The organism is Microvirga sp. 17 mud 1-3 (assembly GCF_003151255.1).
Lineage (GTDB): Bacteria > Pseudomonadota > Alphaproteobacteria > Rhizobiales > Beijerinckiaceae > Microvirga.
Genome location: NZ_CP029481.1, coordinates 1,757,245 through 1,980,914 on the forward strand (window position 1 = coordinate 1,757,245; position 223,670 = coordinate 1,980,914).

Annotated in this window: 211 protein-coding genes, 5 tRNA genes and 3 pseudogenes (2 of these 219 only partly in view); 125 read left to right on the top strand and 94 right to left on the bottom strand. The window is 62.6% G+C overall.

The features are described from left to right. From C4E04_RS08280 to C4E04_RS08290, 3 genes are all read right to left on the bottom strand, one after another. On the bottom strand, window positions 1-386 hold the start of the coding sequence (locus C4E04_RS08280; RefSeq protein ID WP_109596606.1) for a GH25 family lysozyme. 511 nt of this gene lie to the left of the window's left edge; the window shows 386 of its 897 coding nt (coding positions 1-386); its start codon is at window positions 384-386; its stop codon lies off the left edge, out of view. A 90-nt stretch (window positions 387-476) separates the two neighbouring features. Continuing rightward, window positions 477-1,901: a magnesium transporter gene (mgtE, locus tag C4E04_RS08285; protein ID WP_109596608.1), complete on the bottom strand. Its 1,425-nt coding sequence runs from the start codon at window positions 1,899-1,901 to the stop codon at window positions 477-479. A 272-nt stretch (window positions 1,902-2,173) separates the two neighbouring features. Then, window positions 2,174-2,258 (bottom strand) — tRNA-Leu (locus tag C4E04_RS08290). Window positions 2,259-2,515: 257 nt separating this feature from the next. Here C4E04_RS08290 and lipB point away from each other — a divergent pair. From lipB to C4E04_RS08315, 5 genes are all read left to right on the top strand, one after another. Then, window positions 2,516-3,244: a lipoyl(octanoyl) transferase LipB gene (lipB, locus tag C4E04_RS08295; protein ID WP_109596610.1), complete on the top strand. Its 729-nt coding sequence runs from the start codon at window positions 2,516-2,518 to the stop codon at window positions 3,242-3,244. 95 nt (window positions 3,245-3,339) lie between these two features. Continuing rightward, a complete protein-coding gene (locus C4E04_RS08300; protein ID WP_109596612.1) occupies window positions 3,340-3,666 on the top strand; it encodes a hypothetical protein in 327 nt (108 codons plus the stop codon). 90 nt (window positions 3,667-3,756) lie between these two features. Next, the gene (locus tag C4E04_RS08305) at window positions 3,757-5,364 is read left to right on the top strand and encodes a carboxyl transferase domain-containing protein (protein WP_109596614.1); all 1,608 of its coding nucleotides are present in this window, start codon (window positions 3,757-3,759) and stop codon (window positions 5,362-5,364) included. A 400-nt stretch (window positions 5,365-5,764) separates the two neighbouring features. Then, window positions 5,765-7,495: a dihydroxy-acid dehydratase gene (gene ilvD, locus C4E04_RS08310; RefSeq protein WP_109596616.1), complete on the top strand. Its 1,731-nt coding sequence runs from the start codon at window positions 5,765-5,767 to the stop codon at window positions 7,493-7,495. Continuing rightward, window positions 7,482-8,297 carry a tetratricopeptide repeat protein gene (locus C4E04_RS08315; RefSeq protein ID WP_109596618.1) on the top strand — a complete coding sequence of 272 codons (816 nt, stop codon included), beginning with the start codon at window positions 7,482-7,484 and terminating at the stop codon, window positions 8,295-8,297. The genes ilvD and C4E04_RS08315 overlap by 14 nt, the downstream gene beginning before the upstream one ends. 57 nt (window positions 8,298-8,354) lie before the next feature. On the opposite strand, the gene xth is transcribed toward C4E04_RS08315, so the two are convergent. Then, on the bottom strand, window positions 8,355-9,140 hold the full coding sequence (gene xth / locus C4E04_RS08320; protein ID WP_109600935.1) for an exodeoxyribonuclease III: 786 nt from the start codon (window positions 9,138-9,140) through the stop codon (window positions 8,355-8,357). Window positions 9,141-9,234: 94 nt separating this feature from the next. On the opposite strand from xth, the gene C4E04_RS08325 reads away from it, so the two are divergent. From C4E04_RS08325 to C4E04_RS20860, 3 genes are all read left to right on the top strand, one after another. Further along, window positions 9,235-9,912 carry a ceramidase domain-containing protein gene (locus C4E04_RS08325; RefSeq protein WP_109596620.1) on the top strand — a complete coding sequence of 226 codons (678 nt, stop codon included), beginning with the start codon at window positions 9,235-9,237 and terminating at the stop codon, window positions 9,910-9,912. Then, window positions 9,909-10,454 (top strand): hypothetical protein, encoded by a 546-nt coding sequence (locus C4E04_RS08330; protein ID WP_109596622.1) that lies wholly within the window; start codon window positions 9,909-9,911, stop codon window positions 10,452-10,454. The genes C4E04_RS08325 and C4E04_RS08330 overlap by 4 nt, the downstream gene beginning before the upstream one ends. 82 nt (window positions 10,455-10,536) lie before the next feature. Beyond that, window positions 10,537-10,947, top strand: a complete 411-nt coding sequence (locus C4E04_RS20860; protein WP_162559321.1) for a hypothetical protein — start codon at window positions 10,537-10,539, stop codon at window positions 10,945-10,947. Between the two features lie 55 nt (window positions 10,948-11,002). Here the strand turns inward: C4E04_RS20860 and C4E04_RS08335 are convergent, their stop codons facing one another. Then, on the bottom strand, window positions 11,003-11,182 hold the full coding sequence (locus C4E04_RS08335; protein ID WP_109596624.1) for a hypothetical protein: 180 nt from the start codon (window positions 11,180-11,182) through the stop codon (window positions 11,003-11,005). Between the two features lie 73 nt (window positions 11,183-11,255). Here C4E04_RS08335 and C4E04_RS08340 point away from each other — a divergent pair, with 73 nt between their 5' ends. Then, a complete protein-coding gene (locus tag C4E04_RS08340; protein ID WP_162559322.1) occupies window positions 11,256-11,810 on the top strand; it encodes a peptidase S14 in 555 nt (184 codons plus the stop codon). A 9-nt stretch (window positions 11,811-11,819) separates the two neighbouring features. Here the strand turns inward: C4E04_RS08340 and C4E04_RS08345 are convergent, their stop codons facing one another. The 7 genes from C4E04_RS08345 to C4E04_RS08375 form a co-directional block, all read right to left on the bottom strand. Continuing rightward, a complete protein-coding gene (locus tag C4E04_RS08345; RefSeq protein ID WP_109596628.1) occupies window positions 11,820-12,911 on the bottom strand; it encodes an alkene reductase in 1,092 nt (363 codons plus the stop codon). Between the two features lie 231 nt (window positions 12,912-13,142). Next, complete coding sequence (locus tag C4E04_RS08350) at window positions 13,143-14,099, bottom strand: aldo/keto reductase (RefSeq protein WP_109596630.1); 957 nt, start codon at window positions 14,097-14,099, stop codon at window positions 13,143-13,145. A 155-nt stretch (window positions 14,100-14,254) separates the two neighbouring features. Next, entirely contained in the window at window positions 14,255-15,373 is a 1,119-nt protein-coding gene (locus C4E04_RS08355; RefSeq protein ID WP_162559323.1) for a DUF1513 domain-containing protein, read from the bottom strand. Continuing rightward, complete coding sequence (locus C4E04_RS08360; RefSeq protein ID WP_109596634.1) at window positions 15,360-16,412, bottom strand: imelysin family protein; 1,053 nt, start codon at window positions 16,410-16,412, stop codon at window positions 15,360-15,362. The genes C4E04_RS08355 and C4E04_RS08360 overlap by 14 nt, the downstream gene beginning before the upstream one ends. 8 nt (window positions 16,413-16,420) lie before the next feature. Then, a complete protein-coding gene (locus C4E04_RS08365) occupies window positions 16,421-17,611 on the bottom strand; it encodes a di-heme oxidoredictase family protein (protein ID WP_109596636.1) in 1,191 nt (396 codons plus the stop codon). Next, complete coding sequence (locus C4E04_RS08370) at window positions 17,608-19,071, bottom strand: multicopper oxidase family protein (protein ID WP_245416269.1); 1,464 nt, start codon at window positions 19,069-19,071, stop codon at window positions 17,608-17,610. Before C4E04_RS08370 ends, C4E04_RS08365 begins: the two co-directional genes overlap by 4 nt. Before the next feature lie 19 nt (window positions 19,072-19,090). After that, on the bottom strand, window positions 19,091-20,362 hold the full coding sequence (locus C4E04_RS08375) for an imelysin family protein (protein ID WP_109596638.1): 1,272 nt from the start codon (window positions 20,360-20,362) through the stop codon (window positions 19,091-19,093). 303 nt (window positions 20,363-20,665) lie between these two features. Between C4E04_RS08375 and C4E04_RS08380 the strand changes: the two genes are divergently transcribed. Next, on the top strand, window positions 20,666-21,043 hold the full coding sequence (locus C4E04_RS08380; protein ID WP_109596640.1) for a hypothetical protein: 378 nt from the start codon (window positions 20,666-20,668) through the stop codon (window positions 21,041-21,043). Between the two features lie 24 nt (window positions 21,044-21,067). Here the strand turns inward: C4E04_RS08380 and C4E04_RS08385 are convergent, their stop codons facing one another. After that, entirely contained in the window at window positions 21,068-21,487 is a 420-nt protein-coding gene (locus C4E04_RS08385; protein WP_109596642.1) for a DUF1236 domain-containing protein, read from the bottom strand. A 190-nt stretch (window positions 21,488-21,677) separates the two neighbouring features. Here C4E04_RS08385 and C4E04_RS08390 point away from each other — a divergent pair, with 190 nt between their 5' ends. Beyond that, window positions 21,678-21,893 (top strand): DUF1059 domain-containing protein, encoded by a 216-nt coding sequence (locus C4E04_RS08390; protein WP_109600939.1) that lies wholly within the window; start codon window positions 21,678-21,680, stop codon window positions 21,891-21,893. 34 nt (window positions 21,894-21,927) lie between these two features. Here C4E04_RS08390 and C4E04_RS08395 read toward each other — a convergent pair whose 3' ends face one another. The 3 genes from C4E04_RS08395 to C4E04_RS08405 form a co-directional block, all read right to left on the bottom strand. Further along, window positions 21,928-23,559 carry an alpha-D-glucose phosphate-specific phosphoglucomutase gene (locus tag C4E04_RS08395; protein WP_109596644.1) on the bottom strand — a complete coding sequence of 544 codons (1,632 nt, stop codon included), beginning with the start codon at window positions 23,557-23,559 and terminating at the stop codon, window positions 21,928-21,930. A 152-nt stretch (window positions 23,560-23,711) separates the two neighbouring features. After that, complete coding sequence (locus C4E04_RS08400) at window positions 23,712-24,674, bottom strand: PfkB family carbohydrate kinase (RefSeq protein WP_109596646.1); 963 nt, start codon at window positions 24,672-24,674, stop codon at window positions 23,712-23,714. A 134-nt stretch (window positions 24,675-24,808) separates the two neighbouring features. Next, window positions 24,809-25,486, bottom strand: a complete 678-nt coding sequence (locus C4E04_RS08405; protein WP_109600941.1) for a phosphoribosyltransferase — start codon at window positions 25,484-25,486, stop codon at window positions 24,809-24,811. A 313-nt stretch (window positions 25,487-25,799) separates the two neighbouring features. On the opposite strand from C4E04_RS08405, the gene C4E04_RS21555 reads away from it, so the two are divergent. Beyond that, the gene (locus C4E04_RS21555; RefSeq protein WP_256385777.1) at window positions 25,800-25,928 is read left to right on the top strand and encodes a hypothetical protein; all 129 of its coding nucleotides are present in this window, start codon (window positions 25,800-25,802) and stop codon (window positions 25,926-25,928) included. 180 nt (window positions 25,929-26,108) lie between these two features. Here C4E04_RS21555 and C4E04_RS08410 read toward each other — a convergent pair whose 3' ends face one another. Continuing rightward, complete coding sequence (locus C4E04_RS08410) at window positions 26,109-26,510, bottom strand: DUF930 domain-containing protein (RefSeq protein WP_162559324.1); 402 nt, start codon at window positions 26,508-26,510, stop codon at window positions 26,109-26,111. A gap of 1,000 nt (window positions 26,511-27,510) precedes the next feature. Here C4E04_RS08410 and C4E04_RS20865 point away from each other — a divergent pair. Further along, window positions 27,511-27,882, top strand: a complete 372-nt coding sequence (locus tag C4E04_RS20865) for a hypothetical protein (protein ID WP_162559325.1) — start codon at window positions 27,511-27,513, stop codon at window positions 27,880-27,882. 4 nt (window positions 27,883-27,886) lie between these two features. Here the strand turns inward: C4E04_RS20865 and C4E04_RS08420 are convergent, their stop codons facing one another. Continuing rightward, window positions 27,887-29,077 (bottom strand): DUF882 domain-containing protein, encoded by a 1,191-nt coding sequence (locus tag C4E04_RS08420; protein ID WP_109596651.1) that lies wholly within the window; start codon window positions 29,075-29,077, stop codon window positions 27,887-27,889. Window positions 29,078-29,595: 518 nt separating this feature from the next. Between C4E04_RS08420 and C4E04_RS08425 the strand changes: the two genes are divergently transcribed. Together C4E04_RS08425 and C4E04_RS08430 are read left to right on the top strand one after the other, a co-directional pair. Further along, complete coding sequence (locus C4E04_RS08425; RefSeq protein WP_109596653.1) at window positions 29,596-29,955, top strand: DUF4440 domain-containing protein; 360 nt, start codon at window positions 29,596-29,598, stop codon at window positions 29,953-29,955. Between the two features lie 222 nt (window positions 29,956-30,177). Continuing rightward, on the top strand, window positions 30,178-30,522 hold the full coding sequence (locus tag C4E04_RS08430; RefSeq protein ID WP_109596655.1) for a BA14K family protein: 345 nt from the start codon (window positions 30,178-30,180) through the stop codon (window positions 30,520-30,522). A 114-nt stretch (window positions 30,523-30,636) separates the two neighbouring features. Here the strand turns inward: C4E04_RS08430 and C4E04_RS08435 are convergent, their stop codons facing one another. Then, window positions 30,637-31,329, bottom strand: coding sequence for a L,D-transpeptidase (locus tag C4E04_RS08435; RefSeq protein WP_109596657.1), 693 nt, complete (start codon window positions 31,327-31,329; stop codon window positions 30,637-30,639). Between the two features lie 156 nt (window positions 31,330-31,485). On the opposite strand from C4E04_RS08435, the gene C4E04_RS08440 reads away from it, so the two are divergent. Both C4E04_RS08440 and C4E04_RS08445 read left to right on the top strand, forming a co-directional pair. Beyond that, window positions 31,486-31,770, top strand: coding sequence for a hypothetical protein (locus C4E04_RS08440; protein ID WP_162559326.1), 285 nt, complete (start codon window positions 31,486-31,488; stop codon window positions 31,768-31,770). Between the two features lie 88 nt (window positions 31,771-31,858). Then, entirely contained in the window at window positions 31,859-32,677 is an 819-nt protein-coding gene (locus C4E04_RS08445; RefSeq protein ID WP_109596661.1) for a M55 family metallopeptidase, read from the top strand. Window positions 32,678-32,724: 47 nt separating this feature from the next. Here C4E04_RS08445 and C4E04_RS08450 read toward each other — a convergent pair whose 3' ends face one another. Next, the gene (locus C4E04_RS08450; protein WP_109596663.1) at window positions 32,725-33,099 is read right to left on the bottom strand and encodes a DUF305 domain-containing protein; all 375 of its coding nucleotides are present in this window, start codon (window positions 33,097-33,099) and stop codon (window positions 32,725-32,727) included. A 56-nt stretch (window positions 33,100-33,155) separates the two neighbouring features. Beyond that, a complete protein-coding gene (locus tag C4E04_RS08455) occupies window positions 33,156-33,368 on the bottom strand; it encodes a heavy-metal-associated domain-containing protein (RefSeq protein ID WP_109596665.1) in 213 nt (70 codons plus the stop codon). A 428-nt stretch (window positions 33,369-33,796) separates the two neighbouring features. On the opposite strand from C4E04_RS08455, the gene C4E04_RS08460 reads away from it, so the two are divergent. Next, window positions 33,797-33,988, top strand: coding sequence for a hypothetical protein (locus C4E04_RS08460; protein WP_162559327.1), 192 nt, complete (start codon window positions 33,797-33,799; stop codon window positions 33,986-33,988). An 18-nt stretch (window positions 33,989-34,006) separates the two neighbouring features. On the opposite strand, the gene C4E04_RS08465 is transcribed toward C4E04_RS08460, so the two are convergent. Together C4E04_RS08465 and C4E04_RS08470 are read right to left on the bottom strand one after the other, a co-directional pair. After that, entirely contained in the window at window positions 34,007-35,419 is a 1,413-nt protein-coding gene (locus C4E04_RS08465; RefSeq protein WP_109596669.1) for an adenylate/guanylate cyclase domain-containing protein, read from the bottom strand. A gap of 168 nt (window positions 35,420-35,587) precedes the next feature. Further along, a complete protein-coding gene (locus C4E04_RS08470) occupies window positions 35,588-35,992 on the bottom strand; it encodes a DUF4345 domain-containing protein (protein ID WP_109596671.1) in 405 nt (134 codons plus the stop codon). A gap of 197 nt (window positions 35,993-36,189) precedes the next feature. On the opposite strand from C4E04_RS08470, the gene C4E04_RS08475 reads away from it, so the two are divergent. Together C4E04_RS08475 and C4E04_RS08480 are read left to right on the top strand one after the other, a co-directional pair. Continuing rightward, window positions 36,190-36,831, top strand: a complete 642-nt coding sequence (locus C4E04_RS08475; RefSeq protein WP_109596673.1) for a glutathione S-transferase family protein — start codon at window positions 36,190-36,192, stop codon at window positions 36,829-36,831. Further along, window positions 36,828-37,286 carry a GNAT family N-acetyltransferase gene (locus C4E04_RS08480; RefSeq protein WP_109596675.1) on the top strand — a complete coding sequence of 153 codons (459 nt, stop codon included), beginning with the start codon at window positions 36,828-36,830 and terminating at the stop codon, window positions 37,284-37,286. Before C4E04_RS08475 ends, C4E04_RS08480 begins: the two co-directional genes overlap by 4 nt. Window positions 37,287-37,347: 61 nt before the next feature. On the opposite strand, the gene C4E04_RS08485 is transcribed toward C4E04_RS08480, so the two are convergent. The 5 genes from C4E04_RS08485 to C4E04_RS08505 all read right to left on the bottom strand — a co-directional run bounded on the left by C4E04_RS08485 (window position 37,348) and on the right by C4E04_RS08505 (window position 42,320). Continuing rightward, window positions 37,348-39,060 carry an iron ABC transporter permease gene (locus C4E04_RS08485; protein WP_109596677.1) on the bottom strand — a complete coding sequence of 571 codons (1,713 nt, stop codon included), beginning with the start codon at window positions 39,058-39,060 and terminating at the stop codon, window positions 37,348-37,350. A 44-nt stretch (window positions 39,061-39,104) separates the two neighbouring features. Beyond that, a complete protein-coding gene (locus tag C4E04_RS08490) occupies window positions 39,105-40,142 on the bottom strand; it encodes a Fe(3+) ABC transporter substrate-binding protein (protein ID WP_371682059.1) in 1,038 nt (345 codons plus the stop codon). 146 nt (window positions 40,143-40,288) lie between these two features. Beyond that, on the bottom strand, window positions 40,289-40,951 hold the full coding sequence (locus C4E04_RS08495; protein WP_109596679.1) for a Crp/Fnr family transcriptional regulator: 663 nt from the start codon (window positions 40,949-40,951) through the stop codon (window positions 40,289-40,291). 180 nt (window positions 40,952-41,131) lie between these two features. Further along, window positions 41,132-41,416 (bottom strand): hypothetical protein, encoded by a 285-nt coding sequence (locus C4E04_RS08500; protein ID WP_109596681.1) that lies wholly within the window; start codon window positions 41,414-41,416, stop codon window positions 41,132-41,134. Between the two features lie 172 nt (window positions 41,417-41,588). Then, window positions 41,589-42,320 (bottom strand): outer membrane protein, encoded by a 732-nt coding sequence (locus tag C4E04_RS08505; RefSeq protein WP_109596683.1) that lies wholly within the window; start codon window positions 42,318-42,320, stop codon window positions 41,589-41,591. 372 nt (window positions 42,321-42,692) lie between these two features. On the opposite strand from C4E04_RS08505, the gene C4E04_RS08510 reads away from it, so the two are divergent. Next, window positions 42,693-43,496, top strand: a complete 804-nt coding sequence (locus C4E04_RS08510; protein WP_162559328.1) for a pentapeptide repeat-containing protein — start codon at window positions 42,693-42,695, stop codon at window positions 43,494-43,496. Window positions 43,497-43,571: 75 nt separating this feature from the next. Here the strand turns inward: C4E04_RS08510 and C4E04_RS08515 are convergent, their stop codons facing one another. The 6 genes from C4E04_RS08515 to C4E04_RS08540 all read right to left on the bottom strand — a co-directional run bounded on the left by C4E04_RS08515 (window position 43,572) and on the right by C4E04_RS08540 (window position 45,999). Further along, window positions 43,572-44,000, bottom strand: a complete 429-nt coding sequence (locus tag C4E04_RS08515) for a DUF1801 domain-containing protein (RefSeq protein WP_109596687.1) — start codon at window positions 43,998-44,000, stop codon at window positions 43,572-43,574. Between the two features lie 77 nt (window positions 44,001-44,077). Next, window positions 44,078-44,512: a DUF1801 domain-containing protein gene (locus tag C4E04_RS08520; protein ID WP_109596689.1), complete on the bottom strand. Its 435-nt coding sequence runs from the start codon at window positions 44,510-44,512 to the stop codon at window positions 44,078-44,080. Between the two features lies 1 nt (window position 44,513). Then, entirely contained in the window at window positions 44,514-44,741 is a 228-nt protein-coding gene (locus C4E04_RS08525) for a hypothetical protein (protein ID WP_109596691.1), read from the bottom strand. 24 nt (window positions 44,742-44,765) lie between these two features. Continuing rightward, window positions 44,766-45,197 carry an SRPBCC domain-containing protein gene (locus tag C4E04_RS08530; RefSeq protein ID WP_162559329.1) on the bottom strand — a complete coding sequence of 144 codons (432 nt, stop codon included), beginning with the start codon at window positions 45,195-45,197 and terminating at the stop codon, window positions 44,766-44,768. Next, the gene (locus C4E04_RS08535; RefSeq protein WP_109596693.1) at window positions 45,194-45,517 is read right to left on the bottom strand and encodes a helix-turn-helix transcriptional regulator; all 324 of its coding nucleotides are present in this window, start codon (window positions 45,515-45,517) and stop codon (window positions 45,194-45,196) included. The genes C4E04_RS08530 and C4E04_RS08535 overlap by 4 nt, the downstream gene beginning before the upstream one ends. Before the next feature lie 185 nt (window positions 45,518-45,702). Further along, window positions 45,703-45,999, bottom strand: coding sequence for a cupin domain-containing protein (locus C4E04_RS08540; protein ID WP_245416271.1), 297 nt, complete (start codon window positions 45,997-45,999; stop codon window positions 45,703-45,705). A gap of 120 nt (window positions 46,000-46,119) precedes the next feature. Between C4E04_RS08540 and C4E04_RS08545 the strand changes: the two genes are divergently transcribed. The 6 genes from C4E04_RS08545 (at window position 46,120) to C4E04_RS08570 (ending at window position 49,396) form a co-directional block, all read left to right on the top strand. Then, complete coding sequence (locus C4E04_RS08545; protein WP_245416272.1) at window positions 46,120-46,431, top strand: DUF6522 family protein; 312 nt, start codon at window positions 46,120-46,122, stop codon at window positions 46,429-46,431. Then, complete coding sequence (locus C4E04_RS08550; protein WP_109596697.1) at window positions 46,428-47,267, top strand: succinate dehydrogenase iron-sulfur subunit; 840 nt, start codon at window positions 46,428-46,430, stop codon at window positions 47,265-47,267. Before C4E04_RS08545 ends, C4E04_RS08550 begins: the two co-directional genes overlap by 4 nt. Window positions 47,268-47,458: 191 nt before the next feature. Further along, window positions 47,459-47,836, top strand: coding sequence for a succinate dehydrogenase, cytochrome b556 subunit (gene sdhC, locus C4E04_RS08555; protein ID WP_109600949.1), 378 nt, complete (start codon window positions 47,459-47,461; stop codon window positions 47,834-47,836). A gap of 5 nt (window positions 47,837-47,841) precedes the next feature. Further along, window positions 47,842-48,228, top strand: coding sequence for a succinate dehydrogenase, hydrophobic membrane anchor protein (gene sdhD, locus C4E04_RS08560; RefSeq protein ID WP_109596700.1), 387 nt, complete (start codon window positions 47,842-47,844; stop codon window positions 48,226-48,228). A 35-nt stretch (window positions 48,229-48,263) separates the two neighbouring features. Next, a complete protein-coding gene (locus C4E04_RS08565) occupies window positions 48,264-48,704 on the top strand; it encodes a cyclic nucleotide-binding/CBS domain-containing protein (protein WP_109596702.1) in 441 nt (146 codons plus the stop codon). A gap of 311 nt (window positions 48,705-49,015) precedes the next feature. Beyond that, window positions 49,016-49,396 (top strand): SgcJ/EcaC family oxidoreductase, encoded by a 381-nt coding sequence (locus C4E04_RS08570; protein WP_109596704.1) that lies wholly within the window; start codon window positions 49,016-49,018, stop codon window positions 49,394-49,396. Between the two features lie 51 nt (window positions 49,397-49,447). Here C4E04_RS08570 and C4E04_RS08575 read toward each other — a convergent pair whose 3' ends face one another. Continuing rightward, on the bottom strand, window positions 49,448-49,660 hold the full coding sequence (locus C4E04_RS08575) for a hypothetical protein (protein WP_109596706.1): 213 nt from the start codon (window positions 49,658-49,660) through the stop codon (window positions 49,448-49,450). 211 nt (window positions 49,661-49,871) lie between these two features. On the opposite strand from C4E04_RS08575, the gene C4E04_RS08580 reads away from it, so the two are divergent. Together C4E04_RS08580 and C4E04_RS08585 are read left to right on the top strand one after the other, a co-directional pair. Then, window positions 49,872-50,456, top strand: coding sequence for a GNAT family N-acetyltransferase (locus C4E04_RS08580; protein WP_245416273.1), 585 nt, complete (start codon window positions 49,872-49,874; stop codon window positions 50,454-50,456). A gap of 73 nt (window positions 50,457-50,529) precedes the next feature. After that, window positions 50,530-50,820: a GNAT family N-acetyltransferase gene (locus tag C4E04_RS08585; protein ID WP_109596708.1), complete on the top strand. Its 291-nt coding sequence runs from the start codon at window positions 50,530-50,532 to the stop codon at window positions 50,818-50,820. A gap of 10 nt (window positions 50,821-50,830) precedes the next feature. Here C4E04_RS08585 and C4E04_RS08590 read toward each other — a convergent pair whose 3' ends face one another. Then, window positions 50,831-51,472, bottom strand: a complete 642-nt coding sequence (locus tag C4E04_RS08590; protein ID WP_210204612.1) for a dienelactone hydrolase family protein — start codon at window positions 51,470-51,472, stop codon at window positions 50,831-50,833. A 229-nt stretch (window positions 51,473-51,701) separates the two neighbouring features. On the opposite strand from C4E04_RS08590, the gene C4E04_RS08595 reads away from it, so the two are divergent. Next, window positions 51,702-52,397, top strand: a complete 696-nt coding sequence (locus tag C4E04_RS08595; protein ID WP_109596712.1) for a hypothetical protein — start codon at window positions 51,702-51,704, stop codon at window positions 52,395-52,397. Between the two features lie 252 nt (window positions 52,398-52,649). After that, window positions 52,650-53,699, top strand: a complete 1,050-nt coding sequence (locus C4E04_RS08600) for a patatin-like phospholipase family protein (RefSeq protein WP_109596714.1) — start codon at window positions 52,650-52,652, stop codon at window positions 53,697-53,699. Here the strand turns inward: C4E04_RS08600 and C4E04_RS08605 are convergent. From C4E04_RS08605 to C4E04_RS08620, 3 genes are all read right to left on the bottom strand, one after another. Further along, window positions 53,696-54,652, bottom strand: a complete 957-nt coding sequence (locus C4E04_RS08605; protein ID WP_245416274.1) for a DUF4105 domain-containing protein — start codon at window positions 54,650-54,652, stop codon at window positions 53,696-53,698. The genes C4E04_RS08600 and C4E04_RS08605 overlap by 4 nt on opposite strands. A gap of 496 nt (window positions 54,653-55,148) precedes the next feature. Beyond that, window positions 55,149-55,553 carry a VOC family protein gene (locus tag C4E04_RS08615; RefSeq protein WP_109596720.1) on the bottom strand — a complete coding sequence of 135 codons (405 nt, stop codon included), beginning with the start codon at window positions 55,551-55,553 and terminating at the stop codon, window positions 55,149-55,151. A gap of 137 nt (window positions 55,554-55,690) precedes the next feature. After that, the gene (locus tag C4E04_RS08620) at window positions 55,691-56,515 is read right to left on the bottom strand and encodes a hypothetical protein (protein ID WP_109596722.1); all 825 of its coding nucleotides are present in this window, start codon (window positions 56,513-56,515) and stop codon (window positions 55,691-55,693) included. Between the two features lie 710 nt (window positions 56,516-57,225). Here C4E04_RS08620 and C4E04_RS08625 point away from each other — a divergent pair. Then, window positions 57,226-57,522, top strand: a complete 297-nt coding sequence (locus C4E04_RS08625) for a hypothetical protein (RefSeq protein ID WP_109596724.1) — start codon at window positions 57,226-57,228, stop codon at window positions 57,520-57,522. A 374-nt stretch (window positions 57,523-57,896) separates the two neighbouring features. Continuing rightward, the gene (locus tag C4E04_RS08630) at window positions 57,897-58,220 is read left to right on the top strand and encodes a hypothetical protein (protein WP_109596726.1); all 324 of its coding nucleotides are present in this window, start codon (window positions 57,897-57,899) and stop codon (window positions 58,218-58,220) included. 393 nt (window positions 58,221-58,613) lie between these two features. Here C4E04_RS08630 and C4E04_RS21170 read toward each other — a convergent pair whose 3' ends face one another. Next, window positions 58,614-58,760, bottom strand: coding sequence for a general stress protein (locus C4E04_RS21170; protein ID WP_109600953.1), 147 nt, complete (start codon window positions 58,758-58,760; stop codon window positions 58,614-58,616). A gap of 445 nt (window positions 58,761-59,205) precedes the next feature. Here C4E04_RS21170 and C4E04_RS08640 point away from each other — a divergent pair. The 4 genes and pseudogenes from C4E04_RS08640 to C4E04_RS21565 form a co-directional block, all read left to right on the top strand. After that, window positions 59,206-59,652 (top strand): annotated as a pseudogene (locus C4E04_RS08640) (DDE-type integrase/transposase/recombinase). A 470-nt stretch (window positions 59,653-60,122) separates the two neighbouring features. Continuing rightward, window positions 60,123-61,286: a glycosyltransferase family 4 protein gene (locus C4E04_RS08645; protein WP_162559330.1), complete on the top strand. Its 1,164-nt coding sequence runs from the start codon at window positions 60,123-60,125 to the stop codon at window positions 61,284-61,286. Continuing rightward, window positions 61,270-61,911 (top strand): aminotransferase class V-fold PLP-dependent enzyme, encoded by a 642-nt coding sequence (locus tag C4E04_RS21560; RefSeq protein WP_210204614.1) that lies wholly within the window; start codon window positions 61,270-61,272, stop codon window positions 61,909-61,911. Before C4E04_RS08645 ends, C4E04_RS21560 begins: the two co-directional genes overlap by 17 nt. Beyond that, window positions 61,889-62,419 (top strand): annotated as a pseudogene (locus tag C4E04_RS21565) (DegT/DnrJ/EryC1/StrS family aminotransferase); the annotation flags it as partial. The gene C4E04_RS21560 and the pseudogene C4E04_RS21565, both read left to right, overlap by 23 nt. Before the next feature lie 425 nt (window positions 62,420-62,844). Here the strand turns inward: C4E04_RS21565 and C4E04_RS08655 are convergent. The 3 genes from C4E04_RS08655 to C4E04_RS08670 all read right to left on the bottom strand — a co-directional run bounded on the left by C4E04_RS08655 (window position 62,845) and on the right by C4E04_RS08670 (window position 66,180). Next, complete coding sequence (locus tag C4E04_RS08655; protein ID WP_109596730.1) at window positions 62,845-63,915, bottom strand: tyrosine-type recombinase/integrase; 1,071 nt, start codon at window positions 63,913-63,915, stop codon at window positions 62,845-62,847. A 592-nt stretch (window positions 63,916-64,507) separates the two neighbouring features. Continuing rightward, complete coding sequence (locus C4E04_RS08665; protein WP_109596732.1) at window positions 64,508-64,816, bottom strand: hypothetical protein; 309 nt, start codon at window positions 64,814-64,816, stop codon at window positions 64,508-64,510. 542 nt (window positions 64,817-65,358) lie between these two features. After that, the gene (locus tag C4E04_RS08670) at window positions 65,359-66,180 is read right to left on the bottom strand and encodes a class I SAM-dependent methyltransferase (protein ID WP_210204615.1); all 822 of its coding nucleotides are present in this window, start codon (window positions 66,178-66,180) and stop codon (window positions 65,359-65,361) included. 890 nt (window positions 66,181-67,070) lie between these two features. Between C4E04_RS08670 and C4E04_RS08675 the strand changes: the two genes are divergently transcribed. Next, window positions 67,071-67,745, top strand: a complete 675-nt coding sequence (locus C4E04_RS08675) for a hypothetical protein (RefSeq protein WP_109596736.1) — start codon at window positions 67,071-67,073, stop codon at window positions 67,743-67,745. 319 nt (window positions 67,746-68,064) lie between these two features. Continuing rightward, the gene (locus C4E04_RS21570; RefSeq protein WP_256385778.1) at window positions 68,065-68,187 is read left to right on the top strand and encodes a hypothetical protein; all 123 of its coding nucleotides are present in this window, start codon (window positions 68,065-68,067) and stop codon (window positions 68,185-68,187) included. 140 nt (window positions 68,188-68,327) lie between these two features. Here C4E04_RS21570 and C4E04_RS21725 read toward each other — a convergent pair whose 3' ends face one another. Together C4E04_RS21725 and C4E04_RS08685 are read right to left on the bottom strand one after the other, a co-directional pair. Continuing rightward, the gene (locus tag C4E04_RS21725; RefSeq protein WP_371682045.1) at window positions 68,328-68,528 is read right to left on the bottom strand and encodes a recombinase family protein; all 201 of its coding nucleotides are present in this window, start codon (window positions 68,526-68,528) and stop codon (window positions 68,328-68,330) included. A gap of 526 nt (window positions 68,529-69,054) precedes the next feature. Beyond that, window positions 69,055-72,321, bottom strand: a complete 3,267-nt coding sequence (locus C4E04_RS08685) for an EAL domain-containing protein (RefSeq protein ID WP_109596740.1) — start codon at window positions 72,319-72,321, stop codon at window positions 69,055-69,057. Window positions 72,322-72,954: 633 nt separating this feature from the next. Here C4E04_RS08685 and C4E04_RS08690 point away from each other — a divergent pair. Then, on the top strand, window positions 72,955-73,557 hold the full coding sequence (locus C4E04_RS08690; RefSeq protein ID WP_109596742.1) for a hypothetical protein: 603 nt from the start codon (window positions 72,955-72,957) through the stop codon (window positions 73,555-73,557). Between the two features lie 515 nt (window positions 73,558-74,072). Here C4E04_RS08690 and C4E04_RS08695 read toward each other — a convergent pair. The 7 genes from C4E04_RS08695 to C4E04_RS08725 form a co-directional block, all read right to left on the bottom strand. Then, window positions 74,073-75,320 (bottom strand): DNA methyltransferase, encoded by a 1,248-nt coding sequence (locus C4E04_RS08695; protein WP_162559331.1) that lies wholly within the window; start codon window positions 75,318-75,320, stop codon window positions 74,073-74,075. A gap of 265 nt (window positions 75,321-75,585) precedes the next feature. Continuing rightward, on the bottom strand, window positions 75,586-77,784 hold the full coding sequence (locus C4E04_RS08700; RefSeq protein WP_109596746.1) for an ATP-dependent RecD-like DNA helicase: 2,199 nt from the start codon (window positions 77,782-77,784) through the stop codon (window positions 75,586-75,588). 272 nt (window positions 77,785-78,056) lie between these two features. Beyond that, window positions 78,057-78,800: a M48 family metallopeptidase gene (locus C4E04_RS08705; RefSeq protein WP_109596748.1), complete on the bottom strand. Its 744-nt coding sequence runs from the start codon at window positions 78,798-78,800 to the stop codon at window positions 78,057-78,059. A 2-nt stretch (window positions 78,801-78,802) separates the two neighbouring features. Then, window positions 78,803-81,817: a type I restriction endonuclease subunit R gene (locus C4E04_RS08710; protein WP_109596750.1), complete on the bottom strand. Its 3,015-nt coding sequence runs from the start codon at window positions 81,815-81,817 to the stop codon at window positions 78,803-78,805. A gap of 17 nt (window positions 81,818-81,834) precedes the next feature. Continuing rightward, window positions 81,835-83,097, bottom strand: coding sequence for a restriction endonuclease subunit S (locus C4E04_RS08715; RefSeq protein ID WP_109596752.1), 1,263 nt, complete (start codon window positions 83,095-83,097; stop codon window positions 81,835-81,837). Continuing rightward, window positions 83,087-84,577: a class I SAM-dependent DNA methyltransferase gene (locus tag C4E04_RS08720; RefSeq protein ID WP_109596754.1), complete on the bottom strand. Its 1,491-nt coding sequence runs from the start codon at window positions 84,575-84,577 to the stop codon at window positions 83,087-83,089. Before C4E04_RS08720 ends, C4E04_RS08715 begins: the two co-directional genes overlap by 11 nt. A 204-nt stretch (window positions 84,578-84,781) precedes the next feature. Next, window positions 84,782-85,858, bottom strand: coding sequence for a heparin lyase I family protein (locus C4E04_RS08725; protein WP_109596756.1), 1,077 nt, complete (start codon window positions 85,856-85,858; stop codon window positions 84,782-84,784). A gap of 175 nt (window positions 85,859-86,033) precedes the next feature. On the opposite strand from C4E04_RS08725, the gene C4E04_RS08730 reads away from it, so the two are divergent. From C4E04_RS08730 to C4E04_RS08740, 3 genes are read left to right on the top strand one after another with little or no spacing between them, the layout of a single operon-like run. Beyond that, on the top strand, window positions 86,034-87,185 hold the full coding sequence (locus tag C4E04_RS08730) for a hypothetical protein (protein ID WP_162559332.1): 1,152 nt from the start codon (window positions 86,034-86,036) through the stop codon (window positions 87,183-87,185). Further along, a complete protein-coding gene (locus tag C4E04_RS08735) occupies window positions 87,175-87,378 on the top strand; it encodes a hypothetical protein (protein WP_109596760.1) in 204 nt (67 codons plus the stop codon). The genes C4E04_RS08730 and C4E04_RS08735 overlap by 11 nt, the downstream gene beginning before the upstream one ends. Window positions 87,379-87,387: 9 nt before the next feature. Next, the gene (locus C4E04_RS08740; RefSeq protein WP_109596762.1) at window positions 87,388-88,020 is read left to right on the top strand and encodes a hypothetical protein; all 633 of its coding nucleotides are present in this window, start codon (window positions 87,388-87,390) and stop codon (window positions 88,018-88,020) included. On the opposite strand, the gene C4E04_RS08745 is transcribed toward C4E04_RS08740, so the two are convergent. Then, window positions 87,998-88,345, bottom strand: a complete 348-nt coding sequence (locus tag C4E04_RS08745) for an integration host factor subunit beta (protein WP_109596764.1) — start codon at window positions 88,343-88,345, stop codon at window positions 87,998-88,000. The two genes, C4E04_RS08740 and C4E04_RS08745, sit on opposite strands and share 23 nt — an antisense overlap. 112 nt (window positions 88,346-88,457) lie before the next feature. Next, a complete protein-coding gene (locus C4E04_RS08750; RefSeq protein ID WP_109596766.1) occupies window positions 88,458-88,739 on the bottom strand; it encodes a hypothetical protein in 282 nt (93 codons plus the stop codon). Window positions 88,740-89,070: 331 nt separating this feature from the next. Here C4E04_RS08750 and C4E04_RS08755 point away from each other — a divergent pair, with 331 nt between their 5' ends. From C4E04_RS08755 to C4E04_RS08780, 6 genes are all read left to right on the top strand, one after another. Further along, window positions 89,071-89,922 carry a hypothetical protein gene (locus C4E04_RS08755; protein WP_162559333.1) on the top strand — a complete coding sequence of 284 codons (852 nt, stop codon included), beginning with the start codon at window positions 89,071-89,073 and terminating at the stop codon, window positions 89,920-89,922. A 761-nt stretch (window positions 89,923-90,683) separates the two neighbouring features. Then, window positions 90,684-92,219: a DNA methyltransferase gene (locus tag C4E04_RS08760; RefSeq protein WP_109596770.1), complete on the top strand. Its 1,536-nt coding sequence runs from the start codon at window positions 90,684-90,686 to the stop codon at window positions 92,217-92,219. A gap of 70 nt (window positions 92,220-92,289) precedes the next feature. After that, window positions 92,290-92,571: a hypothetical protein gene (locus C4E04_RS08765; RefSeq protein WP_109596772.1), complete on the top strand. Its 282-nt coding sequence runs from the start codon at window positions 92,290-92,292 to the stop codon at window positions 92,569-92,571. Between the two features lie 475 nt (window positions 92,572-93,046). Then, window positions 93,047-94,057 carry a cache domain-containing protein gene (locus C4E04_RS08770; RefSeq protein ID WP_109596774.1) on the top strand — a complete coding sequence of 337 codons (1,011 nt, stop codon included), beginning with the start codon at window positions 93,047-93,049 and terminating at the stop codon, window positions 94,055-94,057. Beyond that, on the top strand, window positions 94,026-94,526 hold the full coding sequence (locus tag C4E04_RS08775; RefSeq protein WP_162559334.1) for a GGDEF domain-containing protein: 501 nt from the start codon (window positions 94,026-94,028) through the stop codon (window positions 94,524-94,526). The genes C4E04_RS08770 and C4E04_RS08775 overlap by 32 nt, the downstream gene beginning before the upstream one ends. Window positions 94,527-94,667: 141 nt before the next feature. Further along, entirely contained in the window at window positions 94,668-95,234 is a 567-nt protein-coding gene (locus C4E04_RS08780) for a recombinase family protein (protein WP_109596778.1), read from the top strand. A 691-nt stretch (window positions 95,235-95,925) separates the two neighbouring features. On the opposite strand, the gene C4E04_RS08790 is transcribed toward C4E04_RS08780, so the two are convergent. Continuing rightward, window positions 95,926-96,627, bottom strand: coding sequence for an NAD-dependent deacylase (locus C4E04_RS08790; protein WP_109596783.1), 702 nt, complete (start codon window positions 96,625-96,627; stop codon window positions 95,926-95,928). A 24-nt stretch (window positions 96,628-96,651) separates the two neighbouring features. After that, window positions 96,652-97,749, bottom strand: coding sequence for a nitronate monooxygenase family protein (locus C4E04_RS08795; protein ID WP_109596785.1), 1,098 nt, complete (start codon window positions 97,747-97,749; stop codon window positions 96,652-96,654). Between the two features lie 243 nt (window positions 97,750-97,992). Between C4E04_RS08795 and C4E04_RS08800 the strand changes: the two genes are divergently transcribed. From C4E04_RS08800 to C4E04_RS08820, 5 genes and pseudogenes are all read left to right on the top strand, one after another. Further along, complete coding sequence (locus tag C4E04_RS08800) at window positions 97,993-98,181, top strand: hypothetical protein (RefSeq protein ID WP_162559335.1); 189 nt, start codon at window positions 97,993-97,995, stop codon at window positions 98,179-98,181. Between the two features lie 41 nt (window positions 98,182-98,222). Further along, complete coding sequence (mtnN, locus tag C4E04_RS08805) at window positions 98,223-98,951, top strand: 5'-methylthioadenosine/S-adenosylhomocysteine nucleosidase (protein ID WP_109596789.1); 729 nt, start codon at window positions 98,223-98,225, stop codon at window positions 98,949-98,951. 97 nt (window positions 98,952-99,048) lie between these two features. Beyond that, window positions 99,049-99,267, top strand: coding sequence for a hypothetical protein (locus C4E04_RS08810; RefSeq protein ID WP_109596791.1), 219 nt, complete (start codon window positions 99,049-99,051; stop codon window positions 99,265-99,267). Between the two features lie 47 nt (window positions 99,268-99,314). Then, a pseudogene (locus C4E04_RS21380) lies at window positions 99,315-99,413 on the top strand (aquaporin); the annotation flags it as partial. A gap of 243 nt (window positions 99,414-99,656) precedes the next feature. Next, window positions 99,657-100,034, top strand: coding sequence for a response regulator (locus tag C4E04_RS08820; protein WP_109596793.1), 378 nt, complete (start codon window positions 99,657-99,659; stop codon window positions 100,032-100,034). A gap of 140 nt (window positions 100,035-100,174) precedes the next feature. Here the strand turns inward: C4E04_RS08820 and C4E04_RS08825 are convergent, their stop codons facing one another. The 3 genes from C4E04_RS08825 to C4E04_RS08840 form a co-directional block, all read right to left on the bottom strand. Continuing rightward, window positions 100,175-101,488: an adenylate/guanylate cyclase domain-containing protein gene (locus C4E04_RS08825; RefSeq protein WP_109600955.1), complete on the bottom strand. Its 1,314-nt coding sequence runs from the start codon at window positions 101,486-101,488 to the stop codon at window positions 100,175-100,177. Between the two features lie 768 nt (window positions 101,489-102,256). Further along, window positions 102,257-102,330, bottom strand: a tRNA-Gln gene (locus tag C4E04_RS08835). Between the two features lie 187 nt (window positions 102,331-102,517). Further along, window positions 102,518-103,015, bottom strand: a complete 498-nt coding sequence (locus C4E04_RS08840; protein WP_109596797.1) for a hypothetical protein — start codon at window positions 103,013-103,015, stop codon at window positions 102,518-102,520. 214 nt (window positions 103,016-103,229) lie between these two features. On the opposite strand from C4E04_RS08840, the gene C4E04_RS08845 reads away from it, so the two are divergent. Beyond that, a complete protein-coding gene (locus tag C4E04_RS08845; protein WP_109596799.1) occupies window positions 103,230-103,589 on the top strand; it encodes a hypothetical protein in 360 nt (119 codons plus the stop codon). 53 nt (window positions 103,590-103,642) lie between these two features. Here C4E04_RS08845 and ruvX read toward each other — a convergent pair whose 3' ends face one another. Next, window positions 103,643-104,170 carry a Holliday junction resolvase RuvX gene (gene ruvX, locus C4E04_RS08850; RefSeq protein WP_109600957.1) on the bottom strand — a complete coding sequence of 176 codons (528 nt, stop codon included), beginning with the start codon at window positions 104,168-104,170 and terminating at the stop codon, window positions 103,643-103,645. Window positions 104,171-104,406: 236 nt separating this feature from the next. Between ruvX and C4E04_RS08855 the strand changes: the two genes are divergently transcribed. The 4 genes from C4E04_RS08855 to C4E04_RS08870 all read left to right on the top strand — a co-directional run bounded on the left by C4E04_RS08855 (window position 104,407) and on the right by C4E04_RS08870 (window position 107,444). After that, window positions 104,407-105,105, top strand: a complete 699-nt coding sequence (locus C4E04_RS08855) for a metal-dependent hydrolase (RefSeq protein WP_109596801.1) — start codon at window positions 104,407-104,409, stop codon at window positions 105,103-105,105. A gap of 128 nt (window positions 105,106-105,233) precedes the next feature. After that, a complete protein-coding gene (gatC, locus tag C4E04_RS08860) occupies window positions 105,234-105,521 on the top strand; it encodes an Asp-tRNA(Asn)/Glu-tRNA(Gln) amidotransferase subunit GatC (RefSeq protein WP_109596803.1) in 288 nt (95 codons plus the stop codon). Between the two features lie 112 nt (window positions 105,522-105,633). Beyond that, window positions 105,634-107,154, top strand: coding sequence for an Asp-tRNA(Asn)/Glu-tRNA(Gln) amidotransferase subunit GatA (gene gatA / locus C4E04_RS08865; protein WP_109596806.1), 1,521 nt, complete (start codon window positions 105,634-105,636; stop codon window positions 107,152-107,154). Further along, a complete protein-coding gene (locus C4E04_RS08870) occupies window positions 107,151-107,444 on the top strand; it encodes a hypothetical protein (protein WP_109600959.1) in 294 nt (97 codons plus the stop codon). Before gatA ends, C4E04_RS08870 begins: the two co-directional genes overlap by 4 nt. 179 nt (window positions 107,445-107,623) lie before the next feature. Here the strand turns inward: C4E04_RS08870 and C4E04_RS08875 are convergent, their stop codons facing one another. Continuing rightward, window positions 107,624-108,148 (bottom strand): hypothetical protein, encoded by a 525-nt coding sequence (locus C4E04_RS08875; RefSeq protein WP_109596808.1) that lies wholly within the window; start codon window positions 108,146-108,148, stop codon window positions 107,624-107,626. Window positions 108,149-108,196: 48 nt separating this feature from the next. Continuing rightward, window positions 108,197-108,901: a helix-turn-helix transcriptional regulator gene (locus C4E04_RS08880; RefSeq protein WP_210204633.1), complete on the bottom strand. Its 705-nt coding sequence runs from the start codon at window positions 108,899-108,901 to the stop codon at window positions 108,197-108,199. Between the two features lie 149 nt (window positions 108,902-109,050). On the opposite strand from C4E04_RS08880, the gene C4E04_RS08885 reads away from it, so the two are divergent. Continuing rightward, entirely contained in the window at window positions 109,051-109,968 is a 918-nt protein-coding gene (locus C4E04_RS08885) for a DMT family transporter (protein WP_109596812.1), read from the top strand. A gap of 68 nt (window positions 109,969-110,036) precedes the next feature. Here C4E04_RS08885 and C4E04_RS08890 read toward each other — a convergent pair whose 3' ends face one another. Next, complete coding sequence (locus C4E04_RS08890; protein WP_109596814.1) at window positions 110,037-110,348, bottom strand: hypothetical protein; 312 nt, start codon at window positions 110,346-110,348, stop codon at window positions 110,037-110,039. Between the two features lie 222 nt (window positions 110,349-110,570). On the opposite strand from C4E04_RS08890, the gene gatB reads away from it, so the two are divergent. Beyond that, window positions 110,571-112,046 carry an Asp-tRNA(Asn)/Glu-tRNA(Gln) amidotransferase subunit GatB gene (gatB, locus tag C4E04_RS08895; protein ID WP_109596816.1) on the top strand — a complete coding sequence of 492 codons (1,476 nt, stop codon included), beginning with the start codon at window positions 110,571-110,573 and terminating at the stop codon, window positions 112,044-112,046. Window positions 112,047-112,093: 47 nt separating this feature from the next. Here the strand turns inward: gatB and C4E04_RS08900 are convergent, their stop codons facing one another. The 3 genes from C4E04_RS08900 to C4E04_RS08910 all read right to left on the bottom strand — a co-directional run bounded on the left by C4E04_RS08900 (window position 112,094) and on the right by C4E04_RS08910 (window position 114,413). Then, window positions 112,094-112,900 (bottom strand): class I SAM-dependent methyltransferase, encoded by an 807-nt coding sequence (locus C4E04_RS08900; RefSeq protein ID WP_109596818.1) that lies wholly within the window; start codon window positions 112,898-112,900, stop codon window positions 112,094-112,096. Between the two features lie 194 nt (window positions 112,901-113,094). Next, entirely contained in the window at window positions 113,095-113,790 is a 696-nt protein-coding gene (locus C4E04_RS08905) for a VIT family protein (protein WP_109596820.1), read from the bottom strand. A 116-nt stretch (window positions 113,791-113,906) separates the two neighbouring features. Then, the gene (locus C4E04_RS08910) at window positions 113,907-114,413 is read right to left on the bottom strand and encodes a cytochrome b (RefSeq protein WP_109594326.1); all 507 of its coding nucleotides are present in this window, start codon (window positions 114,411-114,413) and stop codon (window positions 113,907-113,909) included. A gap of 249 nt (window positions 114,414-114,662) precedes the next feature. Here C4E04_RS08910 and C4E04_RS08915 point away from each other — a divergent pair, with 249 nt between their 5' ends. Further along, window positions 114,663-114,935 (top strand): PepSY domain-containing protein, encoded by a 273-nt coding sequence (locus C4E04_RS08915; RefSeq protein ID WP_109596823.1) that lies wholly within the window; start codon window positions 114,663-114,665, stop codon window positions 114,933-114,935. A gap of 4 nt (window positions 114,936-114,939) precedes the next feature. Beyond that, window positions 114,940-115,527 (top strand): cytochrome b/b6 domain-containing protein, encoded by a 588-nt coding sequence (locus tag C4E04_RS08920; protein ID WP_109596825.1) that lies wholly within the window; start codon window positions 114,940-114,942, stop codon window positions 115,525-115,527. Between the two features lie 11 nt (window positions 115,528-115,538). Here C4E04_RS08920 and C4E04_RS08925 read toward each other — a convergent pair whose 3' ends face one another. The 3 genes from C4E04_RS08925 to C4E04_RS08935 are packed head-to-tail and all read right to left on the bottom strand — an operon-like array spanning window position 115,539 to window position 117,873. Next, window positions 115,539-116,897 (bottom strand): HAMP domain-containing sensor histidine kinase, encoded by a 1,359-nt coding sequence (locus C4E04_RS08925; RefSeq protein WP_109596827.1) that lies wholly within the window; start codon window positions 116,895-116,897, stop codon window positions 115,539-115,541. Continuing rightward, the gene (locus C4E04_RS08930) at window positions 116,894-117,562 is read right to left on the bottom strand and encodes a response regulator transcription factor (RefSeq protein ID WP_109596829.1); all 669 of its coding nucleotides are present in this window, start codon (window positions 117,560-117,562) and stop codon (window positions 116,894-116,896) included. Before C4E04_RS08930 ends, C4E04_RS08925 begins: the two co-directional genes overlap by 4 nt. Beyond that, the gene (locus tag C4E04_RS08935) at window positions 117,562-117,873 is read right to left on the bottom strand and encodes a PepSY domain-containing protein (RefSeq protein ID WP_109596831.1); all 312 of its coding nucleotides are present in this window, start codon (window positions 117,871-117,873) and stop codon (window positions 117,562-117,564) included. The genes C4E04_RS08930 and C4E04_RS08935 overlap by 1 nt, the downstream gene beginning before the upstream one ends. A 131-nt stretch (window positions 117,874-118,004) precedes the next feature. Between C4E04_RS08935 and C4E04_RS08940 the strand changes: the two genes are divergently transcribed. The 4 genes from C4E04_RS08940 (at window position 118,005) to C4E04_RS08955 (ending at window position 121,065) form a co-directional block, all read left to right on the top strand. Beyond that, entirely contained in the window at window positions 118,005-118,283 is a 279-nt protein-coding gene (locus C4E04_RS08940) for a PepSY domain-containing protein (RefSeq protein ID WP_162559336.1), read from the top strand. 48 nt (window positions 118,284-118,331) lie between these two features. Beyond that, window positions 118,332-118,811, top strand: a complete 480-nt coding sequence (locus tag C4E04_RS08945) for a hypothetical protein (RefSeq protein ID WP_109596835.1) — start codon at window positions 118,332-118,334, stop codon at window positions 118,809-118,811. Window positions 118,812-118,952: 141 nt separating this feature from the next. Next, entirely contained in the window at window positions 118,953-120,308 is a 1,356-nt protein-coding gene (locus C4E04_RS08950) for a ferric reductase-like transmembrane domain-containing protein (protein ID WP_109596837.1), read from the top strand. A 118-nt stretch (window positions 120,309-120,426) separates the two neighbouring features. Beyond that, window positions 120,427-121,065: a LysE family transporter gene (locus tag C4E04_RS08955; RefSeq protein ID WP_109596839.1), complete on the top strand. Its 639-nt coding sequence runs from the start codon at window positions 120,427-120,429 to the stop codon at window positions 121,063-121,065. 125 nt (window positions 121,066-121,190) lie between these two features. Here the strand turns inward: C4E04_RS08955 and C4E04_RS08960 are convergent, their stop codons facing one another. After that, window positions 121,191-121,664 carry a DUF411 domain-containing protein gene (locus C4E04_RS08960; protein ID WP_109600962.1) on the bottom strand — a complete coding sequence of 158 codons (474 nt, stop codon included), beginning with the start codon at window positions 121,662-121,664 and terminating at the stop codon, window positions 121,191-121,193. A 44-nt stretch (window positions 121,665-121,708) separates the two neighbouring features. Then, window positions 121,709-124,099, bottom strand: coding sequence for a heavy metal translocating P-type ATPase (locus C4E04_RS08965; protein WP_109596841.1), 2,391 nt, complete (start codon window positions 124,097-124,099; stop codon window positions 121,709-121,711). Window positions 124,100-124,459: 360 nt separating this feature from the next. On the opposite strand from C4E04_RS08965, the gene C4E04_RS08970 reads away from it, so the two are divergent. From C4E04_RS08970 to C4E04_RS08980, 3 genes are all read left to right on the top strand, one after another. Beyond that, window positions 124,460-124,666, top strand: coding sequence for a hypothetical protein (locus C4E04_RS08970; protein ID WP_109596843.1), 207 nt, complete (start codon window positions 124,460-124,462; stop codon window positions 124,664-124,666). Between the two features lie 297 nt (window positions 124,667-124,963). Beyond that, window positions 124,964-130,258, top strand: coding sequence for a HAMP domain-containing protein (locus tag C4E04_RS08975; protein ID WP_109596845.1), 5,295 nt, complete (start codon window positions 124,964-124,966; stop codon window positions 130,256-130,258). Next, window positions 130,255-132,354 carry a response regulator gene (locus C4E04_RS08980; protein ID WP_109596847.1) on the top strand — a complete coding sequence of 700 codons (2,100 nt, stop codon included), beginning with the start codon at window positions 130,255-130,257 and terminating at the stop codon, window positions 132,352-132,354. Before C4E04_RS08975 ends, C4E04_RS08980 begins: the two co-directional genes overlap by 4 nt. A 19-nt stretch (window positions 132,355-132,373) precedes the next feature. On the opposite strand, the gene C4E04_RS08985 is transcribed toward C4E04_RS08980, so the two are convergent. The 5 genes from C4E04_RS08985 to C4E04_RS09005 all read right to left on the bottom strand — a co-directional run bounded on the left by C4E04_RS08985 (window position 132,374) and on the right by C4E04_RS09005 (window position 140,049). Then, window positions 132,374-133,387: a sensor domain-containing diguanylate cyclase gene (locus tag C4E04_RS08985; protein ID WP_109596849.1), complete on the bottom strand. Its 1,014-nt coding sequence runs from the start codon at window positions 133,385-133,387 to the stop codon at window positions 132,374-132,376. Between the two features lie 153 nt (window positions 133,388-133,540). Beyond that, window positions 133,541-133,669, bottom strand: coding sequence for a YHYH domain-containing protein (locus tag C4E04_RS08990; protein ID WP_109596851.1), 129 nt, complete (start codon window positions 133,667-133,669; stop codon window positions 133,541-133,543). Window positions 133,670-133,811: 142 nt separating this feature from the next. Next, window positions 133,812-134,330, bottom strand: a complete 519-nt coding sequence (locus C4E04_RS08995) for an NADPH-dependent FMN reductase (protein ID WP_109596853.1) — start codon at window positions 134,328-134,330, stop codon at window positions 133,812-133,814. A 339-nt stretch (window positions 134,331-134,669) separates the two neighbouring features. Further along, window positions 134,670-136,136 (bottom strand): ATP-dependent endonuclease, encoded by a 1,467-nt coding sequence (locus tag C4E04_RS09000; RefSeq protein ID WP_109596855.1) that lies wholly within the window; start codon window positions 136,134-136,136, stop codon window positions 134,670-134,672. 205 nt (window positions 136,137-136,341) lie between these two features. After that, window positions 136,342-140,049, bottom strand: coding sequence for a vitamin B12-dependent ribonucleotide reductase (locus tag C4E04_RS09005; protein WP_109600964.1), 3,708 nt, complete (start codon window positions 140,047-140,049; stop codon window positions 136,342-136,344). Window positions 140,050-140,701: 652 nt separating this feature from the next. On the opposite strand from C4E04_RS09005, the gene C4E04_RS09010 reads away from it, so the two are divergent. Together C4E04_RS09010 and C4E04_RS09015 are read left to right on the top strand one after the other, a co-directional pair. Then, window positions 140,702-141,112 (top strand): NADH:ubiquinone oxidoreductase subunit NDUFA12, encoded by a 411-nt coding sequence (locus C4E04_RS09010; protein WP_109596857.1) that lies wholly within the window; start codon window positions 140,702-140,704, stop codon window positions 141,110-141,112. A 20-nt stretch (window positions 141,113-141,132) separates the two neighbouring features. Continuing rightward, complete coding sequence (locus tag C4E04_RS09015) at window positions 141,133-141,366, top strand: hypothetical protein (RefSeq protein WP_109596859.1); 234 nt, start codon at window positions 141,133-141,135, stop codon at window positions 141,364-141,366. 9 nt (window positions 141,367-141,375) lie between these two features. Here the strand turns inward: C4E04_RS09015 and C4E04_RS09020 are convergent, their stop codons facing one another. Beyond that, on the bottom strand, window positions 141,376-141,999 hold the full coding sequence (locus C4E04_RS09020) for a hypothetical protein (protein WP_109596861.1): 624 nt from the start codon (window positions 141,997-141,999) through the stop codon (window positions 141,376-141,378). Between the two features lie 165 nt (window positions 142,000-142,164). Here C4E04_RS09020 and C4E04_RS09025 point away from each other — a divergent pair, with 165 nt between their 5' ends. Continuing rightward, complete coding sequence (locus C4E04_RS09025) at window positions 142,165-142,779, top strand: DUF2155 domain-containing protein (protein WP_109596863.1); 615 nt, start codon at window positions 142,165-142,167, stop codon at window positions 142,777-142,779. A gap of 28 nt (window positions 142,780-142,807) precedes the next feature. On the opposite strand, the gene aat is transcribed toward C4E04_RS09025, so the two are convergent. From aat to C4E04_RS09050, 5 genes are all read right to left on the bottom strand, one after another. Further along, window positions 142,808-143,491, bottom strand: coding sequence for a leucyl/phenylalanyl-tRNA--protein transferase (gene aat, locus C4E04_RS09030; RefSeq protein WP_109596866.1), 684 nt, complete (start codon window positions 143,489-143,491; stop codon window positions 142,808-142,810). 307 nt (window positions 143,492-143,798) lie between these two features. Next, window positions 143,799-145,160, bottom strand: coding sequence for an acetyl-CoA carboxylase biotin carboxylase subunit (accC, locus tag C4E04_RS09035; protein ID WP_109596868.1), 1,362 nt, complete (start codon window positions 145,158-145,160; stop codon window positions 143,799-143,801). 5 nt (window positions 145,161-145,165) lie between these two features. Further along, on the bottom strand, window positions 145,166-145,645 hold the full coding sequence (gene accB, locus C4E04_RS09040; protein ID WP_109596870.1) for an acetyl-CoA carboxylase biotin carboxyl carrier protein: 480 nt from the start codon (window positions 145,643-145,645) through the stop codon (window positions 145,166-145,168). A gap of 27 nt (window positions 145,646-145,672) precedes the next feature. Beyond that, window positions 145,673-146,140, bottom strand: coding sequence for a type II 3-dehydroquinate dehydratase (gene aroQ / locus C4E04_RS09045; RefSeq protein WP_109596872.1), 468 nt, complete (start codon window positions 146,138-146,140; stop codon window positions 145,673-145,675). A 162-nt stretch (window positions 146,141-146,302) separates the two neighbouring features. Further along, window positions 146,303-147,079: a DsbA family protein gene (locus C4E04_RS09050; protein WP_109596874.1), complete on the bottom strand. Its 777-nt coding sequence runs from the start codon at window positions 147,077-147,079 to the stop codon at window positions 146,303-146,305. 220 nt (window positions 147,080-147,299) lie between these two features. On the opposite strand from C4E04_RS09050, the gene C4E04_RS09055 reads away from it, so the two are divergent. Together C4E04_RS09055 and C4E04_RS09060 are read left to right on the top strand one after the other, a co-directional pair. After that, the gene (locus C4E04_RS09055; protein ID WP_109596876.1) at window positions 147,300-148,490 is read left to right on the top strand and encodes a pyridoxal phosphate-dependent aminotransferase; all 1,191 of its coding nucleotides are present in this window, start codon (window positions 147,300-147,302) and stop codon (window positions 148,488-148,490) included. Between the two features lie 33 nt (window positions 148,491-148,523). Beyond that, complete coding sequence (locus C4E04_RS09060; protein ID WP_245416276.1) at window positions 148,524-149,375, top strand: alpha/beta fold hydrolase; 852 nt, start codon at window positions 148,524-148,526, stop codon at window positions 149,373-149,375. A 69-nt stretch (window positions 149,376-149,444) separates the two neighbouring features. Here C4E04_RS09060 and C4E04_RS09065 read toward each other — a convergent pair whose 3' ends face one another. Beyond that, window positions 149,445-152,159 carry a ribonuclease E/G gene (locus tag C4E04_RS09065; protein WP_109596878.1) on the bottom strand — a complete coding sequence of 905 codons (2,715 nt, stop codon included), beginning with the start codon at window positions 152,157-152,159 and terminating at the stop codon, window positions 149,445-149,447. A 611-nt stretch (window positions 152,160-152,770) separates the two neighbouring features. Here C4E04_RS09065 and C4E04_RS09070 point away from each other — a divergent pair. The 3 genes from C4E04_RS09070 (at window position 152,771) to prfB (ending at window position 157,847) form a co-directional block, all read left to right on the top strand. Beyond that, the gene (locus tag C4E04_RS09070; RefSeq protein ID WP_245416277.1) at window positions 152,771-154,012 is read left to right on the top strand and encodes an N-acetylmuramoyl-L-alanine amidase; all 1,242 of its coding nucleotides are present in this window, start codon (window positions 152,771-152,773) and stop codon (window positions 154,010-154,012) included. A 144-nt stretch (window positions 154,013-154,156) separates the two neighbouring features. Continuing rightward, window positions 154,157-156,580 (top strand): penicillin-binding protein 1A, encoded by a 2,424-nt coding sequence (locus C4E04_RS09075; RefSeq protein ID WP_109596882.1) that lies wholly within the window; start codon window positions 154,157-154,159, stop codon window positions 156,578-156,580. A 138-nt stretch (window positions 156,581-156,718) separates the two neighbouring features. Next, window positions 156,719-157,847, top strand: a protein-coding gene (gene prfB / locus C4E04_RS09080) for a peptide chain release factor 2 (RefSeq protein WP_109596884.1) whose coding sequence is annotated in 2 segments (ribosomal slippage) — window positions 156,719-156,787 and window positions 156,789-157,847 — 1,128 coding nt in all. Because the reading frame shifts where the segments join, the coding sequence is not laid out codon by codon here. Between the two features lie 60 nt (window positions 157,848-157,907). Here prfB and C4E04_RS09085 read toward each other — a convergent pair. Then, a complete protein-coding gene (locus C4E04_RS09085) occupies window positions 157,908-158,372 on the bottom strand; it encodes a peroxiredoxin (protein WP_109596886.1) in 465 nt (154 codons plus the stop codon). A gap of 153 nt (window positions 158,373-158,525) precedes the next feature. On the opposite strand from C4E04_RS09085, the gene C4E04_RS09090 reads away from it, so the two are divergent. Further along, on the top strand, window positions 158,526-161,984 hold the full coding sequence (locus C4E04_RS09090) for a DUF3971 domain-containing protein (protein WP_162559337.1): 3,459 nt from the start codon (window positions 158,526-158,528) through the stop codon (window positions 161,982-161,984). Between the two features lie 72 nt (window positions 161,985-162,056). Here the strand turns inward: C4E04_RS09090 and tyrS are convergent, their stop codons facing one another. Continuing rightward, on the bottom strand, window positions 162,057-163,319 hold the full coding sequence (tyrS, locus tag C4E04_RS09095) for a tyrosine--tRNA ligase (protein WP_109596890.1): 1,263 nt from the start codon (window positions 163,317-163,319) through the stop codon (window positions 162,057-162,059). Between the two features lie 189 nt (window positions 163,320-163,508). Here tyrS and C4E04_RS09100 point away from each other — a divergent pair, with 189 nt between their 5' ends. Beyond that, a complete protein-coding gene (locus C4E04_RS09100) occupies window positions 163,509-165,788 on the top strand; it encodes a M10 family metallopeptidase (protein ID WP_109596892.1) in 2,280 nt (759 codons plus the stop codon). A 112-nt stretch (window positions 165,789-165,900) separates the two neighbouring features. On the opposite strand, the gene C4E04_RS09105 is transcribed toward C4E04_RS09100, so the two are convergent. Continuing rightward, a complete protein-coding gene (locus C4E04_RS09105; RefSeq protein WP_109596894.1) occupies window positions 165,901-166,557 on the bottom strand; it encodes an alpha/beta hydrolase in 657 nt (218 codons plus the stop codon). Between the two features lie 227 nt (window positions 166,558-166,784). On the opposite strand from C4E04_RS09105, the gene C4E04_RS09110 reads away from it, so the two are divergent. The 6 genes from C4E04_RS09110 to C4E04_RS09135 all read left to right on the top strand — a co-directional run bounded on the left by C4E04_RS09110 (window position 166,785) and on the right by C4E04_RS09135 (window position 173,450). Further along, on the top strand, window positions 166,785-167,948 hold the full coding sequence (locus tag C4E04_RS09110) for a cysteine desulfurase family protein (RefSeq protein WP_109596896.1): 1,164 nt from the start codon (window positions 166,785-166,787) through the stop codon (window positions 167,946-167,948). A 68-nt stretch (window positions 167,949-168,016) separates the two neighbouring features. Continuing rightward, window positions 168,017-169,489, top strand: coding sequence for a Fe-S cluster assembly protein SufB (sufB, locus tag C4E04_RS09115; RefSeq protein WP_109596897.1), 1,473 nt, complete (start codon window positions 168,017-168,019; stop codon window positions 169,487-169,489). A 128-nt stretch (window positions 169,490-169,617) separates the two neighbouring features. Further along, window positions 169,618-170,370: a Fe-S cluster assembly ATPase SufC gene (gene sufC, locus C4E04_RS09120; protein WP_109596900.1), complete on the top strand. Its 753-nt coding sequence runs from the start codon at window positions 169,618-169,620 to the stop codon at window positions 170,368-170,370. 1 nt (window position 170,371) lies between these two features. Continuing rightward, window positions 170,372-171,685 (top strand): Fe-S cluster assembly protein SufD, encoded by a 1,314-nt coding sequence (gene sufD, locus C4E04_RS09125; RefSeq protein ID WP_109596902.1) that lies wholly within the window; start codon window positions 170,372-170,374, stop codon window positions 171,683-171,685. 136 nt (window positions 171,686-171,821) lie between these two features. Then, window positions 171,822-173,057 (top strand): cysteine desulfurase, encoded by a 1,236-nt coding sequence (locus tag C4E04_RS09130; protein ID WP_109596904.1) that lies wholly within the window; start codon window positions 171,822-171,824, stop codon window positions 173,055-173,057. A gap of 9 nt (window positions 173,058-173,066) precedes the next feature. Further along, the gene (locus C4E04_RS09135) at window positions 173,067-173,450 is read left to right on the top strand and encodes an SUF system Fe-S cluster assembly protein (protein ID WP_371682046.1); all 384 of its coding nucleotides are present in this window, start codon (window positions 173,067-173,069) and stop codon (window positions 173,448-173,450) included. 12 nt (window positions 173,451-173,462) lie between these two features. Here the strand turns inward: C4E04_RS09135 and aac(6') are convergent, their stop codons facing one another. Beyond that, window positions 173,463-173,942, bottom strand: coding sequence for an aminoglycoside 6'-N-acetyltransferase (aac(6'), locus tag C4E04_RS09140; RefSeq protein WP_162559338.1), 480 nt, complete (start codon window positions 173,940-173,942; stop codon window positions 173,463-173,465). Beyond that, window positions 173,939-175,624: a YbaL family putative K(+) efflux transporter gene (ybaL, locus tag C4E04_RS09145; protein ID WP_109596906.1), complete on the bottom strand. Its 1,686-nt coding sequence runs from the start codon at window positions 175,622-175,624 to the stop codon at window positions 173,939-173,941. Before ybaL ends, aac(6') begins: the two co-directional genes overlap by 4 nt. A gap of 173 nt (window positions 175,625-175,797) precedes the next feature. Between ybaL and C4E04_RS09150 the strand changes: the two genes are divergently transcribed. Beyond that, window positions 175,798-176,178, top strand: coding sequence for an iron-sulfur cluster assembly accessory protein (locus tag C4E04_RS09150; RefSeq protein ID WP_109596908.1), 381 nt, complete (start codon window positions 175,798-175,800; stop codon window positions 176,176-176,178). Window positions 176,179-176,244: 66 nt separating this feature from the next. Next, the gene (locus tag C4E04_RS09155; protein WP_162559339.1) at window positions 176,245-176,559 is read left to right on the top strand and encodes a TfoX/Sxy family protein; all 315 of its coding nucleotides are present in this window, start codon (window positions 176,245-176,247) and stop codon (window positions 176,557-176,559) included. A 4-nt stretch (window positions 176,560-176,563) separates the two neighbouring features. On the opposite strand, the gene C4E04_RS09160 is transcribed toward C4E04_RS09155, so the two are convergent. Both C4E04_RS09160 and C4E04_RS09165 read right to left on the bottom strand, forming a co-directional pair. Next, the gene (locus C4E04_RS09160; RefSeq protein WP_109596912.1) at window positions 176,564-177,124 is read right to left on the bottom strand and encodes an NADPH-dependent FMN reductase; all 561 of its coding nucleotides are present in this window, start codon (window positions 177,122-177,124) and stop codon (window positions 176,564-176,566) included. Between the two features lie 87 nt (window positions 177,125-177,211). Then, window positions 177,212-178,633 carry a DEAD/DEAH box helicase gene (locus C4E04_RS09165; RefSeq protein ID WP_109596914.1) on the bottom strand — a complete coding sequence of 474 codons (1,422 nt, stop codon included), beginning with the start codon at window positions 178,631-178,633 and terminating at the stop codon, window positions 177,212-177,214. Between the two features lie 163 nt (window positions 178,634-178,796). Between C4E04_RS09165 and C4E04_RS09170 the strand changes: the two genes are divergently transcribed. Next, window positions 178,797-179,507 (top strand): alpha/beta fold hydrolase, encoded by a 711-nt coding sequence (locus tag C4E04_RS09170; protein ID WP_109596916.1) that lies wholly within the window; start codon window positions 178,797-178,799, stop codon window positions 179,505-179,507. Window positions 179,508-179,660: 153 nt separating this feature from the next. Continuing rightward, entirely contained in the window at window positions 179,661-180,320 is a 660-nt protein-coding gene (locus C4E04_RS09175; RefSeq protein WP_109596918.1) for an outer membrane beta-barrel protein, read from the top strand. Window positions 180,321-180,420: 100 nt separating this feature from the next. Here the strand turns inward: C4E04_RS09175 and C4E04_RS09180 are convergent, their stop codons facing one another. Next, window positions 180,421-181,053, bottom strand: coding sequence for a LysE family translocator (locus tag C4E04_RS09180; RefSeq protein ID WP_109596920.1), 633 nt, complete (start codon window positions 181,051-181,053; stop codon window positions 180,421-180,423). Between the two features lie 119 nt (window positions 181,054-181,172). On the opposite strand from C4E04_RS09180, the gene C4E04_RS09185 reads away from it, so the two are divergent. Continuing rightward, on the top strand, window positions 181,173-181,856 hold the full coding sequence (locus C4E04_RS09185; RefSeq protein ID WP_109596923.1) for a YafY family protein: 684 nt from the start codon (window positions 181,173-181,175) through the stop codon (window positions 181,854-181,856). A gap of 72 nt (window positions 181,857-181,928) precedes the next feature. Here C4E04_RS09185 and glnA read toward each other — a convergent pair whose 3' ends face one another. Both glnA and C4E04_RS09195 read right to left on the bottom strand, forming a co-directional pair. Beyond that, window positions 181,929-183,338, bottom strand: coding sequence for a type I glutamate--ammonia ligase (gene glnA / locus C4E04_RS09190; RefSeq protein ID WP_109596925.1), 1,410 nt, complete (start codon window positions 183,336-183,338; stop codon window positions 181,929-181,931). Window positions 183,339-183,406: 68 nt separating this feature from the next. Continuing rightward, window positions 183,407-183,745, bottom strand: a complete 339-nt coding sequence (locus tag C4E04_RS09195; RefSeq protein ID WP_109596927.1) for a P-II family nitrogen regulator — start codon at window positions 183,743-183,745, stop codon at window positions 183,407-183,409. A gap of 176 nt (window positions 183,746-183,921) precedes the next feature. On the opposite strand from C4E04_RS09195, the gene C4E04_RS09200 reads away from it, so the two are divergent. After that, window positions 183,922-185,403, top strand: coding sequence for an NAD(P)H-hydrate dehydratase (locus C4E04_RS09200; RefSeq protein WP_109600972.1), 1,482 nt, complete (start codon window positions 183,922-183,924; stop codon window positions 185,401-185,403). Here the strand turns inward: C4E04_RS09200 and C4E04_RS09205 are convergent. Further along, the gene (locus C4E04_RS09205; protein ID WP_109596929.1) at window positions 185,396-186,751 is read right to left on the bottom strand and encodes a multicopper oxidase family protein; all 1,356 of its coding nucleotides are present in this window, start codon (window positions 186,749-186,751) and stop codon (window positions 185,396-185,398) included. The genes C4E04_RS09200 and C4E04_RS09205 overlap by 8 nt on opposite strands. Window positions 186,752-186,938: 187 nt before the next feature. Between C4E04_RS09205 and C4E04_RS09210 the strand changes: the two genes are divergently transcribed. From C4E04_RS09210 to tsf, 33 genes are all read left to right on the top strand, one after another. Beyond that, window positions 186,939-187,023: transfer RNA gene (locus C4E04_RS09210), tRNA-Leu, on the top strand. A 104-nt stretch (window positions 187,024-187,127) separates the two neighbouring features. Continuing rightward, the gene (gene tig, locus C4E04_RS09215) at window positions 187,128-188,537 is read left to right on the top strand and encodes a trigger factor (RefSeq protein ID WP_109596931.1); all 1,410 of its coding nucleotides are present in this window, start codon (window positions 187,128-187,130) and stop codon (window positions 188,535-188,537) included. Between the two features lie 79 nt (window positions 188,538-188,616). After that, window positions 188,617-189,249, top strand: coding sequence for an ATP-dependent Clp protease proteolytic subunit (locus tag C4E04_RS09220; protein WP_109596934.1), 633 nt, complete (start codon window positions 188,617-188,619; stop codon window positions 189,247-189,249). A gap of 226 nt (window positions 189,250-189,475) precedes the next feature. Continuing rightward, window positions 189,476-190,744 (top strand): ATP-dependent Clp protease ATP-binding subunit ClpX, encoded by a 1,269-nt coding sequence (gene clpX / locus C4E04_RS09225; RefSeq protein ID WP_109596936.1) that lies wholly within the window; start codon window positions 189,476-189,478, stop codon window positions 190,742-190,744. Window positions 190,745-190,955: 211 nt separating this feature from the next. Continuing rightward, window positions 190,956-193,385 carry an endopeptidase La gene (gene lon / locus C4E04_RS09230; RefSeq protein WP_109596938.1) on the top strand — a complete coding sequence of 810 codons (2,430 nt, stop codon included), beginning with the start codon at window positions 190,956-190,958 and terminating at the stop codon, window positions 193,383-193,385. A 194-nt stretch (window positions 193,386-193,579) separates the two neighbouring features. Next, on the top strand, window positions 193,580-193,858 hold the full coding sequence (locus tag C4E04_RS09235) for an HU family DNA-binding protein (protein WP_109596940.1): 279 nt from the start codon (window positions 193,580-193,582) through the stop codon (window positions 193,856-193,858). 81 nt (window positions 193,859-193,939) lie between these two features. Beyond that, window positions 193,940-194,015 (top strand) — tRNA-Val (locus C4E04_RS09240). Between the two features lie 476 nt (window positions 194,016-194,491). Next, window positions 194,492-194,568 (top strand) — tRNA-Asp (locus C4E04_RS09250). 210 nt (window positions 194,569-194,778) lie between these two features. Beyond that, entirely contained in the window at window positions 194,779-195,207 is a 429-nt protein-coding gene (locus C4E04_RS09255) for a low affinity iron permease family protein (RefSeq protein ID WP_109596944.1), read from the top strand. Window positions 195,208-195,377: 170 nt separating this feature from the next. Continuing rightward, the gene (locus C4E04_RS09260) at window positions 195,378-195,743 is read left to right on the top strand and encodes an NADH-quinone oxidoreductase subunit A (protein ID WP_109596946.1); all 366 of its coding nucleotides are present in this window, start codon (window positions 195,378-195,380) and stop codon (window positions 195,741-195,743) included. Further along, a complete protein-coding gene (locus tag C4E04_RS09265) occupies window positions 195,734-196,318 on the top strand; it encodes an NADH-quinone oxidoreductase subunit B family protein (protein ID WP_109596948.1) in 585 nt (194 codons plus the stop codon). Before C4E04_RS09260 ends, C4E04_RS09265 begins: the two co-directional genes overlap by 10 nt. 14 nt (window positions 196,319-196,332) lie before the next feature. Next, the gene (locus tag C4E04_RS09270) at window positions 196,333-196,935 is read left to right on the top strand and encodes an NADH-quinone oxidoreductase subunit C (RefSeq protein ID WP_109596950.1); all 603 of its coding nucleotides are present in this window, start codon (window positions 196,333-196,335) and stop codon (window positions 196,933-196,935) included. Between the two features lie 18 nt (window positions 196,936-196,953). Further along, window positions 196,954-198,144, top strand: coding sequence for an NADH-quinone oxidoreductase subunit D (locus tag C4E04_RS09275; RefSeq protein WP_109596952.1), 1,191 nt, complete (start codon window positions 196,954-196,956; stop codon window positions 198,142-198,144). A 115-nt stretch (window positions 198,145-198,259) separates the two neighbouring features. Beyond that, a complete protein-coding gene (gene nuoE, locus C4E04_RS09280; protein ID WP_109596954.1) occupies window positions 198,260-199,246 on the top strand; it encodes an NADH-quinone oxidoreductase subunit NuoE in 987 nt (328 codons plus the stop codon). 14 nt (window positions 199,247-199,260) lie between these two features. Next, a complete protein-coding gene (nuoF, locus tag C4E04_RS09285) occupies window positions 199,261-200,562 on the top strand; it encodes an NADH-quinone oxidoreductase subunit NuoF (RefSeq protein ID WP_109596956.1) in 1,302 nt (433 codons plus the stop codon). 8 nt (window positions 200,563-200,570) lie between these two features. Continuing rightward, the gene (gene nuoG, locus C4E04_RS09290) at window positions 200,571-202,649 is read left to right on the top strand and encodes an NADH-quinone oxidoreductase subunit NuoG (protein WP_109596958.1); all 2,079 of its coding nucleotides are present in this window, start codon (window positions 200,571-200,573) and stop codon (window positions 202,647-202,649) included. Between the two features lie 11 nt (window positions 202,650-202,660). After that, entirely contained in the window at window positions 202,661-203,686 is a 1,026-nt protein-coding gene (gene nuoH / locus C4E04_RS09295; protein ID WP_109596960.1) for an NADH-quinone oxidoreductase subunit NuoH, read from the top strand. Window positions 203,687-203,704: 18 nt separating this feature from the next. Then, window positions 203,705-204,193 (top strand): NADH-quinone oxidoreductase subunit NuoI, encoded by a 489-nt coding sequence (gene nuoI, locus C4E04_RS09300; protein ID WP_109596962.1) that lies wholly within the window; start codon window positions 203,705-203,707, stop codon window positions 204,191-204,193. A gap of 140 nt (window positions 204,194-204,333) precedes the next feature. Further along, window positions 204,334-204,948, top strand: a complete 615-nt coding sequence (locus C4E04_RS09305) for an NADH-quinone oxidoreductase subunit J (RefSeq protein WP_109596964.1) — start codon at window positions 204,334-204,336, stop codon at window positions 204,946-204,948. Window positions 204,949-204,960: 12 nt separating this feature from the next. Further along, window positions 204,961-205,269 carry an NADH-quinone oxidoreductase subunit NuoK gene (nuoK, locus tag C4E04_RS09310; RefSeq protein WP_109596966.1) on the top strand — a complete coding sequence of 103 codons (309 nt, stop codon included), beginning with the start codon at window positions 204,961-204,963 and terminating at the stop codon, window positions 205,267-205,269. Between the two features lie 17 nt (window positions 205,270-205,286). Then, window positions 205,287-207,317: an NADH-quinone oxidoreductase subunit L gene (gene nuoL, locus C4E04_RS09315; protein ID WP_109596968.1), complete on the top strand. Its 2,031-nt coding sequence runs from the start codon at window positions 205,287-205,289 to the stop codon at window positions 207,315-207,317. Beyond that, on the top strand, window positions 207,317-208,828 hold the full coding sequence (locus tag C4E04_RS09320; RefSeq protein ID WP_109596970.1) for an NADH-quinone oxidoreductase subunit M: 1,512 nt from the start codon (window positions 207,317-207,319) through the stop codon (window positions 208,826-208,828). The genes nuoL and C4E04_RS09320 overlap by 1 nt, the downstream gene beginning before the upstream one ends. Window positions 208,829-208,835: 7 nt before the next feature. Next, window positions 208,836-210,275, top strand: a complete 1,440-nt coding sequence (gene nuoN, locus C4E04_RS09325; protein ID WP_109596972.1) for an NADH-quinone oxidoreductase subunit NuoN — start codon at window positions 208,836-208,838, stop codon at window positions 210,273-210,275. A gap of 1 nt (window position 210,276) precedes the next feature. Next, window positions 210,277-211,095 carry a biotin--[acetyl-CoA-carboxylase] ligase gene (locus C4E04_RS09330; RefSeq protein ID WP_109596974.1) on the top strand — a complete coding sequence of 273 codons (819 nt, stop codon included), beginning with the start codon at window positions 210,277-210,279 and terminating at the stop codon, window positions 211,093-211,095. 3 nt (window positions 211,096-211,098) lie between these two features. Beyond that, on the top strand, window positions 211,099-212,772 hold the full coding sequence (locus tag C4E04_RS09335; protein WP_109596976.1) for a ribonuclease J: 1,674 nt from the start codon (window positions 211,099-211,101) through the stop codon (window positions 212,770-212,772). A gap of 25 nt (window positions 212,773-212,797) precedes the next feature. Then, window positions 212,798-213,202, top strand: coding sequence for a methylmalonyl-CoA epimerase (gene mce, locus C4E04_RS09340; RefSeq protein ID WP_109596978.1), 405 nt, complete (start codon window positions 212,798-212,800; stop codon window positions 213,200-213,202). Between the two features lie 10 nt (window positions 213,203-213,212). Beyond that, a complete protein-coding gene (locus tag C4E04_RS09345; protein WP_245416278.1) occupies window positions 213,213-213,548 on the top strand; it encodes a DUF1467 family protein in 336 nt (111 codons plus the stop codon). Between the two features lie 397 nt (window positions 213,549-213,945). Beyond that, on the top strand, window positions 213,946-215,274 hold the full coding sequence (gene proS, locus C4E04_RS09350; protein WP_109596982.1) for a proline--tRNA ligase: 1,329 nt from the start codon (window positions 213,946-213,948) through the stop codon (window positions 215,272-215,274). 6 nt (window positions 215,275-215,280) lie between these two features. Next, the gene (locus tag C4E04_RS09355; RefSeq protein WP_109596984.1) at window positions 215,281-216,555 is read left to right on the top strand and encodes a lipoprotein-releasing ABC transporter permease subunit; all 1,275 of its coding nucleotides are present in this window, start codon (window positions 215,281-215,283) and stop codon (window positions 216,553-216,555) included. Window positions 216,556-216,558: 3 nt separating this feature from the next. Next, window positions 216,559-217,254, top strand: coding sequence for an ABC transporter ATP-binding protein (locus tag C4E04_RS09360; RefSeq protein WP_109596986.1), 696 nt, complete (start codon window positions 216,559-216,561; stop codon window positions 217,252-217,254). A 1,355-nt stretch (window positions 217,255-218,609) separates the two neighbouring features. After that, a complete protein-coding gene (dnaE, locus tag C4E04_RS09370) occupies window positions 218,610-222,080 on the top strand; it encodes a DNA polymerase III subunit alpha (RefSeq protein ID WP_109596990.1) in 3,471 nt (1,156 codons plus the stop codon). 443 nt (window positions 222,081-222,523) lie between these two features. Then, a complete protein-coding gene (locus C4E04_RS09375) occupies window positions 222,524-223,540 on the top strand; it encodes a 30S ribosomal protein S2 (RefSeq protein WP_109596992.1) in 1,017 nt (338 codons plus the stop codon). Window positions 223,541-223,647: 107 nt separating this feature from the next. After that, window positions 223,648-223,670: the beginning of a translation elongation factor Ts gene (gene tsf, locus C4E04_RS09380; protein ID WP_109596994.1), read on the top strand. The gene runs 907 nt beyond the window's last position; the window shows 23 of its 930 coding nt (coding positions 1-23); it begins with the start codon at window positions 223,648-223,650; its stop codon lies off the right edge, out of view.

Consider the following 223,670-nt stretch of genomic DNA (forward strand, 5'->3'; position numbering starts at 1 on the left):
CACCAATAGACGAAGTGATAGGCCCCGCGCGGAACGCCGGCGTTCTTGGCGCCCCACCAGTTTTCCAGGAAGCGGTTGTCCACATGGTCGCCGCCCTCGGTCGCCTTGATGAAGGCGAACTTGGTCCCGGCCTGGCGCAGGGCCGCCCAATCGACCTTGCCCTGCCATTTCGAGATGTCCACCCCATGGACCGGCAGCCGGTGGGCGGAGGCCACGCCCGCATGGGGCTTGGCATCGCTCTTGGCCGGATAGCGGCTCGACGGGGCGATCGCGCAGGAGGCTACGCCAAAGGCGAGCGCTGTCGCGGCCGCAAACCGGAGCACCCGGGCGACACGGGAAAGGGGGATGGCTTTCTTCGAACGGCGGGTGGTGCGACGGCGGGGCATCGGCTTCACAGTCAGTACGCTTTACCTATCACATCACCGATGACCCAATGACCTTAACAGATCATTGCGAAAACGGATCCGAAACGAGTTTTACAGGCGAAACCACAGCGTGGCTATTCCCAAGAAGGAGAAGAAACCCACGATATCCGTGATGCTCGTCACGAAGGGGCCGGACGAGACCGCCGGGTCGACCCCAAACCGGTTAAGGGTCAAGGGCACGAAGATCCCGCCGAGGGCCGCGAAAAGCAGGACGCACATCATGGCGAGCCCGATCACCAGCCCGATCTGGGCCGTCTGAAACCAGATGGCCGCAATGATGCCCATGATGATCGCGAAGGCGACCCCGTTGAGGACGCCCACCATCGCCTCGCGGCGGATGATGCGCCAGGCATTCGCGCGTCCCAGTTCGCGGGTCGCGAGGGCGCGCACCGCAACCGTCATGGTCTGGGTCCCGGCATTCCCGCCCATGGAGGCGACGATGGGCATGAGGATCGCCAGGGCCACCATCCGCTCCAGGGATTCCTCGAACAGGTTGATCACGTTGGCGGCCACCAGGGCCGTGCACATATTGGCGAAGAGCCAGGGAAAGCGGCTGCGCTGGGTGTAGAAGATGTTGTCCGAGAGCTCTTCGTCGGACTTCACGCCGCCGAGCGCCTTGATGTCCGCGTCGGCTTCCTCCTCCAGGACGTCGACGATGTCGTCCACCATCATGACGCCGACGAGCCGGTTGCTCTCGTCCACCACGGCGGCGGAGACGAGGTTGTAGCGCTCGAACAGGCGCGCCACCTCCTCCTGGTGCGCGGTGGCCTCCACCCGGTCGGGCTCGTCCGTCATGATCCCCTGGATCGTGGTCGGCCGCTTGCTGCGCAAAAGCCGGTCGAGGGGCACGGCTCCAAGGAGATGGCCGGCCGGATCGATGACGAAGATCTCGTAGAAGGTGTCCGGCAAATCGGCCGTCTCACGCATGAAGTCGATGGTCTGCCCTACGGTCCAGAAGGGCGGGACGGCGATGAACTCCGTCTGCATGCGCCGGCCGGCGCTGTCTTCCGGATAATCGAGCGAGCGCTGGATGGCCACGCGCTCGATGGCGGGGAGCTGGCCGAGCACCTCCGCCTTCTCGTCATCGTCGAGGCTTTCGAGAATCGTGACCGCGTCGTCCGAATCGAGGTCGCGGACGCCTTCGGCCACCGTGGCGGTCTCGAGTTCCTCGAGAATCTCCTCGCGGACGGCGTCGTCCACTTCCGTTAGGGCCGTGAAGTCGAAGGCCGAGCCCAGGAGTTCGATGAGGCGAGGGCGGTCCTCCGGCTCCAGGGCCTCGATGAGATCGCCCAGGTCGGATTCGTGGAAATCGTCGACCAGATGCTGCAGGCGCTCCTTGTCGGAGGTCCGGATGGCCAGGCTCACGGCCTCCAGGAAGGCGGAATCGACCTCGCCGTTCTCGTCCCGGAAGCTCAAGGGATCCATTGCCACGCCAGGAGGCGAGGGAGGCGGCGTCCGGTGGTCGACGTCCTGCATGAGCCTTTCCCCTGAAGAGGTCCGACGGCCTTTTAGGCGCGCGTCCGCATGGACACAATCGCCGGAAGACCGGAGGAACGAGTTGGTTGGCAGCGTTTCCCCAAAGCCGGTTCAGCCATTTCTCGAAGCTGAGCCGGCGCATGAAGGATTCGGACAAAGCGGTTGCAAAGACGAGTGAAGCGGCTTCACGGCCCGATGACAACCGCGCCCAGGCAACAAAAAAGGCCCCGTTAGGGGCCTTTTTTGTTGCGCCTCGAGAGCGCTCGAAGGTTTGGTGCGGTCGAGAGGACTCGAACCTCCACGGGTCTCCCCGCTACCACCTCAAGGTAGTGCGTCTACCAATTCCGCCACGACCGCGAAACCTTCGAAGCCAGGGGTGTTTCCCCTGACGCGGCGGTGGCTATACAAGATCGATTGCGCCACCGCAAGCCCATCCGGTGAAGACTTCTCGACGGTGCCGAAGTTCGGCTTTCCGCAGGGTGAGTTTCACCGGTCGGGCCGGGCTCCTATAGCGGCCCCGTTCGGGTTCGTCCACTCGGAAAGTCATGGTTGACCCCATATCTGTTCCGGGACCACAACGGCGCCGGTCTTCCACCCGGCCGAGGAATTAAACCGTGTCGAGCCTTCGCGATCATCTCGTCGATTCCTTCCTGCCCGCAGCCGGCTCCGCGCCTGTCGAATGGGCGATTGCCGAGGGGCTCACAGGCTATGACGAGGCCGTGGCCTTCATGGAGGCGAGAGCGGCCGCCATTGCGGACGGGAGGGCGCCCGAGCTGGTCTGGCTCGTGGAGCATCCGCCGCTCTACACAGCCGGCACCTCCGCCCGGACGGAGGATCTGGTGGAGCCCGACCGGTTTCCTGTCTTCCAGAGCGGGCGGGGCGGGCAGTACACCTATCACGGTCCCGGCCAGCGGGTCGCCTATGTGATGCTCGATCTCAAGCGGCGCCAACCAGATCTGAGGCGCTACGTGGCCGCCCTCGAAGCCTGGCTGATCGCGACCCTCGCCGAATTCAACATCCGGGGAGAGCGGCGGGAGGACCGGGTCGGCGTCTGGGTGCGCAGGCCCGAGAAGGGCGCTTCCGTCGAGGACAAGGTCGCGGCCATCGGCATCCGGGTCCGGCGCTGGGTGAGCTTTCACGGCATCAGCCTCAACGTGGAGCCCGACCTGTCCCATTTCTCCGGGATCGTGCCCTGCGGCGTCCGCCAGCATGGGGTCACGAGCCTCGTGGATCTGGGCATTCCGGTCACCATGCCGGAGGTCGATGCGGTCCTGCGCGGGACTTTCGAGGAGATCTTCGGCCCCACCGAGCGCGCCGAAGCGCCGTTGCTTTCCGGCAACTAGGGTCGGGTTTTCCACCGCTCAGGCGCCGGGAGTCCTCCCCAAGCGGGCTTCATGCTCTAAGCTTGTCCGAACGGTTGATCATCGGCGGATAATCCATGCATCGCGCGCTTCTCGCTTCCCTCGTCGCCCTGGCCGCTTCGGCATGCGCCTATACCCCGACCCCGACGGAGGCCATCCACATCGTCGATTCGCCCGCCGACGTCCGGTTCTGCACCCGGCTGGCCGAGGTCAGCCCCACGGTTCCGACGACGCCCGGCTTCGGCTCCGCCACCCAATCCATGCTGGAGGCGACCGTGGCCCTGGGCGGGACCCATCTTTATCTCCAGCAGCGCTTGGCCGACTGGCTCCTTGTCCGCGGCATTGCCTATCGCTGCGGCCCCGGGCCCGCACGCGAGACGGTTGTCATCCGCGCGAAGGGCTAATATCGGGCAGGAGAACGGCCGTCCGAGCCGCTCGGCTTCCGCAGGGCCGGAGGCCGCGCGTCATCGGCATTTTCGCAAGGATCCGACGACGTGCCTGTCATCCCCACATCTGCCGATCTGACCTCCGATGCCGCCCGTGCGAACCGGGAGGCCTGGGCGGGGCTGTCGCGTGAGCTCGCGGGCAGGCGGGCCGCGGTCGCCGAGGGCGGCCCGGCCAAGGCGCGGGAGAGGCATCTGGCTCGGGGCAAGCTCCTGCCGCGGGAGCGGGTGACGCGCCTCCTCGATCCCGGCGCGCCGTTCCTGGAGCTCGGCGGGCTTGCGGCCCACGGCATGTATGACGACGCGATCCATGGGGCCGGGATCATCACGGGCATCGGGCGCGTGGCCGGGCGCGAGGTGATGATCGTCTGCAACGACTCGACCATCAAGGGCGGCACCTATTACCCGATGACCGTGAAGAAGCACCTCCGCGCCCAGGAGGTCGCCCGCGAGAACCGGCTGCCCTGCATCTATCTCGTCGACTCGGGCGGCGCGAACCTGCCTCACCAGACCGAGGTCTTCCCGGACAGGGAGCATTTCGGGCGCATCTTCTATAATCAGGCGACGCTCTCGTCCCTCGGCATCCCGCAGATCGCCTGCGTCATGGGCTCGTGCACAGCGGGCGGTGCCTATGTGCCGGCCATGTCGGACGAGACCGTGATCGTGCGGCGCCAGGGCACCATCTTCCTCGGCGGTCCGCCACTTGTGAAAGCCGCCACCGGCGAGGTGGTCTCGGCCGAGGACCTGGGTGGCGCGGATGTCCATGCCCGCCAGTCCGGCGTGGCGGACCATTACGCCACCGACGATGTCCATGCTCTCGCGATCGTCCGCCGGATCGTGGGTACGCTGAATGTGCGAAAGAGCGTCGATATCGATCTCACCGAGCCGGTCGAGCCGCGCTATTCCATCGAGGATCTGGACGCCATCGTGCCGACGGACCTCAAGAAGCAATACGACATCCGCGAGGTCATCGCCCGGCTGGTGGACGGCTCGGAGTTCGACGAGTTCAAGCGTCTCTACGGCACGACCCTGGTGACCGGCTTCGCCCGCCTCTGGGGCATGCCCATCGGCATCATTGCCAATAACGGCATCCTGTTCTCGGAGAGCGCCCTCAAGGGCGCCCACTTCATCGAGCTGTGCTGCCAGCGGCGCATTCCGCTCCTCTTCCTCCAGAATATCTCGGGCTTCATGGTCGGCCGCCAGTACGAGGCGGGCGGCATCGCCAAGGACGGGGCCAAGCTCGTGACCGCGGTCGCCTGCGCGCAGGTGCCGAAGATCACCCTCCTGGTCGGCGGCTCCTTCGGCGCGGGCAATTACGGCATGTGCGGGCGGGCCTATTCACCGCGCTTCCTGTTCACCTGGCCGAATTCCCGTATCTCCGTGATGGGCGGCGAGCAGGCCGCAAGTGTCCTGGCGACCGTGCGGCGCGACAATATCGAGGCCGAGGGCAAGGCCTGGAGCGCCGGCGAGGAGGAAGCCTTCAAGGACCCGATCCGCCGCCGATACGAGGAGGAGGGGAGTCCCTACTACGCCACCGCGCGCCTGTGGGACGATGGCATCATCCTACCCTCCGAGACGCGTCGCGCCCTGGCGCTTGCATTCTCGGCCGCCCTGAACGCTCCGATCCCCGAGACGCGGTTCGGCGTCTTCCGGATGTAGCGATTCGCTCGCCGCCGGCGGGCCTGCCCATGGTTTGATCTTGTCCTGCGCAAGTCTCCACAAGTCTTGCGCAGCCAGCTCCGAAGAGCCGAAAAGAAGACGGAAGTGGCCTGAAAAATGTTGCCGGGCCGCAACACCCATAAAGCTTCCTGTTCCTGCCCATCTTGGCCCAAGCTCCGCCAAGATGCCGCCATAAACGAAGCTCACCTCAGGACCCAGGCTAAACTGCTTCTAACCCAAGGCTTTACGACAAAGCGACCGCGAGCAGCAGAGCATTAAGCCTTCTTGGCTTTTGCTTTCGGGAGTCGTTGCGTCCAAGGCGCGGCACGTGGCAGATCATCCTAAGTTCCGTAACCGAACGTAACTAGGGTGAAGGGCCGGACTGGAAAGAGCACACGCAATGGATGCGCGCCGGATCGACAAGTCGCGATTGCCCAGCCGTCATGTGACGGAAGGGCCGGCTCGCGCTCCGCATCGCTCCTACCTCTACGCCATGGGCCTGACGAAGGAGCAGATCGACCAGCCGCTCGTCGGCGTCGCGACCTGCTGGAACGAGGCCGCCCCCTGCAACATCTCCCTCATGCGCCAGGCCCAGGCCGTGAAGAAGGGCGTCGCCTCCGCGTCCGGCACGCCGCGGGAGTTCTGCACCATCACGGTGACCGATGGCATCGCCATGGGCCACCAGGGCATGAAGGCGTCGCTGCCGTCCCGTGAGGTCATCGCCGACTCGGTCGAGCTGACCATGCGCGGCCACTCCTACGATGCGCTTGTGGGCATGGCCGGGTGCGACAAGTCCCTTCCGGGCATGATGATGGCCATGGTGCGCCTCAACGTGCCGTCGATCTTCATTTATGGCGGCTCGATCCTGCCGGGCTCATTCCGTGGCCGCCAGGTTACGGTGCAGGATCTCTTCGAGGCGGTGGGCAAGTATTCGGTCGGCGAGATGTCCGACGAGGACCTGACGGAGCTGGAGCAGGTCGCCTGTCCGTCCGCCGGGGCCTGCGGCGCGCAGTTCACGGCCAACACCATGGCGACCGTGTCCGAGGCCATCGGCCTGGCGCTGCCTTATTCGGCCGGTGCCCCGGCGCCTTATGAAATTCGCGACCGGTTCTGCGCCATGGCGGGCGAGATGGTGATGGAGCTCATCGCCCGGAACATCCGCCCGCGCGACATCGTCACCCGCAAGGCGCTGGAGAACGCCGCGACCGTCGTGGCCGCCTCCGGCGGATCGACGAACGCGGCCCTGCATCTTCCGGCCATCGCTCACGAGGCCGGCATCAAGTTCGATCTCTTCGACGTGGCCGAGATCTTCCGGCGCACCCCCTATATCGCGGATCTCAAGCCCGGCGGCCGCTACGTCGCAAAGGACATGTTCGAGGCCGGCGGTGTGCCGCTCCTCATGAAGACCCTGCTGGATAACGGCTTCCTGCACGGCGACACCCTGACGGTTACGGGCCGCACCATGGCCGAGAACCTCGCCTCCGTGAAATGGAACCCCGACCAGGACGTGGTCCGGCCCGCCGACCAGCCGATCACCCCGACGGGCGGTGTCGTCGGCCTCAAGGGCAACCTCGCACCCGAAGGCGCCATCGTGAAGGTGGCCGGGATCCCCGGACACAAGCAGACCTTCCGCGGGCCCGCACGGGTCTTCGACGGCGAGGAAGCCTGTTTCCAGGCGGTGTCCGACCGGCGCTATCGGGAGGGCGAGGTCCTCGTGATCCGCTACGAGGGGCCGCGCGGCGGTCCCGGTATGCGCGAGATGCTCTCGACCACGGCAGCCTTGTACGGGCAGGGGATGGGAGACCGGGTGGCCCTGATCACCGACGGCCGCTTCTCGGGAGCGACCCGCGGCTTCTGCATCGGCCATGTGGGGCCGGAAGCTGCCGTGGGCGGACCCATCGGCCTCCTCGAGGATGGGGACATCATCGCGATCGATGCGGTCCGGGGCACCATCGATGTCGAACTTTCCGAGGAGGAACTGGCCCGTCGCCGCGCCGCCTGGCGCCCGCGCGAGACGAGTTCCGCCTCCGGCTACCTTTGGAAATATGCGCAAACCGTGGGGCCTGCGCGGGATGGGGCTGTGACCCATCCGGGCGGCGCCGCAGAAAAAGAAACCTATGCGGACGTCTAGACTCATTGCCGTCGTTTTGGGGGCGGCCGTCTTCTGCCCTGGCGCAGCCCTAGCGCTCGATGCAGCGCCGCGTCCGCAGCCATTGATGCCGGCGACGAAATACGGCTCGGTGCGCGAAGCCTTGCGCACCGGGATGCGCGACTACAATGCCGGGGACAAGCTCGGCGCCGTGCAGGCGCTGGAATATGCAGCCGGCCAGGGGCACACGCTCGCCCTCTGGAAGCTCGGTCGCATGTATGCCGATGGGGACGGCGTGCAGCACGACGACCTGAAGGCCTTCGAATATTTCTCCAAGCTCGCGGACCAGAATGCCGACGAGAGCCCGGATTCCCCGAACGCTCCGGTGATCTCAAGCGCCTTCGTGGCTTTGGGCACCTATTTCCTCGACGGAATCAAGGGGTCCTACGTGGCCGCAAATCCGACGCGGGCCGTGGAGATGTTCAACTACGCCGCATCCTATTTCAGCGACTCGAATGCCCAGTACAACCTGGCCCGGCTCTACATGGAGGGCACGGGAGTCGAGAAGGACGTGCGGCTGGCCGCGCGCTGGCTGAACCTCGCGGCTGAAAAGGGCCACCACCCATCCCAGGCGGTCCTCGGCCATCTGCTCATCACCGGGCAGGGCGTGCCGCGGCAGCGGGCCAGGGGTCTCATGTGGCTGACGCTCGCCCGTGAGGCGATCGATCCCGCCAAGGACCAGTGGATCGCGAAGCTCTACGACGATGCCTTCTCGAATGCGGGCGAGAGCGACCGCAAGCTCGCCCTCGCGTTGCTCGAGCAATACATCCAGTCACGCCACTAACGTTCTGGATCTAAACGGAATTCGGCGTTCACGCCCGCTCGCGGGCATTCCTGCACCTCAGTCGATATCCAGATCTACCATGACCGGGACGTGGTCCGACGGCTTGTCCCAGCCGCGGACCTCCCGGCGGATGGAGGCCGTTCGGAGCCGGTCCTGCGCCTGCGGCGAGAGGAGCAGGTGGTCGATCCGGATACCGTTGTTCCGCTGGAAGGCGCCGGCCTGGTAATCCCAGAAAGAATAGAGGCCAGGCTGGTCGTTGCAGGTCCGCACCGCATCGCCGAACCCGAGATTCAGGAGGGTGCGGAACTTGGCCCGGCTCTCCGGGCGGTAGAGGGCGTCATTGAGCCAGGCGGCCGGGTCGGCCGCATCTTCCGGCTCAGGGATCACGTTGTAGTCCCCGCAGAGCACCAACGGCTCCTCCAGGGCGAGGAGGCGCTGCGCATGGGCCGTGAGCCGGTCCATCCAGGCGAGCTTATAATCGAATTTCGGCGTGTCGACGGGATTGCCGTTAGGCAGATAGATCGAAGCCACCCGGACCACGCCGCTTTCGGTCGAGACGACCCCTTCGAGATAGCGGGCCTGCTCGTCCGTCTCGTCGCCCGGCAGGCCGCGGCGGACGTCCTCGAGCGGGCGCTTGGATAGGATCGCGACGCCGTTATAGGCCTTCTGCCCGTGGGTGACGACGTTGTAGCCCAGGGCCTCCACGTCGCTCCTCGGGAACGCCTCGTCCATGCATTTCAGTTCCTGCAGGCAGAGGACGTCCGGCTCGGCGCTTTTTACGAAAGTGACGAGGTGGTCCAGTCTCTGCTTGATCGAATTGACGTTCCAGGTGGCGATCCTCATCGTCTCTCTCGCATCGTCTTTCCAAGCCGTTTCATCGGATGTTCGCCCAAGGCTGGCAAGGTAAAACCGGAATCCATCAACACGGATGCTCTCCATGCCGGCCTCCTGGTTCGCCCCGGTCGACAATTACTGCGAACGGACTGACCCGTCCTTCTGGTCCGAGCCCCTGAACGCCGTCACGAACGCCGCCTTTCTGCTGGCGGCGGTCTACGCCTTCGTCCAATGGCGCAGGGCAGGCGGGCGGGACGTGGCCGTTCTCTGGCTCATCGCCGTGACGGCGGTGGTCGGCATCGGGAGCTTTCTCTTCCACACCGTCGCCGAGCGTTGGGCGCTCCTGGCCGACGTGGTGCCGATTGCGGTCTTCATCTACGGCTATTTCCTCCTGGCGATGGGTCGTTACCTGCGGCTCAGGCCCACCGCGGCCATTCTGGCGACCGCCGCGTTCATGGCCTTCAACATCGGGTTCGAGCCCCTCTGGCGCAGCGTCTTCCCACAGGTGACGCTCAACGGCTCTCTCGGCTATGTGCCGGCCGCGGCCGCTCTTCTGGGCGTAGGGCTCGCCTGTCTCGCCGGGAAGGAGCGGGAAGCCGGAAGGACGCTGCTCACGGCTGCTGCCGTGTTCGCCATCTCCCTGACGTTCCGCTCCCTCGACCGGTTCCTCTGCACGACATTGCCGACGGGAACGCATTTCCTGTGGCATGTGCTCAACGCGGTCGTGCTCGCGATTCTCATGGAGGCGGCCGTTGTGCACGGGAGGAAGGAGACCCGATGATCGAGATCCACGGCTATGCCATCGTGTCCGATGACGACCGCATCGCGGATGCGGAGGGGCGGATGCCTGAGGCCCTGCGCAGCGAGGCGGACTGGGCCTATTTCCAGGCGGAGCTCGACCGTTCGGCCGCGACCGTGCTCGGGCGCCTGGGCCATGAGGCTCACCCCAATCCACGTGGGCGGTTGCGCATCGTCGTGTCGTCCTCGGTACCGGGGCTGGAGCGGCGCGCGGATGGCTGGTGGTGGAACCCAGAGGCGAAGCCCTGGGAGGATGCCGTTCGGACCATTCTTCCCGCAGGCGGGCGCATCGCCGTCCCGGGCGGCCGGAGGGTCTTCGACCTGTTCCTTGCCATCGGCTACACGGCCTTTCACCTGACCCGGGCGGAAGGCGTCCGGATCCCCGGCGGCGTCGCCCTGTTCTCAGCCTGCGACCGCGGCGCGAGCGCCGAAGCTGTTCTGGGTGGAGCAGGGCTCGTCCCGGGGGAACGCCAGATCCTCGACCCGCGGGGACCCGTCACCCTGAATATCTGGAGCCGCGCCTGACGCCGGGCGCCTTTGGCTGCCCTAGGATCGAAACCTTGGCAGGGTTGGTACGTTGATCCCTGAACGGTAAGGGAGAGAGGCCATGCGATACCTTCCCCTGACGGCTGCCCTTGCGGGCCTTGTTCTGGCCGGCACGGCCATGGCGCAAAGCGGCAGCTCCGGAGGAGCGTCCGGCGCGGCTGGAGGGTCTTCCACATCCTCGGGTTCCTCCCCGGGAGCGGGGAGTTCCGCCTCGCCTGGGTCCTCGCCCGTCACGCCGACGGCTCCCATCCCGCCTCCCGGGACGCAAGGAAGCAGCGGTGCACCTGCGGCCGGCGGAACTGATGCAGGACCAGGCACGACCGGCTCGACCGGTCCGGGTGTTGGCGGCCCCAGCGTACGACGCCCGACGGACCCGTCCGCGCTTGCGCCCACAGAGCGGGAAGATGCCCTGGCTCGACGCAGTCGGGAGATCGACCAGCGGGTGCGGCGCGGGATCTGCAACGGCTGCTGACGGGCTTTGGCTCTTCGCCTGCGAGACGGGAATTTACGGCTTCGCTCGAACAATCCTAGCGCAACGGTGTTTCCTTCATGGAGCCAGGCTCCATGCAACCGAGGAAACACTCATGCCAGATCGCAAGGACGAGCAACGCCAGGACCGCCAACGCCAGGAAGAGCAGCGTCAGCAGCAGAACGCGGATCGTCAGCGTCAGGGCGGCGGCCGTCAGAAACAGGAGGAGCGTCGGCAACGCTGATCGCACTCTTTGGAACGAATTTCGAAGCGGGGCTTTGAAGCCCCGCTTCTTCGTTTCGGGGGCCGAAATGCCCGATGGGCCGCATCTCGCAAAGCCGGATATCTGCCTCTACGGCTCCGTGGACGATGCCATGTTCCACGACTTCCAGGACAAGCTGAACAAGGTCCCGGAGGGGCGGCCCGTGGTCGTGGAGCTGATGACCTTCGGGGGTGACGCGGATGTGGGACGCCGCATCGCCTTGGAGGTTCGCCTTGCGCGCAAGCGCACGGGGCAGGACTTTTTCTTTCTCGGTAAGACCGTAGTCTATTCCTCGGGCGTCACGATCATGGCGGCATTCCCGCGCGCCAACCGCTACCTGACCCGGGATACGGTCCTGCTGATCCATGGTCGCCGCATGGACAAGCACATCCATTTCACCGGCTCCCTCTCCACGAGCATCCAGATCGCAAAGGACATGCTCGCACAGCTCGAGATCGGCGTACGCCTTGAACGGGAGGGCTTCGTCGAGCTCATCGCCGGCAGCGATGTCGGCGAAGAGGAGATTTTCCGCCTCGCCGAGACCAGCTGGTATCTCTCGGCCGAAGAAGCCCTGAGCCGTGGCCTTATCGCGGGTATCCTGTGAGGCCGGGCCTCAGGCGGCCTGTCCAAGCGACGGATAATCCGTATAGCCCTCCGCTCCGCCGCCGTAGAACGTCGCCCGGTCCGGCGCATTGAGCGGCGCGTTCAGGCGGAAGCGCTCGGCGAGGTCCGGATTGGCGATGTAGAGACGGCCGAATGCCACAAGATCGGCACGGCCGCTGGCAACGGCCTCGCTCGCCATGGCGTGATCGTAGCCGTTATTGGCGATGTAGGCGCCTCGGAATGACTTGCGCAGGCCGGCATAATCCACCTGCACCGCGTTGCGGTCGCCCTGGGTGGCGCCCTCGATCATGTGGATGAAGCCGATCCCTAAACCGTCGAGGCGCTCGACCACATGGGAGAACAGGGCCTGCGGGTCGGAATCGGCCGCATCGTTCACGGGTGCCGGCGACAGCCGGATACCGACGCGGCTCTTGTCCCACACCTTCAGGACCGCTTCGACCGCCTCGACCGTCAAGCGTGCCCGGTTCTCGATCGATCCGCCATAGGCATCGTGACGCTTGTTCGATCCGTCCTTCATGAACTGGTCGAGCAGGTAACCGTTGGCGCCGTGGAGTTCCACGCCATCGAAGCCCGCTTCCTTAGCGTTGCGTGCTGCCGCCTCGTAGTCGCGCAGGATGCGCGGGATTTCCGAGAGTTCGAGTGCCCGCGGCTCCGAGACATCCGCAAAGCCGCTCGACAGGAATGTCTTGGTGTTGGCCCGAAGCGCCGACGGGCCGACCGGGGCCGCGCCGTTCTCCTGGAGCGATACGTGAGAGACCCGGCCCACATGCCAGAGCTGGATGAAGATGCGCCCGCCGGCCTTGTGGACCGCATCTGTCACCTTCCGCCAGCCGGCGACCTGCTCGGGCGAATAGATACCGGGCGTGCTCAGATAACCCTGGCCTTCGCGCGAGATCTGCGAGCCCTCTGAGATCAGGAGACCGGCGCCGGCGCGCTGGGCGTAATAGGTCGCCGCGAGCGGACCGGGCACCTCTCTTTCGGCAGCGCGGTTGCGCGTGAGGGGCGCCATGACGAGGCGGTTCGGCAGGGTGAGGTCGCCGAGGCTGAACGGCTGGAAAAGCGGGTCTTGGTTCTCGGACATGGATTTTGCCTCTCAGGGCTGTGGAATTTGCGAAAACACGTGCCAGCTTGACATAAGGAGACTTCCGGGCAGCGCAAGGCATTCCTCCCATGCGCGCCGTCCGGGATGTGTATCGCCGAGCGCATGGATGCCGCGGTCTTGCCGGGCCCCACCGCTGCGATTTTCAGTCACGAGCCAGTCCATCGTGCGGCACCAGCCATGAGAGAGCTGATTCCGCACAGCAACGGGGCGTCAGGCTACCTCGGCGCTTGCCTTGCCCAAGTGCTCCAGCGCAGCTTTGTCGAGACGCAGGCGTGTCGCGGCGATCAGGTCGTCGAGCTGCTCGGGACGGGAGGCGCTCGCAATCGGCGCCGTGATGCTGGGCTGAGCCATGAGCCAAGCCACCGCAACCTGGGCCGGACTCGCGCCATGGTGGAGGGCCACTTCGTCGAGGGCCGTCAGGATGCGCCGCCCGCGGTCGGTGAGATACTTCGCCATGTTCGCGCCACGGACGCTTTTGCCGAAATCCTTCTCAGAGCGGTACTTGCCTGTCAGGAAGCCGGCCGCGAGCGCGTAATAGGGAATGACGCCGACTTCGTTCTCGCGGCACACGGGCTCCAGGTCGCGCTCGAACGCAGCGCGGTCGGACAGGTTGTAGAGGGGCTGCAGGCTCTCGTAGCGGGGAAGGCCCATCCGGGCGCTGATCGCAAGCGCCTCCTTGAGGCGCTCGGCCGTGAAGTTCGATGCGCCGATGACGCGCACCTTGCCGCTTGCGATCAAGTCACCGTAGGCGCTCAGGGTTTCCTCCTGCGGCGTCTCAAGGTCGTCCCGGTGTGACTGATAGAGATCGATATAGGTTGTCTGGAGCCGCCGCAGGGATTCGTCCACGGCCTCCATGATCCGGGCGCGCGACAGGCCCTTCTTGTCGGGACCCATCTCGGAGCCGACCTTCGTTGCAATGATCACCTGGTCGCGATTGCCGCGGGCCTTCATCCATTTACCGATGATGGCCTCCGACTCGCCACCTTCATGGCCTGGAACCCAGCGGGAATAGACGTCCGCCGTGTCGATGAAGTTGCACCCGGCTTCCATGAAGGCATCGAGGACCTTGAACGATGTCGGTTCATCCGCCGTCCATCCGAAGACGTTGCCGCCGAGGCAGAGGGGCGAAACCATGAGGTTGGAGCGACCCAAGCGACGCTTTTCCATTGCAATCTCCTGCTCCGGCCGATGTGGATCACGGCCCGGACATCTCAAGGGGGATTTCGAGTGACTGGGCGTATGCTTGTCCAACGTTCTCGCCGGCGCAACGGCTCATGACGAATGCGGGCTTAATCCTGTGGGTTACCGGAAGGACACCCCGATCAGACCCGGCGGACGTGGTTGTCCCAGACCCAACGCCCGAGTTCGGTTCCGCCGAGGGGCTTGAGATCGTTCTGCCCGACGGGAGCGAGGCGCACGCCGGCATTACCGGAGGTCGCCAGGAAAATCCCCTCGCTCGGCGTGGGTGCGACCCCGCACACGTCCGACATGCGCCGGCGGCCGAGGAAGCGGCCCGATTCCAGGTCCCAGAAGGCCATCATGTTGCCGATGGGACTGGTCGCGACAGCGATCCGGCCGGAGGCGTCGAGCGCCACCGAGCCCACGTAGTTGCGCATGGAATCGAGGGCGTCCTCCGGCATCTCCAGGAAGCGTGTCCGCCCGTCCGGGGTCAGGGTTCCGACGAGGGCGGGCATTCCCGTTTCGTCGCCTTCGAACTGGCAGCCGAACACGGTTTCGCCCCGCGGCGAAACGGCGAGGTGGCGGATGCTCAGGCCGCGCAGGTCCGGGCCGAGATCGACCTTCAGAAGTACGCTCCCACCCGCCGGATCGACGATCGCGAGGCTCGGCTCCATGCGGTCCTTGTTGAGGATCTCCCGCCCGGTCTCCGGGTTGGTCCGGATGCCGCCATTGGCGACCACGATGTGCCGGTGGCCCGGCAGATAGGCGAGGTCGTGCGGGCCGATGCCGAAGCTCGGCATCTCGCCCACCCGCCGGTAATCGCCCGCCGCGTCGTAGATGCCGAGCAGGCCTTCGCCGGTCGCGACGCTGTTCTCGGTGGCATAGAGCAGCCCGCCATCGGCCGAGAAGACCCCATGCCCGTAGAAGTGACGCCCCTCGGGCGAGGTGACGACCCGGCGCACGGTGCCGGTCACGCGGTCGATGATGGCCGCCCAGTTCCCTGGTCGCCGCGCGAAGACGACGAGATCCGCGGCGCCGGGCCGGATGGCGATGTCGTGCCCGCGCTCGGGAAGCCGCGTGTTGAACAGCATCTCGCCGTCGAGGGAGAACACCGCCACGGCGGCGTTCTTGCCGTCCTCTGCAAAGCAGGCAGATACGAAGAGTGGCCGACCTTCCGCCGTAAAGCCCTGGCCCGGATAGAAGGTGCCCGCCACGGCGGCGCCGAGCGCCCCGAGGAAGCTGCGTCTGTCAATCGCCGTCACGGCTGTTGAATCCCAAAGTGATGCCGAGAGCTTCGGGCACGGTGGATTGCGCGGTCTCGCGTAAGGAATGGACGGCATCGCGCAGGAGGACGAGGTTGGGCCGCGTCTTCGGGTCGGCGGCGGCCTCGCCGATATTCGCCGGAGTGCTCTCGGCCATGCTCCGTGCGGTGCGCAGCGCATAGGTCAGGGAAACGCCCGGATCCGTCGCGGGATCGACCAGGATGCGCCCCAGCGCGTCGGCAGCCTCGAGATTGACCGCAATGGCATGGGCCGAGCGCCCGCTGCGCCACCCTTCCGCGAGGGTTGGCTTCACGGCGTCGGTCCCGTCGCCCATCACGGCGCCGAGCTTCTGCTCCTCGATGATCTCGAAGAGCGCGATGTAATCCGTGGCGATCCGGGTCGCCGCATCCTCGATCCTGGCGTCGTCTCCCGTCTGGAGCGCCGAGAGGGTTCCGTCCGGCCGACGCCATTCGTCGAGCACCTTCGCGCTTGTGCCGGCAAGGTTCTCGGCAATGGCCGTGGCGACGCCGCAGCGGCGCGCCGCCACCTCCGTTCCATCCATGAAAGCGGTGGCGGCATCCTGTTCGAAGAGGAGCCGCTCCAGGGCCGACAGCCCCTGGACGGCGGCGCTCGTCTGCGCGAACCGCTCCGGGGAAAGGTCGTCGGCGCCTTTGTGTGCGAGCAGGTTCGAAAGCCCGCGGCCGATGGCATTCTTGCGCTCGGGCCAATGGGCCATGCGCTCGTAGCGGAAATCCGTGCTGATCGGCCCGTAGAGGACGAACTCGATCCCCGACCAGGCATCGGCGGCCTTCCGGTAGTGCTCCCGGAGCGGCGCCAGATCCTCCTTGCGCGGCGCGGCGCAGAACCGGGACCAGGCCTCCTGCTCGTCCTTCGTCGCCTTGGCCAGGGCCTCGTAGCGGGGGATGATGAACTCGCGCGCTGCGCGCAGGACCGTTTCGCGCTGCCCTGCGCCATTCTGCGCGAGGGCCGGAGCCGTGAGGAAGAGGCAGAGCAGGGAGGCGAGGAGGGGCGCGCGCATGAGGCGTCTCACAGGGAGTTCAGGAAAGCGACGAGACGACGTTTCTCCGCCTCCGGTAAAGACGCGAAACGTGTCCGGGAGAGGGCGGCCTCCCCACCGTGCAGGGCGATGGCCTCCTCGAGCGTCCGGGCACGACCGTCATGCAGGAGGCCTGCCTCGTTCGCAAGGGTTTGAGACAGGCCCCGCAGCGGCGCCGTGCGCCATTCGGTCGGGGCGACGCCGGGTTCCGTCGCGCCACCGTCGAGGTCGGGTCCCAGGTCGTGGACGAGAAGGTCCGTGAAGGCCTGGACCGGCCCGGCACTGCCGGGCAGGCTCGGGCGATGGCAGGCGGAACAGCCCGCGCGCTCGAAGGCCGCGAGGCCGTGTCGGTCAGGTTCGGGCAGCGGGGGAGCCTTGATCGACGCGAGATAGGCGGTGATGCGGGATACGATCTCAGGCGGGATCTCGAACGGCGCGTTCCGGTTCCCCATGGGGGCCGCCAGGCAGGCTTCCTGTGCGGCGGTGCAATCCCCCTCGGGGCGCGGCCGGCCTTCCGTCGAGAGGCCGAGGTCCAGCGCGAAGGCGCTCTCCACCTGTGCCTCGAGGCTCGGTAGGGAGGCCTTCCAGCCGAACCGCCCGGCCCGGCGTTGTCCGTCGCGGTCCATGACCCAGTTGACGCGGCCCCTCACGCCATCGTCACGGCGGGCATTCTCGGCCGCAATCGCCGCAAGAGCTTCGTCCGGAACGGTTTGCAGGGCGCCGAGGCCGCGCAGGGACGGCGCCAGGAGTGCGCCGGTGCGGATACCCGGCCCGAGTTTGCCGTAGGCGAGACCGGCGGCGCTATAGCCATGCTCCGACTGCACGACCCGCCCCTCGGGCGCGACGCCCGCCACTGCGGAGGTCTGCATCTGGCGGCCATAGGTTGGATCCGGCCGGCCCTCGGAATCGCTGAAGCGCAGGACGAGATGCTCGTCCGTCACGGCGTTCCCATCATCCGTCTGCACCGGCATCCGGTCCAGGTTGCCGTGGCAGGCCGTGCAGGAGCGGGCGTTGAAGAGGGGACCCAGGCCGTCATTCGCCTGGGTCGAGGAGGGCGCCGGCACCCAGGCCCGGCGGAACAGGGCACGCCCGATCGCCTCGTCCAGGGCATCGGCGGAGAGCGGCGTCACCAGGAAGAGGGCACAGGCCGCCCATGTCGCGCCGCGCCGTTTCATCGTCATGCGACCCGCAGATAGCCCATCATGCCGTATTCCATGTGCTCCAGCACGTGGCAGTGGAACATCCAGTTCCCCGGCGCGGCCACGAAGGCGATCTCGATGCGCTCCTTGGGCTGGAGCAGCACCGTGTCGGCGAAATGGCGTGGGCGCTTCAGGCGCGATGCGCTCAGCACCTCGAAGGTGTGGCCGTGCAGATGGATCGGGTGATGGTGCGGGGTCGCGTTCATCAATTCCAGCACATAGGACCGGCCGGTCTCGAACAGGCCGAGCGGCGGCGGCATCTGCGGCTGCGACCCGGACGCCCAGGAGGCCTTGTTGATGGCCCAGAAGGATGTGTCGCGCACGCACAGGCCATCGAGCAGGATCTTGGCGAGGGGATCGTCGGGCGTGAGCATCGCGGCTGCCTCGGTGACCGCTCCGGAGGCGGCGCTGAAGGTATAGTTCAGGCGCTGCGCATTCCTGAGGTCCGCCCGTGGCAGATCGGGCGCGTAGAGAATCGCCGGATCGAAGGCGCGCTTCGGCCGGGCCTCGCCCTTCGCCGTCTCATAGGTGGCGAGCGTCCACGGCTCGGCCGAGAAATAGTCGATGAGGCGGAAGCTTTCGCCGGGCGCCGGGGCACGGACCAGCACGTCGATCCGCATGGCCGGGCCCATGCGCCAGGTGTCGAGCGGGAAGGGCGTCACGGCGTTGCCGTCGATGGCGATCACGGCCGCCTCCGCCCCCTCGATGCCGGGCTCGATCACCCGGGTCGCGTCGAGGTTGAGGATGCGCAGGCGGATGTCGCCACCAGCCGGAACCCTATGGGTCGTGGGCGCAACGCCGTTGACGGCCCGCACGGTGCCGTAGGTGCCCGCACGGCTTGCGCCTTCCGGCGTCTCGAAGGGAAGCCACGTGCCGTCTTCGGCGAGCCGCCAATCCTTGTAGGCGGCCACCAGGTCGGCGTCCGGGCGGCGGCGCTCGTCGCCCTCCACGATGAGGACGGCGCTCAGGCCACGGCCGGTCTGGCCGGATTCGTTGCAATGGGGGTGGATGAAGAAGGTGCCCGGATCGGGCGGCGCCACTTCGTAGAGGAAGCTCTCGCCCTTGGTGACCGGGGCTTGAGTCAGGTAGGGCACGCCGTCCATGGCGTTGGGGACGCGGACCCCGTGCCAGTGCAGGGCCGTATGCTCGCCGAGTCGGTTCTCCAGCCGCGTCCGGATGGTGTCGCCGACGCGGACGCGCTTGATCGGAAGGAACTCGTCCGAGTAGCTCCACACCGTCGTGACCGGCCCGTCGGGACCCAGCAGGCGCACGGGCCGCTCAGCTGCCGCGAAAATCCAGTCATGGACGCGTCCCGCTCCGGCCGGAGGGCGGGGCGGCAGGTCGGGCGCCGCCGTGCGGGCGAGCAGGCCGGACCCGCCGGCCGTGGACGCGAGGGCCGCCGCCGCAAGGCCTTTGAGAACCTGCCTGCGATCCGTCAGCATGATGACAATACCTGCATGTTTACTTGGCCACCGCCGAAGGCTCGTCGAGGCTCTGGGAACCTTCGACCGAAATCTTGAGGCCGAGCTTTTTGACGAGGCCTTCGATGGCCCGGGCCTGGGCTACCAGCGCGTCGACACCTTCCTGGACCAGCTTGTTGCCCTCCGCATTGCCCTCGGCGATCATCTGGTCATAGGCCTCCTTGCCGGAATCCGCGCGGTCCTTGATGGCCCGGAGCTTCTCAGTGGCATTCTTCATGGCGGCTTCGAGCTTCGCCGCCTCCTCGGGAGCCTTGGTCCGGGCATAGGCGGCCATGCTCGGCCCCTCGACGGTTTTGCCGTCCGTCCGGGCGTAGCGGCCCTCGTAGATCGCCACCATGCCGATCTGGTCGCCGTAATGAGAGTTGTGGGTGTTGTCCGAGAAGCAATCGTGCTCCTCCTCCGGATCGTGCAGGATCAGGCCGAGCTTCATGCGCTCGCCCGCAAGCTCACCGTAGGAGAGGCTGCCGAGGCCGGTGAGGATCGTCGCGAGGCCCTCGTTCGGCCCCTTCTTGAGGATGTCCTGCCGGGCTTTGCCATTCTGGTCCCAGGCCTTCGCCATGGCCGTGAGGTCATCGACCAGGAGCGCCGTCGCGGCCTTCAGGTAGTCCCGCCGCCGGTCGCAATTGCCGTTCGTGCAGTCCTTGAGCGAATAATCCGTCGCCGGCCGGACGCCGGCGCCCGGGCCCGTCCCGTTGAGGTCCTGTCCCCAGAGCAGGAACTCGATCGCATGGTAGCCGGTAGCGACGTTGGCCTCCACGCCACCCGCCTCCTGAAGCACGTCGGAAAGCAGTTCTTTCGTGATCTTGGAGGCGTCCACCTGCTTCTTGCCGATGCGGATCGTCTTGTTGGCAATGACGTTCGCCCGGTAGAGCGGGTTCTCGTCCGAGGTCTCGCCGTAGGATTTGGCATCGACATAGTCGATCAGGCCTTCGTCGAGCGGCCAAGCATTCACCTTGCCTTCCAACTCGTCCATGACCTTGTTGCCGAAGCGGAATCCTTCGGTCTGCTGATACGGCATGCGGGCCTTGCGCCAGGCCTCGCGGGCGGCCGTCAGGGTCTGCTCGGTCGGGTCGGTCAGAAAGGCATCCACGGCTTTGGACAGATCGCGGGCGGCACCGGCCGCATCCCCGTACATGGCCTGCGCGAGGGAGATGTAGGTTTCGATCACGGCTTTCGGCTGCGGGGCCTCCGCCCGTGCAGGGCCGATCAGGGCCGTTCCAACAAGGAGGGCCGCCAACGCCCGTGCGCGCATTCTCATCTCGATCTCCGCATGAAAGCCGTTTCGGGGATGGCTATTCCGAACGAGAACTGCTGGCAATAGTAAAATTCAAATATGGAACTGTTCTAAACTAGATGGGGGTTTTATTTTGCAAGTAAATTGGATTTTTTCTAAAGTAGTAAATTGGTTTTCTGCTTTATTCTTGGGGCGGTTGTGGAATTCTACGGCAGAGGTGCAGGGCTCTTCCGAAAGGCCCGAACTTCTTCTTGCCAGTGACTGATGTTCCATTGCCGGATGGCAGGCGGGCGATAATGCCCCCCGCCACAGGATCGAACCATGGCCCTTCCCGGAACGTTAGTCATTCACCGGGAGGTGATCATGCCTGAACTGGTTCGCGAATGGCCCCACCTGTTGAATCGCGTTCTCGCAGAAGTCCGCCCTGCAGACGGCCGGGGCGATTGCTATGTGGCGGAGGTCGATTTGTCCGAGGATGAGTTGCGTGCGCTGAACCTCTTTGAGGCCAGTGCCCGTCATGAGCACGTCGCCTTTACGGATCCGGCCACGGCACAGGGAATGTTCGCCTACTTGAACACGCCGGTCGGACTCGGCAAACCTCTCGACGGGAGCGGGATCGCGCGGGTGCGGATTTCCTTCACGGGCGTGCAGACCATGCTGCCCCTGAAGGCCCGCTCCGAGACCCGTGCGGATGGGTAATCCGGAGTCTCGGAGCGGTATCCCTTATGGGATGATTTCGACGACTTCGCGCGTCGCGGGATCGACGAGGACCCGCTGGCCGTTCACGACCGTATAGCTGTAGGTGGAAGACAGGCCTACGCTGCGCGGCACTGGGAACAGGCGGACCCGGGCGGGAAGCGGCTGTCCGACCATCACTTCTTCCTGCATACGAATTGACGGACGACGCTGGGCCACGATGTAGGTGCGCACGCGTGTGGATTCATCGGCGCTGAGCACTCCACCAGCCGCCGCTCCAGCCACACCGCCCACGGCGGCACCCACGGGTCCGCCGATCACCGCACCTGCGACGGCACCGCCAGCCGCGCCGGTGGCCGGCCCTGCAGCCGTATCGGTCTGGCAGGCAGCGAGCGGAAGGGCGAGGATGGCGAGAGCCGCCGCCGGGCCTAAGACATGTTTGCGCATGACGGATTCCTTTCCAAATGGCCTAGGCGAACGCGCCGAACCTTGACCGGTTCCGTCGCAAACCTGCCGGTTCGGCCGCACGCAGCGCTTTGGTTTCAATCCATCCGGAGTATCATTGGCCCTCCCGGCCGCCAGCGCGGCGGACCGGCCGTCGTCCGATCATGGGTTCGTGCCGAACAGGGAGGCGAACATGGGACGGAAATTCGTCGATTGCCGCGAGATGCCGAGCGAGGTGAAATGCAGCTTGGCGCTCGTGGCCGATACGGAGAACGAGCTCCTGGAGGCAGCCGTGATGCACGCCGTGAACGTCCATCACCACCAGGACACTCCGGAGCTGCGAAGCCAGATCAGGAGCGCGATGCACGACGGTTCGCCGCCGGCGGAGGCCCCGCGCCCCATGGCGTAACCCATCGGCGCGAGGCTCTCGCCAGGGAGCGGTCTCAGGTCACGACGTCGGGCGCGGTCCGGCCGGTTCGCTGGCGGATGCCCGCGATCTCGTCCGCGGCCGCAATCACATCGGCCAGGACCTCCTGCGAGTCTTGGCCATGCCGTGACGGGTCGGGCTCGAAGGCTTCGAGATAGGCGCGCAGGGTCGCGCCCTCCGTGCCCGTGCCCGAGAGGCGGAAGACCGCCCGTGCGCCGTTCTCGAACATGACCCGCACGCCCTGGCGGCGGGTCACCGATCCGTCCGTGGGATCCTCATAAGCGAAGTCGTCTGCGGCGCTTACCTTGAGGCCCGCGAAGGTGCGGCCGGGCAGGGTATCGAGCGAGGCGCGCAGGTCCGCCATCAGCTCGTCGCCGATGGCCGTGTCGATGCCCTCGTAATCGTGGCGTGTGTAGAAGTCGCGACCGTAATCACGCCAGTGATCGGTGAGGATTTCGGCGACGGATTGGCCGCGGGCCGCGACGATGTCGAGCCAGAGCAGGATCGCCCAGAGCCCGTCCTTCTCGCGCACATGGTCCGAGCCGGTCCCGGCGCTTTCCTCGCCGCAGATGGTCACGCGGCCGGCATCGAGCAGATTGCCGAAGAATTTCCAGCCGGTCGGTGTCTCGAACGACGCCACGCCCAGCTTCTCGGCCACCCGGTCGGCTGCGCGGCTCGTGGGCATGGAGCGTGCGATGCCCTTGAGCCCGTCGCGATAACCCTTGGCGTGGTGGATATTGGCCGCGAGCACAGCAAGGCTGTCCGAGGGCGAGACCGATATGCCCCGGCCGAGGACGATGTTGCGGTCGCCGTCGCCGTCCGAGGCTGCGCCCATGTCGGGAGCCTCGGGCGAGAACATGAGGTCGAACAGCTCGGCCGCGTGGACCGGGTTGGGATCCGGATGATGGCCGCCGAAATCGGGCAGGGGGACGGCATTCACCACCGTGCCGGCGGGTGCGCCGAGCTCTCCTTCAAGGATGGCCTTGGCATAGGGGCCTGTGACCGCATGCATGGCGTCGAAGCGCAGGGAGAAACCCGAGGCGAAGAGCTTGCGGATGCGCTCGAAATCCACCAGCGTTTCCATGAGCGCGACGTAATCGGCAACCGGATCGACGATCTCGACCGCCATGTCGCCGAGGCGGGTCTCGCCAATTGTTGCGAGGGACGGAGCGTCCTCCCGGAGGATGCGATACTCGGTCAGATCCTTGGTGCGGGCGAGGATCGCATCGGTGATCGGCTCCGGCGCCGGGCCCCCATTGGCCACGTTGAACTTGAGGCCGAAATCCCCGTCCGGTCCGCCCGGATTGTGGCTTGCCGAGAGCACGATGCCGCCGAAAGCCTTGCGCTTGCGGATGAGGTTCGAGGCGGCCGGGGTGGACAGCATCCCGTTCTGGCCGACGATGGCGCGGGCGGCCCCGTTCGCCGCGAGCATGCGCAAGATGATGCCGATCGCCTTGTCGTTGAAGAAGCGCCCGTCGCCGCCCACCACGAGCGTCCGTCCGGTGACGCCGCCGACCCCCTCGATGACAGCCTGGACGTAGTTCTCGAGATAGCCGGGCTTCATGAACACGGCCGTCTTCTTCCGCAGTCCAGAGGTGCCGGGCTTCTGACCCTCGATCGGAGCCGTGGAAACGATCTCGACGTTCATTCGTCTTTATCCTCTTCTCGACCGGCCAAAGGCCGGATGTGGGGTTTTCCGGAGACGGCAACGTGCCCCCCGGGAGCAGCACGGATGGATGAGATAGGCGCAAACGGCGCCATGGCGACCCTGGCCTGTCAGCATCGGGACGGGGCTTGCCGTCACGGCCGGTGCTCCTTCAGGAAGGCTTCCACGGCGGTGCGGGTCGGCAGGGACGGGATCGCGCCGCGACCCGTTGCCGTAAGGGCGCCGGCCGCATTGGCGAATCGGCAGATGGCGTCGAGCCGAACCGGGTCGCGCGGGATTTCTTGTTCGGCAAGCAACTGGGCGATGATGCCGGCCATGAAGGCGTCTCCCGCGCCCGTGGCGTCCACGGCCTCTACGCGGAAGCCCGGCACCTTGCCCTGTGCCTCCGGCGTCAGCCAATAGCAGCCGGCATTCCCACAGGTGACCGCCATGAAAGCGAGCCGCTCCGTCCAGAGACTGCGCGCGCCCGCAACCGGATCGTCTTGCCCGGTCAGGAAGACGACTTCCTCCTCCGAGAGTTTGGCGATCTGTGCCTGCTCAAGGCCAAGGCGCATCCCTGCGCGGGCCGCATCTACATCCGGCCACAGGGCAAGGCGGAGGTTGGGGTCATATGTGACGAGCTTGCCGGCGCGGCGGGCGACATCCACCGCATGGAGAGTTCCAGCTCGCGCGGGTTCCGCGATGAGGCTGATGGAGCCGAAATGGAAGGCGCGGGCCGCCGTGATGCTGGCCTCGTCCACGTATTCCGGACCCATCAGCATGTCCGCGCTGGGATTGCGATAGAACAGGAATTCCCGCTCCCCGTCCGCCCGCAGGGAGACGAATGCGAGGGCCGTCGGCGCCTGGGACGTAAAGAGCAGGGGAGACACGTCGACGCCCGCGTCCCGCAAAGTATCGGCCAGGAAATGCCCGAAACCATCCTCGCCGACCATGCCCATGAAGGCGCTCGAAACGCCGAGCCGCGCGAGGCCTACGGCCACGTTGGCCGGAGCGCCGCCCGCGGCCTTCTTGAAGGCTTCCGTTTCCCCGAGACTTTGCCCGGTCACGGTCGGCACGAAATCGACCAGCAATTCGCCAAGCGCGACGACGTCGGCCATGCGGCGGTTCCTCATTCGGGTTGAAGGCCCGCGGCGGAAAGCTGCGGACTGGGCGGCCGGAACGGCCTCTGCCGTGCCCGAGTTATAGGGCCTCGCCGCTCATCTGTTAAGCTGTCCGTCCGAGGCTCGGGATATCACCGCGCCCCGGGCGCGCTGCTGCCGCTTTCGGGCATTCGCTCCAGCAGATCGGTCACCTCTTCGTCCGTCAGCTGGTGGAATCGCTGGTAGAAGGGGCTGATGGCATAGAATTCGTGGGGAGCCGCGAGGCAGACCAGGTCGTCCACCAGGGGGCGCAGGACCTCCACGGTCTCGGCGGGCGCAACCGGCACCGCCAGCACGAGGCGGGCGGGATGGCGCCGGCGCAGGGCCGAAAGAGCCGCCCGGACCGTCGTTCCGGTGGCGATTCCGTCATCGACCACGATGGCGGTCCGCCCCTCGATGGACACCGGCTCCTTCCCCTTCAAGTAGGCCGTGCGGCGGCGCTCCAGCTCCCACAGCTCGGGCTGGGCCAGATCGTCGATATGCTCCTCGCTCAGCCCGACGAGGGACATGACCTCCCGGTTGAAGACAATCTCGGGTTTTTCGCCATCCACGATTGCGGCGGCTGCAAGCTCCGGTTGGGCCGGAACGCCGATCTTGCGCACGAGCAGCAGGTCGAGGGGAGCGTGAAGAGCAGCCGCAATGGGCCGTGCGACCGGGATGCCGCCGCGTGGGAGCGCCAGGATCACCGGATCCGCAAGGTTCATGCGGGAGAGCCTGTCGGCAAGCTGGGCGCCCGCATCCTCGCGGTCGCGGAACCGGGGGGTGTTCATGATGCCGTCTCCGTTCTCGAAAGCGGCCGCCGGATCGGGCACGGTACCATCAATGAATGGAGCGGGCTCGAACTTGATTATTCTATCACCAAAGGTGGCTCGCGGGCGATCGCTCCTGCGGATGAGAGGTCGCGGTTGAGACGCAAGGCTCGCGAAAGCTAGCTCGATGAACCTGTCCTCGTGCCTCGGCTATCTCGGCCTTTTCCGGTGGGGGCTCCGGACAAGCGGGATTGACGAGGCACGACAGGCGCGACGACGCATTAACGTTTCATTGACCTTGCGGGCGCAACCTGTCTCCTCACGGGAGGTTTCCATGATCACGTTGCTCGTCGGTCTCGTTGTCGGTTCCTTCGCCTGTCTTGTCGTGCCGCCCACCATTCGCATGGTCGTGCAGCGGCGCGAGATCAGGGCGACACAGGGACGGCCGATCGCATTCGGCTAATCCTGCCGGCGGTTCCGGACGGGCCATGCACGAGTCGCATGCCAGTACTTCCGGGAAGGGCCTGCCTGGGAGGCTCGTGGACTCCCACATTGGGATCATGACGCCGCGACGATGGCGACGTTGTTCCCTCTGAAGTTTCTTCCCTTACTCGGGCTGCCCTCACGGGTGGCCCTTTTCTTTTCAGCGCCACAGGCCGTATCGCTCCCATTGGTCCTCGGGAATGATGTCGCCGATCTGGTACGTGAAGGAGGTCGCGGACAGGCGATCTTGCGCAAGGATGCACTTGAACTGGAATTGGTGCCACTGACCCTTGCTTCTGAAGGCTCCCCCGTCTCCCGAAATGACGTTGCTCTCGATGGCCGGGTTCGACATGGCGTCGACGACGACGCGATCGAGGCGGGAAAATTCCTTTTCCTTCGCGATTTCGCGCGAGCCCTTGTTGTTGCAGATCTGAAGGCTGCGCGTCCGAGGTTCCATCTTCATGAAGCCCGGCGAAAGGCGGGAGGTTGCCGCCTCGACGGCGGTCGTCGAAAGCAGGGACGCAACAAGCGCAAGCGTAAAAAGGAACGGCGGCCTCGTCATTGCCGGGCATGTCTCCGAAATTCGATGATGGGGAACGCGACCGAGAGGAACTCGATGCAGTGGGGCGTCGCACGAAGCAGGCTTCGCGGCTCCCGTCGGGTTTAGCTCGGCAAGGCGCCCAGGCAAGGGGGCGTTGTGCAGGGCAGCGCATCGATCCATGCGCGGGCGCGACGAGAAAAGCGCCGTGCTTCCCATAAAATCGCCGTAATGGGGCGAAGGGGCTCAGGGGCCGCGTGCTATACTCGATTCCCACACGCGGCTTCTCTGTAAACGGCCGAGAGGATGGTCTCCTGCGGAGCTACACGCTATGGAGAGACATCTCCCGCCACGACGATGAGTCGGCCCGGAACTGCCAGCGCAATTCGGGGCTCGTCATATTAAGCCGCCGCTCCCCGGGCCGCCTCGGGGGTTGCCACCGTGTTTCGTGTTTGGACTGCTCGCATGAAGACATTCCTGAAAACTCTCCTGGGTGCGGCCGTAACGGCGACGCTTGCGCCTGCGAGCGCGCTGGCGGACGGCATGACGCTGGCAGGCTCCATGTGGAGCTGCATCCGTGAGCGGGACAATTCGCAATTCCTCATCGTGTTTTATCCCGATGGCGGCGTTGGGGGCGGTGAGATGGAGCGCGGAGAGGTCAGCCCCTATGTGTTCGATGCCTCTCGGACGCAGGACGGACAATGGCCGGGGCGATGGAGCCAGACGGGCGAGGGCTTCACCTGGGAGTTTCCCGATCAGCATATGCGCATCGCGGGCCAGGTCGGGACGGGCTCCAGGAAGACGAAGGAACGCCTGACCGGCACCGAGACGGCGCTGGAGCTGACGTCCCCCATCACCTGCACGCCGCAGACACGGCCGCCACGGATCGGCGATGGACTTGTGATCCCTCAGGACGGGCACTTCATGGACCCGGAGGACCGGGAGGGCGAGCTGAAGGTGCCGACCGGAATCTCCCTCCAGCCCCCGGAAAACGATAGACACAGGCCGCACGAAAGGGGCGATCATGGTGAAGCGAATTGGCTCGATGGCTTGGCGCGTCGAAGTCGGCGCCGACGGGCAACTCTTCTCCCTTGGAGTCCGTACCGATACGGGCCGCGAATACGAGGTACTGTTCGGCACCGTCGATTCCACCCCGATCCTCACGGACCTCCTGAACGAGATGGCCCGCGTCCACCGGATACTGCCACCGCGAGTCTTTTCGGAAGGCGCGGGGCCGCATCATCCGCGCAGCGTGCCGCTTCAGCCTCTGGCGACACGGGTCGAGGAGCAGGACGGCAAGCCCGTGCTTGCGCTCGATTTCGGCGGCACAGTCCTCAAGGTCGAGATTGATCCCACCGCGCTCCAGCAGGACCTTGCCAAGGTCCGGTCAGTCTGAAGCCTTACAGGCCCGTGCCGTGCATCGCGCTTGCCTGGCGCACCGGCTGCGGCGCTCTCATCGGCAGCGGCTTGACGGCAGGACCCGTAAACTGCGTCGTCGTCAGGTCGCTCTTTACGCCTTGCGAGAAGCCGAGGTCGAGAAAGGCGGTGCGAGGATCGAACAACGCCTTTACTGAGGCTTTGCGGTCCAGGCCGATGATCGGCTCGATGGATGCGCTGGGCGTGGGCGCCGGCAGGGCCGCCAACACGACCGGGCGCTCAGGGCGCGGCGGCCGAGGCGGCTCGACGGAGGCGATCTGGATAAGGTCCTTCGGTCGCCGCGGCGGCACTGGCGCAAGTGCCAGGGCCGTTTCGGGAATCTCAGGCGTGGTCGCGGCCGCAAGCTGGACGTTCGGTGCCGCAGGAGTGGGGCGCGGTGGCTCCTTACGCCCGAACAGGGCCGTGACGATGCTGCTCGACGAGCCGCCGGAGGTGGCCTGTGCGGCGAGGGCCGCATTGCGCGGCAGAATTTCGGCCTTCGCCTCCTCGTAGCCCGGCAGCGGCCGTCCATTCGTCGGCAGGTGCAGGGTTTTCCCGTTGGGGAACAGGCGCGCCAGCTGGTCCTGGGTCATGCGCGGCCAGGCTCGGACATTGCCGGTGTCCACATGGACGAATTCGGAGGACGGATAATAGCCGACCCCGCCATATTGCAGCTTCATGGCGATCGCGCGCAGGCGCGCCGTGTCCACGTCGGGCAGGCGGATGTCCATCGCCTTGCCGAGCATATGTTGGCTGTGCTCCGAGACGCCGCTCGACCGTCGCCGGAGCATGGCATTGGTCTTCGGCGAACGATAGGACGAGATGATGTGGATCGGTTCCCGCGAGCCGCTCTCCCGATAGACCTCCCAGAGCACGTCGAAGAGGCGCGGGTCCATTTTGGCCGGCTCGTCGTTTCGCCAGTCGCGCAGATACCAGTTGAGCTGCGTCAGGGCCTGCTCGTCGTAGCGGCCGTTGCGCCGGAACGTGATCGTCGTGCTGTCGCGCCGATGGGTGTGGAAGAATGACAGGCTTCGGGTTTCACCATCGGCAGACGCATCCTGTGTCGCGACCGCGACGAGGAAGAAGGCGACGGCAGCTGCGGATGAAACCAGCGCAAGACGAATGAGCCGCGGCGCAGGCGCGCGACGGCCGAGCGGCGACGCAGGGACCATCATTGACCCTCCCAGGCGCCGGCGACCTTGAGAAATCCCCTTGATGTCCTTGTATTCCGGCGCCTCGTGTCGCTTCGTGGCCGCAAACCATGGCAAAATTGGCGCAAACCGTGAAAAGCGGCGCGGCAAATCCTTAGAGGCGGGCAGGGGCGGGGAGCGGTGCATGCGCTCAGTCTCGTGCCCAGCGTTTAAGCGAGCGTTAAAGCTACCGAATCGTAGGGCCTTTGTTTTGCAAGGCGAGACCACCATAGAAGGCCCTCAGGAATTGGTTCCTCGATCTCCTGGTTTGCGATGAATGCAGTCCTATCGAAGTAGATCAAGCCTGCTCATTGGGAGCTGCATTGCGTGACAAAGAGCGGCAGCGAAAGGACGGCATTTGGCAGCAAAAACCACGAAGGAGGGGATAATTGCCCGGAGGAGATGCATCGGTCAGCGTGGGAGCAATGCGCCGAGCGTCCTGGCTCCAGCAATCCACTTGCGCCCCTGACGAGATCAACCCATCTACTCGAACGGTGGCAGCCATGTCCTGGATGATCATGATCGCAGACGACATATGGGGCCTCGAGGAGCGGTTTTGGCTTGACGGACTATCGTTCTATGAAAGCCATCTGGACCCTGAGTGCCTGATGGCATTCCCAGGGATGGGGGTCATGGGGGCCGGGGAGATCCTCAAGAGCCTGAGGGATGCCCCGCGCTGGGCATCCGTTGATATGGCCGACCGTACTGTCGGCAGGCCCGTCGATACGCTCATGGTGGTTGGATACAGGGCGACGGGCTATCGCGAGGGAGCCAGCCCGTACCAGGTCTTCTGCACCTCGACGTACCGATCCGACGGAGTGGACTGGAAGCTCGTCCAGCACCAGCAGACTCCATCCGGTTGACCGTCTGCGTTGAACTTGAGGGTGGCAGAGTAAGTCCCGGACGGGACGACGTGGCGATCGGTGGTCTTTGCTTCCGTGAGACGCGAAAGAAGCCGCTGACATGGTGGATGAGAGACCAAAATCAGTCCCCATTTTGTGATGAGACGGATCAACGTCTCCCGCGTTGTGGCCGATGATATGCAGGACTGAGGGGCTCAGGATCAGCTAGGCAGGAGAGATCCTATGAGAAAGATGCCGCTGCTTCTCGTCGCTTTCGGAATGTCCGTCGGTGTTCTGACACCAGCATTTGCGCAAGGCGAGAACCTGGACTGCAATCTCCCGTCGGACGCCATGACGGCTTACTGCAACCATCGGAACCTCTATGGCAAGGGCGGGCCCGGCATGGGAACGGTCAATCCCTACGGAGCCGATACGATGACCACCGGCAGCGTGGGGACCGCGCCGCAACAAGCCACTCCCATGATGAGCCAATCTCAAATCGCAGCATGCTCCGCACGGTACCGGACTTATGATCCGGCCACCAACACGTTCAGGGGTAACGATGGTCGCCGGCATGTCTGTCGATAGAAGGCTCTAAGGGGCCGAGTCTTCTGGGAAACTTGCCCGCACGAGCAGCGCCTGTCCGTGCGGGCATTCACGAGGATCGGCTCGTCCATCCGTATGGCGCGCCCGCGGGCGTCCTCAGCTCCTGGCCGCGGTGCCCTTTGCGCCCTGGCCGCTCTTCCCAAGGACGACAACCTTCGTGCCGACCGGGGTACGTCCGTAGAGATCGATAGCGTCCTGGTTGATCATGCGGATGCAGCCAGAAGATACGTTGGTGCCAATGGTCCACGGTTCGAACGTGCCGTGGATCCGGTAGAGCGTGTCCTTGTTGCCTTGCCAGAGATAGAGTGCGCGGGCGCCAAGCGGATTGCCGGGACCGCCAGGCATGCCGGGCCCGCCAGGCAATTCACCCATCTGCTCCATGAGTTCCGGCTGTCGCCCGAACATCTCCTTGGGAGGATACCAGTCCGGCCATTCCTGCTTGTCGTGGACGGTCGCTTCGCCGGACCATGAGAAGCCGGCCCGGCCGACTCCAACGCCGTAGCGCATGGCCATGCCGCTCTCTTGGACATGATAGAGATACCGGGCCCTTGGATCGATTACGATGGTGCCGGGGGGCTCGGGCCCATCATAGGGAACCTCCCGACGCAGGAAGGCAGAATTGACTTTCGAGAGAGGAACGCCCGGGACCGGATAAAGGTCGTCCTCGATCGGCGCATACATCGCCGCGTAATCGAACCGGCCCACCTGCGCGGCGCCTGTGCGCGGCAGAAGAGCAAGGCTCGTCAGGGCAGGCGCTCCCAGCAGAAAGGTCCGACGGTTGAGATCCATGATTTCCCTCCTTGCTGAAAGATGACTCTCCACGACATCTAGGCCGGAACAAGGGCAGGACCAGAACAGATGGGCTTAAAGTCTTGGCGGGGCGCAATGGAACTTTAATAGTCACGCTTCGTTAACTATGCTCATCCTCGGAGGGGGGCTGGCATCATGACTGGGACAGGCAAGGGTATCCGTGAGACACGAAGCAACCGTCCGCCATTGCCGCGGCAGGTTCAGGAGCATCTCGCCCAGAAGCTGCGGGCACAGCTCTATGAAGCCTCGCCCAAGCCGCAATATCTCGGCGACCCGGCTATCCCGCGGGAATTCGATTCCCTGATCGAGCGAATCGAGAGCCAGGATCGGGCAAAGCGCAGCGAGCGCATTGCGCAGGTCGCCCGTCAGGCCGTCGAGGACGCACTGGCCGGGCTCGTGCCGGGCTCTCGCCGCCGTTGAGAGCGGCATTTTAAGGAAAAAGCGGGAATCTTCTCCCCCTTGAGACGGAACGCGGGCATCCTGCGCCGTCGCAAGTTCGGAGATTTCCATGAAGATCTACATCTCGGCGGATATCGAGGGCGTCGCCGGCGTCGTGAATCCGCAGCACGGCGTCATGGGCAACGGTGAATACGAGCGTGCCCGCCGCCTCATGACCCAGGAGGTCAACGCCGCCGTCGAGGGCGCCTTTGCGGGCGGTGCCACGGAGGTTCTCGTCAACGATTCCCATGGGGACATGCGCAATCTCCTGCCCGAGGATCTCGATCCGCGCGCCGAGGTGATCCTCGGCAAGCCCAAGCCGATCAACATGTTCGAAGGCTTGACGCCGGAGCATGTGGGCGTCTTCTGCCTCGGCTACCATGCCCGCGCCCGGGCACACGGGATCCTGGCCCACACGGTGAATGGATTCGCGTTCGGACGGATTCACCTCAACGGCCTCGAGCTCGGCGAAGCGGGGCTATACGGCGCCTATGCGGGCAGCCTCGGGGTCCCGGTGATCCTGCTGACGGGAGACGATTGTCTTCAGGCGGAAACGCAGGAGCTCTTTCCCGGCGCGACCTATGCGGTCGTCAAGCATTCCCTTGGTCAGCGCTCTGCCCGGAGCCTCGCGCCCGAACGGGCCCGTGCGTTGATCCGCCAAAAGGCCGAGGAGGCCGTGCGGAACGCCGCTGCCGTGGAGCCCTTTACACTTGAGGGCCCATGCCGGCTCGAGGTGGAGTTCAATTCGCCGGCCATGTGCGACCTTGCGGCTGTCATTCCGGCCGCCACACGGCTCGACGCCGTAAGGGTGGCGTTTTCGCCGGAGAGTCCCGAGCACGCCGTGCGCTGGGTCAATACCCTGTCGGCCCTGTCGTCCTTTCTTCGCTGATGGAAGTGGAGCCCCGCCCGAGTGCATAGGGCGGGGCTCAGGAAACGTTACTCGACGCCTTTCTTCTTCAGCCAGGCGCGCATTTCGGCGATTTCGCGTTCCTGTTCGCGGATCACGTCCGTGGCCCATTGGCGAACCTGCGGGTCCTTGCCGTTCTGAAGCGCGACCTTCGCCATGTCGATGGCGCCCTGGTGATGGGGGATCATGCCCCGCACGAAGTCTACATCCGCATCGCCCGTGTAGGCGATGTCCATGTCCTTGTGCATCTTGGCATTGGCTTCGCGATAGGCCTTCGTGGCCGGCGTGTCGGCGGCCGAGGCAGGGGCGGAATGGCCCGCATGCCCGCCATGGGGTGCACCTTGCGCAAACGCGGTCACCGGGGCGGCGAGCAGGAGCAGGAGCGACAGGGTCCGTGGGATCATAGGTGGCCTCCGAGGCTTGGAAGATAAACTAGGGGAGAGGAGCGGGCCGTAACCGGTCAATTCACGGCCGGGTGGAGGGGAGCGGCGGGATAGCCACATTCTTTGAGGGCTGCCAGCAGGGTCGCTTCAGAAGCACTAGTCTCGACACGCACAATGCGTCGCTCGAGATCACCCTCGACGCGGGCCTGCGGGTCGACCGCCGCAATGGCGCGAGTAACCGTGCCGAGGCAGCCGCCGCAGCTCATCTTGGGGATGTGGAGGGAATACATGATGAACTCCTTGTCCGTCAGGTTCCCCAGGTTCTGGACCTTGCCACCGTAGGAAGGTCAAGGGCTTTAGGTCAGCTCTCGGACAAAACAGCACATCCGTCGGTTGCTCAGGTCAGTGCCGGTGTCTGTGGGATCGCATCCTGAAATCGAACAGGAAAGCGTGCCTCGTCGGACGCGCCTTTCTAGACGCGCCAAGGCGCAGGCGCGTCGTATTGCATCCGCGCTCCAAATGAGCCTAGCGATACGCCGTCACGACATGAGTGCTCATCTATTCTAGCTTGCTTTCCGGCGCTGCTATAGTCTTTGCGTCCGGTCCGATTCGTAGGCCGTTTTCATCAACCTCAGCCGAAGGAGGCGTCACATGGTCCTGAACTTTGCTCCATGCGCTCACGACGCAGTCCTTCACCTCCTTCATGCTGCAGGTTTCGATGAAGCAGATAACGTTGTCCCTGGTCTGGCTGACCATCCGCATTGACATCATCCCGACCGCGCTCGCGCGCAGGCCGGTTTTTCCGACAAACCGTTCCGATCCTACGCCCGAAATGCTCGAGAGCCTTCGGGCGCGGCTCAGTTCGCATCTCCTCAGGGATATCGGGTTGAAGCGCGACAGGCAGGAATGAGCGGCATTGAAGACCGCCTCAGGGAATCTCGTACACGGAGAACTCGTCGCTCATGCCGCGCAGAGCGGTTCGCTGCAGAGTAGGGTGGAGGCCTCGTCCCTCGATGATCCGCGAGGTCTGAGGGTCCTCCACCACCGCACCCGTAGCGAAGATGGAGCGTGAGGCGGCAAGGTTCTGTACCCGCGAGGCGATGTTCACGGTCTGGCCGAAATAATCCTGCCGATCGTTCAGCATCACGGCGAGACAGGGACCCTCATGGATCCCGATCTTGAGGAGCAGATCCTCCCGCCCACGCCGTTCGTTGAGGGCGCGCATGGCCTCGCGCATCCGCAAGGCGGCCGAGAGGGCGTGGTCCGGCGTCGGGAACGTGGCCATGACCGCATCGCCGATGGTCTTCACGACCGCTCCGGCCTCGGCCGCGACGATCTCGTTGAGGACACCGAAATGCTCCCGCACGAGATCGTAGGCGGCGAGGTCGCCCACGCGTTCGTAAAGCTGCGTCGAGCCCTTCAGGTCGGTGAACAGGAATGTCAGGCTCGTGATCTTCAGGCGCTGGTCGATGTCGAGCGTGTCCGTGCGGTAAAGATCCCGGAAGGTCTGGTTCGACAGAAGGCGCTTGGCCGTGAGAAACGGGCGTCGTCGGCCCAGCATCTCGTGCAGACGGTCATTGGCAATCCAGACGGCCGGGAGGACGCGCTTCGAAGTTCGGTTCTCCAGAGACAGACGCAAGGGGCCGGGACGCAGCGAGATCGGCTCGTGCCGCGCGTGACCGCCATTGTAGACGATGCTCAGGCTCTGCCGTTCGCGGGTAGGCTCGCCCTTCACCTCGATGAACTGCGCCTCATGAGTGATCGGCTCGAACACGATGACGAACTCGGCCGGGAGCTGGAGGGACAGGGACGCGCGCTCGCCCGGAGGAAGCTCCATGGAATCGAGAACGATTTCCTCGAGGATCTCCTGGAACCGTTCCGTGTCGGGCAGGTCGACTCCTGAGCTCCAGAAGAATTGCCGGTCGTAATCCCACATGGGCAGCTTATCCGGATCGTGCGCCCCGATCCGGCGCACGCGGGAATTCACCGTGAAGGTAACCTCCACCATTTCGTCGAGGGTGGGCTCGTAGCCTGCGCCGCAAAGGGCGCAGTTGTAGGATTCACGAGTGACGGTCTTCAGGCTGGTGCCCGCATCCAGCACGCCGCCGCAGCCGGGGCAAAGGACGTTCCAGGACAGCTCGAAAAGGCCGAGGCGGGCCGCATGCAGAAAGGCCGCGATGAGGCGCTCCTCGTCGACACCGTGCTTGGCCGCGAGAGCCGGGACGTTGATACGGTTCAGTTCATAGTCTTCGCCCTCGCGGACGAGGCGCTCGATAAGGTCGACGGCTTTCGCGTCCGCGGATTGGCGCAGGAGGGCGAAGAGTGTCTGGGTCTCGCTCATGGCAGCCTCCTTGGAGGAGCAGGCCGGTTTCCGGCCTGGGGGAGCGGTTCAGTCCAGATCGTTGGCGGCCAAGAGCGTGACGGCCACACCAAAAGTATTATAGCAGCTCTATGTTGCCCCTGCTGCCTCCGCGATCAATCCCCGGATGACATCCATGGCGGGTTTCTTTCAGGCGACGCCGAATTCCTCCGCATAGCGGTTGGCGACGCGGGTCTGCCAGAGGCACAGGGCGGGCGTCACGATGAGTTCGAGAAACAGCCCGCCGAGCATGAAAAGCGAGGGCAGTCCTGTGAGCATCAGGCCCACGAGCCGCCCGAGCCCGCCGATGACGATGAGAAGGGTAAGCAGCCGAAAGCGGCCGGTCTTCGCCTCAATGCCCGGAACCGTGCTCCAGAAGCAGACACCGATTCCGAATAGAAGAGCGGACAGGAAGCGGAAATGGCTCTCCGCCGAGACGCTGACGGAATCGCCCGTCAGAGCGTGGCCGAACAGGATGCCGTAGAGCCCAATGGCGACGGGAAGGATCGCGAGGATCGCCACCGTCTGCTGCAGAAGCCGCCGTTCCTTCTCCATGGTCCATCCCTTCAGCCTGACCCGGAATTGTGGGTCTTTCGTCCTGTGAATCAATCCGGGGCACGCCCTTGTCCACCGGACGGAGCCGCTATGCCTTCCACAACCCTCAAATTTTGGCGCCGCCCGGATGTCCTTCATGGAAAAAGGCTCTAGTGTCCGCGCCGGCGAAGCCACAACCCCTTTGACGCAGGTTTTCCATGTCCGCACGTTTCGAGCTTCACGGCATCTTCGTTTCCGGTCCGACCTACAAGGTCGGCCTCATGCTCTCCCTGGCCGGCGAGCCCTTCGACTATACGCACCTGAACCTCATGGAAGGCGAGCACAAGCAGCCTCCCTATCTGGCGAAGCAGCGCTACGGGCAGGTGCCGCTTCTCGTGGACCGTGCGAACGGCCGCCACCTGTGCCAGTCGGCCGCGATCCTGGAATATCTTGCCGACACCCTGGGCAAGTTCGGCGGCGCGAGCCTCGATGAGCGCCTTCAGGCCCGCGAATGGCTCTATTGGGATTTCGACCGCCTGGCCGCACCGCTTTACCGGGCCCGCGTCATCAAGATCGGCATCCGCCCCGCGCCGCCCGAGGTGCTGGAGGATTGTCAGAACGCTGCCAAGACTGCCCTGAAGGTGCTCGATTCCCATCTGGCCGGGCGTGACTGGCTGGTCGGGGAGGGGGCCACCATCGCGGATATCGACATCTACGGCGTCGTCGCATTCTCGAGCGCTGCCGGGATCGACCTGGCGGACTTTCCACAGATCGTCGCCTGGACGAAGCGCGTCGAGGCGCTGCCTGGCTTCCAGCCGGCGGAGGCCCTCCTGCCTAAGACCTCCCGCGAGGCGGCATGACGACCCTGACCATCCGCGAGGCCGAGGCCCGTGACCTCGAGGCGATCATCCGCCTGCACGAGGAGGACGAGCTCGGGAGCCACGGCGACGCCTGGACGCCGGAGAACCGCCCCGCCTACGAGGCGGCTTTCGCGGCGATCGCCCAAAGTCCCGAGAACAGCCTCTTCGTGGCTCTGGACGGGAAGGAAGTGGTCGGCACCTTCCAGCTCACTTTCATTCCCAACCTGACGGGCCGCGGAGCTCTTCGCGTGAAGGTGGAGAGCGTCAAGGTGAAGGGCGCACGTCGCTCTGGCGGCATCGGCGGACTCATGATGGCCTTCGTCGAGGAGGAGGCGCTCCGCCGGGGCGCACGGCTATTGGAGCTGTCCTCCAACAAGACGCGCACGAAAGCGCACCGCTTCTACGAGCGCCTTGGTTTCTCGCGCAGCCACGAGGGTTTCAAGAAGAAGCTCTGACGGAACGGGGCCGGTGTTTGCGCCGGCCCCTTGCGTCCGTTGGGCGTGGATCGAGCCCGTCTTACGAAGCCGATGAGCCGCCGGCTTTCTTCGGGCCGGCCTCGGCGCTGCGGACCAGTTGGATCACCGGCAGGAGGCCGACGAGCACGATCACCAGGGCCGCGAGGGACCCGTCCTCGAAGGCGCCTCGGGAGGCGTGGCCGTAGACGAGGGTCGCCAGGGTCTCGGTGTTGAGGGGGCGCAGGAGCAGGGTCGCGGACAATTCCTTGATGCAGTCCACGAAAACCAGGAGCGCGGCGCTTGCCAGGGCCGGGCGCAGGAGCGGGATCTGGATCCGCGTGACAAGCTCCCGCGGCCGTGCGCCCAGGATACGCCCAGCATCCTCCAGCCCCGGAGAGACGCGCTCAAGGCCGGCCGTGAGGGAGCCGGTGGCGATCGGCAGGAAGCGGATCAGGTAGGCGATCACGATGCCTGCGGCGGAACCCATGAGGATCAGGCCGACCCGCTCGCCCGTCAGGGCGCGCCACAGGGAGCCGATGCCCGTGTCGATGGCGACGAGGGGCGTAAGGAGGCCAAGCGCCAGGACCGTGCCCGGCACCGCATAGCCGATCCCCGCGACTGCGAGCGCCGTCTTGGTCAGGCGCAGGCGCGCGAGTCGCGAGGCGGTGACCAGGACGATGCCGAACGCGAGGGTCGCGACGGTCGCAGCGGCCGAAAGGCCGATCGTCGTCAGGAGATGGTTCAGGAAGGCATTGTCCACTTGAGCCGAGAGGCCACGCCGAAGGACCTCCCGGACGAGGAACGCGACCGGGAGGGCGAAGCCCATCAGCACCGGAACGGCGCAGAACAGGGTCGCCAGCCAGCGCTGGTGGCCAGTGAGGTTCACGGGCTGGGTGACGCGCGGGCGCCGCGTGGACAGGGAGTAGCGGCGGTCCCGCCGCCCACGGCGTTCGAGGGCGATCAGCACGATAACGAAGGCCAGCATCACGCAGGCGATCTGCGCCGCGCCCGCGAGGCTGCCGCGATTCAGCCAGGTGGTGAAGATCGACACGGTCAGGGTCCGTACGCCCAGATATTCGCTGGCCCCGATATCGTTGAGAGCTTCGAGGAGCGCCAGCGAGAGGCCGACCGCGAGCGCCGGGCGGGCAAGTGGAATCGCGATGGCGCGGAAAAGCTTGAAGCGGCTCGCGCCGAGGGTCCGCGCTACCTCGATCATGCTGGCGCTCTGGGTGAGGAACATCACCCGCGCGGCGAGATAGACGTAAGGATAGAGGACGGCTGACATCACGAAGATGCAGCCATAGACGGACCGGATCTCGGGAAACCAGTAATCGCCCCGGGAGGTCCAGCCCATCAGGCTGCGCAGGCCCATCTGCACAGGTCCCGCCGAGTCGAAGATCTCAACGTAAATATAGGCCGTGATGTAGGTCGGAACCGCGAGCGGCAGGGGCAGCAGAGCCGCAAGGGCACGCCTGCCCGGGAAGCGATGGGCAGTGACGAGCCAGGCTGCGCCGATGCCGACCACGCCCGTAAGGAGCGCGACACCGGCGAGGAGCATGCCGGTGTCCATAAGGGCGGCCGGCAGCACGTCCACGGTCACCTGCGCCCACAAGGTCGCCTCGCCCTGCGCGGCGATCCGCACGAGCGAGACGAGCGGCGCCAGGACGAGGGCCGCCACGGCAACCACGACGGCCACGGACCAGAGCGGCGCGCCGTTAAGGGCGCGCCGCAGGCTCGTGGTGGACAAACGATGGGTGAGAGCGAGGGTGCTCATGGTCCGAAAAGGCAAGTGCCCTCCCAATCGGGAGAGCTCTTGCGTCAGCGGTCGAACCCGACTTTGTCGACGAGCGCGCTGGCTTTGGCGCGGTTCTTGGCCACCTCGGCGAGGCTCATCTCCTCAGGGTGCAGGGTGCCGAAGGACTTCACGAGCGGGTTGATCTCGATGCCGGCCCGGACGGGATACTCGTAGTTCACGTCGGCGAAGACATGCTGGGCCGCCGGGGTCACCATGTATTCCATGAGCTTGAGAGCATTCTCCCGGTGGGGCGCATTCTTCATCATGGCAATGCCCGAGATGTTCACGTGCGTCTTGCCTCCCTTGAAGGTCGGCAGGATGACCCGGATGGCCTCGGCCCATTTCTTCTGGTCCGGATTGGTGCCGTTGGTCATGAGGCCCACATAATAGGTGTTGCCGAGGCCGATGTCGCAGACGCCCGCGAGGATATCCTTGGCGACGTCGCGATCACCGCCGGAGGGCTTCTTGGCAAGGTTCGCCTTCACGCCCTTCAGCCATTCCTCGGTCGCGGCCTCGCCGTGCTTGACGATCATCGCAGCCGTCAGGGCGATATTGTACTGGTGCTGGAAGGAGCGGGTGCAGATCTTGCCCTTCCACTTGGGGTCGGCGAGATCCTCATAGGTGATCGCCGTGTCCTTGACCCGGTCCTTCGACGCATAGATGGAGCGTGCCCGCATCGAGAGGGCGAACCAGCGTCCCTCGGGATCGCGCAGCTGCGCCGGGATGGCGCTGTTCAGCGCCTCGGACTTGACCGGCTGAGTGATGCCGAGATCGACCGCCTCCTGGATCCGGCCGATATCAACCGTGATCAGCACGTCCGCCGGGCTGTTCTCGCCCTCGGCCCTGATCCGCTCCGCGAGACCCTGCTCGGAGAAGATGGCGTTCACCTTGATGCCGGTCGCCTTCGTGAACTCGTCGAGGGTGGCCGAATAGAGGCCCGGCTCGCGGTTCGTATAGACGTTCACGACTTCCTCGGCAGAGGCAGCCAGGCCCGATCCTGCAAGGGCGCCAAGAGCCACCGCTCCGGCAAGCAGGCCACGCGCAAAAGTCGCATTCATCATCATGAAATCCTCGGCAGCACGTCGTTTAGGGGCCGCAGGCCCCGTTCTGGCCCGCAAGAACCACGACGCTGCCGAAGCGTCAATGAAAATATGTGTGATTTCAATGGTTTATAGGATTTCTAAACTGGCATCAGTTTAGAGAACTTCTAGGCTGAGAGGGCGGGCTCGGCTGTGGGCGGCTTGTCAGGCGCGTGGCGCAAACGCGCGATCTCGTTCTCCATGCGCTCCATATTGGTGAAGAGGCGCTCGGTGGTGAGCCTGAGGAAATAGAAGCCGAATTCCGGGTTCTGGAAATAGAGCTGCCGCACCTCGTCGTAGGTGATGCTGAGGACCTCGCCGCTCTCGAGACATTCGAGGGTCTGGGTCCGCTTGTTGTCCGGGGACAGGAAGCCCATCTCGCCGACCACGCGCCCCTGGGGCAGGTCGATCCCCAATTCGCGCAGGCGGAAGCGGCCCGAGAGGGTGTAGTACATGCAATCCGCCGCATCGCCCTTTGCGAACAGAATCTCGCCGGCCTTCACGGAGCTCTGACGCATGAAGGGCTTGAGCCATTCCATGGACAGGTCGCTCTTCGACGCGACCTTCACCTTCCTGATCAGGCGCAGCATCTGGTAGAGGCGAAAGCCGTTGAGCGGGAGCAGGATCAGGTTGACGGTCATGCTCGGGTAGAGGCCCATGAAGCTCGCATAGGTCAGCGAGACTACGTTCGCGGCAATCCCGATACAGCGCAGCGGGATGATCGTGCGCATCGCGCTGCCCGTGATGGACAAAGCTGCGGCTGTCCATCCGAGGGCTTCTACCCAAGTCATTGCAATTCCCCTCACGGCTCTCGTTCCGCTGGGGCATATAACATTTCGAAGAGAATGTCAGGCGATATGCGATGTCGCACATTCCGCTAGGGAATGTGCGACCGTGCAGGAGGGGCGAGGCGATGATCCAGGGCTATCGGACCGATTCGCGATTCTATCGGAGACGGCAGGTCCGGAGCGTCAGAACCGGAAGCCTGCTCCGACGCCGCGGCCGGTCATGACAGGTTCGACTGCGGGAGATGAGGGCCGCGGGGCCTCGAGGCGGTCCGGCACGTCGATGGACCGACGCTGCACCTGTGCATTCGTTTGACGGGTCGCTGCGGTGCCCTTTGTGGCTCCGCCCGCGACCGACGGCGGCGGTGGAACGGGGGTACGCGGCAGGACACCCTGGGGGGCACCCGTGTTGCAGGCCGCAAGGGTGCCGCAAGCGATAAGGAGAACGGGGAGGGACGCCAGAATACGCATGGTGCTGTTCCGCTATTGACGCACAGTTACCTAAGCCATTGCGCAAAAATGTCGAGCGTGTCGCGGGATCGTCATTCGACACGGTTTAGGGCCGCATTGCGAGAGCCGGCGGCACGAAAAAAAGCCCGGTGGTTTCCCACCGGGCTCATGGTGTCGCGTGAGCGACGCCGACTTAGTACGACGAGAACTTGTAGTTCAGGCCGGCGCGGATGACGCCGAACTCGGCGCTGTTCTTGTCGCCGTAGTAGCCGTAGTAGTTGTTCTTCGTGTCGAGGTTCACGTACAGACCTTCGACCTTCGCGGTCAGGTTGTTCGTGAAGGCGTACTCGACGCCGCCGCCGAGGGTCCAGCCGGTGCTCGTGCCGTTGTCCGAGCCATAGTAGTAGGCCAAGCCCGGGTAGTAAGCAGCGCTCGAGCCGTTGGCCACGTCGCCGTAAGCGAAACCGCCGGTGACATAGATGAGGGCGCGGTCGAAGGCCACACCGGCGCGGGCGCGGACGGTGCCGAACCAGTTGCCGTTGTTGCTGTCGCGGTAGTAGCCGCCCAGGTAGTAGTTCTGGTTGCCGCCGCCGATGTCTGCGTACTGGATGTCGGTCTCGAGACCGATCACGAACGCACCCATCTGGTAGTTGTAGCCGACCTGGGCGCCGCCGACGAAGCCGCCGTCGCTGCCGCCGCCGCCGTAGTAGCCGAGCAGCGGATCATAGTAGCGGCCGTTGTCGTTGGTGTTCCAGCCATAGCCGGCGTTCACGCCGACGTAGAACCCGGTCCAAGTGAAGACCGGCACAGCCGCAATCACCGGAACCGGAGCGGCGCGCGACGGAAGGTCGGCAGCCTGAGCGGCCGAAGCAGCGATAGCCAGGGCCGCCGTACCGGCGAGGAGGCTGAGGAGAGACGAGCGCATGAGAGTTCCTCTTGCTTGAGTTGAGAGCCGCACATTACTGAGAGTTATCCAGTTTGGGTATTGCTGTTTAGCAACACCACTAACAAAAACTAAAATGTTACAATTATACGCAATATAGTTACGCTCTACTATATTAACCTTCTGAAATAGTATCAAGTTGACGGATCTTGATGCTTGTGCACCAATACCTCAGCGATTTTCCAGCGACACTGGGAACTTGCCTTGAGGAGAGAACTTAGCCCTGCTGCATCTGCGGCAGGGCTTTTTCGTTCTAGGGCGTCCGCATTCCAAGTGGTCGACAGAACGGCTCGACGCTGTGACGAAATCAGGTACGACATGGGACGCACGGGAGCGATGGCACAGGAGACGGCAATGCATTTCGATCAGGGCTGCAGGACGCAGCATGGAGCCGACAGGGCATTGTCTGCAGGTCGCCTTCTGCTTCCGGCTGGCCTTGCGCTGTTTCTGGTTCTCCCCCTCGGCCCGGCCGAAGCCGGGTGTCAGGATTCGCCCGGTCCCGGCGTCAACTGGACCGGCTGTTCCAAGGCGCGGCTCATTCTCTCGGGCGACGACATGACCGGCGCGGTCTTCAACGGCGCTTCACTGGGAGCGAGCGATCTCGCCAATGCGGGCCTTGCCGGCGCAAGCTTCGTGGGCGCGGAGGTGACCAGGACTCGCTTCGACGGAGCCAATCTCGAGCGGGCGAATTTCGAGAAGGTCATGGGTTGGCGCACCAGTTTCGTGGGCGCGAATCTGCAGGGCGCCAATTTGGTCTTCGCCGATATGAGCCGCTCGAGTTTCGCCAAGGCCCGCCTTGCGGGCGCCAATCTCTCCAAGTCGGAACTCAACCGGTCGGATTTCACAGGCGCCGATCTCACGGGGGCGGATCTGTCGAAGGCCGAATTGGCACGGGTCTCGTTTCAGAACACGAAGCTCTCCGGCGCGAATGTCAGCTTCTCGAATTTGGCGCGGGCCGATCTCAGCACGGCAGACCTGAAGGGCGTCAATCTCACCAGATCCTATTTGTTTCTGACGCAACTCGGCGCGGCCGACCTGTCCGGGGCCGTCGGGCTGACGCAGATGCAACTCGACATGGCTTGCGGTACGGTCCAGACGAAGCTGCCCGCGGATCTCGCCCGCCCGGCCTCCTGGCCCTGCGGCGACACGGAGCAGTGAGGCGCGGCCCAGGCTACCCGCTCTTTCTCCCGCGCATCCATCTGGAGAGGTGGCGGATCATCACCCGCCAGGCTTTTAAGATGCGGAGCGCGTCGCAGCCTTTTTCGGACGACGGGCCGAAGATGAATTCAGGTCTACGGCGGCGCGGATGAGCGCCATCAGGGCGTTTTCGTCGATTTGGTCGCCTTCGCGGAAATCGATGGCGCGCCTCGTATTGCCTTCGAGGCTGGAATTGAAGAGACCAGACGGGTCGTCCAGCGAAGCGCCCTTGGCGAAGGTCATCTTCACGACACTCTTATAAGTCTCGCCCGTGCAGATGATGCCGGCATGCGACCAGACCGGAACACCGCGCCATTTCAATTCTTCGACCACCTCAGGATCGGCCCGCCTGATCAGGGACCGGATCCGGGAGAGCATCTCGCCTCGCCAGTCGCCGAGCGCCTCGATCTTCGCGTCTATCAGCCGAGACGGCGACTCCAGCTCCTGAGTCCCATTCGTGCCCATGGTGTTTCTGTCCTTCGCTAGAATTGTCGCTTGGGGTGAACCGAGCAGGATTGCTGCTTTTGAAGAGTTTGTCCCTGCTAGGGAATCCAGCCGGGCAGTGCCGACGCCTGCCTGATCCAACTGGCCAAGAGCTCCTCGTCGGGCTGGTCGTTCTCATGGATGTGAAAGTAGCGAGTGTGTTTATCCTTGGACATGACGGGTGGCATTGGGACCAGCGACGCGCCACGGAAGAAGGCCACCTTGATGTACTTCGTGAAGCAATGGACGCCCAGAAACCAGCCCTGGCCATCGACACCATAGAGGGGCGAGTTCCATTTGACAGCCTTGCACACGCCCGGAACGGTCCGCACGATGAGGGCGTCGAGATGACGCCCGGCGTCGCTTTTCCAGCCCGGCATGGCCGCGATGTAGGCCTGCACGGGGGCGTCGCCGTCACCCTTTGCAATCTGGGGATTTCCGCCTGTGAGGAGGACGGTCGGCTTCGTGGCCGTGTGAGATTTCTCGCCCGCCATTTCACACCTGTCCGCCAGCCCGTCGCGTGCCGCGCCGCTTCACGGCATATGGCAGTGCGAACATGTAGAGACCGCTGAACAGGAGCAGGAAAAGCGGGGGCAACGGCGAGTAGACTACCAGGGCAGGCGGCTCCCCCAGTCCCATGGCAACGAAGTTGGCAATCACCGCGAGCGTAAAGGCGATCGACAGCCAGCGGTGGCCCTGCCGAATCCATGCATTCCAGTTCATAGTGATGTTCTCCGGCGATTGCACTCAATCGACACGCGCGAGGACCTGCTCCAGGTTTGCGAGGAAGCCCCGCCAACCGGCCTTGGCGCCTCCGTAGGCCTGCTTCTGATGCGGACCGAAGCCCACCTGCTCGACGCGGAGCAGCGTTCCGGTGCCCGTTGGCGTGAGTGTAAAGGTCACCACGCTCTGCAGGTTGAAGGCCGCATCCTCGTGCGCAAAATTCCAGGTGTAGGACAGAGTGGTATACGGCTCGATGGTGAGAACCTCGCAATCCAGCACGCCGCCCCAGTCGCCCCGAAGGTTGAAACGGTGGCCCGGGATGGGCTGGAAGTCATTCTTCATGAGCCACTCCGCGATCAGGTGCGGCTGGGTGAGCGCGCGCCAGATCTTTTCCGGCGGATGAGGGATCTCCCGCTCGACGATGACGGTCCGCGCGTCGGTAATCGTCTCGTTCATTGGTCCATCCTTTTCAGCAGGTCTTCGAGATCGTCGAACCGATTCTCCCAGAACCCTGTCATCTGGCGCGTCCAGTCGAGCAACGGCGCCAGGGCTCCGGGCTGCGCGCTATAGTGGGTCTGACGGCCCTCGTGGCGGCCGCAGACCAACCCGGCCTCCTTCAGGATACCGAGGTGCTTGGAAACGGCCGGCTGCGAGATCCCGGCCTGCATCGTCAGAGTGCCGACAGTCTGCTCTCCCTCGCGGCACAACCGCTCGAAGATCGCCCGCCGTGTCGGATCGGCGAGTGTCCTGAAGAGGATGTCCGGGAGATTTGTCATGAAGACTCATAACTCGCTGGCTATTGATCGGATCAATAACTTCTGAGTTATGGGTGAGTCAATCGGGAATGTGCAGGGCCCCATGAGCTTTGTCGGGAAGAGCAGAGCGGACCGCACAGAACGTACAAGAGTTTCCGGCATTCCCGAGGACGCTCATTAGGCTCGAGCATCTAGCCAATCGCCACTCAGGGGTCGAACAGGATGGTGAGCAGCAGGGACGAATCTTCAATTCCCGTCACGGAATGCCGGGTGCCGCCATCGAGATAGACCCACTGGCCGGCCGAGAGTTCCAGTGTCGAATCGGAAAGGCCGAGCAGGACGCGCCCTTCCAGGCAATGAAGTGTGATCTTACCCGCGACCTGGTGGGGCGCGATCTCCCTTCCGGCCAGGACCACGAGGCGAACGGCCTCGAAGGCCTCGGACTTCACGATCGCGGTCGTGCGAGCGTTCCGCAGACCATCCCCAAGCGGTTGCAAGTCCACGACTTCTCCTGATTTAGCATGATGGATTGCCATCCGATCTCTCCCATGTATCCTGTGTTTGCGCTCCGAGAGCCGATGGGCTCCACTCGGTGTCGATTGGCCTATGCTTGGGGCATGCCAATGATCGTATTCGAAGACGGCGCCGTCCAGATCAACGGGACCATAGTCGGCGAGGGGCTCGGGATCGACCCTCCTCTGGTTCAACCTCTTATGCGCGAGGGTAAGATCACGAGCCGGTACGAGCGTGGGGTCGATGAAGACGCGGGTCGGCATCGGCTGACGCTCTTTCGCGAGAGCTGGCGCCTATCCCTGATCGTCGATGACGCCGGGAAGGTCGTGCAACTCTCCGTGGTCGACCCCGGCAATCGTCCTGTGCCGCCAGGCCTGCGACGACCGCCTCCGCGAGAACCTGAGTCGGAAGGCGCAGGATGATCATCGAGTCCTCAGAACAGCTCCCGCGCGCCACGCTGCTCAAGCGATTTCCGGTTCCGAGAAATTTCGGCTTGGCGCCACAGTCCCGTATCAGACCCGGGAAAAAGTGGCCGGCCCCGGCGGAAGCCAAGCGGGTGAAGGCGTTCGAGATCTACCGGTACGATCCCGACTCGGGCGAGCCTCCCCGCCTCGATACGTTCGAGGTCGATCTCGACGATTGCGGGCCGATGGTTCTCGACGCCCTCATCTGGATCAAGAACAACATCGACTCGACGCTGACTTTCCGCCGCTCGTGCCGGGAAGGAATTTGCGGTTCGTGCGCCATGAATATGGACGGCACGAACTGGCTCGCCTGCACGCGGTTCGTCTCCGACCTGGCTGAGCCGGCGCGGGTCTATCCACTCCCTGGTAGAAGCATCATCAAGGACCTCGTTCCCGACCTTGAGCATCTCTTTGCGCAATACGAGATGATCGAGCCCTGGCTCCACTCCAAGACGCCGGAGCCTAACCAAGAGCGGCTCCAGTCGCCTGAGGAGCGTCGCGAGCTCGATGGCTACTACGAGTGCATTCTCTGCTTCTGCTGCACCTCTGCATGTCCGAGCCATTGGTGGAATCCAGGCCGTTTCCTCGGTCCGGCGGCGCTTCTTCAGGCTTGGCGATGGCTGACAGACAGCCGCGACGAGGCGACCGAAGAGCGGCTCGACAAACTGGAAGACCCATTTCGACTCTATCGCTGCCACACTATCCTGAATTGCACCCGAACCTGCCCGAAAGGGCTAAATCCCGGAAAGGCCATCGCCGAGATCAAGAGGATGATGGTCGAACGCCGGAGCTGATCGGAGGCTCGATACAGGTTTGGAATGTGAACGGAGGAGAGATGTCCACGGAATCCGATCGCCCGTTTCCCAAGCCTGCGCTGTCCAGCACGGTGCCGGGCCCACAGGAACTCAAAGGTACCATTGAGAGCGGGCGGACGGGCGGCAGGGAAGTGCATGCGGCTAACCGGCCGGTGCTCGCAGGAGAACGGATGCGGCCAGTCTCCCCCAACATCCAGATCTACCGCCCGCAACTCACATCGGTTCTGTCGATCGCCAACCGGATCACGGGGGTCGTCCTGGGCATTGGGGCGGTCGGCTTGGTGGCTTGGCTGATGGCCGGGGCTTCGGGTCCGCAGGCATACGCCGTTGCGCAGAGCGCCATCGTGTCCTGGACCGGGCAAATCGTGCTGTTCGGATTCACCTTCGCGTTCTTTCTGCATCTCTGTGGCGGCATCCGGCATCTGGTATGGGACACCGTCCACGGGTTCGAACTCCGACAAATCTACCTTTGGGGCTGGGTGGTCGTTGCGGCCAGTGTTGCGCTCACGCTTGCTGCCTGGGGCCTCAGCCTGGTCATGGGAGGCTAGAGCCGATGAACCGGAAGAGCATGCGCTCGCCACTCGCCCGCGCCATCGGGCTTGGCTCCACGAAATCCGGTATCGAGCACTGGTGGGCGCAGCGGATATCCGCCGTTGCTCTCGTTCCGCTGACGCTCTGGTTCGTGGCTTCGATCATTGCTCACACGGCCAGCGACTATGCCGGCTTCATGGCCTGGCTGAGGAAACCGTATGTGACGGTCCTCATGATCGCCCTGCTGATTGCCCTCTTCTACCATCTGGCGCTCGGCCTCCGGGTCATCATCGAGGATTACCGACACTCTTGGACGAAGTTCGCCGGAACCATCGCAGCCCAGCTTGGTTGCTCGGCGCTCATGATCGCCGGAATCATCGCGACTTTGCGTATTGCTTTCGGTACCTGAATGGCAAAGCTGCCCGACGATAAGGGGATGGATCGATGCTTGTCGAGAGACTGTTACCCGGGGCTCGCGAGCGGCTCGTCACGATCGGGAGCGATGCCCCCCTGATGGAGGCCGCAAAGCTTCTTCGAGCCGGGACCGACCTCATTGTCGTATGCAATCCGGCTGGACGCCTGACGGGAGTGATCACGAAGACGGATGTGGTCGGCCAGATCAGCCACTGCCAAGGCTCGAGTTGCGTCACCCCGGCTGCCATAGTGATGACCCGGGACGTCGTCATATGTCATCCAGGAGACTGGCTGAACGATATCTGGTCGACGATGAAGGAACGTGGGTTGAAGAACATTCCGGTCACCGACGCCGAGGCCCGACCGGTCGGCGTGCTCAACGCGCGAGACGCCTTGCAAGTCCTCCTCAAGGAGGTCGAAAACGAGGAATCCCTTTTGCGAGATTACGTCATGAGCGTCGGATACCAATAGTCGCTTGGCATTGTCGCCGCGCACTCGGCAGGATCATCCGGGCTCGCCGCTCGTTGGCTTCCCCGCCGCCCGGAATTTCCCGCGTGCCCAACGAGATGAGAACATTCTGAGCCGGTCACTTACCGAGGTTTTGGTGGTCTTTGCTACCGAATGCCGAGAATTTTCGGGCTGAGACCCGACGTCCAATCCCGTCCATGAGTGACAATCCGGGTGGTAGGCGGCTCCGTTGTCTGGTTTTCTCTGCCGTTAGTGTCGTGGGCGGACTGACCTCCGTCCGACCTATAGGCAGCTGTGATCCGGGGGATCATGAAATGACAGACGACGAGAAGGCCATCCGGCATGTGGTCGAGGCCTGGATGGCGGCAAGCCGGGCCGGTGATATCGAGGCCGTGCTCGCCTTGATGACGGATGACGTGGTTTTCATGGTCCCGGGCCAGGAGCCCTTCGGCAAGGAGGCGTTCGCGGAGGCCTCAAAAGGCATGCGCGGCGTTCAAATCGATGGCGCGAGTGAGATTCTGGAACTGATGGTCCTGGAGGATTGGGCGTTTCTCCGCAGCCGCATCGAGATAAGCGCTACGCCACCAGGCGGCGTTCCCATGCATCGATCTGGCCATACCCTCACGCTTCTTCGCAAAGAGGCCGATGGGCGGTGGCGGCTGGCACGCGATGCGAACCTTCTGACCCAAAAGTGAGGGCGCTGCTGCGCCCTCGGTACTGTACAGTCCACTTTCGGGAGCGATGCACTAAAGCTCGCTCAAGGCAGGGCGGCGATCCCTGCTGTCCCGGTCGCGACTTGCCGCGACCTTGGCGTCGATGATCCGCTCGATCGCCGCGGTGATCTCGCTTGCGAGGTCCGGATCCGCGAAGGCGGTCTTGAGAAGCCTGAAAAGGCCGCCTGCCGCAAATTCGGTCTCGCCCAGCGGAAAGGCGTGAGGCAGGTGAAGGTCCGAGGCCATGTCGCCGTCTCCATTTCCAAAGCGGCGCCCCGTCCGGAAGCCCGCGGAGGGCCACGATAGCCTGGGGGCGGTGCGACCGGATTCCCATAGATGGGTACTCCGGTGCGGGAATCGGGGGGATTGCGGAAGGCAGTTTCCGCTACCCTCGGGGTGCGCCGCCGATTCGGCCATACGCCGCTCTCAGCGAAATCCTCTGTCCGGTGGAAGTTCCATGTCGTCCATGCCCATGCCTCTCCAATTGTCCGCTCGCTCGGTCAGCCCGAGTCTCGCACCATCCCTCGAGACGGCCCGCCTGCGGCTGCGCCAGCATTGTATCGAGGACCTCGATGCCAGCCTTGCCCTGTGGAGCGATCCGTCAGTCACCCGTTTCATCGCGGGCGGCAAGGCTTTCACGCGCGAGGAGAGCTGGGGACGGTTGGTGCGGTACGTGGGTCATTGGTCCCTGATGGGTTACGGCTACTGGGCCGTGGAGGAGAAGGCGACCGGGGCCTTCGTCGGAGAGGTGGGCTTCGCGGATTTTCAGCGGATCATCGAGCCCTCCCTCGATGGGATGCCCGAAATGGGTTGGGTGCTGTCGCCTCAAGTCCACGGAAAAGGCTATGCGACCGAAGCAGTACGCGCGGCCCTGGCCTGGGGCGACGCCCATTTCGACGAAACGCCCACCGTCTGCCTCATCAACCCCGCGAACCGGCCCTCTCTCCGGGTTGCGGAAAAATGCGGTTTCCTCGCCCATGAACAAGCGACCTACCAGGATAAGCCGGTCCTTCTCTTTCGGCGCCCGCCAGGCGGGAGATGACATCAGGCATGTCCCTGGCCGGGAACGCGACCGGCGAAGGGGCGTTGCCCCCTCGATGCCGGAGCCTAAAAGTATGACTCTCTCAGACCAGGACGTCGCCATTCGCGACAACACCGACGGGCGCCGCTTCGAGTTGGAGATCGGCGGCCAGGTGGTCTTCGCCGATTACGACCGCCGCGGCGATACCTTGCTGATCCGCTACGTGGAGGCGCCACCACCCCTGCGCGGCACGGGCGCGGCCGATAAGCTGATGCGCGGGGTTGCCGAAATCGCCCGTGCGGAGGGGCGTACGCTCACGCCGCTCTGTGGCTATGCGGGCGCGTGGCTGCGCCGGCATAAGGAATTCCACGACCTCCTCGCCTAGCCCTTCCGGCTCAAGCGCGCCAACGCAGCCGCGGGGCGAACCAGTCGCGCGCCAGCCGCACGACCTCGTCCAGGGTCCCGGGTTCTTCGAACAGATGCCCGGCACCGGGCACGATCGTCAGCTCCCTTTCGCAGACAAGGGCCTCGAAGGCCCTCCGGTTCAGGTCGATGACGGGTCCGTCATTGCCGCCCACGATCAGCAGGGTGGGGGCCCGGACCCTGGTCAAGGCCTCGCCCGCAAGGTCCGGCCGCCCGCCTCGCGACACGATGGCCGCGACCGGATGGGGCGAGAGGGTCTCGGCCACCAGGGCTGCGGCCGCACCCGTGCTGGCCCCGAAAAAGCCGATCCGCCTGTCGCGCAGGGACGGCTCCGCCCGGACCCAGTCAGCCGCATAGGCAAGGCGCCGGGCCAGGAGGGCAATGTCGAACACGTTGCGCCGGTCCGCGGCTTCCTCATCGCTCAAAAGATCGAACAGGAGGGTGCCGAGCCCAGCCTCGCGGATCCCCTCTGCGACGAAGCGGTTGCGCGGGCTCAGGCGGCTGCTGCCGCTGCCATGGGCGAACAGGACCAGCCCGAACCCCTCCAGGGGAGCGGCCAGGTTGCCCTTGAGCCCCAGCGATCCGATCACGACCTCGGTTTCCGGCCGGTCCATGGCATTCTCCCAGCAGGGGCGGGGAGGGGGGATCGCCTCCGCGTCCGTCCCAGGCCTTAGTGTTAGGGCGCCGGATCCACCGTTCCATATCCCTCCGCCGGATGGTCGGCCCTTCACAAGAGCGGAGTTTTCATGCAGCGTGCATTTTCCTCCCAAGTCATGACGCTTGGCGATCCGGTCCGTCGCCGCGACAATGAATGTCGCGGTGAGCGCAGCATGGGAGCGAGCCATGGCTACCTTTCCCCCAAAGGCCCGGCGCGGTTACGCCGGCAATGACGGCATGGAGAGCTTCGAGGCGCTCCTCGCCCGGCAAGGGCCCGGGCGCGCCGACCATGCCGAGGATGGCCCCGATACGGCAGCCCGGGAGGCCGTGAAAGACATCGCGGCGCGCATCCAGGCTGCGGTGTTAGAGACGAGCCCGGTCGATGATTCCCCTCCTGAGGCCGAGGAGGCACCGCCCATCGGGGATCTCGCCGCCCCGAAGCTCTTCGACGAGGAATTCCGGGCGCGGATCATCGCGCTCGTGCGGAAAGGGCTCGTGCAGGATGCGGAAGGCGGCACTCCGGCCGCGCGGCAGCAGCTCGCCTGCTTCGACGGCGCTGTCGCGGAGGGCAGTATCGTGGTGCAACGTGCCGAGCAGGTGGAGGGTCTGGCCTATCGGGCGACCCGCTCCGTCTTCTACGAGGCCGACGGCCGCATCGTCGATGACGGTTCGAGCGAGAACTGGGATGACGAGTTTGTCCTCGCCCAGATGGCGGAGGGACGCTCCGTCATCATCGGCACCGCGGAGGCCATCGGCGATGCCCTCGCGAGCCACTATTATATCAGTTTTCCCAACCCCGATGTGCTGCTCACGTTCGACCAGCAGCTCTATCGGATGGCGCGGCAAGTGCCCGAAGAGCCTGGAGGCGTAGCCGAAGGTTGAAAGATGTAGCTTCACTGGGTTTGACCCAGAAGAGATGTTCCCTGTCTGTCTCGTTCGTCTCAGGCCGAAAGAGATTTGAAACCGGGCTTAACGAGATTGAGTGGCGATTGGGCGGTAGGCCGGGAGGGCAAATCTGCCGTATCTTAAAGACAAGGCTACTGAGACCTTAAGATAGACGTGGGGGACAACTTTGCGGTCTTCCTGTAAGGTGTTTGAGCATTCCCGACGATCAAGCAGTACGGAGGGCGTGCCATGCCCTTGTCCAAGTCATCTGCTCACACGCGGACCGCTCCCTTGCTCGTGGATCTTGCCCTCCAAGGAGGCGGTGCTCATGGGGCTTTCGCGTGGGGCGTCCTGGACCGCCTTCTCGAGGAGCCCTGGCTTGCTTTCGATGGAATCTCCGGCACATCGGCCGGAGCGATGAACGCAGCGGTTCTCATTGATGGACATGCCCAGGGGGGACCCGAAGGGGCTCGCGCGGCCCTCGAAAGCTTTTGGCGACGTGTGGCGCGCGCTGCCCTTGTCAGCCCGTTCCGTCGCGGGCCGCTCGATGTCCTGCTGGGCCGATGGACCCTGGACAGCTCACCCCTCTTCATCGCGCTTGATCTCGCAGCGCGATTGGTGTCGCCCTACGACATGAACCCTACCGGGGCCAACCCTTTACGCGACATCCTGGCGGAGAGTATCGACTTTTCCCGCCTGACCCGCGCGCCGATCAAGTTGTTCGTCACCGCGACGAACGTCCGGACCGGTCATGGCAGGATCTTCCGCAACGCGGACGTCACACCGGACGTGCTGCTGGCCTCGGCCTGCCTTCCATTCCTCTTCCAGGCGATTGAGATCGACGGTGAAGCGTACTGGGATGGTGGCTATGCGGGCAACCCGACGATGACGCCGCTGGTGCGCGAGTGCACCTCACGTGACACCATCCTCGTCCAGATCAACCCGGTCGAGAGAGCCGGCATCCCGCGCACGGCCCGCGAGATCGCCAATCGCGTCAACGAGGTCTCGTTCAATGCGACCCTGCTGAAAGAGCTGCGAATGATCGCCCTGCTGCGGCAGGTGGCGGACCCAGGTGATTGCGAGGGGGCGTTGTGGGCGCAAATGCGCGTCCATAGGATTGCCAGCTCGGCCATGAACGAGCTGGGTTACTCGTCCAAGCTCAATGCCGAGTGGGACTTTCTTTGCTACCTTCGGGATGAGGGGCGCCGCTCGGCAGACGACTTCCTGCGGTCTCATAGGAAGGATCTCGGGCACCGCTCGTCCCTCGACATTGACGCCGTCGTGGAGATGGACGGCTAAGGCCGAACGTTCGCGCGAGAGGGTGTCGGCAATGATACGCGAATGCGTTGGGAGAAATCGGGGAGGTCGTCGGCCGCCTGCGCCGCATCGTTGATGAGGGAGCGTTGTCGCAGCTCGTCGAAGGGAAGTGTCGTATCCACCCGGCCCGAGTGGTAGAGATAGCTGTCCACCAGACCATTGAGGAGATGGCGGATGTCGAACCTGCCCTCCCGGCCGGCTGCGTTGGCATAGCGAACGATGTTGATCGTGCAATTGTTGCTCAGCAGATGATAGAACTCCGGCTTGTCCGCGAGTTCATTGATCCGCTCGAGATAGACGAGCAAAAGCCGGCGAGCATGCTCGGGGACGGTATTGAGGCGATAAAGATGCACCCTCTCGTGGCGGTAATTGGTGCGAACACGGACAATATCGCGCTCGTCACCCACTACGTAAATCAACTCGAACTGCTTGAAGAGAGAAGCAAGGGGATCGAAGCCCTCTCCGACTTCCGGCCGTGTCTCGATTGAGATGGTGAGGGGCGGTGCATTGTCGAAGAGAAAGCTCAGGAACGTGTGGCCGACCCATCCCTCCATCCAGTAGGACACGTAGAAATCCAGGCCGATCAGGTGTGAAAGCTCGATCTCCCGGTCCTCATAACGAATGGTGAAGTCGTCGGCGCTGCGGTAGTCGAAGTTGCGGACACCTGTGATCCGCACCCGTTCGCCGTCGATCAATGCCCGCGGCATCACGGCGACCTCCGGCCGCCATGGGCGGTCATGGGAGGGCGGGATGGCGATGTACCACACCACTACACCCAGGAAGAGCACACCCAAGGCCGCGTTCATGCGCGGCTGACGCGACACCCATAAGACCCATACGGCGAAGCCGGCGAAAGCAAGGGATAGAACCAGCCGCAGGTCCGGCCAGGGCAGGTTGGAATAGAAGATCGCGAGACTTGCCCATGCAATCAGCACTGACCGAACCAGAGTTCGCAGTCCGATGCCAAGCCAGCGCAGCTGTCGTGGAAAAATCCTGCGGGGCGACCCCGTGGTATCGAATGTGCTCATTCCGCGATGCCGAACCATGGGTCGTGTCGCCTCCCACCCTCCGGATGGGAGTGCCGACAGGCATCGATCCGAGTTCAATGTCCTGGTTGCACCCCATGATCTTGGACACCACCAGGGCCATGCCTGCTGCGTTTCGCAGGATGCCGAGGGCGGTCAAATCTGTCAAACCTTCGCTGTATGCCATCGCCTTCATACGGCGAAGAAGCCTGAGACGCGGGCCAGGCGGATGGAGCTGATGCTGGCCCAGCTGGAACGCCGCGCTCGTTGCGACGGGTGCTTCGCTTGCGGCCCAAGGACGCCCGACTTGAGCGTGTGGATGATGTCAGCCACGCGTCGTCAGCCGGCCGAAATAGAACGCTGCACGCCGTAGCTCTCGATTTATGAGATTCGATCTGCTGTGCGCTCAATCCCGATCATCTGTGAATTGAACGAGATCCCATAGATTGCCGTACAGATCCTCGAACACGGCGACGGTGCCGTAGGGGGCCTGTTTGGGCTCGCGAAGGAACCTGATGCCAGCCTCAACCAGCGCGGCGTAATCCCGTTGAAAGTCATCGGTTCGAAGGAACAGGAAAACCCGCCCGCCAGCCTGGTTGCCGATGAACGTCTCCTGATGGGAAGTGGAGGCGCGGGCCAGAAGCAGCGAGGTCGTTCCATCGCCTTGGGGTCGAACGACGACCCACCGTTTGTTCTGCTCCGGCTGGTATGTATCTTCAACCAGCTCGAACCGCAGCTTGTTGACGTAGAAATCGATGGCTTCGTCGTAGTCGCGGACCACAAGAGCGATATGGGCAATACTCTGTTTCAACTGAATCCTCTCATGTCTGTCGCGCCGGTTCGAACAGGGAGCTCTGCGACTTTGCAGATCCCGGGATCACCAGCGGCCCGGCTCTTCGGCTGGACCGCTCCGTTTGAAATTTCCAAGTGGGTCGTGTTCGCCCGACCCTACTTCGTCCAGCTTTTCAGAGCCCCTTGCGAATTCCCGGATTCGCTCCCTAGGAACCTGAGAAGGGCGTCAGGCATGCCCTCCACTTCGGAGTGGGGCGGGTCGTCGGCACGAAGTTCGAGATAGAGCTCAATAGCGGCGACAAGACTGGCCTTTACGGCCTCGAGATCATGACGGGCGATTGTCGCTGCCAGTTGCCTGGTTTGATCAAGCCCAAAGGCCTCAACGCGTCTCACGCCCCGTTGTGGACGTCCCGCACGGCGATGGAGCATAGGCCCGAGAACCTGCTCGCGAAAGAAGGCTAGCATGCCGATGGCTTCGAACAGCTCACCCCGTAAGGCTCTGGCGGCTCCATAGTGAAGCCAAATCCAGGCCCGTGCCTCGAACCAGTCCGGATCCAGGTTCGGCCAACGGATATCCGCCCGATCCAATCTTTCCTCGATGGCGCCCTTGTCCCGGGACCAAAGGACGATTGGTCGCTCGATGCGCCGGTCCAGATCGGACATCGTGACGAACTTCAAGTCGATATGGAGGAGATCAGGCCCATAGAGGCAGATCAGAAGGCGCGGCTCTCCGACGTGTTCGCCCGTGAATGCGCTCAGCAATGGTCCGATGCGACGAGCGATGGCCGTTCTGGAAGCAAGAACATCAGTGTAGGAATCCTCCTCCACAACGACAACGAAGTCGAGATCGGAGAATTCATCCATGCCGCCGTGGATCAAGGAGCCGCCGGCGAGCAAGGTATGGATGCGCGAATCTTGGGAGAGAATATCGAGAGTCTTTTCGAGAAAGCTCCGATGAGAAAGGGGAAGGATGCTGGTCATATATTCCTCCAGGCCAGCACCTCAGGATATACGGAAAAACGATATCCCGACAACTTCTCCATCTCGGTCCGTCCAGAACCACGCAGTCTAGCGCCTTCAGTGAACCTCCCGAAAATGGGGGTCTGAAAGCGGACTATGGCCTCGTGTGCAGCACGGGTAGCGGGATTCTGATCATTCTTTGTCGGCATTCATGCTTCCGTAAAGGAATTCATGGCTCCGTTAACATTTCGTTAACCATTCCCGAGCAGACTCGGGCTTGTCGATCCGAAGATCCGATCGGCAACCTTCCCAAGATGCAGGCGGGGCGCGGATGTACCGCCTCGTCCTGCATGGGAAGACGCGTCAGGCACGCGGATAGACTTGCGTTCACGTACAATTTTTCAGTTGCCGTCCGAAGACGAGGGACACACCCCGACCGGAGGAGGATTGTTGGTGCTTATTCTCGATCCGATCTCCGGAGAGTGGGTTGATGTAGAGATATCGTCGGGACGGTAGTGTTGGGCAGATTGCCGGACAGGTCGGGAAGATGTTTCGCATGGGGGCAGGCGTAGCATCTTCCCGATTATAAGATCCTAGTCAGCAGGGGGACTTCATAAGCGCCGGTGCCGGCGCTTTTTCTTTGCGGGTTGCTCCGGCGTTCTCCTTATAGGGAACGAAAAGCCTCAGAATGCGTCCTCATTATCGAGGTTGATCTTTAACGGAGCGATATCATGCTCGGAACACGGATCCTGAAAGCGTCTCTGGCTGTGCTCGTCCTCGGCGGAACGGCCTTTGTCGCGACGCAGCCCGCAGAGGCGGGTGCCAGCACCGGCACGTGGCGCAACGGCATGGTCGAAGGGCCCTATGGGCCAGGCTATTACGGCCCGGACAGGGGACCGCATGCCTATTATCGCGAGGGTTATCGCGGCATTGCTCGTGACGAAGACGAGGATTGCTACACGGTCCGGCGCCGTTTCGTCGACGATTGGGGGCGCGTGATCGTACGCCGCGAGCGCATCTGCGACTGAGCGGGCTTCATGGATGGCCCTGCCAGGTTGCTTCTGTCCGCCACAGGGCCGACATGGCAGGGCATTCTTGGAGACGAGTGTTGTTAAATTTATCGCCTGGGTCGTCAGGTTTTGGCCGGTGGGAACCTATGGGGAACACTTCACAGGCTTTATGTTGCGCTTTCTCGGCTGCAAGAAGAACAAACCGGGAGAAGCCATCACAACTTCATGATTGCTTGGCTGTAATTCTCGAAGCGTAACGGTCAAGCTTGGACCGAGGCAGTTATCCGTAACTCAGAAGGATTAAGGGCTCACATTACGGGTGAGAGGCGGTTCGAATTCCATAAGGTCGCGTTAGTCTTCATGGGAATGTTGCACAGCCTTGGGAGATATCCATGCGCGCCCTGCCGAAGATCCTTATTGCCGCTACGGCGTTTGTCGCTGCGGCAAGCGTTGCGTCCCCGCCTGCCCAGGCTATGGGGAAGTGGCGGGCTTGGTGGGCCTATCATCACGGCGGCAACAATGGCGGTTCACCCGGCGGCTCGCCCGGAGGATCACCGGGTGGCGGTCCCAACCGCGGAGCTCCCGGCCCGATTGCCGGTGCCGGCCTGCCGTTCCTGCTTCTCGCGGGCGGGTATGTCCTTGTTCGCCGGCGCCGCAGCCGCAGGCGCGCTCTCGAGGACGCCGCGCAGCAGGCTCTGCCGGTATCCGAGCGCTGACCGAAATCGCGTCGCCCTTCATCCGATAAGAGCCCGGCCGTGGATTTGAACGAGGCCGGGCACAGCGCCTAAGGGCAGGGCCTGCGCTTCGGGGAGGTGAAGTCTTCCGTGCCCGGCAACAGCGCCGGTGGCTAACCCGAGGCTATTTGCAGCCCAGGTGAATCGATTGCTGCTTCACGGACGTCGGGGAGGCGACGCTCGACAAATATGAGCGAAGCGCTCTCTAGACCATGCTCACAGAACATGGCCTGTCGGCCGTGGTATTGCTGATTGTGCTTTATGCGCTTCATGACTGAGCCCGTTCATGAGGCTCAGAGCCTTCCGCTCGACTGATCAGAGCGCAATATGGTCTGAGGAGGCCCACGAGCCCCCTCAGACCATAAGGATTATGGCTTAGCGGTTATGACTGCCGCCGCCACCATGCGAATGCTCGCCGCCCTTCCGGCCGGCTTCAGAGGCCTTTTCAGGATCGTTCTTGAAGTTGCCGCCACTGGCCTCGCCACCCTTCTTGGCGATCTCGTGCTGCTTGTTCTTGTCCATGGAAGCAAAGCCACGGTTCGAGGTGTCTTTATTCTGAGCCACTGTAGATCTCCTTTGTACCCCTAAGGGAGTCCGGACAACGAACGGGGTCATGATTGGTTCATGCGTGGCAACAAACTCTGTATTACTTCGTGGTGTGACATATGTGCAGCTGGGCTTTAGGCTCGAATCCCCATTAAATTGTTTCGATGTGATTCCTAATTTCTGCTAAGAAGCCTAAGAATCATAAAAAATACTTTCTATTCATTCTTGAGTGCAGTGAATATACACACGCATTTCAGGTATCATGTCCCAGCGCGGACAATCCCGCAGACGCTGAAAGTGATGCTGAGCCTGGCACCAGGGGGCCTTTCTCGTGCCCTGTCTGTCCCCTCCGGTTCCTTGGGCTTCGTACTGTTCAGTCACTGAGTTCGGTCTGCGCCTCTGGCGAGCTCTGGAGGTATCAATATTCAAAGGCCGTCATTTTGATCGATCCGAAATCCTGCTCTGTGTCGGTGGTGCCTGGCCTACAATCTGAGCCTGCGAAACCTTGAGGAGATGATGGCCGAGCGCGGTATCTCAGGCGCTCATGCGACCGTCCGCAGGTGGGTTATCCGCTACTCGCCTGAGCTGCTCGAGAGCTTCAATAGGCGTAAACGAAGCGTCAGCCGGAAACGGCACGTGGATGAGACTTACATCAAAGTGCGAGGCCGGTGGCGGTATCTCCCCGGATTGAGCAGGATCATCGGGCCATCAAGCGGCGGGTCCGGCCCATGCTCGGCTTCCAGTCCATGGTCAGCGCTCGTGTGATCCTGGGCGGCGTCGAGATGATCACATGATGCGCAAGCAGGCCAAGTATGCCTGCAATCGGAAACCATCACTCGCCGCGCAGTTTCACCTGCTCGCCGCATGAGCGAATACGAACCCCTCTGAGATTTCTCTGTCCATAGTCAGAAATTGCGACAAGGCCCCCAAGCTTAATACGGAGGAAGAGTGCAATCCATTCGTCAAGCGGGCGACGGAGAATGCGCGGCCCGGATCCGTCGCCGACCTTCACCGGCTGCCCGCCACGAGATTGACCGCCTGCAGCACCGACCTGAACTCATCACCAAGTTGCTCGCTATCCAAGCCTCCCACCGCAGGACATTGTGAAAGCAATGGAGTAATTATGCCGTTCATCTGAAGATTTTTCTCTGGATGAGAAAGATAACCTCAATTTTATCCCTATCGGGTATATCAGGATTACTGTCGTGGCCTCGAAATAGTTACAGTCTTTTGCTTGATCGAATTGGCTGCCATGGGCCACCATGCGTAAGATTTTTGGGAACGAAGTCGCCTTCCGGAGTCCTTTGTGCCAGGGTGGCACCGCGGCAGCATTGTGAGATGAATGTTATCACAAGCAGCAACAGCGACTGGAGCGTCTCATTATTGGCTTGGGGTGATCCTGCAAGTCTGAAGACGTTCAGCGGATACTCCGCCCAGCTCCGGGCCCAGTTGAAAGCACAAAACCTTCTGCGCCGCGAGTACAACATCAATACAGTTGGAGCCACCGACGCGCTTGTCGGCGCGCTGTCCCTTGTGCCGCTTCTGTCGGGCCGAAGGCCGACGGTCCGTCGCGAGTGGCTCTGGTCACGATCAGCAATCGGGACCTTGTCTCGGAGACTGAATCGCAAGATCGAGCTGGCAGGAGACCGGGGTGCATTCCTGGAAGTCGGAACTCTCGCGCGCGTCGACAAGCGCTTTGGGCCGCAGTTTCAGATCACGGACATGACTGTGTTCCAAGCGCGGGAGGCAGGGCAGTTCGGATTTGGCCATATGTCGGCGGGAACTGTGGCGCAGGCCATTCAGGCGCAGCGCGAGACGCTCGAGCATGCCTGCCACATCTTCGCGATGTCGCAATGGACAGCTGAAAGCCTGGTGAGCCACTACGGCACTCCCGAGAACAAGATTACGGTAGTCTACACGGGCCCAAACATGGATCCCCAGGACGAAGTCGTACAGCGACGTCCCCACCAGATCCTGTTCGTCGGTTACGACTGGAACCGGAAAGGCGGGCCGCTCCTGCTCGATGCGTTTCGTTTGGTTCGACACGCCATGCCCGATGCTGAACTCGTTATCGTCGGGCCGGACCCTGAAGTTCGCGAGGACGGCATTCGGATTGCCGGGACGTTGGACAGACGGGATCCTTCGCAATTCGCCAAGCTGAAGCGCCTTTATCGTGAGTCCGCATGCCTCTGCCTGCCTTCGTGCTTCGACCCCTTCCCGATCGCGATTGTGGATGCCATGACACTTGGGACGCCGGTCGTGGCATTCGACAATGGAAGTCGTCGTGAAGCGATCTTGGACGGAAGGACGGGATTGCTCGCGAGGAATGGAGATGTCGTCGACCTCAGCAGAGCACTAGGAAAATTGCTCGCCAGTCCGGATCTGCAAGTGGTCATGTCCCATGAGGCGCGGAGCCGCGCCCGTGACCTGTTCACATGGGAGCGTGTGGTCGAACGGATCGGAACGACAATTCGGAGACATCTCGATGAATCAGCAAGGTGAGGTACGCCAATCCAACATTCCGTTCCACGTGCCGACGCACGTCTCCTCCGAGCCGAACTATGTCCTCGAATGCCTGGGAGCCGATGAGGACATCCGCTTTCAGAAGGCATGTTCAAGTTTCTTGAAGGCCAACCTTGGCGTACCCTACGTCGAGCTAACAAGCTCCTGTACCCATGCGCTGGAACTGGCCGCGTTAGCACTCGATGTCCAGTCCGGCGACCAGGTCGTCGTGCCAAGCTTTACCTTTACGTCCACTGCGAACGCCTTTCTGCTCCGCGGAGCCACGGTGTCGTTTGCCGATATCGATCCCGAGACCCTGAATCTCGATCCGGAAAGCCTGAAGCAGTGCGTCAGTTCGAGGACAAAGGTCGTGGTTGTGGTGCACTATGCCGGCATTGCATGCGACATGGATCCGATTGTCGAAGCCGCCAGCAATGTGGGCGCGGCAGTGGTCGAGGATGCGGCCCATGCGCTATTCGGAAAATATAAGGGTCGGCCGCTCGGGACCATTGGAGACATAGGAGCGTTCAGCTTTCACCGGACGAAGAACTTCTCCTGCGGGGAAGGGGGGGGCATTCGCCTGCAACAGCGACGAACTTGCCGAGATCGCCGAGGTGATCCGTGAGAAGGGCACCAACCGGAGCCAATTCATGCGAGGGAACGTCGAGAAATACGAGTGGATTCACGAGGGCTCGAGCTACGTTATTGCCGATATGCTCGCAGCCCAACTACTTGCTCAACTCGAGCAATTCGAGCTGGTCCAGTCCAAAAGGGAGCGGGCCTGGCGCTTCTACCATGACGCCTTGCGGGACTGGGCCGAAACCAATGGCGTGCGGCAGCCTAGCCTTCCCGAGTTCTGCGATCCGGCCTGGCACCTCTACTACATGATCATGCCGACAACGGAGGCGCGGGACCGGCTCCTGAGCTATTTGAGAGCGCACGGGATCGGTGCTTCCTTCCATTATCTTCCTCTTCATTTGACGCCGATGGGGCGACAGCTGGGGGGCATGGTCGGAGATGCTCCGGTCACGGAATGGGCGGCGGATCGCCTGATCCGATTGCCCTTCTACACCAACATGTTGCAGGAAGACCTGTTACGCGTCGTTGAGTGCGTCCACCGGTTCCGCTGTTGATGAAGCTTGCGCCTGCAACTGGTCTATGCGTGGGAAACTTATATCACCGGCTGGCGGGAAGGTCCGGTATGTGACGACCCGCCCCCGGCCTTCTATGTGCCATCGTGGCACTATCCCCGGGCGGACAAGCGTACGAACGAATGCTGAAGTTCTGGGCTTCGTGCCATGCAGGTGATACAGAGCCAATGCTCTGTGACACAAAACAAAATCTTGCTTGAAAATCAGCGCTTTAGAGTGGCTGGGGGACCTGGATTCGAACCAAGACTAACGGAGTCAGAGGCCCTGTATATCGAATTAATATCAATGACTTAGGTCGTAAAACTAAGTCATTTATGCTCTATACTACGCAACAGTTTGCCACTTCGCTGTAAAACAGCGCCGACATGGAAAAGGGGCCAGCGGCCCCTTTTTGCGGACGAGGAGACTTATGCTGCACTCTCCCAGTATCGCTCCAGCTTGACCATTGCCTGATCAGCCAGTTCCACTTTTCCACCCAGATAATGGGCAGCGAGAATCTCTTCTACGTGTTTCATGGAATGACCAGTCACCGCTGCGATCTCCAAAACTGTGGCTCCAGCGAGAGCCAGCCGCGTGATCGCAGTACCGCGCAGGTCATGGAAGGTGAGTCCACCGAGACCAGCTTCCTTCTTCTTCTTCGAGAACAATGAACCGAAACCTGACTTCCACTGCTCGCCACGAGCCGTTGTCAGAATGTAGGGACTGGTAGTATTGGCTTCAGCCTCCTTCAGCGCGGCTTTCAGTGGTCCGACCACCTTCAACCGGACGTATGCGTTTCCCTTGGATTGCTTCAAGTACATATACGTTCCGTCGAAGTAGGGCTCTTTTGAAGGACCTTTCTTCCAACGCATCTTCAACAGATCGCCTTGCCGCTGACCGGTCCAGATGGCAAGGAGGGCTGCCATCGAGATATGGGGAGGGGCGCTCTCATAGAATTTGCGCTCATCATCCGCTGTCCAGATCAGATCTTGACGGTTCGATTGATATTCTCTCCCACCTTTTGTGCAGGGGTTCTCGTCGATAAGTCCTCGATCCATGCCGACTGAACAGATTCGAGCCAGCACGGTCCAAGCGTAATCACCCTGGCGCAGCGAGCGCTGATGAAGTTCATCTCGCCATTTTTTGAATACGCCACGGGTTTTCTTGACATTGATCGTCTTGAAGGCTGAGAGGGGCAAGCTTCCGAACTTTTTCTCAACGGCCTCGATGTGCTTGAGGTAGTCTGCCTTCGTCCGGTCGCGGAGTTTCCCGAACTCGGTGGACCCCTTGTAGGTAGCGATCACCGAATGAAAGATGCCTTTCGGTATCTTTGCTGCGTTACGCCCTGCGACGGCTGCTTCGAACTCTTTGGCGAAAGCAAGGGTTCCATACTTCGACTTGAGCCGGGGACCACCACGCCATGCGTAGTAGTATGGTCCAAAGACCTTACCCTTGCGCTTCATGTTAGTTTTATGAAGACCAGCGAGCTTAATCTCCATACCCGTTCTCCTTCATCCACCGATCCAGTTCATTGGCTTCGATATCCAAAGTGGACAGTCCTGAAGCGCGATCAATATGAGCGTCTATGGACTTCTGATCCCACTGGCGCGTTCCAGGTAAAGGCCCTGGAACCAATCCCTTCTCACGCCACCGGTCAAATGTCCGAAGGCTTCTGGCATTACAATAAGCGGCTGCCTCTGCTTTAGTTAAGAGCCGCGCTTTAACAGTGTGCATTCTGTTGGAATGTAGGAGCGTACCGGGGCAACGCTCCGTGGACGGAGTATACCCGGTGGCGATGTTGGTGCGCGGCCTCGCAAGCTTTTTGTGCGCACCAATGTGAAATGATTTTTGCCTTTCAATAAAGCTGAAAGGAGAAGTTTCCCGAGCGGCCTTAAAAATCGTGCGCCGCGCTAGGGTATTACTATCTTCAGATGCCAAGGGAGCCTGAACAGGAGCGCTTCCTTGGCATAGAGAAATGGAACGGTGGCAACTTCGCACCGTCCTTGATCACAATATGACTGCCCACATAAAGCGAGTTTAGAGAGTTTGCAGTCGGGCTTAAAGGGGCGGTTTGAAACGCCCGTTCAAGCGTCAGGCATCTTCGACTTCGAAAAACTCTTCGACGGCAGTCGTTTCGCCGTGCACTTCCAGCCACTCCTGAGCCTCTGTTGGAGTCAGAACTCTGATATCCTGCCCACCACTCCATGAGTTCGGCCCATCTTGCTGGCTATAGCTGGTCATAGCCCCTCCAGCCCCATGAATGAACCAGTTTCCTTTCGCTGTCCGGTAAAGGTCTTCCTCGATCCATTTGAAATCACCGGGGCTATGGCCATTGTTATAGTTCGCGATACGAGTTGCCGTCTCTGTATCATAACGCTTGCCTTCAATAATCTTTCTCATAAAGCCGCTCCAAAAATGAAAATTGTCTGCATTTCTTCATTTGCGGCGATCCCATTATGCAGTTTCTCTGCCAACCGCCCCAATGCGAGGATTAATGCCGAATAATTATTTTCTCGTCAAGCAAAATTTCAAATTATCCAAAGTATTTGAATTTTCGTTGCACGAATAGCAAGGCCGATAAAAAGATAACAACTGATCATGTACTTAGAAAAAAATTTTCGGTCCCCGAAGTAATTTAAGTAAATCTGGAGCAAAAATTAAACCAAATACGGTGCTAGCATGCACCGGACGCACGAATTTGTGCTGCCGATCTCAGGTATATCCTGATCTCAATAGGGAGCAGCTATCGCCAAGCTTGGTCGTCTCAGACGCATTTAGCAAGGCTAACGCTTCCGTCCCGACGCCACTTCACAGGATGGCATGCTCAAAATTGTTGAGAGACTTGTCTGCACGAACTCTCGGATGAGAGGTCAGGGGCATAAATCGTTTGAACTGGCCTGAACGAGCTTATTCTTTGGAACATGCCGCTCCCTCAGCAGGCATTACCTCCTTCGGCAAACGGTCTCAATCAATGCGATCCGGTTCTCTTCCAGATTGCGGCGCTGGTTCGCAGCCATCTCCTTGAACTCTGAGCCCATCAAGAGAACAAAGCTGACAGGCGGAGGTCCGTTCTCCTGGAGGCAGCGGTCCATCCCGATAAACCAGTCTCGACCTGCCGCTGTCGTATCCTGCCAATGCTCCACCTCGAATCCGGCTTGCTCAAGCAGGCTCCGCAAATCTTGCGGTGTGATAAGGTGGCTGATCGAAGGCTCCCGAGCCCACGGGACTGGAAAGATGACCTCACCGCTCGGTCCTTGCAGCACATCGTAGAGAGCGAACACGCCACCGGGCTTCAGGACACGGTAGGCTTCCCGGTACAGCGTCGCCTTGTCTGGGATGTTCATCGCAACGTGCTGCGTCCAAGCGATATCGAACGAACCGTCCGGGAAGGGCAGGTCGAGAGCATTCGCTTGCTGGTACGTGACACGTTCACCAAGGCCGACCCATTCCGCCAGATCGCGAGCGGTCCGGCAGTATGCCTCAGTGAGGTCAATCCCTGTCACATGACAGCCGTAGGTGGCAGCTAATGTGCGCGAAGCTCCACCCAGGCCCGAACCGATGTCGAGAACGCGGTCTGCTGCTGTTGGTTTGATCCAGTTGGCCAGTTCGAGAGTCGCTTGCCGTCCCCGGATATGGAACTCATCGACGGCTGCAAGATCAGTAGGCTGAAGGTGCGCGGGGTCTTTCCCTGCCCGTTGGAGAGCTTCTCGGATAGCCTTGGTCAGATCTCGGTGGGTGTAGTGCTCTTCGACAGCGGCATTCATATTTGCCTCTCTCAGAACCATTCTGAGATAATGTCACCAGTGGGCTGGAAGAGCAAATGCGCATACGGGCCCACAGAGTAGCGGTTCCATCGGCCATGCCTTCTGTACAGGGCAAGGACAGGTTGGACCTCAGGGGCAGATCCGGCATGTGCGGGATGGCGATGAGCCCTCTGAGTTCGATATATTCCTGTTCCGTTCATGACAGATTTCCCGAAGACCGGCGTCGTCTGCGTCAGTTCGACTTCCCGAAAACCGTTTGAAACGCTCGCGACGAACTCTCGGATGAGAGGGCAGGGCGGAATCGAGAACTTTTCGGAGAATGGCTCTTGAAGTCTCAGGCCGTCGCTTGGTTAAAAACACCGACTTAAATTGTTTGGTTTGCCCGCTTGACTACACCCTGAATGCTTGCCGCCCGTTGAGCCAACGATTTGAAGCCAGGTTCCTCCCTTCCGTAGGGCATGGTTTTTAGGATCGCGTGGCAAGGCCGCTGACGAGCTTTGTGGGTCTTGGGCAGCAATCTGACCCGCTTCGTCCTGTTTTCCCATCCATTTCCCTGCCGACTTCATCAAATCGGCTTTGGGACGAACTCTGTTCGCCTTGTCTATCTCATCGAGTGAAACTCGTGTTGTCTTTACTCGACGAGGGAAACCCGTCCTTGCCTTTCTGTTGTCTCCGCAAGGAGCAGGGCGACCAAAAACCGAATATAAAACGAGAAAATACGAACTAAATATCTCGAATTCTCATTGTATATACAACTTTGTCTTTTTCATATTCATATTAATAGACAATGAGAAAGAAATTGACGGGCGCGTACCCTGTTAATGTATAAATGAACACAACAAAAGGACATCAATTTCGGGACTTTTGTTTCATAAACAGAGATTTATTTAATGATTACTCAAAATAAGACCAAACTGCTCCTCAGCCGTTGCCCGCGCCTAGAGGTAATCCAGTGCGCCCAGTTTCAACTGTTCGACAATGGCCCGAACCCTGGCAAGGGAAAGAGCCAGCACAACCTCAAGATCGAGATCTACGCGGGTGGCCGTCTGGATCTGTTCCGTCCATATTGGGCACGCACCGTGCCCCTGATCGCCCCGAAGAAAGTGATGGAGTGGGCCAACGAGGAACGCGCCACCGGTGGCATGAACGACGAGACCCATGGGTATTACGTTCGTACCTTTGAGATCGCCACGGACTATGCCCAGGAAGACAACATCGAATTTGCCAAGATGGGTCACATCGGCGCGAAGAGTGAGAACAATCTTCGCTACGCCGGACAGTTCGTCCTGGTGGTCAAAGAGAAGAACGGACCCATCCAGTGCGTCGTGTATGCCGATGGCGAGATGTTCGGCACAGAGGTCTTCCTCTACGACAAGTTCTGGCGTCCTGGGGGCAAACGTCGTAAGTTCTTCGGCTTATATGATCCGAACAACATGTACGCGCGAATGAAGCAGGAACAGGAGATGGAGGCCAAGGCCGTCGCGCAGTCTGCTGCCCGTGGCTCAAATATCCCCCCTGTGCCCACAGACCAATTCACCGGGTACGGTGCCAGGAGCCCGTTCTAATGCTGACGGCTGGATTTCGCTCGAACAAATTTAAGAACAAGCTATACAAGCCATCTCGCCATTGCACTTTCCTAAGGAATGGCTTGTGACAAACCTTCATCCTTCAATCCTTAGGCGCATCTCCGGTCCGTCCGTTCAGGAACGTGCTCGGCTTCATCCAGATCGTACCGTCGTCCACACAATATCTAACGACGAATGATTTGAGGAGCAGCAGCGTATCGAACAGGCCCTGTGCGGAGGAGGCTATTTCCGAACTGACTATATCGAGCTTTGCATCCCTGCTATGGAGGCGCTGGTAGGCGACTTACATGAAATAGCCATGGAGAGGAGCCTCGGTTACTATGATATGGCTTCGGGGCCGAACGAGAACGGCGACCTTGAGATCGTCATGGTCTTTGCCTCCGCGAAGGATGCCATGGTCTTCAAAATGGCCTTGTCCTGACACGATGGCCTGGGACGATCCCAGGCCATTCTTCATGCCGCGACGAACTCTCGGCTTGCTCTTTCGTCGGCCGTCGCCTGTTTGATCCGCTGGACGGTGGTTGTTCCCGCATCGGTCTCGCGGGCCGTCTCCCGAATGCCTCAACCAGCCAGCAGCATCGCGTTGATGGTCTCAACACGGTCGGCTGGCATGGGTGGACGACCCAGCCGCTTCTGGGCACAAACTCGATCCAGTCCGGCCACGCCTCTGGAACGGATCATAGCTCGTTCATAGTCCGAGAACACCGATAAGAGCGAGAAGAGAAGGCGCCCGCTTGGCGAAGTCGTGTCCAAACCCTGCACATGCAGATACAGACCGATACCCGGCTCTGGATATCTTCAAGGAAACCAACACGGTCCTTGAGGGACCTTCAAACAATTTCAGGCTAAGGGTGAAGCGAGCACACTCTAGGAAATGTCAGAAGAGCGGCGGCTGGGAAGGTCGCGGGCTGTCGGCCGGACGATGGGATTGCGCCTTAAACTGTCTTAGAATCTTGCACCGCACGATACAACGGTTGGTGCACGAAAATAGGGACCGGAATGGCAGGATTGTTTGATCGCCGGACCTACGGTTTGCTGGCAGAAATGTCGGTATTTCGTTCGGCGAGAGTTCAGTCAGGCGGGTGCGGGATGTATTTCCTCAAGAATCGTGGTCACGGCTTATGAGCTTACTTACGAGGCTATCAGGCTATGCGATTCCGAACGGATAGCTCCAGACACGCTCAGCACAATCAGGCCCGCAATCCGGGAAAGGTGATAGCCCGATAGAGGACGCTTCATCCGCGATCTTGGGGATTTCCGGTAGGGCTCAGCCATTCAAATGGCATGATTAATCCCGTAGGAAATCAGGAACCTGTCCGCTCTCGACGGGCTTGGAGTAGAAATAGCCTTGAGCATTGTGGCAGCCCAACTCCCGCAAGCGCTGCGCCTGACCAAGGGTTTCCACCCCTTCGGCGGTGATCTGCATGCCTAAGTTCCGGCCAAGGCTGATGATGGCCTCCACGATGGCCTTGTCACCTGCGTCCTGCTCCAGATTCATGACGAAGCCTCGGTCAATCTTGATGTGGCTCACGGGGAACCGCTTCAGGTGTGTCAACGAGGCATAGCCGGTGCCGAAGTCGTCCAAGGCCACGGAAATGCCCCTGCTGTGAAAGCTGTTCAGTGTTGCGGAGATGCTGCCCGCGTTTTGGCTGAGGAGGACCGTCTCTGTGACTTCGACCTCAAAGTTCTCTGAGGGAATCTGCGCGGCATCCAGAATGCGGAACACATGATCGGTAAGCCCCGGCTGGCTGAACTCGCACGCCGAGAGGTTGAACGCCACTCGGCCTGGATCAAGCCCGGCGTCGAGCCATTGACGGAGATCTGAGACGGCCTTGGTCAACAAGCTCTCGCTGAGCGCTATCGCCAGCCGAGGGTCATCGAAGGCGGCCCCAAAATAATCAGGGGAAAGGATGCCCCTTTCCGGGTGTCGCCACCGCGCCAGCACTTCAAAGCCGATGATTGCCCCAGACGAAAGACAGATCTTGGGCTGATAGAAGGGAACGATCTGACCCTTGGGCAGGATCTCTCGAACCTCCTCCAGCAGCGAAACCCGCTGCTCGACGGCGGATCGCAGCGTCGGGCAATAGGTGACCACGCGGCTGCGCCCCTGCGCCTTTGCCTCAAAAAGAGCAATGTCAGCATCCTTGAGCAGATCGGCGGGCGTGGCATCATGTTCCGGAAACGCGGCGACGCCAATGCTGGCTTTACTGGCGATGGCCCGTCCAAGATACCGGAATGGCTCGCTAAGTTTCTCGCTCATGATCCCGGCGAGCCGAGAGGCATGCTCCAGCCGGAGCGGTTCGACGACCAGAACCGCGAATTCGTCGCCACTGAACCGGGCAACCGTGTCGCAATCCCGCATCAAAGCCTTGAGACGGTGGGCGGTCTCGCGCAGAAAGGCGTCGCCCGCGTCATGACCGAGCGCGTCGTTGATCTCCTTGAAGTGGTCGAAGTCGATCAGGAGCAGGGAAACGGCAGTACCATTCTGCTTGGCGTCAGCAAGTGCCTGCTCCAGGCGCTGCTGGAACAAGGCGCGGTTGGGCAGGCCGGTGAGGGCGTCGTGATTGGCCACGCGCCAGATCTTGGCCTCCGACTCCTTGCGGTCTGTGATGTCGAAGGTCACTCCGACAAGGCGATCCGGACCTGCCTTCTCGCCACGTAATCCCAGCCATAGCATCTTGCCGTTCGGCAACGTGTACCGAAATTCAATAGTGTCGGAACCAGTTGTACCTGATCTGGGGTGAAAGTGCTCTCGCAGGGGTCGGTCTTCTGGGTGAACTCTGTCAAGGAATTCTGAGAGAGGACCGGACCCGATCCCGAGGAGTCCGAAGGCATTCTGGGATCGTGTGACGTGGTTTGTGGCAAGGTCTTGTTCCCAGGCAATCATACGCCCTGCGGACAGAGCAAGACGCAACCGTTCGACTGTCGCATGAAGTGTCTCCTCCGACCGCTTGTGTTCCGTAATGTCCCGGATAGTTCCAAGTTTACGGATAGGCTGACCGGTCTCGCTGTAAATCGTCTGCCCAGTCGCCGCCGCCCACCGTTCCTCACCATTGTCGGCCCGAATGATCCGGCAGACAGAGCGATAGCCGGAGCCTGTGTCGGATCGATCATCGTAAAAGACCGTTTCCATCCGGGCGCGGTCTTCAGGATGAATGCAGCTCAGGAAGGTCTCGCCCGTGAGCGGAGCATCGGCGGCAATTCCCAGGATCTGTCGGGTCTCAGGTGTCCATTCGTGACGATCAGCGCTCAGGTCCACGTCCCAGATGCCTAGCGCTGTGGTCTCAACGGCAAGCCGCAGCCGCTCTTCGCTGGCCCGCAGAGCCTCTTCGATCTGCTTCTGGTCATGAATATCGGCAAGAGTGCCGACCCATTCCCGGATTGAGCCGTTGCTGTCCTTAAGCGGAACCGCTCTGGCACTGGCCCACCGATACTCGCCGCCCCGATGGCGCACCCGGAACTCAGCCTGATATGAGGCACCCGAGATGACCGATGCCAGCCACTGGGCGATAGCGCATTCACGATCCTCCGGGTGCAGGGTATCGAGCCATCCTTCCGCTGAGTGTTGATCCTCGTGCTCTCCGGAGAGCCTGTTCCAGCCCGAGACCTGCGCAAACTCTCCGTCAGGCGTGGCAGTCCAAAACACCATGGTGCTGGCCTCAAGCAACGCCCGGTAGCGATCCTCGCTCTCGGCCAGCGCAGCCTCGGTCCGCTTGTGATCGGTTACATCATGCCCCTGGATGAAGATCCCCGAAACCGAGCCATCCTCTGCGGCGATGGGCTGGAAGATGAAATCGACATGGCGAAGGGCGGCTGGCTCGCCGGGCGTGGACTGAACAAGAGCGGGGTGGCCACGACCGATGTAGGGCTGCCCTGTGACGTACACCTGATCGAGTAAGCAAGTGAAGCCTTGGACATCGATCTCGGGGAGAGCCTCGCGAAACGGTTTTCCAATGACAGGTCGGAAGCCGATAAGTTGCTGGTAGGCAGCGTTGGCCATCTCGAAGACATGATCGGGACCGCGCACCACAGCCATGAAGCCGGGGGCTTGCTGGAACAGAGAATGCAGTAATCCTTCATTGGCCCGAAAAGCATTCGCTCTTCTACATTTGGGGGACTCTCTCAGTATCTTGTCTGTCGTTTCCGTACAGGCGCAGAACATCCCTGCGACTTCGCCACTGTCGTCAAAGATCGGGCTGTACGAAAACGTGAAATTGGCAATTTCCTGAAAGCCGTTACGGAAGGTCACAAGGGGAAGGTTCTCCGACCAAGTACCTTCCCCAGCCAACGCTCGATCCACCAGAGGGCCGATGGCGGGCCAAACATCGGCCCAGATCTCTGGGAATGGACGACCAAGGGCATCGGGATGACGGGCACCGAGAACGGGGCGATAGGCGTCATTGTAGAAGGAGATCAGGCCCGGCCCCCAGGCCATGAACATCTGGTGTTTCGAATTGAGCAGAATGCTGAGAGCCGTTTTGAGGGCGTGGGGCCAAGCCTCTGGCGGCCCAAGAGAGGTCTTAGACCAGTCATAGGCACGGATAAGCGTACCCATATCCCCGCCGCCACGAAGAAACCAATGCTCGATGTGGGATGTGCTCTTGGACAATGTTGTGCCCCAGTAGGATACTTCTGCCTGATATCAGCGAGGCAGTTCCATTCCCGCCGAGGCTCGGACAATATGTCGAAAACATGGCATAACCCAAAATGGGTAATGCGATACAGATCCATTGTGTTCCGCTTGAGCGCCTAGGCCTCGGTTATTGAGTTGCATGTCGAGCCGAGATGATCGACGAGATCAGCCTTCGGACGGTGCAGGATTTATAGTGGGTATTCGAAACGATTTGAACCGACAGGGAAGCGCTGGGCGACAGCGAAAGCTGATGGAGGTTCAACATGCCGATACCAGTTTGAAGCAAGCTCGCGACTGACGGCCAACACCGACAGGTAGCCAAAGTTCGTCACAACCGGCTCTCTGAACGCAAATGCAACGGTCGGGAATGGCCGAAAACGAGTTGAATTCGTCTCGGCACATCTGAAGGTGATAAATAGAAAGCGTGTATTATAATGAGGCAAAAAGATATGGACGCGGAATATCGCCTCTATGTATAAATGTCTCATCGGAAAAAATTGACGAATTCCGCTACATAAACTCAATTTCGCATCATTTTTTGAAGAAATTATTTTCATGAAGACTTTAAATTACAGCTTTAACATTCAGCCAAATTCTATCTCTATTAACGTCTGCGCTCAGCACATGGCCTTTCTCGCCCATGGTCTCCTCGGAGAGGTCGATACCCACTGGACACAGGCAATCGACGGAAACGGCGTTACAATGCGGTTCCAGAAGCCGGAGCACATCGCACAGTTCGTTTCACGCTGGCATTCCCTGACCCAGGCGGACTGGTACCAGCCGCTTCGCCACGGCAACGATAGTGAGAACCAGATCCTTAGTTCATCGAGTTCTGAACACGAATGCGAGGTCGTCCTGACCGGTGGCCTGTATCGTCGGGAAATCCAAAGGATCGAGAACGATTATAAAGAGGTAGGCATTCCACACGCGGAGTTGGGCGATTACGCCGAAGCAGCGGAGGTCGGCCTGCTGAACAAAATGGTGCGGCTTGCCAGCCACCTTGATATTGACGGCTTCGAGGTAGAGAGCCTCGACGACTGCGAATACAGGGACGAAGAAAGCGATCCTTTGAACCTGAGGGTACGGCTCAAGTTTACAAACCGGTCGAATTTGAGTTTCTTTTTGCGTCACGTCCAACGCCTTGGATGGTGTGCGTGAGGCTTCAAGGGCTGATCGCGGCGACGGTACAGGGGGCGAAAGCCCCCTTCTTCTTGGCCAGACCGACATTATAGATCTCACGATTCGATGCTCAAACCATTGGAAGAGGTTCGAGTCGGTACACTCTTCGAACTGTCAGAAGAACTTCGGCTAGGTCGGTCGTAGGATTCCGGGCTGGAAGCAGGTTCTGGCCACTGGCAAACTCTGCACCGCACGATGTAACAAGCGGTGCATGAAAATACGGACAGGAACGGCAGGATTGTTTGATCGCAGGACTTAACGTTTTGCTCGCAGAAACGTTGGCACTTCGTTCGGCGAGAGTTCGTCCAAGGCGGCTGATCACGACACCTCCCAACGCTCCAAGATCCGGAAAAATGATTTGAAACGGACGAACTGTCGAGACACTGGAACGGGTGCCTTACGTAGGATGAAGCGGGACAAAACTTACTGCTGTAGCCTCAAAGGCTGGCTGTTTGGCCCACTCTCCCGCGACCGTTCGCTCTCGCCTGATCGCTTTAAGGAGTTGTCCCATCTTCAGGTGCCACTTGAGAGACCGCACAGCGTCTTTGCGCAATGTCGGCATACTCCGGATTGATCTCAATAAGGACGGCATGCCGCCCGAGACGCTTCGCAACAAGCCCTGTGGTTCCGGAACCGCCGAAAGGATCGATCACTGTGCCGCCTTCAGGACAACCCGCCAGGATACAGGGCTCCACTTGCTCCTCGGGAAAGGTTGCAAAATGACCATGACGCTGAGAGCCGGTTGAGACCGTCCAAACAGATCGTTTGTTCCGGGTCACGAAACCATTCGTCTCAAGCTCTTGGCGCATCCTCTCCTTGGCGGCATTCAGACCTGTATTGCCACCCGACACCACACCATGGGTTTCTCGGGTGTCTCGCTGAGGCGAGCCGGGTCTCATCGTAGCCCCGCGTTCACGGACGGCCGCTACGTCGAACACGTACTTCTCCGACTTGCAGAGCAGGAACATATACTCGTGAGAGCGGACGAAGCGATCCCTTACCGGCTCCGGCAAGGGGTTCTTCTTGTTGATGATGATGTCTTGACGTAGACGCCAGCCATCCTCTTGGAGAGCCCAGGCGATGCGCCAGGGAAGCCCGAGAAGGTTCTTGCGCTTGAGCCCTCCGGATGCCCCCACTCTTTGCATGGCATCGCCGAGGTTGAGCCAGAGTGTGCCGTCTTTGCGCAGCACGCGCCGGATCTCGCGGAATACTTCGACCAAGCGGCTGATGTATTCCTCTGGGGTTTCCTCATGCCCGATCTGCCCTGACACGCCATAGTCCCGCTGTTGGAAATACGGTGGACTGGTGATGCACGTGCTGAAGGTGTTTTCCGGAAAAGATTTCAGCACGTTGAGGCAGTCACCAATGTGAACATGGACCTGCGGCTCAAGCGGAGCGAGCGCCTCCACGGCAGCCTCAGCCGCGCGAAGGGCAAACGGCAGACCAAGAACAGCCATTACGCGGGACAAGCTATCGATATGCCCCTGACCTCGCTCGATTTGGCCAATGGTTGGCTTTGAGAGCCCCGTTTCGCAAGCAAGCCGCTGCTGGGAATATCGCACCGATTTCCGCCTTTCCCTCAGCCACGATCCCAATCCTATATCGTTCGACTGTGTTGCAAACCGGTGATCGAGCCCATGAAGAACCGAGATCAACGACGTAACTGTACCTTTGTTGTTCTCTAAGTTCCTGACAGTGGCGAGATCAATTCCAGCCTTCTCCGCCGTGGCCTTAAGAATCAAGCTGCGGTAGCGCCGTGCACGGCGCAGTTCGTGGCCGAGAGTGAGAGAGGTTGGAGATAGGAGATTCATTGTCCAAAGGGCTGGCGAAGGAAAATCTTAGATAGCCCAAAAAGGAAAAGAATTCCCCACTTCTCCAGATGTTATATAATGGCGTATATTAATGTGCTTTAGTTGGCGCTTGATACAGGAGAGCGGAGCATCAACGGCCCCATTACGGTGTGAGGCATGGGGCGATCCAACCCATGCGGCGAGCCGCTCTGGCCGATCATGAAGCTGCTAGCCACTCCCGCAGCTTGGTCCAGCGCCGCTTGATAGTCCCGCCCCGAACGGCCATAGCCACAGCCTTCTTCTGGCCGACAACTACAACGAGCCGCTTGCCACGGGTCACGCCGGTATAGAGCAGATTCCGAGCCAGCATCGTGTAATGCTGTGTCACGACCGGAATAATGACAGCAGGGTACTCGGAGCCCTGAGACTTGTGGATCGTCGTCGCATAGGCGGGCACCAAGGTGTCGAGTTCGCCAAATGGATATGAGACCTCTCGCCCGTCGAATGAAGCGATTAGCGCCCCCTCCTCGTCGTCGATCCGCACCACTGTACCCAGGTCGCCATTGAAAACTTCCCGGTCGTAGTCGTTCTGGGTTTCCATCACCCGGTCACCGGGCGAAAATCGCCAGCCGAACCGTTCGACCGTCGCGGGAGGGTCGGGGTTGAGAACACGCTGGAGTTCGATGTTGAGATTGCGGGCTCCGAGAACACCACGGTTCATGGGACAGAGCACTTGGATGTCCTTGATCGGATTAAGCCCAAATCGTTTGGGAATCCGATCCCTGACCATCTCTATGATCTTCCCAACGCCTTGCTCGGGTTCGTTAATCCCAATGAAATAGAAGTCGCTTCCCTCCCCAGACTTGGGCGGCTCGGGCATCTGACCGTGGTTGATCCGGTGGGCATTCACGACAATCCGACTTTCCGCCGCCTGCCGGAATACCTCCGTGAGACGCGCGACCGGAATACGATCCGAGGCAATGATGTCAGCCAAAACTTGTCCAGGTCCAACAGAAGGCAACTGGTCTACGTCGCCGACCAGGAGCAGACTGGAGCGACTCGGAATGGCCTTGGTGAGCGCATTCATCAGCGGCACATCGACCATCGAAGTCTCGTCCACTACCAGCAGATCGCAGTCGAGCGGATTCTGTTCATTGCGTGAGAAGCCGCCATGCTTTGGATCGATCTCCAGCAGGCGGTGGATGGTCTTGGCTTCCAGCCCAGTCTGCTCGGTCATGCGCTTCGCTGCGCGACCGGTAGGAGCCGTCAGCGCGACTTTGATACCCTTGGCGACGAGGAGCCGAAGGATGGTATCGAGAAGGGTGGTCTTGCCGACGCCGGGGCCGCCGGTCACCACCGCCACCTTGGAGCCGAGCACCAGCTTCAGCGCCTCGCGCTGGGAAGCCGCCAGAGTCTTGCCCGTACGGCTCTCCAGCCAGGGAATAGCTTTGTCGAGGTCGATTTCGGGCCACGGCGGTGGGCCGGAGGCTCGTTCGGCTAGCCGTGAGGCAATGGCCTGTTCAGATAGATGAAGGCCCTTGAGGAACAGACACGCCTCGCCGCCGATGGTATCTGAGACGACTTCTCCTTTGGATACCTCGTCTAAGATGGCCGTTCGGATCAAGGCTCCGTCCACTTCCAGCAATTGCACGGCCAGTCGGGTGAGCGCCTCAACCGGCAGAGCGCAATGTCCCTCGTCGGTTGCAGTCTGAAGCGCGAAGGAGATTCCGGCGCGGATACGTTGCGGGGCGGTTTTTTCCATTCCGAGCTTGGCCGCAATGGCATCCGCCGTCTTGAACCCGATCCCGCGCACATCCTTGGCCAAACGGTACGGATCTTCGGTCATGACCTGGATGGCCTCATAGCCATAGGTTTTGAAAATGCGCATGGCCCGCGCCGTGCCGACCCCATGGGCGTGCAGAAAGATCATGATCTCCCGCACTGCCTTCTGCTCGGCCCAGCCCGCCACAATCTTCGAGGCTCGCCAGGGGCCGATGCCGGAAATCTCCGTCAGCCGGTCAGGGCTCGCCTCGATGATCTCGAAGGTATCGACGCCAAAGGCCGCAACGATCCGTTTCGCCATGGCCGGTCCGATGCCGCGCATCTGACCCGAGGCGAGGTATTTCTCGATCCCCTCTGCCCCGGTGGGCGGGGTGGTCTTGAGGACCTCAGCCTTAAACTGGAGCCCATGCGTGCGGTCAGAGATCCAGATACCACTGGCCGTGATCCACTCGCCTGCGGAAACAGCAGGGGTGTGCCCGACGACTGTCACAAGATCCCGTTTGCCCCGCGTATGGACCTTGAGGACGGCGAAGCCATTCTCGGCATTGTGGAAAGTGACGCGCTCCACCGAACCTGCGAGGGTCTCTAAAACAGGTCTTTGGTCTGCCTGTGGCGCTCGTATCATAAGGTTCATGGTGTCTGCCGGAGGCTTCCAGCTTCTCCAACTCTATCGCTGGAAAACGCCGCTGACGAGAACGATCAACATGGCGTTAGACGGCCACCAGGAGTGTCGTGGCGAGCACAAGAGTTCCGAGGATCACCGCAGAACTAGCCAAATCAGTCCACCGAGCTTTGCTGTGGAAGTTTAACTCGCCAAGCATCGCAATTCCCAATCAGAGGATAAATGTTCATCATTTGTTCTCAACATAGACCGCTCATACAATGGCGGTCAAGGGCGGTAGTTGATCATAGATTCGGCTCAACCCTTTGCAGCGTCAGGAAATGTTCGTTTTGCTCCAACCAAGCCTTCTTCGCCTCCCAATCTGGCAGGATTGACCCAACCAGACCCCAAAATGCGCGGTCGTGGGTACGGTGGCGCAGGTGGCACAGTTCGTGGACGACGGCATATTCGAGCACGGCTTTGGGCGCGAAGATCAGGTGCCAGTTCAGGTTTACCACCCGATCTTGGCCACAGCTTCCCCAGAGGTGCTTCTGATCCTTGATCTCGACGCGCCGGGGCTTCAGCCCATTTGGCTCACCGTGCTGCCGGACGATGGCCATCACGTCCTCGCGAAGGCGCTTGCGCAGCCACAGGCGCAGGGCGGTCTCAATAAGTGTGTCCCGCGACGTTTCCGGAATGCTCCGGGGGCAGCGGATGATGAACCCGTTGCGGAAAGAAACCTCGACAAGCGTTCCGTCCGAAGGCTCGACCGTCAGCCGCATCAGCCTTCCGCGATAGGGAACCTTGGCCCCGCTGGCGAACCGGAAAACCTTCGGTGTGGCGGCGATGCGATCCGCCATGTGGCGGGTCTGCTCGACCAGCCATTCCCGGCGGCGGTGCAGCAGTTCGGTGATCTCACTATCCGAGGCCGCCTCCGGAACGACGACCTCGACCGCTTCAGGAGTCACCGTAATCCGAGCGCTCCTGGCCTTTTGCGAGCGGCGGAGCGTGTAAGGGATTTCCGTCGTGCCGACCGTCAGAACCGGCATGGTCAGACCTTGGCGAAGTGCTTGAGAGCGAATTCTTCCACGTGCTCGGGGATGGCCTTGAGGTCCTTCAGGCCGAATTCGTGGGCCATACCCCGAACCTGCTGGCGCAGGGTTCGGCGCAGGCCATCCTTCTCCTGCCATCGCGGCGGAGCGGTGGCATCGTCGGTATAGAGTCCCTCGATCCGGATCGCCAAATCCTCGGCAGCCCCTTCAGCCCCGAATGCCTTCAAGACTTGGAGAATGCCATAGGCTTCCGCTGACAGGCCGGTGCCCTCGTGGGCTTTCGCCTCGGCATCCAGGTCTTTCGCCATTTCCTCGGCCATCTTAAGCTTGTCCGCCCAGGACAATTGGGCTCCGTCGAGCTTCTCCAGAAGCTCCCGCAGCCGGTCGGAGAACTTGGCGTATTGGTGATGGTTCTGCGCCATCTTCTCGGTCACGACCTTGCGCAGTTCGGTCGTCTTGCGGATCGCCGCCGTCTTCAGGTCGCTCTCGGTCTTGCCCTCGGTCTCGAAGTCCTCCCAGAACTCCGGGTCGGTGATGTGACGCAGCTTCACCGTGACGCTGAGCCCCGTGGCGTCGAGGTGCTGCGCCAGCATGTCCCGGATTTTGCGGCTATAGGTCTGCTGGTCGAAGGCTTCCCGCTTCTCGAAGACTTGGGTGCCGTATTGCAGGAACGCCGCCACCCATTTCAGGTCGGCGGTGAATTCCAGCACACTCGGATCGGGGCTCACGGCTTCATAGAGGCCGATGAACTCCCGTGCCTTACTGCGAAACTCGAACCATTTGTCCTCGGTCTTGAGGAGGTTCGCGAATTGGTCGAATTCCGCCTTCAATCCGTCCTTGGACGGGCCGCTCTGCCGCTTCAGGCCCTTCATCACCGCCATGACACCGGCATGAGCCGCGCGAAGCTGATTGCGCAGATCGTCGAGGTCCTGCATGGCATTCTTCACGTCGTCGGCCCGGTAGGAGGAGAGAGCCTCCTCCAGCTTGGCCGAGACGCCGATGTAATCGACGATCAGGCCGTTCTTCTTCTGGGCATTCGCCACCCGGTTGGTGCGGGCGATGGCCTGGAGCAGGCCGTGCTCCTTGAGTGGCTTGTCCAGGTACATGACGGATTCGATGGGCGCGTCGAACCCGGTCAGGAGCTTGTCGCACACGATCAGGAATTCTGGATTCTGCCCGTTTGCGCTGAATGCCTTCTTGATCGCGGTCTCGGCCTTCTGGTCGAGATACTGGGCTTTGAGGTCTGCGCGAATGCTCTGGATGTGCCCATCCTCGCTCGGCTTCCCGTCTTCCTGGGATTCCGAATAGACGCAGGCCGACAAGGCCGCCGCCTGGGCCTTGGCCTCCTCGGCTGGAATACCCTGCGCGATCAGGTCCTCGGCAATCACCCGGTCGAGCGCCTGTTTGTAGAGAATGACCGCTTCGCGGTCGATGGCGACGATCTGGGCCTTGAATCCATCGGGCCGGGCGTATGCCTTGAAGTGGGTCCAGAGATCGTAGGCGATCAAGTCAATCCGCTTGGGGTGCTTCACCAGATCGGTGATCTTCACGCCGCGCTTCTTGACCTCTGCCAGCTTGCCCTCGGGCAGGTCCGCGAACCAGTTGTCGAAGAGGATGTCGATCTTGGCCTCGTCAATGTGCCAGTCTGTCTTGCGGCCCGTGTAGTAGATCGGCACCGTCGCGCCATCGGCCACGGCATCATCTATGCCATACTTGTCGAGGTAGCCTTCGCCTACCACGCCGAAGTTCGCGTAGGTGTCCTTGTCGTTCTTCTTGATCGGAGTGCCGGTGAAGCCGAAGAACCGTGCTTCAGGCATGGTCTTGCGGAGATACGCCCCGAGGTCCTTTTCCTGGGTACGGTGGCACTCGTCCACCATCACGATCCAGTTCTTTGAATTCGGGATCGGCTCTTGCGAGCCCTGGAACTTGAAGATGGTGGAAAGGATCGTCAGACCGTCCGTGCCTTTGCCGATGAGGGCGCGAAGCTCGGAAATGCTCTCGACCGCGACCGGGTTCGGCAGGCCGCAGGCCGCGAAGGTGCCGCTGATCTGGTCGTGCAGGTCCACGCGGTCGGTCAGCACCATGATGTTGGGGTTGGTCAGTTCAGGCGAGGCGACGGTCAGGTGCGTCTTCAGCTTGAGGGCTGCGAACACCATGGTCAGCGACTTGCCCGATCCTTGCGTGTGCCAGATCAGGCCGCGCCGATGCTCGTTGCCGATCACCCGCTCGACGATCTTGTTGACCGCCCGGAACTGCTGATAGCGGCACATCTTCTTGATCGTGCCGCTCTCGGTCTTCTCGAACACGATGAAGTGGGCGATCAGGTCGAGAAGGCGGGATGGTTCCAGAAGGCTCCAGAGCCCTTTCGAGAGCGCATCCGGGAAATCCGATTCCGCCTTGGGCCATGGATCGCGCCATTCGGCCCAGAACTTCGAGGGGCTGCCGGTCGAGCCGTAGAGGCAGTTGGTACCGTCCGTGACGATGTTGAAGCCGTTCGAGAGGAACAGGCGCGGGATATCCTGCTCGTATTGCTTGATCTGCTCGAACGCTTCGCCGGTCTTGTCCTTGGCGTTGATCGGGCTCTTGCACTCGATCACAACCAGCGGAATGCCGTTCACATGGATCACCATGTCGGCGACCCGGGTCTTCTCGGCCTTGACCCGGAACTGGTGCGTGACGGTGAATAGGTTGTTCTGAGGATTCAGGAAATCGATAACTCGCAACGTCCGGTGCGTGGCCTCGCCCTGCACCACGCGGCTGAAATTGCCGCGCAGGATTGAAAGCCATGCCTCGTTGCCGGAGACGGACGCGAGTTCCGCATAAGCCGCCTGTGCGTCAGCTTCTGAGACACCGTTGATGCGCTGGAGCGCGGCAATGAGGTGTGGCCGGAAGAGAACCTGATTGTCGCCGTCGCGCAAGGAGGGATGGTCAGCAGGCGATACAAAGGCGTAGCCCATGCCATTCAGGCATTCGATGGTCGGCTGCTCGGCCAGATGCCATTCCATTCCAGCCATGACGCGCCCTTCGTCTCTTACTCTGCGGCCATGGGGAGGTCGGCTAAGACCCGTTTGCGGCCAGTGAGGAGGTCGGACATCAGAGCCGTCTTTGTTTGGATTAAATGCGCCAATTGGCGTTTGGAAAGTCTTGAAGATACCTGCAAGGCGTTGATTTGCTGGATGATCAGCTTTTGCTCTTCGAGAGGAGGTAATGGAAGCAGAATGGACGAAATATCCTGCTGGTTAATTTTGTAGGTCCCGTTTGTTGACTTGGCCTTTGACTTAATCTGATTCCGGCAAAAATCACTATTCCAGACAAGAGCTAAGAAATCTGGATGGCATACTTGTGCTTCGGGTGAGATTCGGATCAAAAGGTCTGGATAAATGCAATTTGCCGGGTGCTCTTCCACGACACCACAGCTTCCAACAATGTCTGGATTTGCATTCCCTCGGACCACAAGGATATCGCCACGGCGGACCATGTATGGTTGGGCATCACTTGGTGAGATATCTACATATTTCAGATTTCCCTTGAACGTTACCTCACCATCTCTGACAGCCGCAATGGAGAAACTCACAATGTCGGTCGGACTACCTGATGTGCTCGGCGACTTCCCGCTTTTAGGTTTTCCGGCGCTGATGGCTGCTAATGGCGTCAAACTCCAGCCATCCGGTATCTCCCCAATCTCTGTCTGCTTGAACCGAGTATGACCCATGCCTTTGGTCAGTAGGCGATTTAGGGCACCCTGCTTGACCTTGCGCGTCTGCTCGATGACTGCCTGCGTCGCGTGAATGGCCTCGTCCACGCTGGAGAGGATTTCCGCGATGCGGCGCTGCTCGGAGAGAGGGGGCAGCGGGACTTCGATCTCATCAAACACCGAGTTAGGCACTCTCTGTCGCCCGGTTGTACCCATCATGCTGCCAAGGGCAGGTTCCCTGACGATCTTGCTTCGGGCTAGGTGGTAGACGAATTTAGGTTCGGTAACCCCATTCCGCGGGCCAAAAACAATGAATTCAGTCGAACCTGCCCCAGCCCGACCCGGCGGCAGGCAGTCTACGAATCCAATCTTTCCGTTCTCTGCACAGGGCGTGATACGGGCGAAAAGCGTGTCGCCATTCTGAAAGCGCGAGCCGCCGCTCGCTATTACTCGCTGTTCAAGATACTGGATTTTCGAGCCAGACGTTGACAGTGCCGCCATTTCGACAAAGGGAACTTTCTCCCCCTTCTTTACCGCTCTCTTCGGATTAATTTCGACTGCTTTAGAGAAAGGGAGCCTCGTCCAATGATCACGCGACATACCCAAGCTCCCTCAGGTAGCCCATCATCTTGGCCTCGGCGGCATCCCGCTGCGCCTGAAGTTCAAGGAGCATCTCGACCTCCTCAGCCACGTCAAGGTCCTCCACCTCCTCGCCGACGTGGACGTACCGGCTGATATTGAGGTTGTGGTCGTTCGCGGTGATCTCAGAGATCGGCACCACGCGAGCCAGACGGTCCACATCCGTGTAATCGTGGAACGCCTTCGCCAGTGCGGCGACATTCTCATCCGACAGATGGTTCTGGGCCTTGCCCTCCACGAAGTGCTCGACGCCGTTGATGAACAGCACCTTGCCCTTCCGCGCGGCGGGCTTGTTCTTGCGGACGATGAGGATGCAGGCCGGAATGCCCGCGCCGTAGAACAGGTTCGGGGCAAGGCCGATCACCGCCTCGATCAGGTCCTCCTTCAGCAGTCCCTCGCGAATGCGCCCTTCCGCCCCGCCCCGAAACAGGACGCCGTGCGGGAGGACCACGCCGAGCATTCCGTCCGACTTGAGGCTGGCGACCATGTGCTGGACGAAGGCGAGGTCGCCATAAGATTTGGGCGGACAGCCGAACCGGTCGCGCCCGAAGGGATCGCCCTTGCTCCAGGTGTCGTGGCCCCACTCTTTCAGCGAGAACGGCGGATTGGCGAGAACCCGGTCGAACGTGCGGATGGCCTTGGTGCCGTCGCCAGTCAGATGCTTGGGGTCGAGCAGGGTGTCCCCACGGGCAATGGACGCATCGTCGATATCGTGGAGAAACAGGTTCATCTGGCAGATTGCCCAGGTGTTGAGGTTCCGCTCCTGGCCGAACAGGGACAGGCTCTTGGGGTTCTTGCCCTGCCGCTCCAGGAAATGCACCGCCTCCAGCAGCATGCCGCCCGAGCCACATGTTGGATCGTAGATCGACATGTTCTCTTCAGGCCGCAGGCATTCCACGATCAGCCTGACGACCATTTTTGGGGTGTAATACTCGCCACCCTTCTTGCCCGCATCATCAGCGAACTGGGCGATCAGATACTCATAGGCTTGCCCGAGAACATCCGGCTCCACGTCCGAGTTCCGGAGGCGGTAGGTCTCAAAGTGCTGGAGCAGCTTTTCCAGGGTTGCATCCGGGAAGCGCTCCTTATTGTTGAAGTCTACATCCTGGAATACGCCTCGAAGGCGCAGGTTCGCATCTTCAACCGCCCGGAAGGCGGCGTTGAGGTGCTCGCCGATATTGGTGGTGTGCTTGCGAACATCCGCCCAGAAATGTCCTTTGGGGATATCGAACCGATGTTCGTCCGGATCGGCAGCGAGGTCGGCATTGCCATACTTCCTCAGCCGCTCTTCATACTCTTCCTGCCATACGTCACAGAGGCGCTTATAGAACAGGAGGCCAAAGATATAATGTTTATAATCAGAGGCATCGATGGCGCCCCGAAGGATGTCAGCGGCTTTCCAAAGGTGAGCCTCTAGCTGGCTGAGCGTCAAGATTCCCATCAAATGCCCCACCTCTATGAGAGATTTTTGGGCAGTCTATCAGCCAGTGCTCTAACAGTGTCTGAATACAGGCAATTTCGCCTCATGGCGTGATCGCCCAGGGAATAGTCAAAGACCAAGGTAGCTTGGCCCGCTCAAGGCTTTAGGTTAAATCCTCTCTATTCTCAAACAATTTATATTGTGTTGCCACGTTTGTCGTTGCGGCTACGGAGATTTTTGGACCTCGACCTGCTTCGAACCGCGCCGGTACGTCGCTATCATCGCATAAGCGTCATAAGGTTCGCGATTGCGATAGGGGCCGAACTTAAAATATTGCCGGCTTATGCCTGGAGCGGTGCGATAGCCGATCCGGCCAGTGACTCGGACAATGGGCTTCCCATCAGCCCAAACTTCAAGCAATCCATTTTTGTTGGGCTTAGCTCTAATGTGATAGACCATCTCAGTCCAACGGTTGAATGCACCTGGGAGCTTGCCGAAGGTTTCAATCTTCAAACCAGCTTTGCAACTCTGTTTTATTGTTGATTTGGAGGTAATGTCGGGTAATCCGTCGTCCACATCGATATCCATCGATGGAAGGATTGGACCGCTCACTTCAGGGCGCTTTGTCTTGAGCGCTATGGCTGTGTTGGAATGGCCCACCGACGAACCGACCGGGATCTTACTGTTCCCGTCTACGGCCACCCAAATCCGACATTCGAGATCGTCAGGATGGCTGGGGGTGTCGTTATCCTGTTGGATAGTGATCTTGAAGGAGCGGCCATCGAAGCGCTGTGCGACAATAGGGCTGAAGCCGCCCGGTTGCTTCCACTGGCCAATCACAAGACGCGGGCTCGTTTGACGAATGGCTGGGTCGATGTACATCGAAAACCGGTACCACACGTCGGTTCCGATCTCTTGAGAGATATCATCGGCTTCCCAAAGTTCTGCTCGCTCGTCTTTGCCCGGCTGGTAAGGGCCGCCGGGCGTGCGACAACCGGAATGGGCAAACTTTTCGCTGGTCAGTTGGTCTGTCCGGGGATGGACGAGAGTGCGAACCCCACGAAACGGCTGGCCCGGCGCGGCTGTGATCTTGAACTCGTTTTCGTCTCGCTGGCACACGAACCAGTTCTCGGTTGAGATTGTCGAGCCTGTGAAGTCATCCCGTATCGTTTGTGAGTATGCTGGAGCCGCCAGAAGCGATGCTCCGATCATAGCTGCGAAGCAGGAGAACGTCTGAAAACTGCGCTGATAGTGTGCCATGACCAGCCAACCATTATTGGAAGGGACTGTCAGGGTAATCATGCTCAGCCACTTGGAAACTCGGCAAGTTATCCGGTTTTGGTAGCCCGAAAGCGATTATTTAATAATGACTTAGGTTCGCCGGATCGCGCGAGGGCAGCGGCGGTGCAGATAATAGTAGACAGATTCAGTTTCCATGAGACGCTTAGTCGAACTGCAACGATCATGGAGCCTGCCATTGAGTGCACTCGTCGCGCGAAAAGTGTTCCGTCCTCGCTCCTTTGCCGGTTGGCCGTTGGAGATCGCCATCGAACTCGATCTTGCCTGCCCGGGGTTCCTGGCCTCTGCCTTCTACGCGTCTCCCGTTCGGCGGCAGGCAATCTTTCTGACCCTTGCAGTGCTGGCCCGCGATGGCCTTGAGAAGCTTGCTTTGCGTTTGGACTATGCCTCGTCCACCTCTTCGGAGAGGCATCATCGGGTCCTCCAGAGGCATATTGCCTGCACGTTGATGACCACCAAGCGGGCACGGGAGATTATACGGGGTGTCTGTGGCGCAGTGCCCGATGGATTGGTGGGCGTGCTCCATCGCATCGGAGACGATCCGCTGCGTGATCCGGATCTGTACTCCCGCCTGATCGAGACCTTTTCCGATCCTCGTCACCGGATGCGGCGGGATGTACTCTGCCAGCATGGCGGCGCAATCACGGCTACGCAAATCGAGATCATCCACCGGCTCGATCCGGTGCTCGTCCATGCAAACGTTCTGAAGCGCCTTCATAGCCGGTCCCAAGCGGATAGCGCCAACAGCGCTTTGGCTTTGATCCGGGGAACAGTCTCTTCGGCCACCGACGAAGCCATCCGTCAGTCCATTGAGGATCTGGGACCGAAAACTGATCTGGGAACCCTGATCAGCCGCTGGTTGGAGAAGGTGGACCGGCCTCCTGTATGCCTGCCCATCCCCGACAACGATCCCGATCTCTTGGTTATGCGGTCTGGTGATGCCATGGCCTCGCTCGGACGGCGTTTTCGCAATTGTAGTGCGAGCCGCATCGTCTTTCTCGCGCAAGGGGCCGAGATTTTGCTGGAGTGGAGGCACCCGCCCGGCTTGGTGGCTCAGTGCCACCGTCTCACCAATGGTGGCTGGGTCCTGACGGAGATCTATGCCCGGAGCAACGGATACGTCGATCCTGCGGCAGCCGCCGCATTGCGCAGGAAACTTGAGGGCCTTGGTATTCCGGCCTTGTCGCCTGGAGCGTATCCGCGCACCAGCGGCGTCCTAAGTCTCCTTGGAGCCTGGGGCGGGGTCGGGCGAAATCTCGGCTTTGACGAAACTGAGGACGATCTCGACGTGCTTGAACAGGAGATCGCGGAGACAGAGCATGCCGCGTGAGAATATTCGGGATCGGCACGGGAAGCTAATGGGCTGGTTCGAGGACAATGGTGTGTCGGGCCGGATCGACGCTCGTGATGCTTCAGGGCGCTGGCTTGGCTATTATGACAAGCGTCTCGACGAGACTCGTGACGCTTCAGGGCGATTGCTCGCGAAGGGCAACCTATTGGCTAGCCTCATTTTCCGCCCGTGAGACTTGTCCATGAGCATCCACCCGCATTTGTCGTCGAAGCAGAACCAAGGCAGGGACCAAGAAGAAGATACGCGCAAGGCATCTTATCAAGCCCGTCGTGAAGAGGTCTTTCGGCAGCGTCGGGAACGTGAGAAGCGGCAACGCGAGGAGCAGGCTCAAGCGAGCCAAAGCCGCAGGGGCTCGGATGAGAGAGGCGAGGGTGTCGAAAACCTGTTCGAGAGGGGCGACAAAGCCATCAATAAGTGGGCCGCGAAGGCCAGTGACTCAAGCTATGACAAGTTCCTCATCGGGGACCACCACACCGCTGATGACGTGGTTGCGCTCCTTTTCGGCGCTCTTGGTCGGATGAAGGACGAGCGCGACGCGGCGATTTCACTTATTTCCGTGCTAATAGAAGAACGCTCCCGTGCTCGGGCTCAGAATGCTGTTCAGCACCGCGTTAATGAGCCTTCGAACCCTTTGTATCGAAAGGTTGGACTTCACGAGCACTGTCCAAACCATGTCTTAGCCGCTGCCAGAAAATCATTCCGTGTGATCCTCCATCCGGATAATTATCCTGCACATATGCGCGAGGAGGCCGAACGCCGGTTCAAGGAGACCGAAGCGATCTTCGACGAGATCAGGCGTCTGCGTGGCTCCTAGCGTCAACAGCACTTCCTTCGCTTCTCTTCCCACCACGCTTTTGTGGCGCGGGATTGAGACGGCGACGCATTTCCTTCCCCGTCTTGAAGACTGGGACTGCCTTTTCGGAGATGGAAACGACTTCCCCCGTGCGCGGATTTCGTCCCGTGCGGGCACCCCGCTTCCTCACCGCAAAACTGCCGAAGCCGCGAATCTCGGACCTGCCACCCTGAGCCAAGGCATCAGTAATAGTATCGAGGATCGCATTCACAACCTTCTCGATATCACGCTGGTACATGTGAGGATTCTGCTCACAAAGCCTTTGAACGAGTTCGGATTTGATCATTCTTGGCGTAAGCCCTTGATGTGTTACCGTTTTCCAAAGGCTGCCAGAGGGCCGTGAGGCCGTCAACAGATGGGAATAAGGGCGGCGTTGAAGCCGCCCTGTCGCGAGGAGATCAAGCCGCTTGGGTGCGCTTCGTAATATGCGCCCGGTAGGCCGCAGCAGACTTCATGGTGATTGTCCCGGCTTCCGTGAGTTTCACGATCTCAGTCTTGGCCCGCTGTGCGGCTCGCGCAGTGTACGATGGCTTCAACACGACCCGGATGCGGTCAGCGATGTACCGGCGATGAGCACCTGCTTGTCGCGCAGTCATGGTCTTCTCGGCTACAAGTCGGTCCAGATGATCATAGGCCCGCGTCGCTTCCGTAGGAGTGTAGCCGTCTTTCTTCTCGAACAATTTATGTCCTTTCGGTTTTAAAACGACCCATATGGGGACAAAGGACAAAGATTTCCAGAAACGCCCCTGCTTTAGGTAAAGTTTCTACTATCAATCCTCAAGTGGGACTACAGGGCTGCGAAAGAAGTTAGATCGGAGTTTTCCTATCAGATCGCTGAGGAGATCCAGTACTAATCAAGCGACAATGGAGCTACAGACAGACGGCGGAAAATGACTGTGGAAACAGTAGCAATTCTGATCCGGACACTCCTATCGCGCATCGCCGATTTCGTAACGTGGCGGTAGAGACACGAGCCAAATCCTGCTCATTAACATAGGCGCTCAAATACCAATGTGGATCGCGGCTCTGACCCTTGTTGCGCTGGTGCTTCCAGCCAGCACTGCCTTCGCGGAAACAACCTCGGTCTACACCGATGCTACCAAGTGTAAGGTACACGATACCAACTGGGATCATTTTTTCCGTGAATGCAAAGGCCCGAACGGAAGAATGGTGACGTTGTTTTACCTCGAAGGCATTGCTCGCATCATTGTAGATAAAGACGAGGACAGCCCGAGTGCCGAAGCCGCGATCAACGTGGGCGGCAATGGCAAGGTATTCGGTGACAAGATCGAGTGGCGGCTCCGCAATGGCAAACCGTGTGCCGTGATCGCGCGGGTCAGTACCGACAAGGGATCACGCCTCGTTGTAACTTCGCTGGACAAACCTGCCCGACCCTTGGGACGTGAACGGACGAATGAGGAGGCTCGCAGGACTGCTGATCGTGCCTGTGACAATGCAGGTCATGGGAGTGCGGGTGCAGTCAGTACTCCATCCATCCCAGGACTGAGCGGCCCGGCTGCCGGAGCCATACGGGCTCAGATCAAACGAGAAGAGCTACAAGAGCCGGATCAGGTGAATGTGTTCTATGGCGATCTGACGGGCCAAGGAACGAAGGATGCGATCTCTTTCGTTTACAGCCCGATTGAAGGGGCCAATGGAATGGGTCTTTCAGTTTGGGTCTGGCGTGACCGGAATGGAGCTTATGAACTCGCTCGGGACGCCAGCAACGATATCTTCGGGCAAGACCCCCGCGATGTGCAGTTCGTGCCAGGACGCATCTCAGTAACGACCACGGTTCTGAAGCCGGGCGAACCTCGGTGTTGCCCAACCGGGACCAAGACCTTCACGATTCTGGATCGCTGATCGCGTGAGGGCTGATTTTCCTCTGAATTTCATCCATACCGCCTTCGTAGATCCAACCTGACTACACGATTAGAACAGGCATCGGCTCATCGAACGGGTTTGGTGAGCACAAAGGTGCTGATCGCGTCTGACTTACGCAGGCACCGTGCGGACGAACATGCAGTTGACGATGCTGATACCGGGCGTGCCCTGGATCATCTGCCATGATGCTGCCGGGCCGGACGACAGCGTATAGTTCATCGCGTAGGGCATCCGGTTCGATCCGGCGTAAAGTAAGAGGCCATCGTGCTCTCAGCGCGGCGATGAGTTCTCCCTCAGTAATCGTTCCAAGGGCAACCACACCCCGGATGCTTCCATCGGAGCACAGCCACAATCGGAACGAGACATCAGACCACCAGCGCGAGGTGCGTCTCCGATGGTCAATGACATTCCAAAGCTTGATGCGCCAATTCGCGAATTCGGGGAGAGTTGCGGTTCCTGCGTCGATGTGGACCGAGTAAATCCTGCCTACGGAAGCCTCAAGGAACGAGTGAGCAGCACGTCGGGCATATCGCTTCGCACATCTGGGGCACTCGATCCGGGCGCAGCGGTTGGCGGAGCAGCATTTCGTGGTCATGTAATAATTTATCAGATTGGGGCATGCCGCTTACCGGATTTGGGTTGCCTAAACATCCACAGAATCGTGAAAGTGCTTTTGACGGGTGCAGGTTTTCCGGTATCTGGGTGGAACTGAAGCGCATCTTTGATCCTCCTTGATACTCATGAATGTCCCGATTTTCGATGGTGGTTTAGTCACGCTCGGTGCCGAACTTCGTGCCCTCCGTCGCCTCAGACGGATGTCTCAGGTTCGGCTGGCCGAGGCTGTCAGCGTCGTGCCGGAGACGGTCGCAGGGCTGGAAGCTGGGCGGGGGACCATGAACTCATTGATCCCAGTGTTGGAAGCTCTGGGGGGACAGTTCGACGGTCAGTCATCTGGTATGCCTATTCCGAAGTGGCTCCGAGAGCTTCGACAGGCCCGGCGTTTGTCTCAGGAGGAGGCCGCACTGATCGCGGGTCTGGCGAAGCGGACCGTGATTGCGCTCGAACGGGGACACGGAAATCTCACAAGCCTCTCCGCTCTTTTGACCAGCTTCGGCCTGTCAGCCCGCATCGTCCCATACGGCAGTGATAGCCGTTGGGAGCAGGCATCGAAGCCGTTCGAAATCCATCACGGCGACGCAGGCGAGGTCCTAAAACGATTTGATGACGCCCAGTTCGATGCCGTTATTACAGATCCTCCCTATGGCCTCGGAGAACTAACACCGGACCTCGTGACTGAAATTGTTCGAACCTGGAGCAACGGCAATGACTGGGACGCGAGGGCATCCAATTTCAGAAGCTACATGCGGACCCAAGGACAAAAGGTTCATTGGGACGATACACTCTCGCAGCCATCGGTCTGGGTTGAGGTTCTGAGGACTTTGAAGCCTGGAGCCCATGCATTTGTCTTCTCGGCTCCACGAACGAGTGATTTGATCAGCCTGAGCCTGCGGTTGGCTGGCTTTGAGGTTCGTGATCACATCGTGCGAGTTTACGGAACTGGCCTACGCATGGGCATGAAAGTGGATGGCGTCCTGGCGAAACGCCGGATACGGGCAACGAGAACCAACGACGAGATTGCGCGGGTTTTTGCCAAGCGTCGGCGCTTTCCAACGCCAGGATCGAGGGGAGAACCAAGGACAGGGTTTGATGTGAGCCAGGAGGAAATTATCGAGGCGTTTCCGGAAACCGAGGAAATCTTCAAACAGTTTGGTGGTGTGCGCGGTCACCTGAAACCGGCCCACGATACGATCATCGTTGCCCGCAAACCGCTGATGAATGGAAATCTGACTGATAACGTTGTTCGTCATGGTGTCGGCGGCATCAATGTTGGGGCAGCGCTACGTCAACATCCAAACGGTTATATGCAACTCCCGACCAACATCTGGGACGAACTTGGCGAACTTCCCCGGTATTGCCATGCGCCGCGACCGACGCGAGGCGAGCTTGATCGGTACCTGCCGGAGGGAATGGCGAACTCACACCCCACGGCTAAACCGGTGTCAATCTTACAGTTCTTGGTTCAGATCTCGACTCAGCCAGACGCCATGGTGCTCGATCCCTTCGCGGGCAGTGGCTCGACGGGATGCGCCTGTATGATGGAGGGGCGTCGCTTCGCCGGAATAGAGATAGATTGTGAATATGCTGAACTTGCCCGAATGCGTGTTACTGGTTGGGCAGCACACATCGCTGGTCAAATCCAGGCGGTGTCGGAATGAGCCTGCCACTCAGCGATCATACGGATAGATTCGATAAATACCTCACAACCATGCAGCCGGGGGTATTTACATGCGTTTCCACGAGTTCAACACGTTAACCAGAAATCCGGAACCACGCGAGGCAGCTTCCGACGAAGCCCTTCTCTTGGTTTTCCCGGACGAGCTAACGGAAATCGAAGTCTTCATTCGCGAACGCGATGACATCGAAATCATGGACCGCATACAGCAGGGCATCAATGATGGGGTGCTCTTCTACGTCCGATGCGAGGACGAGTGGGTTGCGCAGGGGCTGGAACGAGCCTGGACTTGTTTTCAGGTTTTCCTGCGTATCCTAAAGGCCCAACACCATTAGCCAAGCAGGGGACTGCGGTCTTCTGAAGTGGCTTCCTTTGGCCAATAACGCCAAGGCAAGCAAGAGTGCTGAACAGCGCCGTTTGGCACAAAATTGGCCGATCCGAACTGTTGTCGGCGTCTGGCAGACAGCCAAGTAGCCTTTGCCTGTCTGCTATTGACGAAACAACATTGCATCAATGGCGATGCGAATATCATGCTACAATTCTCATCCTCTCCCCATCAGTCCGTCCACGGTCGCGTAATCTAGCCAGGATGATAGCACTGGTCCGAGATTGCCGCTCTCGAAAAACGGTTGATATGGTCTCAACCATGCGGAACTGGCCTTGCGGCGCAAACTCAAACTACCTCCAATTGTTAGATAATGAGTTAACTCAATATTAACGAATTGGCCTCGGCCTAACTAAATTCACGGCAGTAGTCCTCTAGCCTCCAGTGGCAACCGAGCGAAGCAGCGAAAATTGACGACGTTCCGGATGAAGCGGTCTTCCAGTCTTTACCTTTACCTGCTTGCAGCCGTGGTCGTGCTCGGTATCCTGGCGATCTCCAGCCGAAGCATTTATGAGGACCGTGAGTCCGCATGGCGCGAAGCCGAAAAGTCGTCCCATAACCTGCTGAAGACCCTCTCGCGAGATATCGCGAGTCGCATCAACCTCGTAGACCTGTCCCTGAGAGGAGCCATTGAAGGGCTGCGGACCCCGGAATTTCAAAAATTGCCGCCAGACATCCAACATGGGAGGCTCTTTGATCGCGCGGCGACGGTTTCATTCACTGGGACGTTCTTCGTTCTTGATGCGAATGGTGATCTGGTTGCTGATGGCGGTTCGATCATTGCACCGCGCCCCTGGAACTCGGCGGGGCGCGAGTATTTTCAGGTCCATAAAACGAACCGCCTCACTGGTCTGTATCTCGGGCATCCACATAAGAGCACGGCTGCGAACGATGATTTGAGCATCATTCTCTCTCGGCGGATTTCGGGGCGGAATGGCGAGTTCGGAGGTGTTGTTGCCGCGCGAATATCGCTATCAGGCTTGCATGATCTGTTGAAGAGCCTCGATCTTGGTTTGAACGGCTCGGTTAGTCTGTTTCGAGCCGATGGCATCCTTCTCATGCGGCACCCCTACGACGCCGACAAAATCGGTCGGGACCTGAGTGATGCGCCGACCGTCAAGCGCTTCATCCGCGAGGATTCCGGTCAGTTTGAAGGAACAGCCGCACTCGATGGCGTCCGTCGCTTCTACACCTTCGAGCGGGTGGATCACTTTCCCCTGGTCCTCTCTGTTGCCCTATCCGTAGACGAAATTGTTGCACCCTGGCGGCGAAAAGCACTGGTTCTGGGTCTTGTGACCGGCGTTCTCTGCTCTGCTGTGGTGGGCTTACTGGTTGTCTTTCGCCGCGAATTACAGCGCCGCACACGAGCAGAAGCGGAGCTTTCACGACTGGCGCGAACGTACCTTGACGGGATTGCCCAATCGCCGCGCCTTTGATGAGACTTTCGAGCGGGAATGGCGACAGGCCATCCGATCCGGTTCCTCCCTGTCTCTTCTCTATATCGATGCGGATCTCTTCAAGATGTATAACGATAGCTGTGGTCACAGAATGGGTGACGACCTGCTGCGGGCATTGGCCGGTACGCTGACCGCCAGTATTCGACGGCCCCATGATCTTGCTGCCCGGTATGGCGGCGAAGAGTTCGCTGTGCTGCTTCCTGAAACAGATCGGAATGGAGCACTGTCCGTGGCCGAGACGATACGCCAAGCGGTCCTCGCAATGGGCATCCGGCATGACCAAAGCCCTCACAATGTTGCAACGATCAGCGTTGGCGTCGCATCGATCCGTCCATCCTCGGGAATGCTGCGGTCGGCTCTTCTCGAAGCTGCCGATGACGCGCTGTACCGGGCGAAGGCCGAAGGCCGCAATTGCGTCCGCGTGGTTGCCACTCCAGTCGGGAGATAAGGAAAACTCATCAGGCGTCCCACACGACCAATCTTGTGTGGGAATTCAGAAAGCTGTTTGAAAACGTCCCACACGAGTTGTCCCATTTGACGAGCTTGGCAATTCCCACTAAGTTGTCCCAGAAATCAGGGGAGGCGGAGCATGCTGGTGGGGTTGGCTCGGACATCGACGACGGACCAGAAGGCTGGCCTGGAGCATCAGATCGAGATGCTCAAAAAGCTCGGGTGCGAAAAACTGTTTGTCGAGGAGACCTCCTCAGTCGGTCAGCGTCCGGTCTTGGAGCAGGCCACTGACTGGGTACGTGAGGGAGATGCCCTCTGTGTGACGACGCTCTCTAGGCTGGCAAGGTCAGTGCCTCACCTTTGGCAGATCATCCAGCGCCTTGAAGAGAAGAAAGTCAGCCTTCGTATCATTGATATGGGCGTAGATACAGCGACCTCAAACGGGCGTCTTCTCCTGAATCTAATTGGTTCAATAGTTCAATGGGAGCGTGAGATTCTGCTTGAACGTCAAAAAATCGGAATCAAAAAAGCCCAAAAGGACGGCAAATTCCGAGGTCGGGTTCCCGTGGCTCGCCGTCAGACGGACGAAATCATTCGATTAAAGAACGAGGGCATGGCCCCAGCAGACATCGCCAAAGCCCTGAAAGTAGGACGGTCCAGCGTCTATAGGGTGTTGGCCGATAATCCGATCAGGATCAAAGGATAAAGACAGCGCTAAGCGGGAAGTCGGGTTAGACCTGAGTTCGGCTTTGCCAATAGCGGACCCGTTAGGTCGGTGTCCGTAGAGTTCTACGTCCGCTGGTGAGAACCAATCTTTGCGGACTAATTCGCCTAAGCCTCTAGCTGCACTCGCTGAGGCATACCTCTGCGGACAAGTTAAGTCGTGATCGTATCTGCCTTGCCCAAGGCAAGCGGAGCAGTTTTACTATGGCTTCTGAGACGTGACATTTCGGGGGCAGAGTTGTCGTGGCTAACGTAAAGGGACTTGGCGGAGCATACCTCGCAATTGGCGGCCTGTTCGGGTGGCTCATTTTCATGAGCAACTTTTGGCCCGTCGTTCGTGGCGTCTGGTATGGCTGCCCTCTGCTTGAACTTCTGTATACCAGCTTTATCGCGGTCATAGTGGGCTTTCCCGGCGCTATACTTCGGGCGCTCCTTTGGGGGCCGAGTCTAATCATGTGGTTTATGGGCCAACACGACCATACGAGTTTTTGGCAATGGTTAGTGCCCGGTGCGTTTTCAACCGGGGTCTGCGGCATGTAATGAGCCAATCGACGCGGCTGAGTAGTAAGGGCAGAGAAGGCAATCGATCCGGACGATCACCTACGCTAACCGCCACGGTTAGCCCGCAAAAAGGCGAGGCCTGAAGGCGGCTCGCGAATGGTGAACCGAGCATTTCAGGCCGTAAGCACATCCTTAACCCATGCAGGAATGGCCTCACTCGCTGGCCCATATCGCCTTTCGTCGAACCGGCGAGCGTTGTCGGACGGCTCAAGGTTGATCTCGCAGGTGCGGATGCCGTGCCCACGTGCCTCCGACACGAACCCCGCAGCCGGATAGACAGAGCCTGAGGTCCCAATCGCCACGAAGAGGTCTGCGTCAAGCATGGCATCGTAGATGGCGTCCATGAAGAGTGGCAACTCACCGAACCAGACGACATGCGGGCGTAGGCCACCTGCACAGCCACAGGAAAGGCAGGGTGTCTCGATGCTGAGATCCTCGTGCCAAAGTGTAACCGCATTGCACTGCACGCAACGCGCCTTCAGTAGCTCACCGTGCATGTGGGTCACCTGCTGTGATCCAGCACGCTCATGCAGGTCATCAATGTTCTGGGTGCAGAGGAATAAGCGTCCTCCTCGCGCCCCCAAACCAGCTTCGAGCCGAGCCAAAGCATGGTGGGCAGCGTTGGGCTCAGCCTCAATCAGGTTTCGTCGCCGCATGTTGTAGAATGCGTGGACCTCATTGGGATCTCGGGCGAACGCCTCTGGTGTCGCCAGCTTCATGGGATCGAAGTGAGTCCACAGACCATCCTTGTCACGGAAGGTCCCAAGGCCGCTCGCTGCGGATATGCCCGCGCCAGTCAGTACGAAGATGTTCATCTGCCTTCCAATCCCGTTCCAAGATTAAGCCGAAGAAGCCCCACCAGCAGGGTTCAAGCGGGAGAGGATGGCAAGCACATCTAAGCCGAGTTGCTGCGTGAGTTCACCAGCCGGAGCTTCTCGCCCGAGAGCAGCGGCCTGACCCGCCCACAAGGGCGAAAAATCACCTGATCCGCCTGCCTCAGCTTTTGAGCGGATCGGAGCCAACGCACCAGAAGCGAGCGGAAACACCGGCGCAAGATCCGACATAGGGCCGACCTCGTGCACGACCCGGTTAACGATTCCACGGGCAGGCCGACCTGTGAACACATTCGTAAGAACGGTGTCATTGTCCTTTGCTCGTTTAAGAGCATTACGATGGATCGAACTAACTTTGGCTTCGGGAGAGAAGAGATAGGCGGTTCCGATCTGGACTGCTGAGGCTCCTAACGCGAGGGCGGCAACGATGCCCCGTGCGTCCGCGATCCCGCCTGCGGCGATCACCGGTACGCTCACAGCATCTACAATCTGGGGCACCAGCGCCATCGTACCCGCTTGAGTCGAGATGTCGCTGGTTAGGAAGATCCCACGATGCCCGCCTGCTTCGTAACCTTGGGCAATGATGGCATCGCACCCTTGGCTCTCTAGCCATCGCGCTTCATCCACCGTGGTGGCCGACGAGACGACCTTTGCGCCTGTTGCCTTGACGCGTTTCACGAGAGTTGGTTCAGGCAAACCGAAATGGAAGCTAACGACCTCAGGTCTAAACTCTTCCACAAGGTCACACATGGTGTCGTCGAACGGGGCACGAGCCGCAGCAGGAACGAGCACTTGTGGATCAAGCCCGAGTTCGACGTAGTAGCCTTCCAGACGCTGTTTCCAGGCAGCCTCCCGTACCGGGTCAGCCTTTGGTGGTCGGTGGCAGAAGAAATTGAGGTTGATGGGCCGGGAAGTCCTCTGGCGAATGACCCCAAGCTCGTTCCTCATCTGCTCAGGGTTGAGCATTGCACAAGGCAGGGAGCCAAGTCCGCCTGCTTCAGAGACCGCGATCACCATCTCGGACCCGACTGAACCCGCCATTGGGGCCTGAATGATTGGCAATTCGATGCCAAAGAAATCTTGGAAGCGACGATCTGGCCACATGGTGCGATCCTTTGCTGCTCGTGTGTTTCAATCCTTATAGCGCTGCTGTCCCGGTTCAGGAGGGTGAAAGGAACTGGACCTACAGCGCTCGATCAACGCTTCCTGCCTTAATAGCGGCGGATCTCAGATCCAAAGCCCTGTTCATCATCTGTTCGATTTTTTCTGACATTCTGCGGAATACTGAAACAAGATACCGGAAGGACGGTGATGTTCGGCCAGTCGCATTCCCATAGAGTTTGGAGAATGATGAACGCCCTGATTGACGCCCGCCCTGAATGGGCGGACCAGGATACCTTTGAAGCTGACCGCGAACAGATACTTCATTACGGGCTCTCTGCTGGTATGAGCATCGAAGAGCTTCTCAAGATCACAGATCCAGACATAATTCTGGGACTGTGGGCGGCGGCTGCGGCGAAAGAGGCTGAAGTGTAAGGAGGCTCTAGTTTGTACTTTCATGAGAGACGGCAGCTTCGATGACCACAGGTATTCTCTGCGCGACACCCGAAGAATTCGACGCGCTTCATCATCGGCTCAAGTTTGACAAGGCGTCCCTGACCCTGGCTGGGTTTGAGTTCTGGAAGGGACAGGTTCCGAACCGCTCTCGCCCCATCGTCCTGGCCCAATCCGGCATCGGTAAGGTCAACGCTGCCACATTAGCGACGATTCTGTTCACGACTTTCGGCTGCGACGACCTGATTTTCTCCGGTGTCGCTGGAGCCTTGACCGATCTTGAGGTCGGCTCAGTGGTGCTGGTCACCAGGGGAGCTACCCACGATTATGGTCTGGTGAGCAATGGCGTCTTCACCTGTGTCGCAGACGGCGATTATCCATTGCCGGGAGTTGCGAAGCCCTTGCAGAACCTTTCGCCTGTCCCAGCCCAAGTTGAGCAAACCATGGCGCACCTCCGGGACCGGATGGCCGACAACCTCACCATTCGGCTCGGCTCTGTCCTGTCAGGGGACGTGTTTATCAACTGCCAGGATGCCCGGACTCGCTTGCAAGCCCTGGGCGGGGACATCGTGGATATGGAGTCATCGGCAGTCCTCGAAGTGGCCCGCCGTTTCGGGAAAGCAGCCTATATTGTTCGCACCATCTCGGATGGGGCAGGGGACGACAGCCATCTTTCGTACGCTGAAATGGTGGCTACCGTCGCCCACAACTCGGCGCTTTGCGTTGAGGATCTGCTTAGGATCATGCCATGACCGATGACGCTGGATCGCCAATCTCTGCGCGTAAACTTTCAAGCTCAATAGAGCCGTAGCCTGTTGGGCGGTTGTGACATGGATCTGAAGGTTCTTGATGGAAGAACTCGACGTTATCGCTCTCCCAGATGGCCGCCGTGGAACTGTTGTTCACGTCTCATCGGACCGCGCAATGATCATCGTTGAGGTCGGGTCAGAGCTTATCGACTACACATTCGAGGAAAATGGTTTGACGGAGATCTCCCGGACAACCGTGGTCCCGGAGGATCTCGTGGGGCTTTTGATCGAGGGCGAGCGGGCCGCTGATCGGGGGTGAGACCATCGACGTGACCGCCTGGACACCGGACGAGATCGCTAATCTGAGCGATTGGCCTCGGGCTGATCCTGATTCACTTCGTGGGAATTCTGATCACCAACACGTCCGTCAATCCCGCCCGCAGCACCGGTCCGGCCCAGTTCGTCGCTTCACGATCTGGGCATCCGGAAATGGGCTGCTGCCCGACAGGGGCTTTATCGAAAGCTCCGAGGTGGGAGTTGATCATTTCGAGGTTCGTCGGATCGAGCGCCCATACCATCTTTCTTCGACACAATGTCAATAGATAGTGCTCTCAACATGGCAAGTACTGCTTCACGAGCACCCTGTTTTGAATAGTCAATCTCGCCTGTTAATGTCGCGTTCAAGTCAAATACCTAATTCTCTGGCGGATGACACAACTGGATGACAGCAAAAAGCTTGTGCTTATTTTGGAAGATGAAGTTCTAATCGGAATCAATCTTCAAGATGAGTTGCAGGATGCGGGCTATCGGATCGCAGGACCTTTTGCGACCTGCGCTTCAGCGCTCGAATGGCTTCAGACATCGACACCTGATGCGGCCATCCTCGACGCAGCGCTAAAGGATGGGACCTGCCGGGAGATTTCGCTTGAGTTGAGGAAGCGGGCGGTGCCGTTCGTGATCTATTCAGGCTATGGGGAGGATCGAGAGCTTCTCGCGGAGTTTCACCAAGTTCCCTGGATCGAAAAGCCGGTTCCACTGTCTGTGCTCGTCCAAGCCTGTCAGCAGCTTCTGATCAGTCCTTACTGAATCCGATTGGATTAATCAGCTTGGCTTGAAACCTTTCCGTCCTGCGCAGGCAAGGACTACAGAATCAACTTGCCCGAGATCACAGGGGGGCCTGCCTACTCAAGCTGGTGGGCACCAAAACAGATAAAGCCACAGCAAGACTAGACCGCCACAGAGAACACCCGAGCCTTATCGGATAAACCCTTCAGGGAACGAGTGCCTTCATCAACAAACCGGAGACCAGAGCCCGCCACCAAATCGCGAACTGTCCGCGACACCAGCACCTGACCGCCCTGAGCTTGGGCTGCGATACGGGCTGCGATGTGAACCGCGATTCCGGCAATGTCCTGGCCCTTTAACTCGATCTCACCAGTGTGCAGGCCACAACGGATTTGCAAGCCAAGGGAGTGCGCCACACCGATGATAGCCGCCGCGCACCAAACTGCTCGCGCAGGCCCATCGAATGTAGCAAGAAAACCATCGCCAAGTGACTTCACTTCCTGCCCTCGAAATCGGGAGATTTCCTGGCGCACGAGGTTATCGTGCTGATCCAATAATGTGCGCCAGCGGCGATCACCAAGGTCCGATGCCCGCTTGGTTGAGCCTACGATGTCCGTGAGCAAAACCGTAGCAAGGACGCGATCCACCTCCACAGCAGCCCGAGAACCGGTTACGAACTCCTGGATCTCATTGGCGATGTCGTCTGCGTTCTCGCCAATGTAGGGCAGGTGATCCGTCCCCGCAAATTCCGCCAGACGCGCATGCGGGATGTGCTGGGCTAAGAAGCGACCATCCTCGATGCCCACTGCGATGTCCTCCGTCCGGTGAATCACCAGCGTCGGGACGCGGATGGCGTTCAACACACCGGAAATATCGATCTCTTGGTTCATCCGCATAAGGGCTTTGGCGGCAGCGGGCGTTGCGCCCACCCGCTCATGGCGAGCCCAAATCTTCTTGAACCCGGCGTCGTTAGCCATCGACGGAGCATATTTCCACACGCTCTCGCCCGTGCCCCATTTCTCTTCAACGTACCGATAGAACGCGGCCAGCTTCTTTTCGGTCGGATACCAGCCGGAGAACGTTGCAAACGCGCCATAAAGGATCAGTGACGAGCAGCGGTCCGGATGGCTCGCCGCGAAAAGGATGGCAAGGGCCCCCCCTTCCGAGATGCCCAGCAGAACGGCACGCTCGGAATAAGCCGCGTCCATCACGGCTCTGGCGTCATCCATTCGCTCGTCGAGGGTCGGCACGGACCCTGCCCGGTCCGACAGACCTGTACCTCGCTTATCGAATGTGATCACACGGGCAAATCGACCGAGCCGCTCTAGCCAGCGTGCTGCACTCGGATTGTCCCAGGTCTCCTCTACGTTCGAGATGAATCCAGGCACAAGCACAAGATCGACGGAGCCCGCGCCGAAAACTTGATAGGCGATGTGAAGATCGCCACTTCTCGCATAGCGGGTCTCAGGTTGCATTGCATGATCCTGCAAGCACAGGCGCGGCAGAGCCTTCGCCAAAAACAGTTGAGCGCCCAAATAGCCGGGATTTCGAGGGGGCGAATGGGCAACTTGGGCCACAACCATTCGGCGTCAGTATAGCCGTGATCTCCTGTGGGACAAAGCTGATCTGACTTACGCCGGATGGAGACCTTGATTGGGTCGATCTGCCCCCCTCGCAGGTGGGCGGATGATTACGGGGCGGTGTTCGGAGGGGATATACCTTTCGATCCTTCCCACCTTATGAGCTTCCGCATCATCGGCGGTAGGTCCGGGGAAGGGTGGCTGATCGCCTCCAAGTCCGTGTGGCGAGCTTTGCACTTCGGATCGTACTGGCCGCGAGGTCGCTCCCAAAGGAGGGACTTCATAGGGCAGTCGAGGGCGATTTTATCGAGACGGTCGCATAGCTGAATGTCGGCCCCGTGCTTCTCAGCCAGACGAACGAGCCGGTACTGACCCCTCCTGTGCGGCACAGCGGGCAATCGACCCGGACGATGCCTCATGAGAATTGCACAGCCGTTCGACCATCGCTGCCCAACTTCGCAATATGAACGAAATGGGAACATCGGGTCGCAGGTTCCGACTCTTCGCGCAAGGCCGAGTCGGACATCACCGATGCTCACGAAGAGCGCGGGGTGCTGATTCTAAGGTTGTCAGGAACGTCGTTAGAACCCAACCTGTAAAACAGGGTGTAAAACACCGCTTTTGAGATCACAGGGGAATCGCAAATTCCTCAATAATTTCAAATGGCTGGGGGACCTGGATTCGAACCAAGACTAACGGAGTCAGAGTCCGCTGTTCTACCATTAAACTATCCCCCAACGAGCCCGGCCCTGACGCCGCCTTGCCGGAGAAAGATCGATCCGGGAGCGGGCGGTCGGTGTTCGTGGTGGCGCTGAAATAGGGGCTTTTTCGGGCGCGGTCAACCCTCCTGGATGGGGCTTCCTGCATCTGCGTAAGCGAGCGGCATCCGTAGGGGAGGGGCCGGGCAGTCTCAGGGCGCTGCGGTCACGCTTCTCCAGGGAAATCGTCGCGGGTCGCAAGGTCGACGAAGTCGATCAATACGGATTCAATTCTGTCGGAACTGGCTTCGCCGATGTCGATGTCCAGCCGCCGGGTTTCCTTGGGAAGATACATGTAGACATGGGCGATTCCCGTCTCGGCCAAGTCGACTTCCAGCGTGCGGGTGGTCTTGCGACCGTCCACGAAAAGGTCGAGGCGACCGCGACCGAGGGACGGATAATCCCGGTGGGAATAGTCATGGGGCGGGGTCACGCTGACCTTGATCTCGGCCCCAATGACGGACAGCCTTTCGTTGAGGCCCTTCAGCAGAGGCGGGATGACGTCCCGCACCTTAAGCCAGGATTTGAGGGCGGCGCGCTTGCGCATGGCCCTCGCGTCCGCGTCCCGGCTCCTTCTGTCGGCTTCTGCACCGGCATCCCGGCGCTCAAAGGCCTCGCGGTAGAGAACCCGCTCCAGGCGCCTCTCATTGTCATCCCGGCTCATATCGTCGCCCTCTCAAGGAAAAGCTGGCCCGTCGAATCGGTCGCTTTCCGGTAGACCCCTTTTAGAGCCAACACGGCGGCTGGACATTGCGTTAGGACAAATGTCCCGCCGGCGAGGATGCCTTCCGAAGGGGAATTCAGGGTTTGTTCAACTCTGCCGTTTCATTGTCTGCGCAAGGCCGGACCCGAGTTGAGGACCGGCAGGAGACAACGACATGACATTCGGTCGGTGGGTCCCCCGGTGGACCTTGGGGGCAGTGGCAGGGATCTTAAGCCTCGGCGCCTTGAATGCGCAGGCCGCGCCTCTGTCCGTGGGATCGGCGTCTGCCCCGGCAACGGTGCAGCAGGTCCAGTTTTTCTATGACGGGCCGGATTACTACGATCCGCCTCCGCGTCGCTATTACGGGCCGCCGCCGCGCCACTATGGGCCCCCTCCGCCCCGGGGAGGCTATTATCCGCCGCCGCCGCGCTACAGCCGCGAGGCCCAGAAGGAATACATGAAGGATTACCGGCGGGCCCAGAAGGAAATGACCAAGGATCAGATCCGCGCCTGGAACCGCCGCAACGGCTTCTAGGACACGTCCCCGATACTGAGAAAGAGGCCGGCTCCACGGGCGTGGGGTCGGCCTCAATCGTCCATGGCGCCGCTTTCGGGCGGCATGTCGAGGTCGAATTCCGAGCGCAGCTGCGCGTCGTCCGCAGCATCCTCCTCGGCGGCGGCGATTCGTTCGTAGCGGTCGAGGGCGCCCTGGAGAATGTAGGCGGCCGCCATTTTGTCCACGGCTTCCGCCCGCTTGGCGCGGGAGGCATCCGCATCGAGAAGGGTTCGGGTTACGGCCATGGTGGAGAGCCGCTCGTCCCAGAACAGAATCGGCCCACCGTAGATCGGCTTGAAGTTGCGCACGAAGGCGCGGGTCGCCTGCGCCCGGGGGCCTTCGGTCCCGTCCATGTTGAGCGGCAGGCCGATCACCAGTCCGCCTATGTCGTGTCGGTCGATCAGGGCCTTCAGGCGCTGCGCATCTGGCGTGAACTTCACCCGTTTGATCGTCTCGAGCGGGGTCGCGATCCGCCTTTCCACGTCGGACAGGGCGAGGCCGATGGTCTTCGTGCCGAGGTCGACACCCATCAGGCGCGCACGGGGGGAAAGCCCCTGCATGAGCGCGATCAGCTCCTGGTCATTGGCGAGCAAAGCGGCCTCCTTGTCGCCGGCACCTTACAGGAAGGCGGGCCGGAAGTCGTCCCGCTCCGTCATGGATCCCGCCCAGGCAGGCGCGTCTTTTCTCAGAGTATGGAATTGCCTAGCTTTCCGGCCAATGCCGCGCCTGCAGCCCGACGGGGCGTGGCCGGCCGCGGTTTCTGCCCCATCTGTCTTGCCATTGTGAGGATCCAATCATGAAAATCACCTGGTTCGGCCATTCGGCCTTCCGACTCGACTTCGCCGGCAACGTTGTGCTCATCGATCCGTTCTTCACCGGAAACCCGGCCTTCGAGGGCAGCCGGGACAAGGCTTGTGAGGGCGTCACCCACATCCTCGTCACCCACGGCCACGGGGACCACGTGGGCGACACGGTCGAGATCGCCAAGAAAACCGGCGCGACCGTGGTGACGAATTTCGACCTGTGCATGTATCTGGCCAGCCAGGGAGTCGAGAAATTCGACCCCATGAACACGGGCGGCACCATCGCGCAGGACGGCTTCACGGTGAGCATGGTCCGGGCCGACCATTCGGCCGGTCTCGTCGAGATGGGCGTGAATTTCCCCCTGGGCAGCGCCAACGGCCTGATCGTCAAGGCGCCGGGGGAGCCGACAGTTTATCACATGGGCGATACGGACATCTTCGGCGACATGGCCCTGATCGCCGAGATCCATCAGCCGGATGTGGCCATGGTGCCGATCGGCGACCGCTTCACCATGGGCAGCGAGGTCGCGGCCCTGGCCGTGCAGCGCTTTTTCAAGCTCAAGGCCGCGATTCCCTGCCATTACGGCTCGTTCCCGATCATCGAGAAGACCGCCGACCGTTTCGTGGCCGCCATGGACGGGAAGGGCACCCAGGTGGTGGTGCCGCACAAGACCGTCGGCGTGACGATCTGAGGGCGGCTTCCTTCGCTTCCTTTCTCCACGGGGAGAGAGGAGGAAGGGTCGTGGCCACATCCGACATTGCGGCGCGAGGCGGGCGGGTGTTATAGCCCGGCCAAACGCATCAAAGGGTTTGGCCATCCATGTCGGTCGATCAGAAAACCGTTCGCCGGATCGCGCATCTGGCGCGCATTGCCGTCACGGAGGAGGATGTTCCGCACCTCCAAGGCGAGCTCAACGCCATCCTGTCCTTCGTCGAGCAACTCAACGAGGTGAATGTGGACGGGGTCGAGCCGATGACCTCCGTGACGCCCATGACCATGAAGAAGCGCCAGGACGGCGTGACGGACGGCCAATGCGCCGAAAAGATCCTCCGCAACGCTCCGGCGCGGGAGGACGACTTCTTCGTCGTGCCCAAGGTGATCGAATAGGCCATCCGTCGTCTCGCGCGTCGCCGCGCGGGCGCCGGAGGCAATCCGTCCTGCGAACCCTCATCACGATCCCGGCCCGCCCTGAGGCCTGGGATGCCAAGGATCGAATCCCGTGACAGACCTTACTCATCTCACGATCTCGGAGGCCCGCGAGGGTCTGAAGGCCAAGTCCTTCTCGGCCACGGAGCTCGCCCAGGCCCATATCGACGCCATCGAGAAGGCGAGGGCGCTCAATGCCTATGTGCTGGAGACGCCCGAGAAGGCGCTCGCCATGGCGAAGGCCTCCGACGAGCGGATCGCCAAGGGCGAGGCCGGCGCTCTCGAAGGCATCCCGCTCGGCATCAAGGATCTCTTCTGCACGGAGGGCGTGGAATCCACGGCCGGCTCGAAGATCCTCAAGGGCTTCAAGCCCGCTTACGAATCCACCGTCACCCAGAACCTGTGGAACGACGGCGCCGTGATGCTCGGCAAGCTCAACATGGACGAGTTCGCCATGGGCTCGTCCAACGAGACCAGCGCCTTCGGCCCGGTAGTGTCGCCCTGGCGCCGCGCCGGCTCGAACGTGTCCGCAGGCGCCTCCGGGGCCATTGAGGGCTCCCATCTCGTCCCGGGCGGCTCCTCGGGTGGTTCGGCGGCGGCGGTCGCGGCGCATCTATGCCTTGGCGCAACCGCGACCGATACGGGCGGCTCCATCCGCCAGCCGGCCGCCTTCACGGGCACGGTCGGCATCAAGCCGACCTATGGGCGCTGCTCCCGCTGGGGCACGGTGGCCTTCGCGTCCTCCCTGGACCAGGCCGGGCCGATCACCCGCACGGTGCGCGATGCCGCCATCATGCTGCGCTCCATGTCTGGCCCGGACCCGAAGGACACCACCTGCACGGACCTGCCGGTGCCCGATTTCGAGGCCGCCGTTTCGCGGGGCGTGAAGGGGCTGAAGATCGGCATTCCGAAGGAGTACCGGGTCGACGGCATGTCGCCCGAGATCGAGGCGCTCTGGCAACAGGGCACGGAATGGCTGCGCGCGGCCGGCGCCGAGATCGTCGAGGTCTCGCTGCCGCACACGAAATACGCCCTGCCGGCCTATTACATCGTGGCGCCGGCCGAGGCCTCCTCGAACCTCGCCCGCTATGACGGCGTCCGCTACGGCATCCGCGAGAATGGCCGGGATATCGTCGAGATGTACGAGAAGACCCGTGCGGCCGGCTTCGGCCGCGAGGTCAAGCGCCGGGTCATGATCGGCACCTATGTGCTCTCGGCGGGCTATTACGACGCCTATTACGTCCGCGCCCAGAAGATCCGCACCCTCATCAAGCGCGACTTCGAGGAGGTCTATGCGAAGGGCGTCCACGCCATCCTGACCCCGGCGACGCCGTCTGCGGCCTTCGGCATCGGCGAGAAGGGATCGGGCGACCCGGTCGAGATGTATCTCAACGACATCTTCACCGTGACGGTGAACATGGCGGGCCTGCCCGGCATCGCGGTTCCGGCCGGGCTCGACCAGCAGGGCCTGCCCCTGGGCCTCCAGCTCATCGGCCGCGCCTTCGACGAGGAAACTCTCTTTGCCGCCGGTCAGGTCATCGAGGATGCGGCCGGTCGCACTACGCTGCCGGGCGCCTGGTGGGCCCAGGCGTGACGCCTCCCTCCGTCCCCGTCGCGGTCTGGCTCTGGAGCGCTTTCGACCCGGTGCTCGTGATCGTCGCCGTGCTGCTCGGCTGGAAGGCCGATCAGGCCGGCAAGCTCATCATCGCGGCCATCGTGGCGCTCGTCGTCGCGGTGCTGTTCTCCTGGATGGTCACGGGGCTGAACATCCCCTGGATCGCCCCGGTGAGCCATGACAGCCCGACGCTCCTGCCCGTCAGGGTCGTCGCGGCCCTGATCTGGGCCGCGGGCGCCTATGCGGTGCGGCGCGCCATGGGGCGCTAGGCTAGGGCACGAACCTAATACCGTCATTCCGGGGCGCACCTTCAGGTGCGGGCCCGGAACCCATAACCACTGACGTTTCAGGATGAAGCGCAGCGGCTGCCGTTGCTCCCGCCTTGAACCATTGTGTTTATGGGTTCCGGGCGCGCCTGCGGCGCCCCGGAATGACAGGACCATGCCGACTAGGTCTCGGCGATCCCGGCGGGTGTTCCGCCACCCGACAGGGCGCCGTCGATCTCCGCAAGGGTCGCCTTCTCGGCGTCGCTGACCGCGACGCCGCCAAAGCCCAGGAAACCACCCTCCCGGCCGGCTTCAGCCGCTTCCTGTGCCACGTGCTTCAGCCATGCCTTGAAGGCGGGCGCGTCTTCGGGCGCTTTCGTATCGAGGATGCCGGCCACGGCACGCAGCTCGTCGATCGCCTTTTGCTTTGCGGCCGAGAATTCACTGCCCTTGAAGCGCTCCTGGAAGGAGTGCCGCACCGCATCCCGGGTTGCCGGATCCGCGATGTCATCCGCAACAGCCTTCACGAGCGGATTGGCATTGGCGTCCTTTTTCGCTTCGAGAAGCGCCCAGCCACTCGACATGGATTCCTTCAGAAGGCTCCACAGGCCGCTGGGCTCCGCGGCCGTAATCGCCATGCCGGCCACCATGGGGCTGGCGACGATCCGGGCCCATTCGTCGGGCGTGAAACTGGATTTGCTGGCCATCTCTGCCTCCCTGCATAGAGTTGCGGGCGGACAATCCCGCCCCGAGGCTCAATGACCGGAAGCTTGGCTCTGTTCCGTAATCCCGAAGGTGGCCGCGAGTCCATCGCGTCCGACCGGCGTGATGGCGAGCGCCCGGCTGTCCTTGATCCGGGTGATCCAGCCGAGCTCGAAGAGCCGGCTGCACAGGGCCGCACCGAGGCGGCCCGCGAGGTGAGGGCGGCGCTCGCTCCAATCGAGGCAGGTCCGGCAGAGAGCACGGCCATGGGCGCCCTGGTCCAGGTCGATGCCGAAATCGCAGAAGAAGCGGCGTCCCTCGTCCGTGAGCGCACCGGCACTGTCGGAAAGCACCACATGGCGGCGCTCCGTCAGCGTATCGGCGAGTGCGATGCCGAGCCGGCCGGCGAGGTGGTCGTAGCAGGTCCGGGCGCGGCGCAGGGCCTCATCCTTCGGCCCGACCGGGCGGTGGCGCTTCGGTCCGAAAGACGCGACCGCCATGAGCGCCTCGATGGCCTGGGCGACCTCGGGTGAGGCCAGCCGATAATAACGGTGGCGGCCCTGGCTTTCCACGGCCACAAGCCGGGCCTCGGTCAGCTTGGCGAGATGGCCGCTCGCCGTCGGGGCGCCGACGCCGCCGTGCCAGGCGAGTTCGCCGGCCGTGAGGGCCCTGCCGTCCATAAGCGCCGAGAGCATGTTGGCACGGGTCACGTCGCCGATCAGGGCGGCGATTTCCGCAAGCGTGATGCCTGAGACCATGTTCGTCATGGGGAACATCCTAGCGTCCGGAGGCCGGGCGGTCATCGGGGAACGTTTCGGTGGCGGACGAAGCGTTCCGACGGGACGACGGACCGGTGCCGTGTCAGGGTCGCGCACCTTCGATCCGCTCGCACCGAGAGACCTCAGCGATGAAACCCGCCAAACCGCCCAACTACGCCCTCGAACTGTCCCTGCTCGCCGCGCTCGCAACCCTCTGGGGCGCCTCCTACACCTTCATCAAGCTCGGTATCGAGACCATTCCGCCTGTGACGCTGATTGCCGCCCGGACCGTGATCGCCGGGGCTGTACTGCTCGTCATCCTGCGCCTGCGCGGCATCGTGCTGCCGAGAGATGCCGCGACGTGGCGGAAATTCGCCGTCCAGGCCTGCCTCAACAGCGTGGTTCCCTTCACGCTAATCGCCTGGGCGGAAAAGTCCGTGGATGCCGGTCTCGCAGTCATCCTGAACGCGATGACGCCGGTCTTCACCTTTCTGATCACGGTCCTCTGGACACGGCATGAGCCGACCACGTTCCGCAAGATGGCCGGCGTTGCGGTTGGCCTTGCGGGGACCTGCGTGATCGTCGGCATGCAGGCCTTCCAGCATGTGGGGCAGGAACTGCTGGGCCAGCTCGCGGTGGTGCTGGCAACCGTGTGTTACGCTGGGGCGGCGATTTTCGGGCGCAATTTCAAGGGCCTGGACCCGATGGCGCCTGCGGCCGGGTCCCTGGTCTGCGGTGCTGCCATTCTGATCCCGGTCAGCCTTGTCGTCGACCGGCCTTGGACCCTGTCCCCGTCCGGGACGTCAGTGGGTGCCCTTGTCGGGCTGGCGGTCTTCTCCACGGCCCTGGCCTTCGTGCTGTATTTCCGGCTGATCCACACCCTCGGATCCGTGGGCACGACGGCGCAGGGCTACCTGCGGGCTCCCATCGGCGTTGCGATCGGCGCTTATTTCCTCGGCGAGAGGCTGGATTCCTCCGCCTGGATCGGTCTCGTCTGCATCCTCGCGGGGGTCGCACTGATGACCCTTCCCAGGAGAATTTTCCGGCCGGCCCTCGGGACCACCTGAGAAGGCATGAAAATGGGCCTGACCGGGTGGTCAGGCCCATGGATGCAAACTCGATAACGCGCGGGGCGTTACGGCTTCGGCGCAGGCGAACCGGTCGACGGAGCCGCGGGCGAAGCCGGGGCGGCCGGAGCGGTCGTCGAGCCCGTATTGGGCGAGTTCGGTGCTGCGGGCTCCGTCTGGGTTTGCGGAGCAGTGGTGCTGCCGGTCGTGCTCACGTCCCGGTTGCCGCCGTCATAGAAGAGGAAGGCCAGCAAGCCGAGGGCGATCACGAGGCCGCCAATCAAGTATGCGAGAGTATTCGAGCCGCGAGCCTCGCGGTCGTAGACCTCAGTCTCTCGGTTGTACAGGTTTGGATCGCGATCCATCGGATCTACAGCCATCGTTATCTCCTTGACCATTTACCAGCCGAACAACGCCCGATATCGGCCGTGGTTTCATGGAGGCCCCGCTTCATGGTTAAATATCTGTGCACAAATTATAAATGAACTTAACAATACTCTGCGTAACCTGAACAGATGTTCAGATTCGAAAGGGGTTGACCGGAGCGGCCCGAGGCTCTTACTCCGGTTCCAAATCATCGTATTCTGAAGGCGCGAGGCCGCATGAACGCTCCGGTCAATCCAAAGAAGCTCATCAAGGGCGCCACAGGCGATTGGGAAATCGTCATCGGCATGGAGATCCATGCCCAGGTGACGAGCCAGGCCAAGCTGTTCTCCGGGGCCTCGACGGCCTTCGGGGGCGATCCGAACAGCCACGTCTCGCTGGTCGACGCCGCTATGCCGGGGATGCTCCCGGTCATTAATGAGGAATGCGTGCGCCAGGCGATCCGCACCGGGCTCGGCCTGAAGGCGCAGATCAACCTGAAGAGCACCTTCGACCGGAAGAATTATTTCTATCCGGACCTGCCCCAGGGCTACCAGATCAGTCAGTACAAGAGCCCCATCGTGGGTGAGGGGACGGTGATCGTCGACGTGCCGGAGACCGGCGAGACCATCACGGTCGGCGTCGAGCGCCTGCATCTGGAGCAGGATGCCGGCAAGTCGATCCACGACCTGCACCCGACCATGAGCTTCGTCGACCTCAACCGCTCGGGCGTCGCCCTCATGGAGATCGTCTCCAAGCCGGACCTGCGCTCCTCCGACGAGGCGCGCGCCTATGTGACCAAGCTGCGCACGATCCTGCGCTATCTCGGCACCTGCGACGGCGACATGGAGAAGGGCAACCTGCGGGCCGACGTGAACGTGTCCGTGCGCCGCCCCGGCGAGCCCCTCGGCACACGCTGCGAGATCAAAAACGTCAACTCGATCCGCTTCATCGGCCAGGCCATCGAGGTCGAGGCGCGCCGCCAGATCGGCATCCTTGAGGATGGCGGCGTCATCGAGCAGGAGACCCGTCTGTTCGATCCGGGCCGTGGCGAGACCCGCTCCATGCGCTCCAAGGAAGAGGCGCACGATTACCGCTATTTCCCCGATCCGGACCTGCTGCCGCTCGAGTTCGACCAGGCCTATGTGGAAGACCTCGCCCAGCACCTGCCGGAATTGCCCGACGAGAAGAAGGCCCGCTTCATGGCCGATTACGGCCTGCCGGCCTACGATGCCGGCGTTCTGGTGGCCGAGCGCGCTTCCGCCGATTTCTACGAGGCCGTGGCCAAGGGCCGCGACGGCAAGGCGGCCGCGAACTGGGTCATCAACGAGCTCTTCGGCCGCCTCAATAAGGAAGGCAAGGACATCGCCTCCTCGCCCGTCTCGGCGGACCAGCTCGGCGGCGTCATCGACCTGATCGGCGAGGGCGTGATCTCGGGCAAGATCGCCAAGGACTTGTTCGAGATCGTCTTCACCGAGGGCGGCGACCCACGCGCGATCGTCGAGGCCCGCGGCATGAAGCAGGTGACCGACACCGGCGCCATCGAGAAGGCCATCGATGCCGTGATCGCCGCCAACCCGGACAAGGTCGAGCAGACTAAGGCGAAGCCCACCCTGCTCGGCTGGTTCGTCGGCCAGGTCATGAAACAGACCGGCGGCAAGGCCAACCCGCAGGCCGTGAACGAGCTGCTTAAGGCGAAGCTCGGTATCGAGTAACGGGCAGGAGCCTCCTGCCCGTTCCATAGTGCTCCAGGCCGGGCCTCTTAGGCCCGTGCCAACACGACATGGGCGCTCATGCGGTTCTCGAAGGCCGAGGAGCCGAAATGTTCGGCGAGGGCGGCGGCGACCCGGTCCGTCACCTCGGCGAGACGGTCGGCGCCACGAGCCTCGATTTCACCGCGCAGGGGCGTTCCCTGGCATAGGCCGATGGCGACCTCGCGGGGCGAGGGGGCCTGCGATACCTTCTCGACGGTCTCGATCTCGATCGTTCCGAAACCCGCGTTCCGGAGGTCGTCGCGGATGCGCTCCGAGTTGAAATAGCCGAATGGCGCGCGTTCGAAGAATCGCGGAGGGTCATCCGGGAAGACGTCGCCCACCGCATCATGCACGACCTCGCTCATTGGATTTGCCGCGAGATTATTCCAGACGCTGAACCGGAGCCGTCCGGCGGGCTTGAGCACGCGCAACGCCTCCCGAAAGGCCCCGATCTTGTCAGGGAAGAACATGGCGCCGAACTGGCACACCAGCGCATCGAAAGTCCCGTCATCGAACGGAAGGGCCTGTGCGTTGGCCTGCTGCCATCGCACCCGCCCGCCCGAAATGGTCGATGCGGCCCGGTCGAGCATCGCCTGGTTGAGGTCAGTCGCAACGATCTCGGCCTCCGGCAGCGCCGCCGCGAGGGCGCGGGTGACGGCTCCCGTCCCCGCTGCCGTCTCAAGGATCCGCCGCGGGGCGTCGCTCCGCACGCGCTCCGCCATATCCTGTGCATAGGGCGCGAAGAGAAGGGGAACCAGATACTGTTCGTAGATCGCCGGGATCGAGCCCGCAAAGGTGACATCGGCGGTGCTCATGGCCCACCTCCACCGTGAAAGACCCGATCATCGCGCCCGCGAAGCATGGCCGCAAGGGCGCATAGGGAGGAGGCCGAGGGGTAGAGAAACCGATTCCCGCGGGCATCACCATGGGGCCGGCATGAGGGCGATGCTGATGGTTTCAGGTCAAGCCAATCGGCGGGCTGTGCCAGCTCGACCCAACCGGATCACACCTAGACCGCATGTCCGACAAGCGAGCCGATCATGGCGGTGGCTGCCATCGCGAATGCGCCCCAGAACGTGACACGAGCGGTCGGCTTGAGAACGGATGCTCCGCCCGCTCGCGCGCCAAGCGCGCCCAGGATGGCGAGACCCACGAGCGAGCCTCCGGAGATGGCGGGTGCCGTCCAGGCAGCTGGGGCCATAATGGCGATCACAAGAGGCAAGGCCGCTCCCGCCGCAAAGGTTACGGCCGACGTCAGTGCAGCCTGAACCGGACGGGCAACCACGTGCTCCGACAGCCCGAGCTCGTCCCGGGCATGGGTGGCGAAGGCGTCTTTTGCCATCATCTGCTGGGCGACCTGACGCGCCAGCGCAGGCTCCACGCCTCGCTTCACATAGATTTGCGTGAGTTCATCCAGTTCGGCCTCGGGCTGTTCCGCGAGTTCCCGCCGCTCCCGCTCAAGATCCGCATTCTCCGTATCGGCTTGTGAGCTCACCGAGACGTATTCGCCGGCGGCCATGGACATTGCGCCAGCGACGAGACCCGCGACACCTGCCACGAGGACCTCGCTGGCCGACGTCGAGGCGGCGGCCACGCCGACCATGAGGCTTGCGGTCGAGATAATGCCGTCATTTGCGCCGAGAACGGCCGCGCGCAGCCAGCCGATCCGTTGGATCAGGTGAGTCTCACGGTGGAGCGGATGCATGCGGACCTCCTTAGGGCCATCAAAGTCGCCTGTGCTCCGGCGTGGCCGATTTTTGCCCGACCGGCAAGAGCGCGTCAGCCGATTGCTGCCCGGTGTTACCCAGGTGCGTCCGACGCTCAAACCGGGTTCATGCGTTGCATGGTTCCGTCTCGGAGCACGAACTGGTGCCACAGGGCGATGAGGGCATGAAGGCCGGCCAGGATCAGGATGAGCGTGCCGCCGGTCTCGTGAAGCTCGGCGATGGGGCCGGGTGCGCCCTGTACGGAGGCCGCAAGGGCCGGCAGCGGCAGGCCGAAGAACGACACCGGCACGCCGAGCCGCGAGGCGGCGTACCAGCCGGAGAGCGGCAAGGCGATCATGAAGAGGTAGAGCACGCCGTGGCCGACCTTGGCGGCGAGGTTGAGCCAGGGGCTGTGCGGATCCTCGATGCGGGCTTTGCTGCCCCACCAGCGGGCGACCAGGCGCGGCAGCACGAGCAGGAGCACGGCCAGCCCGAGCGAGAAATGCAGCACAGGCGGGTTGAGGCGGACTTGGCGTCCGCCCTCGGCCGTGAGCCAGGCCGCCAGGATCAGCACGGCCATGGCCCAGTGAAGAAGGATCAGAGACTTCGAATAGCGCGGCATCGATGATGTCCTTCCATATTAGGGTACAACGGTCCTGGCCTCAGCAGCCCGCGCATGGCGCAGGATCGAAACCGTCCAATCTCCTGTCCCGGGAAGTGTCGCCTGGGATCTTTCATAAACGCACTCTCTATCTCGGCCTGCCTGTCATTTCGCTGACAGCGCTTCACAGCGCGGCGTCAGCCCGCATGCGCCATTCACAGGGACATTCCAGCCGGCCCTCATGGCCGCTGGACGCAACAGGAGAGACACATGCGCACCACCATCGCCCTAGCAACGATCGTCGCCATCGCCGGCGCCTTTTCGGCCCAGGCGAGCAGCCTCGGGCGTCCCTGCACCACGGCGCCCCAGAGCCAGTGGCTCTCGGTCGAGGCTCTCAAAGCCAAGGCTGAGGCCCAGGGCTACCGGGTTCAGAAGGCCAAGATCTCCAAGGCCTGCGGCGAGATTTACGCCCTCGATCCAAACAACGCTCGGACAGAGCTCTTCGTCGATCCCACCTCGGGCGAGATCATCGCCAAGGAGTGACGCCATGACTGCGAGCAAATCTGCAACAGAAGCCGCCGGCGTCATGCCGGCGGCTGCCACTGCTTCACCCGGAGGCAGGTTCGTGCGCGTTTGGGATCCGTTCATCCGCACCTTCCACTGGAGCCTTGTCGGCCTCTTCGGCCTCGCCTTCGTCACCGGAGATGAGACCGAGTGGCTGCACATCCGCGTCGGCTATGCCATCGCGGCACTTGTCGCGGCACGGATCGTGTGGGGCTTCGTCGGGACCCGGCATGCACGATTCAGCGACTTCGTTCGGCGGCCAGGGGAGATCGCGGCCTATGCGGCGCAGGCGCTTCGATTCACGGCACCGCGCCATCTCGGTCACAACCCGGCTGGCGGCGCCATGGTTCTAGCCTTGCTCGTCATGATCGCCGGCATTGCGGCAACGGGTTTTGCCATGACGACCGATGCGTTCTGGGGCTCCGAATGGGTCGAGGACCTGCATGAGGTCCTCGTCTACACGACCATTGGGCTGATCGTCCCCCATGTGGCGGGTGTAGTCTTTTCCAGCCTTGAGCATGGCGAGAACCTCGTGAAGGCGATGTTCACGGGCCGTAAGAGGGCACCCTGAGCCCTCCTGGCTTATGACGGGCCGGGCAGCCGAACCTCGGCGAGAAGGCCGCCAAGCGGTGAGCGCCTTAAGGCGAGCGAGCCGCCATAGGTTTCGACCAGATCCCCGACGATGGCGAGACCCAGCCCTGTCCCGGGGCGGGTCTCGTCCAGCCGCCCGCCGCGGGCAAGCACCGTCTCGATCTGCTCCTCCGGCACACCGGGACCATCGTCCTCCACTCGAACGACGACGGCATCGCCGTCTCGGCCGCCCTCGATCCTCACCGTATTGGCCGCCCAGGTGGCGGCGTTCTCGGCCAGGTTGCCGAGGATCTCAGTCAGGTCCTGAACATCCATCCGGGCGCCGAGACCATCGGTGGCCTCGACCTGCCACGACAGCTTCTGACCCTGGGGCGTTCGCCGGAGCACACCGACCACCCGCTCGATCACGGGTCGGACCGGCTGGAGTGGCCCTGACCGCGCGCGTAGGCCAGCCCTCGCCCGCACCAGCTCACGTTCCACGTGCCGGCGCATCCCGGTGGTAATTGTCTCGATCTCGTCGGCGAGGCGCGTGTCGCCGCGCGCACGCAGTTCCTCCGCGTCGGCGCTCAGAACCGTCAGCGGCGTTTTCAGGCCATGGGCCAGGTCGGCGGCCCGCGCCCTTGCCCGGGCGATGGCCTTTTCCTGTTCGTCGAGCAGATGATCGACCTCGGCCGCAAGAGGTCGGACCTCGTCCGGGAAAGCCTTGCCCAGCCGGGCCGTTTCGCCCGAACGGACTTGCGCCAACCGACGGCGCACGGCATCGAGCGGACGCAGCCCCACATCGACCTGACCCCACGCCGCGGCAATCAGGACCGCGGCCAGGAGCGCCAGAGAGGGAACGAGGTCGGACGCAAAGGCAAGGCCGGCGGCATGGACCTCCGCGCGATCCAGGGCCACGGCGACGCGGATCGTTCCTCCTCCGAGGCTGGCCGGCAGGGAGATCCGGCGCTCGACCGCCAGGAGCGAGACCCCGCCTGGGCCGGTGATCGTGTGCTGGTGGATCTCTCCGGCGGCCGGCATATCGGGCGGCAGGGGCAGCGTATCGTCCCAGAGCGAGCGGGAGCGCAGCACCGCTCCCTGCGGTTCCTCCGTGATCTGCCAGTACATCCCGCTCAGGGGCTGAAGAAACCGAGGCTCGGCCGGAGCGCTGCCGATCTCGAGGGTGCCGTCAGCCGTTCGGGTAAGATTGCTTACGAGCTGATTGAGGTGCGAGCCGAGTTCGGCCGCCATCCGCCGCTCCACATGCCGCTCGAACAGCAGCAGCAGACCAAAACCGGCGACTGTTAGGGCAAGAACGACGGAGACGACGCCAGCAGCAAGCAGCCGCAGCCTGAGCGAGCCCTGCCTCATGTGGCCGCGGCCCCTGGTACGAGATAACCGAAACCGCGGCGGGTCTCGATCAGCCCGACTCCCAGCTTGCGGCGCAGGCGCCCGACGAGCACCTCAAGGGCGTTCGGGTCGCGGTCGTGGTCATGCGCGTAGAGGTGCTCCATCAGCTCCGCAGGCGGGATGACCCGTCCGGCATGGTGCATAAGATAGCTCAGGCAACGGTATTCGAGCGGCGAGAGGTTAAGAGGCACATCGTCGACCGTGACCCGCATCCTGCGGGTGTCAAGCGTGACAGGCCCGGAGGCGAAGACGGGGGCGGCCCGTCCTGCGGCCCGGCGCAGAAGGGCCCGAACGCGGGCAAGCAGTTCTTCCATGGCGAAGGGCTTGGTCAGATAATCGTCGGCACCGGCATCGATGCCTTCGACCCGCTCCGCCCAGGCCCCTCGCGCCGTCAGGATCAACACGGGCAGGTCGCGCCCGGCCGCGCGCCACTTCTTGAGCACGGCGAGGCCGTCCATCTTGGGCAGCCCGAGGTCGAGCACAACCAGATCGTAGTCTTCCGTATCTCCGCGAAACCATGCCTCTTCGCCATCGGCAACGTGATCGACCGCGTAGCTTGCTTCCCCCAGGACGGCTTCCACCTTCCGGGCAATGCGGGGATCGTCCTCAACGAGAAGAATGCGCATCAGTGGCCCTCGCGCTTGAGGATCGCGGCTGTGGCGGCGTCCACATAGACCTCCCACAGGCGTCCATCCGGGTCGATTACTTTGAATTTATAGACCCAGCGGTCGCGCTTGCGCTCGAATGATACGCCGACCACCTCGCCGCCAAGATCGGACCGCACGCGCGTCAGAATTTCAACCAATGCCAAGGCCTCGCCTCGCTCGACGGCGCGGCGGGCCCGGTCGTAGTCGCGCTCGCGGTCGGCCAGGACGTCGGACGGCAGCAGGGCTGCAGCGAGGCCGAGAACGAGAATATCGCGGCGGGTCTTGCTCATGAGGGGAGAATGCCTCCACGCACCTGACAATTCGCTGACATGGAACAACAGCAGGCCGCAAGCGGCAGGTCGCTAATGTCGTTTTCATCGATCCGGACATGCCGTTCGGACCAAGTCACCAGGAGACCGACATGCGCACGATCATCATGATGTCCGCCCTTCTTACAGTTGGACTCGCCGCCCCGGCAATCGCCGAAGATTCGGGCAGCCGCTGCCAATCCGGCGCCGACGGCCAGACCGTTGCCGCAAGCGAGGTCAGCAAGGGGCTTGAGGACCTTGGCTACCACGTGAGCCGGATCGAGGCGGAGCATGGCTGCTACGAAGTGCGGGCAGTCAATGAAAGCCGCTTCCCGATCAAGGCCGTCTATGCCCAGGCCACGGGTGAACTTGTCCAAGCACGCCTTCGCTGAACGAGGCTCTTAAGAAGCCAACGGAACTAGGAAATTGGAGACCCTCACATGTTCATGAACAGACTTATCCTCACCGGCGCCGTGGTCTTTGTTGGTCTGGCGGCGGCCCTCCCTGGGGCCGCATCCGCGGCCGGACCCCACGGACACCCGGCAGCCGCCGTGGAATTGACGCTCGACAACGGCCAGAAGTGGCAAACCGATGAGGTCTTGAGGACGGCAATGGGCCAGATTCGGGACGCGGTAGATGCTTCCCTGCCACCGATCCATGAAGGCCGGTACAGCGTTGCCGAGTTATCCACGCTGGGCGACTGGGTACAGGAACAGGTCGATTATGTGGTGGCGAATTGCAAGCTGCCCGAGGACGCGGATCTTCAACTCCATCTGGTGCTGACCCAGGTTCTCGACGGCGTCGGCATCATGAAGGGGGCGGGCGGTCAGGAACAGGGCGCTGCAACCATCGTTCAGGCTCTGAACGCCTATGGTGAGCATTTCGACCATCCGGATTGGAGGCCGCTGGCGCATGAATGATGGACGCGACATCGAGGGGGCGTCCGGCATCGGAGGTTGACCCTGGTCAATGACATTCCGCGGCGGGATTCCGAGAATGCCGCCGCGTTGAAGCCTGACAGCAAAATAACCGACCGCTTATGGTGGCCGAAGGAGCACCCGATGGGGCATATCAAGATCGCATTCTGGGGTTCCCTGGCCCTGCTCGCTGGCCTGTGGCTGCTTGCCGATCCTCTCGCCCTGCAATCCAGCGGTTTCTTTGCGTTGCGCGGATCGATGGTGCAACTCACCGGCATCCTCGCCATGGGCTGCATGAGCCTGGCGATGGTTCTCGCCCTGCGCCCGCGCTGGCCAGAGCAGTGGCTGGGCGGCCTCGACAAGATGTATCGCCTGCACAAGTGGCTTGGAATCGGCGGCCTCGTGTTTGCAGTCACGCACTGGCTCTGGTCGCAGGGACCCAAATGGGCGGTCGGGCTCGGCTGGCTGGAGCGGCCTGCCCGTGGCCCAAGGGCTCCGATCGACAACGCGGTGGAGCAGTTCCTGCGGACTCAGCGCGGGGTCGCAGAGGGTGTCGGCGAATGGGCCTTCTATGCGGTCGTGATCCTCATTGTCGTGGCGCTTGTCCGTTGGATCCCGTACCGGATCTTCTACAAGACCCACCGCCTGATCGCCGTTGCGTATCTGGTCCTGGTCTTTCATGCCGTCGTGCTCACTCAGTTCAGCTACTGGACGACGCCTCTGGGCTTGATCATGGCAGGTCTGCTGGCCTGGGGAACGGTGGCGGCCATCCTGGTTCTGCTTCGCCGTGTCGGGGCAGGCCGCAGGGTCGAGGGGCGGATCGTCAGTCTTCACTATTACCCTGAGCTTCGCATTCTCGAGGGAGAGATCGACATTCCCAAGGGCTGGCCAGGGCACAAGGCGGGCCAGTTTGCCTTCCTGAGCGGAGATCCTACGGACGGGCCTCACCCCTACACGATCGCCTCGGCCTGGAGCCCTGCCGAACATCGGCTTACGTTCATTACAAAGGAGCTGGGCGACTTCACGACAACATTGCGCGACAAGCGGTATGTTGGCGAGCCAGTGATCGTGGAAGGGCCATATGGATGCCTCACCTTCGAGGACGATTGCCCAAGCCAGATCTGGGTCGGCGGCGGGATCGGCATCACCCCCTTCATCGCCCGCATGAAGCAACTCGCCTCGGCGCGGCAGTCGGAACCGGGACCGTCCCGGCCACAGGAGGTCCACCTATTCCATTCGACGGCCGATTACAGCGAAGAGGCTATCGCCAAGCTGAAGGCCGATGCCGCAGCCGCAAACGTCCATTTGTACGTTCTCCATGACAAACGCGATGGCCGATTGACCGGAGAGCGCATTCGCGCCGCTGTTCCAGAGTGGCGTGAGGCCAGTATCTGGTTCTGCGGCCCGCCCGGGTTTGGGGCTGCCCTGCGGCAGGATTTCGCAAGTCACGGCCTGCGAGTGTCCCGTCGTTTCCACCAGGAGCTCTTCGCCATGCGCTGAGGCCGGCGCTGCGGCCAGGCGCGATTGCCGGATCCCGGATTGGCCGAATTGCGCGGTTGCGCAGGGCTGGTGAGGCGCCCTATGAGCGATGCCTGATCCTGACTTGGGAGAAAAGGGCATGACGATCACGCTGGCCGATCTTCTGACGGTCGCTTCCATCGGTCTGGTACAGTTGCTCGCGGTAATGTCCCCCGGACCAAGCTTCCTGATCACCGCACGAACGGCCGTCGCCCAGTCGCGGACAGCAGGCGTGAAAGTTGCCCTGGGCTTGGGGGCAGGCACCGTCGTGTGGGCCGTTGCGGCTCTGCTCGGCCTGAATGTGCTGTTTCACGCGTTCCCACCGCTTTTCATCGCCATGAAGGTTGCGGGGGCGCTTTTTCTCCTGTGGATCGCATTCCAGATCCTGCGGCATTCCGCAGATCCGATCATTCTCGATACCGCGAAAGCTGGTGCGGTTGAGAACCCCTTCCTGAAGGGGCTCCTGACCCAGTTGTCCAATCCCAAAGTGGTGGTCTTCTTCGGCTCGATCTTTGTCGCGATGTTGCCGTCGTCAGTGCCGGCGTGGATGGCCGTCACATTGGTCGTGATCGTCAGCCTCAATGAGGTCTGGTGGTATTCCGCGTTGGCGCTGTTCTTCGGCTCTGAACGCGTCCGCAGGTTCTACGCGAAGGCGAAGGTCTGGATCGACCGCGTGACGGGTGTCTTCCTGGGTGTGCTCGGGGGCAAGCTCCTGTTGTCTTCAGCAGAGGCGATCTGACGGCTTGCCGGCGATTTTGCCCTGAGGACGAGCTCTGCGGCTACAAAGTTGCCTGCACAATCCAGGTGGCTCTCCACAGGTGGAGCGAGCGCGACCTGGACCGAAAGCCCGTCCTCAGGAATCCTTCAGACCCGCTGGGCCCCGCGGTATCGAGCGAAAGACGTTTGGCCGGCGGGCCCAAACAGGATGACATCGTAGGTGTCATTCTCGGCCCCTGCGACCTCCATACCCGGGGATCCAACCGGCATGCCGGGAACCGCCAATCCCCTGGCCTGCGGCTTCTGCGCCAGAAGCCTTTTGATGGCATCTGCGGGAACATGGCCCTCGATCACGTAGCCGCCGACTTCCGCCGTGTGGCAGGAGGCGAGCGCCTGCGGTACACCAAGGCGGGCCTTCAGGCGATTCACCTCAGAAGACTCGATCACCTCGGCTGAAAATCCCGCCTTGCTGACATGGTCGATCCAGGCACCGCAGCAGCCGCAGCTAGGATCCTTGGTGACCACCATTTTAGGTAGGGTTTCGGCCATTGCAGCGAAGGACGGGAGAGTAGCAAGCCCGACAAGAAGTCCACGCCGGCTGATCGTTAGGCTGGTTGGCATGATTTGGTCCTTCATCCTTGTTTAGAATTCCGCATTGTTTCGGGTCACAGACGTGCGGTCCGCAGCCGGATCGCGTTGCCGACAACGCTGACGGAAGACAGCGCCATGGCGGCCGCCGCGATGATCGGCGAGAGCAGGATGCCGAAGAACGGGTAGAGCACGCCTGCCGCCACCGGTACGCCAAGGGCGTTGTAGATGAAGGCGAAGAACAGGTTCTGTCGGATGTTGCGCATGGTGGCCTGCGACAGCCGCCGCGCCCGCACGATACCAGTGAGATCCCCCTTCAGAAGGGTCACGCCTGCGCTCTCCATCGCCACGTCCGTGCCGGTGCCCATGGCAATGCCGACATCGGCCGCTGCCAGCGCCGGCGCATCGTTGACGCCGTCGCCCGCCATGGCGACAACCTTGCCCGCGCGTCTGAACTTCTCCACGACGGCACTCTTCTGATCAGGCAGTACCTCCGCCTCCACATCGGGGATTCCGAGCCGCCGGGCGACGGCTTTGGCAGTCGTCCAGTTGTCGCCCGTGAGCATCACGACCCGGATGCCTTCCTCCTTCAGAGCGGCTAGTGCCTCGGCCGTCGTCGCCTTCACGGGGTCGGCGATCGCAATGGCGCCTGCCACCGCCCCGTCGATCCCGGCGAAGATGGCCGTGGCTCCGTCCTCACGCAGCTTGTCGGCCTGTTCGGCAAGAGGAAGGACGTCGATGCCGTGCTCCGCGAGGAATTTGGCGCTGCCGAGCACGACGCGGCGGCCCTCGACCGTCCCGAGTGCTCCCTTGCCGGTGGGTGAATCGAAGTCCGTGACCGGTGCGGTCGCAATGCCCTGCTTCTCGGCCGCAGCGACGATGGCCACCGCCAGCGGATGTTCACTCGGGCGCTCCGCGCTGGCCGCGAGACGTAGAACCTCTTCCTCCGTGAAACCCTCCGCCGGCACGATGGCCGTCACGGCCGGCTTGCCCTCCGTGAGCGTGCCCGTCTTGTCGACAACTAGGGTGTCAACCTTCTCCATGTGCTCCAGGGCCTCCGCGTTTTTGATCAGTACGCCGGCTCCGGCACCGCGCCCGACGCCGACCATGATCGACATGGGCGTGGCAAGACCCAGCGCGCAGGGGCAGGCGATGATCAGAACCGCCACGGCGGCCACCAAGCCATAGGAGAAGCGCGGCTCAGGCCCCCAAATGGCCCAGGCGATGAACGCAAGTGCTGCCACGCCAATCACAGCGGGCACGAAGTAGCCGGAGACCTGGTCTGCTAGACGTTGGATCGGGGCGCGACTGCGCTGCGCCTCGGCCACGAGCTGGACGATCTGCGACAGCATCGTATCCCGCCCGACCCTCTCGGCCTCGATGACGAGGCCGCCGGACTGGTTCATGGTGCCGGCGATGGCCTTGGCGCCGACTTCCTTGGTCACCGGCATCGACTCCCCGGTCACCATTGACTCGTCAACGGCACTGCGCCCCTCGACGACCGTGCCGTCGACCGGGACTTTCTCGCCGGGGCGCACCCGCAGACGATCGCCGACCTGCACGGTATCGAGCTGGACTTCCTCTTCTGAGCCGTCGGGCAGGATCCGGCGGGCTGTCTTCGGCGCAAGATCCAGCAGGGCACGGATGGCGCCACCGGTGCTCTCGCGAGCGCGGAGCTCCAGCACCTGGCCGAGAAGCACCAGGACCGTGATGACCGCGGCGGCCTCGAAGTACACGGCAACCGAGCCGTCGTGCCCGCGGAAGGCTGCCGGAAAGATATCGGGCACGAGCGTCGCGACCATGCTGTACACCCACGCCACGCCGGTTCCCATGGCTATCAAGGTGAACATATTAAGGCTGCGGTTTCTCAGCGACTGCCAGCCGCGCTCGAAGAACGGCCAGCCTGCCCACAGCACGACAGGGGTCGCAAGCAGCATCTGGATCCAGTTGGAGGTCGTACGCGGGACGAGATGGTCGATGCCGACGAGATGCCCGCCCATTTCCAGCGCAAAGACCGGTAGCGTCAGGACAAGACCGATCCAGAACCGGCGAGTCATGTCGACCAGCTCGTGGCTCGGTCCCGTCTCGGCGGTGGCCAGGACAGGTTCGAGCGCCATGCCGCAGATCGGACATGAGCCCGGCCCCACCTGGCGGATCTCGGGGTGCATCGGGCAGGTATAGATCGTACCCTCCGGGACGGCGTCCGCCTTCCTCTCGGTTGCAGGCGCAGCGTAGTTGGCAGGCTCAGCCATGAACTTCGACTGGCAACCGGACGAGCAGAAGTAATACGGCTTGCCCTGGTACTGGGCCCGGTGGGTGGTCGTATGCGGGTCAACCATCATCCCGCAGACCGGATCCTTCACCTTCCCGGTCGCCTCCGAAGCCTCATGCTGTCCATGCCCATGATGGCTATGACGATGATCGTGTCCCGCCTGGGATTGGTGGTTGGCAGTGCGGTCGTCGGTCATGGTAGGCCTCGCCTTCTTGTGACGTAATGAATTCTCGACCTTCCAACGATGGCAAGGTCAAGACAGCCGACGCGCCATGACCTCGGCGCTCTGTAATGCGGCTTCGCCGGGGAGCAGTTGAAGCCGCCGACATCCGCACTGTCCCGATTTGGGCGTTTTGCCGGATGCAGCCTGCAACCTGGAGGCTCTGGCCGATGAGGCGCGCCCGAAGGACGCAGGCGCGGCCCGATGGATCCTGTCTGGCTCAAACGGGACAATAACAAATGTTGAGCCGACTTCGGCCACGCTGAAACCCAACCCATGCCGCCCGGGTTTGTTCATCGATGGGCAAGGGGAGTGTCGGGTAGATGGAGCCTGATAATGATGGCTGACGACGGGCAAATCAGGGGGCTGCGCCTTCCAAACACCCTCCGGGTGCCTCCTAGCCATACGGCTGCAATGATAGGACATTTCCTCAAGGACGTGTATGCGGACACGCTCGAAGAGACGCATCCTCATCATCTGGCAAACTTGATCGAGAGGCTCGACGATGCCGAGCGCAGGGCCATGCGCTCGAGCCGTCGCTAGGGTCCGCTGATGATCACGGGGCAATCGCTGCCGTTTGCAGGATTGTCCCTGTCCCCTGCGCGTGAGTTGCTTTGATCCTATTCGACTGGAAAGCGCACCGGCTGCCAGAGTTAAGGCTGTCGGTGGAACAGTCCTGCCGATCATGATCGAAAATGGGTTCCATATGGAACCGAAATTCTAGATATGCGATGTACAAGGTTGCGCCTCGAACTTGCCATGAACAAACTTGCAAGTGAGGCCGCGACTTAAGGGGATCCAGGCCGCATCGTGTCTGGAACGGCGCACAAGGGCACGCATATGTCAAAGGTTGAACCTGCTTTCACGCAACTTGATCCAAAGTTGCTTCTGAAGACCCTGCGCGCCTTCCGGAAAGGTGATTTCTCAGCACGGTTGCCGTCCGATCTGACCGGCATCGATGGCGAGATCGCGGAAGCTTTCAACGACATCGGAGATCTGAACCAAGGAATCGGTCGCGAACTCGACCGCCTTGCAAAGGTTGTCGGTAAAGAGGGGCGGATCGAGGAACGGGGACGTTTGGCTGGCGCGACAGGCGCTTGGAGCGGGTGCATCGAGTCCGTCAATTCCATGATCGGCGACATTGTCCAACCGACCGTCGAGGTGGCGCGGGTGATCGGCGCGGTGGCCAAAGGCGATCTCAGCCAGGAGATCGAGCTTGAAAACGATGGCCGCCCCCTGCGTGGGGAGTTCCTGCGGATCGGCAAGATCGTCAACACCATGGTGGGTCAGCTCGGCAGTTTCGCGTCGGAGGTGACACGCGTCGCCCGCGAGGTGGGTTCGGAGGGCAAGCTCGGCGGACAGGCTAAGGTCAAGGGCGTCGCAGGGACGTGGAAAGACCTGACGGACAACGTCAATCTCATGGCCGCGAACCTCACAGGCCAGGTGCGCAACATTGCCGAAGTCACAACGGCAGTCGCGAACGGCGACCTGTCGAAGAAGATCACCGTGGAGGTACGGGGCGAAATCCTGGAGCTGAAGGACACCATCAACACTATGGTGGACCAGCTCAATTCGTTTGCATCCGAGGTGACACGCGTCGCCCGCGAGGTGGGTTCGGAAGGCAAGCTCGGCGGACAGGCGCGGGTGGAAGGTGTCGCGGGCACCTGGAAGGACCTGACGGACAACGTTAACCTGATGGCCGCAAACCTGACAGGACAGGTCCGCAACATTGCCGAGGTCACAACGGCAGTCGCGAATGGCGACCTGTCAAAGAAGATCACCGTGGAGGTGAGGGGCGAGATCCTGGAGCTGAAGGACACCATCAACACTATGGTGGACCAGCTCAACTCCTTTGCGTCGGAGGTGACGCGTGTTGCTCGCGAGGTGGGCTCGGAGGGCAAGCTAGGAGGACAGGCCAGGGTGGAAGGCGTCGCGGGCACCTGGAAGGACCTGACCGACAACGTCAACCTGATGGCTGCGAACCTCACAGGCCAGGTGCGCAACATTGCCGAAGTCACAACGGCAGTCGCGAACGGCGACCTGTCGAAGAAGATCACCGTGGAGGTACGGGGCGAAATCCTGGAGCTGAAGGACACCATCAACACTATGGTGGACCAGCTCAATTCGTTTGCATCCGAGGTGACACGCGTCGCCCGCGAGGTGGGTTCGGAAGGCAAGCTCGGCGGACAGGCGCGGGTGGAAGGTGTCGCGGGCACCTGGAAGGACCTGACGGACAACGTTAACCTGATGGCCGCAAACCTGACAGGACAGGTCCGCAACATTGCCGAGGTCACAACGGCAGTCGCGAATGGCGACCTGTCAAAGAAGATCACCGTGGAGGTGCGAGGCGAGATCCTGGAGCTGAAATCGACCATCAATACCATGGTGGACCAGCTCAATTCCTTCGCGTCCGAGGTGACACGCGTCGCCAAGGAAGTGGGCTCGGAGGGCAAGCTCGGCGGGCAGGCCAGGGTCGAGGGCGTCGGAGGCGTCTGGAAGGACCTGACCGACAACGTCAATATGATGGGGAACAACCTCACCGGTCAGGTGCGCAATATCGCCGAAGTCACCACTGCGGTCGCGAACGGTGACCTGTCCAAGAAGATCACCGTGGAGGTAAAGGGCGAGATCCTTGCGCTCAAGTCCACCATCAACACCATGGTGGACCAGCTCAACTCCTTCGCCGGAGAAGTGACCCGCGTCGCCCGCGAGGTCGGCATCGAAGGCAAGCTCGGCGGGCAGGCCGAGGTACGCGGCGTCGCCGGGACCTGGAAGGATCTGACCGACAACGTGAACATGATGGCGAACAACCTGACCGGCCAGGTGCGCGGCATCGCGAGCGTCGTGACGGCTGTCGCCGAGGGCGACCTCAAGCGCAAACTAACCGTGGATGCCAAGGGCGAAATCGCCGCGCTTGCTGAAACGATCAACGAGATGATCGACACCCTGGCGACCTTCGCGGACCAGGTTACGAACGTGGCGCGCGAAGTGGGAGTGGAGGGCAAGCTCGGTGGACAGGCCCGGGTGCCTGGCGCCGCGGGCCTGTGGCGCGACCTGACCGACAACGTGAACCAGCTGGCGGCTAACCTGACAACGCAGGTGCGAGCCATCGCGGAAGTCGCCACTGCTGTGACCAAGGGCGACCTGACGAGGTCTATTTCGGTGGAAGCCTCGGGCGAGCTTGCCTCGCTCAAGGACAACGTCAACGAGATGATCCGCAACCTGCGCGACACGACGCTCAAGAACGCGGAACAGGACTGGCTCAAGACCAATCTCGCCAAGTTTACCCGTATGCTGCAGGGCGAGCGTGATCTCACTACAGTCTCGAACATGATCCTGTCGGAGATCGCTCCCCTGGTGAACGCACAGCAGGGTGTCTTCTACACAATGGAGAATAACGACGGCGAGCCGGTTCTCGAACTTGTTGCATCCTATGCCTTCACGGAGCGGAAACGCCTCAACAACCGTTTCCGCCTGAGAGAAGGCCTTGTCGGCCAAGTCGCCTATGAGAAAAAGCGCATTCTGCTTACGAGCGTCCCGGGTGACTATATCACCATCGGCTCGGCGCTCGGCGAGGCGCCGCCCCTCAACATCATCGTCCTGCCGGTCCTGTTCGAGCAGGAGGTCAAGGCGGTTATCGAGCTTGCCTCGTTCAGCCGCTTCTCGGAAACCCATCAATCCTTCCTCGAGCAGTTGACGGAATCGATCGGGATCGTGCTCAACACGATCGCAGCCAACATGCGCACGGAGGGCTTGCTCAAGCAGTCTCAGCTGCTCACGACTGAACTTCAAAGCCAGCAGGAGGAGCTGAGAAACACGAACGACCGGCTCGAGCATCAAGCTGCCACCTTGCGTCAATCCGAGGAGCTCCTGCGCCAGCAGCAAGAGGCACTTCAGAAGACGAACGAGGAACTGGAGGACAAGGCTCGGCTGCTCGAACTTCAGAAGCAGGAGGTTGAGGCCAAGAACCAGGAGGTCTCGATTGCAAAGACGGCCCTCGAGGAGAAGGCCGAGCAGCTGTCGATGACTTCGCGCTACAAGTCGCAGTTCCTGGCCAATATGAGCCATGAGTTGCGCACCCCGCTCAACTCGTTGCTTATCCTGTCGAAGCTTCTAACCGAGAATTCGGAAGGCAACCTGAGCGATAAGCAGAAGGAATTTGCCAAGACTATCCATGCCGCGGGGTCAGACCTGCTGTCCCTCATCAATGACATTCTGGATCTGTCCAAGATCGAATCCGGCACAGTGAGCCTTGAGATTTCAAGCATCGACCTCAAGGATCTGACCGGCAATATGGAGCGCACCTTCGCCCAGATCGCAGCGGAGCGGGACCTCGACTTCCAGATCGAGGTCGATCCGCAATTACCGCAAAGCATCCGGACGGACTCGAAGCGCCTGCAGCAGGTGCTGCGGAACCTGCTTTCTAACGCCTTCAAGTTCACGGAGCGTGGGGGTGTGACGCTCCGGATTGGAACGGCAGAGGGTTCGCCCTTGCGTGCAGGTAGCCAATGGATCGCCATGTCGGTCATCGATACGGGCATCGGGATCCCTGAGGACAAGCAGCGCATCATCTTCGAGGCGTTCCAGCAGGCGGATGGCACAACGAGCCGCAAATATGGCGGTACCGGTCTCGGCCTCGCCATCAGCCGTGAGATCGCCCGCCTCCTGGGCGGCGAGATCGTGGTGTCGAGCACTGCGGGCAATGGCTCCACCTTCACGCTCTTCATCCCGGCCGAGCCGCCGGCAAGCCATGGTGTGACCGGTGCCTCATCCTTGGTTCGCCTGAACGGCGATGGAGCAGGGCAGTCTTCCGGCCTCGAAAACGGCTCCGCCTCAATCCTCCGGCAGCCATCGGCCGCGATGGCTCTTTCGGCCTCCCTCGACGACCGCCACGCGATCACGGTGGGCGACCGTGTCGTTCTCATCGTCGAGGACGACGCTATGTTTGCCTCGGTGTTGCTGGAACTTGCCCGTGAGCAGGGGTTCAAGGGGCTCATCGCCATGGATGGCGCTTCCGCACTTGCACTTGCGCATCGTTACAAGCCGCATGCGATCACCCTCGATATCGGCCTGCCCGACATGGATGGTTGGGCGTTGCTTGATCTGTTGAAGCATGACCCCAGGACCCGGCACGTACCTATTCATGTCATTTCCGTCGATGACCAGAAGAAGCGCGGTCTGAAAGCGGGCGCTTTCGGGTTCCTCGAAAAGCCGGTTGACCGCGAAGCCCTCATGGGGGCTCTCGACCGCACGAAGGAGTTCATCGCCCGACCTGTGAAGAACCTCCTTCTCGTGGAGGATGACGACAACCAGCGCATGAGTCTGTCGGAACTCATGAAAAGCGAGCAGGTGGATGTGACGGCCGTTGGGACTGCGGAAGGGGCCTTGGAGATAATCCAGGCTCGGCAATTCGACTGCGCCATCGTCGATCTTGGGTTGCCGGATCTTCCGGGTGTCGAGCTGATCGAACGGATCCGGAAGATGAAGGGAGGCGACGATCTGCCGATCGTCATCTATACGGGGCAAGACCTCAGCCGCGATGAGGAGCTCCGCCTGGAGAGTGTCGCCGCCACGGTCATCGTCAAGGAGGAAGGATCCTCCGCGAGGCTCCTGAACGATACGGCGCTGTTCCTTCATCGGACGATCAGCGCGATCCCGGATGAAGGCTCCATTATCATCGAACACAAGTCCGACGGCACGCTGGAGGGACGGACTGTCCTTGTGATCGACGACGACATGCGGAACATCTTCTCGCTTGCGAGCGCTCTCGAGCAGTATGGGATGGCGGTGGTATTTGCCGAGAATGGCCGTGAAGGCATCGAGAAGCTGGACGCCACGCCGGACGTGGACATCGCCTTGGTCGACATCATGATGCCGGAGATGGACGGTTATGAAACCATGCAGGAGATCCGCAAGATCCCCCGCTATCGTGACCTCCCGCTCGTAGCGGTGACCGCCAAGGCCATGAAGGGCGATCGAGAAAAGTGCCTGGAGGCCGGAGCCACGGACTACGTCTCGAAACCTGTGGATATCGATCAACTTCTTGCCGTCTTGCGCGTTCAACTTAGCCGTAGCACCTACGTTCCCAACGGAACGACGCTAAATGACGCCCCAGAAGCCGGATTGAATTCATGATGCAGGATATGCGTTGGGCCAATCCGGGGACTAACGTAAGCGGTTCGATGTCGATCCACGCCTTGCCGGCCCCGATTACCGCGAAAATTCTGGTGGTCGACGACGATCACCGGAACCTGATTGCCGTCGAGGAAGTCCTTCGCGCGACGGGGGTCGAGATTGTGACCGCCGATTCCGGCGAGGCTGCTCTGCGTCAGGTGCTTCAGGAGGATTTCGCCGTCATCCTCCTCGACGTCCAGATGCCGCGCCTGAATGGTTATGATGTTGCAAGTATGATCCGCAACCGCCCACGCTCCTCGCGTGTGCCCATTCTGTTCCTGACGGCCTATAACAAGGATGATCTCCACGTCTTCAAAGGCTACTCGGCCGGCGCCGTGGACTATGTTTTTAAGCCAATCGAACCGCTGATCCTCAAGTCGAAGGTCGGCGTCTTTGTGGACCTTTACCGAAAGACCGAGGAAATCAGGCGCCAGGGCGAGCAGGAGCGTCTCCTGCTTATGGAAAACCTGCGGGTTCGCGGCGAGAAGCTCCGGGCGGAACAGGCCTTGCGCCATCGCGAGGAGCACCAATCCATCGTCCTGAAATCCCTGCCGATTGCCCTCTATACCGCCTCCCTTCAGGAGGATCATCGGCAGCTCCACTTCACGAATGAGAGCATCGAGCGCATTACGGGCTTCAAACCGAGTGCGTTTCTCACAAGTCCGGATTTCTGGTCTTCCCGCGTCCACCCGGAGGATCGGGACCACGTGCTGCAGCAACTCGGCCGGCTTGCGGAGGAGGGGGCGGTCAGCCTCGAATACCGTTGGCGCTGCGCCGACGACGTGGAACGCTATTTCCTGGACCAGACCGTTCTCATGCGGGATGCCGAGGGGCGGCCCCGAGAATTCTTCGGGATGTGGTTCGATATCACCGAACGCAAGCAGATGGAGCAGAACTTGCTCCATGCCAGCAAGTTGGAGGCGATCGGGCGCCTCACCGGCGGCATCGCACATGATTTCAACAATATGCTGAGCGTGGTCATCGGCAATCTCGACCTCTTGCGGAAATCCATCGAGGGGAACAAGCGAGCCGAGCGGCGTGTCGGAATGGCCATCGAGAGCGCGCAACATTGTGCGGATCTAACACATAGACTCCTGACATTTTCGCGGCGTCAGTCGCTCCAGTTGTCGACCATCGACGTGAACGTCCTGATGCCGAGTCTTTTGGAGTTGATGCGGCGGACGCTCGGTGAGCGCATCAATGCGACCCTCCGCTCGGCAGGCGAGATCTGGCCAGTTCGCGTGGACCGTGCGCAGTTCGAGGCTGCGCTCCTGAACCTCGCCGTCAACGCCCGCGACGCCATGCCTGAAGGGGGCGATCTCACAATCACCATCGAGAACCAGGTTGTCGGCGAGGGCAGGGCCGTTTCGAGCGGCGAGTTCGTCGTGATCGCCGTAAGTGACACCGGGATCGGAATGGTGCCGGAGGTTGTGGAGCGCGTGTTCGAGCCGTTCTTTACCACGAAGGAGAGCGGGAAGGGCACCGGTCTCGGGCTGAGCATGGTCTATGGCTTCGTGCAGCAATGCCAGGGCCATATTGAAGTCGAGAGTGTGCCGAATGGCGGCACGACGATCCGCATCTTCCTGCCCCGTTGCCGGGAGACTGCAGAGGCTTCAGGGAGCGCGCAGGCCTCCACGGCCCATCCATTCGGAAACGGACGGGTCGTGCTGGTCGTAGAGGACAATCCCGCCGTGCGCCAGGTGGCGACCTCGACGCTTCGCTCCCTTGGTTTCAATGTCGTTTCGGCCGAGTCAGGGGATCAGGCTGCCGAGATGATAAAATCATGTCCTGAGGTGAGCCTTGTGCTCTCCGACGTACGAATGCCGGGGGAACTGTCCGGCATCGATCTCGCGCGTCTCATCCAACGTGAGATGCCCCATATCAAGGTTCTGCTGACGACGGGCTATTTCGACGGAGAGGACACGGCCGAGGACTTCAGTGTGCTCTACAAGCCATACCGAGCCGTGGATCTTGCGGAAAAGATCCAATCTCTGATGAAGCCCGACCAACCCGATGAAGACGCGGACGCTCTGGAGAGGTTCGCAGCGGAGGCATGATCACAGCCGGACGGCAAGGTCACTCATCCACGACACAACAGTCCCGCCCTGACTGCTTCGCCCGGTAAAGTGCCGTGTCGGCTCGGGCGATGAGCGTCTCGGAGTCGAGTGCGGCGCTTGGATCCGACACGACGATCCCGACACTCGCCGTCACCCGCTCGCCCACTCCGTGAGGGTGTGGCATGGCGGCTTCCGCGACGGCCTTTCGGATCGAGCGGGCGACGTCCGTGGCGCCGGCCTTGTCGGTGTCCGGAAGGATCAGCGCGAATTCCTCGCCGCCATAACGGGCGGCCACGTCGTCAGGCCGACGAACAGCGGATCCCAGAATGCGGCCGAAAACCCGCAGCACGTCGTCCCCTGCCTGATGGCCCCGCGCGTCGTTCAGGAGTTTGAAATAATCCAGGTCGATGAGCAGGAGCGAGAGCGGCGTCACGATCCTTCTGGCCCTCAGGACGGCACGATCGAGGGCCGTGTCGAAGCCTCTGCCGTTCCGGAGGCCCGTGAGCGCACAGGTCTCGGCAAGGTGAGCGAGTTCGCGGTTGTGCCGCCACAGCTCGAGCTCGTCCATCGCCACCGCGCCGAGATCGGTCAGCGCGCCAAGGTCCACCTGCGAGGCGTCCTGCGCGTCACGCTTGAGCACACACAGGGACGCAACGGCCGCGCCATCCTCCGTCAACAAAGGCACGCCGGCATAGAAGCGGAACGGAAGGTAAGGGACAACGGGGTGTCCATCGAGCCGCGGATCCGTTCTCATGTCGCCGAAAACGAGCGGCTCGCCGGACGCGATCACGATCTGGCAGACGCTCTTGTCCCGCTCGATCCAGGGCGCAACGCCATCAGAGGTCGCGGACTTCATCCACTGGTAGCGCTCGTCGATAAAGCCCAGGAAGGCGACATCCGCTTGATAGAAGCGGGCGGCAAGGCGCGTCACCCGGTCGAAGCGCTCGTCCCTGGGCGTATCCATGATTCCGCAGGCATGGAGAAATTCGAGCCGCGCGTTTTCATTGGCCGGCGGCGGAGGTACGACGAACACTCCAAACTCCTCTAAGGCTCTAAAAGGCCTATAGGGGCTCTCGGCCCAGGTCTCAAGCAGCGCAGGAAACAGGCCACCGCTCCATCCTCGTCCCGGATCTCAAGCCGGGAGCCCACTTTCCGTATGGCAATCGTCGCGGAGGAAACGGGCCGCTCATCGATGGCAATGGTAGCCGCCTGCCTTCCGGTCATGATGACATCCGTTCCGGTCGAGCCCGCCGGGATGGGCATAGGCGGTACCGAGAGTGGCCAGGATGAGAAGGGCTGCCCCGAGACATTTCATGTTCGCCTCCTGACGTTCCGTTCGACGTCGAGGAGATTGATTCAACTTATGCGGGCGATTCGCAACATTGCATCTACAAGTTATATTCTTACGCAGCGTCACGGCTGGACCGGACCTGGAGGGCCCGAGACGCCCTGCAATGTCAGGAGTGGCCTTCGCTCCCACACGCCTCGACGAAGGCTGCGAGGCCGGTCCGCAGGGCCTGCGCAATCTCCGGTTCGTCAGCACTTCTGTTGCGCAGCTCCACCGCCACGTCCGCCTCCGGCACGAGCCGTGCCGACATGGTGGTAAGCACTTCCCGCAAGGCGGCCTGGGCATGCGAGGCGCGGGGCGACGTGTTGATGAGCATCACGGGCTTGCCCGGAAAGTCCGGCATGCCGACGAGCCAATCGAGCGCGTTCTTGAAGCTGCCCGGAATGCCGTGCGCATATTCGGGACAGGCGATCACCACCCCATCCGCCGCCGCCACCTGCCGCCGCAGCTCCACGACGCTCTCCGGCAACGCGCTCATCTCCACGTCATGGTTGAAATGGGGCAGGGCGCCGATGCCGTCATACAGCGCAACTGCGACACCCTCCGGCGCAAGCTTCTGCAGCGCACGCAATGCGCCGGTGTTAAGCGAGCCCGCGCGCAGGCTGCCGGAGAGGGCGAGGAGGTGCATCAGCTAGTCTAAAGTTATTGGCAATGCAGACTGAGCATTATTAACTTTCCGGCCAATTGTTCCTCAGATCTTCTGCAAATGTGCGGGCGTTAGCGAGTTCAGGATCCTGGCTGAGATCGCGCTGGAGTACCTCCGTAACCCATGCGGGGCCATGACCACTAACTGTTCGGCAGAAACCTTCTAGCTCACCTACCTCGACAAGGAAGAGTCCTGTGCTACGAAGAAAAGTGGCTAAGTTCTCGTAAGCAGTCAGTTGCTGACCACTCGGGATAAAAGCTTTTCCCATTTTCTTCGCTTCTGTCCAAGCTGACCCTTTCTTCAGAACACTCCTAATCCTTCCTACGTCTCTTTCAGAGAGTGAAGAGGTTTTAATTTTATCAAAAACTCCCATGATTTCATTGCGAGCTTCTGTCGTAGAGATTCCAGTCCTTCGTTGCTCAATTGCAGTCCTAACTGTATTCCAATCCTTTTCGATTTTGGACCATTCACCCCTAGAGATTCTACGAGGTTACGGAGACCTGCTTCATCGGCAAGAATGTCAAAGTCCACCACAACGCGAACCGGCACTCCAATAGCCTTTAGAGCTTGAACAATTGTTGCGATGCGACTCTTCCCTGCTCCGTACACCAAGGCGATATCAGGACCGGAATTGTTGGCTGAGATTGCATCAAGCATCGCTCCATAGAAGCGACAATCCGCGTCACCCTCGCAAACGAGTACAGCATCGTGAAACAGGCCATCGAGTACTTTCGAGTATCGTAAAAGCGGGTCTGCCCAGACGTTGCGAACTGTCGTAGGGCTAAGCTCCCTTATGTAATTTACATCTCCGGCTCGTTGGATTCGGACTACTCGAACCCGAGGGCTAGAGTGATCTAGCATGCCTCGAAGAAAGTCTGTGCTATGAGTAGCAACAAGGAGCTGGCGGTCAGTTGGTGTTTCTTCCGCTAAAACTCTTCCGAGAGTTGTTGCCTGTGGAGGGTGAAGAAATGCCTCAGGTTCGTCTATAAGAATGATATCACGATCGGCAGCAAGCACACTTGCTAGAATACCAACGAAGGCACGGATACCATCGCCCTGATCGTTCACGGCCGGAAGCTGATTTACCGCTGTGCGAAAATCATTCGACTGCCGGTCCTTCCCTTTGGGCAGCTTCGGTCGCTTTCCTGAATGAAGCATAACTTGCCGACCGGCTCCGCGATTTACAATGAGATTCTGTCTAAAGGCTCTAAAGAATATTCTATCAAGTCTCTCTTCGAGCTCATCATCGTCGTAAAGTCGATGAAGTGGGTGTGTAATTACTTCAGTAACTAGGTTTACAAGATCCACGGGGTTAACAGCAGAAAGCCTCGCTTCTGTGCCAAGATGAAGTATCATTGTGTTGGCTAATGATTGAATGCCGTTTAAGTTGCGGTGGTCCCAGTTTATTGCCACTATTCCGCGGTGAATTGTGCCCACCATTGAAACTATATAATTGCCAAGGTGATCACGTCGGGCGGTTCTAGCGAGCCATTCCTCAACTTCTTGTCCTGTTTCAGAGGACTCAAATTCCACTCTAGTTGTCACCCTAGTTGGAAAATTCTGACCGTGAGCGAGGCGGCCATATATTTCTTTTAGGGCGGCGCTCTTTCCCGCGTTATTAGGCCCAACAAAAACGATAATTTCACCGGGCGTTAAGCCCATTATCGTTCCGTCGCTAAATTGGATTTCCTTTAGACGGGCATGAGGGCGTTCTGGTAGAGAGGGTGTTGTTACACCAGAAGGGCTCGCTTTATTTCGACCCCGAGCAGCCGGTGCCTTCTGTTGCATTATTCTTCGCTCCTAACCAGTTTAGAGATTGCGCTTCATAGCAACTACGCATGGTCTGACGAGGATAATATTGAAGGTAGGCCGTTCTAGGAAAGTACTATTGTTATTTGCGCACTACTCTCTAACCGCAGAAAAATGGTCGCCATTGCGGCGACCATTCAGGAAGTGTCAGGGTCTTAGTCAAGAAGCTTAGGTATTGTTGTTACTAAGAACACCCCGTCGTGCTGCCGCACGTGTCGCACTTCAAACACGTCCCGTTCCGCACCAGCGTGAAGTTCGCGCATTCCGGACAGGCTTCGCCCACATAGCCTTTCATCTTGGCTTCCGCGCGCCGGTCGGCGAGGGACGGGGCCGTGAAGCCGAGTTTGGCGAGGTCGGCTTCGCCTACCTTTTCCTCGGCCTTCGCGGCGGGCTCTTCCTTCAGGGCGGTGGCGCCCATGGTGAGGCCCGTGGTGCCGGTGCGCTGGCCTGCGCCGTTTGCACCGCCTGTGCCGCTGGCACCGCCCGGGATGAGCATGAGGCGGTCGACGCTGCCGCGGGTGAAGCCGCGGGAGACGATTGCGGTGGCGGGGGCCGCTTCCGGCGCCTTGGACTGGGCTTCGCCCGAGCCGATGGTGGTGGGGCCGACTTCCGACGGGTCCACATGGGCGAGGTCGTTGCGGGCGAGATAGGAGACGGCGAGCTCGCGGAACACGTAGTCGATGATCGAGGTCGCGCTCTTGATGCGCTCGTTGCCCTGCACGAAGCCGGCCGGCTCGAAGCGCGTGAACGTGAAGGCCTCCACGTATTCCTCGAGCGGCACGCCGTATTGCAGGCCAAGTGAGATCGCGATGGCGAAGTTGTTCATCATGGCCCGGAAGGCCGCGCCTTCCTTGTGCATGTCGATGAAGATCTCGCCGAGGCGGCCGTCATCGTACTCGCCGGTGCGCAGGTAGACCTTGTGGCCGCCCACGACCGCCTTCTGGGTGTAGCCCTTGCGGCGGTCGGGCATCTTCTCGCGCTCGCGGATCGCCACCACGCGCTCGACCACCTTCTCGATGATCTTCTCCGAGAGGTTGGCGGCCTTGGCGGCGGCCGGCAGGGCGGTCAGCGCCTCGGCGGCTTCGTCCGCATCGTCCTCCTCGTCGGCGATGAGGGCCGCGTTGAGGGGCTGCGAGAGCTTGGAGCCGTCGCGGTAGAGGGCGTTGGCCTTCAGCGCCAGCTTCCACGAGAGCATGTAGGCGTTCTTGCAATCCTCGACCGTCGCCTCGTTCGGCATGTTGATGGTCTTGGAAATGGCGCCCGAGATGAAGGGCTGCGCCGCCGCCATCATGCGGATGTGGCTGTCGACCGAGAGGTAGCGCTTGCCGATCTTGCCGCAGGGATTGGCGCAGTCGAAGACCGGATAGTGCTCGACCTTCAGATGGGGCGCGCCCTCCAGGGTCATGGCGCCGCAGATGTGGATGTTCGCAGCCTCGATCTCGGCCTTCGAGAAGCCTAAGAAAGTGAGCAGATCGAAGGACGGGTCGTTCAGCTTCTCGGCCGGCACCTTCAGCGTGCCGGTCAGGAAGTCCTCGCCGAGGGTCCAGCGGTTGAACACGAACTTGATGTCGAAGGCGGATTTCAGGCCCTTCTCGACAGCATCGATCTTCTCGGACGTGAAGCCTTTCGCGGCGAGCGAGCCGGGATTGACGGCAGGCGCTTGGCGCATGGAGCCGTGGCCGACCGCATAGGCCTCGATCTCGGCGATCTCGGATTCACGGTAGCCGAGCGCCCGCAGGGCGTCGGGCACGGCCCGGTTGATGATCTTGAAGTAGCCGCCGCCGGCGAGCTTCTTGAACTTCACGAGCGCGAAGTCGGGCTCGATGCCGGTGGTGTCGCAATCCATCACGAGGCCGATCGTGCCGGTGGGCGCGATCACGGTGGCCTGCGCATTGCGGTAGCCGTTGGCCTCGCCGAGCTCGAGGGCCCGGTCCCAGGCGCGCTTGGCATGGGCGATCAGGCTCTGGTCGGGGCAGGAGACGGCATCGAGCGGCACGGGGTTGACGCTCAGGCCCTCATAGCCCTCCGCCAGGCCGTGCGCGGCGCGGCGATGGTTGCGGATGACGCGCAGCATGTGCTTCGCGTTCTTGGCATATTGCGGGAAGGGACCGAGCTCGCCGGCCATCTCGGCCGAGGTCGCATAGGACACGCCGGTCATGATGGCCGTGAGCGCGCCGCCGAGGGCGCGGCCAGCGTCGGAATCGTAGGGCAGGCCCATGGTCATGAGCAGGCCGCCGATATTGGCGTAGCCGAGGCCGAGGGTGCGGTACTCGTAGGAGAGCTCCGCGATCTCCCGCGAGGGGAACTGCGCCATCATGACGGAGATCTCGAGCACCACCGTCCAGAGGCGGCAGGCATGCTCGAAGGCGTCGGCGTCGAAGGACTTGGTGGCGCGGTCGTAGAACTGGAGCAGGTTGGCGGAGGCGAGGTTGCAGGCCGTGTCGTCCAGGAACATGTATTCCGAGCACGGATTCGAGGCCCGGATGCGGCCGCCTGCCGGGCAGGTGTGCCAGTCGTTCATGGTGGTGTTGAAGTGCAGGCCCGGATCGGCCGAGGCCCAGGCCGCATAGCCGATCTGCTCCCACAGGTCGCGGGCCTTCAGGGTCTTCAGCACCTTGCCGTCCTTGCGGGCGGTGAGCTTCCACTCGCCGTCCTTCTCGACAGCACGAAGGAAGTCGTCGGTGATGGAGACCGAGTTGTTGGAGTTCTGGCCAGACACCGTGAGGTAGGCGTCCGAATCCCAGTCGGTGTCGTAGATCGGGAAGTCGATATCCGTGTAGCCCTGGCGCGCGAACTGGATGACGCGCTTGATGTAGTTGTCCGGGATCTGCACCCGGCGGGCCATCTTGATTTCCTTCTTCAGGGCCGGGTTCTTCTCCGGATCGAAGCAGGCATCGCCTTCGGCCTCGCAGTTCACGCAAGCCTTCATGATGGCCTTGAGGTGCTTGGCTGCGAGCTTGGAGCCGGTCACGAGGGCCGCGACCTTCTGCTCTTCCTTCACCTTCCAGTCGATATAGGCCTCGATGTCCGGGTGATCGACGTCGACCACCACCATCTTGGCCGCCCGGCGGGTGGTGCCGCCGGACTTGATGGCGCCTGCCGCGCGGTCGCCGATCTTCAGGAACGACATCAGGCCCGAGGAGCGGCCGCCGCCCGAGAGCTTTTCGCCTTCGCCGCGCAGCTTCGAGAAGTTGGAGCCGGTGCCCGAGCCGTACTTGAACAGGCGCGCCTCGCGGACCCACAGGTCCATGATGCCGCCTTCGTTCACCAGATCGTCCTCGACGCCCTGGATGAAGCAGGCATGGGGCTGCGGGTGCTCATAGGCCGACTTGGACTTGGTCAGCTTGCCGGTCTTGTGGTCCACATAGAAGTGGCCCTGGCTCGGCCCGTCGATGCCGTAGGCCCAGTGCAGGCCGGTGTTGAACCATTGCGGGGAGTTGGGCGCCACCATCTGGTTGGCGAGCATGAAGCGCAGCTCGTCATAGAAAGCCTGCGCGTCCTCCTCGGACGAGAAATAGCCGCCCTTCCAGCCCCAATAGGTCCAGCAGCCGGCGAGCCGGTCGAAAACCTGCTTGGAGGAGATTTCGGAGCCGTAACGGCTCTCTTCCGGCAGCTCGGCGAGCGCGGCCTCGTCGGCCACGGAACGCCACAGCCAGGAGGGAACGTCGTTCTCCTCCACCTTCTTCAGGCGCGCCGGCACCCCGGCTTTGCGGAAATACTTCTGGGCGAGCACGTCCGAGGCGACCTGGCTCCAGGTCTCCGGCACCTCGATATTGTCGAGCTTGAAGACGACCGAACCATCCGGGTTGCGGATCTCGCTCGTGGCGAGCCGGAAGGCGAGGGAGGAATAGGGCGATTGCCCGCTTGTCGTATAACGCCGCTCGATCCGCATCGTCTTCATCCTTCATGTCGAAGGCAAAACGCCTCCGGGCTGCGAAACGCCTCCGCAGCACTTAGCCCCGCGATAATTTTTTGACGCCCCCACGGCCCGTTTTGTCGGACCGCCACACAAGCACGCCCGAGTCTCGCCTCCTTCGGACGCCAGCGACCCCGCGGCAATCGGTTCGCCGCGCGGCTCTGACGCTGACTCTTGGGAGATTCCAACCCCTCTTTTCAGGGGGGCTGCCGGTCTCGGATCGGCACTCCGGCAAGCTAGTCATCTTGAGAGCCCTGCGTCAAGAACTTGTAGCGACGACCGTGGTTCCGACTATATATAGTGGGCAAATGTTAAAAATGTGGAAAAGTTGCTAAGCCTCGGAGAATCCTTTCAGAATCCCGGCGCCGTTTTTTCGGAGTCTGGGAAGTGCCGTTCGGGCAACGCGGTTAACGCCGTCCGAACAGGCGGAAACCTTTTGCCGGCTCGGGTGAAGTGGAGGGCCGGGCAGGGGGCGCGAAAGCCTGCAGGGAGCAAGAAGAATCGCCCGGCGAATCGCGCTTTCGGCAGCTTCGGGAATCGGATGCAGGATGATCGCACCGGAAGGCTGGACTTCGCGCGGGCGTAAAGCCATATTCCGCGCAAATTGACGAACCCTTCGGCGGCAAAGATGAAACAGTTTTGGATTCAGTTCTTCACCTGGTGGAACGGGACGACCCTCGGCACCCGATTCTACACCTGGCGCCGCGGCCAGTTCGTCGGCACGGACGAGTTCGGCAACAAATACTACCGGGCCATGGGGCCCCTGATCGACCCCTCGGTTGGCCCCGAGCGGCGCTGGGTGGTCTATAATGGCGACATGGATGCCTCCCGGGTGCCCCCCGGCTGGCGCGCCTGGCTCTGTCACAATTTCGACCTTCCCCCGAGCGAGGAGCCCTATACGCCCCGCGAGTGGGAGAAGCCCTACATTCCCAACATGACCGGCACGACCATGGCCTACCGGCCCAAGGGCTCCATGCTGTCCACCGGCAAGCGGCCCTCCGCGACCGGAGACTACGTTCCCTGGTCGCCGGGCGAGTAGGAGAGGGTTCCTCCAGCGTCATGTTGAACAGCCAGAGACCCAAGACCTGCGTGGAATGCGGCCTGCCCTTCGGGCATACCGATTTCACCTATTACGCGGGCGACGTTCAGAAGGGGCCGGCCTATTGGTCTGACCAGGGCATCCTGTGCTCCCTTGCCTGTTCGGCCGCCCATTTCGACCGGCGCCAGGACGAAGGTAATCCGATGACCGAGCCCGCGCGGGATCCTTTCGAGAAGCGCTCGTTCTTCGGCTGAGAAGGTCCGTCAATTCTTCTCTGGCGGGTGAAAATAAGACTGAGGCCGCATCGGCGCCTCGGCGAACAGGCCGAAGGCCTGGATAACCTGTCCCTTCAGCACTTCCAGGTCGCGCGCCACGCCCACTCCCTTCAGCACGCCGCCCCGGGAATCCGGATCAGGGTCCCGATAGGTCCCACCATCGCCGAGGCTGCAGTTCTGGCAGCGGATGGGCCCCAGGATCTGAGCGCCCCGGCCGATTCGGTTGGAGAGGTTCAGCGATCCGCCACCGAGAAGGCGCGCCCCCGCGCCGACAGTGATGTCCGCTCCCCGTTCTGCCTTGATCGTAAAGCCGCCCTCGTCCCCGATCTCGACCCCGGGGCCGATCTCAATCCGCCCCCCCTTGGAGACAATGCGGGTGCCTGGGAAGCATATGGTCCCGGCCGCAAGGGAGAGATGACCGCCGTCCAGGCATTGCAGCACGGTTCCAGGCCAGAGCGCGACGCCTTCCGCCAAAGAGATGCCGGGCGAGACCAAGACGGAATGGGGTGCGGGAATCGTCACGCCCCGGTCGGCGAGCCTTATGGTCTCGTCGAGGGTCAGGAATCCGAGCGCGCGGCGGGCCGCGTCGGTGGTCAGGCAGGGCGTGTCCATGGGGGCTCCGGAGAGTGAAGAGGGCGCGAGAGTAAATTATCCGCCGCGGAACGCCATCCTGCCGAGACTTGCCCTTTTTCGAACACCGTTGCCGTGTTAACGCGTCCCCACGACGCAGGAGACGGCCATGCAGGCCGCCGACCTTGAAGGGCGCGGGCGAGGACTATGACATTCGGTTGGAAGCGGGCCGTTCTGCTGCTCGCCATCGTGACGGGCAGCGCTGGTGCGGCCCATGCGGACAGAATCAAGAACCCCACAGGCGTCTTCTCGGGGCTCGACAAGATCACCGGGCGAATCGTGTCCTTCGAGGTTGCGATCGGCGAGACCGTTCAGTTCGGCTCCCTGCAGATGAAGGCGGATGTCTGCTTCACCAAGCCGCCGACCGAAAACCCCAACACCACTTCTTTCGTGGAGGTCGACGACACCTCCGCCAACGGCAAGCCTCATAGGGTCTTTTCGGGCTGGATGTTTTCCGGAAGCCCCGGCCTACACGGCATCGAGCACCCGGTCTACGATATCTGGCTGGTGGATTGCAAAGGCGGCACGGAGGTGATTCCCGAGCCGAAGGAGGTGGCCGAGGAGCCGCCGCCCCTCGATCCGGTCCAGCCCCGCCCGGTCGAGGCCTCACGGCCCGGCGACATCATGAGCCCGCCGGTCGCTCCCGCGCAGGCGGCGCCCGCGCCACCGCCCGCCGAGGTCGCTCCCGTGCCTCGCCAGCAGCCTGTCCGCCGCGCTCCGGCGGTGCCCGTTATTCGCAACGACCGGACCAACGACCGCTAGCGAGATCGAGGCTGGCCCGGCCGCCGCCTCAGGCAACCATCGGCTCGGAAAGTGCGGCAAGAACCTCTGCGCCGCTCACGGAGACGTTCGGCGGCCAGACATCCCACACGGCATCGAGCTCCATGGCCGTGCGAAGCATCTGCTTGTAGGTGCGGCGCGGGATCTCAACGGCGCCGAACTGGGCCAGATGGGGGGTTACGAACTGGGTGTCGAGCAAGGTGAAGCCGCCGCGCCTGAGGCGCGCCACCAGATACGCGAGGGCGACCTTGGAGGCGTCCCGCTCCACATGGAACATGCTCTCGCCGAAGAAGGCACTGCGCAGGCGGACCCCGTAAAGCCCTCCAACCAACCGACCCAGCTCATAGACCTCGACCGTGTGGCAATAGCCCGTATCGAAGAGTTCCCCGTAAAGCTCGCGGATACGCCGGCTGATCCAGGTCTTCTCCCGGTCCGGCCCCGGGGCGGCGCAGCCCTCGATGACCGCGTCGAAATCCTGATCGATCTTCACCTCGAACCTGTCCGACCGGAGGGTGCGGGCGAGTCGCTTAGGGATGTGAAAGCTATCCAGCGGGATGATACCCCGCTCCCGCGGCTCGACCCAGAAAAGCGAAGGATCGTCCGCATCTTCTGCCATGGGAAAAATTCCCGCGGCATAGGCCCTGAGGAGGATCTCAGGGGTGATTTCAAGAGCGCGATCCGAAGCTCTGCTCATCGACGAAGACCTAATGCCTGCATGATGACCAAAAAATAGGGCGCCGGGAAGGGATTATCAGCCAGGATCCGTGCGGAACATGTATTTCGATGCGACCCAGGTGACAGGCCAAGCCAGGCTGAGAAAAAGCACCGCTCATCGAGGGAAAGGGGGACTGGCCCCGCTCCATGATGCGCGGGCCGCAATCCATCGGCGTCGCATCAGAGGCCCTATCCGCTCAGGAGGAGGCGGGCGTCACCTCCGGCCTCTCTCAGCGGGCGAAGTGCGCCCTCAAGAGGCCGAAGGAGGTTATCACTAGACCTCTATATCAAGCAGGCTCGCCCTCGATCCCGCCGGTCTTGAGGAAGTTCTCGAGCCAGTGGATGTCGTATTGGCCGTTCTGGATATCCGGGTTGCGGACCAGGGTCCGGAACAGGGGGAGCGTGGTGTCGACGCCGTCCACTACGAACTCGTCGAGGGCGCGGCGCAGGCGCATGAGGCACTCATTGCGGGTGCGGCCATGCACGATGAGCTTGCCGACGAGGGAATCGTAGTGAGGAGGGATGCGGTAGCCCTGATAGGCCGCCGAATCCACGCGCACACCAAGTCCGCCCGGAGGATGGAAGTAGCTGATCGTTCCGGGCGAGGGGCGGAAGGTGGAGTGGTGCTCCGCGTTTACGCGGCACTCGATCGCGTGGCCCTCGATCTTGATGTCGCTCTGCTTCACCGAAAGCGGGGCGCCCGCCGCCACGCGGATCTGCTCATTCACCAGATCGATGCCGGTGATCATCTCGGTGACCGGATGCTCCACCTGGATGCGGGTGTTCATCTCGATGAAGTAGAACTCACCGTCCTCGTAGAGGAACTCGATGGTGCCAGCACCGGCGTATTTCAGCTCCTGCATCGCCTTTGCGACGACGCCGCCGATGCGTTCGCGCATCTCGACGTTGAGGGCCGGGGAGGGCCCTTCTTCCCAGACCTTCTGGTGGCGCCGCTGGAGCGAGCAGTCGCGCTCGCCGAGATGGATGGCGTTGCCCTTGCCGTCGCCCAGCACCTGGATCTCGATGTGGCGCGGCTTCTCGAGATATTTCTCGATATAGACCGCGTCATCGCCGAAGGCCGCCTTGGCTTCGGTCCTGGCGGTCTGGAGGGCATGGACGAGGTCTTCCTCCGTGCGCGCCACCTTCATGCCGCGCCCGCCGCCGCCGGCGGCCGCCTTGATGATGACCGGGTAGCCGATATCCTTGGCGACGCGCTTGGCTTCTTCCTCGTCGGTGATGCCACCTTCGGAGCCGGGCACGCATGGGATGCCGAGGCGCTTTGCGGTACGCTTGGCCTCGATCTTGTCACCCATAATGCGGATATGCTCGGCCTTGGGGCCGATAAAGGCGATGCGGTGATGCTCCAGCACCTCGGCGAAGCGGGCGTTCTCCGAGAGGAACCCATAACCGGGATGGATGGCGTCCGCGCCCGTGATTTCACAGGCGGCGATCAGGGCCGGAATGTTGAGGTAGCTGTCGCGGGCGGCCGGCGGCCCGATGCAGACGCTCTCGTCCGCCAGGCGCACGTGCATGGCGTCCGCGTCGGCCGTGGAATGGACCGCGACGGTGGCAATGCCGAGCTCCTTCGCGGCGCGCAGAATGCGTAGGGCGATCTCGCCGCGGTTGGCGATGAGAATCTTGTCGAACATCGCGCTCACTCGATCACGAGCAGCGGCTCGCCGTATTCGACCGGCGTTCCGTCCTCTACCATAATGGCCGTCACAGTGCCGCTGCGCGGAGCCGTGATTTCATTGAAGGTCTTCATGGCCTCGACCAGGAGGACCTTGTCGCCAGCCTGAACCTTCGAGCCGATTTCGACAAACGGCTTCGCGTCCGGCGAGGGGCGGCGATAGGCGGTGCCGACCATGGGCGACAGCACGGCGCCCGGATGGGCGGCGGCCGACTTGGCGCCTGTCGCGACCGCTTCCGCAGCCATCGGAGGAGGCGCCATCACGGGCGGCGGAGCCGCCATGGAGGGTGCCGCAACCGGCACGGTGACCGCCGCCGTGATGGTTCTCGCCACGCGGATGCGAAGGTCGCCCTTCTCCACTTCGATCTCGGTGAGATCGGTATCGGCGATCAGTGACGCCAGCTCACGCACGAGATCGGGATCGAAAGGGTTATCCTTGGCCATGGGGCTCACCTCTTATCGTTGAGGAATTCAGTGGGTGGAGGGCTTCGCCTGCTGCGCCCGCTCGACCATGACGCGGTGAATGGCCTCCAGGCCGAGCACGTAGCTCATGGGGCCGAAACCGCAGATCACGCCCACAGAGACCGGGGCGATGAGCGAGCGATGACGAAAGTCCTCGCGGGCATGAACGTTCGAAAGATGGATCTCGACCGTGGGAGCGGCGCTGCCGGAGATGGCGTCCCGCAGAGCGATCGAGGTGTGGGTATAGGCGCCGGCATTGATGACGACACCTGCTCCCTGGGCTCCCGCCTCCTGGATCCAGTCGACCAACTGTCCTTCGTGGTTCGACTGACGGAAGGTAAGCGAGAGGCCCAGCGCTTCCGCCTTCTCTCGGACGAGCCGCTCGATATCCTGCAGGGTCAACCGGCCGTAGACTTCCGGCTCCCGGCGACCGAGCAGGTTGAGGTTCGGTCCGTTGAGAACGTGGACGTTGATCATGCGCGTGGAGCGTTCCAGAAAGCTCCGGAGAATGGAGCCGAAACGCCCTCTTAGCCAAAAGGCGGAGCTGGGGGAAGGGGAAAACCAAGCCTTTCCAAAGCTTAGCTTGGGGCTGGCCCGGTCTGCGGGGCGGGAACCGCCCCGCCCGGACGGCCACTTCGGTCAGCAATTCGCCTTGCCGCAACGGCGCACATTGGCGACCACTTGCTTCAAAGGCTCCAGCCCAACCGCGCCGGGGATGACCTCATCGCCGATGATGAAGGCCGGGGTGCCTGTAAGGCCGAGCTTGTCGCCGAGGCCGGCATTCTCCTGGAGGGCGCTGCGCACGTCGGAGCCGGCCATGTCCTTCTGAAGGCGGGCTGTGTCGAGGCCCATCTCCTTGGCGACCGCGAGCGCGCGCTCGCCGTTCACCCGGCCACGGGTTCCCAGGAGCTTGATGTGGTATTCGAACAGCTTCTCGCCCTGGATCTGGTTCCGGACCGCAAGCCCGACCCTGCTGGCCTCGATGGAATCCGGCCCGAGGACCGGGAAATCCTTGAGCACCACCCGCAGCTTCGGGTCGCTCTTGATGAGGGTCTGGACGTCGTTGAGCGCCTGTTTGCAATAGCCGCAATTGTAATCGAAGAACTCGACCAGGGTGACGTCGCCGGACGGGTTTCCGACCACGAAGGAGTGGGATGCGTTGTAAAGGATATCCCGCGTCTCCTTCAGGGCACTGGCCTGGGCGACGCGTTGGCTCTCGGCCTGACGCTTCTCGAGCTCCGCAATAACCTCCTGGAGGAGTTCCGGATTCTTGAGCAGGTAATCGCGGACGATCTCGCCGATGGCCTGGCGCTGCTGGTCCGAGAACTCGGCCTTCTGGGCCATGGCCGGGGCGCCGAATGCGACGGCCCCGAGAATGAGGGCGGCCTGGAAGGATCTGAAGAGCGGGAAACGCATTGTCCGTCCTTTGCGGAAGCTTGGCCTGGATGGAGCGCGGGCTCGGCTCCGCATCCGGCCGGGAACGATCGGGTCGCGGCTCGGTCGAAGGGCGCCGCGGACAGCCATATGGGGTGAGAGTTACGGGTTTGCCGCCGGAGCGTCAATTCACGGCTTCGTTGATGGTATGGGGCAGGGCGATGCTTGAGGCGCCGCGCCCAAGACGGTACGAGAGCCTGCCATGACCAAGTCCTTGCCCAATCTGCCCCAGCCCCTCGTCGCCCGCCGCATGGAGCGCGTCTCCTCCTTCCTGGCCATGGACGTGCTCAGCGCGGCCGCCGCCAAGGAGAGAAGGGGCGACAGCGTCGTCCATATGGAAGTCGGCCAGCCATCCGCGCCAGCGCCGCGGGCCGCCCGTGAGGCCGCCAGGGCCGCGCTCGACCATGGCCGTATCGGCTATACGGAAGCCCTCGGCATGGCTTCGCTGCGCGAGCGCATCGCCCGGCACTACCGGGACACCTACGGCGTGAGCCTTTCGCCCGAGCGGGTGGTGGTCACCACCGGCTCTTCGGCCGGCTTCGTCCTGGCTTTTCTGAGCCTCTTCGACCGTGGCCAGCGGGTCGCCATCACGGCTCCCGGTTACCCGGCCTATCGCAACATCCTGGAAGCCCTCGATCTGGAGCCCGTGGTTATCCCGCTCACGAAGGCCGATGGCTGGATCATGACGGCCGAAGCGGTGGAGCGGGCCCATGCGGCGAAGCCCCTGCACGGGATCCTGGCCATGAGCCCGGCCAACCCCTCCGGCACGATGATCGGCCGGGATGCCCTACGGGAACTCGGGGAGACCTGCCGCCGGCTCGGCCTCTGGTTCGTCTCCGATGAGATCTATCACGGGCTGACCTATGGCGAGCCGGCGACCACGGCGCTTGCCAGCGACGACGATGCGGTCGTGATCAACTCGTTCTCGAAATACTACTGCATGACCGGGTGGCGGATCGGCTGGATCGTCGTGCCGGAGCGCCTCGTGCGCCCCATCGAGCGGCTGGCCCAAAATCTCTACATCTCCCCGCCCTACCTGTCCCAGGTGGCGGCGCTCGCGGCCTTCGACGCCATCGACGAGCTGGAAGCTGTAAAAGCGGGATATGCGGCCAACCGGGCCATGCTCCTGGAGGAGCTGCCGCGTCTCGGGATCACCGAGATGCATCCGGTGGACGGCGCCTTCTACATCTATGCGGACATCGCCCGCTTCACGAACGACTCCATCGGTTTCGCCCGGCGGATGCTGGAGGAGACCGGCGTCGCCGCAACGCCGGGCCTCGATTTCGACCCGACCGAGGGCCAGCATTACCTGCGCCTGTCCTTTGCCGGCTCGGAGACCGACTGCCGCGAGGCGGTGCGACGCCTGAAAACCTGGATGGGGAAAGCCGAGTAAGGCCTTCCTGCCGCGACGAAATCCCGAATTGTCATGACCGTCATGAACTCTGCTTATTCCGATGCGCCGCGCCATTGTGCCATCGGCGAGGATATCTTTCCCTATTCGGATGTCGGCTCGGGCACGCCCGTGCTGTTCCTCCACGGCGCCCTCGGCGACCGGCGAACATGGGCGCCCCACGGGGACATCCTGTCCAGTCGCTTCCGCTGCCTCTCCCTGACGCAGCGCTACTTTGGAGACGCGCCCTGGCGTCCTGACGGGCCCCCGTTCGGTGTCGCGACCCATGCGCGCGATCTTGTGACCTTCGTTGAGGCATTAGGGATAGGACCTGTCGCTCTTGTCGCTTGGTCCTATGCGGGGCATGTGGCGCTCGAAGCCGCGGCCAGCAGGCCAGATCTCTTCCGCCGGATCCTGGCCTACGAGCCGGGTGTGCGCTCGATTCCGTTGCCTCCCGACGATCTCGCCCGGTTCGGTGAGGATGCGCATGCCATGTTCGGGCCGATCTTCGCGACGGCCGGGCAGGGCGATTGGGAGCAGGCCGTCCGGCTACTGATCGATGCTTCCGGCGGCCCCGGCCACTTCGATGCGGAGCCTGCCGAGCGGCGGCGGGTGAAGCTGGAGAACGCCCACACGATGCCGCTGCTCCTGGCCCAGGAGGAGCCTCCGGCCATGAGTTGCGAGACCCTCGGCGCGTTGCCGATGCCCGTCACGGTCGCCTGGGGTGAGCGGACGCGACCTCTGTTCAGGATCCCGGCGCGGGCGGTCGCACGATGCATTGGAAACGGGCGGGCCGTGGAGGTGCCGGGAGTCGGACATCTCTGGCCCGATGAGGATCCCCAGGCCTTCGCGGCCTTCGTGGCCCATTGGCTCGACGATATGCTCTGACGGTGGGCCAGTTCTCCGATTGAAGGCCCGCCAAAAAAATCCCCGGCTCTGAGGCCGGGGATTTTCGTTTTAGTGGCCGCTCAGGACCGATTTCGCCTTGGACCACCAGCCCGCGCGCTTCGGGCGGTCCGGATCGGGGGGCGTGAGAACCACGGCGACAGGCTCGGGTTCGGGAACAACAGGCTGCGGTTCGGGCTCATGTGCCTCTTCGGCCGGAGTGGCCGGAGCCGCAATCCCGTTCGATACGCCGCTCTGCGGCGCGGCCTCTTCCGGCTCAGCCGAGGCGGCCTCGGCCATGGTGGGCTCGGTCGGGCGTGCCTCGCCGGCTTCGCCGCTCTCGCCATCCTGGGGCGCTACGAAGCCTTCCTCCATGGCGAACTCGACCGTTTCGTCCCGACCACGTCCGCGCCCGCCACGCCGGCCTCTGCGCCGGCGGCGGCCATGGCGCTCGTCTGCGCCGTCTTCGGACCCGGAGATCTCCTGGGCGGCGCTGCCTTCGGCTTCGGCGCCTTCAATCTCCTCGCCTTCTTCAGCGTCTTCGGCAGAGGCCGCGCCTTCGTGGGCCTCGTCCTCGCCATGATGCTCGGCCCGGACGCCGTCCCGGTCACGGCCGCGCCGACGCCGACGGCGCCGACGACGGCGGCCATTGCCTTCGCCTTCCTCGCCGCCCCGCTCCTCGTCGGCATGGGCCTCTTCCGTCCCCTCGTCCTCGTCGGTCGAAACCTCGACCTCGACCTCGGCTTCCTCCTCCAGCTCGTCGGCCGGCATGATCGCATCGATCTGGATGCCGGTGGCGGCGGATTTATGCTCCAGGCGCAGGGCAGGCTCGCCCCGGTCAATGGCATAGGTGGTCGTGCCCATCATGGTCTCGTCGGCCACGATGGTGATTGCGACGCCGAAGCGATTTTCCAGCTCACGCAGGTGAATGCGCTTCTGGTTCAGGATATAGAACGCAGCCTCCATCCGGGTGCGGACGGTGAGGTTGTAGCCCGCATTCTTGATGAGCGTCTCTTCGATGGAGCGCAGCACGTGCAGAGCCACGGAGGGCGTGGACCGCACGAAGCCGGTGCCGGCGCAATGCTGACAGGGGACGGAGGACGATTCCAGCACGCCCGTGCGGATGCGCTGGCGCGACATCTCCAGCAGCCCGAAGGGCGAGATGCGGCCCACCTGAATGCGGGCGCGGTCGTTCTTCAGGCACTCGTTGAGCTTCTTCTCGACGGCGCGGTTGTTGCGCTTCTCCTCCATGTCGATGAAGTCGATCACCACCAGGCCGGCGAGGTCGCGCAGGCGAAGCTGCCGGGCGATCTCCTCGGCGGCCTCGAGGTTAGTGCGAAGCGCCGTATCCTCGATGTTGTGCTCGCGGGTGGAACGGCCGGAATTCACGTCGATGGAGACGAGGGCTTCCGTCGGGTTGATGACGAGATAGCCGCCCGATTTCAGGGTGACGTGGTTGGAGAACATGGCGTCGAGCTGGGCCTCCACGCCGTATTTGGCGAAGAGCGGCTGCGGCTCGCGGTAGGGTTTGACGATCTTGGCATGGCTCGGCATGAGCATGCGCATGAAGTCCTTCGCCTCGCGATAGCCGTCGTCGCCTGAGACCAGGATGTCGTCGATATCCTTGTTATAGAGGTCCCGGATGGCGCGCTTGATAAGCGAGCCTTCCTCATAGACGAGGGCAGGAGCCGAGGAGCTGAGCGTCAGTTCGCGCACGCTCTCCCAGAGACGCATCAGATATTCGTAGTCACGCTTGATCTCGGGCTTCGTGCGGGAAGCGCCGGCCGTGCGCAGGATGATGCCCATTCCTTCCGGCACTGCCAGATCCTGGGCGATCTCCTTCAGGCGCTTGCGGTCGGCCGCATTGGTGATCTTGCGGGAAATGCCGCCGCCGCGTCCGGTATTCGGCATGAGAACCGAATAGCGGCCGGCAAGCGAGAGATAGGTGGTGAGAGCTGCGCCCTTGTTGCCGCGCTCTTCCTTCACGACCTGGACCAGGAGGATCTGGCGGCGCTTGATGACTTCCTGGATCTTGTACTGCTTGCGCGGGGTGCGGGGGCGCTGGGGAACGTCCTCCATGGCATCGCCGCCACCGAGCTGCTCGACTGTATCGTCGTGCTCATGGTCGTCATGATCATGGTCGTCTTCATGGTCATGGTCGTCGTGGCTGTCGTCCTCGCCGCCCTCTGCCTCGGCAGCGGCGTCAGCCTCGCCGGACGAGGCCTGGACGACTTCGGCACCCTCGTCGGCGGTCTCCTGCGCGACTTCCAGTCCAGCCTCACCCTCCGGCTCCCCATCGCTCCGCGGAGCTTCGGCGGCTTCGGACACGGCAGACGCTTCACCCGCCTGTCCCTCTGCCTCTTCGCCGCCGGTCTCAGGAGCGGCGGATTCCCCCGCCTCGACCTCTGAGGACGACACGGCCTCGTCGGGCCGGGCGCGCTTGGCGGAGGAGCGGCGGCGCCGGCTGCGACGCTCTTCCTCGAGCTCTTCCTCCCGCTGCGCTTCCGCCTCGGCCTCGAGAAGGGCCATGCGATCCGCGACCGGGATCTGGTAATAATCGGGGTGGATTTCGCTGAAGGCCAGGAAACCGTGGCGGTTTCCGCCATATTCGACGAAGGCGGCCTGGAGGGAGGGTTCGACCCTCGTGACCTTCGCCAGATAGATATTGCCTCGCAGCTGCTTCCGGTTAGCGGATTCGAAGTCGAATTCTTCGACCTTTTGACCACGCACCACCACGACCCGGGTTTCTTCCGGGTGGGAGGCATCGATGAGCATCTTGTTTGCCATGTTGAACTCTCGACATGGCGACCGAGGGCAGAGCCTGAGGCAGAAGCCGCACTGAGGGCGGACGGCCTCGCCGCCTTAGGGGGCGGCGGGCTGACATTGCGTTCGGATTGCGTTCGGTCGCCATCGTGCGCCTCACAGGGGCGCATTCTGGGTTAAACGGGGCCGAGGCCATGCCGGATTGAGCGGAGCATGGGGCGCGAAACGGTTCGCGCGCATCAAACGGTGCCGGGACGAGAGTCAGAACTGACTTCGCTTGCGCAACCATTCAACGACGGCCCTTTCGAAATCGATGAGCCAGTTTGGGCTGGCCACCGGGCATATAAGGCGAAATCATCGCCATCTGAGCCTGTCCGCGAGCCTGTCGAGGATGGCGAAGGGGCCGGCGGATCGGTCAACACAACCGTCTCCACGGACACTCCGCCAGAATCGGCCATGCCGGACGGGATCGTCATCATTACAGATCGAATGATGCGTTTGGCAAGGTGCTGAGACACTGTGTCATCGTTGCAACATCAACGAAACATTAATGCCTTAATGATGAGGTTTCATTAACGAAACACCGACTATGGGGGTAGGAGGGGCGCTCGAACCTGCCGGCGGTCGGAATGCTCATGACGCGCTACATACGCCTTTTCTGCCTCCTCGCGGCGGCCGCGCTCCTCGCGGCCGCGCCCGATGGCGCGCGGGCGGTCGGTGGGGCGCAGGCCGGTACGGCGGTGGTTGCGGCCGACGTCGCGGTCGAGGCCGAAGCGGGGCGGACCCGCTTCAAGATCAGCCTTTCCCGGGAAGTCACCATTCAGACCCACGTGATGGAGCGGCCGGACCGCCTGATCGTCGACCTGCCCGAGGTGGCCTTCCATCTGCCGCCGGAGAGCGGCCGAAAGGCGACAGGTCTCGTCTCATCCTTCCGGTACGGTCTCTTTGCGCCCGGGCGCTCGCGGATGGTAATGGATCTGGCCCAGCCGGCGGTGGTCTCGGCGATCCGGACCGAGCCGGGCGCCTTTGGCGGCGCGGTCGTACTGGTGATCGAGCTGAGCCGGGCCGACCGGGAGGAGTTCCGCAAGGCCGCGGCCCTGAGCGCCGCCTCCTCGTCGAACCAGGCCGGGGAGGGCGCCGATACTGCCCAGGCACCCAAGGATAACCGTCCCGTCATCGTGATCGACCCCGGCCACGGGGGCATCGATCCCGGCGCGAACGCTCTCACGGGCGCTTACGAGAAGGACATCGTCCTCGCTTTCGCCCAGGCCCTAAAGAAAAAGCTTGAGGCCAAAGGGCTTTATCGCGTGGTCCTCACCCGGGACCAGGATGTGTTCATCTCCCTTGGGGACCGGGTACGGGCTGCCCGCGCGGCCCGTGCGGACCTCTTCATCTCGGTCCACGCGGATTCCATCTCGGGTGGCCAGGAGGTGCGCGGGCTCACGGTCTATACGGGCTCGGAGCGAGCCTCGGACGCGGATTCGGCCCAACTGGCGGACCGAGAGAACAAGGCCGATGCCGCAGCCGGAATCGACGTGGGTGACGGGCCGGACGAGGTCATGGACATCCTCCAGGACCTTACCCTGCGCGAGACACGGAGCTTCTCCCACCGTTTCGCCGGCAGCCTCGTCGGGGAACTCGAGTCCATTGCCCGCTTGAACAAGAACCCCCGCCGGGAGGCCGGCTTCCGGGTTCTTCGGGCCTATGACGTCCCGTCGGTACTGGTGGAGTTGGGCTATCTGTCCAGCCGTCAGGATCTCGACCTGCTCATGTCAGAGGAGTGGCGCGGCAAGGCGACCGGAGCCATGACGGCAGCGGTGGACCGCTTCTTTGCAACCAGGCTCGCCCGCCAAGGCGCTGCCGCAGTTTTACCATAGAAACGGTGTGGATACCGATGGCGGGAGCGTGATTCCTCGGGTAACAGGGCTGTCGGGCTAGATGCGCCGGCCGCCGGGGGCGGGGACAGCGTTGCAGTTCAGATTTGTGAGGCGCCGGGTGCGCCGGGAACGGAATACTTTCGGATGCGCTTCGTCCTACGATTCTTCGGGTTTCTCTTCAGCGTCGGGGCGATCGTCTTCCTGATCGGCGCCCTTGGCCTGGCCTATGGATACTGGACCTTCTCGAAGGACCTTCCCGACCACGCGCAGCTTGCCAATTACGAGCCGCCGGTCATGACCCGGGTCCATGCGACGGACGGCAGCCTGATCGCCGAGTATGCTCGCGAGCGGCGCCTCTATGTCCCGATCCAGGCCATTCCGAAACTCGTCGTCTCGGCCTTCCTGTCGGCCGAAGACAAGAATTTCTACAAGCATGCCGGTATCGACCCCGAAGGAATCGTCCGTGCCGTCGTCGCCAACTTGCGCTCCGGCGGCAAGCGCGAGCAGGGCGCCTCGACGATTACCCAGCAGGTGGCGAAGAACTTCTTGCTCACCAACGAGCGGACCTACGAGCGCAAGATCCGAGAGGCGCTCCTGGCCCTGAAGATCGAGACGACCTTCTCGAAGGACAAGATCCTCGAACTGTATCTCAACGAGATATATCTCGGCCTCGGCAATTATGGCATCGCGGCCGCCGCGCTGAACTACTTCGGCAAATCCGTGCACGAGCTCAGCATCGCCGAGGTCGCATATATGGCGGCCCTGCCGAAAGCGCCCAACAACTACCATCCCTTCCGCCAACGCCAGGCCGCTCTCGACCGGCGCAACTGGGTGATCGACCGGATGGTCGAGAACGGCTACATCACCCGCGAGGCGGGCGATGCGGCCAAGAAAGAGCCGCTCAACGTCAACCCGCGGGTCGTCTCTCCCAACAGCATCGCGTCTGGCTATTTCGCCGAGGGCGTGCGCCGCGACATTGCCGAGCGCTATGGGGAAGAGACCCTCTACGAGGGCGGCCTCGTCATCCGCGCGACCCTCGACCCTCAGATGCAAGCCATGGCCCGCAAGGCCCTCGTGGACGGTCTTGTGCGCTTCGACCAGGCCCGTGGCTGGCGCGGCGCGCCGCAGAAGCTGGATCTCGCCGGCCGCGAATGGGGCCTTGCCCTTGCGGAAGTTCCTTCGCTCGGAGACGTGCAGCCCTGGCGCATGGCCGTGGTTCTGGAGGTTTCCGGCGGGCGGGCGCGCATCGGCCTCCAGCCCCGCAAGGACGCGGCTGGCCGTGTCGTCCCGGAGCGCGAGACCGGTATCATCGCGGCTGAGGGCGTGAAATGGACCCGCCGCACCGTCGACAAGGCGCTCTCGCCCGGCGACGTGGTCTATGTTGACCCCCTGGAGGGCAAGGACGACCAGTTCCGGCTCCGCCAGATCCCGGAGATCTCAGGCGCCATCGTGGCCATGGACCCCTATACGGGCCGCGTGCTCGCGATGGTGGGCGGCTTCTCGTTCGACCAGAGTGAGTTCAACCGCGCCAACCAGGCCATGCGCCAGCCTGGCTCCTCGTTCAAGCCGATCGTGTATGCGACGGCCCTGGACAAGGGCTATACGCCCTCGAGTCAGATCCTCGACGCGCCCTTCGTCCTCGACATGGGCCCCGGCCAGGCTGCCTGGGCGCCGTCCAACTATGACGGCAAGTCCGCGGGCCTGCGCACTCTGCGCTATGGGATCGAGCATTCCAAGAACCTCATGACGGTCCGGCTCGCCAACGAGGTCGGGATGCCGACGATTGCCGAATATGCCCGTCGTTTCGGCGTCTATGACGACATGCTGCCACTGCTGTCCATGTCCCTTGGGGCGGGCGAGACGACCGTCATGCGCATGACCGCGGCCTATTCCATGTTCGTCAATGGTGGCCGGCGTATCAAGCCGACCCTGATTGATCGGATCCAGGACCGCAACGGGCGCACGATCTACCGCCATGACGGCCGAAAGTGCGATGGCTGCGATGCCGCGCAGTGGGACGGCGGCGGGCCGCCGAAACTGACGGACGACCGCGAGCAGGTTCTCGACCCCCTCACGGCCTACCAGATGACCTCGATCCTCGAGGGCGTTGTCCAGCGCGGCACGGCCCAATCCGTCAAGGCGGTCGGCAAGCCGGTGGCTGGCAAGACTGGCACGACCAACGACGCGAAGGATGTGTGGTTTGTCGGCTTCTCGCCCGATCTCGCCGTGGGCGTGTTCCTGGGCTACGACAAGCCGCAATCTCTCGGCAACGCGGCGACGGCCGGGCAATATGCGGCGCCGGTTTTCCGCGATTTCATGCAGATGGCCCTCAAGGATAAGCCCGCGACGCCGTTCCGCGTGCCGGCAGGGATCAAGCTCATCCGCGTCAATGCCTCCACGGGCACCCGCGCCGGGTCCGGTGAGGGCGGTGGCGTCATTGTCGAGGCGTTCAAGCCCGGTACCGGCCCGCCCGAATCCTACGTCCCGCCTGACGTGGATGTACCTCAGGCCGAAATCTCGCCGGAAGCCCAGCGGGCCGTCGGGGTCGGCATCGGCGGATTGTACTGACGGCTCTCGCTCCCCATATCGTCTGTACTCCACGGAGAACGGCGGCCCATTTGGCCCGCCCGCCGTGGAGTTCCTTTACATGCTGCGGTGCTCCCCTTAAGACACCGCGCAATCGTGGCACGAAGCTCAAGTGAGAAAATGCGCGCCGAAATCGAGCACCTCGTAGAAGAGACCAAGCAGTCAGTCGGGCTGCTGAGGAGGCATCTTTGACTGGGATAATGCCCAGCGACGCCTCGCAGAACTGAACGCCAACGCTGAGAATCCGGATTTCTGGAACGATGCGGACGCCGCGCAGAAGATCATGCGCGAGCGAACCAGCCTCGAAGACCAGATCACGGCCATCAAGCGCCTCGAGCAGGAGCTCGAAGACGCGATCACGCTGATCGAGCTCGGTGAGGCCGAGGATGACGAAGGCACGATCGGCGAGGGCGAGGAGCAGATCCGCGCCCTGCAGGCCGAGGCAGCCCGCCGTCAGGTCGAGACGCTCCTGTCCGGCGAGGCGGATGGAAACGACACCTATCTGGAGGTTCATTCAGGCGCCGGCGGCACGGAAAGCCAGGATTGGGCCTCCATGCTCCAGCGCATGTATGCCCGCTGGGCCGAGCGGCGGAAGTACAAGGTCGAGCTCCTGGAAGTGACCGACGGCGAGGAGGCGGGCATCAAGAGCGCCACCCTGCTCATCAAGGGTCACAACGCCTATGGCTGGCTCAAGACCGAATCCGGCGTGCACCGGCTCGTGCGAATCTCGCCCTACGATTCGAATGCCCGCCGCCACACCAGCTTCGCGTCCGTGTGGGTCTATCCGGTGGTGGACGACCGCATCAACATCGAGATCAAGGAATCCGACTGCCGCATCGATACGTTCCGGTCATCGGGCGCAGGCGGCCAGCACGTGAACACGACCGACTCGGCGGTGCGCATCACGCACATCCCGAGCGGCATTGTGGTGGCCTGTCAGCAGGAGCGTTCCCAGCACAAGAACCGGGCGACCGCCTGGAACATGCTGCGCGCCCGTCTCTATGAAGCCGAGCTGAAGAAGCGTGAGGAGAAAGCCAACGCTGAGGCCGCCGCCAAGACCGATATCGGCTGGGGCCACCAGATCCGCTCCTATGTGCTGCAGCCCTACCAGATGGTGAAGGACCTGCGCACCGGCGCTCAATCCACGAGCCCGCAGGACGTGCTCGACGGCGACCTCGATCCGTTCATGGAGGCCTCTCTGGCTCAGCGGGTCTATGGAGGCGAGGCCGAGGTGGAAGACATCGACTAACGGTTCCTCATGGGCCGCCGTTCTCGGCGGCCCATGAGCCTATAAGAAGCCCAGCTCAGCTCAAAGCGCTCGTGCGGCTTCCAGCACTTCCTCTGCGTGGCCGGGCACCTTCACCTTCGGCCAGATCCGCGCGATCGTACCGTCCCGGTCGATGAGGATCGTTGTGCGCTCTACGCCCATATATTTGCGGCCATACATGCTTTTCTCGACCCAGACGCCGTAGGCTTCCAGCATGTCCTTTCCCTCGTCCGACGCGAGAGGGAAATCGAGGCCGTATTTGGCTCGGAATTTATCGTGGCTCTTCAGGCTGTCGGGCGAGATTCCGATAATCTCCGTATCGGCCGCCTCAAAGTCCTTACGGAGAGACTGGAACGCCTGGGCCTCCAGGGTGCAGCCGCTCGTATCGTCCTTCGGATAGAAATAGAGCACGACTTTCCGGCCCTTGAGCCCGTCCAAACTAATCTGGCGGCCGTCCGTCGCAGGTAGAGAGAAAGAAGGAGCCGGTGCCCCTGTCGTCAACGTCATCGCTCGCCTTCCTTTCGTCGGAATGTGATGGTTGGACACGCCTGCGCTGGCTGCAAGAGATGGTCGCGACAGACGCATAAGAGCGTTAAGGTCCCATTTGATTCCCGCATCCCGCTCAAGAGTTCAAGATCCGGACCGCCGACGAACACGAGTATGAAGCCATTCCTTCGCACCAGATCGCCCCGGCCTCAGCCGGTGAAGCGCAGCGCCGTCCGGCGCGTGCTCAAGGGCGCTCTCTATCTGAAGCTTGGCCTTCTCCTCTTCGCCTGTATCGTCTTCGGCATCCTCTATATGCGCCTTTCGGCCGGGCCCCTGAATTTCGGCCGGCTCCCTGAGAGGGTCGCCGAGGCGCTGGCATCGCGGATCGGGCCGGGCTGGACCGTCACATTGCGGAATACCGCAATCGGGCTGCATGGAGGCGCACCGGTTCTCATGACCGACGGGTTGGACGTGCGTGCTCCGGATGGCGCCCTGGTTCTGCGTGCGCCATCGGCGCTCGTGAGCGTCGACGGCATTTCCCTGCTCACCGGAAACCTGCAGCCGAAATCTATCGAGCTGCGTGATCTGCAGCTGCGCGTTCTCGTCAACCGGGACGGTTCCCTGACCTTCAGCTCCGAGGGCGGCGAGGCAAGCGGTCCGCAACCCGCGCCTCCGCCTGCCGTTGGCGGGGCGCCTCACGAGAATGCAACTTGGATGGCCCATCCTGCGACCGGGGCGTCGCCGGTCTCGGGCGTGGTCGGCTCTCTGTTCGAGCTGATCGTGGGCCCGCAGAGCATCCTCAATTCCCTGGACAGCGCCCAGGTGACCAATGCGCGGCTGGTCTTCATCGACGCGGACGGGCGTCGAAGGGGCGCTCTCGATCGGCTGGACGCGGTGTTCGACTGGTCCGACGCGGGACGCCGTCGTTTCTCGGCCAGCGTGGAGGGCCAACAGGGCGGCTGGCAGCTCAGCGGCGATGCGAGCATTGAGAATGGGGGCTACCGTGCTGCCCTTGAAGCCAACAATGCGCCGATCCAGGATATTCTTCTCCTCACGGGCCTTTCGGCCCTCCCGGCGACCACCGATCTCGAATTCTCCGGCCGGGTCGACGCTGCCTATGCGAATGGCCGCGTCACCGAGCTGAAGGCGAAGCTCGACAGCAATGCCGGGGCGATCCAGATCGACGACAAGGATACTTCGCCGCTCACCGTGGAGCATGCGACCATCGAGGCTTCCTGGGACGAAAAGGCGAGGGCTCTCGACCTTCCGCGTCTGGAACTGGACGGCGGCGGGAACCGCGTGCAGCTTCAGGGGCGCCTCCTGACCGCCGTCGCCGGGGAAGGGTGGCATCTTGCCCTGACGGGCCGGGATTTGATTCTGTCCGGGCCGGCCGAGGGCGACAAGCCGGTCAGGATCGGCACGCTCGGTGCGGAGCTGTCGGGCCCTGACGGCGTCGTTTTGAAGAGCGTTCGGCTCGACGGGCCGGAACTCGCGGCGGAGATCAGCGGCGTGCTGGGTGCCTCGGCCGACCCCCATGGCCTCAATTTGAATGTGCGCGCGGCGAAGACCGACGTCAGAACCGCCATCCGGATCTGGCCCGAGGCCGTGGCGCCGCCGGTTCGGACCTTCCTCAAGGCCAATCTGAAGGCAGGTCTCCTGGATTCCTTCGCGCTAAAAGTGGCGATGACCGGCGATGATATCCTCAAGGCCGTGTCGGGAGGTCCCATCCCGGACGAGACCCTGGCCATCGACTTTTCCATCGTCAACGGGACCTTGAAGGCTGCGGAGGGCTTGCCGCCTGTCTCCGGCATGTCCGTGACGGGCCGTGTGACCGGAAGAAGCGTCGCCCTTCAAGCGCCGACCGGCCGCGTCGAGATGCCGGAGGGGCGCAGCCTTGCGGCCTCCGAAGGCACGTTCCGGCTCGAGAATTACTGGGACGACAATGCTCTAGCCAAGATCGATTTCCGCCTCAGAGGCAGCGCGGACGGCCTCGGAGCACTTCTTCAGCAGCCGCTCGTTCACGAGATTGCAGGCTTCGACGTCGATCCCGCAACCATGAAGGGCAAGACCGACATGCATGTGGGGATCGGGCTTGCGGTAAACGATATTCCGGCGTTTGCGGATCTCCCGCTGAAAGTGACGGGCGGCGTCAGCGAGTTCGGTATCGACAAGATCTTCGGCAAGGACCGGCTGGAGAATGCCAACCTGGCCATCGCCTATGACAGGGGGAACCTCTCCATCAAAGGCGACGGGAAGCTCGGTGGCAGCGGGGCCTCGATCGACGTGCACAAGACCCCGGATGGGGGCGAAGCCAACGTGGCCTTCAGTCTCGACGATGCGGCGCGTGCGAAGCGGGGCCTGTCGTTCGGCTCCCAGCTGAACGGACCGCTTGCCATCAAGGCCAGCCTTCCGCTCGGCCCTCCGGAGAAACAGGGCATCCGCGTGGAGGCGGATCTGACGAAGGCGAGCGTTGACCAGCTCATCCCCGGATGGGTCAAGCCGTCGGGACGTCCCGGCAAGGTGTCCTTCACGATGGTGGAGGGGCCGACCACGGAGATCCGCGATCTCCAGCTCGACGCGGGCGCCGTGCAGCTGCACGGCAGTGCCGTCCTGTCAGGCGAAGGCGGCCTCGAGAAGGCCGATCTTTCGACCTTCAAGCTGTCCCCGGGCGACGACATGCGGGCGCAGATCGATCGGGTGAATGGCGCCTATAAGGTCGTGATCCGCGGCAATGTGGGCGATGCGCGGCCCTTCACCAAGTCGTTCGGCTCCCCATCCGCTCCTGCAGGGCGCGGCGCTTCTCGGGATACGAAGGATTTCGACCTGGACGTCGCGCTCAATATCCTGGCGGGCTACAACAGCGAGGCGATCACGAACGCCGCCATCAAGTTGTCCATGCGCAAGGACAATATTCGCCAGGTGGACATGAAGGGCAGGCTCGGCGCGACCGATATCGTCGCCAAGACCGTCAATCAGGCCGGAGCAGGGCCGACCATTGTCCTCCAGTCGCAGGATGCAGGCGCGCTCCTGCGCTTTCTCGATGTCTACAAGCGGATGGTCGGCGGGGATCTCGTGCTCCAGATGGCGGCAGGCGACGGGCCGCAGGCCGGAGCGTTGACCCTTCGGGACTTCGCTCTCAAGAACGAGCCGGCTTTGCGGCGCATCATTCCGACCCAGACCCAGGTGGTTGCTGGACAGGACAAGGCCGGCAATCCTCAGGCGGTCCGCGTGGACGTGAACGAAGTGGCCTTTACCAAGGCCCGGGTCGATTTCACCCGCACGGCCGGGCGCCTGGAATTCAAGGATGCGGCGATCTTCGGGAGCCAGGTAGGCTTCACCCTCGGCGGCTATATCGACAATGCCAAGGATCGCATGGACATTTCGGGGACATTCGTGCCGGCCTATGGGCTCAACAACGCTTTCGCGCAGGTGCCCCTGTTCGGTCCGCTCCTGGGCGGCGGGCAGTACGAGGGGCTCTTCGCGGTCAATTTCCGTGTCGCCGGTCCGAGCGATGCACCGACCCTGACAGTCAACCCGCTCTCGGCCGTTGCGCCGGGCTTCCTGCGCAAGCTCTTTGGGGCCGGCGGAGGAGCAACGCCGACCGAAGCGCCGCCGATTGCCTCCGACCGCTGACAGATCATGAAAAAGCCCGGCGCGCGGAGCGCACCGGGCCTTCTCTTGAAAAGGGGCTGAGCCTGCGAGTCGTCAGACGGCCCGCAGGAGGACGTGCTTCTTCTTGCCGAAGGACAGCTTGATAACTCCTTCGGCCGTTACGTCGGACGCGCCGAGAATACCACGTTCATCCGTCACCACCTGATCGTTGACCTTGAGACCGCCGCTCTTGACCTGACGTCGCGCCTCGCTGGTGGACGGCACGAGCTTGGCGTAGTCGGGCCCGAAGGCCGCGAGGACGCCGATGCCCTCCGCCAGAGCCGAGGAGGGGACTTCGACGGTCGGCAGGCTTTCCGCAAGGGCGCCCTGCTCGAAGGTTTTCATGGCGGTCTCGGCCGCCCGTTCGGCCGCCTCGCGCCCGTGGATGAGCGCAGTGGCCTCGGTCGCGAGCACCTTCTTGGCCTCGTTGATCTCGGAGCCCTGGAGAGCTGCGAGACGGGCCACTTCGTCGAGGGGCAGGGTGGTGAAGAGCTTCAGGAAGCGCCCCACATCGGCATCCTCGGTGTTGCGCCAGAACTGCCAGTAATCGTAGGGGCTGAGCATGTCCGCGTTGAGCCAGACGGCCCCGGAGGCGGTCTTGCCCATCTTGGCACCTGAGGCGGTGGTCAGCAGCGGGCAGGTGATCGCGAAGAGCTGCGCCGTCCCGAGGCGGCGGCCGAGATCGATGCCGTTGACGATGTTGCCCCATTGGTCGGAGCCGCCCATCTGCAGCACGCAGCCGTAGCGCCGGTGCAGCTCCACGAAGTCGTAGGCCTGGAGGATCATGTAGTTGAATTCCAGGAACGACAGCTCGTGCTCGCGCTCGAGCCGCAGTTTCACGCTGTCGAAGGACAGCATGCGGTTGACCGAGAAATGGCGGCCGATATCCCGCAGGAAGTCGATGTAGTTGAGCCGAGTCAGCCACTCGGCGTTGTCGACCATGATCGCGTCGCGCGCGCCGTCGCCGAAACTAATCAGGCGAGAGAAGACGCCCCTAAGGCTCTCCTTGTTCTGCTCGATCTGTTCCGGCGTGAGGAGCTTGCGGCTCTCGTCCTTGCCCGAAGGGTCTCCAACCCGGGTCGTCCCGCCGCCCATGAGCGTGATCGGCTTGCCGGCGCCGGTCTTCTGGAGCCAATGCAGCATCATGATCGACAGAAGATGGCCCACGTGAAGGGACGGGCCCGTGCAATCGTAGCCCACATAGGTCGTGAGGCGCCCCTCTCGCGCAGCTTCATCGACGCCCTGGAAATCGGACGTCTGGTGGATAAAGCCGCGTTCGGTCAGAACCTTCATGAATTCCGATGTCGGCGCGTTCATCGCGTTCTTCCATTCCTGATCGCTGAAGTCGTTTCGAGGCCTGTATCAGTTTCGCGAGCGTATTTCACCCCCGGAAGGACGCAACCTTGGATGGAATTCTCTCCTGTAATGGGTCGCCCGCGTAAGCTTGACAGGAATGGTTTCGAGGTAAATTATGTAATTACGTTTCATAAACCATAGGAGCGTGACATGGGTTATCTCCCTCTCTCTTCCCCAGCCTCCCCGTCCTGGTCGACCTTCGGTCACGGGCTGGGCATTGAGCCGAACCAGACCTACGCCTGGGCACAGAGGGGCGATGTCGATGTCGCGCTGGAGACCGATCGCCTCTCCTCGGGGCAGGCTTGGTCCTATGCCGGCATGGCGGCCGGTGCGCCCATTTGGGACGACGTCTGGAACTGGGTTCAGGGGCAGGCCAGCAATGTCTACGATCGGGTTTTCGACTGGGTCTCCGACAATGTGTCGGGAGCTCCTCTCAGCGTCTTCTCGACTTTTGCCTCCGTCTTTCCCTACGCTATGTCGGGCGTAAAGTTCGACGTGAAGTCCTATCTCGATCATGATGTTCGGGCTCTGCTGTCGGGGTCGCAGTGGAGCAGCTCTTCGATCACGTACAGCCTGCCGGATTCCCGGACGGATTATCAGTGGATCAATCCCAGCGCCGATGGTTTCAAGCCTCTCTCTTTCAATAGCGAGCAGGCCATCCGCTATGTGCTGGAGGGCTATAGCCCCTATTCCGGCGGCCCCAAAATGGGTCTCTCGTCTGTTGAAGCGCTGACCAACCTTTCGCTCGATTATGCGGGGCGCGGCAGCGCGACCATCCAGATTGCCGGCTTTGAGCCCAACAGTGTGATCAACCGGAGCCATGGCTATTATCCCGGCGTGCCGATCTACGGCGGCGATGTCTGGCTGGACACCAACGCGGGTCTTCCAGGAACCAACAGCTACCTGCTCGTGCTCCACGAGTTGGGCCATGCACTCGGGTTGAAGCACCCCCACGATTCAGGCGGCGCACTGCCGAAGATGAGCACGGAGCACGATACGCCCGAATATACGGTCATGTCCTACGTGAACACGTGGGACGATCCCCAGACCTTCATGCAGTATGACATCGCGGCGCTCCAGGCGATGTATGGGGCCGACTTTACGACGAACAGCGGCAATACCGTCTATTCATGGTCCCCTCAGACGGGCGAGACCTTCGTGAACGGGATCGGCCAGGGGGCGTCGGTCAACAATAAGATCTTCCAGACCATCTGGGACGGTGGCGGTTACGACACCTACGACATGTCGAACCATGAGGGCGACGCTACGGTCGATCTGGCGCCGGGTGGCTACGTGAAGTTCTCCCAGGCCCAGCTCGGGTACATCGGGAACGGGGCCTATGTTCACGGCAATGTCTACAACGCCTTCCAGTACAACGGCGATCCCCGCTCGCTGATCGAGAACGCGATCACGGGAGCCGGCAACGACTCCCTCAAGGGCAACGGCGCCGACAACACTCTGAGCGGCAACGCCGGCAACGATGCTCTCTGGGGATTTGAAGGCAACGACATGATGCTCGGCGGAGCCGGCAACGACTGGATGGATGGCGGGCCTGGAGCGGACTACTTCAATGGCGGCGATGGCTGGGACGTGGTGTCGTACCTGCAGACACCATCCACAAGCGGCGGCATTACCGTGAACCTGACGACCAACGCCAATGTTGGCGCGGCTGCGGGAGACAGGCTCTACAATGTAGAAGTGGACCAGGGCACCAATGCCAACGACATGCTCACAGGCCTGGACCGTGGCGGGGGCAATGGCACAGAGCTCCATGGCGAAGGTGGCGATGACGGCTTGATCGGCAGGGCGGGCGGTGATCGTCTCTATGGAGGCGCTGGAAACGATTGGCTCGACGGTGGGGCAGGCGGCGACCTTCTTGACGGTGGGGACGGCTGGGATGTGGTCTCTTATTTGAATTCGGAAGGTTCGAGTGGCGGGGTCATCGTCAACATGACCACGAACCAGAACGGTGGCGGAGCGGCTGGCGATACCCTCAGAGGGATCGAAGTTCTGCAGGGTACTAATGCCAGCGACACGCTGATCGGCGTCGACCGGGGCGGCGGCAGCGGCGTGCAGCTCTACGGCGAGGGCGGCAACGATACGCTTCTCGGCATGGGCGGTGGCGACTACCTGTTCGGCGGTGCCGGGAATGACACCCTCGATGGCGGTGGGGGCAGCAACGCTCTCTCCGGTGGAGCGGGCCGCGATATGTTCCGAGTGACGACGCCCGGTGGGGCCTGCACGATCACGGACTTCACATCGGACGAGCAGATCGTCCTCTCGAGGAGCCTCTTCGGCAGCTTTTCCGATGTCGGCGGCGCGGCATACCAGAACGGGAATGACGTGGTCGTCGCGAGGGGTGGCTTCAGCCTCACCTTAAACAACTTCAAGCTCGCTTATCTGGCAGCAGACGATTTCGCCTTCGTCTGAGGCCGTCGAGGACGGGCTGCAAGGGAAGCGTTCGGCACTTCCTCATGTCCCGAAATACGAAAGGGCAGGTCCTAGGACCTGCCCTTTCGCGTCAAAGACTAAGAGTTTTGGCTCAGGCGGCCTCTTCGGCCTTTCCGAGGCGCTTGTCCAGGTATTCGTCGACAGCCACCATCAGCTCCTCGACCTTGCCGTCGAAGAAGTGGTTGGCGCCCTCGACGACCGCGTGCTCGAGCTTCACGCCCTTCTGGGTCTTCACCTTCTCGATGACGCTGACCACGTCCTTCACAGGTGCGACCCGGTCCTCAGATCCATGGACGAAGAGGCCCGAGGAAGGGCAGGGAGCCAGGAACGAGAAATCGTAGCGGTTCGCCATGGCGGCGATCGAGATGAAGCCCTCGATCTCCGGGCGGCGCATGAGAAGCTGCATGCCGATCCAGGCGCCGAAGGAGACCCCGGCGATCCAGCAGGCGCGGGCGTCCGGGTTCATGGCCTGGGCCCAGTCGAGGGCGGCGGCTGCATCCGACAGCTCGCCCTGCCCATGGTCGAAAGCGCCCTGGCTGCGGCCGACGCCGCGGAAATTGAACCGCAGGACCGAGAAGCCACGGTTCACGAAATCGTAGTACAGGTTGTACACGATCTGGTTGTTCATCGTGCCGCCGAACTGCGGATGGGGATGAAGCACGATCGCGATCGGCGCCCCTTTCTGCTTGGCTTGCTGGTAGCGACCCTCGATGCGGCCAGCCGGCCCAGTGAAGACGACCTCAGGCATGAATACGAACCTCTCAACCGACCTCCCCGTCAGGAGAGGAAAAGCGCTGCAGCCTTGACTTCAGGCCCCGGATTTCGGTAAAATCTTTAGAACTGTTCTAAAGTGTAACTGTGTTTCCTGGGTTCTGCCTTGGCCTCGGCCGGCGGATCCCGACAGAATGTGGTTGCGGTGCTTTAGCATGGCAACCAGGGGCAATTGCAAGACATTCGTGCAATTCGGCGAGCAGGATGACAGCGGTTCAACGCATCTACCTTGACTACAACGCTACGGCGCCGCTCCGGCCCGAAGTGGCGGACGAGGTCGTGCGTGCGCTCGCGCTGCCCGGAAATGCCTCCTCGGTCCATGCGGAAGGCCGCGCGGCGCGTGCCTGCATCGAGCGCGCCCGGGAGCAGGTGGCGGCGCTCGTGGGCGCACGGGCCAAAAATGTGATTTTCACCAGCGGCGGCACCGAGGCGAGCAACACGGTGTTGTCCCCGTCGTTTCGCCGCCTGGGGCAAGAGGGGGCAACCCGCCTTCTGATCGGCGCCACGGAGCATCCGTGCGGCCTCAACGGTCACCGCTTTTCGGCCGATTCCGTCGCCACGCTGCCGGTCGACCATAGCGGCGTCGTGGATCTGGACCGGCTGCGGGAGCATCTGGGGGAGGAGCGGGTACTCGTCTCCGTCCAGCTCGCCAACAACGAGACCGGCGTCCTCCAGCCCGTCGCGGAGATCGCCCGCCTCGTCCAGGACCATGGCGGTCTCGTCCACAGCGATGCGGTCCAGGCAGTCGGTAAGATCCCGGTCGACGTAGCTGCCCTGGGGGTCGATGCCCTGACCCTTTCGGCCCACAAGATCGGCGGCCCGAAAGGGATTGGTGCGCTGATCCTGGCCTCAGACCAGCTCGAAGTCGCGGACAGGCTGATACGCGGCGGTGGGCAGGAGAAGGGCCACAGGGCCGGGACAGAGAACGTAGCCGCCATCGCGGGCTTCGGCCTGGCGGCGGAGCTGGCACGGGCGGAGCTCAACCAGGAGGCTGCGCGTCTCGAAGCGTTGCGGGACGAGGCGCAGGCTCTCATCCGGCGTGTCGCCCCCGATGCGGTCATCATTGCCGGAGAGGCGCGGCGGTTGCCGAACACCTTGGCTTTTGCCATACCCGGCCTAAAGGCCGAAACCGCCCTGATTGCTTTCGACCTGGAGGGAATCGCCCTGTCGTCGGGCTCGGCCTGCTCCTCGGGCAAGGTTCGTCGTTCGCACGTCCTCGATGCCATGGGGGTCGATCCCCAGCTGGCCGAGGGGGTGCTGCGCGTCAGTTTGGGGTGGAAGACGACGAAAGAAGACGTGATCCGCCTGGCGGAGGCGTGCGAAAGGGTGGTGAACACCCTATATAAGCGGAGAGCGAGCGCGGCCTGAGCGGCCACGTTTGCCTTTCCATGTCATCAACCCGCGGCCCTTGAAGCCGTGAGCGGTGGGAGAGACAGATGCCTGCAGTGCAGGAAACGATCGATCAGGTTCGTTCGATCGGCGTCGAGCAATATAAGTACGGCTTCGAAACCGAAGTCGAGATGGAGAAGTCCCCGAAGGGGCTGTCCGAGGACGTGATCCGCTTCATCTCGGCCAAGAAGGGCGAGCCGGAATGGATGCTCCAGTGGCGCCTCGATGCCTATAAGCGCTGGCTCACCATGAAGGAGCCGAACTGGGCGCGGGTGTCCTACGACAAGATCGACTACAACGACATCTATTACTATGCCGCGCCGAAGAAGAACCCGGCGCCGAAGTCGCTCGACGAGGTCGATCCCGAGATCCTCAAGACCTACGAGAAGCTCGGCATTCCCCTGCGTGAGCAGGAGATCCTGGCCGGCGTCGAGCCGCGGAACCGGGTGGCCGTTGACGCGGTGTTCGACTCGGTCTCGGTCGCTACGACCTTCAAGGAAGAGCTGAAGAAGGCCGGCGTGATCTTCATGCCGATCTCCGAGGCCATCCGCGAATATCCGGATCTGGTGCGCCAGTATCTCGGCTCGGTCGTGCCCGTGACGGACAACTTCTTTGCGACCCTGAACTCGGCCGTCTTCACGGACGGGTCCTTCGTCTATGTGCCGCCGGGCGTGCGCTGCCCGATGGAACTGTCCACCTACTTCCGCATCAACGAGAAGGATACGGGCCAGTTCGAGCGCACCCTCATCATCGCCGACAAGGGCTCCTACGTTTCCTATCTGGAGGGCTGCACGGCCCCGAAGCGGGACGAGAACCAGCTCCACGCCGCCGTGGTCGAGCTGATCGCCCTCGACGATGCGGAGATCAAGTATTCCACCGTCCAGAACTGGTATCCCGGTGATGCCGAGGGCCGGGGCGGCATCTACAACTTCGTGACCAAGCGCGGCGATTGCCGCGGCAAGAACTCGGTCATCACCTGGACCCAGGTGGAGACGGGCTCCGCGATCACCTGGAAGTATCCGTCCTGCATCCTGCGCGGCGACAACTCCCGCGGCGAGTTCTACTCGATCGCGGTGTCGAACGGCATGCAGCAGGTCGATTCCGGCACCAAGATGATCCATCTGGGCCGGAACACCACGAGCCGGATCATCTCGAAGGGCATTGCTGCGGGAAGGTCGGAGAATACCTATCGCGGCCTCGTTTCGGCGCACCGCAAGGCGACCGGCGCCCGCAATTTCACGAACTGCGACTCGCTCCTGATCGGCAACGAATGCGGCGCTCATACGGTGCCGTACATTGAGTCGAAGAACGCGAGCGCCGTCTTCGAGCACGAGGCGACCACGTCCAAGATCTCCGAAGACCAGATGTTCTATTGCCAGCAGCGCGGCCTCTCGGAGGAGGAAGCGACGGCATTGATCGTCAACGGCTTCGTGAAGGACGTGCTGCAGCATCTCCCCATGGAGTTCGCCGTCGAGGCGCAGAAGCTCATCTCGATCTCGCTCGAAGGCTCGGTCGGCTGATCGAAAACCCGCGACGTCGTCCCGGCCGAGGCTCAGCGGCGGGCCGGGACCGTCGAAACCAGTTTAATTCGGATAGCGATCCCGGCTCACGCGATGCGCGCCCGGGATGACGTGGATGGAAGTTCATCATGCTCGAAATCAAGAACCTTGTTGTCCAGATCGAGGACAAGCGCATTCTCAACGGGCTCGATCTCACCGTGAACGATGGCGAGGTCGCGGCCATCATGGGGCCGAACGGCTCCGGCAAGTCGACCCTGTCCTACGTGATCGCCGGCAAGGAGGATTATGAAGTCCTCGACGGCGAGATCCTGCTCGACGGTCAGAACCTTCTGGAGATGGAACCGGATCAGCGGGCCGCGGCCGGCGTGTTCCTGGCCTTCCAGTATCCGCTGGAGATCCCGGGCGTCGCCTCTATGACGTTCCTCAAGGCAGCGCTCAACGCCCAGCGCAAGGCGCGCGGCGAGGACGAGCTGACCACGCCGGACTTCATCAAGCGCGTGAACGCCGCTGCCCAGCAGCTCGAAATCCCGAAGGACATGCTCAAGCGTGCCCTCAATGTCGGCTTCTCGGGCGGTGAGAAGAAGCGCATGGAGATCCTCCAGATGGCGCTGCTCCAGCCGACCTTCTGCATCCTGGACGAGACGGATTCGGGCCTCGATATCGATGCGCTCCGCATCGTGTCGGAGGGCGTGAACGCCCTCCGTTCGAAGGACCGTTCGTTCCTCGTCATCACCCACTACCAGCGCCTGCTCAACCACATCGTGCCCGACACGGTGCACGTGATGTCGTCCGGACGCATCGTGAAGTCGGGCGGCAAGGAGCTGGCGCTCGAGCTCGAAGCCAACGGCTATGCCGATTACCGGGACAGCGAGGCCGCGTGACATGGCTGACGTGACTCTCATGAAGACGCCTGCCGAGACCGGGCTGGCGCAGGCCTTCGAGGCCGCCAGATCCCTTCTTCCGGGCGATGGGGAATCCCGCGCAAAGGCCTTCGAGGTCTTCAATCGGAACGGCCTCCCGCATCGTCGCGTGGAGGAGTTCAAATACACGGACTTGCGCGCGCTCATGCGCGAGGCCGCTCCCTTCGCGCCCAAGCCCTCTGCGGTGCAGGCGCGTGCGGCGCTCGACGGCGCGACAGCCTTCGTGGGCGTTCCGGCCCTGCGGGTGCCGTTCGTCAACGGCCATTTCGTGCGTGAGGCTGTGGCTCTCGACTCTCTTCCGGAAGGGGTCGAGATCGTGCCACTCGCGGAGGCCCTGGCCTCCGGTCACGATTGGCTGGCGCATCTGAGCCCGATCGAATGGGCGGCCGAGAATCCGGTCTATCAGCTCAACACCTCCTTCATGGCGGATGGCGTGATGCTGCGCATCGCCGGGTCGGTGGAGACGCCGATTCACCTGCGCTTCGTCACGGTAGGGGATTCGGCCGTGGCGACTGCGACCCGGGTGCTCGTCCTTGTGGAGGACGGCGCCTCGGTCACGCTCCTGGAAAGCCATGAGAGCAATGACGGCGCGGGCCACCAGCCCAACGACGTGGTCGAGCTGATCGCCGGAGACGAGGCCAAGGTCCGCCACGTCCGCCTGAACGCCGAGGGTGACCGGGCGCTTGCGCTGTCGACCCTTGCGGCCAAGATGGGAACCGAGACGCAGCTCACCAGCGTCAACGTGACCACGGGGGCGGCAGTGTCCCGCCATCAGGTCTTCGCGCGGTTCGACGGCGAGAACGCGCACGCGCAGATCAACGGCGCGACGATGATCAAGGGCCGCCAGCATGCGGATTCGACCCTCGTGGTCGAGCACGCGGCGCCCCATTGCGAAAGTCGCGAGCTGTTCAAGACCGTCATCGACGACGAAGCGACCGGCGTGTTCCAGGGCAAGATCATCGTGCCCCACCACGCCCAGAAGACGGACGGACGGATGATGTCGGCCGCGCTTCTCCTCGCGGAGGGCGCCGCGATGAACAACAAGCCGGAACTCGAGATCTTTGCCGACGACGTGCAATGCGCCCACGGCGCCACCTGCGGCCAGCTCGATGAGGACCTGCTGTTCTACCTCATGGCCCGCGGGTTGCCGCGGAAGGAGGCCGAAAGCCTTCTCGTCCAGGCGTTCCTCAGCGAGGCCGTCGAGTTCGTCGACAACGAGGCCGCCCGCGAGGCGCTGGTCGCGGAAGTCGAGGAGTGGCTGCAGAAGCGGGCCTGATCTTTCGCCTCCCCACACGGGGGAGGCCGACGCGGAAAGCGTCGGGTGGGGGTGCGGGCGTCAACCCGGATTCAGTCCGGCGCCGGCATCCCCACCCGGACCCTCCCCGCAAGGAGGAGGGAAGGAGCGAAGCAATATGAACGCACCCTTCACACCTTACGACGTCGAGGCGGTCCGGGCCCAGTTCCCGATCCTGGCATGCCAAGTCTACGGCAAGCCGCTCGTCTATCTCGACAATGCGGCCTCGGCCCAGAAGCCGCGGGCGGTGATCGACGCCATGGTCAACACCATGGAGACGGGCTACGCCAATGTTCACCGCGGCCTGCATTACATGGCGAATGCCGCGACCGAGGGTTTCGAAAGGGCGCGCGAGACCGTCCGGACCTTTCTGAATGCCGGATCCGTAGACGAGATCGTCTTCACCAAGTCAGCCACGGAAGCCTACAACCTCGTGGCGGATTCCTTCGGCCGTATGGCCATCGGGGAGGGGGACGAGATCATCCTCTCCATCATGGAGCACCATTCCAACATCGTGCCGTGGCACTTCCTGCGTGAGCGAAAGGGCGCGGTCATCAAATGGGCGCCCGTGGACGAGGAGGGCAACTTCCTCCTCGAGGAATACGAGAAGCTCTTCTCGCCCCGCACGAAGATCGTCGCCATCACGCACATGTCCAACGTGCTTGGTACGGTGACGCCGATCAAGGAGATTATCCGCATCGCCCATGCCCACGGGGTCCCGGTGCTGGTCGACGGCGCGCAGGGCGCCGTCCATCTCGACGTGGACGTGTGCGATCTCGATGCAGATTTCTATGTCCTGACCGGCCATAAGGTCTACGGACCGACCGGGATCGGCGTGCTCTACGGCAAGAAGGAGCTTCTCGCGCAGATGCCGCCCTACCAGGGCGGCGGCGAGATGATCCAGGAAGTGCGCCGGGACACGATCACCTACAATGATCCTCCCCACCGGTTCGAGGCCGGGACACCAGCCATCATCGAGGCCATCGGGCTCGATGCGGCCCTGCGCTTCATGATGGAACTCGGCCGCGAGAACATCCGCGCCCATGAGGCGGCACTCTCGGACTATGCCCATCAGCGCCTAGGAGCCATCAACTCCCTGCGTATCTATGGCCGCGCCCGTGAGAAGGGGGCCATCATCGCCTTCGACATGAAGGGCGCCCATGCCCACGACATCGCGACCGTGATCGATCGCCAGGGCATTGCCGTGCGGGCCGGAACCCATTGCGCCATGCCGCTTCTGGAGCGATTCGGCGCGACCGCGACCTGTCGCGCGTCATTCGGCCTCTACAACACCCTGGAAGAAGTGGATAAACTGGCCGAAGCCCTTCAAAAGGCCGAAGCCCTGTTCGCGTGAGGATAGCCTGTGAACGATCTGACCCCGACTGCCAATGCGCCCGAAGCGCCGCAGGTGGCCTCAAGCGCCGGAATCCCGCCGGAAGAGCTCGACCGTATGACGGACGACATCGTGGCGGCTCTCAAGACCGTTTACGATCCTGAGATCCCAGCCGACATCTACGAGCTCGGCCTCATCTACCGCGTCGAAATCGAGGATGACCGGAACGTCACCATCGACATGACCCTGACGGCTCCCGGGTGCCCCGTAGCCGGCGAAATGCCGGGCTGGGTTGAAAATGCGGTTTCGACCGTAGCGGGTGTGCAGGGCGTCAAGGTGAACATGGTCTTCGACCCACCGTGGGATCAGAGCCGCATGTCCGACGAGGCTCGGGTTGCCCTGGACATGTGGTAGGCCGCGGCCGCCTCAGTCTCGGCCTTCTGAGCCGACCGGTTTCCTGAAATACACGACCCTCTCCGTCTCTGCGAAGCCGAGGGCTTTATGCATGGCCTGCGAGGCGACATTCGCAAGGTCCGCGTCAGAGGCCAGCTCCCGGCATCCTTTGGCCTGAGCCCAATTTTCGAAGGCCCTCACAAGCCTCCGGGCGATCCCTCGACGCCGATAAGGTGGCGCAACGTAGAGACCTTCAAGAAATCCGACCGGAGAGGTCGAACAGCCGTTCACGTAGTCATGCCGAAGCGCTGCTTCCGCGAAGCCCACGGGGCCGTGTCCGTCGAGATGGGCCAGGAAAGCGACGCCGTTCCCCTGATCCGCGAGGATGGAGATCGTTTCGGCGCGGTGCTCCTCGGGGCTCGTCTCCGGCCAGAGGGCATGCCGGAGGCTTGCCCATTCCGAAAGGCTCTCACGGGTGGCTTCCGCTATGCGGATCGAATCGTGCGTGTTCATGGGACAGCCCTCGGCTTGAGCGGGACACTGTCCGCGAGGGCTCGTCCCAATTCCTCTTTTCCGAGCACCGCGGAGGTGGCGCCAAGCCTGACGAGGTGATCCCGCTCGGCCTCCGTAGCTGCGCGGGCATGGATCGGCAGGAGAGGGTTGAGATGCCGCGCCTGTTCGACTACCTGCCCACTCTCGAACGCATCCGGGATGGCGACGAGGAGGCAAAGGGCTCCGGGTATTTCCGCCGCTGCGGCAACCTCGGGGTCAGCCGCATTCCCGGCAATGACCGGGATACCCTTCTCACGGAGCTCGGCCACCCGGTCCTCGCTGGCCTCCACGACCACGAATGGAATTCCGGCTTCCCTGAGCTTGCGGGTTGCCGCCTGCCCGACACGACCGTGCCCGACCACCACCACGCGTTCCCCGACCGCAGGTGCGGCCACTGCCTCCGCGGGCTCCGGAGCGGGTTCCGGCTCAGGCGGGGCGGCTACGGGGGCATTGCGCTCCTGGTTGCGGGCAACCCACCGGTCGAGCAGGGCGAACAGGAACGGGTTGAGCAGGATCGACAGGATCGCGCCCGCCAGGATGAAGTCGCGTCCACGCTCGGGCAGGATCTCCAGGGCGACGCCCAGGCCCGCGAGGATGAACGAAAACTCGCCGATCTGGGCGAGGCTTGCGGCGATGGTCAGGGCTGTCGCCTTTTCGTGGCCGAACAGGCGGACGATAGCGAGCGCCGCAAGGGATTTGCCGACCACGATGATCAGGAGGGTCGCGAGAACAGGGCCGAAATCCCGGATCAGAATCACCGGGTCGAAGAGCATCCCGACCGAAATGAAGAACAGGACCGCGAAGGCATCCCTGAGCGGGAGCGATTCGGACGCGGCCCTGTGGCTCAGCTCCGATTCGCTCAGGACCATGCCGGCGAAGAAGGCGCCGAGCGCAAAGGAAACACCGAAGAGGACCGCGGCCCCATAAGCGACCCCGAGCGCGATGGCCAGAACGCAGAGGCGGAACAGCTCTCGGGAGCCCGTATGGGCGACGAAATGCAGGATCCAGGGAATCACCCTGCGGCCGACGATCAGCATGATGGCCACGAACGCCGTGACCTTGCCCAATGTCAGAGCGAGGGAGATCCAGATATCCGTGGCCTGGGCCGTGGGATCGGCCATGGCCTTGGCGATGGCGGGCAGCAGGACGAGGGTGAGGACCATGGCCAGGTCCTCGACGATGAGCCACCCGACCGCGATATGCCCGCGCTCGGTTTCAACCAGGCGCCGCTCCTGGAGTGCACGCAGAAGGACGACCGTGCTGGCGACCGAAAGGGCTAGGCCGAAGACGATCCCGGCACCTATCGACCATCCCAGCAGCCAGGCAAGCCCCATGCCGAGCAGGGTCGCGCAGGCGATCTGGACCATGGCGCCCGGGATCGCAATTGCGCGGACGGAGAGGAGGTCCTTCAACGAGAAGTGAAGGCCGACGCCGAACATGAGAAGAATGACGCCGATCTCGGCCAGCTCGTTGGCGAGGTGCTGGACGGCCACGTAGCCGGGCGTGAAGGGGCCCACGAGCACCCCGGCCAAAAGATAGCCGACGAGAGGCGAGATGCGCAGGCGATGCGCCAGGGCTCCAAGGGTGAATGCCAGCACCAGACCGACCACGATGGTGGATATCAGCGGCGTATGGTGCGGCATCGACTCTCCTTCGGACGGGGAAGTTTCCTTAGAGGGGTTTGCCCCCGAAGCGTCAACCTTGGCCTTGCGGAGGAGAGCCGATAAACCTCGACGTCCGGCCTCTCATCTCCTATCTATCAGGAAACGAACTCGTTCTGCCCGGGCCTTGAACCCGGACGTCAGGAGAGAATGCAATGGCTTTACCGGGTTTCAAGGTCGTGACCTTGACCGATGCGGCGGCCAGCCGCGTCAAGGACATCATCGCAAAGGCCGACAGGCCTATCGTGGGCGTTCGTGTGGGCGTCAAGAACGGCGGTTGCGCCGGGATGTCCTACACGATGGAATATGCCGAAAGTGTCTCGCCCCTCGATGAGGTGGTGGAGGACAAGGGCGTGACCGTCCTGATCGATCCCAAGGCCGTGCTGTTCCTGCTCGGCACCGAGATGGACTATCAGACCACCAAGCTGTCCTCGCAATTCGTCTTTAACAACCCCAACCAGACCTCGGCCTGCGGCTGCGGCGAGTCGGTCGCCATCACACCCGCCAACCCTGACAAGGTCCAGGCCTCTACCTGACTGCCCATGGATTCCGAGGCCATTCAAGACATCTTCCGGACGCTGGGGCCGATCCGGATCCGTCGCATGTTCGGCGGACAGGGCATCTATCGGGACGAGGTGATGTTCGCCCTCGAGGCCGGCGGTGAGCTGTACCTGAAGACGGATGCCGAGACCCGGCCGGTCTTCGAGGCGATGAATTCCAGGCCCTTCACGTATCAAACCAAAGACGGTCGCTCCACGGCCATGAGCTACTGGCTGATGCCCGAATCGGCGATCGAGGACGATGTCGAGGCCCGGCGGCTCGGCACGCTCGCGCTCGAGGCGGCCCACCGCGCCCGGGCCGCGAAGGCCCGCAAGGCGGGTGGGCGGGGCGGTCGCTCCCGCCCCGCAAAGGCCTGAGCCGTCAGGCTCCGTTCTTCACGGCCTCGATCCAGGCCGCGAATTTTTCCATGAACTTCGCCAGGAACTTCCGCGTGTCCTCCTTGGTGAGCTTGCCGCTCTCGTCGAGGAGTTGCGTGACGTTGCCGATATAGGCTTCCGGCTGCTGCAGGACCGGCACGTTGAGGAAGACCAGCGATTGCCGCAAGTGATGGTTCGCCCCGAAGGCGCCGATCGCTCCCGGCGAGACGCTGACGACCGCGCCCGGTTTCCCGTCCCAGGCGCTCTGGCCATAGGGGCGGGACGCGACGTCGAGGGCGTTCTTCAGCGCGCCCGGCACCGAACGGTTATATTCCGGGGTCACGAACAGGACCGCATCCGCGGCCGCGATGGTCTTGCGGAAGGCGATATAGGATTCCGGCGGCGTCGCCTCATCGTCCTGGTTGTAGAGGGGCAGTTGGCCGATCTCGACGAATGTCAGGCTCATCCCGTCGGGCGCAAGCTCCTCGAGGGCCTTCGCGATCTTGCGGCTGAAGGATTCCTTGCGAAGGCTTCCGACGAGGACGGCGACATTGCGGGCGGCCATGACGTGTTTCCCTGATTGCTGGTCACGCGGGCAGGCGTGCCCGCCGGCAGGGATTCTGTCGTCGATGGCGGCTTTGGCAAGCCGCCTTTACTTCGTCTTCTTGATCGTGGCAGGCCGCAGGAGAAAGGCCGGCACGTGATCGCCCAAGCCGACGACGGGCTCGTCCGCCTCATTGTGGTCCCGGCGTCCCCGTCCCCGCGGCTGGGCCTTCTCGGCCGGACGCTCCCGGACCGGGGCCCTCTCGGCGCGTGGCGGCGGTGCCTCCTCGACCGGGGCTTCGGCGGCGCTTGCCCGGATATTGACCTTGCGGCCACGGGATCGCTCCTGCGTGCCGCGGCCGCGGCGGGAGGAAACGCGAGGGCTCGACGAGGCGGGCCTCTCCTCCAGGGTCGGGCCCTCCCACGGAACGGGCTGGCCGATCAGCTTCTCGATGGCCGAGAGGGACTTCTCGTCGCCCGGGCCCACGAGGGTGAAGGCAGCGCCCGCGCGGCCGGCGCGGCCGGTCCGGCCGATCCGGTGGACATAATCCTCCGCATGGTGAGGGATGTCATAGTTGAAGACGTGGCTCACGGCCGGGATATCGAGACCGCGGGCGGCCACGTCGCTCGCCACCAGCAGGGGGATTTCCCCGCTGCGGAAGGAGTCGAGTGCCGCCATGCGGGCGTGCTGATCCATGTCGCCATGGAGCGCCGCCGCGTTGAAGCCGTGCTTCTGCAGGGAGCGGTGGAGCACCGCCACGTCGCGCTTGCGGTTGCAAAAGACGATCGCGTTCTTGAGGTCAGTTGCGCCGCGGATCAGTTCGCGCAGGGTCTCGCGCTTTTCGAAATCCTGGGAACCCGTGGCGATGAGGCGCTGGGTGATGGTCGCGGCCGTCGAAGCTGCCCGCGCCACCTCGACCTTCACGGGATTGTGCAGGAACGCATCCGCGAGCCGCTGGATCTCGGGCGGCATGGTGGCCGAGAAAAACAGGGTCTGGCGCGTGAAGGGGACCAGCTTCACGATCCGCTCGATATCCGGGATGAAGCCCATGTCGAGCATCCGGTCGGCCTCGTCGATCACGAGCAGTTCCACGCCGGTGAGCAGCAGCTTGCCGCGCTCGAAATGGTCGAGCAAGCGCCCCGGAGTGGCAATCAGCACGTCGACGCCGCGGGTGATCTTGGCGTCCTGGTCCCCGAACGAGACGCCACCGATCAGGAGAGCGACCGACAGCTTGTGATTGACCCCGTACCGGTCGAAATTCTCTTCCACCTGCGCGGCGAGTTCCCGGGTCGGCTCAAGGATCAGAGTGCGCGGCATTCTCGCCCGGGCCCGCCCGCTTTCTAGGAGGGTCAGCATCGGCAGCGTGAAGGCAGCCGTCTTGCCGGTGCCTGTCTGGGCAATGCCCAGCACGTCCCGGCGCGCCAGCACATGTGGAATGGCCTGGGCCTGGATCGGAGTCGGCTCCGTATAGCCGGCCGCCGCGACGGCCTGTTGAACTTTCTCGCTAAGTCCGAGTTCGGCAAACGACATGAGGGGTATAACCGTTGAGAGCTGAACGCGCTTTCAATGCAGGCCGCTCGATACGGCAACAAACAGGCGCAAAACTGGTTTCACCTGAGAATTTCTGCTCAAGCAAGGATGTGGCGGGACCATAGGACAAGCTATAGCCTTGTCAATCCAAGGAAAAGGCTCAATGGCCGAGACACTCGTATTGATTCCAGGACTCGCCAATACATCCAGCCTGTACGAAGCGCAAATCCGCGCCTTGTCTGCGGACTGGCAGATCATGGTCGCCGACCATACCCAGGACGACTCATTGGCGGGCATCGCGGCCCGCCTCCTGGCCGATGCTCCGGAGCGCTTTGCGCTCGCGGGGCTGTCCATGGGCGGCTATGTGGCCATGGAAGTCTTGAGGCAAGCGCCGGAGCGGGTCGAGCGGCTGGCGCTCCTTAATACCAGTGCCCGGCCCGATGGCGATCAGGCCCGGGAGGATCGTCTCCGGATGATCGCCCTTGCCGAGGCCGGCCGTTTTGAGGACGTGATCGCCCGCCTCTGGCCGCGCCTCGTCTCCGAGCGGGGCCAAACCGATCCCGCCTTGAAGGAGCGCATTCTCTCCATGATGCGCGCTGTCGGGCCCGAGGCCTATATCCGGCAGCAAAAAGCCATCCTCGGCCGCCCGGATTCGCGTCCGCTGCTGCCCGGGATCGAGATTCCGACCCTTGTCCTTGTCGGCGACGAGGACGCCGTTACGCCGCCGGACATCGCCCGGGAAATGGCCGAAGCGATCGAATGGGCGTCGCTCGTCGTGGTTCCGGGGGCAGGGCACCTCTCGACCCTCGAGCGGCCAAAGGAGGTCAGCCATGCCCTTCGGATCTGGCTGGAACAATCTCGGCGCGGGATATGAAGGGTCGGCCATCCTCTCGGTGCCAGGAGGCCACGAGCCTTCATTCCAGAGCTGGGCGGTTTTAGAGATTTGTTGCAGTCGGGCAACAGACAATCCTGCAAACGTGATTTAATACCGTTTCAGTTTAATCCGTTTGCACAAGGACCGATCCTAATGAAGAAGATCCTTCTCTCCTCTGTGGCCTTCCTGGGCCTGACCGCTGGCGCGATGGCGGCCGACCTGCCTTCGCGCGTGGCCCCGGCTCCGGTCATGGCCGTCCCGGTCTTCACCTGGACCGGCTTCTATGTCGGCGTGAACGCGGGCTATGGCTGGAACACCGATAACGGCAACCGCTATTTCGATCCGGCGATCGGCTACTATGCCGATGGCGGCAGCGACGGCGGCTTCGTCGGCGGCGCTCAGGCCGGCTACAACTACCAGATGGGCATGTTCGTCCTCGGTCTCGAGGCTGACATCCAGTACGCCGACCGCAGCCGCGACAATCGCTATGGCTATGCCTATTATGGCTACGGCCGTTCCTCCGACGATTGGTTCGGCACCGTCCGCGCCCGCGCCGGCGTGGCCTTCGACCGTGCTCTCGTCTACGCCACGGGCGGCTTCGCTTATGGCGACGGCAATGGCGGATGGACGCTTGGTGGCGGTCTCGAATACGCCTTCACCAACAACCTGAGCGCCAAGGTCGAAGGCCTCTACGTGCGTCTCAACGACGGCCATCGCTATGACGGATACTTCGTCGATTACGCCGGCGGCCGCGAGCGCGATGCGTTCGGCGTGGTTCGCGCCGGCCTGAACTACCGCTTCGGCAGCTACTAAGATCAGTCGCTTCGGCGAAACAGGCCCGACGGAAACGTCGGGCCTTTTTCTTTGGGACGGAGGTGCTTCGAGGTCGACGGAAGCGGCTCCGCCGCTGCCTTTACCCCACAGGCGCCCGCAGGGCCGTCATGGCCGCGATGGCGATCAACAGGAGGCCGGCGCCGCGTCCGATCCAGGCAGTGGTGCGCGGGCTTGCGACCAGGAAGGTGCGGCTACGATCGGCCGCGAGGGCGAGGCTTCCATAAACCGCAAGCTGCATCAGCACCGTCATGATCCCCATGACGAGGGCCTGGAGCCAGATGGCGCCGTAGCGGGGCAGCAGGAACTGGGGATAGACCGCAAGCACGAACAGATAGGCTTTCGGGTTGAGGAGGCAGGTGACCGCGCCTTGGCGAAAGGCGGTCCAGTAGGAGCGCGTATCGACTGTCCCGACGGTCCCGACCGCGATGGAACTGCGCAGAAGCGTGATCCCGATCCAGGCCATGTAGGCGGCCCCCGCATAGAGCAGGGCGGTGAAGATCTGCGGCGCCAGTCCGAAGATCAAGCTCACGCCAAGGGCGCCGAACAATGTGTGTGCCGCCCCTCCCACCATGATCCCTGCGGTCGCCGCGAGGCCGGCCCGCTTTCCGCCCGTGAGCGCATTGGCAAGAACGAACAGCATGTCCATGCCCGGAATGACGATAATGCCAAGAAGAAGTGTGAGAAAAAGCCAGAGATTTGCGCTATAGGTCATGTCAGTTGTCCGAGGTATCTCGGTCTCTGAATGCCGCCCCGGCCATTGTTGTTCAATAGGTTAAGGGTGGTCGGGTAGCGGGGAAACTGACAGCGTTGTGTCAGTTGCGAGGGGCGGCCATGCGGAAGGCATCACGTCTGTTCGAGATTGTGCAGAGCCTCAGACTGGCGGATGCGCCGGTCACGGCGGCGTCAATCGCCGATTCCCTTGGCGTCACGCCACGCTCCATTTACCGGGATATCGCCGCCCTGCAGGCCATGGGCATTCCGATCCAGGGTGGGCGCGGCATCGGCTATCGGCTCAAGCCCGGCTTCGAGCTTCCTCCGCTCATGTTCTCCATCGACGAGACGGAGGCCGTCGTCCTGGCGCTCGCTCTGTTGGAGAGGACCGGAGACGAAGCCCTCAAGCAATCGGCCCGGAGCGTTGTCCAGAAGATCGCTGCCGCTATGCCGCCGCCCCTGCGTAAAACCCTGTCCCGCAATGCGCTTCATGCCTGGGGCGCGGTGGCGCCTGCGCCGACGGGCATCGATCTCGCGTCCGTCCGGGTCGCGATCCGCGACGAGCGGGTGATGGAGATCGCCTATCGGGACGGGGACGGACAGGCGACCCGGCGACGGATCCGTCCCATCGCGCTGATCTATTATGCCGAGCGGGCCAACATCGTCGCCTGGTGCGAGCTGCGCCAGGATCTGCGCCAGTTCCGGAGCGACCGGGTGGAATCCGGCCAGATGACGGATGCCTTTTTCAAGGGAGAGGGCGATGCCCTGCGGCGTGCCTGGGTCGCGGGCTGGTCGGAGGCATGAAAAAAGCCGGAACCTGGAGGTTCCGGCTCAGGGAGGCTGCTATCCGCAGCCGGGAGGAAAGTCTCTGCCCGATCAGCAGGAATAGTACATCTGGAACTCGACCGGATGCGGGGTCATCTCGAACCGGGCGACCTCGGCCATCTTCAGCTCGATGAAGCTGTCGATGAAGTCGTCGCTGAAAACCCCGCCGGCCTTCAGGAAGGCGCGGTCCTTGTCGAGGCTGGCAAGCGCTTCACGCAAGCTACCGCAGACGGTCGGGATCTTCTTCAGCTCGCGCGGCGGAAGGTCATAGAGGTCCTTGTCCATTGCCGGGCCGGGATCGATCTTGTTCTGGATGCCGTCGAGACCGGCCATGAGGAGGGCCGCAAACGCCAGGTAGGGGTTGGCGGTGGGGTCAGGGAAGCGGACCTCGACGCGCTTCGCCTTCGGCGAGGTCGTCCACGGAATGCGGCAGGAGGCGGAGCGGTTGCGGGCCGAATAGGCCAGCAGAACCGGGGCCTCATAGCCCGGCACGAGACGCTTGTAGGAGTTCGTGGACGGGTTGGTGAAGGCGTTCAGTGCTTTGGCGTGCTTGATGATGCCGCCGATGTACCAGAGGCACTCCTGCGAGAGGTCGGCATACTTGTTGCCCGCGAACATGGGCTTGCCGCCCTTCCAGATCGACTGGTGCACGTGCATGCCCGAGCCGTTGTCGCCATAGACCGGCTTCGGCATGAAAGTCGCCGTCTTTCCATAGGATTGCGCGACGTTGTGAATGCAGTACTTGTAGATCTGCATCTCGTCGGCGGTGCGGACCAGCGTGTTGAACTTCGTGCCGAGTTCGTGCTGGGCCGAGGCCACCTCGTGGTGGTGCTTCTCGACCGTCACGCCCATGGCGGCCATGGCGGCGAGCATCTCGCCGCGCATGTCCTGGGCCGAATCGAGCGGCGGAACCGGGAAGTAGCCGCCCTTCATGGGGATACGGTGGCCGAGATTGCCGCCTTCGTAGTCCGTGTCGCCGTTGGTCGGCAGCTCGGAGGCATCGAGCTTGAAGCCCGTGTTGTACGGGTCGGCCATGAACTTCACGTCGTCGAACACGAAGAACTCGGCCTCGGGGCCCACATAGACCGTGTCGCCCACGCCGGTGGATTTCAGGAAGGCCTCGGCCTTCTTGGCGATGCCGCGCGGGTCGCGGTTATAGGGCTCGCCGGTTGCCGGATCGAGGATATCGCAGACAATGGACAGGGTGGCGGCCGAGAAGAACGGGTCCATCTGCGCCGTGGACGGATCGGGCATGAGGGTCATGTCCGACTCGTTGATCGCCTTCCAGCCTGCGATGGAGGATCCGTCGAACATGACGCCGTCGGCGAACACGTCCTCGTCGATCATGGACTGGTCGAAAGTCACGTGCTGCCACTTGCCACGGGGATCCGTGAAGCGGAAGTCGACATACCTGATGTCGTTGTCCTTGATCGCCTTGAGCACATCCTTGGCGGTCTGCATGTTCGTCTCGTCCTCTTTTGACCCTTGATGATTGTCCGCCGCTGGCGGCTGCGGCTTGCCGGGCTGGTTCAGATCGCGTCGGATCCGGTTTCGCCCGTTCTGATGCGGACGGCTTCTTCCACCGTCGACACGAAAATCTTTCCGTCCCCGATGCGGCCCGTCTGTGCGGCCTTGCGGATCGCCTCGATGGCGCTGTCGACCATGTCGTCGGCCAGCACGATCTCGAGCTTCACCTTGGGAAGGAAGTCGACCACATACTCGGCGCCCCGATAGAGTTCGGTATGGCCTTTCTGCCGTCCGAAGCCCTTGGCCTCGATGACCGTGATGCCCTGGAGTCCGACCTCCTGGAGGGCTTCTTTGACTTCATCGAGCTTGAAGGGCTTGATGATGGCTTCGATCTTTTTCATCCGAGGACCGTTCGCTTCGCGTTTTGCCGCTTTTAGCACCACCGATGGAGGTCTGCCATTGCGGGCTCGTGCCAGAGGCCTGAGTTCTGCTCTCGATAAGGGCAGATGATGATCAAAGTTTGTGCATGTGCCGCATCGGCGATCTGCGACGCTCGAAGCTGTGCCGGAAGGACCCCATGACCCGCCCTGAACCGCTCCTGTCCGCACATCAGATGAGAGAGGCCGACGCCGCTGCGATCGCGGCCGGCACCCCGGGCTTTACTCTCATGACAAGGGCCGGACAGGCTGTTGCCGATGTCGCTGCGCGGATGGCGGCCCCCGGATCCCGGGTGGTGGTGGCGGCCGGGCCGGGTAACAACGGCGGGGACGGTTTCGTCGCGGCTACGCTTTTGGCCGCACAGGGCTATCGCGTCACAGTCGCGCTCCTGGGCGAGCGGGACCGGCTCAAGGGAGATGCTGCGCTCGCGGCAGCGGAATGGACCGGCGAGACAACTTCTCTGGCGGACGCGCCCTTCGAAAAGGCCGACCTCATTCTCGATGCCCTGTTCGGGACAGGCCTCGTCCGCGATCTCGAGGGCAAGGCCCGCCAGGCAGTGGAGCGCATAAACGCCTCGGGTCGCCGCGTCCTGGCAGTCGACCTGCCGTCAGGCCTCGATAGCGATTCGGGGGCCGTGCGGGGAGTCGCCGCCCTGGCCGAGCGGACCGTGACCTTCGCGGCCCGTAAGCCCGGGCTTCTGCTCCTGCCGGGGCGACATTATTGCGGCGAGGTCGTGCTTGCCGATATCGACATCGATCCCAGGCCTGGCGCTGCCCGCATCGATACCTTTGCCAACAGCCCAAGCCTCTGGAGCAAATTCCTGCCGAGGCCCGAGGCGAGCGGGCATAAATATGACCGTGGCCATACCCTGGTCGTCTCGGGAGGCGCGACCCGCACGGGTGCGGCCCGGCTGGCCGCCCGCGCTGCCCTGCGGATTGGGTCCGGCCTTGTCACGGTTGCATCACCGCCGGAGGCTCTCGGGGTTAATGCGGCCCATCTCACGGCCGTGATGCTGCGGGGCTGTGACGGCCCGGAGGGGCTGCATGCGATTCTTGCGGATGAGCGGTTCAACACCCTGATTCTCGGGCCTGCCCTTGGGGTGCATGCCGGCACTCGCGCCATGGTGACGGTGGCAGTTCATGCCCGGCGCAACCTTGTCCTCGACGCAGACGCCCTGACGTCCTTCGAGGGGCTGGCTTCGGAGCTTCACGGGGTTTTCGCAGCCCCAACGGTCCTCACCCCACATTCGGGAGAGTTCGTGCGCCTGTTCAAGGGACACGCGGATCTCCTTGATCCGCCTTCGAAACTTGAGCGTGCGCGGCGAGCAGCTGCCTATACGGGGGCCGTGGTGGTGTTCAAGGGAGCGGACACGGTAATCGCCGCGCCCGACGGCCGGGCGGCCATCAACGAGAATGGCACGGCTTATCTGGCGACGGCCGGAACGGGCGATACCCTCTGCGGCATCGTCGGCGGCCTGATGGCCCAGCACATGCCCGCCTTCGAGGCAGCCTGCGCGGGCGTCTGGATCCATGCGGAAGCAGGGGTAGCGTTCGGGCCGGGCCTGATTTCGGAGGACTTGGCGGAGATGGTGCCGGGGGTGCTGCGGCGTCTTCTCAGCTGACCTCGATCCAGGTCCACAAGCCCGCATCGAAGCGTTCCGTCACCATGGATTCCAGGAGCCACTTGCCCGGATTATCCGCCACGAAGGCGATCCTGCTGGTCTTGTTCTCAGGCACCTGGACGGTGTCGAGGAAGTAAGGCTGCCATCCGTCATCGAGGGCATGGAGCAGGCGGAAAACGTGCCCGTGCAAGTGGAAAGGCTGCACGAATGGGGTCTTGTTTATCAGAGTGAGAACGACAGGCGTGCCACGCTTCACCTTGAGGAGCGGCGCCGCCGCGTCGCCGGTCGCGCCATTGAGGCTCCAGGGACCCGGCTTCCCATCCAAAGCCTGGATAAGGACGTCCTTGCGGGTTGCCTTTTCCAGGGCGATCGCTTTCGGCAGCTTCGGGTTCGGCACCAGAGGCGCTATGGCCGGCCTGGCCGGTGCGGCCTTACCGGTCGTCACGAAGGTGACGAGAGGTATACCGTCCCCGATCAGCGCCACGATGGCTGCCGGGGCGTCAGCCTCGGCGGGCAGGTCAGCCAGAAGATCGTAGCGGCTGCCGGGCCCCAGGGGGAGGGACGCCTTCAGGGGCTCGAATGCCTCCGTCGGCTGGCCGTCCACGGCGATGACGGCGGGTTTCAGGCCGTCGAAGCGCAGTCGCATGGCCCGGGCGTTGCAGGCATTCGCAATCCGCAGTCGCACGCGGCCGCCAGGAGGCGCCTCGATCCGCTGCGGCACGGGGTCGCCATTCACGGCCAGCAGGTTACCGAGCCGCCCCGCGGAACTTTCCGGGGCCGTTGCGGGAACGAAGGGCGCCAAGGTCCCGTCTTCGGCGAGGCGCCAGTCATCGATCAGAAGGGGTAGATCGAGGTCAACGGCAGGCGGAGAGGGTTCCTCGATGACGAGGAGGGCCGACAGACCGCGCTCCATCGGCTCCGCACTGCCGCCGGGCAAGCACGGGCGGATCAGGAAAGTGCCGGGCTCGGGAGGCACGAGGTCATAGGCGAAGGCCTCTCCGGGTGCGACCGGGCCCTGGGTGAGGCGGCCGACCCCGTCCTGATCGTTGGGGCCGCGAAGCCCTTGAATATGCAGGCTCAGGGGGGCGGATGTACCGTTCCGGAACGTGAAGCCCAGCCGCTCTCCGGACTTCACCCGGAAGGCCGGGTTGAGGTGTCCCCCCAGGGTCAGGATCTCGGTCTCCGCGGCAGCATCCGGCCGCAGGCGCTTGCGTCCGGGGGCGGCCACGAGCTCAGCTGGCAGGGGCCGCCAGGGACCAGAATTGCCTGGGGTCGCCGCACCTGCGAGGCGGGAAGGGCCGAGGAGAATTGTGGCGAGGCCGGCGGTGGCGGCGCGGCGCGTGATCATGCGAATGGGCCTCTTGGGCAAAGGTCGACCGGGATCGGGGTACAGGCCTGAACGCGAACGGCCAAGTTTTGTTGCGTTTTCGCCAGCCTCGCCCTTGGGCCGAACACGAATATTTTTGATGCAGCCGCCTGCAACCATGCTATAGAGCCCCGTCCCGGAGGAGGAGGCGCATCGCGCCGCCTCCCGCGCGGGCGTGGCGGAATTGGTAGACGCACTGGATTTAGGTTCCAGCGGCGAAAGTCGTGGGGGTTCGAGTCCCTCCGCCCGCACCAACTCCGTCAGAGTTGGTTTCCGGACGGCTCCCACGGGCCTGGTTGGCGGCGACGGCCGGAGCCTGGGACGAAGATTTTTTCGAGTAAGCGAAGGCGATATAACCATGCAGGTGACGGAAACTCTGTCCCAAGGCTTGAAGCGAGAATTCAAGGTTGTTCTTCCGGCGACGGAGCTGGAGCAGCGTCTCAACGATGAGCTGTCGACCCTTAAGGACCGGGTGAAAATCAATGGTTTTCGTCCGGGCAAGGTGCCGGTGGGGCACCTGCGCAGGGTCTACGGCCGCTCGGTGATGGCCGACGTCCTTCAGAATGCCGTCAACGAGGCGAACCGCAAGATCGTCGAGGACAACAGCCTCAAGCTCGCCCATGAGCCGCAAGTGAAGCTGCCGGAGGCCCAGGACGAGATCGAGAAGGTGATGGACGCCAAGGGCGATCTCGCTTTCACGGTGGCGCTCGAGGTCCTGCCCGAGTTCGAGCTGGTCGACCTGTCCGACGTTCAGGTGAAGCGCCCCATCGCGGAAGTCGCTGATGCCGAGATCACCGAATCGCTCGAGCGGATGGCGAAGCAGAACCGCACCTTCGAGCCCAAGAAGGGCAAGGCCGCCGAGGGCGACCGTGTGCTCGTGGACTTCGTCGGCCGCATCGACGGCACGGAATTCGAGGGCGGCAAGGGTGAGGACATCCGGGTCGAGCTCGGCTCCAACACCTTCATCCCGGGCTTCGAGGACCAGCTCGTCGGCGTGAAGGCCGGCGACACCAAGCTCGTAAAGGTCACGTTCCCGGCCAATTACCTGGCGGCCCACCTAGCCGGCAAGGAAGCCGAGTTCGACGTGACCGTGAAGGAGGTCGAGGCTCCGGGCGAGCTGAAGATCGACGACGAGCTCGCCAAGGGCTTCGGCATGGAGTCCCTGGACAAGCTGAAGGACGCCATCCGCAGCGCCATCCAGCGGGATTTCGAGGCCCAGTCTCGCCGCAAGGTGAAAAAGGAGCTCCTCGACGCTCTCGACGCCAAGTACAGCTTCGAGCTGCCCCCGAGCCTCGTCGAGCAGGAATTCAATGCGGTCTGGGCCCAGGTCCAGGGCGATATGAAGACCAATAACCGGACCTTCGAGGACGAGGATACCACCGAGGAAGAGGCTCGCGCCGAGTACCAGAAGATCGCGGAGCGCCGCGTCCGTCTCGGCTTGGTGCTTGCACAGATCGGTGAGAAGACCGATATCAAGATCTCCGACGACGAGGTCACCCAGGCTCTCGTCGAGCGGGTTCGCCAATATCCGGGCCAAGAGAAGCAGGTTTGGGATTTCTACCGCAAGAATCCGCAGGCTCTGGCCGAGATCCGGGCGCCCCTGTTCGAGGAAAAGGTCGTCGATCAGATCCTGTCCCAGGTGAAGGTCGAGGAAGAGACCGTTTCCAAGGAAGCGCTTTTCGGCGACGACGAGGACGAGGAGGCTGCCTCCGAGTCCAAGCCGAAGTCGAAGGCCAAGGGCGCCAAGAAATCCAGCAAGAGCGAGTAACGCGCCTGCCGGCCGTCTCGCCGCTTGCATCATCTATCGGCCGCGCGCCCGCGCGGCCGGACTTTGGAGCAGTGAGACGATGAGAGACCCGGTCGCGTTGTACAACAACACGCTCGTCCCCATGGTGGTCGAGCAATCGAATCGCGGGGAACGCGCCTTCGACATCTATTCGCGTCTTCTGCGCGAACGGATTATCTTCCTGACCGGGCCGGTCGAAGATTACTCGGCCTCGCTGATCGTGGCACAGCTACTGTTCCTCGAGGCCGAGAACCCCAAGAAGGAAATTTCCTTCTATATCAATTCGCCGGGTGGCGTCGTGACCTCCGGCCTGTCGATCTACGACACCATGCAGTTCATCCGTTGCCCGGTCTCGACCCTGTGCGTGGGGCAGGCGGCTTCCATGGGCTCGCTCCTCCTGACTGCCGGTGAGCCGGGGCAGCGTTTCGCCCTGTCGAATGCCCGAATCATGGTCCACCAGCCCTCAGGCGGCTACCAGGGCCAGGTCACGGACATCATGATTCATGCCCGCGAGAGCGAGGCCCTGAAGCGCCGACTCAATGAAATCTACGTGAGGCATACGGGCCAGGACATCGCCTCCGTCGAGCAGGCCCTCGAGCGGGACAACTTCATGACGGCAGACGCCGCCAAGGAGTTCGGCCTCATCGACCAGGTCCTGGCTAAGCGCCCTGAGCCGGCCGCGCCGCAGCCCTGATCCAGAATAGCTGGGGACAAGTTCGGGGCTGGTGCGTCTTTTTGGCGTCCTGCCCCGTTCCTATTGATCAGGTCCTATTCTGCGTGTTTGCATGCAGATTCGGGACGCGGACCGAAGGTGGCTCGAATTTTTTCCAGTGCCGGAACCTTTCATTAGCTCCGGCGCTCCTAAACTTAAGGATGCCGGGTCGGTATGGGCCGTCCCGGCGTCGATTGGAGATGTGAGAATGACCAAAGCTGGCGGCAACGACTCCAAGAGCACGCTTTACTGCTCCTTCTGCGGCAAGAGCCAGCACGAGGTTCGCAAGCTGATCGCTGGCCCGACCGTGTTCATCTGCGACGAATGCGTCGAGCTGTGCATGGACATCATCCGGGAGGAATCGAAGTCATCGCTGGTAAAATCCCGCGACGGCGTTCCGACCCCGAAGGAGATCAGCCGAGTCCTCGACGATTACGTCATCGGCCAGGAGCACGCCAAGAAGGTGCTCTCGGTTGCAGTGCACAATCATTATAAGCGGCTGGCCCATGCCACGAAGCACAACGACGTGGAGCTGGCCAAGTCCAACATCCTGCTGATCGGGCCCACGGGCTCGGGCAAGACCCTTTTGGCCCAGACCCTTGCGCGGATCCTGGACGTTCCGTTCACCATGGCGGACGCCACGACCCTCACGGAAGCTGGCTATGTGGGTGAGGATGTCGAGAATATCATCCTCAAGCTGCTCCAGGCGTCCGATTACAATGTGGAGCGGGCCCAGCGCGGCATCGTCTATATCGACGAGATCGACAAGATTTCCCGCAAGTCCGACAACCCGTCCATCACTCGGGACGTGTCGGGCGAGGGTGTGCAGCAGGCCCTCCTGAAGATCATGGAGGGCACGGTGGCGTCGGTTCCGCCCCAGGGCGGCCGCAAGCATCCCCAGCAGGAGTTCCTGCAGGTGGATACCACCAACATCCTGTTCATCTGCGGCGGCGCCTTCGCGGGCCTCGAGCGGATCATCTCCGGCCGCGGCAAGGGCACGTCCATCGGTTTCGGTGCCAATGTCGAGGCTCCGGACGACCGCCGCACGGGCGAGATCTTCCGGGGCGTCGAGCCTGAGGATCTGCTGAAGTTCGGCCTCATTCCCGAATTCGTCGGCCGTCTGCCGGTTCTCGCCACTCTCGAGGATCTGGACGAGGAGGCCCTGAAGCGCATTCTCCAGGAGCCGAAGAACGCCCTCGTGAAGCAGTACCAGCGCCTGTTCGAGATGGAGAACGTCAACCTCACCTTCCAGGAAGAGGCTCTGTCGATGATCGCCCGCAAGGCGATCGAGCGGAAGACGGGTGCCCGTGGCCTGCGCTCCATCATGGAGGGCATCCTCCTCGAGACCATGTACGATCTGCCCGGCCTCGACTCCGTCGAGCAGGTGGTCATCGGGCCCGAGGTGGTCGAAGGCAAGGCGAAGCCCCTGTTCATCCATGGCGATCGCGGCGACCAGACCGCGAGCGCCAGCGCATAAGACCCATGATTGCGGTGCCGGGGGCTGTTCTTGAAACGTTGTCTCCGGCACGCCACATTAACTCTTGCGCGAACACCGTCCGCTCATCGTTCCGAGGGCCGGTGCCGCGTACCGGACGCAGCCCATCGTACAAGCTTGAGCGTTTCGGTTGTCCGTCCGCGGACCCGCTCATTGGAGGGGCCTGCCGGACGTTTCGAAAGGATGTCGTCTCATGACACAAACGAAGCCACGTCAGCCTGTCGTGCCAGGCTCGACAGGAACCTATGCGGTTCTGCCTCTGCGCGACATCGTCGTCTTCCCGCATATGATCGTGCCGCTGTTCGTCGGCCGCGAGAAGTCGATCCGCGCGCTCGAGGAAGTGGTCAAGGGGGACCGTCACATTCTTCTGGCGACTCAGATCGATGCGACGGATGACGATCCGGCAACGGATGCGATCTACAAGGTCGGAACCCTGGCCAATGTGCTCCAGCTCCTGAAGCTCCCCGACGGCACCGTGAAGGTGCTCGTGGAGGGCGCCAGTCGTGCCCAGGTGAAGGCCTATACGCGCACGGACGAATATTACGAAGCGGAAGCCGAAGTGCTCCCGGACGCTCTGGGCGACCAGATCGAGGCCGAGGCGCTGGCACGCTCCGTCGTGTCCGAATTCGAGAATTACGTAAAGCTCAATAAGAAGGTTTCGCCCGAGGTGGTCTCGGCGGTGACGCAGCTCGACGAGCCGTCCAAGCTCGCCGACACGATCGCGTCGCACCTGGCGATCAAGATTGCCGACAAGCAGGCGATCCTTGAGATCCCGACCGTGGCTCAGCGGCTCGAGAAGGTGCTCGGCCTGATGGAGAGCGAAATCTCCGTCCTGCAGGTTGAGAAGCGGATCCGCACCCGCGTGAAGCGTCAGATGGAGAAGACGCAGCGCGAGTACTACCTCAACGAGCAGATGAAGGCGATCCAGAAGGAGCTCGGCGACGATGAAGGTCGCGACGAGCTGGCCGAGCTCGAGGAGAAGATCGAGAAGACCAAGTTCACGAAGGAAGCCCGCGAGAAGGCGATGGGCGAGCTGAAGAAGCTCCGCCAGATGTCGCCCATGTCGGCCGAGGCGACCGTCGTGCGCAACTATCTCGATTGGCTGCTCGGCATTCCGTGGAACCGCCGCTCGAAGATCAAGAAGGATCTCAACGCCGCCCAGAATCTCCTCGATGCCGATCATTACGGCCTCGACAAGGTCAAGGAGCGCATCGTCGAGTATCTGGCCGTGCAGCAGCGCGCCAACAAGCTCACGGGTCCGATCCTGTGCCTCGTCGGCCCTCCGGGCGTCGGCAAGACCTCGCTCGGCAAGTCCATCGCGAAGGCGACCGGCCGCGAATTCGTTCGCATGTCGCTCGGCGGCGTGAGGGACGAGTCCGAGATCCGTGGTCACCGGCGCACCTATATCGGCTCGATGCCCGGCAAGATCATCCAGTCGATGCGCAAGGCGAAGACCTCGAATCCGCTCATCCTGCTCGACGAGATCGACAAGATGGGCATGGATTTCCGTGGCGATCCGTCGGCGGCCCTGCTCGAGGTCCTCGATCCTGAGCAGAACAACTCGTTCAACGACCATTACCTGGAGGTCGATTACGACCTGTCCAACGTGATGTTCGTGACGACCGCCAACACCTTGAACATCCCGGCGCCGCTGCTCGACCGCATGGAAGTGATCCGTATCGCGGGTTACACCGAGGAAGAGAAGGCGGAGATCGCCCGCACGCACCTGATCCCGTCTGCCGTGAAGAAGCACGGCCTCGGAGAGAAGGAGTGGTCGATCGGCGATGAGGCTCTGCTCATGCTCATCCGGCGATACACCCGCGAGGCGGGCGTGCGTAACCTGGAGCGCGAGATCTCGAACCTCATCCGCAAGGCCGTGAAGGAGATCCTGATCTCCAAGGTCAAGACCGTGGAGGTCACGACCGCCAACCTGCCCGACTTCCTTGGTCCGCCGCGCTTCCGCTACGGTGAGGTCGAGGCCGAGGACATGGTCGGCGCGGTCACGGGCCTGGCCTGGACGGAGGTGGGCGGCGAGTTGCTGACCATCGAGGGCATCATGATGCCCGGCAAGGGCAAGATGACCGTCACGGGCAACCTCCGGGACGTCATGAAGGAATCGATCTCGGCTGCGGCGTCCTATGTCCGCTCCCGGGCCCTCGATTTCGGCGTCGAGCCGCCCCTGTTCGACCGTCGGGACATCCACGTGCACGTGCCGGAAGGTGCGACGCCGAAGGACGGTCCCTCGGCCGGCATCGCGATGGCCACGGCCATCGTGTCGGTGATCACCGGGATCCCGGTTCGTCGTGACATCGCCATGACGGGCGAAGTCACGCTGCGGGGCAGGGTGCTTCCCATCGGTGGGTTGAAGGAGAAGCTCCTGGCGGCTCTGCGCGGCGGCATCAAGAAAGTCTTGATCCCCGAGGAGAACGCCAAGGATCTCGTCGACATCCCGGCGAGCGTGAAGAACGGCCTCGAAATCGTGCCGGTCTCCCGCATGGACCAGGTTCTCCAGCACGCCCTGGTGCGGATGCCGGAGCCGATCGAATGGGATGAGGCGACGAGCCTGAACGCTCCGAAACCGGCAGAGGTCGAGGACGATTCGGTCGGCGTGATCGCCCACTAAATCTTACGTTACGGCACTTTTAGACATGGCCCCCGGATGCGAATCCGGGGGCTCATTTTTTGGTGTGGAACGTTCTAAAGTGGCTTATTTCAGCCGTTTCGGGACTTGCGCACGGCCGAGCTTTGCGCCACACGGATCTCCCTGAAACGATGGCACATCGATATGTGGCCATCGGGATCACTGGAGGATACCAAATGAACAAAGGCGAGCTCGTTGCGGCTGTCGCCGACAAGGTGGGGCTGTCTCGCGGTCAGGCTGGTGAAGCCATCGACGCCGCGATCGAGGCCATCACGACTGCCCTCAAGAAGGGCGATGAGGTGAAGATCGTCGGCTTCGGCACCTTCGTGGTGACCGACCGCGCCGCCGGCGAGGCGCGCAACCCGCGCACCGGCGAGAAGGTCAAGGTTCCGGCCTCGAAGACTCCCAAGTTCCGCGCCGGAGCGGGCCTGAAGGAAGCCGTGAACGGGAAGTAATCGCTTTTTGGCGATCTTTTCGACCTCAGAGGGCCGACCGCGCTTGCGTTGTCGGCCTTCTCTTTTTATGTGAGGCGGCAGGGGCGGTTAGCTCAGTTGGTAGAGCATCTCGTTTACACCGAGAGGGTCGGCGGTTCGAGCCCGTCACCGCCCACCATTGTCGCAGTTTACCCCAAAAGCCGGACGGCCGCTGCACAGACGGGCCATGACGCTGCGCCTCTGCGGCAATCCTGATTTTTCCGAAGACTGAGGCGGCTCAATCGTTTGGTGAAAGGCTGGCCAGTGCCACGGCCCCTGTCACCTGTCCTGCAGGGCCTCAGGATCGCGGGCGTCAGCTATCGCGGAGCGGGCGCCGACGACGGGACGGCTCGCCAAGGGCGTGATCAAGCAGCCCCGTACCCTTTGCACCACCTTGAACTTTCCGATCCGGGCCGGCTCCATGAAATCCCGCGTGACGGGCCTGGATCTGCCGATATTCCTGTTCCTGGTCCCAGACAGATCGGGCCAGGGGAGGGCAGGTGCCATCTTCGGTGCGTCATTCTTGCAAGATTCTCTTGCGCGATCACACGGATCGCTTGACAGGGATCGGGGGCGACCTTAAACCGCCCCCACACCGCTTCGGCGGTCGTATGCGCGGGCGTAGCTCAGTCGGTTAGAGTGCCGGCCTGTCACGCCGGAGGTCGCGGGTTCGAGCCCCGTCGCCCGCGCCATTGAGCCTCCAGAGGCTGCTTTTCCCCCTTTTAAATGAATCCATCCTGACCTGGTGCGTAATCGCCTATCGGGCTTTCCCAGGTCACGGTTTCTCCGAACGGCCTCGGTTGTGCAGGCGATGCCGGTGCCTGCGGCACAATTTTCAGCTGTGACATGAAGCAAAACGACGAAGCTCGGCGTTATCCGCCCGCTAACGGAGGCGCTGTTCCATGTCTGTTTCCAAAGTTTTCACCGATATGTCCAACTGGGTCGCCCAAGTGTCGGGGCGCCCGCTCACCTTTGGCGTGTGTCTGGCGATCATCGCCATCTGGGCCCTGAGTGGCCCGGTGTTCGACTTCTCGGATACCTGGCAGCTCATCGTGAACACAGGAACCACCATCGTGACCTTTCTGATGGTCTTCCTGATCCAGAATACGCAGAATCGCGACGGGGCGGCGATCCAGGCCAAGCTCGACGAACTGATCCGCGCCAGCGCGGCCCAGAACGTGTTTATCGGCATCGAGCATCTGACGCAGGAAGAGCTTGATGAGATCCGGGCCAAGTGCGAAGCCAAGGCCAAGATGGAGAGTGCCGCCGACAAGGCAGAGATGAAGGCCAACCGCAAAGCCGCGCATGCCGCGGAGGAGGCTACCTCATAGCTTGGAAACATTCTTTTGTGGCACCGCAAACACTTGTCACCGCAGGGGATCTCGGCTAAGCCTCCCCCCGCAATCCACGGTTTGTCGCAGGGACTTTCAATGAGCCGTCTGCGGCTTAAATTCAAGGTTTGGTCCCGGTTTTGTACCGGTTCTGTTCCTCTAGGTGTCGCATGACGAATCTTCTCGCCGACTACCTGCCTCTCGTGATCTTCATCGGCGTGTCGCTCCTGATCGGAGTGGCGCTGCTCGTGGCGCCTTTCATCGTTGCCTATAGCCGCCCTGACACCGAAAAGCTCTCTGCCTACGAGTGCGGGTTCAATGCCTTCGACGACGCCCGCATGAAGTTCGACGTGCGGTTTTACCTCGTGGCGATCCTGTTCATCATCTTCGATCTCGAGGTCGCGTTCCTGTTCCCCTGGGCTATTACGTTCGGGAATCTTGGCTGGTTCGGCTTCGTCTCGATGATGATCTTCCTCACGGTGCTCACCGTCGGCTTCGTGTACGAGTGGAAAAAGGGAGCTCTGGAATGGGATTGATCGAGAATAGCCGGGCTCCCCTTGTGGCTCCGAGCCCGACCGGGATCATCGATCCTGCCACGGGCCAGCCTGTGGGATCGACGGATCCTTACTTCGTTTCGATCAAGGACGAGCTGTCCGACAAGGGCTTCCTGGTCACCTCGGCCGAAGACCTCATTACCTGGGCGCGCACCGGCTCGCTCATGTGGATGACCTTCGGCCTGGCCTGCTGCGCCGTCGAGATGATGCAGATGTCGATGCCCCGCTACGATGCAGAGCGGTTCGGCTTTGCCCCCCGCGCCAGCCCGCGCCAGTCGGACGTGATGATCGTCGCCGGCACGCTCACCAACAAGATGGCCCCGGCCCTGCGCAAGGTCTATGACCAGATGCCGGAGCCGCGCTACGTCATCTCCATGGGCTCCTGCGCCAATGGCGGCGGCTATTATCACTATTCGTATTCGGTCGTGCGCGGCTGCGACAGGATCGTGCCCGTCGACATTTACGTGCCCGGCTGTCCGCCCACCGCGGAGGCGCTGCTCTACGGCGTCCTGCTTCTCCAGAAGAAGATCCGCCGGACGGGCACCATCGAGCGCTGAGCAAAGGTCATCGCATGAGTGCTGAACTGCAAGCCCTGAGCGATCACGTCGCCTCGTCCCTTGGCGAGGCGGTGACAGCGCGCGAGATTGTCTATGGCGAGCTCACCCTCGTCGTGCGCGGACAGGATATCGTCAGGGCGGTCACGTTCCTGCGTGACGACCCGCAATGCCGCTTCGTCTCCTTCGTCGACATCTGCGGCGCCGACTATCCGGGGCGCGATAAGCGTTTCGACGTGGTCTATCACTTCCTGTCCCCTTACCTGAACCGGCGCATCCGGTTGAAGGTGGAGACGGACGAGGTGACGCCCGTTCCTTCGCTGTCCGGGATCTTTCCGGCGGCCAACTGGTTCGAGCGTGAGGCCTACGATCTCTACGGGATCCTGTTCTCGGGACATCCGGACCTGCGCCGCATCCTGACCGATTATGGCTTCGAGGGGTTCCCCCTGCGCAAGGACTTCCCGCTCACCGGCTTCGTCGAAGTCCGCTACGACGAGGGGCAGGGCCGGGTGGTTTACGAGCCGGTGAAGCTCAACCAGGAATTCCGCAACTTCGACTTCCTCTCGCCCTGGGAGGGCACGGACTACGTGCTGCCGGGCGACGAGAAGGCGAAGGCGTAACGCGGAGAGGAACAGCGCATGGGCGAGCATAACATCCGCAATTTCTCGATCAATTTCGGCCCTCAGCATCCGGCCGCGCACGGCGTGCTCCGCCTTGTGCTGGAGCTCGACGGGGAGGTGGTCGAGCGCGTCGATCCGCATATCGGCCTGCTTCATCGGGGCACCGAGAAGCTGATCGAGTATAAGACCTACGTTCAGGCCAATCCCTATTTCGACCGGCTCGACTATGTCGCGCCGATGAACCAGGAGCACGCCTTCTGCCTGGCGACCGAGAAGTTGCTGGGCATTACGGTGCCGCGCCGCGCGCAGCTGATCCGCGTTCTCTATTCCGAGATCGGCCGTCTTCTTTCGCACCTTCTCAACGTGACGACGCAGGCCATGGACGTCGGCGCCCTCACGCCGCCTCTCTGGGGCTTCGAGGAGCGCGAGAAGCTGATGATCTTCTACGAGCGCGCTTCCGGTGCGCGCATGCATGCCAACTATTTCCGGCCCGGCGGCGTCACCATGGACCTGCCGCCGGAGCTGGTCGACGATATCGAGGCGTTCTGCGATCCTTTCCTGAAGGTGCTCGACGACCTCGACACCCTTGTGATCGGAAACCGCATCTTCAAGCAGCGCAACGTCGATATCGGCGTGGTGTCCCTGGACGATGCCTGGAAATGGGGCTTCTCGGGCGTCATGGTCCGCGGCTCCGGCGCGGCCTGGGACCTGCGCAAGTCGCAGCCCTACGAGTGCTACGAGGAGATGGATTTCGACATCCCGGTCGGGCGCAACGGCGACAACTACGACCGCCAGGTCATCCGTATGCTCGAGATGCGCGAGAGCGTCCGCATCATGCGCCAGTGCATCACGAAGCTGCGGGCTCCGGACGGGCAGGGGCCCGTCTCGACCCTGGACGGCAAGGTTGCTCCGCCCTCGCGCAAGGATATGAAGCGCTCGATGGAAGCGCTCATCCATCACTTCAAGCTGTACACGGAAGGCTTCCACGTCCCGGCGGGCGAGGTCTATGCCGCCGTGGAGGCTCCCAAAGGCGAGTTCGGCGTCTATCTCGTGGCGGACGGCACCAACAAGCCGTATCGCTGCAAGATCCGCGCTCCGGGCTTCGCCCATCTCCAAGCCATGGATTTCATGTGCCGCGGCCACATGCTGGCCGACGTCGCGGGCATCCTGGGCTCGCTGGACATCGTGTTCGGCGAGGTCGATCGGTAAATCGGTATCGCCCGGCTTTCGGCCGGGCATCCGCGCGATTGGCGCGGATCGCAGGTTCAAGTCGTGAATGGCGCAGGCTCCAGGGCCCGGCCATGGCGATGAGGAGAAGAGTTCTATGGCCGTCCGCAAGCTCGCGCCTGAGGAAATGCAGCCCGACAGCTTCACGTTCTCGTCCGAGAACATGGAGTTCGTGGCGCAGCAAATCGCCAAATACCCGCCTGGGCGCCAAGCCTCGGCGGTAATCCCGCTCCTGTGGCGTGCCCAGGAACAGGCGGGCGGCTGGCTTCCGCGCAAGGCCATCGAAAAGGTCGCTGAAGTGCTCGACATGCCGCAGATCCGCGTCATGGAGGTGGCGACCTTCTACACGATGTTCAACCTCGAGCCGGTCGGAAAGTACTTTATCCAGTTCTGCGGCACGACGCCCTGCGTGCTGCGCGGCGCCGGCGACATCAAGAAGGTCCTGGAGAGCCGGGTCGGCGAGCAGAACCACGTATCGGCCGACGGCACGTTCTCGTGGCTCGAGGTGGAATGCCTCGGCGCCTGCTGCAACGCGCCGATGGTGCAGATCAACGATGACTACTACGAGGACCTGACGGCTGAGAACTTCGAGAAGCTGCTCGACGATCTTGCTGCCGGCCGTCCTGTGAAGAAGGGCTCCCAGATCGGGCGCCGTTCCTCGGAGCCGCTTGACGACGTCAAGACCCTGACCGATCCGCATCTCTACGACGGGTCGCAGATCGGCGCTTGGCGCAAGCGGTTCGAGGAGGAGGCTGCCGCCTCCGCGACAACCGGTGAAGCGGCTGCTGCGACCGCGTCTGCGCCGTCGACTCCCAAGCCTGCCAAGCCGGAGGCCGGACGGGTCATCGAGACCGAGAAGGCCAATACCCCCGCCAAGCGTGCCAAGGAAGGGGAAGCTCCCGTGAGCGCCTCGGAACGCAAGGAAGGCTCGGACGGCTCCAAGGCGACGGCCGTCGAGCCGCGGACCGAGAATGGCGCTAAGCCTGCCCCGCAAAGCGACAAGTCCTATGTGGCGACGCCCAGCAAGCCGAGCGAAGGCCGCGCGACTGCCGATGCGCCCGCCGACAAGAACAACAAGTCCTGACGGAGTGAACTGAAATGCTTCAGGACAAAGACCGTATTTTCACCAATCTCTACGGCTTCCATTCGCCGGACCTGCAGGCCGCGAAGATGCGCGGCGCCTGGGACGGAACGAAGTTCCTCCTGGAAAAGGGGCGCGACTGGATCATCGACGAGATGAAGAAGTCCGGCCTGCGCGGCCGCGGTGGCGCAGGCTTCCCGACCGGCCTGAAATGGTCGTTCATGCCCAAGCAGTCGGACGGGCGCCCGCATTATCTCGTCGTCAATGCCGACGAGTCGGAGCCCGGCACCTGCAAGGACCGGGAGATCATGCGGAACGATCCGCATCTGCTGGTCGAGGGCTGCCTGCTCGCGTCCTTCGCGATGGGCGCCCATGCGGCCTATATCTATATCCGCGGCGAGTATATCGCCGAGCGGCATGCGCTCCAGCGCGCCGTGGATGAAGCCTATGAGGCGAAGCTGATCGGCAAGGACAACATCCACGGCTATCCCTTCGATCTCTACGTGCACCAGGGCGCAGGCGCCTATATCTGCGGCGAAGAGACGGCGCTTCTCGAAAGCCTCGAGGGCAAGAAGGGCATGCCGCGCCTGAAGCCCCCGTTCCCGGCCAATATGGGCCTCTATGGCTGCCCGACCACGGTGAACAACGTGGAGTCAATCGCGGTCGCGGGCACCATCCTGCGCCGCGGCGCCTCCTGGTTCTCCGGCATCGGCCGCCCGAACAACGTCGGCACGAAGCTCTTCTGCGTGTCCGGGCATGTGAACAAGCCCTGCAACGTCGAGGAGGCCATGGGCCTCACGTTCCGCGAGCTGATCGACACCCATTGCGGCGGCATCCGCGGCGGCTGGGACAACCTGCTGGCGGTCATCCCGGGCGGATCCTCGGTCCCCTGCGTGCCGGCCGATCAGATCATCGACGCCTATATGGATTTCGACACGCTGCGGAATCTCAAGTCCGGCCTTGGCACGGCGGCCGTGATCGTGATGGACAAGTCCACGGACATTGTCCGGGCGATCACCCGCATCTCGTATTTCTACAAGCATGAGAGCTGCGGCCAGTGCACACCGTGCCGTGAGGGCACAGGCTGGATGTGGCGCGTGCTGACCCGCATGGCCGAAGGGCGCGCCCAGAAGCGCGAGATCGACATGCTTCTCGAAGTGTCGACCCAGATCGAAGGCCACACCATCTGCGCGCTCGGCGACGCAGCGGCCTGGCCGGTCCAGGGCCTGATCCGCCACTTCCGGCACGAGATCGAGAAGCGGATCGACGATTATGCGGCGAACCCGCATTCCGAACCCGTCATGATTGCGGCGGAGTGAGAGTGAAGATGGCTAAGATCATCGTTGACGGCGTCGAGGTCGACGTCCCGCCGGAATACACCCTGCTTCAGGCGGCCGAGGCGGCGGGAGCCGAAATTCCGCGCTTCTGCTTCCATGAGCGGCTGTCGATTGCCGGTAATTGCCGCATGTGCCTCGTTGAGGTGAAGGGCGCCCCGAAGCCGGTGGCCTCCTGCGCCTGGGGCGTGCGCGACTGCAGGCCCGGTCCCAATGGCGAGCCGCCGGAAATCTCGACCAAGTCGGTGACGGTCAAGAAGGCGCGGGAAGGGGTGATGGAGTTTCTCCTCATCAACCACCCGCTCGACTGCCCGATCTGCGACCAGGGCGGCCAGTGCGACCTGCAGGACCAGGCCATGGCCTATGGGGTGGACACTAGCCGCTACCACGAGAACAAGCGCGCGGTGCCCGACAAGTATCTCGGCCCGCTGGTCAAGACCTCCATGAACCGGTGCATCCACTGCACCCGGTGCATCCGCTTCACCACCGAAGTGGCGGGTGTGCCGGACCTCGGCGCCATCTGGCGCGGCGAGGACATGGAGATCACGAGCTATCTCGAGCGGGCGCTCGGCTCGGAGCTGCAGTCGAACGTGGCGGATCTCTGCCCGGTCGGCGCGCTCACCCATAAGCCCGAGGCGTTCCATTACCGTCCGTGGGAGCTCTCCAAGACCGATTCCATCGACGTGATGGATGCGGTCGGCTCCTCCATCCGGGTCGATTCCCGTGGCCGTGAGGTCATGCGCATCCTGCCGCGCGTGAACGAGGACGTGAACGAGGAGTGGATCACCGACAAGGCCCGCCACGTCGTGGACGGCCTGCGCCTGCAACGCCTCGACCGTCCCTTCGTGCGGGTGGACGGCCGGCTCCGCCCGGCCTCCTGGCAGGAGGCCTTCGGGGCTATCGCCGCAAAGCTCAAGGGAACGGATCCGAAGCGGATCGGCGCCGTCGTGGGCGATCTCGCGGCGGTCGAGGAGACCTTCGCGCTCAAGCTGCTCATGGACAGCCTCGGCGTCGCGAACATCGACTCGCGTCAGGACGGCACCGTGCTGTCCCCGGCCTATGGGCGCGCCTCCTATCTGTTCAACGCGACCATCGCGGGCATCGAGGATGCCGACGCGATCCTCATCGTAGGCTCCAACCCGCGCATCGAAGCGTCGCTCGTCAACGTGCGAGTCCGCAAGCGCTGGCGCGTTGCGCCGCCGCCGATCGCCCTCGTAGGCGAGGAGGTCGATCTTACCTATCCCTACACCTATCTCGGCGCTGGGCCCGATACCCTCGCGGAGATCCTCTCGGGCCGCCACAGCTTCGCAGAGGCACTCAAGGGGGCCGAGCGGCCGCTCGTCATCGTGGGGCAGGGGGCGCTTGCCCGTCCGGACGGCCTCGCGGTTCTGTCCCTTGCGGCTCAGGTGGCTCAGACCTACGGCGCCGTGAAGGAGGGCTGGAACGGCTTCTCGGTGCTGCATACGGCAGCCGCCCGGGTCGGCGCCCTCGATCTCGGCTTCGTGCCGGGGCAGGGCGGCCTCACGGCCCAGCAGATGGCGCAGGGCGGCGTGGACGTCCTCTTCAACCTCGGGGCCGACGAGATCGCCGTCGCGCCGGGCGCCTTCGTGATCTACCAGGGGACCCATGGCGACCGTGGCGCCCACCGGGCCGACGTGATCCTGCCGGCTGCGACCTATACGGAGAAGTCCGGCACCTACGTGAACACGGAAGGCCGGGTGCAGATGGCCAACCGAGCCGCCTTCGCGCCGGGCGAAGCCCGCGAGGACTGGGCGATCCTGCGCGCCCTCTCGGACGTGCTCGGCCACCGTCTGCCCTTCGACTCGCTCAACGCCCTGCGCGCCAAGCTCTACGAGGCCCATCCGCATTTCGCCGCCATCGACCGGATCGCTCCGGCGGATGTGGGCGCAGCGGTGCAGGCCCTGGCGGGGCTAGGCGGAACGCCCGGTCGCGAGCCTTTCGTGAGCCCGATCAAGGACTTCTATCTGACGAACCCGATCGCCCGGGCGTCCGGAGTCATGGCGGAGTGCTCGGCGCTCGCCCATGAGCGCCGGCTCGAGGCGGCCGAGTAAGGAACAGGACCATGGAAACCTCCGACATGCTCCTCGCGGTTGCGATCATGCTGGGCAAGAGCCTGCTCATGCTGGTCGCGCTGCTGATCTTTATTGCCTATGCGCTTCTGGCCGACCGCAAGGTCTGGGCGGCCGTGCAGCTGCGCCGCGGCCCGAACGTGGTCGGTCCCTGGGGCCTGCTGCAATCCTTCGCCGACCTTCTGAAGTTCGTCCTCAAGGAACCGGTGATCCCGGCGCCCGCCAACAAGGGCATGTTCCTGCTCGCCCCGTTGGTCATGTGCACCCTGGCCCTCGCGGCCTGGGCCGTGATCCCGCTGAATGCCGGCTGGGCCATTGCCGACATCAATGTCGGTATTCTTTATATCTTTGCGATCTCGTCGCTCGGCGTCTACGGCGTCATCATGGGCGGCTGGGCTTCGAACTCAAAATACCCGTTCCTCGGCGCCCTGCGCTCGGCGGCCCAGATGGTGTCCTACGAAGTCTCCATCGGCTTCGTGATCGTCACGGTGCTCATGTGCGCCGGCACCCTGAACCTCTCCAAGATCGTGGAGGCGCAGAATTCGAGCCTCGGCATCCTGGGCTGGTACTGGCTGCCGCTCTTCCCGATGTTCGTGGTGTTCTTCATCTCGGCCATGGCCGAGACGAACCGCCCGCCCTTCGACCTGCCGGAGGCGGAATCGGAGCTCGTGGCCGGCTATATGGTCGAGTATTCCTCGACCCCGTACCTGCTGTTCATGCTCGGCGAATACGTGGCCATCATGACCATGTGCGCGCTCGGCACGATCCTGTTCCTCGGCGGCTGGCTCTCGCCGATCCCGTTCGCGCCCTTCACCTGGGTCCCGGGCGTGATCTGGTTCGTGCTCAAGGCGAGCTTCCTGTTCTTCCTCATCGCGATGGTGAAGGCCCTGGTGCCGCGCTACCGGTACGACCAGCTGATGCGCCTCGGCTGGAAGGTTTTCCTCCCTCTCTCGCTCGCCATGGTCGTCATCGTGGCCGGCGTCCTGATGCTGACCGGCTCCGCGCCGGGCATGCGGTAACGTGAAGGAGATCGGCTCATGAAGCTCGATCAGGTCGCTAAGTCGCTCCTCCTGAAGGAGTTCGTGGCCGGCTTCGTGCTGACCATGAAGTACTTCTTCAAGCCCAAGGCGACGATCAACTATCCGTTCGAGATGGGCCACCGCGGGCCCCGCTTCCGGGGCGAGCATGCCCTGCGCCGCTACCCCAACGGGGAAGAGCGCTGCATCGCGTGCAAGCTCTGCGAGGCGATCTGCCCCGCTCAGGCCATCACCATCGAAGCCGGTCCGCGCCGGAACGACGGCACCCGCCGCACGACCCGCTACGACATCGACATGGTGAAGTGCATCTATTGCGGCATGTGCCAGGAGGCCTGCCCGGTGGACGCCATCGTGGAGGGGCCGAATTTCGAGTTCTCCGTGGAGACCCGCGAGGAGCTTTACTACGACAAGGCCAAGCTTCTCGCGAACGGGGAGCGCTGGGAGCGTGAGATCGCGCGGAACATCGCGAAGAACGCCCCTTATCGGTAATCGTCCGCTGCCCGGAGAGGGCAGGGGGCAAACAGGTCCGGCGGGTTGTTCCCTCCGGATTCGCGCATTATAGACGGGCCGCCGGAACCACCGGCGCCACCTTGGGAAGGGGCCGCGGCGACGCGGCTTAAGCTTGAAGCATGACGGTCACTGCCGCCTTCTTTTACCTCTTTGCGACCATCACGGTCGCGTCGGGATTCATGGTGATCGCGTCGCGCAATCCCGTGCAATCGGTGCTGTTCCTCATCCTGGCCTTCGTCAACGCGGCGGGGCTGTTCCTGCTGATGGGGGCCGAGTTCCTGGCGATGATCCTGGTCATCGTCTATGTGGGCGCCGTGGCCGTGCTCTTCCTCTTCGTGGTCATGATGCTCGACGTGGACTTCGCCGAGCTGCGCCAGGGCTTCCTGCAATACCTGCCGGTCGGGGCGCTGATCGGGGTCGTCTTCCTGCTTGAGCTGATCCTCGTCATCGGCGCCTATGTGGTCGATCCGAACCTGGTCCGCACCGCTGCCGTGCCGATCCCGTCGCCGGAGGTCATGACCAATACGGAGGCCCTCGGCCACGTTCTCTACACCCGCTACTTCTACTTCTTCCAGGCCGCAGGTCTGATCCTGCTGGTGGCCATGATCGGCGCCATCGTGCTGACGCTGCGTGAGCGCGTCGGCGTGCGGCGCCAGGACATTTCCCGGCAGAATGCCCGGACCCAGGAGGAAGCCGTGCAACTGCGGAAGGTTCCCTTCCGCCAGGGCCTCTAAGGAGGGCATGCGATGGCCATCGGACTCGGACATTATCTCACCGTCGGCGCCGTGCTCTTCACGCTTGGCGTGTTCGGGATTTTCATCAACCGGAAGAACGTGATCGTCATCCTGATGTCGATCGAGCTGATCCTGCTCGCCGTGAACATCAACATGGTGGCGTTCTCCACACACCTGAACGACATCGTCGGCCAGGTCTTCGCCCTGCTGATCCTCACGGTTGCGGCGGCGGAGGCAGCCATCGGCCTCGCCATTCTGGTGGTGTTCTTCCGCAACCGCGGCTCCATCGCGGTTGAAGACGTCAATATGATGAAGGGCTAAGCCCGAGCGGATCGATCATGTATCAAGCAATCGTCTTCCTGCCGCTCGTCGGCTTCCTCATTGCGGGCCTATTCGGCCGGATCATCGGGCCGCGTCCCAGCGAGATCATCACCACGGCCCTGCTTGTGGTGGTCGCTGCACTTTCCTGGGTTGCCTTCATCCAGGTCGGGTTCGGCGATGGCGCGACCCGCGTCCCGGTCGCCCAGTGGATGACCGTCGGCGACCTGAACGTGGACTGGTCCTTCCGCATCGACACGCTCACGGCCGTGATGCTGGTGGTGGTGAACACGGTTTCGGCCCTCGTGCACCTCTATTCCATTGGCTACATGCACGAGGATCCGCACCGTCCGCGCTTCTTCGCCTACTTGTCGCTCTTTACCTTCGCCATGCTCATGCTGGTGACCTCCGACAACTTGGCGCAGATGTTCTTCGGCTGGGAAGGCGTGGGTCTCGCGAGCTACCTGCTGATCGGCTTCTGGTATCATAAGGAATCGGCCAACTCGGCCGCCATGAAGGCCTTCATCGTCAACCGCGTCGGCGATTTCGGCTTCATCCTTGGCATCTGCTTGGTCTTCGTGCTGTTCAACAGCATCGCGTTCGACCAGATCTTCCCGCGGGTGGCGGATTTCGCCGAGAACCGTTTCCACTTCCTCGGCATGGACTGGAACGCCCTGACGATCACCTGTCTGCTGCTCTTCATGGGCGCCATGGGCAAGTCCGCGCAGTTCCTGCTGCACACCTGGCTCCCGGACGCCATGGAGGGCCCGACCCCGGTCTCCGCCCTCATCCATGCGGCCACCATGGTGACGGCCGGCGTGTTCATGGTCGCGCGCCTGTCGCCGATCTTCGAATATGCGCCCGCCGCGCTCACGGTCGTCACCGTCATCGGCGCCATCACGGCCTTCTTTGCCGCGACCGTTGGCCTCGTCCAGAACGACATCAAGCGGGTCATCGCCTATTCGACCTGCTCGCAGCTAGGCTATATGTTCGTCGCCCTCGGGGTCGGCGCCTATGGGGCTGGTGTTTTCCACCTCTTCACGCACGCCTTCTTCAAGGCCCTGCTGTTCCTCGGTGCCGGCTCGGTCATCCATGCGATGCACCACGAGCAGGACATCCGCAGCATGGGCGGCCTGCGGCGCTACATTCCCTTCACGACCGCCATGATGGCGATCGGGACCCTGGCGCTGACCGGATTCCCGTTCACGGCCGGCTATTATTCCAAGGATGCGATCATCGAGGCAGCTTTCGCCTCGCATTCCTCGGCCGGTAACTTCGCCTTCCTGGCGACCGTGATCGCGGCCTTCATGACGTCCTTCTACTCCTGGCGCCTGTTCTTCATGACCTTCGAGGGCGGCGCCCGCTGGGCCGACCCGCATCACCAGCATGCGAGCGCTCACGAGGGCGTGGAGCATGATGCAAGCGGCCATGACGTGGAGGCCGCCTCCCATGCGGACCACGAGCATAATGGCCATGGCGCGCATCGGCCCCATGAGAGCCCGCTTGTGATGCTGGTGCCCCTGGCGGTCCTCGCTCTCGGTGCCCTAGTGGCCGGTGTCGTCTTCCACGATGCCTTCCTCGGTCACGGCTATGAGGCCTTCTGGAAGGGTGCGCTCTTCACCCGGCCCGATAACCATATCCTCGAGGAGATGCATCATATCCCTGGCTGGGTGCCGCTGCTCCCGACCGTCATGATGATCCTCGGCTTCGTGCTCGCGGTGTACATGTACATCGTCGACACCAAGGTCCCGGTGCAGCTCGCGACCGATCACCCGATCCTTTACCGCTTCCTGCTCAACAAGTGGTACTTCGACGAGATCTATGACGCGATCTTCGTCCGCCCGGCGATCCGACTCGGCCGCATCCTGTGGCGCACAGGCGACCAGCGTATCATCGACGGCCTCGGCCCGGATGGTGTCTCGGCCCGCGTCCTCGACATCACGCGCGGCGCGATCCGTATCCAGACCGGCTACGTGTACCACTATGCCTTCGTGATGCTGATCGGCGTCGCCGTCCTCGTGTCCTTCTATCTCTTCAGGGGAACGCATTAATGCTCGGGTTCGGCATCCTCTCCGGACTTCTCGTCCTTCCCCTCGTCGGGGCGGCCTTCATCCTCACCCTGAGGGGCGACAGCGAGGCGGCGCGCAGCAATGCGCGCTGGATCGCGCTGGCGACGACTGTCCTGACGTTCATTCTGTCTCTGGTCGCCTGGAGCCGGTTCGACTCGACGTCATCCGCATTCCAGCTCGTCGAGAGCCATGTGTGGATGACTGACACGATCCGGTTCAAGCTGGGCGTGGACGGCTTCTCGATGCCGTTCATCCTGCTGACGACCTTCCTGATGCCGTTCTGCATCGTGGCATCCTGGGAATCGATCACCCATCGGGTGAAGGAATATTTCGTCGCCTTCCTGGTCCTCGAAATGACGATGATCGGCGTCTTTGCGGCGCTGGACCTTGTCCTGTTCTACCTGTTCTTCGAGGCGGGCCTCATTCCGATGTTCCTCATCATCGGCATCTGGGGCGGCAAGCGGCGCATCTATGCGAGCTTCAAGTTCTTCCTCTACACGCTCCTCGGCTCCGTGCTGATGCTGCTGGCCATCATGGCCATGTACTGGGCTGCCGGCACCACGGACATCCCGACACTGCTGAAGTTCAAGTTCGCCGCGAACCTCCAGACCTGGCTGTGGCTCGCCTTCTTCGCGTCCTTCGCGGTGAAGATGCCCATGTGGCCGGTCCATACCTGGCTCCCTGACGCGCACGTGGAAGCGCCGACGGCTGGATCGGTGATCCTGGCCGCGATCCTCCTGAAGATGGGCGGCTACGGTTTCATCCGGGTGTCGCTGCCCATGTTCCCGGACGCGTCGACCTACTTCGCTCCGCTGGTCTATTCGCTCTCTGTGGTGGCCATCATCTACACCTCGCTCGTCGCGATGGTGCAGGAGGACATGAAGAAGCTCATCGCCTATTCGTCCGTGGCGCATATGGGCTTCGTGACCATGGGCCTGTTCAGCATGAACCCCCAGGGCATCCAGGGCGCCATGTTCCAGATGATCTCCCACGGCCTGGTCTCGGGCGCGCTCTTCCTCTGCGTCGGCGTGGTCTATGACCGCCTGCATACCCGCGAGATTTCCGCCTATGGCGGCCTCGTATCGCGCATGCCGGTCTACGCGGTGGTCTTCCTGATCTTCACCATGGCCAATGTGGGGCTGCCCGGCACTTCCGGCTTCGTGGGCGAGTTCCTGACGATCATCGGCGCCTTCCGGTCGAATACCTGGGTGGCCCTGTTCGCCGCCTCGGGCGTCATCTTCTCGGCGTGCTACGCGCTCTGGCTCTATCGCCGCGTGGTCTACGGGGCGCTGACCAAGCCGTCGCTCCAGTCCATGACGGATCTGAGCGGCCGCGAGATGCTCACCCTGATCCCGCTGGTCCTGCTCGTCATCTATTACGGCGTGCAGCCCGGCCCGATCCTCGACACCTTCGCGGCGCCGACGAACGCTCTCATGCAGGGCTATCAGGCCGCTCTCGAAACCGTGAAAACGGCCGCTGCCTTCGCACACTGAGGTTACGATGAATACCGTCCTCGCCTTCCCCGCCCTTGGACCTGCGCTGCCGGAGATCATTCTGGCAGCCGGTGCCTTGGTTCTGGTCCTGTTCGGTGCCTTCCGGGGCGAGCGCTCGACCGATGCCATGAACGTCATCGCCCTGGTGCTGCTGGCCCTGGCCTTCGTCGCGGTGCTGATGCTGCCCTCCGTCCACACGGAGACCATGAGCGGCTCGTTCGTGGTGGATTCCTTCGCGAAGTTCATGAAGGCGCTGACCCTCATCGCGTCCGCGGGCGGGGTGATCCTGTCCATGGACTACATGCGGCGGGAGGGGATTGCGCGCTTCGAGTACCCGATCCTGATCGTCCTCTCGACCATCGGCATGCTGATGGTGATCTCGGCGAACGACCTGATTGCGCTCTATCTCGGCCTTGAGCTGCTCAGCCTGTCGTCCTACGTGATCGCTGCCTTCGACCGGGACAATGTCCGCTCGACGGAGGCCGGTCTGAAGTACTTCGTTCTGGGCGCGCTCTCGTCCGGCATGCTGCTCTACGGTGCCTCGCTGGTCTACGGCTTCACCGGAACGGTCTCGTTCCCGACCATTGCTGGCTCGCTCCATGGCGAGGTCAGCAGCGGCCTCATCTTCGGCCTCGTCTTCGTGGCGGCCGGCATCGCGTTCAAGATTTCGGCCGTGCCGTTCCATATGTGGACGCCTGACGTCTATGAGGGCTCGCCCACACCCGTGACGGCCTTCTTCTCGGCCGCGCCCAAGATGGCCGGCATGGCCATGGCGGTCCGTGTCTTCATCGATGCGTTCCCAGGCATCCTGGACCAGTGGCAGCAGATCATCGTCTTCATCTCCATCGCGTCGATGGCGCTGGGCTCCTTTGCGGCCATCGGGCAGCGTAACCTGAAGCGGCTGATGGCCTATTCGTCCATCGCCAATGTGGGCTACGCGCTGATCGGTCTCGCGGCCGGGACGCCTGAGGGCATTCAGGGCGTCGTCATCTACATGGCAATTTATCTTGCCATGACGCTCGGCACCTTCGCGGTCATCTTGGGCCTGCGCCGTGGCAATGTGATGTTCGAGCAGATCGAGGATCTCTCGGGCATTGCCCGCACGCACCCGGTCCTGGCCTTCTGCCTGGCGATGATGATGTTCTCCCTCGCGGGCATTCCGCCGCTGGCCGGGTTCTTCGCGAAGTTCGCGGTCTTCAACGCGGCCATCAACGCACACCTCGTGGCGCTCGCCATCATCGGCGTGGTCACGAGCGTCGTCGGGGCTTACTACTACCTTCGGATCGTCAAGGTCATGTATTTCGATGAGGCCGGCGAGCGCTTCGACGTCATGCCGGCGGGCGTGAGGCTCGTCCTGGGCCTCTCCAGCGTCTTCGTGGTGCTGTACGTGTTGGTTCCGGCGCCTCTGAACGCAGCCGCGGCCGCCGCTGCGCGGTCCCTGTTCTGACGTGCACCTTTCGCGCGAGACCGAGAACGCCGGCTACAGGCTTATCTCGCTCGAAGCGACGGGTTCGACGAACGACGATGTGCTCGAAGCCACCCGGCGCGGCGATCAGGGAAAGCTCTGGATCGTCGCGGCCGAGCAGCTGGCGGGGAGGGGGCGGCATGGACGGAAATGGTCCTCGCCGCCCGGCAACCTCTATGCAAGCCTCCTACTAATGGAGCCTTGCGCGGCCGCCCTTGCGCCGCAACTCGGCTTCGTGGCGGGCCTCGCCCTGCACGAGGCCGTCGAGGCCGTAACGGGCATCGGGCATCCACGTCTTGCGCTGAAATGGCCGAACGATCTGCTCCTCGACGGTGCCAAAGTCTCGGGTCTGCTGCTTGAAGGGCACCGCATCGGCCAGGCTCTGGCTATCGTCATCGGCTTCGGCGTGAATGTGGCCTTTGCGCCTGAGGGCACGCCTTATCCGGCCGTCGCCCTGCAGGCGCTGAAGCCGAGTTTGAACCGGGAGGATGTATTTGCTGCCCTTGCGGACGCTTTTGCCCGCACCCTTTCGGCCTGGCAGGGCGCCGCACGGCTGAGCCCGTCCGATCCCTTCGGGCCGATCCGCCGCCTCTGGCTCGAACGTGCTGCGGGCATCGGGCAGGAGGTCCGGCTCCGGTTGCCCTCCGGGACGAAGGAAGGGCTCTTCGAAGGCCTCGATTCCGGGGGCCGTCTCCGTCTGCGAACCGCGTCCGGGACGGAACTGATCGATGCAGGCGATCTTTATTTTCCTCATTTGCAGCGCGATATACACAAGCCCGTAACGGGCACGACAAGGTCCTGATCAATGGCTTCCTCGAATGACGAACTGGTTTTCTTGCCCCTCGGAGGCTTGGGCGAGATCGGGATGAATGCTGCCCTCTATGGATTCGGCCCGGAACTCGATCGCCAGTGGATCCTCGTCGATTGCGGCATGGGCTTCGGCGGCGAGGAGCATCTCCCGGGGATCGATCTCGTCTATCCGGATCTGCGCTTTATCGAGGAGGAGCGACACAACCTCCTCGGCATCTTCATCACCCATGCCCATGAGGACCATATTGGCGCGCTCGTCGAGATGTGGCCGCGCCTACGCGCGCCCGTCTATGTGACGCGTTTCGCGGCCGGCCTGCTGGAGACCCGTCGTCTTTCGGAGCCGGGCGCACCGAAGATCGAACTTAAGGAAATCGCACCCGGGCAGCGCATTAAAGCCGGGCCTTTCGATATCGAGTACGTCCCAGTGGCGCATTCGATCCCGGAATCGAATGCGCTCGCGATCCGCACGCCTCTGGGCCTCGTGGTCCATACGGGCGACTGGAAGCTCGATCCTACGCCCTATCTCGGGAGCCTCACGTCCGAGGAGACGTTCCGTGCCCTCGGAGACGAAGGGGTGCTCGCGCTCATCTGCGATTCCACCAATGTGGTGCGCGAGGGCGAGAGCCCGAGCGAGGCGGATGTTGCGAAGAACCTCGCAGAGCTCATCAAGGACGCGCCCCACCGGGTCGCGATCACGACCTTCGCGTCGAATGTGGCGCGCATCCGCTCCGTCGCCGAGGCGGCCCGGGAGTGCGGGCGCGAGGTGGTCGTCGTCGGCCGTGCGATGGATCGCGTTATCGATGTCGCGACGGAATGCGGCTATCTCGATGGGCTGCCGGAGTTCCGCAAGGCGGACACCTTCGGATACCTGCCGCGAGACAAGGTGGTTGCACTCCTCACCGGATCGCAGGGCGAGCCCCGTGCCGCGCTCGCCCGCATCGCGCAGGACGAGCATCCGGACATCGCTCTCTCGGCCGGGGACCGGGTGATCTTCTCGTCCAGGGCGATTCCCGGGAACGAGAAAGATATCGGAGCCATCATCAACAGCCTCGTGGACCAGGGCATCGAGATCATTACGGATCGTACGGAGCTGGTGCATGTCTCCGGACATCCCCGGCGCGGTGAACTTGCCCAGATGTATCGCTGGATCCATCCGCAGATCGCCATCCCGGCTCACGGGGAGGCGATGCACCTGAGCGAGCATGCGAAATTCGCCCGTGCCCAGGGCGTCAAGGAGGTGGTCCAGGCCCGCAACGGCACCTTGGTCCGCCTGGCGCCGGGGCCGGCCGAGGTCATCGACAAGATTCCCGCGGGCCGGCTCTACAAGGACGGCAATATCGTGATCGGGGCGGGCGAGAGGGCCTTGCCGGAGCGGCGGAAGCTCGCCTTTGCGGGCATAGTCACGGTCGCCATCGCCATCGACAGCAAGGGCGAGCTGGCCGGGGACCCGATCGTCGACGCCATGGGCCTTCCCGAAAAGAACCGCCAGGGCGAGAATATGCTGGACCTCATTGCCGACACGGTCGGAGACGTGCTGAACGGAATGCCGAAGGGGCGGCGCCGCGATCCGGAGGCGGTCGAGACCGCCGTCCACCGGGGCGTACGGGCAGCCGTCAACGAGGCCTGGGGCAAGAAGCCCGCCTGCCATATCCTCGTCGTTGAGGTATGAGGGGTACGTTTCGAGGAGGAGCAGGATGATCGGCCGTCTCAATCACGTGGCCATTGCGGTGCGGGATCTAGCGGCCGCGTCCGAAGTCTACCGCACGACCCTCGGCGCCGAGGTCTCGTCCCCCGAGGCTCTTCCGGAGCATGGGGTCACGGTGGTCTTCGTCTCGCTCCCCAATACCAAGATCGAGCTGCTCGAGCCTCTCGGGCCGGATTCTCCTATCTCCAAGTTCCTGGAGCGGAGCCCGGATGGAGGCATCCACCACGTCTGCTATGAGGTGGACGACATTGGAGCGGCGCGGGATCAACTGGTACGGAACGGCGCAAGGGTGCTCGGCTCCGGCGAGCCGAAGATCGGCGCCCATGGGAAACCGGTCCTGTTCCTGCATCCCAAGGATTTCCTGGGGACGCTCGTGGAACTTGAGCAAGCGTGAGGCCAAGGCATTGATTCGTACGGTTAAGTTTCTTTCGACGTCCTTCTGGAGCACTTTGGCGGCGGTCGTGGCCATCTCGGCCCTGGCCATTGCGGCGGTCGTCGCAGCGTTCGGGCTCAGGATTTCGGGCGGTACCGCCCTGTACTTCATCATCTGGTGGACGCTGCTCTTCGCCGTCCTGCCTTTCGGGGTGCGCAGTCAGGTGGAGGCCGGGGAGGTGATCAAGGGCAGCGAGCCTGGAGCGCCCGCAGCGCCAGCCTTGCGTGAAAAAGCCTTGTGGACGACCCTTGTTGCGTCCGTGGTCCTTGTCTTCGTGGCCGGCGCTTTGCCGCTCTCCGGCCTGTAATCCCAAAGACAAATTCCGACCAGGCAAGAAAAAAGCAAGGCTTTCGCCTTGCTTGAACTGCCTTTGGCAATTGTTAATCCCTGGCCTTCTATTGCCGTCGCCTGTTGTGGCGCGCGGGGATCTTGTTCCTCCCGAAACTCGGACCGCAACCTCTGACCTGTGACAGGTAAAGACGTTAGCGTTTGCTTTATACGGGCCCGTTTAACGGATGTCACCTTTTTTAGCAGGGGCTGATGCAATTTTCGGCACAATTCCCATTACTCTTTCGTATAAGGGAAGGTGCAGAACCTCCTCTCGGGCGAAGACAGCTTGTCTTTTACTGGGGGGCTGTGTTGTGTGCTTGAAACGAGTCGTCCCTTTGTCCACCCCTCTGTCCGAGCGATCCTGAAGGCGTTCCATGCGTTTGAGCCGCTACTTCCTGCCCACCCTCCGCGAGACGCCGAAAGAGGCGGAAATCGTGTCCCACCGCCTCATGCTGCGCGCCGGCCTGATCCGGCAGGAGGCCGCCGGGATCTATGCCTGGTTGCCACTTGGGCTGCGGGTGCTGAACAAGGTCAATGCCATCATCCGGGAAGAGCAGAACCGGTCCGGCGCCATCGAGCTCCTGATGCCGACCATCCAGTCGGCCGATCTCTGGCGGGAATCCGGGCGCTACGACGCGTACGGCAAGGAGATGCTGCGCATCCAGGACCGGCATGACCGCGAGATGCTCTTCGGCCCCACCAACGAGGAGATGATCACCGAGATCTTCCGGGCCTATGTGCGCTCCTACAAGGACCTGCCGCTCAACCTCTACCACATCCAGTGGAAGTTCCGGGACGAGGTGCGCCCGCGCTTCGGCGTCATGCGCTCCCGCGAATTCCTGATGAAGGACGCCTATTCGTTCGACCTGGACCAGGCAGGGGCCCGCCATTCCTACAACAAGATGTTCGTGGCCTACCTGCGCACCTTCGCCCGCCTCGGTCTGAAAGCGATCCCCATGCGGGCCGATACAGGCCCCATCGGCGGCGATCTGAGCCATGAATTCATCATCCTGGCCTCGACGGGCGAGAGCGAGGTGTTCTGCCACGCGGATTATCTCGACTTCCCCATCCCGCCCGAGACGACGGATTTCGACAATGTCGCCGGCCTTCAGAGCACGGTCGACAAGTGGACCTCCCTTTATGCGGCTACATCCGAGATGCACGATGCGGCCGGGTTCGAGGCGGTGCCGGCGGACAAGCAGATGTCCGCCCGCGGCATCGAGGTCGGACATATCTTCTATTTCGGCACCAAGTATTCGGCCCCCATGGGCGCGAAGGTGATGGGACCCGACGGCCAGGAGCACGAGGTCCATATGGGCTCCTACGGCATCGGTCCGAGCCGGCTCATCGCGGCCATCATCGAGGCGAGTCACGACGAGAACGGCATCATCTGGCCGGAATCGGTGGCGCCCTATGACGTGGCCCTCCTCAACCTGAAGACCGGGGATGCGGCCACGGACGAGGCCTGCGACACCCTCTACCGCCAGCTGACGGCGGCCGGATACGACGTGCTCTACGACGACAGGGACGAGCGTCCCGGCGGCAAGTTCGCAACCGCCGACCTCATCGGCATTCCGTGGCAGGTCGTGATCGGGCCGAAGGGGCTGGCAGACGGCAAGGTGGAGCTGAAGCGCCGCTCGACGGGCGAGCGTGAGCTGCTTCCCCTCGACAGCGTGATCGCCCGACTCGGCAACCGTTCGTAAGAGCGTATGGCCAAGGCAGCGCAAACCGGGACGAAGCCGTTTTCCCTCTTCGAGTGGATGCTTGCCGTGCGCTATCTGCGCACACGGCGGCGGGAAGGTTTCGTCTCGGTCATCGCGGGCTTCTCGTTTCTCGGCATCATGCTCGGCGTCGCGACGCTCATCGTCGTGCTGTCGGTGATGAACGGGTTCCGCAAGGAGCTCCTCGACAAGATCGTCGGCATCAACGGCCATATCTTCGTCGCGCCCATCGAGACGCCGCTGACCGATTACGAGGAGGTCACGCGGCGCATCGCGGCGGTGCCCGGCGTGAAGCGGGCGCTGCCGATCATCGAGGGGCAGGCCTTCGGCTCCTCGCAATATGGCGGCAGCGGCGTCCTGGTGCGCGGCATCCGCGGTGAGGACCTGCGCAACATCTCGCACATCGCCGACAACCTCCGCCAAGGGACGCTCGAGAATTTCGACCAGGACGGCGGCGTCGCCATCGGGCGCAGGCTCGCGGAGGCGCTCTCGATCCAGGCCGGAGACTCGCTGACCCTCATCACCCCACGAGGTGCTTCGACACCGTTCGGAACGGCTCCGCGGATCAAGGCCTATCCGGTCAAGGCCGTGTTCGAGATCGGCATGTCAGAATTCGACTCGAGTTTCGTCTACATGCCGCTCAATGAAGCGCAGAGCTATTTCAACCGGCCGAACGACGTGCAGCTGATCGAGGTCTATCTCGACAATGCCGACCGGGTCGACGAGGCACGGGCCGCCATCGAGGAGGCGGCCGCCCGGCCGATCCTGATGACCGACTGGCGACAGCGCAACCGCACCTTCTTCGGAGCCCTGGAGGTGGAGCGGAACGTGATGTTCCTCATCCTCACCCTCATCGTTCTTGTGGCCGCGCTCAACATCATCTCGGGCCTCATCATGCTCGTGAAGGACAAGTCGAGCGACATCGCGATCCTGCGAACCATGGGCGCGACGCGAGGTGCGGTGATGCGGGTATTCCTCATCACGGGCGCCTCCATCGGCATCGTCGGTACCATTGCGGGCTTCGGCCTCGGCCTTGTTCTGGCGCTCAATGTGGAGAGCATCCGGAATTTCATCTCCTATCTCACCAACACGAACCTGTTTCCGGCGGAGCTCTATTTCCTCAGCCGCCTCCCGGCCGACGTAAACCCGACGGAGGTCATCACCATCCTGGTCATGGCGATGGTTCTGTCCCTTCTCGCCACCCTCTATCCCTCCTGGCGCGCCGCGAAGCTCGATCCGGTCGAGGCGTTGCGCTACGGATAATCCATGTCGTCCGGTCAGACCAAACCTGCCCTCTACCTGTCCCAGGTGCAGCGCCGCTACCCGCAAGGGGAGGGGTTTCTCGAGGTGCTGCGCGGGGCGGACCTGGCGATCTGGCCGGGCGAGATCGTGGCGCTCATCGCCCCGTCGGGAACCGGCAAGTCGACACTTCTGCATGTGGCCGGCCTTCTGGAGAAGCCGGATGGGGGCGAGGTCTTTGTCGGAGGCCGGCCGACCGCCGCCATGAACGATGCGGAGCGCACGCGAGTGCGGCGGGAGGAGCTGGGCTTCGTCTATCAGTTCCACCACCTGCTGCCGGAATTCTCGGCTCTGGAGAACGTGGTGCTGCCACAGCTCATCCGCGGCATGACGAAAGGGGAGGCGCAGGAGCGGGCCACGCAGATCCTGACGTTCCTCGGCCTCGGCAAGCGCCTCGACAACCGGCCGGGCGAATTGTCCGGCGGCGAGCAGCAGCGGGTCGCCATTGCCCGCGCGGTCGCCAACGCACCGCGCCTGCTCCTTGCCGACGAGCCGACCGGCAATCTCGACCCGAACACGGCGGACAGGGTCTTCCAGACCCTCGTGTCCATCGTGCGCGCCTCCAAACTCGCCGCCCTCATCGCCACCCACAATCTCGACCTCGCCGCCCGCATGGACCGCCGCGTGACCATCCGCGACGGGCTGATCGTGCAATTGCCGTAGCGGCCGCCGCACTCCTTCATCCTGACACGCTGGTGTTTATGGGTTTCCCCGCTTTGCGTGGCCCTTCGGGTCGGGCTCTGCGGCACGGCCCCGGAATGACCAGGGGCGGGCACGAGGCGGCGATGGCGCCATGACGGCACGCCGCTTCGTCCTCCGGGCGGTGAGGCCCGGAGGAGACAGCAGGATCGAGGGGGACGAGAGGATCGCTCCGGCTCTGTTGGGATGAGGTGAAATGCGGTGAGCCGAAGCGTCAGCGCGCACGGTTTGTTTCGGCGGACCGGCCGCGAGAGGTCCACGTACTGCCCGGACGCGGCGTCGCGTTCAGGGACGCGAGCGGCGCCGGGCCAGCCCGGACCTCCGGCTGTGCCGGGGCCACCTGCCCAGTCTCGTGCGTAAGAGACTGCCGCAGGACCGTTCCGCTCCCCGCATTCGGCGACGCCTCGCGAGCGCGCCCCTCGGCGGGAGCAGATGTGTAAGGATATAGCTTAGCTTGACCAGCCTGTCAAGAACGAAAGAAGAACATACGGCGCCGCCTTTTACCTCTCCCGGGTGGGACAGGTCGGTGCGGAGCACCGGGTGAGGGTTGCGGCGTCTCCGGAGAGGGCACGCCCCTCACCCCTGCCCCTCTCCCCATGGGAGAGGGAGATGCGCGGCGGAGAGGTTGCGCACGATAGCGACGTGCTGCGCCCTGTTTCCCTCCCCCTTGTGGGGAGGGTGAGGGTGGGGGTGTCGGCGCAGGACTCTCAGAACGTAGCGCTCACCCCCACCTCTCCAACTCTCTCCCACCGCAAGTCGGGTGTTCCCGACTTGCGTTTGATGGGAGCGCATCTCAGGAACACCTGAGATCCGTCGGGGAGAGGGCCGGATAGCGCCTCCCGCGAACTTCTGTGATCCACAGGGGAAGAGCAGCGCGGCGCCTCCCGCTCACCCGAAATCCGTCGGAGAGGCGCCGAGCATGCTCCATTGTCCACGGCACCGAGATCTGCGTTGTGCGTCGGCGTGGTGAGGATCGTTGGCTTACCCGCAACCCGCCCTCGGCTCACGTTCCGTCACGTTAAGACTCCATTGACTCACCCGGCAGGGGAGCAATATCCACGGCTTTACACAGAACATACACCGAACAATGATGAACCTATCAGGAACACGGAGGACATCATGCTTCGCACCATTCTCGAAACGGCAGCCGAAATCGCATCCCTGGCCATGTTCGGTTCCGCCATCGCCCTGTGGGCCCTGGCCCTCGCGCCCATGGCCTGAGGCTTGATTCACAGGAACGACGTCCTCGGCAAGGTTTGGGTGAGGAGAATCGTGCCACAATACGCGCCGTACCAAGTGCAGTTTCCGAGTTGGGTCCTATGGCGCGCGTTCTTCACGATATCGGCTTCGTGCATCTGCATGTGCACTCCTCATATTCGCTGCTCGAGGGGGCCCTGAAGATCGCGCAGCTCGCGAAGCTCGCGGCGGCGGACCGGCAGCCGGCGCTGGCTCTTACCGACACCAACAACCTCTTCGGCGCGCTCGAATTCTCCGAGAAGCTGGCCGGATCCGGGATCCAGCCCATCGCGGGCGTCCAGCTCTCGGTCTGCTTTGAAGAACCGGACCCAGTGGCGCGGATCGTGCCCCAGCCCGCCAATGTGGTGCTTCTGGCGCAGACGGAGGAGGGCTATCGCAACCTCATGCGCCTGGTGAGCCACGCCTATTTCGGCGTGCCGCTTGGAGAGGCGCCCCGGGTTTCCGCCCCCGACCTCGCCCGACACAATGAGGGCCTGATCGCTCTGACGGGCGGCTTCACGGGCCCCCTCGATTCAGCGCTCCGTATCGGCCGGGAGGAACTCGCCCAGGCGCGTCTCGACGTTCTCAAGGACGCCTTCGGGCATCAGCTCTATGTGGAGATCCAGCGCCACAGCCTCGACGAGGAGAGGGCGGTCGAGCCCGCCCTGATCGGTCTTGCGGACCGGAACGGCCTGCCCATCGTCGCGGCGAACGAGCCGTTCTTCTCCGCGCCCGGCGATTATGAGGCCCACGATGCCCTGCTCGCCATCGCCGAGGGGCGCATCGTGTCGGACGACAACCGGCGGCGGCTCTCGCCGGAGCACAATTTCAAGACGCGCCGGGAGATGATGGAGCTGTTCGCGGATCTGCCCGACGCGCTTCAGGCGAGCGTCGAGATCGCGATGCGCTGCTCGACCCGCGTGCGGACGCGCAAGCCCATCCTGCCGAATTTCGGGACCGGGCCCGATGCGGCTGCCCTGGACGAGGGCGAGGAGCTGCAGCGCCAGGCGGAGGAGGGGCTCGCCAAGCGCCTTGCCGCGCACGGCCCTGCACCGGGGCTGACCGAGCAGGATTACCGCGACCGTCTCGCCTTCGAGGTCGGCATCATCCGCAAGATGAAGTTCCCCGGCTACTTCCTCATCGTGGCCGACTTCATCAAATGGGCGAAGGATCACGACATTCCCGTCGGCCCGGGCCGTGGCTCGGGCGCGGGCTCGCTCGTCGCTTATGCGCTTACCATCACGGATCTCGATCCGCTTCGCTTCAGCCTGCTGTTCGAGCGCTTCCTCAACCCGGAACGCGTGTCGATGCCGGACTTCGATATCGACTTCTGCGTCGAGGGGCGCGAGCGGGTCATCGAATACGTGCAGCAGCGCTACGGCGAGGAGCAGGTGGCGCAGATCATCACGTTCGGAACGCTGCTTGCCCGCGGCGTTCTGCGCGACGTGGGTCGCGTGCTCGAAATGCCCTATGGGCAGGTCGACAAGCTCACCAAGCTGGTGCCGCAGAACCCGGCCAATCCCGTGACGCTTGCCCAGGCCATCGAGGGCGAGCCGAGGCTTCAGGCCGCCCGGGACGAGGAGCCGGTCGTCCGGCGCATGCTCGACATCGCGCAGAAGCTGGAGGGGCTTCATCGTCACGCCTCGACCCACGCGGCCGGCGTGGTGATCGGCGACCGTCCGCTCCAGGAACTGGTGCCGCTCTACCGAGACCCGAAGACCGGCATGCGCGTGACCCAGTTCAACATGAAATGGGTCGAGCAGGCAGGCCTCGTGAAGTTCGACTTCCTCGGCCTCAAGACCCTGACGGTTCTGCGCACGGCCGTCGACCTCATCCGGCGAAAGGGAATCGAAGTCGATCTCTCGGCCCTGCCCCTCGACGACCGCAAGACCTACGAGATGCTGCAGAGGGGCGAGACGGTCGGCGTGTTCCAGGTGGAATCGGCCGGCATGCGCAAGGCTCTCGTCGAGATGGAGACCGACCGCTTCGAGGACATCATCGCCCTCGTGGCCCTCTACCGCCCGGGCCCGATGGCCAATATCCCGGTCTATTGCGCCCGCAAGCTCGGCAAGGACGAGCACAACAAGAGGGACTGGTATCCGCACGACAAGCTGGAGCCGATCCTGCGCGAGACCTTCGGCATCATCGTCTACCAGGAGCAGGTGATGGAGGTCGCCAAGGTGCTGGCGGGCTACTCGCTCGGCGACGCCGACCTGCTCCGCCGCGCCATGGGCAAGAAGATCAAGGCCGAGATGGATGCCCAGCGCGAGCGCTTCCTCTCCGGCGCCGCGAAGGACGGGCTCGACAAGGCGAAGGCCAACGAGATCTTCGACCTCCTGGCGAAATTCGCCGATTACGGCTTCAACAAGAGCCACGCGGCGGCTTACGCGCTCGTGGCGTTCCAGACCGCCTATCTCAAGGCCAATCACACGGTCGAGTTCCTGGCCGCGTCCATGACGCTCGACCTCGACAACACCGACAAGCTCTCCGAATTCCGCCGTGAGGCGCAGCGCCTCGGCATCAGGGTCGAGCCGCCTTCCATCAACCGCTCCGGCGTGGTGTTCGACGTGAAATACGACCCGGACGGGTCCGGCGCGATCCTCTACGCCCTTGCGGCTGTGAAGGGCGTGGGCCGTCAGGCCATCGAGGCCGTCGTCGAGGCCCGGGGCGATAAGCCCTTCACGAGTCTGGCCGACTTCGCGAGGCGCATCAATCCGCGCATGATCAACAAGCGCACCCTCGAAAACCTGATCGCGGCCGGCGCCTTCGACGAGCTGGAGCCCGACCGGGCCAGGGCCTGCGCGGCCGTGGACGCCATGATGAGCCTGGCCCAGCAATGCCACGAGGCGGCGAATGGCGGCATGGCGGACATGTTTGGCGGCGTCGCGTCCGCGGACGTGCAGCTGCGCATCCCGGCTTATGAGCCCTGGCCGGCGGCCGAGAAGCTCCAGAAGGAATACGATGCGGTCGGCTTCTTCCTCTCGGGCCATCCCCTCGACGAGTATGGCGACCTGCTGAAGAAACTCCGGGTCCAGACCTGGGTCGAGTTCTGCCGCTCGGTGAAGGCGGGTAACTCAGTCGGCCGGGTCGCCGCCACGGTCCTCGACCGCCAGGAGCGCCGGACCAAGACCGGCAACAAGATGGGCATCCTGACCCTGTCGGATCAGACGGGCCAGTTCGAGGCCATTCTGTTCTCGGAAGGCCTGCAGCGCCTGCGCGACATCCTGGAGCCCGGCAACGCGGTGGTCCTCATGCTCCAGGCCGGCCTCGAGGGCGAGGAGGTGAGGGCGCGTATCGGCATGGCCGAGCTTCTGGAGGAGGCGATCTCCAAGCACCAGAAGGGGATGCGGATCTTCCTGCGCGACGAGCGCCCCATCGGCAGCGTCTTCGAGCGGCTCAAGGCCCGCGGCGAGGGCGAGGTCTCCCTGGTTCTGATCCTCGACGACGGCGACCGGGAGGTGGAGGTGAGGCTCCCGGGCAAGTACATGGCCACCCCCCAGATCGCCGGAGCGCTGCGCGCGGTGCCGGGGGTCGTGGACGTGCATATCAACTGAGAAGAGGCGCGACGCGATTCCCTCCCCCTTGTGGGGAGGGCCAGGGTGGGGGTGCCGGTGCTGAACTCAATCCAGCTTGGCGCTCACACCCCCACCTCCAACTCCTCCCCACAAGGGGGAGGAGAGAAGGGTGGGCTTCCCGCGTCATTCCGGGACAGCGTAGAGCGCTGGGCCCGGAACCCATAATCGCTGACGGTGCAGGATCGGGTGCAGCGGTTATCAGAGTTCTTTATTCTGAGGCGCTAGTGTTTATGGGTTCCGGGCTCGCCTGCGACGCCCCGGAATGACGCGGGAACACCCTCTTCCTGCTTGCGTTTCCACGCCTAAACCCCTATATGCGCGCCTATTCCACACGCGGAGCCTGCTTCATGAAGCTATGAGGCGTCCCGGTGGCCGGCAGGGCCGGTCCACTGCTCCGCGGAGGCTCAACCGGAGAATAAACTATGGCGCTTCCTGAATTTTCGATGCGCAGCCTCCTTGAGGCTGGCGCCCATTTCGGCCATCAGGCCCACCGCTGGAACCCGAAGATGGCTCAGTACATCTTTGGTACCCGCAACAACATCCACATCATCGACCTGGCCCAGACGGTCCCGATGCTGCACCGCGCCCTCCAGGCCGTCAGCGACACGGTGGCCAAGGGCGGCCGCGTGCTCTTCGTCGGCACGAAGCGCCAGGCTTCCGATTCGGTCGCCGATGCGGCCAAGCGTTCGGCCCAGTACTACGTGAACTCCCGCTGGCTCGGCGGCATGCTGACCAACTGGAAGACCATCTCGGGCTCGATCTCGCGCCTGCGCAAGGTCGACGAGATCCTCGCCGGCGGCGGCCAGGGCCTCACCAAGAAGGAGCGTCTCATGCTCTCCCGCGAGAAGGAGAAGCTCGAGCGCGCCCTTGGCGGCATCAAGGACATGGGCGGCACGCCCGACCTGATCTTCGTGATCGACACCAACAAGGAGCAGCTCGCGATTCAGGAGGCCAAGCGCCTCGGGATCCCGGTGGCGGCCATCGTCGACACCAACTGCGATCCGGACGGCATCACCTTCCCGGTCCCGGCCAATGACGACGCCGGCCGTGCGATCTCGCTCTATTGCGACCTGATCTCCCGCGCGGCTCTCGACGGTATCTCCCGCAGCGCCGGCGCCATGGGCATCGATATCGGCGCGTCCGAGAACCCGATGGTCGAGGAGCTCCCGGCGAACGAGGGTGCCGCTTCCGCCGAGCAGGACGAGCAGTTCGAGCGCCTGGCGGCTCCCCGCGGCGCCCCGGACGACCTGACCAAGCTGACGGGCGTCGGTCCGCAGCTCGAGAAGAAGCTCAACGAAGCCGGTATCTTCCACTACTGGCAGCTCGCCGCCATGAAGCCGGCGGACGTGGAGCAGCTCGACAAGGACCTGAAGCTGAACGGTCGTGTCGACCGCGACGGCTGGATCAACCAGGCCCGTTCGGCGATCGAGGCGGCCTAAGCAGGCCCGGCGCCATGACGAACGGCGCCACCCGACCGTGATCGATCAGCCCGGCGTTCCCTGGACGCCGGGCTCCCTCTATGTATGAACCTGCGAAAGGACGAGCCATGGCGAACATTACCGCTGCGAT

What these genes read in the sequence shown, in the direction of transcription:
- mgtE (WP_109596608.1), bottom strand. Translation starts at nt 1,901, where the DNA reads ATGCAGGACGTCGACCACCGGACGCCGCCTCCCTCGCCTCCTGGCGTG.
- C4E04_RS08300 (WP_109596612.1), top strand. Translation starts at nt 3,340, where the DNA reads ATGCATCGCGCGCTTCTCGCTTCCCTCGTCGCCCTGGCCGCTTCGGCA.
- ilvD (WP_109596616.1), top strand. Translation starts at nt 5,765, where the DNA reads ATGGATGCGCGCCGGATCGACAAGTCGCGATTGCCCAGCCGTCATGTG.
- C4E04_RS08315 (WP_109596618.1), top strand. Translation starts at nt 7,482, where the DNA reads ATGCGGACGTCTAGACTCATTGCCGTCGTTTTGGGGGCGGCCGTCTTC.
- xth (WP_109600935.1), bottom strand. Translation starts at nt 9,140, where the DNA reads ATGAGGATCGCCACCTGGAACGTCAATTCGATCAAGCAGAGACTGGAC.
- C4E04_RS08325 (WP_109596620.1), top strand. Translation starts at nt 9,235, where the DNA reads ATGCCGGCCTCCTGGTTCGCCCCGGTCGACAATTACTGCGAACGGACT.
- C4E04_RS08330 (WP_109596622.1), top strand. Translation starts at nt 9,909, where the DNA reads ATGATCGAGATCCACGGCTATGCCATCGTGTCCGATGACGACCGCATC.
- C4E04_RS20860 (WP_162559321.1), top strand. Translation starts at nt 10,537, where the DNA reads ATGCGATACCTTCCCCTGACGGCTGCCCTTGCGGGCCTTGTTCTGGCC.
- C4E04_RS08340 (WP_162559322.1), top strand. Translation starts at nt 11,256, where the DNA reads ATGCCCGATGGGCCGCATCTCGCAAAGCCGGATATCTGCCTCTACGGC.
- C4E04_RS08345 (WP_109596628.1), bottom strand. Translation starts at nt 12,911, where the DNA reads ATGTCCGAGAACCAAGACCCGCTTTTCCAGCCGTTCAGCCTCGGCGAC.
- C4E04_RS08350 (WP_109596630.1), bottom strand. Translation starts at nt 14,099, where the DNA reads ATGGAAAAGCGTCGCTTGGGTCGCTCCAACCTCATGGTTTCGCCCCTC.
- C4E04_RS08360 (WP_109596634.1), bottom strand. Translation starts at nt 16,412, where the DNA reads ATGCGCGCGCCCCTCCTCGCCTCCCTGCTCTGCCTCTTCCTCACGGCT.
- C4E04_RS08365 (WP_109596636.1), bottom strand. Translation starts at nt 17,611, where the DNA reads ATGACGATGAAACGGCGCGGCGCGACATGGGCGGCCTGTGCCCTCTTC.
- C4E04_RS08370 (WP_245416269.1), bottom strand. Translation starts at nt 19,071, where the DNA reads ATGCTGACGGATCGCAGGCAGGTTCTCAAAGGCCTTGCGGCGGCGGCC.
- C4E04_RS08375 (WP_109596638.1), bottom strand. Translation starts at nt 20,362, where the DNA reads ATGCGCGCACGGGCGTTGGCGGCCCTCCTTGTTGGAACGGCCCTGATC.
- C4E04_RS08380 (WP_109596640.1), top strand. Translation starts at nt 20,666, where the DNA reads ATGGCCCTTCCCGGAACGTTAGTCATTCACCGGGAGGTGATCATGCCT.
- C4E04_RS08385 (WP_109596642.1), bottom strand. Translation starts at nt 21,487, where the DNA reads ATGCGCAAACATGTCTTAGGCCCGGCGGCGGCTCTCGCCATCCTCGCC.
- C4E04_RS08390 (WP_109600939.1), top strand. Translation starts at nt 21,678, where the DNA reads ATGGGACGGAAATTCGTCGATTGCCGCGAGATGCCGAGCGAGGTGAAA.
- C4E04_RS08395 (WP_109596644.1), bottom strand. Translation starts at nt 23,559, where the DNA reads ATGAACGTCGAGATCGTTTCCACGGCTCCGATCGAGGGTCAGAAGCCC.
- C4E04_RS08400 (WP_109596646.1), bottom strand. Translation starts at nt 24,674, where the DNA reads ATGGCCGACGTCGTCGCGCTTGGCGAATTGCTGGTCGATTTCGTGCCG.
- C4E04_RS08405 (WP_109600941.1), bottom strand. Translation starts at nt 25,486, where the DNA reads ATGAACACCCCCCGGTTCCGCGACCGCGAGGATGCGGGCGCCCAGCTT.
- C4E04_RS21555 (WP_256385777.1), top strand. Translation starts at nt 25,800, where the DNA reads ATGATCACGTTGCTCGTCGGTCTCGTTGTCGGTTCCTTCGCCTGTCTT.
- C4E04_RS08410 (WP_162559324.1), bottom strand. Translation starts at nt 26,510, where the DNA reads ATGACGAGGCCGCCGTTCCTTTTTACGCTTGCGCTTGTTGCGTCCCTG.
- C4E04_RS20865 (WP_162559325.1), top strand. Translation starts at nt 27,511, where the DNA reads ATGGTGAAGCGAATTGGCTCGATGGCTTGGCGCGTCGAAGTCGGCGCC.
- C4E04_RS08420 (WP_109596651.1), bottom strand. Translation starts at nt 29,077, where the DNA reads ATGATGGTCCCTGCGTCGCCGCTCGGCCGTCGCGCGCCTGCGCCGCGG.
- C4E04_RS08425 (WP_109596653.1), top strand. Translation starts at nt 29,596, where the DNA reads ATGTCCTGGATGATCATGATCGCAGACGACATATGGGGCCTCGAGGAG.
- C4E04_RS08430 (WP_109596655.1), top strand. Translation starts at nt 30,178, where the DNA reads ATGAGAAAGATGCCGCTGCTTCTCGTCGCTTTCGGAATGTCCGTCGGT.
- C4E04_RS08435 (WP_109596657.1), bottom strand. Translation starts at nt 31,329, where the DNA reads ATGGATCTCAACCGTCGGACCTTTCTGCTGGGAGCGCCTGCCCTGACG.
- C4E04_RS08440 (WP_162559326.1), top strand. Translation starts at nt 31,486, where the DNA reads ATGACTGGGACAGGCAAGGGTATCCGTGAGACACGAAGCAACCGTCCG.
- C4E04_RS08445 (WP_109596661.1), top strand. Translation starts at nt 31,859, where the DNA reads ATGAAGATCTACATCTCGGCGGATATCGAGGGCGTCGCCGGCGTCGTG.
- C4E04_RS08450 (WP_109596663.1), bottom strand. Translation starts at nt 33,099, where the DNA reads ATGATCCCACGGACCCTGTCGCTCCTGCTCCTGCTCGCCGCCCCGGTG.
- C4E04_RS08455 (WP_109596665.1), bottom strand. Translation starts at nt 33,368, where the DNA reads ATGTATTCCCTCCACATCCCCAAGATGAGCTGCGGCGGCTGCCTCGGC.
- C4E04_RS08460 (WP_162559327.1), top strand. Translation starts at nt 33,797, where the DNA reads ATGAAGCAGATAACGTTGTCCCTGGTCTGGCTGACCATCCGCATTGAC.
- C4E04_RS08465 (WP_109596669.1), bottom strand. Translation starts at nt 35,419, where the DNA reads ATGAGCGAGACCCAGACACTCTTCGCCCTCCTGCGCCAATCCGCGGAC.
- C4E04_RS08470 (WP_109596671.1), bottom strand. Translation starts at nt 35,992, where the DNA reads ATGGAGAAGGAACGGCGGCTTCTGCAGCAGACGGTGGCGATCCTCGCG.
- C4E04_RS08475 (WP_109596673.1), top strand. Translation starts at nt 36,190, where the DNA reads ATGTCCGCACGTTTCGAGCTTCACGGCATCTTCGTTTCCGGTCCGACC.
- C4E04_RS08480 (WP_109596675.1), top strand. Translation starts at nt 36,828, where the DNA reads ATGACGACCCTGACCATCCGCGAGGCCGAGGCCCGTGACCTCGAGGCG.
- C4E04_RS08485 (WP_109596677.1), bottom strand. Translation starts at nt 39,060, where the DNA reads ATGAGCACCCTCGCTCTCACCCATCGTTTGTCCACCACGAGCCTGCGG.
- C4E04_RS08490 (WP_371682059.1), bottom strand. Translation starts at nt 40,142, where the DNA reads ATGATGAATGCGACTTTTGCGCGTGGCCTGCTTGCCGGAGCGGTGGCT.
- C4E04_RS08495 (WP_109596679.1), bottom strand. Translation starts at nt 40,951, where the DNA reads ATGACTTGGGTAGAAGCCCTCGGATGGACAGCCGCAGCTTTGTCCATC.
- C4E04_RS08500 (WP_109596681.1), bottom strand. Translation starts at nt 41,416, where the DNA reads ATGCGTATTCTGGCGTCCCTCCCCGTTCTCCTTATCGCTTGCGGCACC.
- C4E04_RS08505 (WP_109596683.1), bottom strand. Translation starts at nt 42,320, where the DNA reads ATGCGCTCGTCTCTCCTCAGCCTCCTCGCCGGTACGGCGGCCCTGGCT.
- C4E04_RS08510 (WP_162559328.1), top strand. Translation starts at nt 42,693, where the DNA reads ATGCATTTCGATCAGGGCTGCAGGACGCAGCATGGAGCCGACAGGGCA.
- C4E04_RS08515 (WP_109596687.1), bottom strand. Translation starts at nt 44,000, where the DNA reads ATGGGCACGAATGGGACTCAGGAGCTGGAGTCGCCGTCTCGGCTGATA.
- C4E04_RS08520 (WP_109596689.1), bottom strand. Translation starts at nt 44,512, where the DNA reads ATGGCGGGCGAGAAATCTCACACGGCCACGAAGCCGACCGTCCTCCTC.
- C4E04_RS08525 (WP_109596691.1), bottom strand. Translation starts at nt 44,741, where the DNA reads ATGAACTGGAATGCATGGATTCGGCAGGGCCACCGCTGGCTGTCGATC.
- C4E04_RS08530 (WP_162559329.1), bottom strand. Translation starts at nt 45,197, where the DNA reads ATGAACGAGACGATTACCGACGCGCGGACCGTCATCGTCGAGCGGGAG.
- C4E04_RS08535 (WP_109596693.1), bottom strand. Translation starts at nt 45,517, where the DNA reads ATGACAAATCTCCCGGACATCCTCTTCAGGACACTCGCCGATCCGACA.
- C4E04_RS08545 (WP_245416272.1), top strand. Translation starts at nt 46,120, where the DNA reads ATGATCGTATTCGAAGACGGCGCCGTCCAGATCAACGGGACCATAGTC.
- C4E04_RS08550 (WP_109596697.1), top strand. Translation starts at nt 46,428, where the DNA reads ATGATCATCGAGTCCTCAGAACAGCTCCCGCGCGCCACGCTGCTCAAG.
- sdhC (WP_109600949.1), top strand. Translation starts at nt 47,459, where the DNA reads ATGCGGCCAGTCTCCCCCAACATCCAGATCTACCGCCCGCAACTCACA.
- sdhD (WP_109596700.1), top strand. Translation starts at nt 47,842, where the DNA reads ATGAACCGGAAGAGCATGCGCTCGCCACTCGCCCGCGCCATCGGGCTT.
- C4E04_RS08565 (WP_109596702.1), top strand. Translation starts at nt 48,264, where the DNA reads ATGCTTGTCGAGAGACTGTTACCCGGGGCTCGCGAGCGGCTCGTCACG.
- C4E04_RS08570 (WP_109596704.1), top strand. Translation starts at nt 49,016, where the DNA reads ATGACAGACGACGAGAAGGCCATCCGGCATGTGGTCGAGGCCTGGATG.
- C4E04_RS08575 (WP_109596706.1), bottom strand. Translation starts at nt 49,660, where the DNA reads ATGGCCTCGGACCTTCACCTGCCTCACGCCTTTCCGCTGGGCGAGACC.
- C4E04_RS08580 (WP_245416273.1), top strand. Translation starts at nt 49,872, where the DNA reads ATGTCGTCCATGCCCATGCCTCTCCAATTGTCCGCTCGCTCGGTCAGC.
- C4E04_RS08585 (WP_109596708.1), top strand. Translation starts at nt 50,530, where the DNA reads ATGACTCTCTCAGACCAGGACGTCGCCATTCGCGACAACACCGACGGG.
- C4E04_RS08590 (WP_210204612.1), bottom strand. Translation starts at nt 51,472, where the DNA reads ATGGACCGGCCGGAAACCGAGGTCGTGATCGGATCGCTGGGGCTCAAG.
- C4E04_RS08595 (WP_109596712.1), top strand. Translation starts at nt 51,702, where the DNA reads ATGGCTACCTTTCCCCCAAAGGCCCGGCGCGGTTACGCCGGCAATGAC.
- C4E04_RS08600 (WP_109596714.1), top strand. Translation starts at nt 52,650, where the DNA reads ATGCCCTTGTCCAAGTCATCTGCTCACACGCGGACCGCTCCCTTGCTC.
- C4E04_RS08620 (WP_109596722.1), bottom strand. Translation starts at nt 56,515, where the DNA reads ATGACCAGCATCCTTCCCCTTTCTCATCGGAGCTTTCTCGAAAAGACT.
- C4E04_RS08625 (WP_109596724.1), top strand. Translation starts at nt 57,226, where the DNA reads ATGCTCGGAACACGGATCCTGAAAGCGTCTCTGGCTGTGCTCGTCCTC.
- C4E04_RS08630 (WP_109596726.1), top strand. Translation starts at nt 57,897, where the DNA reads ATGCGCGCCCTGCCGAAGATCCTTATTGCCGCTACGGCGTTTGTCGCT.
- C4E04_RS21170 (WP_109600953.1), bottom strand. Translation starts at nt 58,760, where the DNA reads ATGGACAAGAACAAGCAGCACGAGATCGCCAAGAAGGGTGGCGAGGCC.
- C4E04_RS08645 (WP_162559330.1), top strand. Translation starts at nt 60,123, where the DNA reads ATGAATGTTATCACAAGCAGCAACAGCGACTGGAGCGTCTCATTATTG.
- C4E04_RS21560 (WP_210204614.1), top strand. Translation starts at nt 61,270, where the DNA reads ATGAATCAGCAAGGTGAGGTACGCCAATCCAACATTCCGTTCCACGTG.
- C4E04_RS08655 (WP_109596730.1), bottom strand. Translation starts at nt 63,915, where the DNA reads ATGGAGATTAAGCTCGCTGGTCTTCATAAAACTAACATGAAGCGCAAG.
- C4E04_RS08665 (WP_109596732.1), bottom strand. Translation starts at nt 64,816, where the DNA reads ATGAGAAAGATTATTGAAGGCAAGCGTTATGATACAGAGACGGCAACT.
- C4E04_RS08670 (WP_210204615.1), bottom strand. Translation starts at nt 66,180, where the DNA reads ATGAATGCCGCTGTCGAAGAGCACTACACCCACCGAGATCTGACCAAG.
- C4E04_RS08675 (WP_109596736.1), top strand. Translation starts at nt 67,071, where the DNA reads ATGATTACTCAAAATAAGACCAAACTGCTCCTCAGCCGTTGCCCGCGC.
- C4E04_RS21570 (WP_256385778.1), top strand. Translation starts at nt 68,065, where the DNA reads ATGGAGAGGAGCCTCGGTTACTATGATATGGCTTCGGGGCCGAACGAG.
- C4E04_RS08685 (WP_109596740.1), bottom strand. Translation starts at nt 72,321, where the DNA reads ATGGGTACGCTTATCCGTGCCTATGACTGGTCTAAGACCTCTCTTGGG.
- C4E04_RS08690 (WP_109596742.1), top strand. Translation starts at nt 72,955, where the DNA reads ATGAAGACTTTAAATTACAGCTTTAACATTCAGCCAAATTCTATCTCT.
- C4E04_RS08700 (WP_109596746.1), bottom strand. Translation starts at nt 77,784, where the DNA reads ATGAACCTTATGATACGAGCGCCACAGGCAGACCAAAGACCTGTTTTA.
- C4E04_RS08705 (WP_109596748.1), bottom strand. Translation starts at nt 78,800, where the DNA reads ATGCCGGTTCTGACGGTCGGCACGACGGAAATCCCTTACACGCTCCGC.
- C4E04_RS08710 (WP_109596750.1), bottom strand. Translation starts at nt 81,817, where the DNA reads ATGGCTGGAATGGAATGGCATCTGGCCGAGCAGCCGACCATCGAATGC.
- C4E04_RS08715 (WP_109596752.1), bottom strand. Translation starts at nt 83,097, where the DNA reads ATGTCGCGTGATCATTGGACGAGGCTCCCTTTCTCTAAAGCAGTCGAA.
- C4E04_RS08720 (WP_109596754.1), bottom strand. Translation starts at nt 84,577, where the DNA reads ATGGGAATCTTGACGCTCAGCCAGCTAGAGGCTCACCTTTGGAAAGCC.
- C4E04_RS08725 (WP_109596756.1), bottom strand. Translation starts at nt 85,858, where the DNA reads ATGATTACCCTGACAGTCCCTTCCAATAATGGTTGGCTGGTCATGGCA.
- C4E04_RS08735 (WP_109596760.1), top strand. Translation starts at nt 87,175, where the DNA reads ATGCCGCGTGAGAATATTCGGGATCGGCACGGGAAGCTAATGGGCTGG.
- C4E04_RS08740 (WP_109596762.1), top strand. Translation starts at nt 87,388, where the DNA reads ATGAGCATCCACCCGCATTTGTCGTCGAAGCAGAACCAAGGCAGGGAC.
- C4E04_RS08745 (WP_109596764.1), bottom strand. Translation starts at nt 88,345, where the DNA reads ATGATCAAATCCGAACTCGTTCAAAGGCTTTGTGAGCAGAATCCTCAC.
- C4E04_RS08755 (WP_162559333.1), top strand. Translation starts at nt 89,071, where the DNA reads ATGTGGATCGCGGCTCTGACCCTTGTTGCGCTGGTGCTTCCAGCCAGC.
- C4E04_RS08760 (WP_109596770.1), top strand. Translation starts at nt 90,684, where the DNA reads ATGAATGTCCCGATTTTCGATGGTGGTTTAGTCACGCTCGGTGCCGAA.
- C4E04_RS08765 (WP_109596772.1), top strand. Translation starts at nt 92,290, where the DNA reads ATGCGTTTCCACGAGTTCAACACGTTAACCAGAAATCCGGAACCACGC.
- C4E04_RS08770 (WP_109596774.1), top strand. Translation starts at nt 93,047, where the DNA reads ATGAAGCGGTCTTCCAGTCTTTACCTTTACCTGCTTGCAGCCGTGGTC.
- C4E04_RS08780 (WP_109596778.1), top strand. Translation starts at nt 94,668, where the DNA reads ATGCTGGTGGGGTTGGCTCGGACATCGACGACGGACCAGAAGGCTGGC.
- C4E04_RS08790 (WP_109596783.1), bottom strand. Translation starts at nt 96,627, where the DNA reads ATGAACATCTTCGTACTGACTGGCGCGGGCATATCCGCAGCGAGCGGC.
- C4E04_RS08795 (WP_109596785.1), bottom strand. Translation starts at nt 97,749, where the DNA reads ATGTGGCCAGATCGTCGCTTCCAAGATTTCTTTGGCATCGAATTGCCA.
- C4E04_RS08800 (WP_162559335.1), top strand. Translation starts at nt 97,993, where the DNA reads ATGATGAACGCCCTGATTGACGCCCGCCCTGAATGGGCGGACCAGGAT.
- mtnN (WP_109596789.1), top strand. Translation starts at nt 98,223, where the DNA reads ATGACCACAGGTATTCTCTGCGCGACACCCGAAGAATTCGACGCGCTT.
- C4E04_RS08810 (WP_109596791.1), top strand. Translation starts at nt 99,049, where the DNA reads ATGGAAGAACTCGACGTTATCGCTCTCCCAGATGGCCGCCGTGGAACT.
- C4E04_RS08820 (WP_109596793.1), top strand. Translation starts at nt 99,657, where the DNA reads ATGACACAACTGGATGACAGCAAAAAGCTTGTGCTTATTTTGGAAGAT.
- C4E04_RS08825 (WP_109600955.1), bottom strand. Translation starts at nt 101,488, where the DNA reads ATGCAACCTGAGACCCGCTATGCGAGAAGTGGCGATCTTCACATCGCC.
- C4E04_RS08840 (WP_109596797.1), bottom strand. Translation starts at nt 103,015, where the DNA reads ATGAGCCGGGATGACAATGAGAGGCGCCTGGAGCGGGTTCTCTACCGC.
- C4E04_RS08845 (WP_109596799.1), top strand. Translation starts at nt 103,230, where the DNA reads ATGACATTCGGTCGGTGGGTCCCCCGGTGGACCTTGGGGGCAGTGGCA.
- ruvX (WP_109600957.1), bottom strand. Translation starts at nt 104,170, where the DNA reads ATGCAGGGGCTTTCCCCCCGTGCGCGCCTGATGGGTGTCGACCTCGGC.
- C4E04_RS08855 (WP_109596801.1), top strand. Translation starts at nt 104,407, where the DNA reads ATGAAAATCACCTGGTTCGGCCATTCGGCCTTCCGACTCGACTTCGCC.
- gatC (WP_109596803.1), top strand. Translation starts at nt 105,234, where the DNA reads ATGTCGGTCGATCAGAAAACCGTTCGCCGGATCGCGCATCTGGCGCGC.
- C4E04_RS08875 (WP_109596808.1), bottom strand. Translation starts at nt 108,148, where the DNA reads ATGGCCAGCAAATCCAGTTTCACGCCCGACGAATGGGCCCGGATCGTC.
- C4E04_RS08880 (WP_210204633.1), bottom strand. Translation starts at nt 108,901, where the DNA reads ATGGTCTCAGGCATCACGCTTGCGGAAATCGCCGCCCTGATCGGCGAC.
- C4E04_RS08885 (WP_109596812.1), top strand. Translation starts at nt 109,051, where the DNA reads ATGAAACCCGCCAAACCGCCCAACTACGCCCTCGAACTGTCCCTGCTC.
- C4E04_RS08890 (WP_109596814.1), bottom strand. Translation starts at nt 110,348, where the DNA reads ATGGCTGTAGATCCGATGGATCGCGATCCAAACCTGTACAACCGAGAG.
- gatB (WP_109596816.1), top strand. Translation starts at nt 110,571, where the DNA reads ATGAACGCTCCGGTCAATCCAAAGAAGCTCATCAAGGGCGCCACAGGC.
- C4E04_RS08900 (WP_109596818.1), bottom strand. Translation starts at nt 112,900, where the DNA reads ATGAGCACCGCCGATGTCACCTTTGCGGGCTCGATCCCGGCGATCTAC.
- C4E04_RS08905 (WP_109596820.1), bottom strand. Translation starts at nt 113,790, where the DNA reads ATGCATCCGCTCCACCGTGAGACTCACCTGATCCAACGGATCGGCTGG.
- C4E04_RS08910 (WP_109594326.1), bottom strand. Translation starts at nt 114,413, where the DNA reads ATGCCGCGCTATTCGAAGTCTCTGATCCTTCTTCACTGGGCCATGGCC.
- C4E04_RS08915 (WP_109596823.1), top strand. Translation starts at nt 114,663, where the DNA reads ATGCGCACCACCATCGCCCTAGCAACGATCGTCGCCATCGCCGGCGCC.
- C4E04_RS08920 (WP_109596825.1), top strand. Translation starts at nt 114,940, where the DNA reads ATGACTGCGAGCAAATCTGCAACAGAAGCCGCCGGCGTCATGCCGGCG.
- C4E04_RS08925 (WP_109596827.1), bottom strand. Translation starts at nt 116,897, where the DNA reads ATGAGGCAGGGCTCGCTCAGGCTGCGGCTGCTTGCTGCTGGCGTCGTC.
- C4E04_RS08930 (WP_109596829.1), bottom strand. Translation starts at nt 117,562, where the DNA reads ATGCGCATTCTTCTCGTTGAGGACGATCCCCGCATTGCCCGGAAGGTG.
- C4E04_RS08935 (WP_109596831.1), bottom strand. Translation starts at nt 117,873, where the DNA reads ATGAGCAAGACCCGCCGCGATATTCTCGTTCTCGGCCTCGCTGCAGCC.
- C4E04_RS08940 (WP_162559336.1), top strand. Translation starts at nt 118,005, where the DNA reads ATGCGCACGATCATCATGATGTCCGCCCTTCTTACAGTTGGACTCGCC.
- C4E04_RS08945 (WP_109596835.1), top strand. Translation starts at nt 118,332, where the DNA reads ATGTTCATGAACAGACTTATCCTCACCGGCGCCGTGGTCTTTGTTGGT.
- C4E04_RS08950 (WP_109596837.1), top strand. Translation starts at nt 118,953, where the DNA reads ATGGGGCATATCAAGATCGCATTCTGGGGTTCCCTGGCCCTGCTCGCT.
- C4E04_RS08955 (WP_109596839.1), top strand. Translation starts at nt 120,427, where the DNA reads ATGACGATCACGCTGGCCGATCTTCTGACGGTCGCTTCCATCGGTCTG.
- C4E04_RS08960 (WP_109600962.1), bottom strand. Translation starts at nt 121,664, where the DNA reads ATGCCAACCAGCCTAACGATCAGCCGGCGTGGACTTCTTGTCGGGCTT.
- C4E04_RS08965 (WP_109596841.1), bottom strand. Translation starts at nt 124,099, where the DNA reads ATGACCGACGACCGCACTGCCAACCACCAATCCCAGGCGGGACACGAT.
- C4E04_RS08970 (WP_109596843.1), top strand. Translation starts at nt 124,460, where the DNA reads ATGATGGCTGACGACGGGCAAATCAGGGGGCTGCGCCTTCCAAACACC.
- C4E04_RS08975 (WP_109596845.1), top strand. Translation starts at nt 124,964, where the DNA reads ATGTCAAAGGTTGAACCTGCTTTCACGCAACTTGATCCAAAGTTGCTT.
- C4E04_RS08980 (WP_109596847.1), top strand. Translation starts at nt 130,255, where the DNA reads ATGATGCAGGATATGCGTTGGGCCAATCCGGGGACTAACGTAAGCGGT.
- C4E04_RS08990 (WP_109596851.1), bottom strand. Translation starts at nt 133,669, where the DNA reads ATGAAATGTCTCGGGGCAGCCCTTCTCATCCTGGCCACTCTCGGTACC.
- C4E04_RS08995 (WP_109596853.1), bottom strand. Translation starts at nt 134,330, where the DNA reads ATGCACCTCCTCGCCCTCTCCGGCAGCCTGCGCGCGGGCTCGCTTAAC.
- C4E04_RS09000 (WP_109596855.1), bottom strand. Translation starts at nt 136,136, where the DNA reads ATGCAACAGAAGGCACCGGCTGCTCGGGGTCGAAATAAAGCGAGCCCT.
- C4E04_RS09005 (WP_109600964.1), bottom strand. Translation starts at nt 140,049, where the DNA reads ATGCGGATCGAGCGGCGTTATACGACAAGCGGGCAATCGCCCTATTCC.
- C4E04_RS09010 (WP_109596857.1), top strand. Translation starts at nt 140,702, where the DNA reads ATGAAACAGTTTTGGATTCAGTTCTTCACCTGGTGGAACGGGACGACC.
- C4E04_RS09015 (WP_109596859.1), top strand. Translation starts at nt 141,133, where the DNA reads ATGTTGAACAGCCAGAGACCCAAGACCTGCGTGGAATGCGGCCTGCCC.
- C4E04_RS09020 (WP_109596861.1), bottom strand. Translation starts at nt 141,999, where the DNA reads ATGGACACGCCCTGCCTGACCACCGACGCGGCCCGCCGCGCGCTCGGA.
- C4E04_RS09025 (WP_109596863.1), top strand. Translation starts at nt 142,165, where the DNA reads ATGACATTCGGTTGGAAGCGGGCCGTTCTGCTGCTCGCCATCGTGACG.
- aat (WP_109596866.1), bottom strand. Translation starts at nt 143,491, where the DNA reads ATGAGCAGAGCTTCGGATCGCGCTCTTGAAATCACCCCTGAGATCCTC.
- accC (WP_109596868.1), bottom strand. Translation starts at nt 145,160, where the DNA reads ATGTTCGACAAGATTCTCATCGCCAACCGCGGCGAGATCGCCCTACGC.
- accB (WP_109596870.1), bottom strand. Translation starts at nt 145,645, where the DNA reads ATGGCCAAGGATAACCCTTTCGATCCCGATCTCGTGCGTGAGCTGGCG.
- aroQ (WP_109596872.1), bottom strand. Translation starts at nt 146,140, where the DNA reads ATGATCAACGTCCACGTTCTCAACGGACCGAACCTCAACCTGCTCGGT.
- C4E04_RS09050 (WP_109596874.1), bottom strand. Translation starts at nt 147,079, where the DNA reads ATGCGTTTCCCGCTCTTCAGATCCTTCCAGGCCGCCCTCATTCTCGGG.
- C4E04_RS09055 (WP_109596876.1), top strand. Translation starts at nt 147,300, where the DNA reads ATGACCAAGTCCTTGCCCAATCTGCCCCAGCCCCTCGTCGCCCGCCGC.
- C4E04_RS09060 (WP_245416276.1), top strand. Translation starts at nt 148,524, where the DNA reads ATGACCGTCATGAACTCTGCTTATTCCGATGCGCCGCGCCATTGTGCC.
- C4E04_RS09065 (WP_109596878.1), bottom strand. Translation starts at nt 152,159, where the DNA reads ATGGCAAACAAGATGCTCATCGATGCCTCCCACCCGGAAGAAACCCGG.
- C4E04_RS09070 (WP_245416277.1), top strand. Translation starts at nt 152,771, where the DNA reads ATGACGCGCTACATACGCCTTTTCTGCCTCCTCGCGGCGGCCGCGCTC.
- C4E04_RS09075 (WP_109596882.1), top strand. Translation starts at nt 154,157, where the DNA reads ATGCGCTTCGTCCTACGATTCTTCGGGTTTCTCTTCAGCGTCGGGGCG.
- C4E04_RS09085 (WP_109596886.1), bottom strand. Translation starts at nt 158,372, where the DNA reads ATGACGTTGACGACAGGGGCACCGGCTCCTTCTTTCTCTCTACCTGCG.
- C4E04_RS09090 (WP_162559337.1), top strand. Translation starts at nt 158,526, where the DNA reads ATGAAGCCATTCCTTCGCACCAGATCGCCCCGGCCTCAGCCGGTGAAG.
- tyrS (WP_109596890.1), bottom strand. Translation starts at nt 163,319, where the DNA reads ATGAACGCGCCGACATCGGAATTCATGAAGGTTCTGACCGAACGCGGC.
- C4E04_RS09100 (WP_109596892.1), top strand. Translation starts at nt 163,509, where the DNA reads ATGGGTTATCTCCCTCTCTCTTCCCCAGCCTCCCCGTCCTGGTCGACC.
- C4E04_RS09105 (WP_109596894.1), bottom strand. Translation starts at nt 166,557, where the DNA reads ATGCCTGAGGTCGTCTTCACTGGGCCGGCTGGCCGCATCGAGGGTCGC.
- C4E04_RS09110 (WP_109596896.1), top strand. Translation starts at nt 166,785, where the DNA reads ATGACAGCGGTTCAACGCATCTACCTTGACTACAACGCTACGGCGCCG.
- sufB (WP_109596897.1), top strand. Translation starts at nt 168,017, where the DNA reads ATGCCTGCAGTGCAGGAAACGATCGATCAGGTTCGTTCGATCGGCGTC.
- sufC (WP_109596900.1), top strand. Translation starts at nt 169,618, where the DNA reads ATGCTCGAAATCAAGAACCTTGTTGTCCAGATCGAGGACAAGCGCATT.
- sufD (WP_109596902.1), top strand. Translation starts at nt 170,372, where the DNA reads ATGGCTGACGTGACTCTCATGAAGACGCCTGCCGAGACCGGGCTGGCG.
- C4E04_RS09130 (WP_109596904.1), top strand. Translation starts at nt 171,822, where the DNA reads ATGAACGCACCCTTCACACCTTACGACGTCGAGGCGGTCCGGGCCCAG.
- ybaL (WP_109596906.1), bottom strand. Translation starts at nt 175,624, where the DNA reads ATGCCGCACCATACGCCGCTGATATCCACCATCGTGGTCGGTCTGGTG.
- C4E04_RS09150 (WP_109596908.1), top strand. Translation starts at nt 175,798, where the DNA reads ATGGCTTTACCGGGTTTCAAGGTCGTGACCTTGACCGATGCGGCGGCC.
- C4E04_RS09155 (WP_162559339.1), top strand. Translation starts at nt 176,245, where the DNA reads ATGTTCGGCGGACAGGGCATCTATCGGGACGAGGTGATGTTCGCCCTC.
- C4E04_RS09160 (WP_109596912.1), bottom strand. Translation starts at nt 177,124, where the DNA reads ATGGCCGCCCGCAATGTCGCCGTCCTCGTCGGAAGCCTTCGCAAGGAA.
- C4E04_RS09165 (WP_109596914.1), bottom strand. Translation starts at nt 178,633, where the DNA reads ATGTCGTTTGCCGAACTCGGACTTAGCGAGAAAGTTCAACAGGCCGTC.
- C4E04_RS09170 (WP_109596916.1), top strand. Translation starts at nt 178,797, where the DNA reads ATGGCCGAGACACTCGTATTGATTCCAGGACTCGCCAATACATCCAGC.
- C4E04_RS09175 (WP_109596918.1), top strand. Translation starts at nt 179,661, where the DNA reads ATGAAGAAGATCCTTCTCTCCTCTGTGGCCTTCCTGGGCCTGACCGCT.
- C4E04_RS09180 (WP_109596920.1), bottom strand. Translation starts at nt 181,053, where the DNA reads ATGACCTATAGCGCAAATCTCTGGCTTTTTCTCACACTTCTTCTTGGC.
- C4E04_RS09185 (WP_109596923.1), top strand. Translation starts at nt 181,173, where the DNA reads ATGCGGAAGGCATCACGTCTGTTCGAGATTGTGCAGAGCCTCAGACTG.
- glnA (WP_109596925.1), bottom strand. Translation starts at nt 183,338, where the DNA reads ATGCAGACCGCCAAGGATGTGCTCAAGGCGATCAAGGACAACGACATC.
- C4E04_RS09195 (WP_109596927.1), bottom strand. Translation starts at nt 183,745, where the DNA reads ATGAAAAAGATCGAAGCCATCATCAAGCCCTTCAAGCTCGATGAAGTC.
- C4E04_RS09200 (WP_109600972.1), top strand. Translation starts at nt 183,922, where the DNA reads ATGACCCGCCCTGAACCGCTCCTGTCCGCACATCAGATGAGAGAGGCC.
- C4E04_RS09205 (WP_109596929.1), bottom strand. Translation starts at nt 186,751, where the DNA reads ATGATCACGCGCCGCGCCGCCACCGCCGGCCTCGCCACAATTCTCCTC.
- tig (WP_109596931.1), top strand. Translation starts at nt 187,128, where the DNA reads ATGCAGGTGACGGAAACTCTGTCCCAAGGCTTGAAGCGAGAATTCAAG.
- C4E04_RS09220 (WP_109596934.1), top strand. Translation starts at nt 188,617, where the DNA reads ATGAGAGACCCGGTCGCGTTGTACAACAACACGCTCGTCCCCATGGTG.
- clpX (WP_109596936.1), top strand. Translation starts at nt 189,476, where the DNA reads ATGACCAAAGCTGGCGGCAACGACTCCAAGAGCACGCTTTACTGCTCC.
- lon (WP_109596938.1), top strand. Translation starts at nt 190,956, where the DNA reads ATGACACAAACGAAGCCACGTCAGCCTGTCGTGCCAGGCTCGACAGGA.
- C4E04_RS09235 (WP_109596940.1), top strand. Translation starts at nt 193,580, where the DNA reads ATGAACAAAGGCGAGCTCGTTGCGGCTGTCGCCGACAAGGTGGGGCTG.
- C4E04_RS09255 (WP_109596944.1), top strand. Translation starts at nt 194,779, where the DNA reads ATGTCTGTTTCCAAAGTTTTCACCGATATGTCCAACTGGGTCGCCCAA.
- C4E04_RS09260 (WP_109596946.1), top strand. Translation starts at nt 195,378, where the DNA reads ATGACGAATCTTCTCGCCGACTACCTGCCTCTCGTGATCTTCATCGGC.
- C4E04_RS09265 (WP_109596948.1), top strand. Translation starts at nt 195,734, where the DNA reads ATGGGATTGATCGAGAATAGCCGGGCTCCCCTTGTGGCTCCGAGCCCG.
- C4E04_RS09270 (WP_109596950.1), top strand. Translation starts at nt 196,333, where the DNA reads ATGAGTGCTGAACTGCAAGCCCTGAGCGATCACGTCGCCTCGTCCCTT.
- C4E04_RS09275 (WP_109596952.1), top strand. Translation starts at nt 196,954, where the DNA reads ATGGGCGAGCATAACATCCGCAATTTCTCGATCAATTTCGGCCCTCAG.
- nuoE (WP_109596954.1), top strand. Translation starts at nt 198,260, where the DNA reads ATGGCCGTCCGCAAGCTCGCGCCTGAGGAAATGCAGCCCGACAGCTTC.
- nuoF (WP_109596956.1), top strand. Translation starts at nt 199,261, where the DNA reads ATGCTTCAGGACAAAGACCGTATTTTCACCAATCTCTACGGCTTCCAT.
- nuoG (WP_109596958.1), top strand. Translation starts at nt 200,571, where the DNA reads ATGGCTAAGATCATCGTTGACGGCGTCGAGGTCGACGTCCCGCCGGAA.
- nuoH (WP_109596960.1), top strand. Translation starts at nt 202,661, where the DNA reads ATGGAAACCTCCGACATGCTCCTCGCGGTTGCGATCATGCTGGGCAAG.
- nuoI (WP_109596962.1), top strand. Translation starts at nt 203,705, where the DNA reads ATGAAGCTCGATCAGGTCGCTAAGTCGCTCCTCCTGAAGGAGTTCGTG.
- C4E04_RS09305 (WP_109596964.1), top strand. Translation starts at nt 204,334, where the DNA reads ATGACGGTCACTGCCGCCTTCTTTTACCTCTTTGCGACCATCACGGTC.
- nuoK (WP_109596966.1), top strand. Translation starts at nt 204,961, where the DNA reads ATGGCCATCGGACTCGGACATTATCTCACCGTCGGCGCCGTGCTCTTC.
- nuoL (WP_109596968.1), top strand. Translation starts at nt 205,287, where the DNA reads ATGTATCAAGCAATCGTCTTCCTGCCGCTCGTCGGCTTCCTCATTGCG.
- C4E04_RS09320 (WP_109596970.1), top strand. Translation starts at nt 207,317, where the DNA reads ATGCTCGGGTTCGGCATCCTCTCCGGACTTCTCGTCCTTCCCCTCGTC.
- nuoN (WP_109596972.1), top strand. Translation starts at nt 208,836, where the DNA reads ATGAATACCGTCCTCGCCTTCCCCGCCCTTGGACCTGCGCTGCCGGAG.
- C4E04_RS09335 (WP_109596976.1), top strand. Translation starts at nt 211,099, where the DNA reads ATGGCTTCCTCGAATGACGAACTGGTTTTCTTGCCCCTCGGAGGCTTG.
- mce (WP_109596978.1), top strand. Translation starts at nt 212,798, where the DNA reads ATGATCGGCCGTCTCAATCACGTGGCCATTGCGGTGCGGGATCTAGCG.
- proS (WP_109596982.1), top strand. Translation starts at nt 213,946, where the DNA reads ATGCGTTTGAGCCGCTACTTCCTGCCCACCCTCCGCGAGACGCCGAAA.
- C4E04_RS09355 (WP_109596984.1), top strand. Translation starts at nt 215,281, where the DNA reads ATGGCCAAGGCAGCGCAAACCGGGACGAAGCCGTTTTCCCTCTTCGAG.
- C4E04_RS09360 (WP_109596986.1), top strand. Translation starts at nt 216,559, where the DNA reads ATGTCGTCCGGTCAGACCAAACCTGCCCTCTACCTGTCCCAGGTGCAG.
- dnaE (WP_109596990.1), top strand. Translation starts at nt 218,610, where the DNA reads ATGGCGCGCGTTCTTCACGATATCGGCTTCGTGCATCTGCATGTGCAC.
- C4E04_RS09375 (WP_109596992.1), top strand. Translation starts at nt 222,524, where the DNA reads ATGGCGCTTCCTGAATTTTCGATGCGCAGCCTCCTTGAGGCTGGCGCC.